Annotated in this window: 151 protein-coding genes; 28 read left to right on the top strand and 123 right to left on the bottom strand. The window is 41.6% G+C overall.

Annotation, left to right across the window (positions count from 1 at the left end; all coding sequences use genetic code 11):
* Positions 1 to 106: 106 nt before the first annotated feature.
* The 38 genes from OCK74_RS11850 to OCK74_RS11665 all read right to left on the bottom strand — a co-directional run bounded on the left by OCK74_RS11850 (position 107) and on the right by OCK74_RS11665 (position 66,834).
* Positions 107 to 1,930 (bottom strand): cellulase family glycosylhydrolase, encoded by a 1,824-nt coding sequence (locus OCK74_RS11850; protein ID WP_279297254.1) that lies wholly within the window; start codon positions 1,928 to 1,930, stop codon positions 107 to 109.
* A 28-nt stretch (positions 1,931 to 1,958) separates the two neighbouring features.
* Positions 1,959 to 5,021: a glycosyl hydrolase family 28-related protein gene (locus OCK74_RS11845; RefSeq protein ID WP_279297253.1), complete on the bottom strand. Its 3,063-nt coding sequence runs from the start codon at positions 5,019 to 5,021 to the stop codon at positions 1,959 to 1,961.
* Positions 5,022 to 5,031: 10 nt separating this feature from the next.
* The gene (locus OCK74_RS11840; protein ID WP_279297252.1) at positions 5,032 to 6,504 is read right to left on the bottom strand and encodes a glycoside hydrolase family 30 protein; all 1,473 of its coding nucleotides are present in this window, start codon (positions 6,502 to 6,504) and stop codon (positions 5,032 to 5,034) included.
* Positions 6,505 to 6,523: 19 nt separating this feature from the next.
* Positions 6,524 to 7,975 carry a glycoside hydrolase family 30 protein gene (locus OCK74_RS11835; protein WP_279297251.1) on the bottom strand — a complete coding sequence of 484 codons (1,452 nt, stop codon included), beginning with the start codon at positions 7,973 to 7,975 and terminating at the stop codon, positions 6,524 to 6,526.
* 40 nt (positions 7,976 to 8,015) lie between these two features.
* Positions 8,016 to 10,256, bottom strand: coding sequence for a glycoside hydrolase family 3 N-terminal domain-containing protein (locus OCK74_RS11830; RefSeq protein ID WP_279297250.1), 2,241 nt, complete (start codon positions 10,254 to 10,256; stop codon positions 8,016 to 8,018).
* Between the two features lie 305 nt (positions 10,257 to 10,561).
* Positions 10,562 to 11,425, bottom strand: coding sequence for a hypothetical protein (locus OCK74_RS11825; RefSeq protein WP_279297249.1), 864 nt, complete (start codon positions 11,423 to 11,425; stop codon positions 10,562 to 10,564).
* Positions 11,426 to 11,472: 47 nt separating this feature from the next.
* Positions 11,473 to 13,164, bottom strand: a complete 1,692-nt coding sequence (locus tag OCK74_RS11820; protein WP_279297248.1) for a RagB/SusD family nutrient uptake outer membrane protein — start codon at positions 13,162 to 13,164, stop codon at positions 11,473 to 11,475.
* A gap of 25 nt (positions 13,165 to 13,189) precedes the next feature.
* Entirely contained in the window at positions 13,190 to 16,051 is a 2,862-nt protein-coding gene (locus tag OCK74_RS11815) for a SusC/RagA family TonB-linked outer membrane protein (protein WP_279297247.1), read from the bottom strand.
* Positions 16,052 to 16,084: 33 nt separating this feature from the next.
* The gene (locus OCK74_RS11810) at positions 16,085 to 18,022 is read right to left on the bottom strand and encodes a RagB/SusD family nutrient uptake outer membrane protein (protein ID WP_279297246.1); all 1,938 of its coding nucleotides are present in this window, start codon (positions 18,020 to 18,022) and stop codon (positions 16,085 to 16,087) included.
* A gap of 22 nt (positions 18,023 to 18,044) precedes the next feature.
* Positions 18,045 to 21,332 carry a SusC/RagA family TonB-linked outer membrane protein gene (locus tag OCK74_RS11805; RefSeq protein WP_279297245.1) on the bottom strand — a complete coding sequence of 1,096 codons (3,288 nt, stop codon included), beginning with the start codon at positions 21,330 to 21,332 and terminating at the stop codon, positions 18,045 to 18,047.
* 506 nt (positions 21,333 to 21,838) lie between these two features.
* Entirely contained in the window at positions 21,839 to 22,846 is a 1,008-nt protein-coding gene (locus OCK74_RS11800; RefSeq protein ID WP_279297244.1) for a GntR family transcriptional regulator, read from the bottom strand.
* Positions 22,847 to 23,066: 220 nt separating this feature from the next.
* Positions 23,067 to 23,315: a hypothetical protein gene (locus OCK74_RS11795; protein ID WP_279297243.1), complete on the bottom strand. Its 249-nt coding sequence runs from the start codon at positions 23,313 to 23,315 to the stop codon at positions 23,067 to 23,069.
* A gap of 320 nt (positions 23,316 to 23,635) precedes the next feature.
* Positions 23,636 to 24,466 (bottom strand): universal stress protein, encoded by an 831-nt coding sequence (locus tag OCK74_RS11790; protein ID WP_279297242.1) that lies wholly within the window; start codon positions 24,464 to 24,466, stop codon positions 23,636 to 23,638.
* A gap of 157 nt (positions 24,467 to 24,623) precedes the next feature.
* Entirely contained in the window at positions 24,624 to 26,015 is a 1,392-nt protein-coding gene (locus OCK74_RS11785) for an efflux transporter outer membrane subunit (protein ID WP_279297241.1), read from the bottom strand.
* A gap of 82 nt (positions 26,016 to 26,097) precedes the next feature.
* Positions 26,098 to 29,277 carry an efflux RND transporter permease subunit gene (locus OCK74_RS11780; protein WP_279297240.1) on the bottom strand — a complete coding sequence of 1,060 codons (3,180 nt, stop codon included), beginning with the start codon at positions 29,275 to 29,277 and terminating at the stop codon, positions 26,098 to 26,100.
* 80 nt (positions 29,278 to 29,357) lie between these two features.
* Entirely contained in the window at positions 29,358 to 30,554 is a 1,197-nt protein-coding gene (locus tag OCK74_RS11775; RefSeq protein WP_279297239.1) for an efflux RND transporter periplasmic adaptor subunit, read from the bottom strand.
* A gap of 118 nt (positions 30,555 to 30,672) precedes the next feature.
* The gene (locus OCK74_RS11770) at positions 30,673 to 31,275 is read right to left on the bottom strand and encodes a TetR/AcrR family transcriptional regulator (protein WP_279297238.1); all 603 of its coding nucleotides are present in this window, start codon (positions 31,273 to 31,275) and stop codon (positions 30,673 to 30,675) included.
* Between the two features lie 208 nt (positions 31,276 to 31,483).
* Positions 31,484 to 33,727 (bottom strand): glycosyl hydrolase family 95 catalytic domain-containing protein, encoded by a 2,244-nt coding sequence (locus OCK74_RS11765; protein ID WP_279297237.1) that lies wholly within the window; start codon positions 33,725 to 33,727, stop codon positions 31,484 to 31,486.
* A gap of 292 nt (positions 33,728 to 34,019) precedes the next feature.
* Positions 34,020 to 35,639: an arabinan endo-1,5-alpha-L-arabinosidase gene (locus OCK74_RS11760; RefSeq protein WP_279297236.1), complete on the bottom strand. Its 1,620-nt coding sequence runs from the start codon at positions 35,637 to 35,639 to the stop codon at positions 34,020 to 34,022.
* 165 nt (positions 35,640 to 35,804) lie between these two features.
* Positions 35,805 to 36,968, bottom strand: a complete 1,164-nt coding sequence (locus tag OCK74_RS11755) for a glycoside hydrolase family 88/105 protein (RefSeq protein WP_279297235.1) — start codon at positions 36,966 to 36,968, stop codon at positions 35,805 to 35,807.
* 82 nt (positions 36,969 to 37,050) lie between these two features.
* A complete protein-coding gene (locus tag OCK74_RS11750) occupies positions 37,051 to 38,760 on the bottom strand; it encodes a hypothetical protein (protein ID WP_279297234.1) in 1,710 nt (569 codons plus the stop codon).
* Positions 38,761 to 39,173: 413 nt separating this feature from the next.
* Entirely contained in the window at positions 39,174 to 39,902 is a 729-nt protein-coding gene (locus tag OCK74_RS11745) for a DUF4998 domain-containing protein (protein WP_279297233.1), read from the bottom strand.
* 1 nt (position 39,903) lies between these two features.
* Positions 39,904 to 41,124 carry a DUF5000 domain-containing lipoprotein gene (locus OCK74_RS11740; RefSeq protein ID WP_279297232.1) on the bottom strand — a complete coding sequence of 407 codons (1,221 nt, stop codon included), beginning with the start codon at positions 41,122 to 41,124 and terminating at the stop codon, positions 39,904 to 39,906.
* Between the two features lie 10 nt (positions 41,125 to 41,134).
* Entirely contained in the window at positions 41,135 to 43,042 is a 1,908-nt protein-coding gene (locus OCK74_RS11735) for a RagB/SusD family nutrient uptake outer membrane protein (RefSeq protein WP_279297231.1), read from the bottom strand.
* Positions 43,043 to 43,055: 13 nt separating this feature from the next.
* Complete coding sequence (locus tag OCK74_RS11730) at positions 43,056 to 46,472, bottom strand: SusC/RagA family TonB-linked outer membrane protein (protein WP_279297230.1); 3,417 nt, start codon at positions 46,470 to 46,472, stop codon at positions 43,056 to 43,058.
* A gap of 202 nt (positions 46,473 to 46,674) precedes the next feature.
* Positions 46,675 to 47,730, bottom strand: coding sequence for a FecR family protein (locus OCK74_RS11725; protein WP_279297229.1), 1,056 nt, complete (start codon positions 47,728 to 47,730; stop codon positions 46,675 to 46,677).
* Positions 47,731 to 47,801: 71 nt separating this feature from the next.
* Entirely contained in the window at positions 47,802 to 48,410 is a 609-nt protein-coding gene (locus tag OCK74_RS11720) for an RNA polymerase sigma-70 factor (protein ID WP_279297228.1), read from the bottom strand.
* 414 nt (positions 48,411 to 48,824) lie between these two features.
* Entirely contained in the window at positions 48,825 to 51,005 is a 2,181-nt protein-coding gene (locus tag OCK74_RS11715) for a right-handed parallel beta-helix repeat-containing protein (RefSeq protein WP_279297227.1), read from the bottom strand.
* 60 nt (positions 51,006 to 51,065) lie between these two features.
* Entirely contained in the window at positions 51,066 to 53,135 is a 2,070-nt protein-coding gene (locus OCK74_RS11710) for a hypothetical protein (RefSeq protein WP_279297226.1), read from the bottom strand.
* Positions 53,136 to 53,381: 246 nt separating this feature from the next.
* A complete protein-coding gene (locus OCK74_RS11705) occupies positions 53,382 to 55,217 on the bottom strand; it encodes a RagB/SusD family nutrient uptake outer membrane protein (protein ID WP_279297225.1) in 1,836 nt (611 codons plus the stop codon).
* Between the two features lie 19 nt (positions 55,218 to 55,236).
* On the bottom strand, positions 55,237 to 58,494 hold the full coding sequence (locus OCK74_RS11700) for a SusC/RagA family TonB-linked outer membrane protein (protein WP_279297224.1): 3,258 nt from the start codon (positions 58,492 to 58,494) through the stop codon (positions 55,237 to 55,239).
* A 697-nt stretch (positions 58,495 to 59,191) separates the two neighbouring features.
* Entirely contained in the window at positions 59,192 to 60,523 is a 1,332-nt protein-coding gene (gene pcaB, locus OCK74_RS11695; protein ID WP_279297223.1) for a 3-carboxy-cis,cis-muconate cycloisomerase, read from the bottom strand.
* Between the two features lie 81 nt (positions 60,524 to 60,604).
* Positions 60,605 to 61,813: a 3-oxoadipyl-CoA thiolase gene (pcaF, locus tag OCK74_RS11690; RefSeq protein ID WP_279297222.1), complete on the bottom strand. Its 1,209-nt coding sequence runs from the start codon at positions 61,811 to 61,813 to the stop codon at positions 60,605 to 60,607.
* Positions 61,791 to 63,173: a 3-oxoacid CoA-transferase gene (locus tag OCK74_RS11685; RefSeq protein WP_279297221.1), complete on the bottom strand. Its 1,383-nt coding sequence runs from the start codon at positions 63,171 to 63,173 to the stop codon at positions 61,791 to 61,793. Before OCK74_RS11685 ends, pcaF begins: the two co-directional genes overlap by 23 nt.
* Positions 63,170 to 63,781 (bottom strand): protocatechuate 3,4-dioxygenase subunit alpha, encoded by a 612-nt coding sequence (gene pcaG, locus OCK74_RS11680; protein WP_279297220.1) that lies wholly within the window; start codon positions 63,779 to 63,781, stop codon positions 63,170 to 63,172. Before pcaG ends, OCK74_RS11685 begins: the two co-directional genes overlap by 4 nt.
* The gene (gene pcaH / locus OCK74_RS11675) at positions 63,781 to 64,491 is read right to left on the bottom strand and encodes a protocatechuate 3,4-dioxygenase subunit beta (protein WP_279297219.1); all 711 of its coding nucleotides are present in this window, start codon (positions 64,489 to 64,491) and stop codon (positions 63,781 to 63,783) included. Before pcaH ends, pcaG begins: the two co-directional genes overlap by 1 nt.
* Complete coding sequence (gene pcaDC, locus OCK74_RS11670; RefSeq protein WP_279297218.1) at positions 64,481 to 65,650, bottom strand: bifunctional 3-oxoadipate enol-lactonase/4-carboxymuconolactone decarboxylase PcaDC; 1,170 nt, start codon at positions 65,648 to 65,650, stop codon at positions 64,481 to 64,483. The genes pcaH and pcaDC overlap by 11 nt, the downstream gene beginning before the upstream one ends.
* A gap of 2 nt (positions 65,651 to 65,652) precedes the next feature.
* Positions 65,653 to 66,834, bottom strand: coding sequence for a 4-hydroxybenzoate 3-monooxygenase (locus OCK74_RS11665; protein ID WP_279297217.1), 1,182 nt, complete (start codon positions 66,832 to 66,834; stop codon positions 65,653 to 65,655).
* 187 nt (positions 66,835 to 67,021) lie between these two features.
* Here OCK74_RS11665 and OCK74_RS11660 point away from each other — a divergent pair, with 187 nt between their 5' ends.
* Positions 67,022 to 67,897: a helix-turn-helix domain-containing protein gene (locus OCK74_RS11660; RefSeq protein WP_279297216.1), complete on the top strand. Its 876-nt coding sequence runs from the start codon at positions 67,022 to 67,024 to the stop codon at positions 67,895 to 67,897.
* A 10-nt stretch (positions 67,898 to 67,907) separates the two neighbouring features.
* Here OCK74_RS11660 and OCK74_RS11655 read toward each other — a convergent pair whose 3' ends face one another.
* The 31 genes from OCK74_RS11655 to OCK74_RS11505 all read right to left on the bottom strand — a co-directional run bounded on the left by OCK74_RS11655 (position 67,908) and on the right by OCK74_RS11505 (position 110,023).
* Entirely contained in the window at positions 67,908 to 69,776 is a 1,869-nt protein-coding gene (locus tag OCK74_RS11655; protein ID WP_279297215.1) for a phosphoenolpyruvate carboxykinase (GTP), read from the bottom strand.
* Between the two features lie 447 nt (positions 69,777 to 70,223).
* Complete coding sequence (locus tag OCK74_RS11650) at positions 70,224 to 71,933, bottom strand: GH35 family beta-galactosidase (RefSeq protein WP_279297214.1); 1,710 nt, start codon at positions 71,931 to 71,933, stop codon at positions 70,224 to 70,226.
* Positions 71,934 to 71,990: 57 nt separating this feature from the next.
* Positions 71,991 to 73,598, bottom strand: a complete 1,608-nt coding sequence (locus tag OCK74_RS11645; protein WP_279297213.1) for a GDSL-type esterase/lipase family protein — start codon at positions 73,596 to 73,598, stop codon at positions 71,991 to 71,993.
* Positions 73,599 to 73,627: 29 nt separating this feature from the next.
* The gene (locus OCK74_RS11640; RefSeq protein WP_279297212.1) at positions 73,628 to 74,068 is read right to left on the bottom strand and encodes a fibronectin type III-like domain-contianing protein; all 441 of its coding nucleotides are present in this window, start codon (positions 74,066 to 74,068) and stop codon (positions 73,628 to 73,630) included.
* A gap of 115 nt (positions 74,069 to 74,183) precedes the next feature.
* Entirely contained in the window at positions 74,184 to 75,188 is a 1,005-nt protein-coding gene (locus OCK74_RS11635) for a sugar phosphate isomerase/epimerase family protein (RefSeq protein WP_279297211.1), read from the bottom strand.
* A 14-nt stretch (positions 75,189 to 75,202) separates the two neighbouring features.
* Positions 75,203 to 75,634: a C-glycoside deglycosidase beta subunit domain-containing protein gene (locus OCK74_RS11630; RefSeq protein WP_279297210.1), complete on the bottom strand. Its 432-nt coding sequence runs from the start codon at positions 75,632 to 75,634 to the stop codon at positions 75,203 to 75,205.
* Between the two features lie 30 nt (positions 75,635 to 75,664).
* The gene (locus OCK74_RS11625; RefSeq protein ID WP_279297209.1) at positions 75,665 to 76,870 is read right to left on the bottom strand and encodes an FAD-dependent oxidoreductase; all 1,206 of its coding nucleotides are present in this window, start codon (positions 76,868 to 76,870) and stop codon (positions 75,665 to 75,667) included.
* Between the two features lie 77 nt (positions 76,871 to 76,947).
* Positions 76,948 to 79,791, bottom strand: coding sequence for a TonB-dependent receptor (locus OCK74_RS11620; protein WP_279297208.1), 2,844 nt, complete (start codon positions 79,789 to 79,791; stop codon positions 76,948 to 76,950).
* Between the two features lie 299 nt (positions 79,792 to 80,090).
* The gene (locus tag OCK74_RS11615) at positions 80,091 to 81,032 is read right to left on the bottom strand and encodes a helix-turn-helix domain-containing protein (protein ID WP_279297207.1); all 942 of its coding nucleotides are present in this window, start codon (positions 81,030 to 81,032) and stop codon (positions 80,091 to 80,093) included.
* On the bottom strand, positions 81,029 to 82,711 hold the full coding sequence (locus OCK74_RS11610) for an FAD-dependent oxidoreductase (RefSeq protein WP_279297206.1): 1,683 nt from the start codon (positions 82,709 to 82,711) through the stop codon (positions 81,029 to 81,031). The genes OCK74_RS11615 and OCK74_RS11610 overlap by 4 nt, the downstream gene beginning before the upstream one ends.
* 89 nt (positions 82,712 to 82,800) lie before the next feature.
* The gene (locus OCK74_RS11605) at positions 82,801 to 83,442 is read right to left on the bottom strand and encodes a gluconate 2-dehydrogenase subunit 3 family protein (RefSeq protein ID WP_279297205.1); all 642 of its coding nucleotides are present in this window, start codon (positions 83,440 to 83,442) and stop codon (positions 82,801 to 82,803) included.
* A 37-nt stretch (positions 83,443 to 83,479) separates the two neighbouring features.
* Entirely contained in the window at positions 83,480 to 84,682 is a 1,203-nt protein-coding gene (locus tag OCK74_RS11600) for an MFS transporter (RefSeq protein ID WP_279297204.1), read from the bottom strand.
* A 173-nt stretch (positions 84,683 to 84,855) separates the two neighbouring features.
* Positions 84,856 to 85,512, bottom strand: a complete 657-nt coding sequence (locus tag OCK74_RS11595; RefSeq protein WP_279297203.1) for a CoA transferase subunit B — start codon at positions 85,510 to 85,512, stop codon at positions 84,856 to 84,858.
* Positions 85,513 to 85,515: 3 nt separating this feature from the next.
* Entirely contained in the window at positions 85,516 to 86,214 is a 699-nt protein-coding gene (locus tag OCK74_RS11590) for a CoA transferase subunit A (RefSeq protein ID WP_279297202.1), read from the bottom strand.
* Between the two features lie 17 nt (positions 86,215 to 86,231).
* On the bottom strand, positions 86,232 to 87,413 hold the full coding sequence (locus OCK74_RS11585) for a thiolase family protein (RefSeq protein ID WP_279297201.1): 1,182 nt from the start codon (positions 87,411 to 87,413) through the stop codon (positions 86,232 to 86,234).
* 10 nt (positions 87,414 to 87,423) lie between these two features.
* Positions 87,424 to 89,013, bottom strand: a complete 1,590-nt coding sequence (locus tag OCK74_RS11580; RefSeq protein ID WP_279297200.1) for a glycoside hydrolase family 43 protein — start codon at positions 89,011 to 89,013, stop codon at positions 87,424 to 87,426.
* A 78-nt stretch (positions 89,014 to 89,091) separates the two neighbouring features.
* Entirely contained in the window at positions 89,092 to 92,499 is a 3,408-nt protein-coding gene (locus OCK74_RS11575) for a glycosyl hydrolase (RefSeq protein WP_279297199.1), read from the bottom strand.
* A gap of 33 nt (positions 92,500 to 92,532) precedes the next feature.
* Positions 92,533 to 93,669, bottom strand: a complete 1,137-nt coding sequence (locus OCK74_RS11570) for an FAD-dependent monooxygenase (protein ID WP_279297198.1) — start codon at positions 93,667 to 93,669, stop codon at positions 92,533 to 92,535.
* A gap of 143 nt (positions 93,670 to 93,812) precedes the next feature.
* Positions 93,813 to 94,727, bottom strand: coding sequence for a fumarylacetoacetate hydrolase family protein (locus OCK74_RS11565; protein WP_279297197.1), 915 nt, complete (start codon positions 94,725 to 94,727; stop codon positions 93,813 to 93,815).
* Between the two features lie 22 nt (positions 94,728 to 94,749).
* Positions 94,750 to 95,853, bottom strand: coding sequence for an alpha/beta hydrolase family protein (locus OCK74_RS11560; protein ID WP_279297196.1), 1,104 nt, complete (start codon positions 95,851 to 95,853; stop codon positions 94,750 to 94,752).
* A gap of 38 nt (positions 95,854 to 95,891) precedes the next feature.
* Positions 95,892 to 96,884: a VOC family protein gene (locus tag OCK74_RS11555; RefSeq protein ID WP_279297195.1), complete on the bottom strand. Its 993-nt coding sequence runs from the start codon at positions 96,882 to 96,884 to the stop codon at positions 95,892 to 95,894.
* 536 nt (positions 96,885 to 97,420) lie between these two features.
* Positions 97,421 to 98,284 (bottom strand): helix-turn-helix domain-containing protein, encoded by an 864-nt coding sequence (locus OCK74_RS11550; RefSeq protein ID WP_279297194.1) that lies wholly within the window; start codon positions 98,282 to 98,284, stop codon positions 97,421 to 97,423.
* Between the two features lie 594 nt (positions 98,285 to 98,878).
* Positions 98,879 to 100,483, bottom strand: coding sequence for a GMC oxidoreductase (locus tag OCK74_RS11545; RefSeq protein WP_279297193.1), 1,605 nt, complete (start codon positions 100,481 to 100,483; stop codon positions 98,879 to 98,881).
* The gene (locus OCK74_RS11540; protein ID WP_279297192.1) at positions 100,483 to 101,403 is read right to left on the bottom strand and encodes a hydroxypyruvate isomerase family protein; all 921 of its coding nucleotides are present in this window, start codon (positions 101,401 to 101,403) and stop codon (positions 100,483 to 100,485) included. The genes OCK74_RS11545 and OCK74_RS11540 overlap by 1 nt, the downstream gene beginning before the upstream one ends.
* A 121-nt stretch (positions 101,404 to 101,524) precedes the next feature.
* The gene (locus tag OCK74_RS11535) at positions 101,525 to 102,547 is read right to left on the bottom strand and encodes a sugar phosphate isomerase/epimerase family protein (protein WP_279297191.1); all 1,023 of its coding nucleotides are present in this window, start codon (positions 102,545 to 102,547) and stop codon (positions 101,525 to 101,527) included.
* The gene (locus OCK74_RS11530) at positions 102,548 to 102,949 is read right to left on the bottom strand and encodes a C-glycoside deglycosidase beta subunit domain-containing protein (protein ID WP_279297190.1); all 402 of its coding nucleotides are present in this window, start codon (positions 102,947 to 102,949) and stop codon (positions 102,548 to 102,550) included.
* 70 nt (positions 102,950 to 103,019) lie between these two features.
* Entirely contained in the window at positions 103,020 to 103,418 is a 399-nt protein-coding gene (locus OCK74_RS11525) for a C-glycoside deglycosidase beta subunit domain-containing protein (RefSeq protein ID WP_279297189.1), read from the bottom strand.
* Between the two features lie 67 nt (positions 103,419 to 103,485).
* Positions 103,486 to 104,508, bottom strand: coding sequence for a sugar phosphate isomerase/epimerase family protein (locus tag OCK74_RS11520; protein WP_279297188.1), 1,023 nt, complete (start codon positions 104,506 to 104,508; stop codon positions 103,486 to 103,488).
* 48 nt (positions 104,509 to 104,556) lie between these two features.
* The gene (locus OCK74_RS11515) at positions 104,557 to 105,798 is read right to left on the bottom strand and encodes an MFS transporter (RefSeq protein ID WP_279297187.1); all 1,242 of its coding nucleotides are present in this window, start codon (positions 105,796 to 105,798) and stop codon (positions 104,557 to 104,559) included.
* A gap of 32 nt (positions 105,799 to 105,830) precedes the next feature.
* The gene (locus OCK74_RS11510; RefSeq protein ID WP_279297186.1) at positions 105,831 to 108,698 is read right to left on the bottom strand and encodes a TonB-dependent receptor; all 2,868 of its coding nucleotides are present in this window, start codon (positions 108,696 to 108,698) and stop codon (positions 105,831 to 105,833) included.
* Positions 108,699 to 109,087: 389 nt separating this feature from the next.
* Positions 109,088 to 110,023 carry a helix-turn-helix domain-containing protein gene (locus tag OCK74_RS11505; RefSeq protein ID WP_279297185.1) on the bottom strand — a complete coding sequence of 312 codons (936 nt, stop codon included), beginning with the start codon at positions 110,021 to 110,023 and terminating at the stop codon, positions 109,088 to 109,090.
* 250 nt (positions 110,024 to 110,273) lie between these two features.
* Between OCK74_RS11505 and OCK74_RS11500 the strand changes: the two genes are divergently transcribed.
* Positions 110,274 to 110,765 (top strand): hypothetical protein, encoded by a 492-nt coding sequence (locus tag OCK74_RS11500; RefSeq protein ID WP_279297184.1) that lies wholly within the window; start codon positions 110,274 to 110,276, stop codon positions 110,763 to 110,765.
* A 102-nt stretch (positions 110,766 to 110,867) separates the two neighbouring features.
* Here OCK74_RS11500 and OCK74_RS11495 read toward each other — a convergent pair whose 3' ends face one another.
* From OCK74_RS11495 to OCK74_RS11345, 31 genes are all read right to left on the bottom strand, one after another.
* On the bottom strand, positions 110,868 to 111,635 hold the full coding sequence (locus OCK74_RS11495; RefSeq protein WP_279297183.1) for an SDR family NAD(P)-dependent oxidoreductase: 768 nt from the start codon (positions 111,633 to 111,635) through the stop codon (positions 110,868 to 110,870).
* A 67-nt stretch (positions 111,636 to 111,702) separates the two neighbouring features.
* Complete coding sequence (locus OCK74_RS11490) at positions 111,703 to 111,915, bottom strand: PQQ-binding-like beta-propeller repeat protein (RefSeq protein WP_279297257.1); 213 nt, start codon at positions 111,913 to 111,915, stop codon at positions 111,703 to 111,705.
* Positions 111,916 to 111,924: 9 nt separating this feature from the next.
* Positions 111,925 to 112,131: a hypothetical protein gene (locus OCK74_RS11485; RefSeq protein WP_279297182.1), complete on the bottom strand. Its 207-nt coding sequence runs from the start codon at positions 112,129 to 112,131 to the stop codon at positions 111,925 to 111,927.
* 75 nt (positions 112,132 to 112,206) lie between these two features.
* Positions 112,207 to 113,343 (bottom strand): FAD-dependent monooxygenase, encoded by a 1,137-nt coding sequence (locus OCK74_RS11480; protein ID WP_279297181.1) that lies wholly within the window; start codon positions 113,341 to 113,343, stop codon positions 112,207 to 112,209.
* 30 nt (positions 113,344 to 113,373) lie between these two features.
* Positions 113,374 to 114,564, bottom strand: coding sequence for an NAD(P)-dependent malic enzyme (locus OCK74_RS11475; RefSeq protein ID WP_279297180.1), 1,191 nt, complete (start codon positions 114,562 to 114,564; stop codon positions 113,374 to 113,376).
* Between the two features lie 30 nt (positions 114,565 to 114,594).
* Positions 114,595 to 115,353, bottom strand: coding sequence for a cyclase family protein (locus OCK74_RS11470; protein WP_279297179.1), 759 nt, complete (start codon positions 115,351 to 115,353; stop codon positions 114,595 to 114,597).
* A 36-nt stretch (positions 115,354 to 115,389) separates the two neighbouring features.
* Positions 115,390 to 115,686, bottom strand: a complete 297-nt coding sequence (locus tag OCK74_RS11465) for an antibiotic biosynthesis monooxygenase family protein (RefSeq protein ID WP_279297178.1) — start codon at positions 115,684 to 115,686, stop codon at positions 115,390 to 115,392.
* 65 nt (positions 115,687 to 115,751) lie between these two features.
* Positions 115,752 to 116,798 (bottom strand): SMP-30/gluconolactonase/LRE family protein, encoded by a 1,047-nt coding sequence (locus OCK74_RS11460; RefSeq protein WP_279297177.1) that lies wholly within the window; start codon positions 116,796 to 116,798, stop codon positions 115,752 to 115,754.
* A 1-nt stretch (position 116,799) separates the two neighbouring features.
* A complete protein-coding gene (locus tag OCK74_RS11455) occupies positions 116,800 to 117,714 on the bottom strand; it encodes a fumarylacetoacetate hydrolase family protein (RefSeq protein WP_279297176.1) in 915 nt (304 codons plus the stop codon).
* A 73-nt stretch (positions 117,715 to 117,787) separates the two neighbouring features.
* Positions 117,788 to 118,540, bottom strand: a complete 753-nt coding sequence (locus OCK74_RS11450) for an SDR family NAD(P)-dependent oxidoreductase (RefSeq protein WP_279297175.1) — start codon at positions 118,538 to 118,540, stop codon at positions 117,788 to 117,790.
* A gap of 2 nt (positions 118,541 to 118,542) precedes the next feature.
* Positions 118,543 to 119,841 (bottom strand): histidinol dehydrogenase, encoded by a 1,299-nt coding sequence (hisD, locus tag OCK74_RS11445; RefSeq protein ID WP_279297174.1) that lies wholly within the window; start codon positions 119,839 to 119,841, stop codon positions 118,543 to 118,545.
* 17 nt (positions 119,842 to 119,858) lie between these two features.
* Positions 119,859 to 121,028, bottom strand: coding sequence for an alpha/beta hydrolase family protein (locus OCK74_RS11440; protein WP_279297173.1), 1,170 nt, complete (start codon positions 121,026 to 121,028; stop codon positions 119,859 to 119,861).
* Between the two features lie 35 nt (positions 121,029 to 121,063).
* Positions 121,064 to 122,056 carry a VOC family protein gene (locus OCK74_RS11435; protein WP_279297172.1) on the bottom strand — a complete coding sequence of 331 codons (993 nt, stop codon included), beginning with the start codon at positions 122,054 to 122,056 and terminating at the stop codon, positions 121,064 to 121,066.
* Positions 122,057 to 122,110: 54 nt separating this feature from the next.
* Complete coding sequence (locus OCK74_RS11430) at positions 122,111 to 124,975, bottom strand: TonB-dependent receptor (RefSeq protein WP_279297171.1); 2,865 nt, start codon at positions 124,973 to 124,975, stop codon at positions 122,111 to 122,113.
* Positions 124,976 to 125,739: 764 nt separating this feature from the next.
* Positions 125,740 to 126,705: a helix-turn-helix domain-containing protein gene (locus tag OCK74_RS11425; RefSeq protein ID WP_279297170.1), complete on the bottom strand. Its 966-nt coding sequence runs from the start codon at positions 126,703 to 126,705 to the stop codon at positions 125,740 to 125,742.
* A 189-nt stretch (positions 126,706 to 126,894) separates the two neighbouring features.
* Positions 126,895 to 127,830, bottom strand: a complete 936-nt coding sequence (locus tag OCK74_RS11420; protein ID WP_279297169.1) for an alpha/beta hydrolase — start codon at positions 127,828 to 127,830, stop codon at positions 126,895 to 126,897.
* Between the two features lie 96 nt (positions 127,831 to 127,926).
* Positions 127,927 to 131,304, bottom strand: coding sequence for a glycosyl hydrolase (locus tag OCK74_RS11415; RefSeq protein ID WP_279297168.1), 3,378 nt, complete (start codon positions 131,302 to 131,304; stop codon positions 127,927 to 127,929).
* Positions 131,305 to 131,370: 66 nt separating this feature from the next.
* The gene (locus OCK74_RS11410) at positions 131,371 to 134,259 is read right to left on the bottom strand and encodes a TonB-dependent receptor (protein WP_279297167.1); all 2,889 of its coding nucleotides are present in this window, start codon (positions 134,257 to 134,259) and stop codon (positions 131,371 to 131,373) included.
* Between the two features lie 306 nt (positions 134,260 to 134,565).
* Positions 134,566 to 137,529, bottom strand: coding sequence for a glycoside hydrolase family 2 TIM barrel-domain containing protein (locus OCK74_RS11405; RefSeq protein WP_279297166.1), 2,964 nt, complete (start codon positions 137,527 to 137,529; stop codon positions 134,566 to 134,568).
* Positions 137,530 to 137,571: 42 nt separating this feature from the next.
* Positions 137,572 to 139,200: a glycoside hydrolase family 43 protein gene (locus tag OCK74_RS11400; protein ID WP_279297165.1), complete on the bottom strand. Its 1,629-nt coding sequence runs from the start codon at positions 139,198 to 139,200 to the stop codon at positions 137,572 to 137,574.
* A gap of 41 nt (positions 139,201 to 139,241) precedes the next feature.
* A complete protein-coding gene (locus tag OCK74_RS11395) occupies positions 139,242 to 141,719 on the bottom strand; it encodes a glycoside hydrolase family 3 N-terminal domain-containing protein (protein ID WP_279297164.1) in 2,478 nt (825 codons plus the stop codon).
* Positions 141,720 to 141,841: 122 nt separating this feature from the next.
* Positions 141,842 to 143,728: a right-handed parallel beta-helix repeat-containing protein gene (locus OCK74_RS11390; RefSeq protein ID WP_279297163.1), complete on the bottom strand. Its 1,887-nt coding sequence runs from the start codon at positions 143,726 to 143,728 to the stop codon at positions 141,842 to 141,844.
* 50 nt (positions 143,729 to 143,778) lie between these two features.
* On the bottom strand, positions 143,779 to 146,109 hold the full coding sequence (locus OCK74_RS11385; RefSeq protein WP_279297162.1) for a beta-galactosidase: 2,331 nt from the start codon (positions 146,107 to 146,109) through the stop codon (positions 143,779 to 143,781).
* A 314-nt stretch (positions 146,110 to 146,423) separates the two neighbouring features.
* Complete coding sequence (locus tag OCK74_RS11380) at positions 146,424 to 148,019, bottom strand: RagB/SusD family nutrient uptake outer membrane protein (RefSeq protein ID WP_279297161.1); 1,596 nt, start codon at positions 148,017 to 148,019, stop codon at positions 146,424 to 146,426.
* Between the two features lie 38 nt (positions 148,020 to 148,057).
* Positions 148,058 to 151,351, bottom strand: coding sequence for a TonB-dependent receptor (locus tag OCK74_RS11375; RefSeq protein ID WP_279297160.1), 3,294 nt, complete (start codon positions 151,349 to 151,351; stop codon positions 148,058 to 148,060).
* Positions 151,352 to 151,561: 210 nt separating this feature from the next.
* Positions 151,562 to 152,728, bottom strand: coding sequence for a FecR family protein (locus OCK74_RS11370; protein ID WP_279297159.1), 1,167 nt, complete (start codon positions 152,726 to 152,728; stop codon positions 151,562 to 151,564).
* A gap of 82 nt (positions 152,729 to 152,810) precedes the next feature.
* On the bottom strand, positions 152,811 to 153,422 hold the full coding sequence (locus OCK74_RS11365) for an RNA polymerase sigma factor (RefSeq protein ID WP_279297158.1): 612 nt from the start codon (positions 153,420 to 153,422) through the stop codon (positions 152,811 to 152,813).
* A 274-nt stretch (positions 153,423 to 153,696) separates the two neighbouring features.
* Positions 153,697 to 155,163: a glycoside hydrolase family 1 protein gene (locus OCK74_RS11360; RefSeq protein ID WP_279297157.1), complete on the bottom strand. Its 1,467-nt coding sequence runs from the start codon at positions 155,161 to 155,163 to the stop codon at positions 153,697 to 153,699.
* Positions 155,164 to 155,351: 188 nt separating this feature from the next.
* Positions 155,352 to 155,741 carry a hypothetical protein gene (locus tag OCK74_RS11355; protein WP_279297156.1) on the bottom strand — a complete coding sequence of 130 codons (390 nt, stop codon included), beginning with the start codon at positions 155,739 to 155,741 and terminating at the stop codon, positions 155,352 to 155,354.
* Between the two features lie 255 nt (positions 155,742 to 155,996).
* Complete coding sequence (locus tag OCK74_RS11350) at positions 155,997 to 156,242, bottom strand: hypothetical protein (RefSeq protein ID WP_279297155.1); 246 nt, start codon at positions 156,240 to 156,242, stop codon at positions 155,997 to 155,999.
* A gap of 62 nt (positions 156,243 to 156,304) precedes the next feature.
* Positions 156,305 to 156,751: a GNAT family N-acetyltransferase gene (locus tag OCK74_RS11345; RefSeq protein WP_279297154.1), complete on the bottom strand. Its 447-nt coding sequence runs from the start codon at positions 156,749 to 156,751 to the stop codon at positions 156,305 to 156,307.
* 131 nt (positions 156,752 to 156,882) lie between these two features.
* Here OCK74_RS11345 and OCK74_RS11340 point away from each other — a divergent pair, with 131 nt between their 5' ends.
* Both OCK74_RS11340 and OCK74_RS11335 read left to right on the top strand, forming a co-directional pair.
* The gene (locus OCK74_RS11340; RefSeq protein WP_279297153.1) at positions 156,883 to 157,779 is read left to right on the top strand and encodes a J domain-containing protein; all 897 of its coding nucleotides are present in this window, start codon (positions 156,883 to 156,885) and stop codon (positions 157,777 to 157,779) included.
* 5 nt (positions 157,780 to 157,784) lie between these two features.
* Positions 157,785 to 158,090 (top strand): chaperone modulator CbpM, encoded by a 306-nt coding sequence (locus OCK74_RS11335; RefSeq protein ID WP_279297152.1) that lies wholly within the window; start codon positions 157,785 to 157,787, stop codon positions 158,088 to 158,090.
* Positions 158,091 to 158,099: 9 nt separating this feature from the next.
* Here the strand turns inward: OCK74_RS11335 and OCK74_RS11330 are convergent, their stop codons facing one another.
* The 3 genes from OCK74_RS11330 to OCK74_RS11320 form a co-directional block, all read right to left on the bottom strand.
* Positions 158,100 to 158,891, bottom strand: a complete 792-nt coding sequence (locus tag OCK74_RS11330; protein WP_279297151.1) for a DUF4249 family protein — start codon at positions 158,889 to 158,891, stop codon at positions 158,100 to 158,102.
* 8 nt (positions 158,892 to 158,899) lie between these two features.
* Positions 158,900 to 161,197: a TonB-dependent receptor gene (locus tag OCK74_RS11325; RefSeq protein WP_279297150.1), complete on the bottom strand. Its 2,298-nt coding sequence runs from the start codon at positions 161,195 to 161,197 to the stop codon at positions 158,900 to 158,902.
* Positions 161,198 to 161,412: 215 nt separating this feature from the next.
* Positions 161,413 to 164,316 carry a ligand-binding sensor domain-containing protein gene (locus tag OCK74_RS11320; protein WP_279297149.1) on the bottom strand — a complete coding sequence of 968 codons (2,904 nt, stop codon included), beginning with the start codon at positions 164,314 to 164,316 and terminating at the stop codon, positions 161,413 to 161,415.
* Between the two features lie 185 nt (positions 164,317 to 164,501).
* Between OCK74_RS11320 and OCK74_RS11315 the strand changes: the two genes are divergently transcribed.
* The 8 genes from OCK74_RS11315 to OCK74_RS11280 all read left to right on the top strand — a co-directional run bounded on the left by OCK74_RS11315 (position 164,502) and on the right by OCK74_RS11280 (position 176,803).
* The gene (locus OCK74_RS11315) at positions 164,502 to 167,624 is read left to right on the top strand and encodes a SusC/RagA family TonB-linked outer membrane protein (RefSeq protein WP_279297148.1); all 3,123 of its coding nucleotides are present in this window, start codon (positions 164,502 to 164,504) and stop codon (positions 167,622 to 167,624) included.
* Between the two features lie 19 nt (positions 167,625 to 167,643).
* The gene (locus OCK74_RS11310; protein WP_279297147.1) at positions 167,644 to 169,155 is read left to right on the top strand and encodes a RagB/SusD family nutrient uptake outer membrane protein; all 1,512 of its coding nucleotides are present in this window, start codon (positions 167,644 to 167,646) and stop codon (positions 169,153 to 169,155) included.
* A gap of 11 nt (positions 169,156 to 169,166) precedes the next feature.
* The gene (locus OCK74_RS11305) at positions 169,167 to 170,267 is read left to right on the top strand and encodes a PKD domain-containing protein (RefSeq protein ID WP_279297146.1); all 1,101 of its coding nucleotides are present in this window, start codon (positions 169,167 to 169,169) and stop codon (positions 170,265 to 170,267) included.
* A gap of 10 nt (positions 170,268 to 170,277) precedes the next feature.
* Complete coding sequence (locus OCK74_RS11300; protein WP_279297145.1) at positions 170,278 to 171,210, top strand: hypothetical protein; 933 nt, start codon at positions 170,278 to 170,280, stop codon at positions 171,208 to 171,210.
* A 104-nt stretch (positions 171,211 to 171,314) separates the two neighbouring features.
* A complete protein-coding gene (locus OCK74_RS11295) occupies positions 171,315 to 172,520 on the top strand; it encodes a family 16 glycosylhydrolase (RefSeq protein ID WP_279297144.1) in 1,206 nt (401 codons plus the stop codon).
* A 13-nt stretch (positions 172,521 to 172,533) separates the two neighbouring features.
* Complete coding sequence (locus tag OCK74_RS11290; protein WP_279297143.1) at positions 172,534 to 173,817, top strand: glycoside hydrolase family 5 protein; 1,284 nt, start codon at positions 172,534 to 172,536, stop codon at positions 173,815 to 173,817.
* A 5-nt stretch (positions 173,818 to 173,822) separates the two neighbouring features.
* Positions 173,823 to 175,316 carry a glycoside hydrolase family 30 protein gene (locus OCK74_RS11285; protein ID WP_279297142.1) on the top strand — a complete coding sequence of 498 codons (1,494 nt, stop codon included), beginning with the start codon at positions 173,823 to 173,825 and terminating at the stop codon, positions 175,314 to 175,316.
* A gap of 29 nt (positions 175,317 to 175,345) precedes the next feature.
* Positions 175,346 to 176,803, top strand: a complete 1,458-nt coding sequence (locus OCK74_RS11280; protein ID WP_279297141.1) for a glycoside hydrolase family 30 protein — start codon at positions 175,346 to 175,348, stop codon at positions 176,801 to 176,803.
* A 25-nt stretch (positions 176,804 to 176,828) separates the two neighbouring features.
* Here the strand turns inward: OCK74_RS11280 and OCK74_RS11275 are convergent, their stop codons facing one another.
* Complete coding sequence (locus tag OCK74_RS11275; RefSeq protein WP_279297140.1) at positions 176,829 to 177,551, bottom strand: SDR family NAD(P)-dependent oxidoreductase; 723 nt, start codon at positions 177,549 to 177,551, stop codon at positions 176,829 to 176,831.
* Between the two features lie 103 nt (positions 177,552 to 177,654).
* Between OCK74_RS11275 and OCK74_RS11270 the strand changes: the two genes are divergently transcribed.
* From OCK74_RS11270 to OCK74_RS11230, 9 genes are all read left to right on the top strand, one after another.
* Positions 177,655 to 178,338 (top strand): GNAT family N-acetyltransferase, encoded by a 684-nt coding sequence (locus OCK74_RS11270; protein ID WP_279297139.1) that lies wholly within the window; start codon positions 177,655 to 177,657, stop codon positions 178,336 to 178,338.
* Positions 178,339 to 178,694: 356 nt separating this feature from the next.
* Complete coding sequence (locus OCK74_RS11265) at positions 178,695 to 180,086, top strand: TolC family protein (RefSeq protein WP_279297138.1); 1,392 nt, start codon at positions 178,695 to 178,697, stop codon at positions 180,084 to 180,086.
* 73 nt (positions 180,087 to 180,159) lie between these two features.
* The gene (locus tag OCK74_RS11260) at positions 180,160 to 183,447 is read left to right on the top strand and encodes an efflux RND transporter permease subunit (RefSeq protein ID WP_279297137.1); all 3,288 of its coding nucleotides are present in this window, start codon (positions 180,160 to 180,162) and stop codon (positions 183,445 to 183,447) included.
* 53 nt (positions 183,448 to 183,500) lie between these two features.
* Positions 183,501 to 184,649, top strand: a complete 1,149-nt coding sequence (locus OCK74_RS11255) for an efflux RND transporter periplasmic adaptor subunit (protein WP_279297136.1) — start codon at positions 183,501 to 183,503, stop codon at positions 184,647 to 184,649.
* A gap of 94 nt (positions 184,650 to 184,743) precedes the next feature.
* Positions 184,744 to 185,643 (top strand): helix-turn-helix domain-containing protein, encoded by a 900-nt coding sequence (locus OCK74_RS11250; protein ID WP_279297135.1) that lies wholly within the window; start codon positions 184,744 to 184,746, stop codon positions 185,641 to 185,643.
* A 97-nt stretch (positions 185,644 to 185,740) separates the two neighbouring features.
* A complete protein-coding gene (locus tag OCK74_RS11245) occupies positions 185,741 to 186,724 on the top strand; it encodes an aldo/keto reductase (protein WP_279297134.1) in 984 nt (327 codons plus the stop codon).
* Between the two features lie 108 nt (positions 186,725 to 186,832).
* Positions 186,833 to 187,660, top strand: coding sequence for an SDR family oxidoreductase (locus OCK74_RS11240; protein WP_279297133.1), 828 nt, complete (start codon positions 186,833 to 186,835; stop codon positions 187,658 to 187,660).
* Between the two features lie 3 nt (positions 187,661 to 187,663).
* The gene (locus tag OCK74_RS11235) at positions 187,664 to 188,191 is read left to right on the top strand and encodes an NAD(P)H-binding protein (RefSeq protein WP_279297132.1); all 528 of its coding nucleotides are present in this window, start codon (positions 187,664 to 187,666) and stop codon (positions 188,189 to 188,191) included.
* Positions 188,074 to 189,252 carry a glycerate kinase gene (locus OCK74_RS11230; protein ID WP_279297256.1) on the top strand — a complete coding sequence of 393 codons (1,179 nt, stop codon included), beginning with the start codon at positions 188,074 to 188,076 and terminating at the stop codon, positions 189,250 to 189,252. The genes OCK74_RS11235 and OCK74_RS11230 overlap by 118 nt, the downstream gene beginning before the upstream one ends.
* A gap of 37 nt (positions 189,253 to 189,289) precedes the next feature.
* Here OCK74_RS11230 and OCK74_RS11225 read toward each other — a convergent pair whose 3' ends face one another.
* Positions 189,290 to 190,909 (bottom strand): Na+/H+ antiporter, encoded by a 1,620-nt coding sequence (locus OCK74_RS11225; protein WP_279297131.1) that lies wholly within the window; start codon positions 190,907 to 190,909, stop codon positions 189,290 to 189,292.
* 234 nt (positions 190,910 to 191,143) lie between these two features.
* On the opposite strand from OCK74_RS11225, the gene OCK74_RS11220 reads away from it, so the two are divergent.
* Positions 191,144 to 191,794: a hypothetical protein gene (locus OCK74_RS11220; protein WP_279297130.1), complete on the top strand. Its 651-nt coding sequence runs from the start codon at positions 191,144 to 191,146 to the stop codon at positions 191,792 to 191,794.
* Positions 191,791 to 192,453, top strand: coding sequence for an NAD-dependent epimerase/dehydratase family protein (locus OCK74_RS11215; protein WP_279297129.1), 663 nt, complete (start codon positions 191,791 to 191,793; stop codon positions 192,451 to 192,453). The genes OCK74_RS11220 and OCK74_RS11215 overlap by 4 nt, the downstream gene beginning before the upstream one ends.
* Before the next feature lie 33 nt (positions 192,454 to 192,486).
* Here OCK74_RS11215 and OCK74_RS11210 read toward each other — a convergent pair whose 3' ends face one another.
* Positions 192,487 to 192,975 (bottom strand): hypothetical protein, encoded by a 489-nt coding sequence (locus OCK74_RS11210; protein ID WP_279297128.1) that lies wholly within the window; start codon positions 192,973 to 192,975, stop codon positions 192,487 to 192,489.
* A 252-nt stretch (positions 192,976 to 193,227) separates the two neighbouring features.
* On the opposite strand from OCK74_RS11210, the gene OCK74_RS11205 reads away from it, so the two are divergent.
* The gene (locus tag OCK74_RS11205; protein ID WP_279297127.1) at positions 193,228 to 195,855 is read left to right on the top strand and encodes an MGH1-like glycoside hydrolase domain-containing protein; all 2,628 of its coding nucleotides are present in this window, start codon (positions 193,228 to 193,230) and stop codon (positions 195,853 to 195,855) included.
* A gap of 29 nt (positions 195,856 to 195,884) precedes the next feature.
* Here OCK74_RS11205 and OCK74_RS11200 read toward each other — a convergent pair whose 3' ends face one another.
* From OCK74_RS11200 to OCK74_RS11190, 3 genes are all read right to left on the bottom strand, one after another.
* On the bottom strand, positions 195,885 to 196,337 hold the full coding sequence (locus OCK74_RS11200) for a YybH family protein (protein ID WP_279297126.1): 453 nt from the start codon (positions 196,335 to 196,337) through the stop codon (positions 195,885 to 195,887).
* A gap of 42 nt (positions 196,338 to 196,379) precedes the next feature.
* A complete protein-coding gene (locus OCK74_RS11195) occupies positions 196,380 to 199,175 on the bottom strand; it encodes a glycosyl hydrolase (RefSeq protein WP_279297125.1) in 2,796 nt (931 codons plus the stop codon).
* A gap of 300 nt (positions 199,176 to 199,475) precedes the next feature.
* Positions 199,476 to 199,874, bottom strand: a complete 399-nt coding sequence (locus OCK74_RS11190; RefSeq protein WP_279297124.1) for an Hsp20/alpha crystallin family protein — start codon at positions 199,872 to 199,874, stop codon at positions 199,476 to 199,478.
* A 211-nt stretch (positions 199,875 to 200,085) separates the two neighbouring features.
* Between OCK74_RS11190 and OCK74_RS11185 the strand changes: the two genes are divergently transcribed.
* Positions 200,086 to 200,328 carry a hypothetical protein gene (locus tag OCK74_RS11185; protein ID WP_279297123.1) on the top strand — a complete coding sequence of 81 codons (243 nt, stop codon included), beginning with the start codon at positions 200,086 to 200,088 and terminating at the stop codon, positions 200,326 to 200,328.
* A gap of 171 nt (positions 200,329 to 200,499) precedes the next feature.
* Positions 200,500 to 201,651 carry a glycoside hydrolase family 43 protein gene (locus tag OCK74_RS11180; protein WP_279297122.1) on the top strand — a complete coding sequence of 384 codons (1,152 nt, stop codon included), beginning with the start codon at positions 200,500 to 200,502 and terminating at the stop codon, positions 201,649 to 201,651.
* A gap of 62 nt (positions 201,652 to 201,713) precedes the next feature.
* Here OCK74_RS11180 and OCK74_RS11175 read toward each other — a convergent pair whose 3' ends face one another.
* Complete coding sequence (locus OCK74_RS11175; protein ID WP_279297121.1) at positions 201,714 to 202,367, bottom strand: NAD(P)H-binding protein; 654 nt, start codon at positions 202,365 to 202,367, stop codon at positions 201,714 to 201,716.
* A 265-nt stretch (positions 202,368 to 202,632) separates the two neighbouring features.
* Here OCK74_RS11175 and OCK74_RS11170 point away from each other — a divergent pair, with 265 nt between their 5' ends.
* On the top strand, positions 202,633 to 204,063 hold the full coding sequence (locus tag OCK74_RS11170) for an anion permease (protein ID WP_279297120.1): 1,431 nt from the start codon (positions 202,633 to 202,635) through the stop codon (positions 204,061 to 204,063).
* 177 nt (positions 204,064 to 204,240) lie between these two features.
* Positions 204,241 to 205,461, top strand: a complete 1,221-nt coding sequence (locus tag OCK74_RS11165; protein WP_279297119.1) for a M20 metallopeptidase family protein — start codon at positions 204,241 to 204,243, stop codon at positions 205,459 to 205,461.
* A 5-nt stretch (positions 205,462 to 205,466) separates the two neighbouring features.
* Here OCK74_RS11165 and OCK74_RS11160 read toward each other — a convergent pair whose 3' ends face one another.
* The 13 genes from OCK74_RS11160 to OCK74_RS11100 all read right to left on the bottom strand — a co-directional run bounded on the left by OCK74_RS11160 (position 205,467) and on the right by OCK74_RS11100 (position 224,815).
* Positions 205,467 to 206,321 carry a pirin family protein gene (locus tag OCK74_RS11160; RefSeq protein WP_279297118.1) on the bottom strand — a complete coding sequence of 285 codons (855 nt, stop codon included), beginning with the start codon at positions 206,319 to 206,321 and terminating at the stop codon, positions 205,467 to 205,469.
* A gap of 45 nt (positions 206,322 to 206,366) precedes the next feature.
* Complete coding sequence (locus OCK74_RS11155; RefSeq protein ID WP_279297117.1) at positions 206,367 to 206,891, bottom strand: GNAT family N-acetyltransferase; 525 nt, start codon at positions 206,889 to 206,891, stop codon at positions 206,367 to 206,369.
* A 157-nt stretch (positions 206,892 to 207,048) separates the two neighbouring features.
* Positions 207,049 to 208,101, bottom strand: coding sequence for an FUSC family protein (locus OCK74_RS11150; protein ID WP_279297116.1), 1,053 nt, complete (start codon positions 208,099 to 208,101; stop codon positions 207,049 to 207,051).
* Between the two features lie 70 nt (positions 208,102 to 208,171).
* Positions 208,172 to 208,972 (bottom strand): SseB family protein, encoded by an 801-nt coding sequence (locus OCK74_RS11145; RefSeq protein ID WP_279297115.1) that lies wholly within the window; start codon positions 208,970 to 208,972, stop codon positions 208,172 to 208,174.
* Positions 208,973 to 209,426: 454 nt separating this feature from the next.
* Positions 209,427 to 213,650 carry a malto-oligosyltrehalose synthase gene (gene treY, locus OCK74_RS11140; RefSeq protein WP_279297114.1) on the bottom strand — a complete coding sequence of 1,408 codons (4,224 nt, stop codon included), beginning with the start codon at positions 213,648 to 213,650 and terminating at the stop codon, positions 209,427 to 209,429.
* Positions 213,643 to 215,466, bottom strand: coding sequence for a malto-oligosyltrehalose trehalohydrolase (treZ, locus tag OCK74_RS11135; protein ID WP_279297113.1), 1,824 nt, complete (start codon positions 215,464 to 215,466; stop codon positions 213,643 to 213,645). Before treZ ends, treY begins: the two co-directional genes overlap by 8 nt.
* Positions 215,467 to 215,514: 48 nt before the next feature.
* The gene (gene glgX / locus OCK74_RS11130; RefSeq protein ID WP_279297112.1) at positions 215,515 to 217,692 is read right to left on the bottom strand and encodes a glycogen debranching protein GlgX; all 2,178 of its coding nucleotides are present in this window, start codon (positions 217,690 to 217,692) and stop codon (positions 215,515 to 215,517) included.
* Between the two features lie 538 nt (positions 217,693 to 218,230).
* Positions 218,231 to 219,304, bottom strand: coding sequence for a Gfo/Idh/MocA family protein (locus OCK74_RS11125; RefSeq protein WP_279297111.1), 1,074 nt, complete (start codon positions 219,302 to 219,304; stop codon positions 218,231 to 218,233).
* 444 nt (positions 219,305 to 219,748) lie between these two features.
* Positions 219,749 to 220,609 (bottom strand): amidohydrolase family protein, encoded by an 861-nt coding sequence (locus OCK74_RS11120; RefSeq protein ID WP_279297110.1) that lies wholly within the window; start codon positions 220,607 to 220,609, stop codon positions 219,749 to 219,751.
* A gap of 151 nt (positions 220,610 to 220,760) precedes the next feature.
* The gene (locus tag OCK74_RS11115) at positions 220,761 to 221,909 is read right to left on the bottom strand and encodes a CaiB/BaiF CoA transferase family protein (RefSeq protein WP_279297255.1); all 1,149 of its coding nucleotides are present in this window, start codon (positions 221,907 to 221,909) and stop codon (positions 220,761 to 220,763) included.
* 89 nt (positions 221,910 to 221,998) lie between these two features.
* Positions 221,999 to 223,165 carry a CaiB/BaiF CoA transferase family protein gene (locus OCK74_RS11110; RefSeq protein ID WP_279297109.1) on the bottom strand — a complete coding sequence of 389 codons (1,167 nt, stop codon included), beginning with the start codon at positions 223,163 to 223,165 and terminating at the stop codon, positions 221,999 to 222,001.
* A complete protein-coding gene (locus OCK74_RS11105; protein WP_279297108.1) occupies positions 223,162 to 224,325 on the bottom strand; it encodes an ABC transporter substrate-binding protein in 1,164 nt (387 codons plus the stop codon). Before OCK74_RS11105 ends, OCK74_RS11110 begins: the two co-directional genes overlap by 4 nt.
* Positions 224,318 to 224,815: a MaoC family dehydratase gene (locus tag OCK74_RS11100; protein WP_279297107.1), complete on the bottom strand. Its 498-nt coding sequence runs from the start codon at positions 224,813 to 224,815 to the stop codon at positions 224,318 to 224,320. Before OCK74_RS11100 ends, OCK74_RS11105 begins: the two co-directional genes overlap by 8 nt.
* Positions 224,816 to 225,394 lie beyond the last annotated feature (579 nt).

Below are 225,394 nucleotides of genomic sequence, written 5' to 3'. Positions count from 1 at the left end.
AGCCCCAGAAGAAGAACACCGAAATCAGCACCCCAAATTGGGACCAGCGCGTTTGTTGTGACATATGGAAGTTATTTATCTAGCTAAACTAAAAAAATTGTGTTTATTAATTTTTTACAAGGCTGCCAGTCCTTTTAGACTGGTCATTCATAAATTGTATGCTTTTGAGATTACATCCGCCCTTACGTACCATGAGCCTTAATACTTGTTTGCCGGCAGGGAGTTCAATTCTGTTTATATCAATGGCTTTCCAATTGTTGTTTCCATTGGTATTCGGCACAGATATATTCCTGGCAACTTTAGAGTTATGAAAAGAAAATGAGAGTTGAGCAGAATCATTTACAGAAGATACATTAAAGCGAAGTGTATATTTTCCTTTACGGGCAACATTAAGCGTATATTGTAACCATTCACCATCTTCCATATCGCTAATGTAATATCCATCGTTGCTTGAAGAATCTTTACGGATATCCACACCATCATTTCTATACTTTCCTCCTTTGTTTCCTACGCCACTTTTCCCGGATGTACGATAATTTGCAGTATCCTTGTCAAAATATGCATATCCATTCCTTCCCAGATCATAATCCACTGCATGCAATGTGCTATTCATGGCAATTACATTTGCATTGAAAGGCTTTGTTGCAACAGAGTGCGGTTGACGGATCAAAGCGTCTACAACATCTTTATGATAGATGGTATTTTCTAATCTGGCATTATTGGCCAATTCAAGCAGACCTTTATAGGCCTCAGTTTCACCAGGCTTTTGTCCATGGTCACTCCAATAATTCAATACCAGTTGATAATTAGCATTTGAGCTAATTTCCAATGGATTATTCCCCCCTATTTTCTTAAGCGGCCACCACGCCCAACCAATGTTATTTTGCTCCAGCAAGCGCACAGCATCTGTGAACCATACATTGGAGTTTTCTCCTGTTTCTCCAAGCCATACTGGGACATTGTATTGCTCCCTATATTTAAGGATATGTTTGATAGAAGATGGATCATTGTAATTCCAATACTTGTGAAAACTTAATGCCATATTGGAATCCCATACAGGTAATATACCATTGTAATTATTGCCCCAGCCGTTCCCTTCAATAATGATCAAATGCTTTTGATCCACTTCACGGATGGCTTTGGTGATATCGACCATAAGGCTTCTCAATGGCTCATTTTTCTGTTCCTTCAGTCCATTTTTATCATTAGCCAGATCCTGGAAACCCCAATTGGGTTCATTAATAATATCATAGCCTCCGATCCATGGTTCATTGGCATAACGCTCTGCCAGCTTTTTCCATAACATGATCATCTTCTGCTGATTTTCCCTGTTTTCCCAAAGAGAAGGTTTATCCGGATCCCTGTCAGATATATTTAAATCATTACCCTGTCCGCCAGGTGCGGCATGCATATCAAGAATCAAATACATTTGATTGGCTTTGCACCAGGCCAAAAGACTGTCAGTTAATGCAAAACCTTTTTGCAGCCAGGTGTTTTCTCCTTTAACCGGCTCCTGATCTACAGGCAAAGTGTATAAGTTATAGTGCATAGGTAGGCGCACAGAGTTGAAACCCCAAGCCTTCATGGAGTCAATATCAATCTTGCGTGTATGGTTTGAAAGCCAGGCATCATAGAATTCCTCTGTTTTCTTTGCCCCTATCAAGGCCTCTATCCTTGCTTTTATTTTATGCTGCTGGCCTTGACCATTTACCCGCAACATGTAACCCTCCTGCAACATCCATCCACCTAATCCAATGCCTCTCAGCAATACATTTTCACCCTTCCCATTCACGATTCGCTGTCCATCTGCCTTCAAAAATCCCTGTCCCTTCACAGGTAGTAAAAATGCAGTCCATGCTAAAATGAAGAAAGCTGTTTTAAGCGACCAAAAAAAGTTGTATGATCTTATTCGTCTTAACTTAATTTTCATAATCATCAGTTTGGTAAAAAATTCCTTTTTAATAAATAGTTGAGCAGTATAATGAAGAACGGGTAGTAATAAATAAAGATCTGCCATCCTTACCTGCAAGGCAAATAGTTACAGGCCTTTCGGGTACTTCTATCATGCCTTTTTGCTTTCCGGAAGCATCATAAATATAAATTTGCCCATCGGCTATGTAGAGGTTTCCTGCACTATCTGTAACATTATTGTATTCACCTCGCTCAGCAAAGTATTGAAGACTGTCCAAATAACCTTCCCGGCTTACCTGCAGGCGTACAGTTCTCTTATCATATTCATCAGTTGCATAAACCGTTTTACCAGGAAAAGCTTCAATCAATGCATTGGACCGGGCAAGATCATAGACTTCAGGAATAATCGTCACTCCATCCATTGCCAAAAATGCTTCTTTGGGTTTATTAACTGTTACTTTATTAAAATCGTGATAATCGCGCCAACGATTGGATGGATACAAAGATTTATATAAATTATGGACTGAAGCCATCGGAACTTTGGGCAGCAATTGAATTGAAGCTTCAGGATTTTCCGGATCAATTGAATATACCCAAACCCCAAAACCGGAGTTTCCCCAACCACTAAACGAAGTTCCTTTCGTATCTGGTAATGTTGGAATGACTTCAGGTTTACCATCTTGTAAATAACCAGGCCTTGGAACATATTTAAACACAACCAATAAACGATCATTACGATCACAACCTAACGATAATGGCTCCCATGGGAAATCAGCAATCATGCTTAAGGATTGAGATTCAATACTCCACTTATAAATCCTTTTTTGCCGGGATTCACTGAAATAAATATTTCCCTTACTATCCCTGCAAATACCATCTGCATATTCAAAACCTTTAGCGAGTTGTTGTATCTTATACTTTTCTGTGTTGGCTACTTTTTTCCTGGTATCATTTCCACTTATGAACAATCTTGCAAACTCCCAGGGCCGAACTTCCTGGTCTGCATTTATATCATATAAAGGCAAAGTTGAGGTATATTTTGTTTGGCTATAGTTATGCACATTCAGCAATTCTATGTTTTTATTATTCCAACTCCTGATCGAATAAGGATAAGGTGTATTGACCCGGATCACCCTGAACATGTATAAGTTGGCAAATACAAGATGTTCACAACCTTCTATTTCCAATGGCTGTGCGAATGAACTTTCCCTGCTTTCTTCTTCAAGCTGAAGCGCATAAATCTTCCAATTAGATACATTTTTAAAACGCACTTCATTCCGGACATGGTGCTCAACAGACATGGCATAAACTTTCGAAGGCGTAGACGTATTGGAAACATAAAGACCTGAAGAAGAAAACGTATTAGCCGTCCAAATATCTTTAAAAGTTCCTCCCCCACCATCCGTGATCCATAAACTCCAATACTGCGTGTCCCAGGCAGCATCTATCCCTGGCAGAATACGCGAAGAAGCAGTATTGCCACCCCCTGATCGATTGCGTCCCTGGCTACCAGAAGGTTGAGATGCAGGTCGAGCCATTGATCCATGCCCACCCACAAACTTTACATCATTCATATATGAATGTTCGCCAGCCATCCATTTACAGGCAACTGCCCTGTTATTGTACGCACCAGTATTGAGTCCAATTCCTGTTAATATATTGGTCCCTCCTTTTGGCGCCACCACTAAAGGCTGTGGTCCACCAAACCCACCAAAAGCTTCTGAATGATCATCAATAAGAAATTGAGTAGCCATTGGATGAAGGCCAATCAGTGCAGTATTGGGCTTCAAATAAAGGGTGCCTGTTATTTTATACCAACCCTGCGGAACATATATAGTAGCATAACGATCAATTGCATCCTGTAGCACTTTTGTATCATCAGTTATTCCATCTCCTTTTGCACCCAATGTCTTTACATTTACCCATGCCTGCATAGGAGGAAGTTGTGGTAAACTGCAGGCAAATGATGTATTAAAATTTTGCTCAACACTCATCTCCTTATCTGTTCTACAAACTGGCTCCTGTCCTAATTCATCTATTTGCCAACCATATGAATAGTTCTTTACTCTATAAATGTTACCCGGTGCAGCAATCATTTGTTTGCTTTGCCGTAGTTGAGAAAACACGGGTACACGACGACACAATACATTACGTATGTTTACTTGTGTAAATGCATTGGCTTCATTGCTGATGATCATTGCAGGACCGCTTACCTCGTCAAATACACCTTCTTCAATAAATATTTTCTCATGGTAATTAGAGTCCACATCAATAACTGTTGGGACTTTCTTTACCTGCATCCGGACAATGGTTAAACCAGCTTCCTGGGTTTTGATGGCAGCCTTCCGCTGGCCTTCAAAATAAGTATCCACCATCATAAACTGCCATCCTGGTGATGGTTTTGTAGTGTATATCCCATAAGAACCTCCGAAGAAACGTGCATCCTCTATCTCATTGCCTACATCAAATATGCCTGCTTTACCATCACCAATGTGAATATCTACATGAGCAATAAAACTATGTTGCGCAAAATGTGTTCTCAAGGCAACGGCATTGGAATTACCCTTATCAATTTTTATATCGATATTGGAAAAAGCACTGTAAAATGTTCCTGCATTGGCATCCCAAACTGGTTGACCATCCTGAAACATCCCACCTGTAAACCAGAACATGTATTTTGCTTTTCCCTTATCAGCAGAATCAGGAAATTGAAAGCCCGGTGCATTTTTTTGCAGGATGATCTCCGGCCTGTTCGTTCCATAGCCAATCAGTCTTACCGCAGGTGGAATAAATATGGTCTTACTGATCAAATACTTTCCTTCAGGTATAAAAAGAATACCAAAATTATATTTAGTCTTTACCAGATTGATCGCTTGTTGCAAAGCATCGGAAACATCAGTTTTTCCATCCGCCCTTTCTGGAAAATCCGAAGGCGTAAAGTATACAGCATCCGGATCTTCCGGCCTTTGCGTATAAAAAGATTTGCATTTGGTTGGCTCAATCCTTGTTCTGACTGCCTGGTGCGAGCTTGCCAGATGCCAATCCTGAGCTAAGCCCCATGTAACCGGAACAGAAAAGAATAAAAAGAGAAATACTTTCTTATAATACACCTGCAAACTTTTATTGTATGAGTATAGTAGATATAGAATGTGGAAGGCTTATAGCTTCTGCCCCTTTACCTTCCAGGCATAACTTGTAGGAAATTTTATTTCCGGTCGGATTCATCACCACAATGGCAACTTTGCCATCCTGGTTGATAAATGCTGTAGTCAGCAATTGATCCCTATTAGATAAACTCACGATTCTCTTTGCACCCGGACGAACAAATTTGGAGAAATGACCCAAATAATAATATTCACTGGTGTACATCAGCTTCCCGGTCCTGGTATCAGCATGTATGGGAGCAAAGCAGTAATTGCCTACATGATTGGGTCCGCCTTTTTCATCCAGCAGGATGTTCCAGTCACACCAGGCCACTGTTCCGTTATTGAAATCATTGACAAGTGAACGGCCATATTTCTCACCCAATGCCCAGTCATTGATCCTCTCCAGGCTAAACTTCTCGATACAACCTTCAGTAAAAATCAGGTTTTTATCGGGGAAGGTTTCGTGTACCCTCTTCACATTTTCGAATTGCATGGGACCTCCAGTCCAGGTTTCATACCAGTGAAATCCTATTCCCCATACAAATTTGGCCGCATCAGGATCATCCAATACTACACGCGCTCTTTGATACATCAGGTCGCGGTTGTGATCCCAGGCTATTAGTTTCTTACCACCCATTCCCTGTTTTTGCAAAGTAGGTCCCAGGTATTGTTTGATAAAATCCCTTTCATCTTCAGCAGTAAAGATGCACGACTCCCATCTTTGCTTTGCCATAGGTTCATTTTGCACACTCAATCCCCATACAGGCACCCCTTCCTTTTCATATGCTTTGATAAATTGTACATAGTAATTGGCCCAGGTCTGCCGGTATTGAGGGAGTAACTTGCCGCCCTGCAGCATGTTGTTATTATCCTTCATCCAGGCGGGTGGGCTCCAGGGGCTCGCAAACAAATTCAATCTGCCCCCGGCAGCAGCCATCGCTTGTTTGATCATAGGAATGCGGTACTGCTGATCATGGGCAATACTGAATGTTTTTAATTCTTTGTCACCATCAGCAACGTAAGTATAGGACCCGCTGGAAAAATCACAACTGTTGATATTGGTCCTGCCTAACGTATATCCAATACCATCTTTCAAATCGTAATAAGCCTTCAGGAATTCCTGTTGGCTTTCTTTAGGAAGCTTGGCAAATGTTTCAGCTGCAGCATCTGTTATGGCACCTCCAATGCCAACAACAGTCTGAAAAGTTTTAGTAGGATCAACAAATACACAAACATCGGTTTCCAACGGCTGGGCAAAATCTTTGAATTCCAGTGATTCTGACTGACTAATGCGCTGTTCGGTACATTGCGCAGTGGTATAAACAGTCACCTTTTTATTTTCCAATGATTTGAATTTCATGCTTTGCAACTTGCCGCTGCTTTTCTGCTGCGCCTGCAGGGCACACATGAAAAAAGTGGAAGAAAATATAAGAATAAGCTTTTTCATATAGATTGAATTTTTATAATTACCAAACATATGTTCCAACAGCCCCACTATTCAAACTACTCGTAACTATCTTGCCATTAAATTGAATGTTGAACTTTTCCTGGCTGCTTCCGTTATTGAGTACGATGAGCACTTTATTCCCTTCTGGATTTTTAAAAGCTACCGTCAACAAAGTTGATGTCTGCGAAGAACCTATCCTGGTGGATCCTGGCCTTACAAATTTGGAAGCATGAGCAATAATATAGTAGGAAACATTTCGGGAAACATAAGTACTGGAACCAATAGTTAATGCGCCCATACATGTAGAACAACCACCACTGGTATGAGGCAGGTAACTGGGGTCCGCTGCCAGGTTCCATTCCAATACATTACGGCTCCAGTTGCGGGTAGCTCCAATGATCAGGTTTTGTATGTGCCATTTCAAATCCCCTCCAAAATTACCAGGGCCTCCTGTCCATTGTTCTGTAAAGTAAATGTTCTTATTCGGGTAGGCGTTATGAACCTGTGTCAGGGCTGAAACATTACCTCCATACAAGTGAAAGGCAGATCCATCAACATACTGCCTTGCTGCCGCATCATTCAATACGTTGATGGGATAGTCTGGCTTGTCAGCATTGTGATCCCAAATGATGATCTTGGTCGTAATATCCGCAGCCAGGAAGGCTGGTCCCAGGTGGTTTTTCACAAAATCAGCCTGTTCAGTGTCCAGCATCTTCATACTTGGATTATTTCCATCGTGCATTGGTTCATTTTGAACGGTCATGGCATCAATGGTGATCCCTTCTGCCTTCATGGCCTGTATATACTTCACGAAATACTGGGCATAAACCGGGTAATACTCAGGTTTCAGACTACCACCCTTAAATACACCCGTTGTCTTCATCCAGGTGGGCGCTGACCAGGGCGAGCCCAAAATCTTTATATTGGGATTAATAGCCAGGATCTTCTTTAAGATGGGTATCAGGTCCACTTTCTCCTTATCAATGCTAAACTGCTGTAAAGAAACATCCGTTTGCCCGGCAGGAACATCATCATAGGTAAAAGAGCTTGCACTTAAGTCGGATGCGCCAATACTGATGCGTAAATAACTAACACCAATATATGTACTATCCGTAGCAAACAATTCTCTTAGGATTTCATCCTTGACGTTTGGAGTTAAAGAATTAAGTAAAGTCGCACTGCCTCCCGTTAAGGTATATCCAAATCCATCCATAGATTGGTAGGTCTGCGTTGTGTCCACTTCTATTGTTGAATAAGAATTATAAGAACTGGTAAACGCCATATTGATCGGCTGTTTTGTAAACAGCACCATCCTATCTGACTGTGTTAACCAGAAATCAACATCATTTTTAGGCACTTGCACTGGTGGTGTAACCGGGCCTGGTACAGTATCCTGCTTTCCATCCTTTTTATCACAAGCCGAAGTCATACTGGTCAATAGAAGTAGCAGTCCAAGAAGTTTGTTTTTCATAATATCATTATTAGGATGTCAAATCACTTTTTATCTATTCTTATTGAGTTAATTCAAATTTGCTTTCAAGCTTGATATTATCAGAAGCACCTCCAATCATAAATTTGAAGCTTCCCGGCTCTGCCGTCCATTTCATTTGCTGGTTATAAAAACAAAGCATCTCCCGGTCAATAGTGAAATGAACGACCTTACTTTCACCAGGCTGCAGGAATACTTTTTCAAAACCCTTCAACTCCTTTACAGGGCGTGTCACACTGGCCACCTGGTCATGAAGGTATAGTTGTGCGACTTCAGCCCCTGCATATTTTCCAGTATTGCTCAGTGTAAAGCTTACGTCAATGATCTCGTTGCCTTTGATGGTGCTTTTGCTTAGTTTCAAATCGTTATATGAGAAAGTGGTATAGCTCAATCCATAACCAAAAGCATAACGGGGAGAGTTCGGCATATCCAGGTAGGCAGAACGGTAGTTGCCAGCACGCTCATTGACCAATGGCCGGCCGGTATTTTTATAATTATAGAAAACGGGAATCTGGCCTTCCGAACGTGGAAAAGTCATAGGCAATTTTCCAGAAGGATTGTAATCACCAAATAAAACATCTGCCATCGCATGGCCAGCTTCACTGCCCAACCACCAGGTGTATAGAATAGATGGAACATGGTCTGCCGTCCAGTTAAAAATTAACGGCCTTCCTGCCATCACTAAGACCACTATGGGCTTTCCAGTATTGTACAAAGCTTTGATAAGTTCTTCCTGCACACCCGGAAGGCCGATATTAGCACGGCTTTTTGCCTCACCGCTCATATTAAAGGCCTCTCCCACTGCTACAATCACCACATCTGCCTTTTGTGCTGTTGCAACCGCTTCAGCAAATCCTGTTTGAACGCTATCCTTTATTTCACATCCTTTTGCATACAACAGTTGAACCTGGTCGCCTAACTTAGACTGAACACCTTCGTACAAAGAAACCAAATGATCATGCTGCCACTCAACAGACCAAAAACCCTTCATATCCACTTCCGACTTTGCCAGGGGCCCAATGAGCGCTACAGATTTTACCTGTTTTGATAAGGGCAACAGGTTATTCTCATTTTTTAAGAGAACGATACTCTTTGCGGAAACGTCACGGGCTGCTTTGTGGTGTTCAACCGAATTCAACACAGCATTCTCCCTTTCTTCATTGCAAAAGCGGAAGGGATCATCAAATAATCCCATTTCAAACTTCTTGCGCAGAATTCTTCTCACCGCATCATCAATCAGAGATTCGGGCACCTTTTTGTCTTTAACCAGTTTTACCAGGTTATTGATATAACTCCGGCTTTCCATATCCATATCACTTCCCGCTGTTATGGCATACTGTGCTGCTTCATAATTATCTTTTGCGAAGCCATGAGGGATCATTTCCCCTATTGAATTCCAATCACTCACTACAAAACCATTGTACTTCCATTTACCTTTCAGGATATGTCTTTGTAAAAAACTATTCCCGGTAGCAGGTATACCATTCAGTTCATTGAATGAGTTCATAAAAGTGGCTGCTCCTGCATCCACAGCTGCTTTAAAGGGTGGCAGATACACTTCCCACAGCATTCGGTCACTCATGTCAACTGAATTATAATCGCGTCCTGCCAGGGCAGCGCCATAGGCTGCAAAATGCTTGGCGCATGCCATCACAGCGCTGGTATCTCCTAAACCTTTTCCCTGGAATCCATGAACTCTTGCTTTGGCAATTAAAGAACCTAGATAAGTGTCTTCTCCTGCACCTTCCATTACCCTTCCCCATCGCGGATCCCTGCCGATATCGACCATAGGAGCAAATGTCCAGTGGATACCTGCCGCTGCAGCTTCTTTCGCAGCGATCCTTGCTGACAGTTCAATAGCATCCAGGTCCCAACTGGCAGCTTCTGCCAGCGGTATAGGAAAGGTTACGCGGTAACCGTGGATCACATCCAGTCCAAAAAGCATAGGAATTTTCAGCCTGGATTGTAAAGCTGCTTCCTGAAGCATACGCGTATCTTTTGCACCACGTACGTTGAGCATGGAGCCCACCTTACCTTGTTTAATTTCGTTCAGTTTATTACTATTGGGGGCAATAGGACCGGTTGCCAACCGGTCGCTGGTATATTGATTTAACTGGCCAACCTTTTCTTCCAGCGTCATTTGGGCAAGCAGGCGGTTTACTTTTTGTTCTAAAGAAACATTAGCCTTCAGACTTGTTTGAGCAAACATGGAACTTGCACCAAAAAAAAGCAGACAAGCAGCTAGCAGATTTTTTTTCATCATGATAGATTGTAAGAGTACGTGAAAGTTAGAATGACCTTTATACGGATGACCTGCTGTTGCAGTAATGCCTTGCATTCTCTTTCTTCATATCCAATAACAGCAAATCGTATTTCCGTATTAAGAAATATTTTTGAATCGTTGTTCAAGGGTGTATCATCAACATACAAAGACTAAAGAAATAGCCGGAGATCCCCTCTTACACAAATAACTGCATTGGCAATTTCAATAGGTATGGTTTGGAAATGGTAAAACAGTTGCCGTGTAGACACACGGCAACGTGTTATGACTGCTTTGCGAGCTACTGCTTAGTAATCGCTGTAAAGACTTACATTCGAAATAGCAACTGAACTAAAAGAACTTCCGGTACCTACTTTTATTGTAAAATAATAGGTTCCTGAAGTAGCCGGAGTAAACGTGCTTGTTTTAGTGCCCGAGGTAAAAGATGTAGTGCTGCTTGCCCAACTTACAAAAGTAGGTGTCGAACTGCTGCCATTACCACTGGAAGGTTTATCCGCCCCATAATCAGAACCATTAGCAGGCTGAAACTTACCAATCCAAATCTCACCCCAGGTGCTATTATATGTATTAGCCTCATAAGTTATAGAAACATTGTATTTCTTACCTCCGACCAACTGTACTGCCTGGTAAATACCGGTATTGTTTGGATTGTTGGTGACAGTAAATTTACCATCTGCCAACGCCCAAATACCATTCTTTGGACCCTGGTTAAATATACTCCAGTATGCGTCATCGCCCGGCCTCATTTGTCCACCTTTCAACATATATCGTGGATCATTAACTGTAGTTGTTACGGCTATTGGACCAGCATTGTATAAATGTCCTCTCTTATCTAATGCCTGCATTCTGATATTATAGGTCCCTGCCAATGGGAAAAAAACAGTATCTGTCGCTTTTCCTCCTGCATATCCACCTCCTTGATCCAGGTTCCAATAGGTTCCTGCGCAGTTGCCGGCAGTTGTATTGGTAACAACAAATTTTGTATTGCTACCCTGAACCGGAGTCACTGTAAAAGTTGCTTTTAAGCTGTCAACAGTACCATATGCTTCAAAGCTGTTATTTGATTCCTTCTGGCACCCCAGCAAGCCTATCGCACCCAGAGCCAAAGGGAATATTATTCTTACTATTTTAGATTTTATTGACGACTTCATAACCATAATTTTAGTAGCGTTTATGATAATCTTTGTATTACGTTTTATCACCAGCCAGTATTTTGCGCCCAGCCTGTTTTTACAATTTCATTCTGAGGGATGGGATACCAGTTCATTTTTTCTTCGTACACCCTATCTTCCAGTTTCTTCACAGCATAAGTAAACTTGCTTCCATCAAAAGTGATCTCCATCCTGTTCAAAGGAGCTTTGAAATAAGTGGCGGCTTTTTTCCACCTGCGGACATCCCACAAGCGATGACCTTCAAATCCAAGTTCTACCCTACGCTCATGCATAATAGCCTCCTGTGATAAGTTTGTAAGAGCTGGCATAGCTACACCTGCACGAGTTCTTACTTTATTGAGTGCTTGCAACGCCGTCATACCATAACCTTTCGGATCGCTATTAGCGCCATAAGCATTAAACATCGCTTCTGCGTAATCCAACAGTAATCCTCCATACCTGAAATAAAGCCATTGATGTTTTGTTTTGGTATTATTGGTCAGACTAACACTTGGATTTACGTATTTTGACAAATAATAGCCTGTTTTAGTAGCATTTAATTTAGGCTGGCCGCTATTGCCTCCGACATATGTTTGAATAGTATTGGAACTAAATGAGGCTCCGTTGTACACTACAGTAGCTGCCAGGCGGGGATCTCTGTTGCTGTATGGATTAGCTGCATGGGTTGGATTGCTCCAATCAAAAGGCACGGCCGTACTGCCGCTTTTCACTTCAAACTCATCTACGAAATTCTGACTGGGCGTGATACTGTTTCCATTACTTTTTTCAAACATAATAGGGAAATTGTTGAACTCAAACCCGTTCTGATCTCCGAACCTTCTGAAGAAAATTGCTTCAGTAGTCGCTGCATTCGTAGCACCAAATATATCGGTGTAAGATGTATTAGCCGTAGGAAGACTATAAACATTCATTTTTATCACATCGTTAGCAGCAGCAGCAGCGTCTTCCCAGGTAAACGCGGAGCCGGCCTCTTTGAACAAAGGACTGGCGGCATATAACAATGCCCTAGCTTTCAGCGCTTTGATCGCTCCATAAGTGGCTCTGCCCGATTCATACCAAGTTAAGCTGGTACGCACGCTATCCGGAATAATAACTGCGGCCTTGTCGCATAAAGAAACGATATACTTGAAACAATCATTCACTGAATTTCTTGGCAAGCTTTTCCATGTATCAGGATTATTGTAATCTACTGCCTGGTCGATGATAGGAACGCCACCGTAACGTTTCACCAACTCAAAATAAAAGAAGGCTTTCAGAAAATAGCATTCCCCTTCCATGAACTTCACATTCAATACTGCTTTTTTGTAATTAGTAGAGTCGTTATTGACAATGCCATTGGAGAGATAGGACAGATCAATTTCTCCTCTGTGTTTCAGGTGGAGATTGGCCTGGTAAATACCGTCGAAGCAATTAGACCAGGCTCCTCCATCAGGATTATTGAATTGGTTCCACACGCCATAATTGAAAGTATGGGAACGGTTGTTTACATTGGTATGGTACGCGTCGTCTGTGGCTGCTTCCATATCCATCGAGGCAAATCCATCTGGTAAAAAACTATACGCTCTCCAAACAACATCCTGCGCGTAGTCGTATGTTTTGTACATCATGTCTATAGGCATGTCAGCCGGTATGTTTTTTACATCCAGGAAGTCCTTTTTACAAGAGACGAAAGAGAATGTAGCCAACACTATAATGATGATATAATAATATTTTTTCATTTTGTGTTATCTTAAAATGTTCGTTCTAAAATTTTGCTTTAACTCCTAATGTACCTGTTTTCATCAATGGGTAGCCCATTGAAAGCCTTTCTGGTTCTAATCCTTCGATGTCGTTTCCAAACAGGTTATTACCACTCAGGAAAAACCTTACATTCTCCATTTTCTTCAGGAATCCTGTGTGAGGCAGGGTGTATCCTACTTCAATACTGCGAACTTTGAAGAAGTTACCATTGCGAAGCCAAAAGTCTGCAGCCTGGTTGTTGTTGTTATTGACCAGGGTGGACAATCTTGGTGAAGCAGCTGTTGCTGCCGTTTCCGGTGTCCAGGGATTGCTTGAAAAAACAGTAATATTATTGTTATTCGCTAACGGGTGTGTATAATCGAAAGCGTCATCCAATAAACTTACGGTCCTGTTCATGACCCCTTGTAAAAAGGCATCAAAATCAAAGCCTGCATATTTGAAACCTAAATTGAACCCTAATGTGATCTCAGGAAGCTTGGTATATTCCATTGGCACTTTGTCGTAACTGCTAATTAATCCGTCATTGTTTACATCCACATATTTCAGGTCGCCAGGACGTACTGGTCCATAGGTTGATTTTACCACTCCTGGGTTCAGGTTACCATTCGCATCAAAATCGGATACCTGGTAAAATCCAACGCATTGCAGGCCGGTCATCTGGTTGATCCGGTAGCCCTGATCATACAGGTAACTATAAGGTTGGGCGTCTTCTGCTTTTTTGGTTATTTTATTGCGGGCATAGGCCATGGAAGCTCCGGCATAATACTCCAACTTGCTCTGCGTTTTGTCTCTGAATTGAAGTGACACTTCAAATCCTTTGTTTTCGGCCTCACCGGTATTTGTATTTCTAAAATTGAAACCAGTATAGTCGGGAACCCCAACAGGTGCTTCCAAAATAGCTGTACGTTTTTCGCTAAACACATCTACAGTTGCATTCAACTTCTTGAAAAGTGTCAGGTCAATGCCTACATTAGCACTTCGTTTAGATTCCCATGTAAAATCAGCGTTCGGAATGGCTCCTTCCGTTCTGCCGTTTTTACCTCCATCGGTTGTTCCCAGGGTATAAACACCCTCCGTATAACTGCCCCATTGTTCATACAAGAAGCGAGAACTTTCGTTGGTATTGGCCGTCACACCATAAGACGCCCTTGCCTTTAAGAAGTTAACAACGCTATTGTTTTTCAAGAAGTCTTCATTGCTTACAATCCATCCCAAACCGAGCGCGGGAAACATTCCGTAACGATGGCCTGATTCAAAATCACCTGAGCCAAGATAAGAGAAGGACAGGTCTGCAATATATTTCTTGCTATAATCGTAAGTCACGAACCCGCGCAATCCTTGTTCCACTACTGCATAAGTCTGACCGTCATGGATATAACTGGAACGGGAAGCTTTTAACATGCCTGTAAAACTATGTTTGCCGAAACTTTTATCATAATCAAAACCAAACAGGGAAGAGGTCCTGTTCCAGTGATCATTACCGCCATCATTGATACTTTCGCCTACAGCTCCCAATACATTATAAACAACGGCACCCTTAGCATCTATAACGGGGTTGTCGTAAGCATCTTTGGCAAGTACATAAGAAGGTACAGCAAACTTTTTCTCATAAACACCTACATATACGTTGCTGAATGAAATACCACCGCTAAAAGCCAGTCCGCTCACCAAGGCATCAAATTTTTGTTTGAAATTTACGTTCGTTTGCAAGTACCGGGTATGAGAACTATAAATACCATTTGTCCTGAGCAATTGTACCGGGTTAAAATTATAAACAGAACTATTTCCCCATGTCCCATCCAGGTTTTTCACCGGAAATGCTGCAGCCGGGATCTTCAGCAAATTAGAAAACACAGAGGCGGCGGTAAAGCCGGCAGGCGTATTACGGTCTTCAGTAATTCCGGAAACAGTAGCTTTCACAGACAGATTTTTGTTCAACTGCAAGTCTATATTTGCTCTCAAATTGAGCCTTTTATATTTTGCATTGGTGCCGAAATCTTTGTCAATCATATCCGCATCCCTGTATAGACCTATAAAATCGGTATAGCCGCCCAGTACAAAATATCTTGCTTTTTCGTTGCCGCCACGGAATGAAATATTGTAATTCTGTGTTGCAGAATTATTGGTCAATAGTTTATCATACCAGTTTACATTGGGATGAAAAGGATCATCACTGGCTTTATAAAAATCAGGGTTATAATACTTAACGGGCAACCCGTCATTTTTCAAAGCCAGGTTGTAAGCAGTTACATACCCGTAAGCATCCATTACCTCAGGCATTGCAATGGGGCGCATGCCTCCGTACCTGGCATTTACCTCAATCTTGGTTTTGCCTGTCTTTGTACCTTCTTTAGTACGAACGCTCAATACACCTGCACCACCATTAAGGCCGTAAACAGCAAGGGCAGCCGCATCTTTCAGCAGGGTGATGGATTCTATTTCATTGGGAGACAAAGCAGAAAGCGCATTCATATCCACCTGGAAGCCATCAAGATAAATACCCACCTTATTGCCCGCTATATTCCAACTGCTTTGACCGCGTACGTAAAGAGTCGGGTTATCATAACCGGGTTCGCCAGCACCTGTCACTACGGTCAGACCCGGGATCCTTCCCTGCAAGGTGTTCAGTAAATTACCTGCGTTTGTCCGTGCCAGTTCTTCTCCTGAAATGGTAAAAACGGCACCTGTATTTCTCCAATCCTGTTCGGTTCTGATACCTCCGTCAATAAGATTGGCTGGAGCGCTTTTTTCAGTCAGAAATATGGTGGAATCTAACTGGTTAGGCTTCTTTGTTTGCGCCTGGGCTACCGATAGCCCGGACAACAAGGTCAGCCCAATAAAAAGTTTTATATTTCTATTTTTCATATAATTTAAGATTATCTATTTACAAACCTTTAATTACCATCCCGGGTTTTGACCATCCCAATCTTTTCCGCCCAAATAGTTCATGCTTATTTGATTGTATGGGAACGGTACATAGTAATACTTCACAGGAAATGATCTTGTTCCATAAGATATAAGTTCCCAGTTGAGGAAGGGATTGGTAGGCTTCGGATTCACGCCATTCTTGGATGCCGTAACCGCGAAACCATGAAAAGTTTGACTCAATACGGTATGAGCTTTCAGCCAGCGGTGCAAATCGTTATAACGGTGCATCTCAAAGGCCAGTTCTACGGTACGTTCATTTTGAATATCCTCTCTGAAAGCATCGGTTGAAGCAGGCGATTTGGCTGGCATACCGGCCCTTGCCCTGATCAGGTTTAAGTAAGTAGTAGGCTCACCGGCAGGTCCTGAATATTCATTCAACGCTTCTGCATAACTGAGGTAAAACTCGGCCAGGCGGAAAACAGGCCATACAAAATGGTTATCATTCATATTGTCAACGCGAGCAACAAATTTTACACTCTCTACGGCGCTTCCGGTAGCATCACCAGCGTTCGTATCATCGACTATGGCACCTTTAGAATAAGACCCGTCAGTTGCCGCCTTGTAATAAGCAGCAAACGTTCTGCTGTTGTTAAACCATTGCCCGGCAAAAGCAAGAGACTGGTAGGCGCGAGGATCTAGATCCAGCTTCAGGAAATAATCTTTAAAATCCAGTCCGCTTGGAGTAGCGGTCCATTTTGTACCATTCTTTTTTTCATACAATTGCAAAAATTCAACGGGTACATTGTTTTTAGCGCCCCAACCGTTCATGCGAATCTTAGAAGTATTGTAAAAACCCCATTGATTCCATTGACTTCTGTCCGGATCTTTTTGATTGAACGTATTTACCAATATCATTTCGGGGTTACCATAGAGTCCGAAAGTCTTTCCATCCTCACTGGTATATACATTGTTACATACCGCTTCATAATCGCCCAGGCCGGCATAAGTGTCGGTATTGGCATTGGTGGCAGGCTTTGGTGTAGAAGACACCCACAACTTAACTCCGGAAGCCGGAGCAGCGTCAATAACTGCTTTGGCAGCATCTGCCGCTCTTTTCCAACGTTGTTTGTCATAAGTAGGATAGCACAGAACGGAATCCCTGGCATCGCCAAACCGGGCGCCAGCAACCATGGACTTCATATCACTTGGCGTATTATAAAGCGGGCTGGCGGCATATAATAAGATCCTTGCTTTTAAAGCCAAAGCCGCCAGGCTGGTTACTTTTCCATAATCTACGCCCGCACGAGTTGTCGGAAGTAAAGCAGCAGCCTGGTCGCACCAGCTTACAATACTATCTACAACAGACTGAACAGAAGCGCGCGGAATTGAAATCTGTCCGTCACCTGACAACACGCTGGTTACAATAGGAACTCCACCATAAAGACGAAATGCGCTGTAATGAGCCATTGCCCGGCAAAATATAGCCTGTCCTTTCACATCAGTGATCCAACCCGGGGTTGCATCAGATACGTTATCAATATTCTTTAAAACAAGATTGGCTTTCCTGATGGCTTTGTACCAGCCTGTAAAAGGAGGTGCATCAGCACGTGAAGCACTGGTAGGCCCCCTATCAATAGCTGCTGAAGGGGTCATGTTACCAAAAATGTAGTATTGATAATTGTAATTGGCAGCAACCCAGGCAGCACCCGGGAGTGTTAAGTGTACATTGTCCGTAAGGGCATCCTCACGGCAATCGGCCGATTCGGTTAACACAAAGCCCGATGGAACGCACCATTTGTACATATCTGCTACAGCATATTGCGCCTGCATTTGCGTATGAAATATGGTGTCTACCGTTACTGCTCCGCCTTTAGGCTTTTCCAGGAAATCTTTTGAGCAACCAGTCATCATGCCTGCCCAAACCATGCCGGCAAAAAGCAGAAGAGGTATATATATTCTTTTCATCATTTTGTCTTTTTCGGATTAATAATTAAAAACTAACCTTAAACCCTCCATTATAGGTACGAGTCAATGGATAACCCAGGTAGCCCAGGTTTTCGGGATCTCCCCAAATAGGATACTGGCTCCATGTGTACAGGTTGAATCCATTTGCATATACCCGAACCGAACCAAGTCCCAATTTTGCCAAAACTCCGCGCTGGAACGTATAGCCCACTTCAAGGTTTTTCAACCGCACGTAAGAAGTATTGATCAGGAAATAGGTATTCTTGTAGGCCTGGCGGTTATAAGCAGCTATCGGGAAATTAATAGCCTCCCCTGCTGCATAGCGGTCAAGGGTAAAGCGGTTCCAGTCCACTTCAAAAAGGGCTTCCGTTGTACCATTGAAGTGCAGGTTTGTTGCCGGCATAGGATTAGCCGCTACACCTGCTGCTCCTTGAAATAATACAGAAAAATCAAATCCTTTGAAATTAAACCCAAGTGACATCCCAAAAGTGAAACGAGGAATGGAGGTATTGCCGGATCTTACATAATCCTTATTATCAATAACACCATCAAAATTCACGTCTTTCATTTTAATGTCGCCAGGCTGTAAAGCCACACCAGAGAAGGAGAGATCTCTTTGATAAACCGTCATTCCGGTTGCATTTTTATATTCCTGGCCTTCAGCATTCAAAGCTTTCACAGGGTTGGACAATATGGGATTACCATCTTTGTCCACTTCATAAAGGTCTGCCCATGAATTAAATAAGCCATCCGCCTGCAGGTATGATCCCTGGCCGATAGGCTTACCTGTTTCTGCCTGGTATTCAAGACCTGGAACTATCGGTTCATCACGGAAAACGATTTCATTCTGGTTATTGGAAACATTCCCCTTTACCCAATAGTTAAAATCACGGCCCGTTTTATCATTGTAAGTGATTTCCAGTTCATTACCCCAGTTTTTCGTTTCTCCAAGATTATAAGGAGGCAAACTGGCAGCCACTATGCCCGGAACAGTTCCTCTATACCAAAGGATATCTTTCCTGTGTTCGTTGAAGTGGTCATAGGTTACGCTTACTTTATCTTTAAAGAATTTGGCTTCAAAGCCGATATTCATTTTTTGCGCCGTTTCCCAGGTTACATTTGGGTTGCCGAGTGTACTCTCCCAGGCCGATCTTACTTTATTACGGTTAGAACCATACATACCAAAGTAATAACCATTCATATCACCGCTGCCGTAGGACCATACGTCGGGCAAATACAGGTAGCGTGAGCCACCAATCACATCATTACCCACGAAACCGAGCGAACCCCTGACCTTCATGAAAGTAACATAGTCGTTCACAGGCCAAAATGATTCTTTACTGGCTACCCATCCCAATGAATAAGCCGGAAGGAAACCAAACCTTTTCCCCTCAGGGAAGTTTTCCGATCCATTGTAGCCCATGTTATACTCTGCCAGGTATTTGCTTTTATAACCATAGGTTACCCTGCCGACAACACCTTCATAAGCATGGGGAAGGTGATAAGCCAGGTTAGGATCGAATTTCTTTTCCAAATTAAACATAGCCAGGCCTGTAACGGTATGGTCGCCGAAAGTACGGTTGTAGTTCATTGCGAACTCTGCGTACCATTTACGCCATTTACCTGAATACCAGTTGTCCCACCTTTGTGAAGGCGATTCGTTGTTCAGTCGTACCCAAATCGGGTCCAGATTGTCCCCATTAGGATTGGGGCGCACAGCCCACTTTACAGGAAAGGCTTGCCCGCCGGAAGTGCTGGAAAAATAGCTATCATAAGCGCCTCTTGCACTTGCAGAAAGACCACGTGTAATAAAATCCAGTTTGTGTGTTAAGCGAATAGCAGAATTGAGCGTACTGTTGTTATTGATATTATACTGATTCCGCATGGCCAGACTGTACAATGGGTTAAATTGTTCAGCTTCACGTTCCTTAATAAATACAAATTTGCCATCGATATAACCGGGAGAACCCATAGGATTCGTCCACATAAGATTCTTTTCATAATTATACCCGTCATTGTTCATACCTGAAATTTGAACAAACTGGGTTCCCAGGTCCAGCGCAATTTTGAAATTGTCGGTCACATCAAAATCAAAATTGCCTCTCAGATTGTATCGATCCTTCCTGTAGTCCAATTCTCTAGAGAAAGGCATATAATCGGTTTTGAATAGCCCGCCTTGTGATAGGTAGCCTGTGGAAAGAAAATATTTCAAACCTTTGGTCCCCCCTGTTATGTTAATATTGGCTTGCGACTGAGATGCAAAGTCTTTGAAGATCTGGCTTTGCCAATCCTGGTCGGGGTGGAAATACGGATCATAATAAGGATTTTTGGATCCGTCAGCCAAAGTTGGCGTATGAGCATTTTGATAATACTTCACATCTTCTGCGGTGTATTGCGGTACATAACCAGTTTGTCTTTTCTGTACAAACTTGGCCCAGCCATCAGCCTGGTTCAGCACATCCGCATCATTGGCATGTTGTTGCCAGTAAGTTTCCAAAATCTGCTCATTCCGAAGTGTGGCATACTGGTAGGAATTAACATACTTGGGCAAGTTTAAAAATTGCGTAGCTGCCGACTGAACCGTAGCGTTGATCTTGGGAGCGCCTTCCTTTCCGCGTTTGGTGGTAATGAGGATAACGCCATTGGCGCCACGCACACCGAATACGGCCGTAGCAGAAGCGTCTTTAAGAATACTGATGGTTTCTACTTCATTCGGATCAATATCGTTATAAGTATCTCTAACCACCCCGTCCACCAGTATCAAAGGAGCCGTATTCCCGGTAAAAGTACCTACCCCTCTTACATACAATTTCGCGGCATCATCACCAGGTTTACCCGAAGATTGAACGGATACCAGGCCTGGTAACCGCCCGGCAAGCCCATTACTAATGTTGGCAACAGGCGACTGTACGATTTCTTTGGCAGATACTGTACTAATGGACCCAGTTACGGATGCTTTCTTTTGTTGTCCGTAACCTACTACTACTACATCCGACAGGGAAACCATATCGGTTTTGAGCGTAATACTAAAATTAGTGCGGCCGCCCATGGAAACTTCCTGGGCCACATGACCCACAGAAGAAATCACCAGTACGGTTGACGAAGGTGAAACTGAAAGGGAAAAATTACCCTTATCATCAGTGGCTGTTGAAATGGTAGATTTTTTTACAGTAACAGTAGCCCCTTGAATTGGGTTGTTACTTTCATCCTTTACGATCCCGCTGATCGTTTTTGTTTGAGCAGAGGCCTGCTGTGTGGCTAGTGCTGATAAAAAGAATACCAGCAGCAACCACATGAGTTGTCTTTTTCTCATATAAGCTGTTAATGTTTGTAAGAAATTTTAGATTACATTTTACTCCAAAGTATCTTTCTAAATACCTGGCTGTCTAAATACCTGGCTGTGGAAAAGGGGAATAACGACTGGATGGAGGACGATTGTACTGCCAATAAAAATGGCGGACATAGGCAAGTTTCTCTTTCATAAGATTCTGTAGTTCATGATTTTGATTCATATAGCAGCAAATTTTCAAGGCAAAATTGTCCTCAATATGCCTCTGCTCCCAAAAAAAGCACTACGTCAAAACCTCTACAATAAAAAATAATAATATTGAATATCAAGCATTTATAAAAATACCACCTACTTCAACATACGCAACTGCAAACTTTTTTGACTTCTTATACCTGCTTTAATGCATGATAAGGGAACAATCACTTACGGATCGCTCAGGTAAAACCCAGGATGATTTGAATGATGGGATGGGAAGAAATATGATAATAATTAGCTAGGCTTGCCTGTGAGAATTTCAGAAGATTTTAAGTCTAAAGTGATTTTCTAAGAATCAGATGAAAAGGGTTCTTTGCTTTTTTGACCTGTCCATTAAGGATCTGGCAGGCAGCTGAACGGCCCATTTCTTCAAAATCTGTAGAAATAACAGTAATGTCCAGAAGCTCCTTGAAAACAGTCTCATTAAAAGAAATAATGCCGATCTCCTGGCCAAGCTGGTAGGTAGAATTGCGAACTTTTTTGATCAAAAGCGCTAAATCCGATTCGGTTATTACAATATAAGCGGTTTGTGGCAGCAAAGCCTCCTCTCCTACAGATGAAACCACAGAAAATCCTTTTTGGTGCTCCAGGCAGAATTGCAAAACACCTTCAGTAATTTCTGTGGGGTGATGGCTATATTTTGGGAAAACCAACACCAGCCGGTCATATTTTTTCATCAGGTCTGCAGCTTCTTTTAAGGCGTAGTAAATATCCCATTTGAAATCCTGGTATATCGATATGTGATTTCCTTCTAATTCAGGTACATGCTTATCCAGCAGAATCAATTCGTTTTCAGGGATCATTTTTAAAACTGACAGACACACCTCTTTTTCAGCGCCATGAAAAAAATGGGGCATAATGACATAGTAATGGTAAGCCCCTTGGCTGGTCTCCAGTATTTCCTTAAGGAGATGGGGATCATAATGATGGATCTGTAAATCTACTTTCGCTTTTTCCCCCAAAGTTTGCAACATACTGTCATAAACCATTTTTTTATAAGAACTCAGTTTATTGAAGACGAGTAGCACTTTTATCCTTTGATCTTTTTTTCCCTGTACGAAATATCCCTTTGCGGCAACAGAAATAATGTACCCTTGTTCTTTTAAATCTTTATAGGCTTTTTCCACTGTATCCCTGGCAACTGAATACTGTTCACTGAATTCGTTGATGGAGGGCAAACGTTCATCTTTAAGGAGCTTTCCCTTTTCTATTTGCGCTACAATAGCTAGAACAATCTGTTTTACTTTAGGGAGCTTATTATTATTGATTTTAATACGCTGCATAGTTTTGGTATCACCAGTTTAAAAATTGAAGCAATATTACAAATGCTGCTTAATACTACCCCATTTAAAAAATGATTTATACCTCTATTATGTCAGAATCTGGCGGAAGTTGGATATGGAGCTCATACCTGGCAGATTACCATCGTAGCAGGGTCGCTGCTCCATAGTTTTGTTGCCCAATAAACGTTTCTCCCCGGATAAAACCAACTAATGGAATGAATCAGTGCAATAAATCGTCAATGGATATAGCCTCCAGGTAAGGCTTCAATAATTTTGTATTATCAAAAACACAGTATTCCTCTATAGCCTTGTTTTTGAGATTACAATAGGTTTCTACGTAGTAGTTGTCCAACTGAAACAGAAAAACCATGTAATCAAATTTATTTCTTTTGCCAATCAGTATCCCTTCATGAAGAACTACCAATTTCTTTTTTTCCTCGCTTAGTAAGATAAAATCAGAAAGTTTCATAGTTGTCTTTTTAAGAGTTGACTTGAATAAATGCTTACCAATAACCTTAAAATAAAAAGATGCAGAATGACAGTATACCGAAAATCTTTAAAAATGATACATCTGACTAACAACTGAACTTAACTTGAAACTTTTTCTACAATAGGCATATCATGTGAGGCTGAAGAGGGTTTACATGCCTTTGCAGATCATAGAGGCACTAACAAAGTTATAGTATTATGAACAAATAGCAAGCCCATCAAACTATCTTTCTAATTTCCACAACCCGGAGATTTATTTTATTTTTCAGCGTTCTAAAAATAATTACTTCATACCTTTTACTATCCTCTACAAGTATTTGGCACAACCAATAGTGGTATTTGCGACTTTAATACGACAGTTCTTGTAGTACTTAAACGAACAACGTTTTTCCAAAAACTGAGCTTATGAGGGACCATCACTAACAGGTTTGCCCCTAATTCCTTAATTCCTTTTTCAATACCCTCAACTACACCTGTTTCTTCAATTTCCCTATAGGTATGAGCAACGTCATTCAAAGCAGCTTTGGTATTAGCATCTACAGGTTCTTTCAAAGTATATTCTTTTGCTCTATGAGCAGTTTCCACATGAAAAACCTGCACTTCTGCCTTAAAACTTCGCGCTATATCTTTCACTACTTGAAGCTGGGTTCCCTTTTGCAGGCAATTGGAGTCAAAAGCATATAAAATCCTTTCAATTCCTGTAAATGATGCATTATTAGGTACTACTAAAACAGGATACTTAGCGTCCCTGATAACCGAAGTAGTGGTATTACCAAATAACCGGTCACTCCAGTCACTGGTATGCATACCCATCACAACCAAATCGGCTTGTGCACCCATTACAATTTCTTCCAATGCATTGCTGACATCAGACATTTTTGTTTGAACATCCACAGTAACCCCAAATTTGTCAGATACTTGCAATGCAATATTTTCTAATCGTTCTTGATTATCCTTTAGTAATTCAACGAAACTCTCTGCCGGAAGCAATGTATTGGATGCATGCACAGGAAGTTGAAAGGCATTGAATAAAATAATCCTGGCATTCATAAAGGAAGCCAAAGCGCCTGCATATTGAAGTGCATGATCAGCATTGGAAGAAAAGTCTGTTGCAACCACAATAGTTTTCATAAGCCAAATTTTATAGTGTTCTAAAGATATCATTTCAGCTTACCAGAATTTATAATCATTGACTGTCTTTAACCTGATAAATCTCAGTTCTTTATAAGAAAAAAGGTCATAGGCATTTGCCGCCTATGACCTTTCATAAATTTCTTGAATGAGTTATCTATTTCCAGCCTCCGCCTAAAGAACGATACAGATCAACCGTAGCTTGTAATTGCAGCAGTTTATCATTGACCCGTCCTAATTCAGCGGCCAGTAAACTTTGACGTGCAGTGATTACCTCGTTATAATTGGCAAAACCATTGCGCAGAAGTTCCTGGGTATATTCAACCGAACGTTGCAAGGCGATTAACTGCAGCGAACGCACATTCATTTTTTGTAATGCTGTCGCATGAAGGGAAAGCGCATCTGAAACTTCACGACCTGCTACCAGCAACGTGTTTCTGAAATCAAACAATGTGGCTTGTTGCTGCTGTTGTGCGATAATCAAATTAGTCCTGTTCAATCGCTTGTTGAATATGGGCTGTGTCAATCCGGCACCGATTGCTGAAGCCAGTGAAGATGGATTGAGAAAACTACCCAACGACAAACTGGTCAAACTTGCGGAACCATTAATGGTTAGTGCCGGATAAAAGGCAGAACGGGCAACATTTGTAAGTTCAAAGGCATTCCTGTAAGCCAACTCGGCCTGTTGAACATCCGGCCTGTTGGCCAGCAATTGAGCAGGCACGCCTGTTTGAAGTAGATCTACTGTTGACTGATCATCCAGCCTGCTGCGGTTGATGGCAGCGGGAGGATTGCCTAATAGTATGCTCAAAGCGTTCTCTGTTTCTTTGATGCGCTGTTGAAGATCCGGAATAGTAACTTCGGCGGCATAACGTTGCGCTTCACTTTGCACCACGGCAGCTTCAGTTACTATTGCGGCTTGTTTTAATGCCCTCATCGTATGCACTGTCGTATCCCAGTTTCTTACCGTCTGTTCTGTTATTGCCAATTGCTTATCCAGGGCAAGAAGCGTATTATAATAGTTGGCAATTCCGCTTACGATACTGGTTTGAATTGCCCTTGTTGCAGCTTCTGTTTGCATCAAATTGGCTAAACTAGCCCTTTTGCTGCTGCTCAATTTACCCCATACATCAATTTCCCAACTTGATGATACTCCAATTTGAAATTGAGTAGCATTGGAGCGTATTCCAAATCCCTGGGCATTTGATAATTTTGAATCTGTTACGCCCGCATTTGCATACAATGCAGGAAGTAATGCAGCTCTGCTTTGTTCATAATAGGCTTGCGACTGCCTGATCCGGGTATATGCAACCTGCAAATCCAGGTTTTGCGCGATTCCCTCTGTAATCAATCTCTGTAAAACAGTATCGCTGAATACTTCATTCCAGGGCAGACTTGCCATGCTATTGGTATCATTGGAACTGGCATCACGAAATAAACCCTGTGTACGAATCTCCGGTGATTGGTAGGGTTGTGATACTTTACAAGATGCCAGCACCAAAACCACCAATGAGACAACTAATATATTTTTTAACAACGTTGTGTTCATAATCTCTCAATTATACTTCAATCATCTTCTTTTTACTTCAATGATGAATCATCATTAACTGCTTATCATTTTTACATATTGCTTATTGTACTTTATCTAATACCCATTCTTTTTCAACAACAGCATCATCAAGCAACAATTCATTTTTATGCTTTCCTCTTATTCGTTCCTGCAATGATTGGAAAATGACAAACAATACAGGAATAACAAACACCCCAAACAAGGTTCCTATCAACATGCCGCCTACTGCACCTGTTCCGATCGATCGGTTTCCGGTAGCTCCCGCACCAGATGCCAGCATCAGCGGCACAAGACCAAAAATGAATGCGAATGATGTCATCAAAATAGGGCGTAAACGGGCCTGTGCCCCATCAAGGGCTGCTTGCACAATACTCATCCCCTGCCTCCTTCTTTCCGCGGCAAACTCTACGATCAAAATGGCATTTTTAGCCAGTAGACCAACCAGCATGATCAGTGTGATCTGCACATAAATGTTGTTGGTAATGCCGAAGATCTTCGCGAATAAAAAGGCACCCGACAAACCAATAGGCAGGGATAATAATACAGCAAGTGGAAGGATATAACTTTCATACTGGGCACAGAGCAGGAAGTATACGAATATCAGTACCAGTGTGAAAATAAATACAGTTTGACCGCCGGCAGATAATTCCTCCCTGGTCATGCCGGAAAACTCATAACCATATCCAGCCGGTAATACCTGCGCCGCAGTTTCCTGAACAGCCTTGATGGCATCACCGGAACTATAACCAGGCTTAGGCGAACCATTGACGTTAATAGACGTAAATAAGTTGAACCTGGATATTGACTGTGGACCATACACCCGCTCCAACGTAATAAACTCGGTAATGGGCGCCATAGTACCATTCGCATTTCTTACAAATATATTGTTCAAACTTTCCGGATTGGCCCTGAATAAAGGCTCTGCCTGGTACATAACCCTGTATTGCTTACCAAACTGGTTAAAGTTCGAGGCATATACCCCTCCATAGTACCCCTGCATCGTACTCAACACATCACTTACTGTCAACCCTGCGTCTTTAACTTTTGCTACGTTTACATTGATCTGGTATTGAGGAAAATTCGGGTTAAAAGATGTAGATGCATATTGTATTTCAGGACGCTGGTTTAATGTTGCCAGGAAATCAGAGCTGATCTTGGAAAATTTAGCGATATCGCCACCACTTTTGTCTTGCAATTGAAACTCAAAACCACCCGTTGTACCAAACCCCTGAATAGTGGGCGGCGCAAAAAAGATTACCCGTGCATCACGGATCCCAGCGGTCTTTCCAAACATTTGCCCGATAATGGATTGTACATCCTGGCCTTTCCCTTTTCTTTCGGCCCAAGGCTTCAAACGCATGATCACCATGCCATAGTTACTTCCGGTACCGCTGATCATTCCTCGCCCGGTAATACGGAGAATATTCTCTACCTCAGGTATCGTCCGTGCAATTTTTTCAATCTGTTTCGTTATTTCATCAGTCCGTTCCTGCGATGCACCTGGTGGCAATGCGATGTCACTCATCACGACTCCCATATCTTCATTAGGTACAAAAGCTTTTGGTGTTGTTGCCATCAACACATAGAATAAACCTGCAAAAACAGCGATGCCCCCAATGGCTACCCATTTCCTCTTTATTAGAAATGATACAGAACGTCTGTACTTATGAGTGGTGGCCTCAAAGGCCGTATTAAATCCGATATAAAACCTTTGAAGAAAACTCCTTTTCTGATGTCCATTTTCAAGGTGTGGCTTTAAAAATATAGCACATAAGGCCGGGCTAAGCGTAAGGGCATTAACGGCAGACAGGATGATGGAAATGGCAAGTGTAAGTCCAAATTGTTTATAAAATACCCCTGCAGAGCCTTTGATGAAACTAACAGGTATAAACACGGCCGCCATAACCAATGTAATGGAAATAATAGCACCCGAAATCTCACTCATGGCATCAATGGTAGCTTTCCTTGCCGATTTGTAACCATGATCAAGCTTTGCATGCACAGCTTCCACTACCACAATGGCATCATCCACTACAATCCCGATGGCTAATACCAATGCAAACAATGTAAGCAGGTTGATGGTAAAGCCAAATAGACTTAAAAAGAAAAACGTACCTATTATCGCTACAGGAACTGAAATCGCCGGGATTAAAGTGGACCGGAAATCCTGCAAAAAGAGGAAAACCACGATGAACACTAGTATAAAAGCCTCAAGCAGTGTATGAATCACTTTGCTGATGGAAGCATCTAAAAAATCATTGGCATTTACAAGGTTTACATAATGGACACCTTTTGGAAAACTCTTCGAAGCTTCTTCCAATACACCCAAACTTCCTTCAATAACTTCCTTGGCATTAGAACCAGCAGTCTGGCTGATGGCCACCCCAATGGAAGGCTTACCATTGGTCTTAGTTGTACTGGAATAATTCAGCGCTCCCATTTCCAGGCGGGCAATATCTTTCAAGCGCAATATTTGCCCGTTAGCTGCAGAACGTATAACAATGTCTTCAAACTCTTTTGGACTTTTTAACCGCCCCCTGTACTTGATTACATATTGGAAAGATTGCCCTCCCTGCTCTCCAAACTGCCCCGGAGCTGCCTCCACATTTTGCTCCGCCAATGCAGTACTGATATCACTTGGAACAAGACCATAGGTAGCCATCACATCTGGCTTCAGCCAGATACGCATGGAATATTCCATCTGTCCGAATACAGTAGCATCACCAACACCATTGATACGTTTGATCTGAGGAATCAGGTTGATACTTGCATAGTTTTGAAGAAAGGTTTGGTCATAAGCAGGGTCGTCACTATACAAGGCAAAAATCACCAGGTTACTGCTTTGACGCTTAGCCGTGGTGACACCTGCACGGGTTACCTCTTGGGGTAATAGGCTGGTGGCCCTGGCAACACGGTTTTGTACGTTTACAGCAGCAAGATCAGGATTGGTGCCCAACGCAAAATTCACAGTAATATTGGCCGTTCCATCATTACCTGATGTTGAAGTCATATAGGTCATGCCTTCAACACCATTAATTTGCTCTTCTAACGGTATCACCACACTGTTTAATACCACATCAGCATTGGCACCCTGGTAGGATGCAGAAACCTGTACCGTAGGCGGTGCAATATCCGGGTATTGTGATATGGGTAAGGATATTAAACCCAGCACACCTAATATCACGATCAGCACCGATATCACAGTAGATAATACCGGTCTCTCAATAAATTTTCTAAACATAACTTCTTCTCTTAACGAAACCTCATTTAATAATTAACTCATGATAAATCACTCTACCATCTATAATCTATTATCTATCATCATCTCTCTACATTCGTCATTACCCTATATACACTATCAGAATTCACTTCTCTCGGCTTAATTGCCGCCCCTTCTCTTAAAGAAGCAACTCCTTCCAATACGATTTTTTCACCTGGATTTAACCCCTGCTGAACAACATAGTATTGCCCATTGTTACTATCCATCACCTTGACCTCGACACTCCTGACTGTTCCCGTACTTTCAACAACATAAACAAACTTCTTTCCCTGGATCTCGTAAGTAGCCTTTTGTGGAATCAAAAGAGCTGAATCAACTGTTCTGGGTATTCGAACCACACCACTGCTACCACTCCTGATGATATTACCAGGGTTAGGAAATGTTGCTCTTACACTGATTGAACCGGTTTCTGTATTGATCAACCCGCTGGCAGTTTCAATACGGCCTTTCTGTGAAAATTCTGTACCATTTGGAAGGATCAAGGTAACAGGAGGAATGGTAGCAAGACGTTGCTGAACAGTAGCTCCGGGCGTATTCTTCGAAAACTCCAATGCCATCTTTTCATTAATAGAAAAATAAGCATAGATATTTCCAATGTTGGATACGGTAGTTAAAGGTTCTGCAGTGTTACTACTTACCAGGCTACCAATTTTATGAGGTATGACACCAACGACTCCATCAACAGGACTCGTAATACTTGTATAACCAAGGTTGGTTCTGGCGTTGGCAAAAGAGGCTCTTGCTTGCGCAAGCGCTGCTTGTTTTGCTTGCAAGGTGAATTGCGCCGATTGAAGCTCATATTGGCTGATTATATTTTTCTCTACCAGGGGGCGAACCTTTTCCACCTGCATCTGAGCAGCATTGACGTCGGCCTGCGCAATTTTAATGTTAGCCTGGGCAGTTCTTACACCCTGCTCATATTGTGGTGCACTGATCTGAAAAAGTGGTTGACCTTTTCTGACAGTTGCGCCCTCATCCACATAAATCTTTTCAATGTAACCATCAATTTTTGGACGGATTTCAATGTTCTGTTGACCTTGGATGGTTGAAGGGTAATCTGAAAATAAGGTTGTACTCCGTGAGGTAATGGTAAGAACCGAATAAACTTTTATCTCGTTGGCGCCAGCGCCGCCAGGACCACCAGCTGCACCTGCATTCTTGCCTTTTCCACCACACGACAAGAGAATAAATACAAATAAGAATAAAGGAAGCCCTGAAAGTCGTACACTTTTCTTCATAATTGTTGCTAATTATAATGTTGCTTTTGGAAAATCTAATTTCAAAGGCGGGCAATCGAAAACAATAAAAATTCTTGAAATAGAGAAGCGGTCATCAATGATGATTCACCTCTTCACCTTAATTAAAGAGAAGAGACAAAATCATTTCCTTACGATCCAGCAATAGCTTATTATAAGCTGTATCACTTAAATCAAACATATTTTTAAAAACAGGTTTGGCTACATAAGGATAAGCTATCAATGCGAAAATGTTCATCATATAGTTAATTGGCTTCATTACAGGAATGGTGCCTTTTTCCATTTCATGATGAATTTCCTTTAAAAAATTCCTGATCCGTTCTTTGCCTCCAGGCAAATGGACAAACATTTCTTCGTATTTATGAGGCTCCTGGTTCAACTGAAGTGTAATAAAAGTTTCCAGGTAAGGCAATTCAGTCAGGTCTTCAAAAAATACATCCAGAAGTTTTTCAACTTTTTGTCTAAACCCTAACTGTGAACCAATCACTTCATGAAGTCTTTCCCTCAACTTTGTCAGAGCCTCCGTAAATACAACATTGAACAGCATATCCCTTGACCGGAAATAATAATGCAGCAATGTACGGTTAACCCCCGCTGCATCAGCAATTTCCTGGGTCGTTGCCAGCATCTTCCCTTCTTTTAAAAAAATACGCCGGGCAGTTTCCTTAATATGTTGCTCAGTTTTGCAGTCCTTAACAGGCATTTACGATTTTGTTTGACAATTTTGTTAAACAAAAATAAAGGGAAAGGGTGCAATGAAACTAAAAAAAATCTTAAAAAAAATCCGCTGTGGATACAGCGGACGATGGACAGTTAGTCAAAATTGCATATTTCGATACAGAAAGTATAAACTTTCCAAAGCGCTTACCTGCACTACTACGGAAAAGAAGTTTTTAAAATGAACCCGGGCTTCAATTTTTAGCAGTTAGCTTACTTAATGTTTTTCCCCAATAATTAATTCGTCCATCTTGCTTCACAGCATCAGCCTTCAATGATAAGTCATTCTCGTTTTTATATAAAATAGCTTCTTCGCCTTTCTTAAGTTGAAAAGAATAAGTGCCATTCCCTAAATCCTTCAATTGTACCTGGCCTTTAATCTGTAGCTTTCCCTCCATATTTGGACGAATAATACAAGGCTCACCAGCCAAGCTTTTTATCTTTACCCATTTTGTTTCACCGTCTTTTCGAACCGCACTGATTAAAAATGCGCCTTCCGTTCTTAAGTTTTCAAATGACAGATCCTTCCATGAAGATGGAACTGCAGGAAATACCCTGATCTTTTCGCCCCAGCTTTGTAATAATAACTCCTGAATCGAGGTGGCGGCAGCCAGCGGCGTTTCAATTACAGGCCCTTCTTCTAAATACATCGTATTAGGTTTCGTATAGCCGAATAATTGATTCAGATAGTCAAGGGCTTTATCACCTTGGCCCATTACGGCATGTATTGATGCACTGCCCGTAAATGAAAATCCGGCAAATTCCGATTTAAGACTAAGCCAGTGTTGCAATGATTTTTCTATCAGCGGCCTGCTTTCTGGCTGCTCCCAATTCATGATGCACAAAGGATGAATCATCAGCATATGTGAATAATGACGGTGGGATTTATTAAATGCCACATCCCGGCCAATCCGCAAGCCATTTGCGTCCGTGGGATAATCGGTAAGATTAATCAATACATCTTTCCATCGTGGAGCAAGGCTATCGCCCGGATTTATCTTTAATAAAGTAGCACAGCCCCAACGAAACAATGACAAATCATAATTACAATCTCTTGTAATACCACCGGGGTATTCAGGCGAATGGGTATGCGGCAAATGCCATTTGCCATCCTCTTCTTTCGTCATCACATCCAGGTAATAGTTGATGCTTCCCTTTAACAATGGAAAAAGTTTTGCTTTTACACTTTCGTCCATTGTATAGCGATACTGCAACCAGTAATTATATAAACACCAGGTAAGATTTCCCAGCTCGAGGTCCGATTCTGAAGCAGTTGTATCTCGTAATGGATTCACTTTTACCGGGCTGTACAAATCGCTCGTAGCAGCGCGGCCCAGCGCCAGCGCATTGTGTCGGTAGGCTACAGGTACATTCCTGCTCAGGTTCTCTTTGCCCTCATCAATCATTTTTACAAGCCCGTTAGCTAAATCCAACTGATTGGCTGCGTAAAGCGGCGAATAGGTCAACTGAATATTCAGGTTAAACCAATAAGCCGGCCATGGGGTATACCGAAACCAGGGGCCCATCAAATCTAACGCTGGTTTTCCTTCCCTGGTAGCCGAGGCCAGTTTATATTGCTGTATCCAATAAAAACTTTCCAGTCTTGCATCAGGCAGCGATATAAAACTCTGGGGATAATATTGATGCCACCATTGTCTGTGTACATTCAGCAATTGCTGCAAGTTATCTTTTGCACCATTGCTCACAGTTTGTATTGCCTCATCAACTGAAGATTGTTTTCTATTGATGGCAACTGATATGTAGTATATCTTGCTATTCGCTTTATTTTTAGCGGCCCATGCCGTCGTGTAATCGCCACCGGCAAGCATCGGCTGTTTACAGTATTCAACCGCTCCAGTCATTGCAAGAATAGAGGGTGGATTAGCCACATATCCATTAGGAGTCTTCCTGGATTTTGTGCGGGGGCTAATGGAAACTTCCGGATGAAACTGCCACTGAAATTTTCTTTCACCAGCACTCACTTTCGTTTCAAAAACAATAACGTTCGTCTGTGAAAGTGTAGCTGTACGCCATTGAATCGTTCCTTTATCAGTTACAATCGTTCCATTGGCCTCAGCATTCCATAGATCAAGGCGGGCGGTATTCTTTAAAATTTTCCCTTCCGGTCTGAGCTCAAAATGCCCGATGGGCAAACGAGCTTTTTCAAATGCCGGCGAACCTTCTCTACCATCTATTACATCCGTACGACCCACCTCCAGGCGCAGGGCATTGCTATTCTTCATGTATAGCATAGCGCCAAGCAAACCATTGCCAGTAAAAACGCCTTCTTCCCACTTGGTAGTAAGCGTATCAAACACCAAATCGTTGCGGGAAAGAAATTTTTGCCAATTGATAGCAGTAGTATTTGTTTGAGCAAAACCTGTTTGCGCCAGGAACACTGTAATTATGAGGAAATAGAAAATCTTTTTTTTGTTCATATGTTGTTTAATAGTCATCTCTCGTTTTTTAATGAGCCAAAGGTCTTAGCACCACATCCATTCCGCTCCATTTGGTCTGCATAACATTTTTGCCCTATTAATAAAATTTCACCCAGTCGCCGGTGATAATCGGGTAATGCGGGATTATCCTTAGGAATAAAATTAACTGCATTCAAATTAATAAACGCAAATCTCTTGTAGTACACGTGTAATCTCATCATAACCTTTCGTGGCTGCAATATTTCTATTTCTTTTAATTGAAACTTTTCAACACCACACAACAATCATATCGCTATTGCACTTTTTTTGCCCAAATCGGACGCCCTGTTAAAGTCAGGCCGGAATAGGTAACAGTTACTTTTCGTGGAACAGATTCCCAATTCCATGCATTTGATAAATTATATTTTATATTATTTATGGTAAGTATTCCTTTTGTCGTATCCAGCGACCATGTTCCTGTTACGCCTCCGCTTACCTTTTTATCAATTGTTAACAACATAGTAATTGGTTGTTGAATTACTTTATATTGGTATTGCATGGTGATTTGCTCCCATGTACCAGGAATATATTCTTCCTTAATAGTGGTTTTGGGAACTCCTGCATAACGCTCAGGAGCAATCACAGGCCAACCATCTTCAGTCCAGTGAATTTGTCTAACATGTCCCATCATTACGGCGTTGGACACATTTATGCCCGGTACATTCTCTGGCAATCGACCCTGCGAAGCATAGAACCATTCTTTTGTATCAGGATTTTGAAATATGGAACAATGTGAAATGCCCACCCATCCTGTATGCCCACTAAATGCATAGGGGTGAGTTAACATCGGCCAGCATTCTGCACCAGTGGTTACACTCGCTCCATCGATTCCAACATATGGTCCGGTAATATTCCTAGAACGCGCTACCCGTGTATTATAAGCAATCGAAAGTTCATCATAAGCAAGGAAGAGGTAATAGTACCCTGTAACCTGGTTATAAATGATTTCAGGGCCTTCCAAAGCCTGCCAGCGATTTGTATTTACGTTGCCTCGTCCTGCTATACGTACGCCATAATCATCAATGGTTTCCAGTTTGTCAGGTTTACCTGTTGCCGGATTCAATTTCAGGGCAGCAATGCCACTATGCCACGAACCATAGATCAACCAATGTTCGCCTTCAGGAGTAACAATAAATGTGGGATCAATAGCATTGAACTTAAAATAACCACTCCAGTCATTGGCTCCGTTCCTGGTATAACTCCTTACCCCATCAGGCTCAGAACACACTACCATCCCTTTGTCTACCCACTGATTGGTTGCCAGGTCATCTGATTCAGCAAGTCCAATAAAAGCACGTTCTGTCCACGATGTATTAGGGTCAGTTCCTACAATTGGATTGGTAACCACTACGCTATAATATAACCTGTATTTATTGCCAACCTTCTTTATGTGCGGTGCCCAAAAACCATAACTAGGATTTTCAATTGGAGGCAAGGCTGGCGACATACGAGCCCGCTTATTGTTCAAAGAATCTTTTACCCAGGCAGGTACAGTACTGAAAGCCATACCCATGAATTCCCAATTGACCAGGTCCTTGGAACGACGATAAGGATAATGTCCTTGTCCCTCATGCACATTACCATAAGAAGCGTCAGTCTGGTACATGTAATAATATTCACTGCATTTTTCCACTGTGGGGTCATGTACATTAGCCAAATTCCATTGCGAACGACTAGCCCAGGCAGATATAGAGGTATAATTATCAGCGTAAGTCGGTCCGGCAAAGGTACTTACTGGTGGTATAATAGGAGGATCGACAGTAGGAGTACTGGTCGTTTCCTCATCTTTCTTACTACAGCCTGCGAAAATAACCAGCATTAATCCTGCTAATATGATTGGTAAACTTTTTATTGAAAGCAATCGAATTCTCATTTTTTGGAATGGGAAATTTTGGAAAGTAAAGATTGGAAGAATGATAGGAATAACTTCAACAATAAGTTTCATTCTTTCAACAAAAAGTATCAAAGAACTAAAGTGAGTGAGTTGCCCTGTTTTTATGGACAGTAAAAAACAGGGCAACTCAGTCTAAAATGTTTCTTACAATTTTGGAGCTGTTAGGGCATAAGCACACCACAGTACCGGAGCCTGACCATGCAGATCGCCTGTGAGCCCTTGACGATTGCGGTAATGCTCGCTGCTGTTACCAATATTGGTACCCTCACACACTTTAGTAACATCACCAATCTCATCAATATAACCTGTTGTAAGGGCTATCCAGGCTTTTCTAGCCACACCTCCATATTCTTTTTTAGGTAGCCAGCCTTTGCGCACCCCTACAATCATAGCATAGGTGAACATGGCAGTGCAGGAAGTTTCCTCCCACATGGTTGCGTCATCTACTACTTGCCTCCACATACCATTTTGAGATTGGTTTTCTTTAAGAGTAGCCATCATTTTCAGATAAGCACTCATAATCTTGGGACGGTCAGCATTATTTTGGGGCAGTGCCCTTAGCAATTCCGCCATTCCGACAGCCATCCATCCATTACCTCTGCCCCAGCTAAAGTGTGCTGATGGCGCATGATAAAACAAGCCATTGGGTAATTGAATTGAGTCCAGGTAAACCAGCATTTCCTTGGCTGCCCGATTTAAAAATTTATAATCACCGGTAGCGCGGAATGCCTGTGCTTGTATCGCTGTGATCATAAACATATCATCTAACCAAATACGGGTTTGCCAGGAGTATCCCCCATCAGCCCACTTCTTCTCAGCAGCACTTGCATTTTGAGGGACTTCCCACTGGGTATTGGCATAGCGCATTCCCATATCTAAATACTTCTGCTCTTTTGTTTGTATATATAGTTCCAATGGGAGTGTACCAAAAACGTTATTATCAACATGATTGGGTTTGGGTTGCAACTTAGCTTCAGTAGTAAACAGTGGCTGGAAGCGAGCTTCCAGTTTATTGAATAGCTCTTTATTATTGGTTGCTTTTGCAAACCAAAATCCCCCAAGCCAGGTACACACATCAGGATAAGTGATCTGTGGTGCAGGAAGGTTCATCTTCAATGGGTTGCCATAAGTCGAATGTGGTCGTGAAAGAAAGCGTTCGGTGATTTTAATACCTACAGTCTCCGGATTGGCTTTATCAGGAAAGTTTTTAAAATACTTTATTTGGGCGTTTCCCTGTAATATAAATAAGAAGATAAGTGCTTTAACCCCTATAATTTTGGAAAGGATTCCTGTTCTTGTCAGCCTCATTATTTCAAATTATGTTTTATAAAATATGGTGATAACAGTTGTAACAACAACAGTTACCGCTTAGTGATATTCAATTACTGATTTACAAGTTTCTAGGTTCTGTAGTTGGTTTAGTTGCAAATTGCAACTGCAATTTACCCCACTGAACATCCAGCATATCGCCTTCGCCTTTAGATACGGCTACGTTCTTATCGGTATTCTTAAGCATATCGTCAATAGCCATCGCAAATCCGAGAACTGCGCTGTTCATTTCAGACAGGTTAAAGTCCCTTGAGTCTCCGGAATAAATTACAAAGTCGATCCAGGTCTTTGTACTATCCTTGCCTGTTTCCCATTTACCTTTCAAATCTCCAAACTCCATTTTATAGGGATGAATGTAAAAGGGCAAGCCACCAGCCACAAAAGTAAAGGGTTCAAGAATCGATTTTGGCAGTTGAAGTTTGGTAATTGGAGTAGCAGCATTAAACTCAAAACGGAGTCTTAAATCGCTTGCCTTAAATTGACCGTTTTTAATGCGATCAATGCTAAGGTGTTTATCGCCACCATTTGTAATAAAGTTGATACCGGCAAGCACCTTGTTTTTATCCTGTACACTATAAAAACTTGCCGAGCTAAAGTCAAAAGAATCATGTAGAAGCCTCACCTGGCAGTATTGAGGCTTTTTATCAGTGCCCCAATATAGTAACAGTGGATGACGCTGATTCCACATACTGGCTCTATTAGCTGTTGCTATAGCATATTTTGATGTCATGTATGCAGTCCCTGTAACTTTAGGATTGCTGACAACGAATACATCAGATTCTGTACGTGGATATTGGGGATTTAAAAAATAATGAAGTAAATAAGGAGGTATTTTATGTGTCATTTTAACATCCCCAATAAACGACGGAGCACCTACCTTTCCACCGGATGCCTCATAAAGAATTCCTGAAAAGAGAGCATCCACAACAGGACTATAAGCCCTGCTATGTGGCCCCACCCATTGTCCTGTAGGTTTGTGATAATGACGTGCAATCATTTTCCAGGACAACGCATACAAAGAATCGACCATTGCTACCGCAGCAGGCTCTTTGATATGACGCTGCATTCTGTTTAATTCGTCTATAGCCACTATGGTATAGGTTGGACTATTGTACTCTTCAAAGCCACCTCTTATTACAGTATAATCATAAAAGGTTTTTAAGCGGTTTTGTGCGTATTGAAACATTTCCTTTTGATCAAAAAGCTGGGCTGTTACATAAGTAACATAGGTCCCCATGATAGCTATATTGGTATAGGAAGGACCAACATTTCGCCTTTGAATGGCCTGCGCAGCCAAGAGGATCGCCTTTTGCATCTTTGGTTTCAAACTATCGGGAAGTTCATCCTTATGTTCCATCCATATATCGATTAGGGTTACCGCATTGAAATCTGCCCAGTTGTAGTCAACCGGTGATTTCTTGGTAGCCAGCGGTTCTTCCTTGAAGTATGGCCATACGCCACGAGTACCTGAGCGGCTAACAGTATCCTGAAGGGCTATGGTACTTTCAATAATATCAATTGCCTTATTGACATTATTCTTTCCACCATAGTCCATCAGCTTTTTGGCATAGAAAAGCGAAGCCCTGGTATCATGAAAAGTACCGCTTATAGCATCGGTATGGTAATTCCACCCTTTGAGCTTTTGGGTCAGCATTTTTTCTTTGGGATCATATTTCCCGTCAAGCTCATTTATTGAACTTAACAACCAATTCCTTTCCTGTTTTGAAAGCTTGGTTTGCTGTGCCCAACTGGGGCCAACCATTAAGAGCATCCAAAATAATAGTTTAAACCGAAACATCATATCTGTAGTAAATTGTAAAAAATTTATTGTAATAATAAAACCATGAGGAATCACATCATCGTTTGGGTAGTCGTTTAATGGGTAGTAGGTTAATAGACAAAATAAGGCAAGCGCATTCACATTAAAAAAGGAGAATGCCTATCATTACACTAAACTTTATTATTAATAGACAAACAAGTACCTCTATTACACGAACAAGTAGCCTTTTTACATGAACAAGTAGCCTTTTTACACGAATTGCCAGGTTGCAGGCAATTAGCTTCTATATAGAAATAAAAAACACAGTGCTTTATGCAATCCATAAACGGTCAACATAAAGCACTGTGTTATTTTAGTTCAACTTAGAATGCTTTAACACGCTCCGTCCAGCACTCTGATAGCATTTAAAAAAGACTTTGCGACACCAGGAACGAATCCCGCCCACTTTTAGGCGTATACGACTCATCAGTAAACCTATTTGGTTTATAATATGACTCGAAATAAACCATGGTGTTAATTTTAAAATCCGGAAGTCTAATTTTTGTTGAAGTAGCATTAATTTCTGATTCTTTTTGCTGCCCTTGTTTATCTACCCAATAGATTTTTGTAGCAACATTAAAACTGTCTGGATCCGCTCTGAAATTCAGATAAACTGAATCCATCGGACTTTTTTTAGGATTAAAAGTCGCAGAGGTAGCGTTAGTCAAGAACCTGTTTTTCAAATTATTAAGATATACAGGCCCAATGCTACGCACACCATTTAAAACCTTTGGAACTGAGACCCCCAAAGCATTAATTGAGTATAAGGATATATTTACCACTTCAGATTCCGGCAGGTTGGGAATTACCAAATTTTCCGTTTCTGCCGGATTCAAGGTCGAAGGTGTAAAACTCATTGAATCAGTTCCGTTTCTCCAATAAACCTTATACTTTGTAATACTCTGGTCGGAGCTGGGATTAAACCGTAATGTAACCTGGTTGACCTGGGGAAGTGCCCTTAAATTGCTGACAACTCCAGGATATTGAATTTCTTTACCAGCCAGGTAGGAACGATATTCTGTTGGTTTATTACAGGCAATAACCGCAAGAAATGCCCCAATGATAACTGTTCTATTTATTTTAAATACTTTCATATTATTTAATTACTTGTCCATGAAAAGTGAGTTCTCTAACGATAACGTTGCCTCCTCCTTGCATTATTGTTTCCGCAGCTAAACGCATATACCTGACAGGAGGGATATCTTTGTCAAATTCGAATTCAAAACCTGCAGCATATAATGCATTATCCTCTGCACTATTTTGCCCTACAGGAAGACCGGATGGCTTAGGAGGATGCTGAAATCGACCCAAACAAATCCAATCGCCCACCACAAGACCTTTGGTTGCCCCTACCGGAAGAAGCGCATCCTTCGGTATAGGTTGATTAGATCCCCACATAGCAAATTCCTTTACATTTTCATTTGTAAAGGCAAACGCGCCCCCTCTTCCCCATAGTCTGAATCGGCTCAGCCTGGCAGACACGCCCATATCAAACGTACAAACAACGGGAGACAATGATCCTCCAAGGGCCCTCCATGAACCAGGATTATCTCCAGTTAAATTCCCATCCCACAGATATCTCATCGGCCAGTTTTCCGCAGGATCGGTTGGTAACGGAAAAGTTTTAAACAAGCTTTTATCCATCTGGGTCTCCAGGATTGGCGTAATCCACTTAAATAAAGTATCCGTGTGGTTACCGAATTGATCACTGACAACGAAGCCCCAATAGTAGTTAACCGGATTATATCCCCTTACCGTTAGCGTCATGACAGAATCTTTACTAAACTTTTGCATCACCGGCTTCATGACGTTATATAAGGAATCGTATTTTAAAATGGTCAATCCAACATTTGAACCGGTTCCGTTTGTCATTGTGGCATACACACCTCCAAAGTCTTGGTTGGCCAACAATTTCTGATAGGCCAGTTTATAAGGAGGGGTTCCCGGGTTTACTTTTATGGTAACGGGCTGGGAACTAACAGAAGCCCTGCTAACAACCGTAAGGGTAACTTCATATTCTTTCGCGTCGGCGAACCCATCCAATAGCATTTTATTTCCATAATAACTGGCAGTTGTTTGCCTTTTTACGCCGTCACGTATAAAATAATCAGCCTTTACGTAAAGAATGTTATCCGATTTAGGTAAATCATAAGTTAATTGAGCAGCGCCAGCCAGGTTCTCAACCCGGACATTAGAAACTGCTGGGGGCACAGTTTTATCTTTTGATACCACCTCATTATAATTACTACCCTTTGTACAGGCTGTAAACAACGCTGCAAATAGCAGGGAATATGAAATAACTAATAATTTTTTCATGTTTTATATTTTACCAATATAAGTTTTGAACAATATTTGAATTATTGAGGATTACTGATTCATGGAATGGCCAGAAGTAATTCTTCAACCCTAAAACCGGTGTAAATAAATTCATACGTTTGTAATAGTCTGAACGCAAAGCCATCCCAGAAGCATTCCATCCTTGTAAGGGCTCTGACAATACCTGGAGGTATTCCTTCCAGCGCTTCAGATCCCAGCCCACTTCTCCTTCAAAACATAATTCTATGCGACGCTCCTGATGTATGATAGATCGCAATCCCTCTTTAGTAAGCGGTTTATCGGGTTTTGAAGAATATTTTGCCCAGGACTCAACCACTCCTTTCAAACCTGCGCGTGCCCTAACTGAATCAATATATCGATAAGCCTCTGTACCGGGACCCGATGCTTCGTTTTGAGCTTCCGCGTACAAGAGATATAAATCTGCCAACCGCATTCCAGGAATATAGAAATTAACCTGATCAGCAGTACTGGAAGGAGCCAGCTTTGATTGGTAGTTAACGAGTTTTTTTGCCCAGTAGCCCGTCCAGTTCGACAACGAAGTTCCTATGGTAGAGAGATAAAGTAGATTGTTAATTGTAGTGGTTCCCATTCCATACCATACACCTCCGTCAAAAGCAAGGTCTGCATAAAACCTGGGCTCACGGAACTGATGCAAATTAGCCATCGGATATCCTGACTGAACATAGAACTTTTGCTCCGGTGTGCCATTGGAATAGGCATACCTGCCGGCATAATTATAATTAATATCCTCATTAATAGGGACGCCGTTATTAGTATAATATAACTCCGCCTGTGCAATAGGAACTGCCAGTGCCCCCATGGGAGAGACGGTTCGTGCATTAAGGGCTGCAGTTGATACAAGTGGCGCCAAATAACGTTGCTGCAGGGCCGGTGCATTGCTTGGCCATATAATCTCCGGAATCATAAATGCCGAGGATCGTTCAAAATTAATCGGTCCTTGAATAGATAATAATAATTTCAACGAGTCGGGCAGGTAACCCAGGTTTGCAGGATGCGAATAACGATACAGTGAAATATTATAGCTGTTACACAGATCGATCGCTTCTTTACATGCAGCGGCTGCAGCTGTCCATTTTTTGGGATCAAATTGAGCAGGTAAAAGCGGAGTTCCGTCTCTATTAGCCAGTTTTTTAAAATCGGGGTCACCATTAAAAAGAGGACTTGCCTGCAATACTGCAGCCTTTGCTTTTAATGCCGACACCATTATTTTATTAAACCTGCCCAATTCCTTGGATAGATCGTAAGTCTGATCAGGTAAATCGGGAGCCGCTTCATTTATTAATGTATTGATATATGAAAATATGCTATCACTGGGCGCCCGGGGCAGTTTAACTTCCTCGGTTTCCGCACTAACGGGCAGATTTTCTTTTACCAAAGGAACAGGGCCGTATTTGCGTACCAGGTAGAAGTAATAAAACGCTTTCAGCGCCTTTGCCTCCGCAGTCCACTGCACACGCTCGCCCAAACTCAGATCTTTCGGCATATTTAAATTCTCCAAAAGGGTATTACAGCGCCTGATAGCCACATAAACCTGGCTAAAATCGTTGTAAATATTTGTAGAAGCAGCGGTTCCATAAGGAGATAAAAATCCTCTGATCACAAAGAAACCCGCAGAACTATACGATCCAGCGAGACCTTGCCCTGGAAAATTATCTACCGTTGTTAATTCGCCCGATGCTGTCCAACCTGGATTATTCTCTAATCTTTGAATGGATTGCATTTGATTATAACAGGAAAAAAGATAATTCTCTGTTTCATTGCGATTGCGAAATGCATATTCCAATGTAGCCACATTATCCGGAATAATATCAAGGTACTTTTTACAAGAACCCAAAAAAGAAGCAATGCAAATCAATGCTATAATATATTTTTTCATTTTTTTCCTTTAATTATTTAATACTGATTTGAATGCCTCCATTAAATACTTTTTGAATCGGATAGGCAAAAGCATTACCACCCTGTTCAACATCCCATGACTTAAATTTGCTGAACAACAAAAGATTTAACCCGCTTAAGTAAAAGCGACAATTGTTAATCCGTAATCTGCTTAAAGTACCTTGTTTTAACGAATACCCCAGCTCCACACTTTTCAGGCGCATAAAAGAGCCCTCACGCATCCACCAGGTGCTTGATACCGTATTATTCAAAATAGCAGTTGGAGTAATACCCATCCTCGGGTACAGTGCATAAATATTTCTATTATCTTCTGACCAATGGTTATCTGCAAACTCTTTAAGTAATTGTGTGGGCTGATTAGCAGTTGCAGCAATAAACGGACTTACGGCATTCGGATCTATAAACAAACTGGTTTTAGCATTACCCTGGAAAAAACAGGCAATATCAAATTGTTTAATCCTGGAACTAAGGCCAAACCCATACGTAATTTGAGGAGTGGTGGGATTACCAATAGGTACCATGTCAATGGTATTAATAACTCCATCATTATTAATGTCACGATACTTAATATCGCCTCCCATTGTGTTTGGAAACTGGTAAGGAGAATTTTTCACCTCCTCATCATCCACAAAAAGACGCTCTGCGATATAGCCCATCCTTTGGTTAATGTAACTTCCCGTTATTTTTCTCCAGGGCTGTCCAGGATATTCAGGTTCTTCATAAAAACCATATTTGCTTTGGGTAACCGTAAGGTTTCCACGACCCGCAATCATGATTTCAGGAGTTATGTTCTTACTATAATCCATTTGCAGATCAAGTCCTTTAGAAAAAGCCTCTCCAATATTTGCTCCTACACCAGCTTCCAGCCCCATGTTGGCTATATTCAACCGGTTCTGATAAATTTTCTCACGCTTTTGTGTATATAATTCGGCAACTACTTTCAAATCATTCAATAAAGTAAATTCTGTAGCAAGATTGGTTTGCGTAGAGGTCTCCCATGTAACTTCCGGGTTAGGATAATTTGCAATGGTTACCCCCGGACGTGCATAACCGTTATTGACGCCAAAGCTTGATCCTGAGTTACCATTAAGGTTCACTGAAGCCAGGTAGAAGAAACGTGTAGCGGCTATATTATCATTACCTACTAAACCATAAGAGCCACGGAATTTAAGGCGGTTTATGACCTTAGAAAAGCCGCTGGATTCCCAGAACTTTTCATTTGATACAGTCCAGGCTCCACCCACTGTTGGGAAAAATCCAAATCGATTATTTTCAGAAAAACGCTCGGAGCCATTGTAACCGAAACTAAACTCCATGGTATAACGTCTATCATATGTATAGCTCGCCCTGCCTGAATAATTTAGATTACGATAAGCAAGTGAATTAGTCAATGCATCTCCCGCAGCAGCCTGGTCACTTTTCAATTGCTGCTGACGAGCCGCGACCAAAGAAGAACCCAGTGTATGTAACCCAAAAGTCCTGTCCCAGTTTAAAATACCCTGGAAATATACTTGCGATGAAACCACTGTATTTCCCCTTGTAAAATTCAGATATTCTGTAGCCTTACCCACTTCCGAATTAATCCACGTTAAATTATAGCCGCCTGTTTTCGGATCATAATTAGTGGGAAGTATATTATAATAGAACGGCAGGTATTGACGCGATAAACTGTAATAGGAATAGCGTTGGGTTGAAAACAGGCCGGAAAATTTCAGCCCCTTAGTGATAAAGTCCAGTTTTTGTGAACCATTCAGCTGAACATTTACTGTAGACCTCGTAAATTCGGAATAGCCTTTTAAAAGCTCCGCATAAGGGTTTTTAGGCAAGTCGATTATGTTACCAAAAAGTACATGCTTGGTGTACATATTTGCAGAATCCGGCGCATAATAAGCAGGAAACAGTACCGGATCTGTATGCATGGCCAGGTTGTACATATCGGTAGCACCACTGGGATCTGTTGTAATAGGTCCATTATATTCATCAAAGATGCCCCCTAACAACAGCGACAAAGATGTTGTTTTTGTAAGGCTGATATCAATATTGGAACGAAGCTGGTAATTCTGCAGCTTAACGTTATTGTTGAAATTATTAACAGGGCTTACTTTAAGCAATCCATTATCAACATTGTATGATCCCGAAACATAATAGCGTGCTACGCCCCCGCCACCACTGATATTCAGGTTGGCCCGTTGATTGTTTGTATGTTTTTTGAACAACTGGTTTAACCAATCATTGGCAGGGTACATATAAGGATTGGCGCCGGGTTCATTATTTACAGTTTGTTGCGTGAAAACCAACTTATTCTGGTCGTATTTGGGATTAGCGAAAGGATCCCTGGTTACAATGGCCTCATTATAAAGTTTCATGTAAGTAATGGGATCCGCCAGTTCAATCCGGCTGGTAGGAGAAGATACCGAGTTCTCTATACGAAAAGTAAGATTAGGTCTGCCTTCTTTACCTTTTTTCGTAGTAACCAGGAGTACTCCATTTGCACCCCTTGATCCATATAATGAAGTAGCGCCAGCGTCTTTCAGCAGCGAAAACGACTCAATATCATCTACCTGCAAACGTGCCAAATCTGTTGTAGAAGATTCAATATTATCAATTAGAATCAGGGGGCTATTATTATAACCAAAAGTGGTTACACCACGAATGAAAAATTGGGCATTGTCATAACCCGGCTGACCTCCTGGCTGATAACCAATAATACCAGCCAGCTGTCCGGCAAGTGCGTTGGTTAAATTGCTGGAAGGGATTTTTAATTCTCCAGGTTTAATTGTAGTAACAGAGCCTGTTACAGCCTCTTTTATTTGTTTTTGCCCAAAGGCGGTAACCACCACCTCGTTCATTTTTTGTTTTTCCAGGTCTTCCTCAAGTGTAATGATGATGTTACGGCTGGATCCGGCAAGCAGTGTTTTTGATTTGAACCCCACCGCAGTCACCAGAATTGAGTCCCTTTCGGAATCCACTTCTATCATAAATTCACCGTCATTCCCTGTAGAGGCCCCTCTTTTTGTACCCATAACTAAAATAGAGGCTCCAACAACGGGTTGGTTTGTTTTGGTGAGTACTTTACCATTTAACACCCATGAGAATGCTACCCGATTCGTTTCCAACTGGAAGATCGATATCAAATGGTCTCCTGTACGTTGATAGCCCAGACCGGTGCTCTTTAACAGGACATCTATAGTCTGTTCTAAACTTTGTTCTTTTACCTGGGCATTTACTTTTACACCAGCAACCAGCTCACTTTTGTAAAAGAAATTATACCCCGATTGTTCGCGTACATTTTTAAGCGCCTGGTCAAGCGGCACATTTCGGAGGTTTAAACTGATTTTTTCCTGCCCGTTACTATTTGCGGCAATGCACTGAAATCCTGTTAACAGGATTAAGAATACGGAAAGCTTCATTAGTAGGAATAACTTAACATACGTTCGATGTTTTAGCTTCTCTAAAACACGAAAAAATAATTTCATATCTTCGAATTGATTAAATGAATAAATAACGCTTGGCAAAGCTTTTTTTTTCGTTGATCACAGGGAAATGCTCGCAACATTTCCCTTTTTTTTCGGGGGAATTATTTCATAAATCGTTAGTTGTTTGGATTAAAAATTAGGGGGTTATTGTAACTGTTTTATTATTGATTTTATAATTTAAGGCTCCAGTTAATTTCAGCGATTCTAAAACTTGCTCCAGGCTGGCATTGCCCACTGCCCCGCTATATTCCATGCTTTTTAAGTGTTCATCTGTTATCAGTATCTCCACATCAAACCAGCGGGATATTTCCATAGCAATCGCATCGAGCCGTTCTTTTTCGAAAACCAGCCGATTCTTTACCCACTCTGTTTCCATCGATCCGGAACTGTCTGCAACTGGTTTTATTTTGTTTACCGTATACAGGGCAGTGCTTTCACTTCCGGCCTCCTCCTTATCCCGCACTTCTTCTGAATTGCTTACGGAAAACTTTTCAAAGGGTTTTAGCAGAAACTTACGATCGGGATCTTTCCGCATGCTGACCTCAACCGATCCACGGATCAGAGTCGTTTCTGTACTCCTGTCATTTTTATATGCCCTCACATTAAAGACAGTGCCCAGTACTTTAACATCAATCGTTTCCGTGTGAATGATAAACGGCCGGCTTTTGTCCTTCACCACATTGAAATAAGCTTCGCCGGTGAGTGTAATCTCCCGGTTTACTTTTCCAAAATCATCTTTATATGCCACCCGGCTATCTGCATTCAGCCATACCTGTGTACCATCCGGAAGAAGGATATATGATTTCGATCCCTTCTTGGTAGCCACAACATTTTGTTTCAGAGACTGGCTTCCGGTAGCATACAACATATACAACCCCAACCCGGCCAAGAGCAGCAAGCAGGCTGCTATGGCAGCCATCTTATTCAGGCGGAACACCCTTGACCGCTTTTCCCCGGCTCCCTCCTGCTGCTCCAGCTTTTTGTGCAGGCGCTGCAGGGATTCTTCAATCTTCGAGGCAGAATACATATTTTCATATTCAAGCCGCTGCCGGAATACATCATCCACCAGTGATGCCAGGAATTCATCCTCCGGGTTCCGTGCCAACAGATCCTTCAGTTCCTTCAGCTCGGGTAATGACAGTGCTCCTGACTTCTTCTTTGTTAATAATTCTATTAATCTGCTCCCTGCCATTTTATATTGATGTTATTCTGATTATTTATAAAGACAGTTTTTTGCTCCTCTTCCCCCCAAACCTGTAGTAATTATTTTTGTATTTTTTTTTGCGCATAGTACATATTATACTCGGGCAATGATTCTTCCAGCACCTCCACCATCCGTTTCATTGCAATGGTCATCTGGTTTTCGACTGTCTTTACCGAAAGATCCAATAAGGCAGCAACATCGTGATACTTCAGCCCCTCTTCTTTGATCAAGCGGAATATCAGGCGGCAGCGGGGAGGGAGTTCATTGATCGCCTGGGCTATCTTTTCAAGGTTTTCCTTTGCGATCATACTTCTTTCCGGTGTTTTAAACGACAAAGAAGCCGCTTCACCCAGGTCCTCAAAGGCAGCATCGTCCAGGTCCACAAAAGCAGATCCCTTCCGGCTTTTAATATGATTCAATGCCTGATGTCGTGTAGCAATATAGATATAATGTGAAAAGTTCCTTATTGCAGTCAGGGTCTTCCTGTTATCCCATATCTTAACAAAAACGTCGCTCACTACTTCTTCAGACTGATGCCGGTCGCTAATTACAGAATCGGCAAACGATACCAGGCCCGGCAGATAATACCGAAATAGCTGGTCGAAAGCAGCATGGTCGTTTCGTTCTGCGATTGAGTCTGTGAGGGCTTTAATTTTCTCTGCAGTCATCACTTGTTTTTTGTTTCATATGAATCAATTCTAATATTATATCTGTTTCAATAAAAAAGTTGAAACAACTTATTTTATCGTTTTTTTGGCAATGCGGTCAACAATTATTGACATTTATATGCTTTGATGTGGTGATATTAATAGCCTCAAAGACTTTGAATGGAATATTAATCAAGTGATCCTTTAGGGAAGAACTCTCCTGGGCATGAAGCTTAAGTAAGCTAATACAGCTTATCAAGGCAAGCAAGATAAATAAGTAGCGGCAAAGCATTTTCGTTAGGGTAATCGATTTTAGGCAAAATAACGCAAGCGCATCCACATTAAAAAAAAAATTACATCAGCACAAAAAATCAATGGTAGCCAAGCTACGCTGCTTACAATAAACATCATCACTTGCAGCAGCAATCAACTCCCCTAATCTCTACCCGTTCGGTTTTCAGGGAAGTGCTCAATTGAAAATTGCTTCATTCTACCTGGTTGTAAAGCTGCTTTCTGCTTCCATTCAGCTGAGCCATACACGCCGGCCTGTCCATAGTCGAATGGTTTGAATCCTATTGTCCTGCACAGTGCTGAATTCTTGATACCGAAATTGTAGGATTCAGGTGCAACAAACATCGGATCGGTTATTACGGAATGTTGATCCCTTCCAAGGTTTTGCCATTTGTCAAAGCTGATTGTATCGAATTTTATATGCGGAGTCCGGGTATCCCAATAGCAATTACTGTCAGATAATATATTCACCTTATGCCAGTTACCTGCAGTCAGCTCTCCTTTCGTGAAATAGATAATATTATTGGTAAAGCTAAATGACAAATGCTTTTCAATTCGGGTAGCAGCCAGTTGCGATTTCCCGTTAAAAGCAAAAATATTATTGCGAATGATGTTGTTCCTTCCATAATGTTGGTGAAACCCCTGGCTTTTGCAGTTGTATACAAGGTTGTTCTCCATCAATATACCACTTGATCCCTCATCTGTATACAAGCCCCAGCCACCATAACTGTATGCATAAATATCATGGACGGTATTGTTGCTGACTACAGTGCCTTCCGATGGACCCAATGTATAAATTCCACCCATATCACTTAATACCCCCCAACCAAGATGATGAATGTGATTGAACGAAATGGTATTGCGCTTAGCCGCGCTATAGGAGTAACCCCAGACCCAACCGACAGAAATACCTGAATAAAACAGGTCGGAAATCTCGTTATGACTTACCGTGTTATCTGATCCATTTAAAATACCAACGCCTACAGCACAGGGAAATATTTTCCCGCCCCCGCGAATAATATTATTATCAATTTTTATTTTTCGGGTTAAATACTTTTGAAAAGCAATTGAATCAATTGGGTCGGTTTTTAAGGTATCACTATAAACAGGAACACCCTTCTGCGGACTAATAACATTTCCAATCTTAATACCACCGGCACCCAGATCCTGCATAAGGCAATGCTGAACAGTACAGTTGCTGCAGGATTTTCTGAACCAGAATGCATAAGTACCAATTTGTCCAACTTCACAATTCATAAAAGAAATATTGCTGGCAAAATCAGCCAGTATAACTGCATCTACCTGTGCACCGGCTTGCATTGGTTCAATTCCACCTGCTCCGGTTTGATAACGGGAAACTTTAAACCTGAGATTTTCAAAACGGATATATTCAACCTGTTTGCCGGTCTGCTCATTCCCCTGCATCACAATAAACCGATCCAGCACGGGCGCCATAAACCGGGTATGCTCAATGGTTTCCCCGGGCAGCGGAATGTAGAACAGTTCTCCGCTACGCGATAAAAACCATTCACCCGGATGATCCAAAGCCTGTCGATAGTTTTCAATTGCAACCAGCGTATGCGAATCAAGCCTGTTCCATGGCTTCATGCTTTTACCTTCAACATAGAAGCTGCTATTTTCAGGATTATAAAATTGCAATCGCTTTCTTGTATAATCCCATTTATGATAAAAATGAAATATTACGTCATTCCATTCCTTCGTCTCAACCAGGCTCAGTTCCTTTGCTGCATCAACGCTGTCAAGCCAAACCTGTTGAACGGCAAAGCCGGCATTCGCTCCCCGCTTATCCAGAATGGTTTCATCTGCACTTTTAAGATAGTAAAATCCTGTATCTGGACTTACTGCTCTTTGAGCTCTTTTATCGTTCACAAAAAGCTGTTCAAAATACCAGCCGAAATTGGCTGTTTGTGGAACAAAAGCTTTCCATAACTGGTCGTTAACTTTTGTAAAGCCCCTTATTTCTATTCCGCCATAAAAAACAGGCGAAGCGCCATCGGCCGCTTTATATACTACAGGCGCTGCTGCGCTGCCGCCATCTTCACTACTTAGTTCAAGCGGTCGCGACATATAGTAAACACCATTTTCAATGATAACATAGATGGTCTCTTTGATGGGGCCGCTTTTGCGGAGCTCCCTTATTCTGTCTCTTGCACCATTCAGAGTAAGTAAAGGACTTTGTTTACTCCCCTTGTTGCTATCTTTTCCACTAGGTGATATATAAATATTGATACCAAAAGCATTTACCGAAAGACCAAAAAAAATCACCAGGAAATAAAATATAACGCTCCAGCTTCTTCTTGTCATTTGATTAATAGTTGTAATAAAAACCACTTACCTGCTAAAACGAACAAACGTTGCATGGGACTAATTACCATCTTTAAATATTGGCGCAGCAGGTGCATCAAAATGCTCTGTTGGCTTTATTGGTTCGTCTAACGGAACACCGGTTTTCTTTTGTCGTGATATCTTAATAGCCTTTACCGGGGATAGATATAAGTTGATCAATGTTCCTTCACAGCCTCTGTCGGGCATCATCTCTGCATATACCTTTAAACATTCATTAAATATGTTCAATACTTCGTTACAGATGGTATTGTATTTTTCATTGCTGATGTTCGGGGCATTCAACTCATTGGCTTTTATAAATGCCTGAAGATAGATGTTAGTAGCCCTTAACCGATTATCCAGGAAAGAAATGGTTGTTTGAGCATACTTGTTTTTATTACCTGCCGCACAATTACTTAATACCTGCCTTGCAGCTTCGTATTGTTGCAGCATTTCTTTCAGCTCTTTATCGGAATGAAACATGAATCCATTTCTCCAGTATCCCTTCCAGGCAAAGCCCAGGTTTGAAGTATGGGAACTAAAGGCCTTTTGCAGCAAACCCAGGGCCCTGCTAAATGTTTCCGGATCCGATATACCCAGCCGTTGCGCATAGTTTCTATAAAAAGCATCCGGGTCTTCAGCGCCATAAATGGTTGCAAGAGCAGCATACCGGGCAGTGATATTATTCTCAGCCGTACGCCAGTGGTTAAATGCTATGGTATTCATGCCGCCAGACGATATACCCGGCTGCTCACTAAGTAATTCATAAATACCTTTAATTCCATTTTGCTGCAGGTACATCATACCGTCAAACTCCAGCCAGGAATATATGACAGTATTTTTCCGGTCGTTTTTATCAGACAGAACTTTTGGAACGTTGCGGGCTACATACTCGCTCCCATGTGCAGGCATGATACAAATTTTACCTGCCGGTAAATATTTTCTTGCAAGATGATAGGCGGGTACATTGTATTTGTTGGTGCAATAAATGCCCAGCTTTAGCGGTGGCAATGAAATATGGTGTTGATTGGCGGCATCAATTACTTTAAGCACATGTCCTATTTGTCCATAGACATAACAAAGATCTGACTGCACCGGCTCAATCGGCGAAGTAAGTATACTGTCTTTTAAAATTTCTGTTCCGAAGAATGAGCTGAGAATTGATTTGGTTTCTTCAGCAGTATTTCGAGCGCCCCAGCCGCCACTTTCTTCGGTAATCATTTCGATGGCATCTATCTGCGGGTATTGCCTGTATATTTGTTGCAATGCTTCAAGCGTTGGCTGTATATCAGTCGATTTGTTTCTTGGCTCAAATGAAAACTGTACGGTCATGCCTGCCCGTTTGGCTTCTTTCATAACCTCTTGCAGCCAATACACCGTCATTTGGCTTCGTTTGGGCAGGTTGTCAAAATAAGGTTCTATCTCTGGTATACAGTATGTTTTGTTGTTATGGACATACTGTTTAATCAGTGGATTATCCGGAATATCATGTCGGTCGCCGTAGAAAAAATTGCCGGCATATGCCGTTGTATCTTTCTTTTTTAACTCGTACCACTGACCCGGATAACTGTGAAACGCAATAAAGTTGAAACGCATCCTTGCCAGGTTGCGTATATACTCCTTTGCATCAGGTAGTGAATAAGAAGAAATGTCCATGGGGAAATTAATGTGCTGCCGGATACCACGGTATTTCACTGCAGGCACAATGATTTCGGAGTAGTTTTTAAGAGCTGCTTTATCGATCTTTCTATCAAGAAAATAACCATTGAACTCAAAAGTATAGCCAAGCTTCTCCAACAGCGTGTAAACAGCACAAGGAATATCTTTATCAGCAGCACCACTCAGTTCAATGTATTGTTTCCTGTTTCTGACAAAGCAGTTTACAGCAAAAGCACTTTCCTGTAAGGACGCATTCTTTTTTAATGTTATGATCCAATCAGCTGATTTGCCATTACTTGTAAAGTGCAAATCATCCTTTTTGTCCAGAAAATTCTTAAGTTCAGAAATACTGAAAGCAACGGCCGGGTGGCTGCTTTGAGTGACGATCGTGAAATCCGTGGCTGCCGCCATAAGTGGCGTAAAACACAATAAAAAAAGTAACCTTTTCATTTGGAGTAATTGTATGGGCATTGGGATCAGTTACAAAAATTCGAAATTGGGTTATGAAAAAAGCTGCGCTTTATAAAAAACATTGGTCTGATTTAAACAGGTAATGCACAAATGCTGAGGAAAAGGGCTGATTGTATAAATATCTCTGTGAAGGGTTTTGACCTGGTTCCGAACCTAAAAAAGGATATGCTGCTTTAATAAAAAAGCAGCATATCCTCTATTCAACAGGTTTTAGATAAAAATCGATTACTTGGGAGAATCCCAGCCTGGGTTTTGCGTCAATTTTTTGTTCTTTATAAGTTGATCCATTGGAAGTGGAGACAAGTAGTCTCTTTGATCATTGAACTTGTACACACCTCCATTAGCAGTAAACGGAATAGGACCACTCGGGTTGTATGGATCCATATAACCTCCGGCATCGCGTTTTAGGAGTGTTGAACGAAGGGCATCTGTTGAACTATACCTAAAGCCCTTTGGACGACTGCCGTTAAATAACGCATGTGCACGCCATCTTTTCCAGTCATTCGTTCTAAAACCTTCTCCGGCTAATTCAACTCGTCTTTCTTGTCGCACAATCGCCAGAATATTTGATACAGGATAACCATAGTTAGGCCAGAAGCCTTTAGTTACGTCCGGTAGATTACCTGTCAATGCAGGCATACCCACGCGGTCGCGGAGTAAGTCTATATTATCAGAAAGATCCGGTAAGGCACCTTTCAATTCAACATAAGCTTCCACATAGTTGAGCATCAGTTCCGGTATTCTGAAATTAACACTTGCCACCGCAGGATCAGAATAGTTCTTCATTATCGAACTTGGGTTATGTCCTTTCTTGGGAGCCATACCGGTTATTGAACTTCTGGCTTGTCGAGTAGCATCCAAATTCATTCGTGGTTCTTTATATACCCAATCCTTATAAGGAGGAGTATTATCATACATATAGTCACCCGGTACAAAGATACTTTGGCGGAACCTAGGATCAAGCAGATCTGCCATTTGAGTTAACCAAGCTGCACCCGTTTGTGTTGCTACATTGATAGTGTCCATGATGTCTACTGATGTTCCATCTTTTTTCAGATAACTCCTTGCCATATCTAAAGACCAGGTGCAGCCACCATAGCCATATTCCCATAGTACATAACCTGTTTGGCATGAATTTGGAAATAACGCATTAGAAAAGGTCCTGCTCAGGGTAACTTCCGGAACATTTGCATAGTCAAATTTGCCAAACAAGTTGTGATAGCTCTCTTTTGTACCATCGGCTTTATATAATTTGCCTATAAATCCACCACAATCTGTTTTAAACTGCGTGTATGCATCTATTGCTTTTTGGAACATCTTATTGGCATCTACACTTGAAGCCGAAGGTGTTCCGGCGTGGTATTTAGCCCAGGTTCCTTCAAACAAGGCTACGCGTGATTTAAAAATCAATGCTGTTTCTTTATTGATCCTGTTAACAGTAACAGCAGCTCTTGGCTTAAGGTACTTGATGGAAGAATCCATGAGTGCCAAGATGGAATCTACCACCAACGCTCTGGAATCTCTCGGTCTAAACAATTCTACTGAATCCGTTTGTGATAGCACGTGAGAATACCAAGGTACATCACCAAACGCCTTCACCATGTTATGATATGCTAATGCTTTCAAAAAGCAAGCTTCCCCATAAGTCTGCTGATAAGCCGCGAAAGGTGCCGTACATTTTTTATAGTTATCAAAAAACGTGTTGATTTGTCGGATAGCAGTCCAGTTCCATGAACCACCGGAAGCGGGGGTGGTGGAATTTTCACCATTCATATATCTGTTATAACCCGATGCCTGCACCATATTGTCCGATACCTGGTCATCTGAATAGGAGCCCATACTCCCTGCATCTGTACCTATCTGTCCGGGAAGCCAAGTATATAAATTTATTATATAGGCATCCAATTCCTGTGGTGTTACCCAAAAGGCCGGTGTAGATACCTGGTCCAGAGGTTCCCTATCCAGGAATTTCTGGCAGGAAAAAAGAGAACAGATGATACTGAAAGAAGCGCCACCGACAACGACTCCTCTCATTATTTTCTTAATTAATTTATTATTCATAATTATTTTATTTTATCAATTAAAATCCAAGATTCACACCGAATGAGTACGTTGCCTGTTGTGGATACGAAAGACCCACACCATTTTCCGGATCTATGTAGTTAGGCATGTTTTCTGCCGACAACACAGCGATGTTTTCTGCCGAGAAATAAAAGCGACAGGTCTTTATTTTTGCTACGTTCAACCATTCGTTTGGTAAAGTATAGGTTGCCATCACGTTTTTCAAACGCATATAGGCAGCACTCACCATATACCTGGTACTGGTCGCGAAGTTTTTAACCCCTTCAGCTCCAGTATAAGGTCTTGGGAAATAAGAATTTACATTTTCGCCCAGTACTGAAAGAACTCTTGGGGCACTATTGGCATCTCTATAAAAGTCCAATGACTTGTCCCCTTTATATATACCTTGTGCGATCGAAGTAATGCCACTTAAAGGCCCGCCCCAAAAAGAATAAGTACTTCCCATAAATAGGTCACGTTTGCCAACACCTTCCAGGAATACAGCAAGATCTACACGACCTGCTTTTGGAAAACTATAACCGCTAGCCAGATTGAAACTAAAGCGATAGCGAGGCGTACTGTTTCCTATTTTGCTAAGATCGCCGTGATCTGCAACAGTTGAAGCACCCGGAGATATTAGACCGTCTTTATTAAGGTCTTCATACTTCACATCACCGGCATACCATTTTGAACCGTTAGATATCCTACTTTGATTTATGGTTGGTTGTTGTCCGGTGATAGCAGTAGTAGGAAAATCACTTTGAACCAGCAAGCGATTAGAAGTATATCCCCAAATTTCTCCAAATTCTCTCCCTACATACCAGTCAGTGTACAAAGGAGTAGGATTGTTGTATTTGGTTACATGTGACATCGCATCTGACATACCTAATCCTACACTATAGTTCCATCTTTTGTTGATGTTGTCAGCCCATTTTACTTGCCCTTCCCAACCTTTGGTCACCATTTCAGCATTGTTTACAGCCGGAGCAGATGCACCTAACACCGTTGGTACAGGAGTAGCCGGTCCGATCATATCCCATGTTGTTCTATTAAAATAATCAAACTCTGTAGTCAGGCGGTTGTTCAGGAAGCCCAATTCCAGGCCAAGGTCAGCCGTGGTTAATTTTTCCCAGGTAAGATCCATGTTCAATATGCCCGGCATATTCACATAAGGAAGAGCTGCTCCATTGAACAGCCATGAAGACTTATTGCCTGTTGTCATGGTAGGTATATGTACATAACCTGCTGCGTTACCCTGATTACCCACGGTACCATAAGAAGCTCTTAGTTTCGCACGATTAACGATCGGTGCTATGCTTTCCCAGAATTTTTCATTACTCATATTCCAACCGGCAGATGCTGAAGGGAAAAAGCCCCAACGTTTATCGGCTGAGTAGCGACCGGAACCATCGTAACGTCCATTCACTTCCAATAAGTATCTGTTGTCATAATTGTAATTAAACCTTCCAAAGAATCCGGCAGTAGCCCAGGTGCTTACCCCATCACTAAGTGAAGGTGATGCTCCTGATGCAACAGCGAATGCAGGTAAATCTGGTACATAAAGGTTAATATTATTACCAGTCATTCTTTTATAATTATCCTCTTCCGCCGAAGCACCGGCTTGAATTCTGAATGTATGTTTCTTAAGCGCATACTCATACGCCATATATCCCTGAAGCGTCCAGTATCTATCCAATGCAACCTGTTTCGTTAATGCGGATACATTAGCGCCACTATTCGCTGCATACGATCCGTTAGGCTGCTTCGTAACTGTCGGTTTCTGAAGCGCTTGGTAGTCATCCACTGCCAAACGCCAGGTACCGTCAATATGCGCTGTCCAGCCCTTCATGATATCAATATCAGCTCCTAATATATTATCCAGACGATGAGATTTACTCACAGCGCTACCATTATTCATTGATTGAAGCATAAAGGGATTCAGCTCTCCCACCGCGGTAATCAGAGGAGTAGTAGGCGCTGCACCGAAAATAAATGTATACATCCGGTCTCTACCCCCACCCAAGTCTCCCATCGGGGCTGTTGCCTGAGCAAGCGAATAACGGGTACGGTATGTCAATTTAAGCCAGTCATTTACCTGTGACACCAATCCTGCGTTGAGATTATATCGTTTATAATTGTCTATATCTTCTATATAATTCAAAACACCCGGTTGATTCACAAACGCTGCGGAAAGGAAGTAAGTAGTTTTATCACTTCCACCTCTTACCGAGAAATCATGCTGCTGGCGCAAAGAAGACCGCAACCATATATCCATCATATCGTTGTTGTTCATAGCAACACCATAGCCGGTAGGAACACCGTTGGTATAGGTGAAAGGATTCAGTTGAGCGTAGGTATATTTTCCGGGATTATTTATGTTGTCCTGAATTGTATCCAAAATACCCGGTGTATAACTTACCGCATTTGCATTCCCTCCAGCAACATTCATTTGCCCCTGATTCATGCAAAGCGCGTAAGTGTATGCATCAACAGTGTGAGGCACTCTTACAGGAGTAACATTTGCAAAGTTGGCATTATACGTAAATTGGGGCTTTTCGTTTTTCTTAGCCATTTTTGTAGAAACCACAAGAACACCGTAAGGTGCGCGGGCTCCATATACAGCAGATGCTGCGGCATCTTTCAATACCGATACGCTTTCGATATCATTGGGGTTCAATGCGTTGAAGTCCGTCATAGATCCAGGAATACCATCAATTACAACCAATGGTTCAGTAGCACCACTTAACATTGCTTGTCCCCTGATTTGAATAGTAGGTCTTGAGCCAGGCGTGTTACCACCACCCGGTGTACTGAAAACCAAACTTGGAGACGTACCTTGCAATAGGGCACTGGCACTGGTCACAGGACGATTTTCCAATGCTTTGCTGCTAATCGTTTCGATAGCGCCTGTCATATTGATTTTCTTTTGTTTACCGTAACCCACTACCACTACATCTTGCAAAGTTTTATCTTCCTGGGTCAATGTTACATTTATTGTAGTCTTGCCCGATCCAACCTGAACTTCGCTGGTAGCAAATCCAGAGAAGGAGAAAACCAAAACGGTATTGGCATTTTCAACCCCGATGGAAAATTGACCGGCATCGTCGGTAACCGTTCCTTGTTTGGAACCTTTGACCATTACACTTACCCCCTTTAAGAAGGCACTGTTTTGGTCTATCACTTTTCCTTTAATTGTGCGCTTTTGCGCCATTGCCACGAAGGCAAGAAAGAACATGAAGAAGAATGCTAGCGAGCATCGTTTTAGAAGTACTACCATAGGGTATTATATTTTTTTTGCAGAAAACGGAACTAAAGGTAGATACACTGCCACTTACAGCCCAGTCTGTTTGCGAAATATAACTGTCAATTTGCGAAGCAATGCCTCACTTTAAGAAAACTTTAAGTACTCAATGATAATCAGGCCAGGCATGCAATTGCCCGAATTATCGACACTGCATTTAAAATATTTTTATATGTGTCGTATTGACAATTAATGTCAAAATACGGCAGAGTAGCACATCGGCGCAGCATCAGGCATGAAGATTTTTTTGATGATGCATTAGTTCTGATATATCATTTTCTTTGCACAGGAACCTCAAAACTGAAGCAAATAATTGACATGAATCATACACTTAACACTAAACCATTAACATTTTTTTTACTACAAAGAGGGTTTCTAACCTGCCCTAAATGTAACCGGATGCTTACTAGTAGCGGCTTCCAAAGGCAACTGCTATCGCTATATAACTACCATTGCGTATCTTTTTGTGGGTGAGAGATTAATCTTTATTGGTCATATGACCAAAAGGCGGGGGCTGGTCCCAAACCAGGTGCGCGGTAACTTTACCAACCATCAGTAATTTTTATGTTGCTGGTGATCGGGTGAACTACCCGGTGAACTGAAAATTATTGATCATTGAAAATCCTTGCTGGATAAGCATTTCCTCGCTCAAGTTTGAATCCTGACGGGATTCCTATATGTTTAAAACCCGTTTAATCCACTCCTCACATAATCCAATTGACCTAACCGGATCAAAAAGCCCCTCAATCTCACTACTGGTTAAATATTGCCTCATAACTGTATTTTCCAAAACGATATTTTTCAAATGCATGCCACTCCTTTGCACCTCCTGACAGCATTTTTCTATCAATTCATGCGCTTCCTGTTTCCCGATTTTTTCTGCTAAAGCAAGTGATATATTTTCAGCAAAGATCAACCCTTTGGTAATTTCAATATTGCGCAGCATCTGTTCTTTATCCACTTCCAAACCATTCGTTACTTCTGTAGCCTTGCGCAATGAACCTGCCGTCAGTTGCACGATGGCACTGATGGTTTCCCATTCAGCATGCCAGGTCCCTGTACCTCTTTCATGATCCTGCACCATCGTACCAAGCATTGTGGCTACTAATGATGGCACCCGTTGAACATTGGCAAGGATAGCAATACAACCTACCGGATTTCTCTTATGCGGCATAGTAGAGGAACCGCCCTTACCCTTACCCGAGGGCTCGAAAACTTCTGCTATCTCCGTTTGCATCAACAGCGAAATGTCTTTGGCTATTTTACCAAGGCTACCATTTAGGATACCTAACGTTGTAGCAATTGCTGCCAAACAGTCTCTTTGTGTATGCCAGGGGATGGAAAGCATCTTGAGTCCGAGTAGTCCAGACATCTTTTCTGCCACCATTAAACCCCTTCCCATCATACCATGAAAAGTACCAACTGCTCCTCCCAATTGAAGAACAAAGTTTTCTTTTAATAAATCATCCACTTTTTCCTTTGATCGCAAAATTCCGTCCAACCAATGAGCCACTTTGAAACCAAATGTGATTGGACGTGCTTGTTGCATAAAAGAACGGCCTATCATTACTGTATTCCTGTGAGTTTCTACCAGTAATGTCAATTGTTCAATCAAAACGTCCAGGCCTTTGGCAATCAGATCAATAGCATCTTTTAACTGCAGCATCACCGCCGAATCAATGACATCCTGGCTGGTGGCGCCATAATGAACATATTTTGCAGCTGCTGCATCTTTCTGATTGACTACAGAGGTCAATTGTTTAACCAGGGGTATATTAACGTTGCCACCCAGGGCTGCATCAGCTATTAATTGTTCTTTGTTGATGTTTGCAACTTGGCAACATTCACTTATAACCTGAGCTGCCTCACCGGGTATAACACCACATATAGCTTGAGCCTGGGCCAATGCACTTTCAAACTGAAGCATGTATTGAATGATGGCTTCATCACGAAAAAGCAAGTTCACTTTTGGATCATAAAAGATGGCCTCATACAGGTGCTGCATGAATAAACAATTGTATGTTAGAATTTATAAACATTAAGATAATGGGATATTAGGATATTGGACAATATTTATAGTATTATTTTAAACTCTTTCAATGATCGTAGCATAACCCTGCCCAACTCCTATACACAAGGTAGCCAATGCATATCTTTTGTTTTGTTTATGCAATTCATGTGCTGCAGTCTGGATAATCCTGGCACCCGACATACCAAGAGGATGTCCCAATGCAATGGCTCCCCCATTCGGATTGATGCGCGGATCATCTTCAGTCAAACCAAGTTCCCGTATACAAGCTAATGTTTGTGCCGCAAAGGCTTCATTGAATTCGATCAGGTCCATATCTTCAATTGTAAGACCTGCTTTCTTCAAAGCTTTCTGGGTAGCACCTACAGGACCAATACCCATGATCCTGGGTTCAACTCCTACAACGGCTGAAGATACAATCCTTGCCTTGGGTGTAAGATTGTACTTTTTCAACGCATCTTCAGATACAATATACATAGCAACAGCTCCATCATTGATCCCCGATGAATTTCCTGCGGTTACCGATCCACCTTCCTTACGGAATACTGGTTTCAATTGTGCGAGTTTCTCTAGGGTTGTATGATCCTTGATGAATTCATCATCTTTAAATAAAGAGGTTTCACCCTTCTTCACCTGTATTTCAACAGGCACGATCTCTTCTGCAAACCTGCCTGAATCCCTGGCCTTGGCTGCACGCTCGTGGGAATGATAAGCAAAATGATCCTGGTCCTCCCGGCTGATCTTATAGATGTCCACCAGGTTTTCTGCCGTGGCACCCATAGCATCGGTACCATGCATCTGGTGCATTTTGGGATTAACAAAACGCCAGCCAAAACTGGAGTCAAACATTTGAGCATCGGTACCGAAAGGCTTAGATGATTTGGAAATCACCCATGGCCCCCTGGTCATATTTTCTACCCCCCCCGCTATAAACACATCCCCTTCTCCTGCTTTGATAGCATGTGCAGCATGCATGACTGCCGACATACCTGATGCACAAAGACGGTTCACTGTCTCACCGGGTACAGAGGTGGGCAAACCGGCCAGCAACAATGCCATACGGGCCACATTGCGGTTATCCTCTCCTGCCTGGTTGTGACATCCTAAAATCACATCATCAATTACTTCTGTGGGGATATTGGGAATACGGCCTACCAATTCTTTGATGACCAAAGTGGCCAAATCGTCTGTACGTACTGAAGAAAGACTTCCTCCCAGATTTCCAATAGGCGTACGGATACTATCAACGATATATGCTTGTTTCATTTTTTTCAACTTTATCCTTTTCCAATTGTTCAATAAATTTTGCTGCAGTTTTAGCCCTTACTTCTTCCAGGGTAGCTCCAGGCATGAGCTCTATTAAAGTCAATTGCCCATCCGGGTATGCAAAAACTGCCAGGTCGGTGATCACCAGATCAACGACTCCATGTGCCGTTAGTGGCAGAGTACATTGGGGTACAATCTTGGAAGTTCCATCAGGATCGGCATGAGTAAGGGTAACAATCAGCTTCTTGGCTCCTGATGCCAGGTCCATGGCACCCCCCACGCCCAATAGAGGTTTACCAGGCACCGCCCAGTTGGCTAAATTCCCTTGTTCATCTACTTCCAATCCGCCCATTATGGCTACATCCACATGCCCGCCGCGGATCATGGCAAAGCTGTCTGTACTATCAAAATAAGAGCTGCCGGGAAGGGCTGTAACAGGTATTTTCCCGGCATTAACGGGATAGTCCATTGCACCCCCATCTATTGGAGAAGGCCCTACACCCAGCATGCCGTTTTCAGTGTGCAAAATGATGCCATGTTCGGGTTTGATGAGATCTGCAACCAATGTAGGAATACCAATACCGAGATTGACGACATCACCTTTATTCAGTTCTGCAAAGGCACGCCTGGCCATATTCATCCTGGATTCACTTACTTTCTTAGAAGAACCAACAGAAGCAGAACTTCCCAGGTTTTCCAGGGAAACATGGGCCTGCACCAGGTAGTCCACGTAACAACCTGGCGTATGAATGTGGTTTGGATCCAGTTCACCAACAGGCACAATTTCCTCTACTTCAGCAACTACTAGGTCTGCCGCTGTGGCCATGGCCCGGTTAAAGTTTTGCTCTGTCATCCGGTAGGTCAGGTTGCCTGCCGTATCGGCGCGCCAGGCCCTGATGAAGGCTACATTAGCTCTGATGCCTTTGATAAAAACCTGCTCTACTCCATCTATAATTTTGGTTTCCCTCCCTTGCGCAATCAGTGTTCCTGCTGATGTGGGCGTATAAAATCCACCTATACCGGCGCCACCTGCCCTTATCGCTTCGGCTAATGTTCCCTGTGGTAATAGCTCATATGCTACTTCTCCAGCTTGTGCCGCTTTTACAGCATCAGGATTAGACGTAAAAAAGGAACCAATCATTTTCTTGATCTGTCCGTTTTTCAGTAGCCTTCCTCCACCCAAACCAGGCTCTCCTACATTATTTCCAATAAAGGTTAAATTCTTTGTACCCGTTTCCGCAAGGGCATGAAGCAAATGAACAGGGTTGCCGGTCATACCAAAACCACCACCTAATACCGTATCACCAACCTTTACCAGTGCTGCAGCTTCTGCAGCCGTAATTTGTGGAACTCGTTTCATGAAATGACATCATTTGTTATATACATCAAAAAAACTGTTTCTTTTTCCCCCTGCATATAGATATCGAAATGATATTCTATTCTTCCGGCATTTTGTTTACGCTGTGCTATTAGGGTATTTCTTCTTTCTTCTGGAATGGTATTGAACAATTCATCCTGGCTATTAGTTGCTGATTCATCCGAAAAATAAAGCCTGGTGTACAATCGATGCAGGGAGCCTCTCATAAACAATATGATATTGATATGAGGAGCCTGACCATCTCCGATGGAACCAGGCTTGATCGTGGTAAACAAAAAACGATCCTGTACATCAGTTCCTGTGCCCAGGCGGCCAAGGCCGGTAAAACCATCATTCTTTTGGTGAATAGGCAAAGAGCGATACTGTCCGTTTGCATCAGCTTGCCACAATTCGATCAAAGCGTCAGGGATCGTTTGGCCCTTACCATCATAAATACGACCAGTAATATAAATGCGTTCTCCTTCTGTATCATGGTTGATCAATAAACCATTGATAAGGCTGTTGTAATCATAACCGTATTGTTCTGCAGTTAAACTGTAGGCAAAGAAAGGTCCGACTGTTTGCGAAGGTGTTTGTCTTAGTTTTTCCATTATTCAAAAGGAGTTTGACATTTACCGTTTAAAACAATATTGAATTCATAAGCCAGCGCAAATTCAGGCTCAGTCCAGTCCATCCTGAATTTGGCTATTAATAATTCCCTTGCATGCTTGGGAACTGATTGGAAAATGGGATCAAATTCAAATAATGGATCTCCCGGGAAATACATTTGTGTGACCAACCGGTGCCCGATTTGATGCCCGATCACAGAGAAATGAATATGATTAGGTCGCCAGGCATTAAAATGATTACCCCACGGATAAGCACCTGGCTTAATTGTATAGAAGCTATATCTTCCTTCTCTATCCGTAAGCATACGCCCGGCACCCAAAAAGTTGGGATCCAGAGGAGCATCGTGAATTTCAGCTTTGTGGATATATCGACCAGCTGCATTGGCTTGCCAGATTTCAACCAGTACATTACGAAGCGGTCGGCCGTATTCATCCATCACCTTTCCTGATACTTTGATGCGTTCACCAATGGGCTCGCCATTTTTACGGGCATTTTTAGTTAAATCGTGATCCCATTTTCCTATAGCAGAGTCGCCAAAAGCAGGCAGACTCAAATCTTTCAACTGCTCTTTAACAGGTATCAGGGGTTTTGTGGGACTGCGCAAAATGGTTGATTTGTACTCGGAATACAAGTGAGGAGGTTGCACATTGAAATTAATTGGTTCCACTTCAATGAGTTGACTATTTTCCATGAGAAGCATTTTTTTGATTAAAAATTTCTTTGGCGATTTTAATGGCACCATTTGTAGCCGGCACACCAGCATAAACCGCTGTATGCAGCAATACCTCTTTCACATCCTCTTCTGATGCGCCAGTATTTTGTGTAGCCCTGATGTGCATTGCCAGTTCATCTTCATAACGCATGGCAGTCAGTAAAGCAATCGTGAGTAAACTCCTCTCCCTTTTGGTGAGTCCCGGCCTGGCCCAAACTGCCCCCCAGGCATTGTTAGTGATATATTCCTGGAAATCCTGGTCAAAGCTGGTTTTATGGGCCTCAGCCCTGTCCACATGAGCATTGCCCAGCACTGCTCGACGGGTTTTCATTCCTCTTTCATTTAGAGAACCGTTGGAAGAAGCCAAAAAATCCAAAAGTATTTGTACAAACTCTTGCGGTGTTTCCACACAGGGCAGATGCCCTACCCCATTTATGACCACCATTTTGGCGTTTGGGATCTTTGCTGCAGTAGCTTCAACTCTTTCCTGCGGTGTTGCGTTGTCCTCACTTCCCGCAATACAAAGCGTAGGTATAGCTATAGCATGAATCTCATTGCTCAGGTCTTCATCCCTTATTGCTTCGCATGCATGGATATATCCCAATGTAGAACAGCTTTCTAACATACGTTTGAGGCCTGCTGTTTCTATTTTCTGATTGTTCCTGAAATCTTCAGACAACCAACGTTCCAGGATTTTATCAGATAGGGAGGCCATACCTCCCTGCCTGATGGCATTGATCCTTGTTTTCCAGTATTCCGCAGCATCTGCTTTAGGAGCACTGTTACTCAGGATCAAATGTTCAATTCTTTCAGAATGTTTTAATGCCATATGTTGTCCGATCAAACCGCCTATAGATAAGCCAACATAAACGCACTTTTCTATCTGTAGCATGTCTAATAGGGAAATGATCAACTGTACATAATCGCTGATGCGAATAGGCCCATCCACTTCTTCAGAAAGCCCATGTCCTGGTTTATCAAAACAAAGAACAGAGCCTTCACTCCTGATCAATTCAACAACCCTATCCCATATACGAAAATCAGTACCAAGCGAATTGACAAACAGAAAAGTCCGTTCACCATTTCCTTTTAGATATTTATAGTGAATGGCCTTGCCATTAATGTTGATAAACTGCATGTCTATATTTCTTTAAGCCCAACATAATTTTCCGCAATGGTTGTGGCCTGCGCATTAGACTGACCAATGTAATCAAAGCGGGATTTCTGTAAATGATATTCAAATGAGCCTTGCGCTGCCTGTTTATGAAAGAGGTAGGTCATGAAATTGGAAAAGTCTTGAGCTCTCCAAATTCTTCTGAGACAATTGGAAGAATAAGATTGAAGCAATTGCTCCTTACCAGTACGATACCAGTCTTCCAATGCTGCCGCCATCCACTTCACATCGGCTACAGCCAGGTTTAATCCTTTGCCTCCTGTAGGTGGTACAATATGTGCAGCATCACCTGCAAGGAATAACCTGCCAAACTGCATATTGTCAATCATAAAGCTGCGCATGGGGGTAATCGCTTTTTCGAAGATTTCGCCTCGGTTTAACTGGAAACCATTTCCATTGGATAACCGCACTTGCAATTCATCCCAGATCTGGTCGTCTGTCCAGTTCTCTACTTTATCAGCATTATCAACTTGTAAATACAAGCGACTCACTTTCGGAGAGCGCAAACTATGTAGCGCAAATCCACGCTCATGATAAGCATAGATCAATTCATCGGTTGATGGTGCTGCATGAGCCAGAATGCCCAGCCAGCTGAAGGGATATTCTTTTACAAATTCATTGTAAGAATTTGTAGGAAGGCTTTTTCGCCCAATGCCATGATAACCGTCACAGCCTGCTACAAAATCACATTCCAGTATATGCTGTTCACCATCTTGCTGGTAATGGACTTTAGGATGCTTTGTATCACTACCTTCAATGCAGGTTGCAGCTGCTTCAAATTGTATAGGAGTACCTCGCTCAATATTTGCCTTTATAAGATCCTTCACCACTTCCTGTTGTCCGTAAATGGTGATGGTACGTCCACCGGTAAGCTCATTGAATGGAATTCGTTTTCGCTGTCCGTTAAAACTTAAATAAACACCATGGTGCAGCAAACCTTCTTTGTTTAAGCGGTCTGCAACACCTAATTCATTGTATAGATCAACAGTGTTTTGTTCGAGCAATCCTGCGCGTACTCTGGCTTCTACATATGCCCTGCTGCGGTTTTCCAGCACAATACAATCAATGCCGGATCTGTTTAAAAGAAGAGAAAGTGTCAGTCCGGCCGGCCCTGCACCAATGATAGCAACCTGGGTTTTCGTGGTCATAAAATGGCAAATTATCGTTAGGTTTTTACTTGCTCATTCCAATGCATGATTAGAATGAGCTGTTTCAATATTCATTGTAAAAATAGCATTGCCATCTTCCTTTACCTTTGTACATATGGGCCAATTACTTGGACAAAACAAACATTTCATAGAAATATCCCGACTTTAACAACCAATACAATGACCAATGCCATATTCAAAAAACAAACCGCTCAGTTATGGCCTTTATGGCGAAAAGGATTTTCTTTTGCCTGATTTTTTGCACTGCGAGACCATGCAATACCGGAGCGAAAAACACAATTGGACCATCCAACCGCACTTGCACACCCATTTGTTCCAAATGTTTCTCATTGAATCAGGTAAGGTTTCCTATACTTTTGAAGAAGGCAGATATCATGTTAGTTCAGGTTCCATCATCACCATTCCTGAAAACATATTACATGGACTGGAAGTTAGTAAAGATGTAATAGGCATGGTCCTCACACTCTCTTCTTCTTTTCTTGAAACGCTATTTAAAAGCTCGCATAATGTTTTAATCGAACTGGGAACAACTAAAGTGCTGACCGACTTGAAAGACCATAAACTGTTTCATTTGGTTCGCCAATTGATCTATGGTCTGTACGAAGAATTAAAGGACGATATGCCCGAGAAAGGTCTTGTACTGCAAGGTTATTTGAGCCTGATGCTGAGTAACATTTACCGGCTTTCTATTGAAAATTCAGAAAGAACAATTACAACTGATAATCGTAACGCGCAGTATTTCAGGAGTTTCCAGCGCAGTATGAAGCAATCTTACACACCCCGGAAAACAATCATACAATACGCACGTGAATTGCACATCACCCCAGTGCACCTCAACAGGATATGCCAGGCTACTGTTGGAAAGTCGACATTGCAGGTAGTGCACGACTTTCTGTTTTTAGAAGCCAAAAAATACCTGCTGTATACAGATTACAGTATTTCAGAGATCGCTTACCGCCTCAACTTTGAGGACCCTGCATATTTTTCACGCTTTTTCAGCAAACTGGCCGGGTGTGCACCCAAAGAATTCCGGAAACAATAACCTATCTGTTTTACACCCGCTCTGGTTGTAAGCCCCAATGCTCCGGTGAACGCCATAAGGAGGATAGCAACAACTCCCTCATGAAAATATACTCCTTGGGCAATAGATCATACATGCGGGCAAAAAGTTCTTCATGACTCATTAACTCTGCCTTCCAGGCTTCCCTGTCAACCGCCATGATTTCCCTGAATTGTGCCTTGGTATAATCAGAACCCCTCCAATCTAAATCGCGGTAGCGCGGCATCCAACCAATGGGACTTTCCAAAGCCGAAGCGGTTCCATGCACTCTTTCAACAATCCACCTTAACACGCGCATATTCTCTTTAAAGCCTGGCCAGAGAAAATTCCCATCTTTATCTTTTCTGAACCAGTTGACACCAAAAATGCGGGGTGGATTGGGCAGACCGCGGCCCATCTGCAGCCAGTGATTGAAATAATCTGCCATATGGTAACCACAAAACGGCAGCATGGCAAATGGATCTCTTCTTACTTTTCCCTGCTCCCCAAAGGCTGCTGCTGTAGTTTCAGATCCCATGGTAGATGCCAGGTAAACACCGAAATTCCAGCTAAAGGCCTGGTACACTAAGGGGATGGTACTGCCTCTTCTTCCACCGAAGATAAAGGCACCAATACGTACTCCTTCTGGGTTTTCCCATTCAGGGTCAATAGAGGGACATTGGGATGCCGGAGCCGTAAACCTTGAATTAGGATGGGCCACAGGTTGACCACTGTTATAATCATGTTTATTCCCTTGCCAGTTGAGAATATCTGTCGGTGGCGCATCATTGAGCCCTTCCCACCAAATATCACCATCAGGCGTAACCCCCACATTGGTGAAGATGCTATTGCCTCGCATGGCCGCCATGGCATTGGGATTCGTTTTTTCATTAGTACCTGGAGCAACCCCAAAATACCCATATTCGGGATTAATAGCATATAGATGCCCATCTTTACCTGGTTTGATCCAGGCAATATCATCACCTACTGTCGTCACTTTCCAGCCTTCCATCTCCTTGGGTGGAATCAGCATAGCAAAGTTTGTTTTACCACAGGCCGAAGGAAAGGCAGCAGCCACATAGGTTTTCTCACCTTCAGGATTCTCGGCGCCCAGGATCAGCATATGTTCTGCCAGCCAATGCTGTTCTTTGGCCATAACCGAAGCAATACGAAGGGCAAAGCATTTCTTGCCCAACAATGCATTGCCGCCATAACCACTGCCATAGGAAACAATACTCCTTTCTTCAGGGTAATGAACAATATATTTAGTGGTTGGATTACAGGGCCAGCTGGTATTCTTCTGGCCATCTTCTAACGGCGCACCAGAAGAGTGTAGACATTTAATGAATTCCCCATGAGAACCCAACTGTTGCAACACTTTATCTCCTACCCTTGTCATGATGTGCATATTGACCACAACGTATTCACTGTCTGTGATCTCCACACCAATTTTAGATAAAGGTGATCCCAAAGGACCCATACAAAATGGAATCACATACATAGTTCTCCCCTTCATACTTCCTTTGAGCAAACCACTGAGTATTTGCTTCATTTCTAAAGGTTCCATCCAGTTATTTGTTGGACCAGCATCTTCCTTTCTTCGACTGCAAATAAAGGTTCTGTCTTCAACCCGGGCCACATCGCTGGGATCGGAAAAACAGGCAAAACTGTTGGGCCATTTTTCTTTATTCAGGGGAATAAAAGTTCCTTTTTCTACCAATTGTGCACAGAGCTCTTCGTATTCCTGCTTACTCCCATTACACCAATGAACAGCATCGGGTAAACACCATGCAGCTACTTCATTGATCCATTGTAAAAGCTCTTTGTGAGCGGTAGGAGTTGGTGACAAAAGGGATGATGTCAATGATTTTTCCTTGATCATATGGATGCTTTTAATGGTTAATGGAAAATCTGAATTGTTTAAGTGCTTACATTACAATGTACCCGTGTACACCTAATGCACTTCATACAGAATACGGGAGTAAAATATGTTTCAGAAATGAATACCTTGTACACACTACTGTAAAAATAACTTGAAACAAAAGTGTTTTGTTAGACAAAATCAGGACAATACTATGCAAAATCAGGACGTTTGTTTGAAAGAAAACTCCACCAGCATATGAAAGCCCCTTGTAGAAACAGCGGGCGTAACAATTGTTAGCCAAGATTCTTTAGAACTGCATTTCCCGTATTTCGCTTTCAACGCTCAGTCTTTTCCAATGATTATAAACTAATTGGATGTTGTTATTTCCAGGAAAGATTTTCAATTATTGATCAATCATTTATTGATACGTAAAATCCAAATCCATTGTCTTCCTTGTTATGAAATCTATTTGTACTTTAAAATTTTAAACCGCAAAACACTGAATTCTTCAGAAGGCGGGAAAACAACTGTTGCTATGGTTGGATCATTTTTAAAACCAAAACCTGCGTCACCACCCATACTGCTAAAGGATTCGTCGCCATTCAGCCTCCGTGTTGCCTTCCATTCGCCATTGATGAAAGAACCTTCTTCGATCAATTCTACATCCAGCAATGGCAATGCAGGGTTTGTCACGGATTGTTTAAGAGAAATATGAAATTCTTTACCAACAAGAATAAATTCATCTGGCCCAATATTGATGATCATTCCTCCTGCTAAATCAGGTTTTGGCTCTTTAGAGGCTACTCCTGCAAAAATCAAAGAAAAATCTACTACTGATCTGCCGACATCGGCTTTTATTTTATAACCTCCCAGGTCAAACTGCCAGGACGGACTAAGGCTATCTAATAATAATCCAATCATTTTTCCAGTACCGCGGTATTTCAATATCGCATCTTTCACTTTTGATAAAGCAACATAAGCAGGCCTTATGGGAGCTTCGTCCGGTGTCATATCTTCAATACCAAAAGGAGAAATCCCTAAAATATCCTGATGGCCAAAAGCATACATGGCTTCAAAAGCTGTACGTCGATCGTGTCGGATTTCGGGAACAAAAACAGGATTACCGGGTCGCCTATAAGTTTCAATAACCGGTATTGCATCAGGAATATAAATATCCGGCGCGATCATATCAATGGAAGGCGCTGCAACCCGCCATACATCCAACGTGTGCGGAATGGGGCCGCCACTCGGATACTTTCCGGGATAACTTAAACGTGGTTGTTTTATCCATGCATTCACATACATCGGTATCGGATATGCTGATTTTCCTGCTGCTGTAACCGTTTCTATATACCGGGCATAATGATATACCGTAAACAATTCGTCGGTGAGATAGGCCAGGGTCATCCAGTCTGCAATACTGGTATCACTTTTCCCAAACACCTCTTCCCAACTGCCGCTTGTTTTACTGCCATTGGCTTTCCAGACCTTTTCAATTTCTGGTTGAATTTTATTTTTCTTCAGATAGCTGATCAAATCGGATGGAACCTGCGATCTATACAACTTGTCACCGGTATAATCACGGGCTGTGTAAAACAATCCAACTTCATTTTCAATTTGCGCCATGATAACCGTTTGTTCTTTTTCATCATACTCCCTGATATGTTTCATCAATGCTTTAAAAGCACGGGCATCAGCTTTCATGGTTTCTTCACCAAAGGCAGACAAATGTTGTAATGTTTTGCCGTTTTTATCTTTAGCTAGCGGGTATTTATCAACATTATGTTTTACCCAGCCTGGCACATAGGTTGAATAACCGTTTTTCCAGGTGCCAAACCATAATATGACCAGTTTCATATGCTGCCGCCGTACACCGGTGATCATACTGTCCACCAAACTGAAATCAAAATCTCCTTCCACAGGCTCTATCAGCTCCCAGTAAACAGGAGCAAGAACTGTATTCAGATTTTTCTTTTTTAATTGCTCCCAGATAGGGCGCATATAATCTGCACTTGAAGTAGAAGAGTTATGTACCTCTCCTCCTAATATCAAAAAAGGTTTGTCATTTACGATAAGCTGAGTTGTATTTCCGTTTTTTTGCAGGTACGGAATAGAATTATTCTGTCCAAATAAAATATTGCATATAAAAAGTAAGGGGATAATAAACTTATTCATTTGAGTAAATTGTTTACAAGTAACTGTTTACTTCGAATTTTCTGCTACAAAAGTTATTTAAAATATTATCTTATTGAAGTTTTGATGTATTGCTTTTTCGATTGCTTTTTGAACAAATGGCTCCATGATTTTATATCCTGCCAGGTTGGGATGCACGCCATCAGTTGTCAATTCCTTTTTCATTCCCTTTCGCTTATCTACCAACAAAGAATACAAATCAATGTAAGTAATATTGTCTTTCACTGCATAGGCTTTTATCAGCTTATTCAAGGCTATGATTTTTTCAGCAGGTTCGAGGCCTGGGCGCCAGGGATAATCATAAACCGGAAGCTCGGAACATAGTACCACTTTAATACCGTTTGCTTTTGCCAGTTCTGCCATGGATGCAATATTGCCAGCAATCTTATCCAGTGTTGTCGGACCTGTGTTTTGTGCAATATCATTGGAACCACCAAGGAATACTACGGCAGATGGCTTTAGATCAATTACATCCTGCCGGAAACGAAGCAGCATTTGGGAAGAGGTCTGTCCGCTGACACCACGATTGATATAGTGATTGGCAATGAAAAAGGCGCTGTCATACTTGCGCCAGTTCTCCACCCTTGAACTGCCAATAAATACCACTCGATTTTCACCGGGCTTAGAAGGTGACAACATTTTGTTTTCTTCTTCATAGCGCTTCAGGTAAGCCCAATCAGTGCGCAATCGCTCTTCCTCATCTTTTCGCATTTGCTTTACTTGCTTTTGGGAAAGCTGCGCCATAAATCCTGTTGGATTTTCCGGCCATAACCATCCATGTAAATCCAGCCAGTCGCCAAAGCGTTCAATCCATGTATCGGTGGGAATATCCAATTTACGTATGCCAAAACCATGACCACCTTTCTCATACATGTGCAATTCTGCCACTTTATTTGCACTGATCCATTCATTATACAAATTGCTGCTGTGAGATGCAAGGCCCACCTGATCGTCTGATGCAGCACAAATAAATAGCGGTGGCGCATCAGTTGGGATAGTATGGTTCTTTAGGTAACTCATGTTGGGATAAATCGGTGCAGCAAAATCAGGCCGGGTAGCGGCAACAGTAGCAGTAAAGACAGTGCCTATGGTGAGGGTGCCACCGGCAGAAAAACCCATAATACCGACACGCTTTGGATTGATGTTGTATTCAGCAGCATGGGTGCGTACATATTCAATTGCTTTTAACCCATCGGCAATGGACATTTTCACCATACTGTCTTTCGATTCATCAAATTTCTTTCGGTCCTTCATCTTTTCCATTACAGTGCCAATAGGATCATCGGTATCCATGTGCACCAAGCGGTATTTAAGCACAAAAGCAGCTACGCCTTTTGTGTTCAGCCACTTTGCTACATCAATGCCTTCGGGTTCGATGGACAGTGTATGCCAACCACCGCCCGGGGCAACGATAACAGCCGTTCCATTGGCCATTGCAGCAGGCGGTAGATAAGCAGTGAGTGTGGGTTGTGTCACATTGTAAATCACTCTTGCGTTGAATGGGTTCTTAGTGTTTTCCTGCTCCTGCCAGGTCCAGGTTTCCGAACCGGGAGCGTTGTCATTGTATAAGTGAATAACTTTTTGTTGTGCGTTTGTAGCACTGATGGCAAAAGCAAAATAGACACAATAGAAAAATAGTTTAGGCATATCTATTCATTATTTTTTAGCAAACGTTTCTAAGCAGCTATTGAAAAGGAAAATTTGGCTTCCTTCACATTTTCAGAATCTGTACCGATAAAAACCTTAAAATCTCCGTGCTCGGCAATCCATTGTAAATTGCTATTAAAGAATTTTAATTCTTCTTCCGTGATCGTAAAATGAATGGAACGGCTTTCTTTCACTGCCATCTCCTGAAAATGCCTGATTCTCTCAACGCCAGTCACTGCAAACAATGCTCCTACTTTGCCTTCTTTGATTTTTGCTTCTACATTACTACTTCCTGCTTCACCTGTTTGAATCTCTCCACCCGGTGCTATCAAATTCAACTGGCCAACTTTTTCATCCAGAGTCATTTTACTCATTAAGCCATTTATAAAATGATTCATCCTGTCTTCTTTTTGTGCAAAGCCCTGAATAGATATAAAAAGTAATATGCCTATTAAAATTCTACGAAACATATTTATTTGCTTATAAACTAAACATTCTATTATTAAAAAGTGGCTAGGTCACAATGCTATAGACCAAGAAAAGAAAATATTTCTTTATCCATCTGTAGCTTTATTTCACATTTGTTTAAACCGTTGAAATTCTTTTCACCTCTAGTTGACTTAAAATATTTCTTTCCATTTGTAAATGCCGTTTAATTTGCTCTGGTGCGTCGTTTAAATAAAAGCAATGCCCTTCATATTCCGTCATAATCACACCCTTAAAACCAGACTCCACAATCAGTTTGAGTAACTGCTGATATGGAATCGTTGTCTCTACACCATTTTCATCTATGTGATAAAACTTTCCATGGAAGTATAAGCACCATGGTAACAATGACTTAAACCCTTCCAGGTCAGCTGGAGCAAAACTCAAATAACCAAATAGCTCGCTGATAGCTAATTTTTCAGTTTGACCACCACCCATTTCCTGTACTTTTTGCCATATACTTTCTTCAGTATATCCATTGTGTCTGTTTTCCACAATGAAATTCAGGATTGCTTCATTTGCTCCCAACCCGATGTATCGTTGCAGCACGAAAGGATTTGGTCGTTCAACAAAACATCCGAAATCAGGAACCAATCCAATAAACGAAGACCCAGATTCTTTTATTTGTTGAATCAATTCCTGAACTTTTGGGTCACTGGGACGAGAGGGTGCATGCACCTCAATAGCTATTTTTATGTTGTAGAATTCAGCAAAACGGGCAACCTCCTTCACCAAATGCGTTGGAATACCAAAGCCACGTATATATTTGCAGCCCAATTTGTAGGCGGTCATGAGCTCAAATGTTACTTCCGCGATGATTTCCTGATCCGTCATGTCGTGGTCTGAATATTTTCCTGCGTCTATACCTCCTCCATAACTAAATGGTTCTACATCATACTTTTTGCATAGTGCAAGTAAATGGTTGATCTCTTCTTCAGTTGGATTGGGATAATTGTTGAACATTTGACTGCCTACAATTTCAAATTTTTTGATGCCCAATCTGTTCAATTCTTTGAACATATCATCGAAACCATAGTCCTTATTTTCGCACCATTGTTGTGTGAATCCATATAGTGATACACCGAAATCTATATCGTGTTGCATAATTATCTTTCAGGTTAATTTAGAATAGTCATTTTTTTATGTGCAGAACTGTCCACGGCTCCATACGTTCTAGGAGCAAACTTCATGTATGGAATCCGTAGCTCTAAGGTTAATGCGATATCATGTTTGCCTTCCGGTAAGCCGTAATTGTAAATTTCGAGATGGGCGGTATTCTTTATACTCCAGAATTCAGCAAAGAGATCTTTTAACTGAGAGACTGAAAACTTTTTACCGTTGATACAGAATAAGATCAGGTACTCTGGGATGGTTTCCCCATTCACTTTTACTTCAAGCCTTTCTATGCAAGAAACATGCAATCCTCTGTAATAATTTAAATTTACTCCTAGGTTAAAACCAACCCGGTTTCCATTGAGATAAATATTACGAAAACTTCTTTCACACAGAACTCTGTCGTCAAATCCGAGTTTTAAAAATTTTGTTGGCATAATGTGATTTCTTTTTTATTCTATTTTGGTTTACTCTTGCACAATCCTTTGCAACAAATTCTGCGCTTCACTTAAATAACTCTTCGCAATCTGTTGCTCCATAAACTTGGTATTGTTCAAAGCAAAATCCCTGATCATTCTGAAGGGCTTTGGTGCATTGTGGAACACTCTACCGATCTTTCGGGCAAAAGAAGTCGTGTCATTGCAATATTTTACCCGCTCTTTATCATATTGGTTCAGGCCTTCCTGTATAGAACCGATATCGGAGAGATTCTTGCCTTTTAGATATTTGCCTAAAAAGAAGCCATCTTCTATAGCCATGCCGGCCCCATAGGCAGCATAAGGCGAGGTAGGATGTGCAGCATCACCCAGTAAGGTTGCCCGTCCTTTTGACCACTTTTCCAATGGTTCCCGGTATTTAATGACCCAGCGGAACGTATGACTTTCCTCACTTGCATTCAGGATGGTCTGTACCGGTTCTTCAAAATCTTTCAGCTTTTCTTTGAGATAGACATGAGGATTCGGCGGCTCCGGTTGATGTTCTGTACAAGCTTCTACAAACCACCATTCAAAACATTCTTTACCCTTGTAGATGAGTGGAGCATAACCAAACTGATACAGTTCACTGTGCCGCAGAACGATTTCATCACGAGCTATACCTCCAACCTCAGCCCAGCCCAACCAAACGGCTATGCCCAGGTGCTTTAATTCAGAAGAATCCCACAACTGTTGGCGAACATTGGAGTTGACCCCATCGGCCCCGATAATCAGATCAAAATCGTATTGCTTACCATTGTCAAAAAAAGCAGTGATTTTATCTTCTGTTTCTTCGTAACGCAGCAATTTGTGTGCGGTAACGATCATGCCTTCCGGAATAACTGCCAACATTTTTTCGTATAATTCAGAACGCATCATCCCTGACTGCCATCCATTTACATGGGCTTGCTCCAGGTATTGCTCTTCCATTCTGAAAAACACACGTTGTTTTCCTTTATGGCTGCGAAAAATAACCTTATTGACACCAGAAAAAGTATCGTCAATGGTTATACCGTAACTCCGCAAAATATTGATGCCGATAGCATTCATAATGATAGCACCTCCCAATGGCCTGATCTCAGGATGTCTTTCAAAGATGGTGACATCAAATCCAGCTTGATGCAAGGCCAGTCCTGCTGACAAGCCTCCGGGACCCGCTCCTATAATGGCTACTCGTTTTCTTTTTTGATTTGCAAGCATTGTGGTTGTGTTTTTAAGCATTATTTTAAGAACTACTTCCCGCAACAATAGAGTTACGAAAAGCAGTTCTTAGGAAATCAAAACTTATAAGTAGCTGTCAGGAAATAAGCCCTTGGTTGCGTGCCACCGATTGGAAATAAAGCATCTTTATTTGCTTCTACTTTTTCCTTGGTAAACTCAGATAAATTGTAAACAGCCGGGAAACCACCAGGTGCTCCCCAGGTCATCACACCAAATGAATTAAAGAGGTTATTGATATTCGCATTTAAAGACAACCTTTTGGTAACATTATAGCCAATGCCTAAATCAAATAGAGAAAAAGACGGCAGTTGGAATGCGTTTGGCACGTTTGCCCAGCGCTTCCCTGTATATTGATAGGAAAGAAATGCATAGAACTTTTCTGTACTGTAAGTTGGTGTTATATTCAAAATGACATCTGGGGAGAGATCAGCCTGATTGCCTGAATAATCAAGGGTTGAGTCATCTGATTTTGAAGAGGTAGCGCCAGATGTTGAAATTTTATACTGTGGGAAAGTAGCGTTTTGGAAAGTCGCTGCAACCCTTGTATTAAAATGATTAGATAAATAAATGGTAGCTTCTGCTTCCACACCAATAGATCTCAGTTTGTTATAGTAAGGAGTTAGGCTGTATAATTTCCCGGCAGAATCCAATGATGTGAATCCTGTAAAGATGTTGCTCAACAAACTATAGTAAGGAGTAATTGCCAGGTCAATTTTAGAAGACTTGTATTTATAGCCAAGCTCTACCTGGGTTACATTTTGAACAGCAGGATTTGTTAATGCTACTTTTTCCGGTGCATCAATTGACTGGAAGAGGTTGGCCTCCGGTGCTTTTCTTCCCTCGGAATAACGCACATAAATAGATTGGTTATCGGCCAGCAAATAATTAAACGCACCTGAATAAGACCAGGTATTGGTGGTGAACTTATAAGGAATAGCCAATGGATTCTTATAATAGTTATTATCGTAAGTGGTCAGCGGATTACCATCCAGGCCGCCATCGCTACCATTATTGGGAACACGGATGTAATTTGTGCCTTCTGAAATGGTATGCTCATATCGAACACCCAGGTCGAAATTGAGTTTAGGCGTAATTTGCCAATTGAAGGCCAGGAAAGGAGCTAAGTTCGTTTTCTTGTATTCGAAATCATTGTAACCAAATACACCGCCCGTTTTAAAATAACCTTCCGGACTGGTAATCTGCTGTGTAGCCCCTCCCAGGAAAGCATTCTGATAGGTAATATCCATCATCCGGGGACGGTTTTCTAAGGTTGTAAATGCAGTTCCTACAATACCACCAGAGTATCTTGGCAAATTGGACAGACCTATAAACGCCCCGAGGTTATAAGAAATATTTTTTGCCTTTTTAGTAAGCACTAACTGGTCTAAAAACTCGTTTATCTTTGGCTCTCCATGAACAGCAGCCTGGTACAACATACCATTTTTAAGTATATCCTGACTGGGCATGTTATTGGATACAACTGTCCATGACGGAGGCCCTGTCTGCGATACGGATGCTTGAACAACCGCCAGGGGCTGCTTGGTAATATTGTCTTTATAGGTAATGGTTCCCATACCAATTGTGCCGGCAACTGCATTCGGTATCAGATCAGTCAAAAGTGTAGGACTGGTAGCCTGGGTGATGTTTAAGGTCAGGCGCTTGGCAGAGAACTTCGCATTATTTTGAAGTGTAAAACCATGGCCGAATGTATGTTTCCAATCCGCACCAATAGCAAACTCCCTTGAATGGTTTAAATCCTTTGGATCAAAGCTAATCGGAACACCATCACCTAATTTTGATGATACGCTGGCTTCAGCAGGAAGAATAAATGCATCTGTTTTCTTTATTCCTGGTGCCAATTCAGGATGATCAAAGTTTCTCCCAATTAAATTTAGAAACGTACCATTGTGGTCGTTCAGATATTTTGCATAGAAAGTAACAGAACCACCTGCATATTTCTTTTGAATATTGGCTTTCACCTGGCCGCCATAATTCAAAGGGTAACCCACATCACGAGCACCTTTGGCATGGCGGTAAAAACCACCAATATTGTAGTACCAGCCATTTTTACTGATGGGGCCACCCACATTAAGGTCTGTGCGGTGATAAAAGTTCCGGCCATCGCCTTCCAGTCCAAGCTTTTCTTTGACCACTCCTGAAAATTTACTTCCACCGGTTTTTGAAAGATAGTTGAAGATACCTCCCGGGGCATTGGCCCCTGCAATGGAAGCAGTACCACCTCGAACAGCTTCGAGCCTGTTTAGGGTTGCATCTGCCCGCAAAAATAAATCATGAGTGTATGAGTTTATGTAAACATTTGAAAGCGGCAATCCATCTTCCTGCAACGATACATAGTACAAGCCGGACACATCATCATTATAGCTCGGTCTATTGGCCAAACCCCGGGTATACACGTCGGTTCTTACTTCACCTTTTGCTGAATTCACAAATACGCCGGGAACTTTTCTCAACAGATCAGCACCACTGTTGGGTGCCTGCCTTTCTATTTGTTGGGCGTTCAAAGTAGAAATAGAAACCGATGCTTCCAGTTTTCTCCTTGAATCAAAGACACCTGTTACAACTACATCTTGTAAGGAAGCAGCAGTTTCGATCAACGCAATATTCAATACAGTATTCGTACCCACTTTACGTTCCAGTGTTCCATAGCCGGTATAGGAAAACACCAATACGGCCTCCATGGAAGAAACTTCAATGGCATAATCTCCATCTGTATTTGTGGATGTACCTCGTGTCGTCCCCTTGATAGTTACTGTAGTTCCACTCAAAGGTTTCCCAGTTGCAGCTTCGGTTACTTTACCACTTATTTTCATTTGGGCAAGTGTTGACATTGAAAAGAAGAAAGTCATTACAATGACCAGGAGTAATTTGCACTTTTTCATATTGCAAGTTTTCGTTTCGAAAAATGATTTTTTTGAATCGTTGTCTATCAAAGTTGCCTTATAAAAACAGGATAAGCACTATCGAAATGCAACTGTTTTCTATCATTTTCAATCAATTTTAGACAATAGCGATAGATCTATGAATTAATTATAAGGAGAGTTGATTTCTATTATTAGAAACTATTTTCAGAAGAAGAATGAGTTTTTATATTGCGTATTGAATGGCGCTTATTATAGATAATTTTCCTCCTTGAATTAGTTATCCCACTGGCTTTAACACTTTGAATCAGTTGAAGAATTCACAATTCTGGATTGACCATTTTACGATATTCTCCTGGTTTCATTCCAGTTTTTGATTTAAAGAATCGTACAAAATTGCTGAGTTCATTGCCACCCATCCGGTAAGCAATTTCAGAGACACTAAGGCTGGTTTGCGTTAACAATACCTTCGTTTCCAACAAAAGCATTTCGTTCAATAGATCATGTGCCGATTTTCCAGTTACGCTTTTTACACATTTGTTTAGATGATTAGGAGTCACTCCAAGCATTTCGGCATAACCAGAAATATTTTGTTTCTCATAAATATACTGCGCAAGAGCCTTTTTATATTTTTCGGTAATTTGGTAAGCGGAGTTATTCGATAAGGAAGAAACAGATTGAACAAACGGTTTCAATTCAGTAAACAAAGTAATCAGGTAAGTTCTTAAGATGTCAAACCTGCATTTTTCTCCTGCCTTGTATTCCATTTCAAGCCGTTGAAGCAGCGGCATGATCAGATCTTTTACCTCATCGGTTATGGTTATAAGAGGAAAACAGTTAAAGTTTAAAAAGGGAAAGTCCGCCAACAGGTCTTTGATTCTGTAGTCAGACGTCAAAAGGTCTATATTAAAATGACAGTAATATCCTTCTGCATCCTGACTACCAGACAAATGAGTGGTGATTTCATAGGCCGGTACAAAGAAAAAAGTGTTTTCCCCAAATTCATAAGTGTTCAAACCTTTAGTGCGTAAGCTGTGGCCTTTTGTTTGAAAAATAAAATTGAAAAGAGTAAGTCGGAAGGGATGTACATCTGTCTCTGTAGGGACCTTGATAAAACGGACATAATCTTCTATACGATTGATATGGAATACATCAGAAGCAGGCGTAAAGAAAGACTGAAAACGATCTCCCCCCGTACTCAATAACTTTATTTTCAACTTTAAAGGGTCAAATGTTGGTATGGCGTTTTTTTGAAATGTCATAAATTCTGTTTTTTTAATTCACCAACTGCAAAATCAGCAGCCCTGGCTGTTAGCGCCATATAGGTCAACGATGGATTGACACAAGATGAAGAAGCCATAGCTGCACCATCAGTAACAAATACATTTTTACAGGCATGGATTTGATTGTATTGATTCAAAACAGAAGTCTTTGGGTCCTTACCCATTCGTGCAGTACCCATTTCATGGATACCAAATCCGGGATTCATCGGAATGCTCATCGCTCTAACGTCTTTAAAACCTGCAGCCGTAAGCATTTCCACCATGTCATCCCCCATCGGTTGGCGCATCATTTTTTCATTTTCTCCAAATTCTACATCAAAAACCACCAAGGGCAATCCCCATTTATCTTTCTTGTCACTGTCAAGATACATTCGGTTATTTGGATTGGGTAGCATTTCACCAATACCAACAAAAAATATGCTCCATGGACCTGGCTTGGTTAATTCATCTTTGAATTCGGCTCCAAACCCTTTTTCATGCAAGCCTCTGGTCCACGTAGTGCGGCTTGCTGCCCCCTGATAACCAAATCCACGCAAATAGGGTTGCTTATCACTGCCCCAATTTCTATAGCGGGGAACATACAATGTTGTGGGACGACGGCCATAATAGTAGTCGTCTTCAAAACCATCAATTTTTGCTGTTACTAAAGGACCGCCATTATGGTCCATCAGATTTCTGCCTACCTGGTCACTGTCATTTCCCAGGCCATTGGGGAAACGACTGGACTTTGAACGTAACAATACCGAAGCTGTAGGAATGGTACCCGCATTCACAAAGATGATTTTAGCATAATACTCGGTCACCTTGTTGGTTTCTGCATCAATCACCCGAACACCAGTCGCCCTGTTTTTCTTTTCATCGAAAATAATTTCTGACACAATTGCATTGTTCACCAAAGTCAACCTTTTTGTTTTCATAGCAGCAGGCAATGTTGCTGATTGGGTGCTGAAATAACCTCCAAAAGGACACCCCCGTAAACACAGGTTACGATTTTGGCAGGATGCACGTCCTGTTTCAGAATGCCAGGGTTGTGGATCGGTTAAATTGGCTGATCTGCCAATAGTAACTGTTCTCTTGAATTTTGACTTTACTTGTGCCCTGAGATATAACTCTGGAGCAAACATGGGAAAAGGTTTTAAGAATTCTCCATCAGGTAACACATCCAATCCCTCCTTCATGCCACTGATACCAACAAACCTTTCCACATAAGAATACCAGGGCGCAAGGTCTTCGTATCGGATAGGCCAATCCACACCAATACCTTCCCTCCCATTGGCTTCAAAATCATCTTTATTCCAGCGATAGCTATGCCTCCCCCACATTAAAGACTTTCCTCCCGTATGATATCCTTTCAACCAATCAAAAGGTTTCTTTTCAATATAGGGATGGTCTTTGTCACTTTCAAAAAGGTGTCGGTTGGATTCCTGTCCATAACCCATACGCACAAGAGTCGCATAGTCTTGTTGGACATCAAGCGTCATTTTAGCCCGGTGCTTGAACTGCCAGGGAGGCGTGTTTGCCGTTTCATAACCGGATACATGTTTGATATCCCTGCCCCTTTCGAGCATTACTACATTCAAACCTTTCTCAGTCAGCTCCTTCGCTGCCCAACCACCTGTAATCCCGGAACCGATAACAATAGCATCAAAAGAATTCATGCTTAAAAAATTTATTATTGAATAGCTTGTGACGTTAAAACAATAGATGTATAATGCGAATGAAGATTTTTTTATACTTATCCGCTGTTTTACCAGAGTCTGTCTGTATATTCAGAATATGCCTTTTGGTCACTTTTGATTTTTATCGCTTCTATGCGTCCTGGTACTGGCACATACACCATCGCCTTCGTCATACCTATCTCCGATGTGAAATAACCCAATAAGGTCAACTCTTTCATGAGTTGCCAGAAGGAAGGTACCGGAGGTCGTGGTTTGTTGGTAAGCGTTTTTGTTTCATCGTTTGTAGGCGGTTTCACCTGGCTGGGAGGGTTGCTCGACTGGGCTAAGGCCTCACTCTCAATTTGTGTGAGAACAGTTCTTTTCTGTTCCGGAGTCAATGAAATGAAATCATTACCCAAGGCGTTTGCTTTTGCCTCAACGTCTTCCAATCCTTTTTGAAAACTTTCCTGTTCTGGTTTTCTATAGCAATCCTGAAGCATCATTTCAATAAAAGCAGGAACACCTGCTTCTATTGCACCGGGAGTAGATGTGGTAGGTATGATCATGCCAGAGATTTCAGAAACGATCTTTTGCTCACTTTCTGAAAAGTAATTTTTGTCACTCTTATTAGTACATCTGGCTAGAAAATTAAACCGCTCCATGGCTAATGCGGTAGCTGCCGTTACGCCTATTAGAGTAGCAATGTTTTTGAGGGCTTCTCTTCTTTCCATTTTTTATTCTTTATAAAAATTTCGAAAGGATACTAATTCAAAGTTTCCTTTTGGTTGAAAAAAACAAGTTGAGAATAGCCATGACCAAACATAATATTCCAAGAACCATAAAGGCATTTAAAAGGCTACCTGAAAGACTCCGGACTCCGGACACAACTAATGGTGAAATAAACTGGCCGAGAAAAAAGGCAGTGGTCCAGAATCCCATGCCTCTGCCCCTGAATTCAGCAGGAAGCAGTTGCAAGCTCCAGGGAACCAAAACCGGGATGGTCAGCCCGATTCCAAGTTGTGTTATGAATGCAGCTATGACAACGAAAATTTCATTTTGAGCAAAGCCTATTCCTGTTAAGCCGACAGCATAGAAAAATCCCATTAGAGCCAGGTGATAATGGATAGATCTTTTGGCAACCAATTTATACATCAAAGCACCCACTGGTGCGCCAATACTTGCAATGGCACTGTAGTTCCCGATTTTCACCTGATTCTTGATACCTATTGCGTCGAGAACCAAAGAGAAATGAAGTGTATAAGCAAAGTAAATAATACTTGTTATAAGTGTGGTAATGCACAAAGTCAAGATGATGCTAACTGGCCACCGTGTAGGTGACAATACTTCGAACTTTACATCTTTGTTTTTAATGTGGGGTTCAAAAATAAATAGGTAAGTCGCTATTAAAGTAATGAAAGAAATGCTATAGATCAGAAATGGGTATTGCCAGCCAAAAGATGCCAAATAGCCACTAAACGACAAAAGCAAAGTAGCTAAAAAAGTACCTGTTACACTTTGAATGACGATCCATTTTGCCCGTTCTTTTGGTTCAAAATAATCGCCCCACAAAGTATTGCCAATCGTCAGAATAAAAGCTTCACCAATACCCAGCAAAAGCCGGCTGGCAAACAGCAGGGAAAAACTATGGATAAAAAAGGGCATTACTCCGCCAATACCATAAAGAAAAGTAATAAATAAAAGTAAGTTTCTCCTGCCCAGCTTATCAGCCAAATATCCTGCAAAAGGCGAGAGCAGGGCCACACACAACCCTGGCGCTGCCAAAACCAATGGGGCAAGCGTATTAATGTTTGGGACATCCTTGAAATACTCCATTATAGCAGGCACTACGGGAACTAGAGCAATGATTGCCATCATCGGCAGCATGTTGATGAGTATAACAACTAAGGCCTGAGGAAGACCAGCCCTTCGGGCAGTTGAAATTGGATGGGCAATCGTTTGGCTTTCGATCATGGCAAGCGTTTCAGTAAAATGTAAAATTTAATTGCTGATTTCAAACTAAAGTTCAGCCTAATTTCGACTGAATTAGCTATCAGAAAAAAGCTTTTTACTATCAGTTTCAATCAATTTTAATAAAAAAGCCCCCTGTAGAAACAGCGGGCGTAACGATTGTTTGCCAAGACTCTTTAAAATTGCATTTCCGGCACCTCACCTTCAAAAATGAGTTTTCCCTCTGTAGACCTCCTGATCTCTTCTACTGTAACACCCGGAGCTTTTTCCAATAGTTTAAAACCGCCTTCCGGAATTATCTCAAGCACCGCCATTTCGGTTACTATTTTTTTTACGCAACGAACACCCGTCACAGGCAACGTACACCGTTTAAGCAATTTGGATTTGCCTTCCTTGTTCACATGTTGCATCGCAACAATGATATTTTCAGCCGATGCCACCAGGTCCATGGCACCTCCCATGCCCTTAACCATCTTGTCTGGGATCTTCCAATTCGCGATATCCCCTTCCTCCGAAACTTCCATGGCGCCCAGTATAGTCAAGTCAATATGACCGCCCCGGATCATCGCAAAACTATCAGCAGAACTAAACAGCGAAGCTCCCGGCAGCATGGTTACGGTTTGTTTGCCTGCATTGATCAGATCGGCATCCACTGCTCCTTCAGTGGGAAAAGGACCAATACCCAGCAACCCATTCTCAGACTGAAGCACCACTTCAATACCCTCTGGTATATAGTTGGCCACAAGGGTGGGTATGCCAATACCCAAGTTGACATACATGCCATCCTTCAATTCCCGTGCAATTCTCTTTGCTATTTGGTGTTTGTCTAACATGAATTAATTTTTACTGATCGTTCTTTGTTCAATTCTTTTTTCATAGCCACTACCCTGAAAGATCCTTTTGACGTAAATGCCGGGCGTATGGATCTCATTGGGATCCAATGTGCCCGCAGGCACCAGTTCTTCTACTTCTGCTATAGTAATCTTTGCAGCCGTAGCCATCATAGGACTGAAGTTGCGGGCTGTACCCCTGAAGATCAGGTTACCAGCTGTATCACCCTTCCATGCCTTTACGATGGCATAATCTGCTTTCAACCAACTTTCCATCAGGTACTCCTTTCCATGAAATGCTCTTACTTCCTTTCCTTCCGCCACTTCTGTACCCACCCCTGCTGGAGTAAAGAAAGCTGGAATGCCAGCCCCTCCTGCCCTGATTCGTTCAGCTAGTGTACCCTGTGGAAGGAGCTCAACCTCCAGTTCTCCGGACAAGAGTTGCCGTTCAAACTCCTTGTTCTCGCCAACATAGGAAGCAATCATTTTCTTCACCTGCCCCTTTTGAAGCATTAGGCCAATACCGTAATCATCCACTCCTGCATTGTTGGAAATACAAGTGAGATTCTTTACGCCTTTGCGTAATAATGCCGCAATGCAGTTTTCTGGTATGCCACACAAGCCAAAGCCGCCTAGCATAAGCACAGCGCCATCTTCAATACCGGCTATGGCTGCATCGGCACTTGCTACTACTTTATTGATCATACTTATTTTGAGTTCTTTTAAATACTTTCTATTACCATCGCACTGGCTCCGCCTCCGCCATTGCAAATGCCGGCTGCCCCTATTTTCCCGCCTCTCTTTTGTAAAACATTGATGAGCGTAACTAGGATCCTTGCACCACTGCAGCCTAATGGATGTCCCAGGGAAACAGCCCCTCCATGAACATTAACTTTAGATGGATCAAGGTTCATTTGCTGTGTGTTGACAATACCCACTACACTAAAGGCCTCATTGAGTTCAACATAATCTATATCCTTTAGCTCCAGGCCTGCCTTTTTCACGGCTTTGGGTACTGCAATACTGGGCGTGGTAGTAAACCAGGTGGGCTCCTGTTCGGCATCTGCATAACTGAGGATTTTGGCGATTGGTTTCAGGCCGAGTTCCTCTGCTTTTTCTTTACTGCACAAAACAACAGCAGCGGCCCCATCATTCATGGTGCTTGCATTGGCAGCCGTTACCATACCTTCTTTTCCAAAGGCGGGCCTAAGTGAAGCGATTTTGTCAAATTGCACATTCCAGGGCTCTTCGTCTTTATCCACCACCACATCTCCCTTTTTTGAAGGAATCACTACTGGCACTACTTCGTCTTTGAATTTACCTTCATTCCACGCGGCCTGGCTACGCTTGTAGCTTTCTATGGCAAAAGCATCCTGCTCCTCTCGATTGATCTTGTTTTCTGCAGCACAGATATCAGCGGCACAGCCCATAGCAAAATGGCTGTAGCAATCTGTCAAACCATCTTTTTGCAGTCCATCGATCAGGGCAGTTTCTCCATACTTGTGGCCCCAGCGCATGTTGGGCACATAAAAGGGAGCCGCACTCATGTTTTCCATGCCTCCGGCAATGACGATATCAGCATCTCCAAGCAATATGCTTTGAGCTCCTTGAGCAATGGCTTTCATACCACTGGCGCAGACTTTATTCACGGTAGTGCAAACCACCTTATCTGACAGTCCTGCATATTTGGCTGCTTGTCTTGCAGGTGCCTGTCCTAGGTTAGCCTGCAGCACACAACCCATCAGCACTTCATCTACCTGGTCAGCTTGCAGACCGGCTCTTTCTAAAGTGCTCTTGATCGCAATAGCTCCCAGCCTGGGTGCCGGCACATCTTTTAATGCACCACCAAAGCTCCCAATTGGTGTGCGTACTGCTGATAATATATATACTTCCCTTGTTGTCATCAGAATATTTTTAAAGTTGTTTAGGTCCATATGTAAACCAATCAAAGTCTGCCGGTGATTGGGATTTCTGTCCATTGCCTGTAGCATAAAGCCCAATGTAAACTCCGGTAAATCCACCGGCGGTTTCAGAACTCAAAAAACGTGTGTCCACTCCGCCAATCTTTTGAAATGAGTGATCCCCCTGCGCATATTCAAAAGCGTAATATTCCTCCGTACCTGTTATTTTAAGTTGGATAGGGCCATCCTGCAGCAGAACTTCTTTTTCTGTATGGTGAATTCTTCCAAGATTATAGGTAAGCACAAGCACACGTTTGCCATCAATATTTTTCACCGACAAATCATAGTGATAGGAAATGTCTTTGAATAACGTTATTCCAGCTTCTTCATTTGGCTTTTTTGGATTGAAGTCAAGCTGCGTAGTAGCCCCGAAATCAAAATGTTGCTGTCTTCTTCCAACAAAGGTGACGTCTGGCAATTGATGGAGTGAAGAGTCACTCCCCATTAATCGTAAATAGCCTTTTCGGGCAGTAAGAGAGTAGTTTGCTTCATTAGGATTGTTAAGATAGTTCCATTCGAAGCCTAATTTTTTTTCATTAAAGTCTTCTTTCTGAGAAGATGTTTTTTGTAAGACTGGTCCAGGCAGTGAAGATGCTTCCATCTTGAAGGAAACCGTTCCGTCACCATTCACAACCGGCCAGGCATTTCTGTCCCACCGAACAGGTGCCAAAAACGTCTCTCGCCCAAGAATCTGATGTGAATTCAAATGGCGAAAAGCGTGTGCAATCATAAACCATGAACTGTCCTGTGTTTGCACTAAGTCGCCGTGACCCACTCCTTGAATTGGACTTGTTTCTGCATTGGCATTGATGTGCGTTAAAATCGGGTTGGCCGGATTACTCAAATAAGGACCATCAATGTATTTGCTTCTTGCAATAGCAACCTTGTGTCCGTATTCAGTTCCGCCTTCGGCAATCATCAAATAATACCAGCCATCTTTTTTGTAAAGGTGTGGCCCTTCTGCAAAACGGGCACCGGTGCCGGTCCAGATATTTTTGGGAGTTGTGAGCAATTTGCCCGTCTTATTATCAATTTCTGACAAGTGAATGCCTTTGTTTGGGTTTGGTCCCCAATTGACAGTAGATGTGACATATACTTTTCCATCCTCGTCAAAAAACAAACTGGGATCAATGCCTTGAACTTCTGTCCAAATGGGATTGGACCATTCACCTGCAGGATCTTTAGCGGTAACATAAAATGTTCCTTTAGAAGTTATGTTGGTGGTAATCATATAAAACAACCCATCATGGTACCTGATAGTTGGTGCGAATATTCCCATTGTTACGCCTGCTTTCTCAAGAGGCAGCTGTTCTTTTCTTGTCAGGGCATATCCTATTTGCTGCCAGTCAACCAGGTTTTTGCTGTGAAAAATGGGAACACCTGGAAAATAGCCGAAACTGCTATGCACCATATAATAATCATCACCTACCCTGCACACACTAGGATCAGAATAAAATCCGGGAATGACAGGATTTTGATACGTAACCTGTGAATACACTACAACATGCAAGAAGATTGTGACAATAAGAAATACTCTTTTCATAATGAATAGTACTTAGTCTATTGATAGCAAAAATGTCTGGTCTCACACTTATCAATAAGAGGCATTGTTACAGAATCACTATTGAATGATCTGCAATTTCACAGGCCCCAACAAACCCGAAGGCTGTAACGGCGAATCAGCTTTGTAAAAAGGCATAGTAGTATAGGTTATCTTATTTGCTACCCCCGGTTGCTGGTCACCAATTAAGCGGTTAACCCACAGGTTAGTGACCTTTATCTCCAGCTTATTGGTACCTGCTTTCAAGGCATTCGTTGCGTCTACCCGGAATGGTTTTTTCCATACAATACCCAACGGTTTATTGTTTACTGTGACTTCGGCAAGGTTCTTTACATCTCCCAAATCAATCCATAGTTGCGAACCGCTCTTGATAGCACTTGCAGGTACATCGATGTTCTTTGTATACATTGCTGTGCCAGAGAAATATTTGATGCCAGCATCGCTGCTCTCGGTGTATGAAGCCAGCTTGTCAAACGTTGCATTGGCTGGTGCTCCACGGCCGGGTTGAAAAGAAACCATCCAAGGACCTTCGATGTTCATAACTTCTTTTGCTGTTTTTGCTGGCAAACGAAGAGATGTTTTTGTTGCTAGCGTTTGGAACACCACAAATACGGCATCATTGGGCGTTAAGTTAAGATTGACTTTTGTCACTCCATTTGCAATGGTAAAAGACGCAGGCTCTGTTCTTCCGGTTTCAGGATGCCATATCTGTGGTACTTTACCTGTGATCCGAAAAGTTGCTTCAACATCTTCATTTCTGTCGTTACGGTTGTTGACCCAATAAATATCACCATTTATAAGCCTGCGGTGTACATAAAGAAGCTTTGTGTTCGGTTGTTGTTTGACGTAAGTAAAGTCAGGTGGAATATTCAGGTCATTGAGAACTTCCTGGATGGTTTTGCCTGTATAAACTTTTCCGCTTACTGATGCTTTCGAGCTGGGTTGTGTACCCCAGACCTCGTTCACCAAACGCTGAAACTCCTGCTGATCGTCTTTCAGGCTGGGTGTGTTTTCCGGCTTTATACCACTGATCGTAGCACCAGCTTTCGCCAATTGAGCGATCTTGCGTAGTACGGGCAAAGACATCTTTTTAGCATTGCTGTCCAACACCAACACACGATAACTCATGCCTGATGGAGTTACCAGCCGCCCATCTCTTACAGACAACAAATGAATGAGTGCATCGGCATTGATAAAGTCAAAATTGTATCCTTCCGGAACATCCGGCAATTTCTTTCCAAATAAGCCGGTGATGTTGTTGTCTTCGCCATAATAGTACACCACATCCGCCACAAACTTTCCCTGCTGCAGTAGGTAACAGCTGCGCGATAAATAAGCTGTCCAGGCCCTGGCCTGCTCTGCCCATGTTTCATGACGGGTAAACCATTGTCCAACCGAGCCCAAACCTAGGCCGGGAAATTGATCATCCAATGGCTGGTGAACAGAGGTATGAATCACAAACCGGTTCAAACCACTCGCCAGTTCTAAATCAGCTGTTGGTTTTAAATTTTCAGGCGCATAGGACCACGCTTTACCGCCAGTACCAGCAGCCGTCAGGGATTCAGCTGCTGCAAGGTTTTGTCCATAGATATGAGCAACCGATGCTGATTCCCGTATGTCAGCCTGATAAACCATTTGGTCATCACCTTCAAACTTTGGCATCCACATAGCCGACATAGGCACGGCAGCGGTGCGTTTGACATCCATGCCATCAGCAATCAGGGCTCGTCGGTCTTCATGCGACTCTGAGTACCGCTTCATCCCGTATTGTTGGAGTATGTTGGTAAGACCATCATAGTGATATTCGGCAAGCATTTCACTCAACGTCTTCCGAAAATCCCAAAGGAAGCCATCACTTGCCTCCATGCTTTTTACCACATGCCCCGTTAACACCGGCATCCAGGGCAGCATACTATAACCACGGCGCTTTTGAAACTCCTGCATCATATTCGGAGTCCAATTCTGCGCACCGGCTTCCCAGCTATCCGTAATGACGTATTGTAAACCACCATTGCGACCCATCAAGCCACCGGTTACACTTTTATACTGGTCCAAATACTGGGTGAAATATTTTTTTATAGAAGCTGGGTCTAGTTTATCCACTTCTAATCCGGTAGCTTCAGGAGAGGCAGGATGATTGGTAATACCCAGCAATGAGTACCCAAAACGTACGATGTTCCAGTTGCCGGGTGGAACTGTCCAGTTGAGCGTTCCATCTTCGTTCAACTTGTCTGTTACATCTACCACTTCATCAATATTGATAGCATCTGTTGTTGCTGGCGTCGCTTTTTCATAAAGTCCCGTGGAGGGTGCAAAAGCAGCCTTCTCCTCAAACATGTGTACACGTGTTACAGGAGATAAGACAAGTTCCGCAATCTCGGTTCCCAACGGAGCCTTTGGTGGCGGCATTCCCGGTATTCCAATCATTGCAGCGAAATCAGGCGGTGTTGGTGGGTTTTGAAACGTAATCCGGAAATATTGAGCTGTTGTAACAGGTATAACAATCGTCTGCTCAAGCACATCGCCCGCCGGTAAATAACAAATCCATTTAAAGACTTGTCCATCATCGCTCACTTCCAAACTGCGGGTATCCTTTAGTTCACCATACAAGCCAAAAGGACCTTTGTCACCACCCCCAACCAGGGTAATGGCTTTGATGGTTTGTGGTTGAGCAAAGGCAAACTGTATCCAGGCAAAACCTTTGGTTGAATCAGAAGGTAAGAGACTTGTCTTGGCAAGGTCACCATCAGTTAATTGTTGAAGGTTAAAGCTGCCACCGCTCGATGAAATTGATGGTTTTAATTCGCTTAATAAAACATCTGCTTTCGGCACTTTGTAGGCAATAATTTTAATGTCTTTGTAAAACGTAGGATGACTTTCTTCCGCTGCTGTAGCACCAAATTCCGGCTGCTTTGGAATGTTCTGAAACGGGCCGGTTGTCGAAGGTGGTTGCGGCAAGCGAATAGTTGTACTACCACCATGCACTTGTGTTTCCGACCAAACCAGTTTTTTCATCCCTTCTTCAGGTTTCACCCAGGGACCACCACTTTCGCTCCAACCGGGAGAGCCGGCTATGGCCATTTCTAATTTTAAGGAGTCAGCTAGTTTAGTGGTGAACCGGAACGCATCTTTCCATTCCGGTGTCATGTACACAAGGCGCTTCTCCACGATCTGTGGTGTATGAAGAGCTGCGTCAAAGTTTTGAAAACCTCCAATGCCGGAGCGATGCATCCATTCCAGATCTTTTCTAATACCTTCTTTGGTTACATTACCATTCATCCAATGCCACCACACGCGAGGCTTGGCTGCTTGCGGCGGATTTTGAAAATGGGACAATAAGGAATCAGCTGCTTTTTGAGCATGAATTCCAATATGACAAAGAAGAAATAGCAACACTATAAGTTTGCAACGAATGCGCTCTTTCCTTATTTCTGGCTGCAGAATTTCAGTAATACAAAAAGTCTTCAAGGTTTCTATGTTGGTTTTAAAACAGGTGTATGATTAAATGGGTTGCATCATGGCCGCCGAGGCTTTTCCTATGATGGCACCAAGATTAGTTCCTTCAGGTAACCGTCCCTTCCAGTCCAACTGTTCCAATTCACCGAGTTGTACAGAAGTATCCACCACCATTTTACAACGTGCCAGGCGTCGGTCCATAAATTTATGAAGCGCTTCTTCCACTTCGCTTTCTTTTTGAAGCAATTCAGCCAATACAATAGAATCCTCCAAAGCAAGGCCTGCACCTTGCCCCAACTGCGGAATGGTGGCATGCACCGCATCACCAATCAACACTACTCTATTTTCATACCAGGGTGCCGGCACAAACAAGACCTCCAATGGCCGGTACACCACTTTTTTAGGATCGGTAATTTCATCCACTACTTTTTTGATCATGGGTGCAGAATATTCTCCAAGCCAGGCCCTCATACGAGGTACTAATTCATGTTCCGGAATAAAAGGATTGTCTTCCCCTTCCGAAGTCACAAGGAACATATACATTGTATCAGCGGTCATGGGAATCAAACCTGCTTTAGAGTGCCTGCCCATGAACATATAACCGGTCTCTAATTCAGGTAAACGCTTGAAGGGATAACGCCATACCGACTCATTGGTATAACGGGGCTTATAGTTTCCGAATACAAGGCTCCGTACCTTGGAATTGATGCCATCGGCTCCAATGAGCAGATCGTAAGTGCCGGTGCTGTCATCAGTAAATTGCACGCTTACTTCTTCTCCTTTGTTTTCAATGGCTGCAACACTGGTACCCATACGGAAAACCACACCCTGCTTTACAGCCTCCTCATAAAGGATCTCATGAAGAATTCTTCTGGAAATGCCGTTGTGACTGGGAAGACGGCCTATTGATGGTACACCTACTTCTGTAAAGACATGCCCTGCAGCAGTGCACATTTTCACCATGCCATAAGGAGAGCCCCGTCGCAAGGCTTCTTCAGCCAGTCCCAGCGCATCTAAAGCTCTCAGGGCATTAGCAGGCTGGATAATGCCCACTCCATAGACATTGAACTCCTTGTGGAGTTCAGCAATAGTAACAGAACAGCCATTTTTGGCCAGGGCAATACCGGAAGACAACCCTCCAATGCCGCCACCTACAATCAATACTTTATTCACTGTTGGCATAACAATCATTTTATCGTTAGTAAAGTTTCAAATCAGTTTAGTTTACCCCTTTTCATTTCAGATTTCGGCGGGTCGCTTCAATTAAAAACACTCTTTACTGTCAAGGGTTCCGAAATCCGAAATCCCACATCCGAAATGGTTATTCACACAACATAGTTCCTCAAAACTCCGATCCCTTCGATCTCAAACTCCACAACATCACCCCGTTCTAAAAAGCGGTGTGCTTCTCCCCCTGTCTCAATCAAACTCCCCCATCCTACCGTACCTGAACCAAGGATATCGCCCGGGTAAAGGGTGACACCATTCTCTGAGGCTCTTTCGATCATCTGTCCAAAGGTGTAATGAATGGTATTGAAATTTCCTTCACAAATGACTTGTCCATTGATCTTTGCGATCATGCGCACATTGAATCTTCCATTATCCTGCAGATATTGGTTCATTTCATCCCTTGTCACAATGCAGGGACCAATGGCATTAGCAAAATCCTTTCCCTTGGCTGGACCTAAATGCACTTTCATTTCAACTCCCTGGATACTCCTGGCTGTCCAGTCATTAAATACAGTATAGCCAAAGATGTAATCTTCAGCTTCTTCTGCCTTAATGTTCTTGCCTTTCTTACCGATAATGCAAGCCATTTCTAATTCATAATCCAGCTTTGTTTCTTTTGAGGGACGAGCGATCTCTTCTTCAGGTCCATAAATAGCCTGGTGATTGGTGAAATAAAAGATGGGCATTTCATACCACTCCTTGGCTATACTGTGTCCAAAGCGTGCCGCCGCATTCTGCAAATGTTGTTCAAATGAAACATAGTCTCTAAAGCTGCGTGGATTGGGCAGCGGTGCTAATAATTTTATTGCATCTAATGAATAAGTGGATTCAATATCTTCTAACCCTTGTTCTTTGATAATGGCAAAATATTGCTCATGGTGATCAATAAATTGGAGCATGTTGGCTGGCAGTGCACCCTTGCTAATCAAGTGCATGTCTACGACCCCATCCCCCTTTAACCAGCCTGCTCTTTCGGCTCCGTCTTTATTTTTGAAAGTAACAAGTTTCATTTTTTTCCAATTAGCATAAGACCTACAAAACAGTTTGCAGCCAATCAAACATGGGATTTACTTTATTAAAATTGTCCACATGGCAGTGTGATGAACCAGTGCCTTCTTTAGGCACAATGTTGATATGCTTTTCACATGTCAATGCATCGTACAACTTATAAGCATTCTCTACAAAGTTTTGCTTGTCATCTTCACCATGCGAGATAAACGTTGGCATGCTGATTTTTTCTGCCACTCCTTCTAAAGTAAAATTCTTCAGTTTTTCACGGGCTTCTGTCATATTGGTGGAACCGGTGATATGCATCATGATGCTTGCCAAGGAATGATTATCAGGACGGTTCTTCCAGATATCATAATAACTCCATACTGCTCCCCACACACAACACACTTTAAAACGTTTTTCAAAAGCTGCTGCTCTTGCAGCCATATAACCACCCATAGAAACAGCCATAATACCAATGCGTTTGGGATCTACAGGCAAATTGGCAACAGCCCAATCAAAGGCAGCAGTAGCTGGCACTTCATAATCATAACGGGTAAGCATATGCCGTAGGCGCAGTGATGCCCCCTGACCTGGACCATCCAGCATCAATAGGGAAATACCACGTTCTTCTAACTTCTGCCAGGGACCGAAATACAACTCTTCAGCCGTGGAGTCAAGGCCTCCAAACATGATCATCAAAGGACCATTTTCTTTCGCACCAGCTGGCTTTAAAAAGTAACCGGTCATTTCTGATCCCTCAAAAGGAACACGAACGAACTTGGGTGGATTAGGCAGCATGAAAGCTCCTTTCTGAAAGGCTTCTGTAGCTTTCAAATAACCTGGCACTTTACGAGGATCATCAGGTTTTAAGAAAAACTCAGAAGTACGCAAATAATTCGATGCTCTTAAGTAAGCTTGTCTTGCAGTAATGGAATATCCCTTTGCCATGGCCTCTTCTGCTACCGCCAAAGCTTCGTTTCCGGTTTGCGCCCAACTATCATGAAAACTCTTAAAATCTCCTGGTGTAATGCTTGAAGCTGCTTCCATACATTCAAAGACCTCTCCACCACCATAATGACTCTGCGTCAGTATTCGGTTTAGCTGGTAGGAGAACATATAATGATCCGGATAAAAATGCCACATGAGTTCTTACTCGTTTAAATAATTTCAAAAGCTGTCAATTAAATATCCTGCGGTTTCAACACACCTTCCGTAAGTCCCAGTTTCTTCCCTTTACCCATTTCTGCAAATGGGTTAGCAAGCCCCCAGGCGTCATTGGGATTATCTTTCAGGTAATGAACATCGGGTCCGTGATCGGGAGCAAAAATCAACCTGGCTCCTGCATAGAACTCGAATAAAACACCTGTCCCCGGATCAATTATATAAATGAAGAAACCCTCATCTGCCTTATGTCTGGTCGGGGCCCCCATTACACTCTTGTATCCTTTTTCTGTGAAATAATCTAGAGCCAGCAACACTTCTTCCCTGCTATCGAAATTGTAGCAGATATGATTCAGCACTCCTGCTCCTGCTTCTATATTAGGATCAGTAAATACAGCTACGTCATGAGAAAGATTACCAATGGTCCACAGCCCACCTACTGGTGGCAGCTCATCAGAGATTCTTACTTCATCCGGGTTCTTCAGTCCCATAGCTTTCCAGAAAGCTTTCTCCTCTGCATATTTGTATTTAGCCACCATATAGGTCACATGGTCAAACCGGCGAGGATTGACACCTAAGCGGCGGTTGGAGGCATAACGGTCGGCATAGATGCTGCCCTTCTCTCCTGTTTCTCTGAGCCACACCACATCCCAGAATACCTCATGGGTATGCCCATCCGGTGATTGAAAGCGGTAGGCTTTGCCATGACCAAGATCACCTTCAACCCAACCCAGGCCGGCACCTATACTTTCAAGATAGGCCACACAGTCTTCCAACGCTTCAAGACTATCTGCACGCCAGCCCAGGTGTCCCAGGCCTGGTTGATCACTCTTTGTAATTTTCAGCGTATGATGAAAATAATCACCCCATGCTCTAAAATAAACAGACTGCTCATCACGACCGGTTTCATCCAGTCCTACAACCTGGGTAAAAAAGTCTACCGACTCCTCCAGCTTAGAGCTATAAATTTCTATATGTGCTAATTGAGATAAGTAATGAGGATTTCTTGCCATTGTAATTAATTTTTTTCTGGAACTGATTAGTTGATGATATGAAATAAGTTGATGTTTTTTTAAAATACCAATGTAAATCAGCGTGTTTTGCGAAACTTCGATTGGTATTGTTGACGCTGTTTACAGGATTGCAAAGTGCATAAAGTGCCAGAGTAGAAGAGGAACCTGTGATAGCGGTACCCAAGCTTAAAATCAGGTTGTACTTTTTCATATTGCAAGCCAGTGTGTTTAAATTGATTAAATCACTTCTTTAGTTAATTTCGATCAATCACCTCCTAACAAAGTTGTGAAATAATAAAGGGTATAACACTATCATCTTGCGGCTATTCATTAACAATTTCAATCAATTTTTGAGAAACCTTATTTCAAATCTGCAAAAAAGAAAGAAGCCTGGCATTTAAAGGTCAACGATTTGGATAAAGTACTTTATAGCGAAATGGGAGCCCGGGCACCCTCTCTTATTTGCTGACGGAAATCGATTTCTTGAAGGTTTCCCGGTTCATAGTTGTACACTCAACCTGGGTATGTAAGGAAGATCAATTGAGCTGTCTATATTCAGTCGGTGTCAAACTGGTTTTGGTCTTAAAAAATCGAACAAAGTCGCTTAGGTATTCCTTTCCCACCTTATCAGCAATTTCACTGATGGATAATGAGGTTTGTTTCAATAGAGCTTTTGCTTCCAATAAGATCATTTCATCCAACAGGTCATGAGCAGATTTACCGGTTACAGCCTTTACACATTTGTTTAAATGATTAGGAGTCACGGCCAAAAGATCAGCATAAAGGGAGACTTTTTGCTTCTGATAAACGAACTGCATCAGCGCCTCTTTATATTGTTGTGTTACGCGGAAAGAAGCATTCTCCAAAAGTTTGGTGGCAGGTCCCATAAAACGCTTTACTTCAACAAAAAGTGCTAACAGGTAAATACCAATAACATCAAATTGTTGGGCATGTAGATCATACTCGCCTTTCAGTCGGCTTAAAAGATTGGTAATAGGATGTATAACTTGCTGCTCAACGTTTATAATTGGATTGCCTATAAATTGAAGGAAGGGAAATTCTTTCACAAGGTCATTAGGCTTATAATATTTAGTAAGGATTTCAGCATCAAAATGGCAATAGAATCCTTTAGCATCCCGGCTCATGATCTCATGTGTAGTAATTTGATAAGGTGGTAAGTAAAAGAAGGAAGGCGCCTCAATTTCATACTTGTCCAGCCCTTTAGTACGAACGCTGTGACCTTGTGTCAGGAAAATAAAATCATAAACGGTTTTACGATGTGGAGGAAGAGGAAATTTTATGTGCTCAATATAATCTTCAATCCGGTTAATATGGAAAAACTGTGATATACCCGTTTGAAGCGGCTGCCAATCTGCGTCACCAAAATGATGTTTATTCATTTCGGTGAGTTTAAGAACAGGTATTTGTACAGTTTTCAATGGCAAGTTTTTTATTGAACATCAATTTTACGGAAAATGTTATTGACTTTAGCCATTTACGCGCTGAATACCGAACTATTTACCTTATGATGGCTCTACTCCTCCAAGCTAACAGTTGCATCTTTATGACCACAATCCAAATAATACCAGAAATTTTCTACTTACCCCATGCTGACTCGATACCTACTCCATACTTAAGCCGTACCATAGGCGTACTTTAGCTATACTTTAAGCGTACCAAAGTCTATGCAACCTCGATCATCCTTCGATCATCCTTCGACCATCCTTCGACTATGCTTTGATCTGAATGCAGCAAATGCTCATAAATAAGGGGAAAACAACCTACAGGCAGAACGCCCTAAAAAGCCCTGAACGGAGGCAATGGAGCTGGGCCTAAAGGTACAAAACCAACCCCCACTTTCCAAGTTTTGCCCCCTTCAATTTACCTTTCTCCCATCCGTCATTCGAATCATTCATCATTCCCCTCCCCCTTCTTAAAAAAATAAGGAATGCCTTGCGGACATTCCTTTTACGCTAAAAGATATAGGTTAAATCTTAAGCAATTTCCGGTTTCCCTCTGAAAGTGTTTCGCTGTTCATATGATGAATTATGTTTCAGCAGTGAAATCACTTTCTCAGAGCTCCTGACGGCCAATGCAACGCTTGTCAAGGTTGGGTTGCAAGTTGTAGGCACTGGTAAAACGCCATTGCCTCCAACAAATAAATTGTCATAACCCCAAACATTTGAAAAGGTGTCGCAAACAGAGGTCCCATCATCTGCTACACCCATACGCACCGTGGCTTGCGCATGCAAGGACGTTCCTGCTGGCATTAATGTTTGTTCGCCTTCCTGGATCACTTTGCCAAAAGCCGCAGCAGCTTTTACCTGCTCCACTTTTGCACTTGCAATTTGGGCTCTGTCTTTTTCTGTCAATTGAAATTGAAAACTCATCTTCGGCATACCAGAATAATCCTGTTCTGTTTCCGAAAATTCAATGCAGTCTTCATATCGCATTTCCTTCAAACAGCCAATGCCCAGGCCAACAACATGTTTTGGATTGCCATGCGTTTCAATTTTCAACGGCGACACATCCATGTGCATAATTTGGGCATGAAACGGATGGCCCGGATCATCAAAAGGTACCAAGAAGACACCTATGGTTGGCTCTGTTCGGCTAGACTGATCGTACCGTTTGCCAAGCGTGGTATCAACCAGGTCATCTTTTAATTCAACAAAGCAGAAGATGAAAGGATGCTCATTCAGGTAATGTCCCAAAGCTTTTGGTCGAATACCCGATGCCCACAGCAATTGCGGCGTACGTAAGGCATCGCAGGCCACAATTACCAGCTTTGCTTTCACTTCTTCTCTTGTTCCGGAAGGAAGATGTTCGATCAGTGCGCCAGTAACATGACCGTCTTCCTTATAAAGTTGTCGACAGATAGTTTGATCTCGCAATTCAAAATTACCGGCATATCCGGGCTCTGCTAGGTCGCCCAGAATAACGTCAGGACCAACCCAATACCGCTCTCCTTTTTCATTTGTGATACAAGCCAGTGGCATTGGTTGCACCTTCCTGCCACTGGTAAGCTGCTCATTAAAAATATCGCCCAAAACTTTTTGAATAGCCAAACCTTCTGCACTTTCCGGAAAAGCTGATTGGGTAACACATAGCAGCTTTTCTGCCTTTGTAAGTGCCTGGTCCATTTCAACATCAGGTATAAACGGAATCCGCTCTGCATTCCCTGGCCTTGGACAGGCACATGTCCAGTGCGCTGCCATGCCACCTACATTGGTTGAGCAGGAAGCTGCAGGCATTTCATTGGCCTTCAGGTCTTCTGCATTTTCTGATACAAGGTGAGTACCCGGCCTTCCTAATAGGTCAATGCTCAATTCACCCATATTGACTGCGTTAGCTCGCTCTGTAACCGTAATCAATGGATACGGCTTTTGATGCGGTCCCTGCGAAAGTATTTGTGCCCTTTCCCGTTCCTGATCGTCTTCGATATTCTTCACATGCATTCCCGCTTTACCAGTAAGCCTAGGCCCCTTCTCAATCATTAGGATTTTTGTATCCGGAAGAGCATCTTTGATCAAGCGTGCATACGTTGCGCCAATAGGGCCACTGCCAACTATTAAAACATCTGTTTGAATTTGTTTCATCAGCTTAATAATTTTTCGCTGGTTATAGCAATTTCTTTTTCATTAAAATCATCACACCATCTATAGGTATTGATAACTGTCATTTCACCTTCTTCTCCGGACAGAGAATTATGATGTTCCATCCCTAATATGAATTCCTTGTTCGTAGCTTTTGACTTTTCAGCAATATGCTTAAAGATGTTCTTATAATTGATTTCACCAGTCATGGGCTCATTACGTCCCGGCTCATCTCCTACTTGAAAATAACCTATTTCATCCCAACATTGATCCATGTGATAGATCAGGCGCCCTTCATTTTTCTGCAAATGATACATGTCGAAAAGTATTTTACAACACTTTCTGTTCACCGCTTTACATAACAGGTATGCTTGGGTGGAAGTGCGTAGAAATAAACTCGGGTGATCACTTAATGGTTCCAGCACCATTGTAATTCCATGAGGTTCAAAAATATCGCATGCATAACGCAGTCCTTCAATAACATTAGCTGTTTGAATATCTAAAGGAAGCGAATAATCAAAAGTGTCTGCAACCACAGTAACATAACGTCCATTAAGCCGTTTGGCTGTTTCTACTACTTTATGGCATTGCTCCAGGAAAAGGGCACGCCATTCAACATTGCCTGATGCCAGTGTTGCTTTGGGTGGCCAAAATGTGGGCGGCAGAAGGAATGTTCCCATTTCCATACCCAAATTAGCTAATGTCTCTCCAATTTTATCCAGCAGTTCCGGCGGCTGCCCGACCATGCCAATTCCAAATGCCCGGGGAAAGTTTTCACCAACTCTGCCACTATCCTCAAAAGACCGGAATCCAGTATCGGCCATAAACCTTAATTGGTCGAATAGATCTTTTCCGGCCAGGTTTTCAAACATGCCGAAATGAGGCGCATAATTAAGATTGAATGAATATTTAGTTGTAGCCATTGATCAAATTGGGTTTTTATACTTCCAAATAGGTTTGCAAACAATCCACACATCTGTTTCAGTAGTACGAAATGCATGGCCTTTATGCAATCATAGAAGTAGTTTGATTGATAAAACTTGTTTACACAGTGCGTGCATATTCTTTTTCTTGAATATTTTCTAAAATCTTTTTACAAAGTGCGTGGTGTTTTTGCACCATTTCAAACCCTGTAAATTCATCGGTAAACGCTGTGCCTTCATATTCGCTTGAAACATATCCTCTGTATCCTCCTTCATAAAACACTTTCAAAATAGCCGCATAGTCAATCGAAGGCTCATCACCATGCTCGTCAAAACCATAAAACTTGCCATGTAGGTGAACTGTCTGCGGAATGATTTCCTTCCAGGCATTGACATCCTGCCGGCCATTCATACTGAATGCCATGTTCAGTCTTCCAATTTGAGGTGGAGTGGCTCCCAATGCTGATGCTCGCTCCTGCAATTCACCAAATTTGGCTGGTGTGGGTATATCTTTTTGCCAGATTTCTTTGGTGATGGCAATGAGTTCATCAGTGACACCTACCTCGCGAAAACTGTGTAGCAGCGCATCCGGAATTTGGCGCATGGAGGTACCAAAATCGGGAATGAATCCAAGGAATGGCGAATCCATTTCTTCATATAACTCACGCAGAGCAACAACGGCAGGGTGGTCAATCAGATAAGGCGTATGTAATTCCATACCTAGTTTGACATTTGCCTTTTCTGCAACCGGTACGAGCTTTTTGATGACTTCAGGCTTGGCTGTCATTTGAACACGAAGCACAGGAAAACCTAGCTTGTTTGCAGCCCATATTTGTGGAATAATGTATTCAACTGTTTCTTCAATAGTAAGAAGCCTGTCCCTTCTTATGGCCACATCAACATTTGCATCCAGGCAAGCTGGCTCAAAGCCAAATTGCTCAATCAATCTTCTGACATCTACAATTGTATTGTCGGAGAGATATGGAAAACCTTTCAGACTTTGAAAACCAATGATCTCAATTCCAGGTCCTAAGTTCAGTTCCCGCACTTTTGACATTAGTTGTTCCAATGAATACTTACCTGAATTCCACTCGAGTGCAAAAGAAAATAGGGAAGTACAGAGTTTTATATTGGGGTGTTTCATCTAATTACAGGTTAATTGTTTTGTTACAGTACTTGATGCTAACAAGGGGTTGCCTTCTCTGCCAACCAGTATATAGGGAATGAATAGATCCAGCTTAAACTCGATGTTATATTGTTTTCCCTTCTGTAAAGGTTCAACACCGTTTACGTGCAACCTGGCACCATCGGTAATGAAAAGCCACTCTTTGTATAAATTAGGCATTTCACTGAAAGGATATTTATTTCCATTGGCTTCAATAAAAACTTCACTTTCATCAATAGCTTGTCCATTAATGATGGCTTTGCAGCTCATACACGAAAGCGGCAATGATCGATACCAATGTGAATGGAATTGAAGCGTAAATCCGGTAGGAGTTGCTTGCAAAGCATCATCCGCAAGAATGAAATTATCTAATGGTCCCATTGTTTGAATTTGGATTGATGGTTCTGGACTTCATATTCTTGACACGAAATCCAATTCAGAATTGATTAGCCTAAGCAATAGAGATCGTTTTCTCACTATTCCTAATAGATGGAAATGGAAGATAAGCGATGCGCATGTTGAGCATTAAACGAACCTGGTGGTCGCCTTTTAATAATCCACCTTCCTTATCAATAATAATGTAAGCCACTTCACCCATATTCCAGCGGTCATCTACTGCTGATTCCATTTGTTCAAGCGTATAGGTGTTGCCATGTACATTAAACTTTATGTCTTCTTTTGGAACTTCTGCTCCGTCAATGTTTACGCCAATGTCTTCCAACAACGAAAGGGCAATACCACGATAATAAGGGAGCCTCGCTCCGAATTTGAAGCCAGTAATTTTTCCATTTTCAACGATGTTCTCCACATCTTTTTCAACAATCATATATTTTTCAAACATCTGTATCATCTTACTTTTTTTGAAAATTGTAATAGAATTTGTAATTAAACTTCAGACGGCTATTTCTTTAGTTGGTTCAAGCTTGAACAACAATTGATTTTTTATTAGGTGCAACTTCTTCTCCCAACAAACGTTTAAACATTTCTTGTTGACGCCGCACCTGTTCAACACTATCCACTTCATAAACATCCTGAATATGACGGTTACCTTCATACTCGCTGGATAAATAACCATTGTAACCGCCTTTGATTAATATCTGGATAATGTCCTCATATGGAATGCTGTATTCTGTACCATCATCTAACATTTCATAAAACTTAGCATGAATATGGAAGATGCGCGGTATGTGCTGAAGTAATGCAATGGGATTGTAATAGGTATTGTGCCTGGTGAGTTCTGCCACGGCTATATCGATCCGCCGTTTAGACATTTGTGATACCTGGGCAATGATATATTCAGCCATTATACCTTTCTCGTGCTGCTCGCATACGAATTCCACAATTTTTGGATCAGCACCTTCCCTGATCATTCTATCTGTTTGCACTCTGGCCAGGCGTTTGGTAAAGGCACCCATATCCGGAACAAAGCCCAGGTATTTGGACCCGGTTTTTTCCATCACCTCCCAATGCCTTGCCATCCAGGCACTGTTGATGTGCCAGGGCGAATGCACTTCAATTCCGATTTTGATATCGTATTCTTCGGCATAAGGAGCCGCTTTCTCCATGAGTTCAGGAGTGATGTTCACAATGGCTCTCATGATTTTGAACCCAAGACGCTTGGCAAATTTTAAATCCCTGATGATAGATTGCAGAGCCTCATCATCTGAATAATATTTTCCTTTGGTCATGGTATAATCAAGCATAAAGTCGTGGCAGACCGGTGTTACGCCGTATTTATCCATCCATCCGAACCACTGGTCTACAAACGCATCTGTTAATTTGGGAAACCCCCAGATACTCTGTTCGCCTAAGATCTCTATACCAGTTGCACCAGTTTTAGCTACAGCCGCAATGCAATCTTCCAATGACATTTTTTGAAGAAAAAATTCTTCCTGATAACTGTATAGACTTACACCTCGTTTAATTTGATGATTAGACATGTTCATAATTTAATATTGTAGATAAGAATTGATTTTTTGTAATAAATTTTACAATGATTTTGCTCCCTTATTTTGCCAATAGAACTTTGGAAGCCACACTAAAACCGCAAGCAACAGGCAAATAATACCTACAACCATAACTGTTGTGAGTATGCCGCCAGTCAGGTAATTGATATAGCCAACAACCAATGGGTTTACAAATTGGCCAATAAAGAAACTCGCTGCCCAAAATCCCATGCCCAGGCCTCTGTGTTCAGATGGCAGGCTTTTGAGCGCCCATGCTACCAATGTAGGTACAGTTAAACCAACAGCTACTTGTTGTATCCATGCTGTAGCAACAATCCATTTTTCATGATGAACTATACTCATACCGATGTATCCAATACCCATCAAAGCATAAATAAGCAGCAGAAGAAAAAATATAGAACGCCCGGAAATTTGTTTAAACAGATACGCACCTAAAGGAACCGCAATACTGGCAATAGCGGTGATCATTCCAATTTTACTTTCATTGGTAATACCATTGGCAGTTAATACAAGAGAGAAGTGAATGATGTAAACATAATAGATAACAGAAGAAACAAGCGTTACCAAACATATCCAGGATATTGTCCGCCATGGAAAGGCCTCCATATTGACAGGTGCTTGTTCTTTTTCTTTATTCTGTTCAGGTTCCCACAAATAAAACCACCCGGCAATAAAGATGGGAAAAGCAAGTGCGTATACGATGAATGGCCACTGCCATCCCTTTCCAGCTAAAAAGCCACTCCCGTAAATAATAACAGTTGCCAACACAGGACCAACAACACCTTGAACTGAAAGCCATTTAGGCCTTTCATGCTCTGCAAAATAATCAGCAAGCAATGCATTACCAATTGTCAACACAAAGGCTTCTGCTATTCCAAGTAGTACTCTGCCAACCATAACCGCCCAAAAGTTTTCCAGGAAAAAAGGAATAACACCACCAATCCCATAAATGAACATTGCAATAAGTATCAAGCGACGACGGCCAAACAAATCACTCAGTCTTCCTGCAAACGGAGAGAGTATCGCAATACACAATCCTGGAGCAGTCAATAACATTGGCACCAACACTTGGTGATTAGGGATGTAATTAAAATGCACCATCAAAGTGGGTAATGCAGGAGCCAAACCAATAATGGCCATAATGGGCAAAAACATCGCGAAGATCAATGTCCAGGCCTGTCCTGCACCAGCTTTACGCTGAACCGATACAGGCCGATTGATGTATGCTGTTTGATTCATGTTGATGACTGCTGTTCCTTTCATGGTTAGGTATGTTTAATCGTAGCTTAAAAATTTCAAAATTTATAAGTTACCGATACGAAGTAAGCTCTTGGTTGAATGGGAAGCACTGAATAAACAGAATTAGGATTGGCTTTCCTTTTTTCAGGAGTAAAACTATTATGGCTAAAACCATCAATAATATTATCCTCAGTGGTAGCCGACCAGTTCATGACACCAAAAGTGTTGAATAGATTGTTGATGTTGGCAGCAACACCTATCCTTTTAGTCAGGTTATAGCCTGCCCCCAGGTTGAATTCATGAAAACCGGGTAAGTCAAATGCATTGGACATATTGGCAGCTCTTTTGCCCATATATTTCCAACCGGCAAATACATAGCCGCTTTTGAAAGAATAAGTAGGCACCACAGTGTACATCAGATTTGGAATATTCTCCGCTGTGTTCCCATTGTTGTCAGTCAGTTTATCATCTTGTTTGCCGTTTGCTCCCATCACCCAACTTTGCCATGTGGTAGCTTTTGCCGACTGAACCGTTAAACCAACCCGAACATCAAAGTGTTTGGTAAGAAATACATTCGCTTCTCCCTCTACCCCAAAAGTGCGGATGGCATTGAAGACTACTGGTGTGAAATAACTTAGACCGGTTGTATCCTGACCTATAGAAGACACTGGAATGTCGCTCAACTCACTATAGAAGGGTATAATAGAACCTGTAATCTTTTTGCTTTTGAACTTATAGCCTATTTCTATTTGATTCACTTTTTGTGCACGGGCTTCAGGGCTGACGCCTGGTGTGTTGTAATTATCAAAATAGAATTGCATATCAGGCGACTTCCGACCACTGGAATACCGGCCATAAATCGAATTGGATTGATTAATCTGATAGTTAATACCTGCTGAATAGGAAACTGTATTTAAATTCGTTTTATAAGGAATGTCCTCGCCTTTTACAAAATAGAAGTTGTCATATAATGTTAAAGGATCTTTGTCTATTCCACCCTCCTCAGACTTTGGATTTTCAACGCCAATATTATTGCTTCCATCAACTATAATGTGATCAAAACGAACGCCCAAGTCCAGGTTTAAATTTGGAGATAACTGAATACCGTCGGCAAGGAATCCGGATAATTGTGTTTGTGTCACTTCATATTTATTAAACGAAAACCTGCCACCCGATAATTGAGCATAGCCTTCAGGACTGGTTACCTGGTAAGTTTTGCCATTCAGTTGTGTCCAGGTAATATCCAATGGTTGAGGTTTATTTTCTATTGGCCTTATCACCGTATTGGCAGTTCCGTTCGGATCTGTTTCTACATGAGAAGAGGCAATAAATGAACCAAAAGAAATAGAATGCTTGCCTGCCTTTTTATTAAACGTAAGTTGATCCATCACTTCATTCAACTTGCTATTGCTGTAATTGGTAAAATTGAACAACACACCGTCTTGCATCACACTATTTGCTGGTAAATTATTCTTCAGGATAGTATAACGGAACGGCGGACCTTGTACGGTAGGGTCAAAGGCAGCGGAAACTGATGCCAGTTCAGTCTTAGTGTTTCTATCCTTAAAGGAAAAAGTACCAGGGCCAACCATCCCCATTAAGGCATAAGTAAAGAATCCATTCAATGGGGTTGGATTGGCCATGATGGTTAAACTTTGCTCTACATTCTTATGATCCACCTTGAAGTTATTGGTTAATGACCAGCCATTGCCAAGTCTCAGATTCAATTCAGAACCCAGCGAATAATCTTTTGAATGCGAAAGGTTTGAAGGATCAAAAGTGTAGGTCTTGTCAGTCCCCCATAAAGGAGATTTTACCGAAATATCTGGCAACATATAAGTATCTGCTTCACCAAAACCTTCTACCAACTGGGGCTTATCATAATTCCTGGCAGGCAGATTTTGTGGCAGACCGTTTTTATCATTCAAATATTTGGCAAATATTTTCACAGAACCATTGGAAAAGGTCTTTACCAAATTGGCTTTGAATTGTCCTCCTTTATTTTGAGCATAGCCTGGAGAACGGGCTCCTTGAGAGATTCTGTAGAAACCACCTACATTATAGAACCAACCTTTAGTGCCTAACTTACCTCCGAAATTTCCATCCAGGCGATTGTAAGCGTTTCTACCATCACCTTCTAACCCAAACTTATAAGTAAGTTCATTGGAAGCGTTCTGGCCTGTCTTGGAAACATAGTTAAAGATACCGCCCGGAGCATTGGCGCCTGTAATAGAAGCAGAACCACCCCTAACGGATTCCAGGCGTGATAAAGTAGCATCAGCCCTGTAAAAATAATCGGCCACAATATTGCCGGAGGAAAGATTAGATACAGGTAATCCATCTTCCATAAGCGATACGTAATAATAGCCATTACCACCCGCCACAGAAAACTGATTGGCATTCACCCCTCTGGAAAACACGGTATTGTTGATCTCCCCAACAGAAGAGTTCACATAAACACCCGGTGTGTAACTCAGCAGATCTGCAGCACTATTGGGAGCCAGCTTGGAAATGGCATCGCTTTTCAATGTGCTGATGGCTATTGATGATTGTAAAGCGGTCCGCTTATCAAATACGCCGGTTACCACCACTTCATCAACCATTTTAGTTGATTCCTTAAGGGATATTATTATTGCCTTGTCGGAAGAAAAGGGAGTTTCCATTGTTGTATAAGCAATATGAGAAATGATCAGCGTACCACTACCGGGAACATTGCTAAATGAAAAAGTTCCGCCTTCCTTTGTTACAGTTGCTTTATTGGCACCTTTGATTTTAACTGTGGCGCCTACAATGGGTTTACCTTCGGCGTCTGTTACTGTCCCGCTTACGCTGCCGGCTTGAGCAAAGCTTTGTACACTAAATAAGATGAGAAAAATAATCAGCCCAATTGAATGCAAGGCCTTCTTTAAGGAAGTCGAAGTCATGGCTAAGCAATTTTGTGAGTTAATACTTTAAATTCCAAGAACTACTTTTGATGCAATTCTGTGATAGTGAAATTAGATTAAAACAAAGGGCTGATGTTTGACATTAAGCGGCAACTATTTGACAAAATCAATCAATTTGATAAAAATTAGTACAACTACTGATTAATATCATTAAAAATTCCAGATTCAAGCTCCACATCCTCATAAGAAAAAGTTCATAACCAATAAACTGATAATCTATCTTGGTTGGCAGTCTCTTTATGGAGAACTATTTTCAAGCAAAATCAATGATTGAACAGTTTTGGTAAGACATCACGTTCTGCTCATAATGCTGAGTTAACAGGTAAGCAACATGCACTATGCATCCCTTTCAATAGCGGGTATATTAATTATATTTCAGGATTTACCATTTTTCTGTACTCTCCGGGTTTCATTCCTGTCTTTGATTTAAAAAAGCGGGCAAAATCACTGACCTCACTCCGCCCAATTTGGTAAGCAATTTCAGAAACACTAAGGCTGGTTTGTTTCAACAACACCTTAGCTTCCAACAATACCATATCACTCAATAGCTCATGTGCAGATTTACCGGTAACCGTTTTGACACATTTGTTTAAATGATTAGGAGTTACAGCAAGCATTTCAGCATAATCCGTGATCTTTTGTTTTTGGTAAATGTGTTGCGATAAAGCCTTTTTAAATTGTTCAGTGATCTGGTATGCAGAATTATGTGAAAGCGACGAAGAAATGGTCGCAAAGGGCTTGATTTCAGTAAATAAGGCGATCAGATAAGCTCTTAATATTTCATACCGGCATTGCTCCCCTGCTTTATATTCCTTTTCAAGTCTATTCAAAAGTGGCAAGATGCATTCTTTCGATTCATCGTTGATGGTCACTAATGGATAACAATTGAAATTTAAAAAAGGAAAATCGTTGAGCAGGTCTTTTAGTTTATAGTCTGATACCAACAAGTCTAAACTAAAATGGCAATAATATCCTTCTGCATCCTCACTGATAAATTCATGTGTCATGATCTCATATGCCGGTAAAAAGAAAAAAGTGTTTGCTCCAAACTGGTATTTATCTAAACCTTTACTTCGAATACTTGATCCTTTTGTGAGAAAAAAGAAGTTATACAATGTTATTCGGCGTGGGTGTAAATCTGAAGGTAGAGGAAAATTGACGGCATGGATATAATCTTCAATCCGGTTGATATGAAAAACATGATGGGCAGGGGTAATAAAAGAAGGCAATTGAAACCCTCCACGGCTTAACTCTGAAGCTAATTCAGAGGGATTGAAGGTCGATATAAAATCTTCTTTAGTCACAGATTTTGTTTGCTGAATACCTCTAAAGCAAAATTAAAGGTTCTGAATATCTCATTTGAATCTAACCCTGTATTGTTTCAGATATTCATTTTCAATCAAAGATCCAAACAATTTATCCTTGATATATATAGAAACCATGACTAAAGTCAAAGAAATTTGTTGATACATATCAAAGCGATCCTCTGACGCTTATCATAGAATGCAATAGCAGCTTAGCTCTTACTTTGTACTTACTATTAAACACTAAATCATGAAACTTCAATCATTGTCCAGACTTTGTATCGGACTGACTTTTATAATCTTAGCCAACCATTCTTTTGCCCAACAAAATGCATCTCAGGAATTATCCCCCATTACAGTAGTCTCTTCCAATATAAATGCGAAGGTGGTTAAAGCCTTTGAAAGCACGTTTCAAGATGCTGTCAACCCCATTTGGTATAAAGTAGATGGCAAATACCTAGTGAAATTTACCCAGGAAGATCGTCCTCACAATGTCCTGTATAGCAAAAATGGCAGCCTGGTCTACAATATTACCTTTGGCTGTGAAAAATGCCTGCCTGCACAAGTGAAGAAAGTAGTGGCCAAAAATTATTATGATTACAACATTGTAGGTGCTACCAATATTCAGGACAACAACCGTAATGTGTGGGAAATCAAACTGGAAGACAACAGCAAGCTGGTATCCATCTTTGTTGAGAATGAACAGATAGAAGAAGTATCCAGCTACCAAAAAGCCAGCTAATCCTGCGCAGGAATTAAAATAAAGAAGTTACAAGTAGAGCGTTGATGTCAGTGTTCATAACAAAGCCATTGAACTCCTGACCTAGATACTCTGCTTGTAACTTTAAGCAAACGCCCCACCATCAACAGGCATGGCATGTCCTGTAATAAATGAAGATTGTTCAGAACATAACCACAAAATCACATCAGCGACTTCTTCCGGTTGACCCATACGTTTCATAGCCTGAAAATTTTTCGCAGCTTCCAAGGCTTCTGAGTCGTAAGCCAGCTTTCTTCTTCCATCCATGATCATGGGCGTTTCAATAGCCGTGGGACAAATAGCATTGATACGAATGTTATGAGTGGCATATTCCTTTGCCGCTGTCCTGGTTAAACCTACTACACCAAATTTGGAAGTTGCATAGGGTGAATTACCAGGTTGTGCTACCAAGCCAGCTGCTGATGCCACGTTCACAATAGAACCCCCACCATTGTTCAGCATTTGTGTAATTTCTGCCTTCAGGCAGAAATACGTTCCAAAAAGATTCACTTGCATCATATGCATCCAATCTTCTTCAGGATACTCGTGCAAAAGCGCTGAATGTTTCCCTGCGATCCCCGCACAGTTGACAGCACAATCAAGGCTTCCAAATGTTTGAATAGCAGTATTGATTAAATTTTCTACATCCTCTTTTCGAGCTATATTACAGGTAACAAAAATCACTTCATTACCCATTTCCAATATTTGTTGTTCAATGCCCTTACCGGCAGCTTCATTCACATCTGCCAATATTAATTTTGCACCTTCAGCAGCAAAAGCAACTGCTGTAGCATTTCCTATACCACTAGCAGCACCAGTAACCAAACAAACTTTATGATGAAATCTATTCATGATTACTCAATACAATTTTAATTCATTATTTAATTGCTCTTTACCAGTTGTCTATATTTATAAGGCGTCACTTCCTGGCCGGAAGGGCAAAAGCAATGTACTGATCACCGGATTTGCTACCGATCTTACCACCACCACAGGCAATCACCACATATTGCCTTCCATCAATAGAATATGTAGACGGAGTGGCATAACCCGGTACAGGCAACTGTGCCTCCCACAATACTTTACCGCTCTTTTTATCAAAAGCCCTGATCTTGGCATCCTTTGTAGCGGCAATCTTATCCTTTTAACTATAGACCCAGGCTACTTGAAGCTGGGACACATTTTGAACGGTAATCTGTTCATTAGAAGAATAGCGGATCCCTTCCTTGGAACCAGCATAAGTACTCCAGCCACTGTATTTCTTCTTCAGGGACTTTAAAGAAATAGAATCTTTACAGGAAATAAAACATGTAAACAAAATGAATAAAACAGGCAAAGCAATCTTGAGCATAACAAATGCTTGTTAAGATGCAATGTATAAAAGAACGAAATGATTTGGGTGTAAGTATCTAATTTATAACTCTGTTTAAATAGGTTGCATCATTTCACCCAGTGCTTTCCCCATGATCGCACCAATGTTGATGCCTTCGGGCAGTTGACCCTTCCAGTCCAACTGTTCCAGCTCGCCTACCTGTACTGATACATCCACTACCATTTTGCAGCGAGCAATCCGTCTGTCGGTAAACTGCTGCAAGGCAACTGTTACATCATTTTCCTTTTGCAGCAATTCTGCCAACACAATGGAGTCTTCCAATGCCAGACCTGCCCCCTGCCCCAACTGCGGAATAGTAGCGTGTACCGAATCTCCAATCAACACAACTCTGTTCTTGTACCAGGGTGCAGGAACAAAGAGTACTTCCAATGGCCGATACACCACTTTTTTAGGATCTGTGATTTCGTTGATTACTTTTTGCACCATTGGAGCCGAATATTCCTCTAACCAGGCTTTCATTCTAGGCACAAGTTCCTCTTCCGGAATAAAGGGATTGTCCTCTCCTTCTGAGGTAACAAGGAACATATACATAGTATCAGCAGTCATGGGAATCAACCCCACTTTAGAACGCTTGCCCATAAACATATAACCAGTCTCCAATTCTGGTAAACGCTTGAAAGGATAACGCCAAACCGATTCATTGGTGTATCGAGGCTTGTATTGACCAAACATCAGGCTGCGGACTTTGGAGTACACACCATCGGCGCCAATCAAGAGATCAAAAGTACCAGTTGTGCCATCTGTAAATTGTACACCTACTTCATCTGCTTTATTTTCAATTACAGCAACAGACATTCCCATTTTAAAGACAACACCTTGCTTTACCGCTTCTTCGTAGAGAATCTCATGCAGGATTCTTCTGGAAATACCATTGTGACTGGGAAGACGGCCTATAGGCGGCACACCAACTTGAGTAAAGACATGCCCTGCAGCAGTGCACATTTTCACCAGGCCATAAGGAGAACCCCTTCGCATGGCTTCATCGGCCAGTCCCAGCGCATCTAAAGCTCTCAGGGCATTAGCAGGCTGGATAATGCCCACTCCATAGACATTGAACTCCTGGTGGAGTTCAGCAATAGTAACAGAACAGCCATTTCTGGCTAGAGCGATACCTGAAGATAACCCTCCAATACCACCTCCTACAATCAACACATTCCTTACTGTTGACATAGCAATCGTTTTTATCGTTAGTAAAACAGTCTACACTTCGTTCAATACTTTTTTAACTGCTGCATTTTTTACAGCCTGAGCTACTTTTTTAGACACGGAAAGATCAAGAACCGATGGAATAACGGCTTCAGGTGTTGGATGAGCAACACTATCTGCAATGGCATATGCAGCAGCCAGCTTCATCGCCATAGTAATGCGGGGAGCTCCTGCATCTAAAGCCCCTCTGAAAATACCAGGGAAACAAAGTACATTATTGATTTGGTTGGGCAAATCACTGCGTCCTGTTCCTACTACAGCCGCTCCTCCCTTATAGGCTTCTTCGGGCATGATTTCCGGAACGGGGTTGGCAAGAGCAAAAATGATCGGCTCTCCAGCCATCGTACTGATATCTGTGGCAGTGAGCAGGTTTGCTTTGCTGACACCAATGAAAACATCTGCTCCCACCAATGCATCTTTCAATGAACCTTTGAGGTCATCCTTATTGGTATATTGTAACAACTCTATTTTCTCTCCATTCAGATGCTGTCTTTCGCTATGAATGATCTCTTTACTGTCACATACAATCACATCTTTTACTGCAGTGTAATAGTCACCTTCTTCCGCTCCAATACCTTTCAGTAATCGTGCAATGGCAATACCTGCAGCGCCGGCCCCGTTGATCACAACCTTGAGCTCGGAAATGCTTTTCCCCTTCAGTTTAGCAGCATTGATCAAACCTGCCAGAACAACTATTGCAGTTCCATGTTGGTCATCATGAAAAACAGGAATGCCCAGGTCCTGCAAACGTTGCTCTATTTCAAAACAACGGGGTGCGGCTATATCTTCCAGATTAATGCCTCCAAATACCGGAGCAATATTTTTGATGGTCTTAATAATTTCTTCCGTATCCTGGGTATCCAGACAAATAGGAAAAGCATCGATACCTGCAAACTTTTTAAACAGCAGAGCCTTGCCTTCCATCACCGGAATGGCAGCATTTGGTCCAATGTTACCTAAACCCAAAACAGCAGAACCGTCGCTCACCACGGCAACGGTATTGCCTTTAAGCGTATAGGTATAAACATCTTCCGGATTATCTGCAATTGCAAGGCAGGGCTGAGCCACACCAGGAGAGTAAGCCAACGATAGATCATCACTTGTTTGAAGATCCATTTTATTTTGAATGCCAATTTTGCCTTTGAGTTCTTTATGCAGTTCCAGAGATCGTTCAAAAAAATTCATTGTACAGTTTTTAAATGAGTAATTGGTTGATTATTCCAAAATGGCCACAGCCCTCGTCCAACCGGCGCTTCCTCCTTTTATTTTAGCGGGAAAACAAGCAACTTTAAATCCGTAAGGAGGTAATTGGCTAAGATTTGCCATCTTTTCAATCTGGCAATATTCTTTTTCACGGCCAACGTAATGAGCCTCCCAGATAACACCAGGGCGGGGATTCTTCAGGTAATCCTGAACCTGCAAATGTAGTGGAATATCCCATCCCCACCCATCGGTACCCATGACTTTTATTCCCTGGTCGATCAACCAATGTGTAGCCTCTGCAGAAACTCCCACATGAATTTTTACAAAATCATCATCGTAAATTCTTTTATCGGCATCGCAACGGATCAGTACAATATCAAAAGGCTTTAAGGTGTAATTGATGGCAGCTAACTTTTCTTTTAGATCATCCACCGTTATACTGTAACCTTCAGGTTTGTCAGTAAAATCCAGTACCACGCCATCGTTAAAGAACCACTCCAAAGGCAATTGCTCAATGGTCCGTGCAGGTTTGCCATCGCAAGTCGGAAAATAATGCCAGGGGGCATCTACATGTGTGCCCGCATGACTGGTCACGCTTAAAAATTCACCCGCAGGACCATTACCATCAATAAATGCATCACCAGGAATACCATTAAACAACTTGGCTCCCATTTTTTTTGCACCTTCCTTGTGATCTTCATACACAATCGAAGTAGGCAAGGGTTCTTTTATTTCAGGAGAAATGGTTACAGAAAGATCTATGATTTTCATCGTTGATTTTTTAAATAATGTAGAAATCGTCACCACTTATTTTTCGAACTTCAGTTCATAGTGCTGAACAAAAGGTGGATTTTCAAAATAAGGCCCGATCAATGCTCGCCATTGTTGAAACAAGTCAGATTCACGAAAGCCTTTGGTATGATCTTCTAATGTTTGCCAGCGTATCAGAAATACATAACGGTTTTCTTGCTCAATGCACTTGTGGAATTGATGTCCTACATAACCCATGGATTGACTGATCACTGATTGTGCCTTTTCTAATGCTTCCTCGAAGGCTGCATTTGTGCCTTGCTTGATGTCTAATGTTACTAATTCTAAAATCATATCAACTATTATTTATTTTAGTTATTCCTACAAATAAAACCTTTTTATTGAAATTATAACTATCATCATTTCCAATGAATCATTTTTTGTCCAGATACCGGACATTTGAAATAAGGTACATTAGTCCCTCTCAAGCTACCCAGATAAACGGTCTTCAAATCTGGACCACCAAAGGAGAGACTAGCCATCCAAGGCGCAATAGTTCCTTTAGTGACTCCTAAAATTTCTGGCGTAACACTACCATTGTGATAGGCCTCGAATAATTGCTTCTTAGTATCAGGATTGCTGTCATCCAGAATGTTAAGTACTTCACCATCAGGAGTAATGGCAATCAGTACATCAGTAAAAATCAGGGTGATCCATAAATTACCAAAAGCATCAAAGGCAAATCCATCGGGAAAACCATCTAACTGTGAAGGCCCATATACTTCACGGTTCGTTAACCTTCCATCTTCTTGTACACGCAGCCTGGAGATTTTCCAACCAGTGCTTTCCACTACATACAACCATTCTTCCATTTCATCAAAACGAATTTCATTGGTCCCGCAAAAACCATCAGCCACAATGCGCGCTCCTTTTTCATCCATCAGGGCAATGTATCCATCAGTAGCTCTGGTATTGATTTGATCAGACCAGGGTTCTGTTTGTGTGGTCACTGAAAACCAGATCCTGCCTTTTGAATCTCTTAACGGAAAGTTGGTCTTTCCTAAAGGGCGTCCATCAATTTCAGAAACAAGGGTGGTTAACTTCCCTTCACGGGTCATTCGTTCAATGTGATTGGTACCCCAATTGGCAATAATAAAATCTCCATTAACATCGAAACAGACACCATTAGGCAAAGAGCCTGATGCCGTTATATATCTTGCATGATCGGCCTTTTGATCAAATGTATCTAAATTTGATCCGGTGTCTTTAAACGGATTAATGATCACCTGCTCTCCCTGATGGTTCATTTTTACCAATCCACCCCTTGCGTCTGCACTCCAAACAGTTCCATCCTCTTCTGTAAGAATGCATTCAGGCCGCTGTAAGTCTTTTCCCAAATAGTTGATAACAGCAGGATCAACTTGCCAGCCTTTTAGTGGATTTATGGTCTTTTTTTGAATCAGCATCTTAAACAACTTTATTTCTCAACACGCCAATACCTTCAATTTCCAATTCCACCACATCACCCGGCTCCAATGGTCGATGCACCTCGAAATTGTTCTCAATCAGGCTTCCCCAACCTACTGTACCAGAGCCAAGGATATCTCCCGGATAGAGGGTTACATTATTCTCTGAAGCCCTTTCGATCATTTTGGCAAATGTGTGATAAACAGTATTGTAGTTTCCGTCACATATAGTAGACTGGTTGATCTTTGCTGTCATGCGAAGGTTGAACTTTCCATCTTCCCTGAGATACTGATTCATCTCATCTCTGGTAACAATGCAGGGACCAATTGCATTGGCAAAGTCTTTTCCTTTGTGAGGACCCAAAGGCACTTCCATTTCCTTTTTCTGTATGGCGCGGGCTGTCCAGTCATTGAAAACAGTAAAGCCAAAAATGTATTCATCGGCTTCTTCAGCTTTGATGTCTTTGCCTTTTTTGCCAATGATCACTGCAATTTCCAGTTCAATATCCAGTTTGGTTTCTTTGGAAGGACGTTTGATCTCATCATCTGGTCCATAAATAGCATGGTGATTGGTAAAATAAAAGATAGGCATTTCATACCAGGCATCTCCGATCTTGTGTCCGAACTTGGCAGAAGCATTGAGCATGTGTTGCTCAAAACCAATGTAGTCCCTGAAGCTGCGCGGATTAGGCAGGGGCGCTAATAGTTTTACTTCAGATAATGAATAGGTGGGTTTTGCCTCATGTAAGCTTTGATCCTGAATAATGGAAAAATACCTTTCATGATCATCAATAAAAGAGAGCATGTCATCAGGCAGTGCGCCTTTGCTGATCATTTGCATATCCACAACGCCATCCTCAGTGAGCCATCCTGCTCTTGATTGACCTTCAGGGTTCTTAAATGTTACCAGTTTCATTATGTAGAGAATAAGTGATTGAGTTGATAAATAAAAATTTCTTTACTCCTGAATGCCTGAAATTGAATAGTCGTCACATCTTCATTAATGGTCGTCCTCCATCTACAGGAATGATACACCCGGTACTGAAAGTGAGTACTGTTGCAACAGCATATACAGCGTCTGCTACATCCTCTGGTGTGGCCAAGCGGTTTAGTGGCGTGGCATCCAACTGCTTCTGCAAATAAGCAGGATCAATACTGCTGGTATATTCACCCAATACCCAACCAGGCGAAACAGACACGACACGGATCTGTGGTGCCAAAGCACGGGCCAGGGAACGTGTCATACTGTCTATGGCTGCTTTGGAAGCACAATAGGCAACACTACTGCCTATTCCAGTTACCCCGGCAACAGAGGAGATATTCACAACCAACCCATTTCCACTCTTCATCAACAGATCCTTACAGGCACGGATCATGGCAAAAGATCCTCGAAAGTTAGTAGTGAAAATTCTATCGATCCATTCATCTGTGAGTCCCTCCAAATCATCATGGGCCACAGGTGTAGTAATACCTGCATTGTTGATCAGGATATCTAAAGAGCCATATTGCTCAGCAACAGCAGTTGATAGTTTTTTGAGCGCATCACTATCATGAACAGGTGCATGAAAGGCATTGTGGTTATCTCCAGGCAGCTCATTAAGCAACTGTTTCGCTTTTTCTGGCTTGCTGTTGTAAGTGACAACTACAGACGCTCCTTCACATGCCAGCTTTTTGCAAATGGCTGAACCAATGCCACCGGCACCACCAGTTACTAATGCTATTTTTCCTTTCAGGCTATTCATGTTCAAGACACTAATTCTTCTTTCTTCTTACCATACCGTTTCACGCGTAAGTCAGCCTGTGCCTTATGTGCTGAGAAATTCTCAATTGCACATAAACGAGAGCAGTATTCACCTATTAAAGCACTGGCTTCAGCAGTACGGACTTCCTGGTAAGTGCAGGTCTTTAAAAACTTCCCTACCCACAAACCACCAGTATAGCGGGCCGCTTCTTTAGTAGGCAGAGTATGATTGGTGCCAATGACCTTATCACCATAAGCCACATTGGTCTTATCACCTAAAAAGAGCGCACCATAATTGGTCATCTTTTCCAGGAAATAGCGTGGATTTTCTGTAAGCACTTCCACATGTTCACTGGCAATACGATCAGCTTCTGAGACCAATTCATCAACAGTATCCACTACAATCACCTGACCATAGTCTCTCCAGGAAACTGAAGCCACATCTGCTGTTGGCAGGGTTTGAAGTTGTCTATCAATTTCCTTTAAAGTCGCATGCGCTAACTCTTCGCTAGTTGTCAGTAGAATAGCGGGCGTGGTAGGTCCATGTTCTGCCTGACCTAATAAGTCAGTAGCACACACTTCTGCATCAGCTGTGTGATCAGCCACCACTAGAACCTCTGTAGGGCCTGCAAATAAATCAATACCTACCTTTCCGTAAAGCTGACGTTTGGCTTCTGCAACATAGGCGTTGCCAGGACCTACCAGCATATCAACAGGTTGAACTGTCTGAGTACCTAATGCCATCATGGCAATAGCCTGTACACCACCCAGTATGTAGATCTCATCCGCACCTGCCATATGCATAGCCGCTACTGTAGCTGCAGGTATTTCACCACCAATGGGTGGTGTACAGGCAATCACTCTATGTACACCGGCAACTTTAGCAGTAAGCACACTCATGTGCGCAGAAGCCACCATTGGATAACGTCCACCAGGTATATAGCACCCTACACTGTTTACCGGTATATTCTTATGCCCGAGGATCACTCCGGGTAGTGTTTCCACTTCGATATCTTTAATCGCTTCACGTTGCTTCTGGGCAAAGTTGCGGATCTGTGTTTGTGCAAATTTGATGTCTTCAATTACTTGTTGGGGTAACCCCGCAATAATGTTTTTAATTTGTCCCGGTGATAATTGGAACTTTTCAGGTGACCATTTATCTAGTTTTGCGGAAAGCTCACGAACAGCATCATCTCCCCTTTCACCAACATCGTAAAGCATGGCCTCCACAGTTGCCCTTACTTTCAAATCAGCTTCTTTAGATTCGGCATATGTGATGCCTTTTTTTATGATTCTTATCATTAGAATATTTTAAAGATTTAAGCGTTAAAAGTTTCTGCTTTCAGTTCTTTTTGTTCAGAAGAAGCAGCATTACCAACTCCATACATTTTCTTCTGTATCCAATCATACATGTTGAATGTCTTGGTAAAATCATCTATCTGGCAATGCGCAGAACCACTACTTTCTTTGGGTACGATCTCCACTACCTTTTCACAGGTAAGCGCATCTCTTAACTTATATGCATTCTCCACAAAGTTTTGACGGTCATCTTCGCCGTGCAATACATAAGTGGGCATGGAAATCTTTTCTGCCACACCATCAAGGGTAAACATTTTCAATCGTTCTCTTGCATCCGCCATATTTTGAGCTCCAACTATGTGCATAACAATCTCTGCAAGAGGATGATTATCAAGCCTGTTCTTCCAGATATCATAATAGCTCCAGACAGCACCCCATACCACACAAATCTTAAAACGGGGTTCAAAGGCTGCACACCTTGCGGCCATATAACCACCCATAGAAACAGCCATGATGCCAATGCTTAATGTATCCACTTCATCCTGCAGATTAGCCAATGCCCAGTCCAGCACCGCACTACCCGCTACATTAAAGTCATATCGTGTGTAAATGTGGTTAAAGCGAAGCGAAGCACCTTGCCCCGGGCCATCCATTGCGAGCAACGCTATTCCACGTTCGTTCAAATGCTGACAGGGTCCGAAATAAAGTTCTTCTGCCAGGCTATCCAATCCGCCAAACATGATCATGAGTGGGGGATTTTTTACACCTTCAGGCAGAAAAAGGTAACCGGGTAAGAATGAACCTTCAAATGGAACCCGTACTTGTTTTGGTTTGTTGTCGAACAAGGAAATAGCTTTTTGGAAAGCATCTTTTGCTTTCATATAAGAAGGCTGTTTCCTGTTATCTGATGGTTTCAAAAAGAATTCAGAAGTACGCAGGTAGTTGAAGGCCCTGAGATAGGTTCTGCGAGCAGAAACATTCTTATGATCAGACAAATAATTTTCAGCCAGATCAAAAACTTTGTTACCCATCTTTGCCCATGCCTGGTGGAAACTTTCATTGTCTCCCGGTGTGATTTCGGAAGCCACTTCCAATATTTCAGCAAATTCGCCGCCTCCATAATGCGCTTGAGTCAATGCACGGTTTACCTGGTAGGAAGGCATATACTGTCCTGGAAAAAAATGCCACATAATAATTTAGGATTTTAGATTTAGGATTTACGATCTTACTTAACGGATGCTGCTTCCAAGTTTGGCTTATGAGAAGCATGCTCCTCCTTAAATGAGCCGTCTTCGCCCTTCCAGGGATTGGTATTGCCCCAGGCATCATTTGGATTGTCTTTTAAGTAATGAATATCAGGTCCATGGTCCGGAGCAAAAATCAAACGAGCACCAGCATAGAATTCAAAACGATTCCCACCTGGTTCATCTATGTAAATGAAGAATCCTTCGTCTGCTTTGTGACGGGTTGGAGCCCCCATAGCCAGCTTATAACCGTTTTCAATTGCCCAGTCGCATGCAAGCAACACTTCTTCACGACTATCAAAATTATAAGCAACATGATTTAAGGCGCCTTCACCAGGTTTTAATTGAGGATCTGTAAAAATGGCTATATCATGTGATAAATTTCCGGTTGTCCACAAGCCACCAACAGGTGGAATATGATCAGCTATTCTTACTTCGTCAGGATTTCTTAATCCCAAGCCTTTCCAGAACTCTTTTTCTGCAGCGTAGTTGGACGTATTGTAGGTAACGTGATCAAACCTCCTGGGATTAATGCCAATTCTCCGGTTGCTAGCATAACGGTCTGCAAATACACTGCCTCGTTTACCCTCTTCCCTGAGCCATACCACATCCCAGAATACTTCATGTATATGGCCATCTGGAGACTGGAAGCGATAGGCTTTACCATGCCCCTGGTCGCCATCTACCCAACCAATTCCTGCACCTATACTTTCCAGGTAGTTAACGACATCATCCAAGGCTTCAGGACTATCTGCACGCCAACCCAAATGCCCCATACCAGGTTTTTCATTGAAGGTGATCTTCAGTGAGTGATGAAAATAATCACCCCAGGCTCTTAAATAAACAGAGTTCTCTTCACGTCCCGTTTCATCCATTCCCACGATATCAGTGAAGAATTTTACGGTTTCCTCCAGCTTTGGGCTGTACACTTCAATATGTGCCAATTGTGAGAAATAATGCGGATTTCTAGCCATTGTCTTTATTTGAAAAAGTTGAAAATTTAGTTAGCAGAAAATGAAAGGTTTGGTTTAAAACTTATAAGAAACAGTCAGGAAATAAGCACGAGGCATAGATCCTTGTGTTGCATATACAGCATCCGGGTTGGCCTTTATATATTCAGGAGTGAAACCCTGGCGATCCAATGCCATTGGAAAACCACCGGGACCAGACCATCCATATACGCCATAAGTATTGAACAAGTTGTTGACATTCGCCTGGAGTCCTACTCTTTTGGATACATCATATCCAATACTTAAATCAAACTGGCTAAAAGCAGGCATTCTGAATGCATTTAAAACGTTTGCCTGGCGAGCTCCCAGATAATTCCAATTTAAAGAAGCATAGAAATTATTGGCACTATAGGTAGGCGTCAATCCTAAGATCACACGTGCATTGTTATCAGTTTCATTACCTGAATAATCAGCCAGCACATCATCCTGTTTGCCAGGAGCGTTGGCAATCCACGTAGTGAACTCTGTTGCTTCAGAATGTTGAAGTGTCGCTATACCCCTTACGCTAAAATGATCGGTGAAGGCATAGTTGGCTTCTACCTCCAGACCATAAGTTTTATATTTTGCATATTGAACCGCTGGTTGATAGTTAGCACCATTTGTATCAGTAAACGTTTGCAAATTCGGAACGTTACTTAACTTACTATAAAAAGGCGTTACAAATAAGTTGAGTTTTCCTGTTTTAGCTTTAAATCCAAATTCTAGCTGTTCTGTTTTCTGAGCATCTGTATTGAGCGTCTGAATAGCAAAAGGTGTCAGCGCTGAGAAATAGTTTTTTATTTCAGGTGCTTTATTCCCATTGGAGTAACGGCCGTATATGGCAAACTGATCGTTTATCTTATAATTCAAACCAGCTGAATACGAAAAGGTGCTTACTGATTTGTCATAGTCTAAAGGAGTTCCGGCAGTTCCTCCACCATTATCATATAAAGTAAGTGGGTTTCCATCTCTTCCACCATAGGTTGGGTCGTTTACTTTTGAATTAGGCACATTGGGTGTATTGTTTCCTTTTACACCGGTATTTTCAAAACGCACACCCCAGTCAAGATTTAAGCGATCTGTCAACTGCCAGTTATGCCCGAAAAATAAAGCCATTTGTGTTTGAGTAGCATCACTTAAAGAAGACCCATTTCTGCCTACATCAACAATGCCATTTGGATCAGTTACCTGGTAAGTTTGGCCATCAAAACCTTGAAGTGTGATATCGGTCAGGTGTGGTTTATCTTGTATAGTACCAAAGCCTAAACCAAGATCTTCTTGTCCTCCTATACGGTCTACATTAGAATGAGCATAAAACCCGCCGAAAGTGAAATTCATGTTCTTTAGTTTCTTAGAGAAAGTAAACTGATCCATGAATTCATTGATCTTGAAATCTGAATAGAAAAGGGGCAGGAAGAATAGAGAATTCGGCTGCACATTGTTTCCAGGGAAGTTGTTGTTAGCACCAGGAATAAAATTAAATCCTGCAAACTGGCCATTCACAATATTTGGAGCCTGAGTTACGGTGCCCAATACCTGTCCTGTCACATGGTCTTTAAATGTATATGTACCAAACCTGCCCAATAAGTGTGGAATCGCATAAAAAACAATACTGGTTGTGCTGAAAGGGGTTACCACAGCTGGTGTATTATTGGTTGTACGTTTGGCTGAATAGCGAGCATCATTTTTAAAAGTCCATCCAGTTCCAAAGTTTTGTGTCCAGTTGAATCCAATAGCTTTATCAGTAGAATGTGTTTTATCCCTTGTGTCAAATATCCTGGTACCGGTATTGTTAATGGGTATCTGCATAAACATGTCCGGCAGGTAGTAAGAATCTGTTGTAGATAAACCAGGAACAACTTTAGGATTGTCCCATCCAATAGTTGGGATGAATTCCATAGTTGCATTGCGGTCGTTCAACATCTTTGCATAGAACTTGAAAGAGCCTGATTGGTAAGTTTTCACAACATTGGCTTTCACCTGGCCACCATTATTCATAGGATAACCCGGGTACCTAGGACCGTTGGAACGACGGTAAAATCCTCCTAAATTATAGGTCCATGTTTTATCCTTACTTAATGGCCCACCAAGATTTACATCTGCTCTATAGAATGGGTTCTTGCCATCCCCTTCCAAACCAAAACGCCCCCTAACTTCACCGCCGAATTTTGTTCCACCTGTTTTTGATATATAATTGAACAACCCACCGGGTGCATTCGCACCTAGAATAGAAGCAGTACCGCCTCTAACAGCCTCCACGGTCTTAATTGTGGCATCAGCTCTCAAGAAATAGTCGGTTGAAATGTTGACATTTGTAACAGGTAATCCATCTTCCTGCAGGGATGTATAAAAATATCCGTTAGCATTATCAATGGAACCAGCAGAGATGCCTCTTGAATAAACCGTATTGGCAACTTCGCCACGGGCATTGTTCACATAAACGCCTGGAACCTGGCGCAGCAGATCGGCAGCACTGCTGGGTGCGAGCCGGTCAATCTGTTTGCTGCTAATGGTAGAAATTGCCACGGAGGAAGACATTCTGGTACGTTTATCAAATACACCGGTGACCACCACTTCATCAACCTGTGCCACAGATTCTTTCAGAGCCACAATTACTTCTTTACCGGAAGTATATGGTGCCTCCATTGTTGTATAAGCAATATGAGAAATAATAAGTGTACCGCTACCTGGGACATTACTGAATGAAAAAGTTCCCTGTTCTTTTGTTGTCGTTGCTTTATTCGCGCCTTTAATTTTAACTGTAGCACCAGCAATGGGTTTGCCTTCCCCGTCGGTTACAGTTCCGTTGATACTCTCTGTTTGAGCGAAGCTTTGAATACTGAAAAAAAGAAGTACAATAAAGCCAATAGAATGCAGGGCAGACTTAAAGGAAGTTATAGTCATGGCAAAGCAAATTTTATCGTTATGGATTTCGTTTTGTTGGTTGATTTCAGAATTAAATGTCTTTAATCAACTCCTGTAAAATTAGATGGGAAGGAAGGGGTTTTGTTAGACAGAATCAGGACAATACTATGCAAAATCAGGAAACTTGCCGTTTTTGAGCAGGAATTTGCCGTCTTTACTCTTTTGATACAGGTATCTAGAGCAACCCCGTTATGTATACTTTTTACCATTTTCACGCTTTATCCTGGGCTTTGGGTGGGCTTTGGTAGGGAGTATCTAGGGAGTATCCTGGGAGTGGGTGGGCATGACGAATGATTCGAATCCGCCAGAGGCAGACAAGTTTGAATGAGGAATGACGAATGGAGTGAATGAGATGAGGATATCAGGGTATTGGTTGAGTGAAAAATGGTTTCTAGGCTCAGGTACGGCTAAAGTACGGCTCAGGTAGGGAGTAGGGAGGGATAAGTAGGGCTTCAATACGGGGTAGATATGGCTTAGGTACGGAGTAGATACGAAGTATATATGAAGTATCTAGGGAGCATATACGGAGTATGTTTACTATAACTTTACTATAAGTTTACTGTAAGTTTCCTATAAGATTACTATAAGTGCCATTGACGAATGGGAAGGAAGGGATACTGCCGGCATACACTTGCCTAGCTTTAGGTATACTGAATGTATACTGAAGCAACGAGGATGAATTTTCTAAACCTGGATTTGAGGAGTTTGGAAGGATCCGGAGGAAATAGAGGCTTTGGGCAAAATTACTCCGTTTGCCGGTATTGAGAGGGTGTGAGACTTGTTTTGCTTTTGAAAAACCTAGTAAAATCGCTGGGATCCTCTTTGCCGATCTTAAAAGCAATTTCACTGATGCTTAAGGTAGTTTGCTTCAACAAGGCCTTGGCTTCCAGGAGTACCATATCGCTTAGGAGGTCATGAGCGGACTTCCCGGTGGTTGCTTTTACACATTTATTCAGGTAATCAGGAGTAACTGACAGCAATTGGGCATATTCGGTCAGTAATTGCTTATCGTAAATATGTTGCACCAATGCATTTTTATATTGCTGGGTGATACGGGCCGCAGCATTTTCCTTTACTTTTTCCAAAGGTCTGGTAAAAGGCAGCAACTCCAAAAACAAAGTCAACAGGTAAGCACTTACCATTGTATAGTTGGGTTGGGTCGAAGCATGTTCCCGCTCGAGACGTAGCAGCACAGGAGTAATCGTGTCCACTAATTGTTGATCCACATTAACAAGTGGATTACCAATGAATTGCAAAAAAGAAAACTGGTTTAGGAAGCCAGGTTGCACAAAATTCCTGGTCAGTATTTCAGTATCGAAATGACAGTAATATCCTTTTGCATCCTGGCTATAACCTTCGTGCGTGGTAATTTGATAAGCTGGCAGGAAAAAGAATGTGTTGGCTGAAAACTCATACCGGTCCAGGCCTTTACTACGAATGCTGGTCCCCTGGGTCAAAAAAACAAAATCTGAAACGGTTTTACGGTGGGGAGCCAAGGGAAACTTTATATGATCCTTGGTGTCTTCAATTCTATTGATGTGAAATAGATTGACATGCCTCGTTTGAAACAATTGGACAATAGATGCTTCGAAATGGAACCAGTCCATTTCTGGGCCGCTTAGTATGGGTATTTGTTCGCTCTTTGAAGGCAAGCTCTGGGTTCTTAATGATTGAAGATACGAATCAATAAAGTCAAATGGCTGTCGCATGCAATTAACGGAAATATTTTAAGCTGAACAATAATTTTAAAGCCATATAACTGGCTCCAATGTTTGAACCCGATAATATATACCGCCTAACATCAGGAGACCAGCGTCTTGTATAAATTTTCTTCGATTATACATTTAAGTTATTTTGTAGTTGATGATGCGATCAGTTTACTTTCAAATGGATCCCGATTAGTGGTTACTAACAACTTTTTTCTCTTTAGAATCTGCAGGCATTAATAATCCTCTCATTCCCAGCCAATCACCAAAGCGCTCGATCCACTTGTCAACAGGAAGGTTTTGTTTGCGCATGCCAAAGCCATGACCCCCTTTTTCATACATGTGCAACTCTGCCACCTTCTTTGCAGCGATCCATGCATTGTATAAATTGGTGCTGTGCGATGCAAGTCCCAACTGATCATCCGAAGCAGCGCAAATAAAAAGTGGAGGAGCATCAGCTGGGACCGTTTGGTTTTTCAGTGCATTCATGTAGGGGTAAATTGGTGCTGCAAAATCAGGATGGCTTGCGGCATTACAATTGAACACAGTGCCCATGGTTACGGTACCACCTGCAGAAAACCCCATAAAGCCAATGCGTTTTGGGTTGATGTTATATTCTGCAGCGTGCGTTCGCACATACTCAATGGCTTTCAAGCCATCTGCAATGGCCATGTTAACGACACTGTCGTTTTCTTCGTCGAGCTTTTTAAAGTTGCCCGATTGCTCCAATTCGCCCATTTTTTTCATTATGGTACCAACAGGGTCATCGGTATCCATATGTACCAAACGATATTTTAAAACAAAAGCCGCCACGCCTTTCGAATTCAGCCATTTAGCAACATCAATGCCTTCGCTGTTGATGGATAATGTATGAAAAGCTCCACCAGGAGCAATGATTACAGCCGTACCATTTGCAGATGTTCGTGGTGGTAAGAAGGCTGTGAGTGTGGGCTGCACAACATTGTACACCACGGGAGATTTGAACATATTGTTGTTATTCTCTCTTTCCTGCCAATTCCAGTTTTCTGAGCCAGGTGCTTTGCCCGGATAGAGCTGAATAACTTTTTGTGCATTAACTATAGAAGCACAAAAAACAAATAAAAGCATTAAGCTATTTTTCCTATTCATAAACCTGGGATTATTTTACATAAAAAGAGGAAAACAGGTAATCAGTCTTAATTTTTTGTTTGGCCAATTACCTATTTTATTTACTTGTATTAAATTTTACTGTTGACTGAAAGAGATGATCTTCACCGGCCCTAATAAGCCTGAAGGCAGTAGTTTGTCTTCTGCTTTATAGAAAGGCATGGTTGTGTAAGTGATCTTGTTGGTAACACCAGGCTGTGCATCGCCAATCAAGCGGTTCACCCACAGGTTGGTGACCTTAATCTCGATTGTATTCTCTCCTGCTTTTACTGCATTAGTAATGTCCACATGGAAGGGCTTTTTCCATACCACACCCATTGTTTTTCCATTCACTGTTACTTCTGCCAGGTTCTTCACATCACCCAAGTCTAACCATAGCTGTGCACCCTTGCTGATGACATTAGCTTGTACATTAATGTTCTTTGTATAAGCTGCTGTTCCGGAAAAATACCTGATACCCGTATCACTGCTTTCTGTCCATGAAGTCAACTTGTCAAACGTTGCACGGGCAGGAGCCCCACGGTTGGGTTGAAAAGCTAATTTCCACGAACCATCAATAGTGGCCACCTCTTTTTCTATTACCTTGGGAAGGGTAACAACAGTTTTAGTTGCAGTGGCCTGGAATACTACAAATACAGCATCATTGGGCGTCAAGTTCAAGGAAACTGTTGTACGACCATTAGCAATGCTATAGGAGACAGCATCTGTCCTGCCTGTTTCCGGATGCCAGATCTGCGGAACTTTCACGCTTACCCTGAATGTAGCTTCTACAAGTTCGCTGCGGTCATTGCGGTTGTTGACCCAGTAAATATCTCCATCTTTGAGCTTGCGGTGAACATACAACAGCTTTGTATCGTTTTGTGATTTGGTGTAGGTAAAGTCAGGCTGGATGTTCAAGTCAGTCAATACTTCCTGGATAGACATCCCAGTATACACCTTCCCTATTACAGAAGCTTTAGATGAGTGTTGGGCTTTGCCCCATACCTCATTTACCAGGCGTTGAAACTCCTGCGGATCATCTTGTAAACTGGGTGTACTTTCCGGTTTTACACCACTAATCGTTGCTCCATCTTTTACCAGTTGAGCGATCTTTCGGAGTACAGGCAGAGACATTTTCCTGGCATTGCTATCTAGTACCAGCAGGCGGTAACTCATTCCACTGGGTGTAACCAATTTGCCATCTTTTACAGACAGTAGATGAATCAAGGCATCAGCATTGATGAAATCAAAGTTGTAGCCTTCAGACACAGCAGGTAATTTCTTACCAAACAAGGCAGTAATGTTGTTATCCTCTCCATAGTAGTACACCACATCGGCTACAAACTTGCCCTGTTGGAGCATGTAAGAGCTACGGGCCAAATAAGAAGTCCATGCTTTTGCTTGACCAGCCCAAGTCTCATGGCGATTGAACCATTGACCAAAAGGCCCCAGGCCCAAACCAGGCACCTTTTCATCTGAGGGCTGATGGACTGAGGTATGAATCACAAAACGATTCAGTCCACTAGCGAGCTCTAAATCAGCTGTAGGTTTCAACTTTTGCGGATCGTAGGACCAGGCATTGCCCATCAAACCAAAAGCTGTCAATGATTCTGCAGCCACCAGGTTCTGACCATAGATGTGTGCTACAGAAGCTGATTCACGTATATCTGCCTGGTGCATATTTTCTCCTCCACCAATACCATCAGGCGTCCACATTGCAGACATAGGCACCGCAGCGGTACGCTTTACCTCCATCCCATCTGCAATGAGTGCACGACCATTTTCATGCGATTCAGAATAGCGCTTCATGCCATACTGATTTAATATATTGGTCAGTCCATCATAATGATATTCTGCGACCATATCACTTAGTGTCTTTCGAAAATCAAACAAGAACTGCTCACTGGCCTGAGTGCTCTTAAGCACCTGACCTGTCAGTACCGGCATCCAGGGCAGCATACTATAGCCACGCCTTTTTTGAAACTCCTGTGGCAAGTTTGCAGTCCAGTTCTGTGCACCAGCTTCCCAGCTATCGGTGATCACATATTGCAAGCCACCTTTACTGCCCATTAGTCCACCTGTTGCCTCTTTGTATTGTTCCAGGTAATTGGTGAAATACTTTTTAATGGCTACAGGGTCCAGCTTATCTACTTCCAAACCCGTGGCTTCGGGTGAGGCCGGATGGTTTTCCTTTCCGATAAGCGAATAACCAAAGCGTACTACCTTCCAGTTGCCGGCAGGGGCCGTCCAGTTCAAAGTACCGTCAGCATTCAGCTTGTCGGTTATATCCATAATATCCTCCATTACAATGACATCCTGAGCGGCAGGCGTTGCCTTGGCGTCCAGATCCATGGCCGGAGCAAATGCGGCCTTTTCTTCTGCCCAATTGATGCGGGAGGAAGTATACAACACCAGTTCTGTGATCTGAGTACCTGCCGGCGCTTTAGGTGCTTCACCGCCCACTCCCATCATGGCGCCCAGATTGGGTGTCGGTGGCGGATTTTTAACTGTGACCCTGAAGTATTTGGCAGTCGTAGGCGGTATAGCGATGGTTTGCTGCAGTACATTACCAGCAGGGATATAACACACCCTTTTAAAATTCACCCCATCATCGCTCACTTCCAGGCTGCGGTTATCTTTGAACTCACCCAGCAGGCCAAAAGGTCCTTTATCGCCGCCTCCCATCATGGTGATGGCTTTAATGGTCTGTGGCTGAGGAAAGGCAAACTGTATCCAGGCAAAACCTTTTGCTGTATCTGACGGCAATAAATTGGAAACACCGATATCACCATCAGTGAGTTGGGATAAGTTAAACTGGCCGCCACTTGAGGTAACCACCACATTCAATTCGCTTAATGACTTGTCCGTCCCTGGCAGTTTATAAGCAAGAACAGCTATATCCTTATAAAAAGTTGGTGGTGTTTTGGGTTCTGCCTGTGACATGCCAAATTCCGGCTGTTTGAGTAAATTTTGAAAAGGTCCTGTTGTACCTGCAGGTTTGGCTAATTTGATGTTGGAGGATCCTCCCTTTATACGGGTTTCTGTCCACACCAGTTTCTTCATGCCATCTTCGGGAGTGACCCATGGACCACCACTTTCACTCCAACCCGGAGAACCGGCAATGGCCATTTCCAGTTTCAGCGAATCGGCAAGCTTTGTGGTATACCTGAATACTTCCTTCCACTCAGGCGTCATATAGGTTAAACGTTTCTCCACAATCTGTGGAGTCATCAATGCCGCATCAAAATTCTGGAAGCCGCCGATACCACTGCGATACATCCACTCCAGGTCTTTGCGGATGCCATCCTTGCTGATATTGCCATTCATCCAATGCCACCATACCCTCGGTTTGGCCACATTGGATGGATTCATAAAACCCTTCAGCAATGTATCTGTTTTAGTCTGCTGAGCATTGACAGAGGAAGTTGCTATTGATAATGAAATGATGAACAATAGAAATCTATGGAAAGTATACATAGTCTTTTGTACTTAAAGTAGGTTTGTAAAAATGTCCCGCAAATATGAATTTGCAGGACATGATGATCAGAACTTAAATGTAGCTGTCAAAAAATAAGCTCTTGCGGGAATTGCAACCGTTGAATAAGGCGCGTTTGGATTGGCCTTGAGCATTTCCTCCGTAAACCCTTGACGGTCTAAGTTACCAGGGAAAGTACCTGGACGGGACCAGCTCATCACACCATATTTATTTGTCAGATTATTGATGTTCAGGCTCAATTGTAAACGTTTGGTAACATCATAACCGGCAGCGAAATTAAACTGGCTGAAAGCAGGCAATTCAAATGCGTTGGCAACATTGGCCTGGCGGGCACCCAGATAAGACCAGTTCAGCTGTGCATAAAACTTTTCACGGTTATAGGAAGGCGTTACATTCAGAATCAGATTCGCATTATTATCGGTCTCATTGCCAGAAAAGTCTTTGATTTCATCATCGGCAGCTCCATTTCCATTTAAGATCCAAACCTGGTAGTCTTTAGCTTCAGAAGTCTGCACTGTCGCTACAGCACGAACATTAAAGTATTTCGCAAAACTATAATCGCCTTCCAGTTCTATACCTTTAGTAACGATCTTATTGAACAATGCAGGCGTCACATATACAGTACCATCATTATTATTTCCAAGTACCTGTTCCGGTACATTACTCAAGATGCTGTAGAAAGGAGTAGCAAATAAATTCAGGTTACTTCTTTTCATCTTCACACCCAGTTCCATTTGCTGAACCCTTTGATTCCTGGGTTCTAAATTGTCCAACTCCTCTTTTGTATCCAATCCATTAAAAAATCCCAGGTCCGGAGATTTTTTCCCATCCGAATAACGTCCATACAAGGAGAAATTGTTATTGAATTTATAGTTCAAACCAGCTGAATAGGACAATGTATTCATGGATTGATCATATGTGAAGAAATCAATTCCAGGTTGGTTACCAAGTGTTCCATTCGCATTATCATAGATCGTCAAAGGATTATTGTCCAACCCGCCATAAGTGGGATCACTTCTAAGTGGGTTGGCTACAGCCAAGGCATTGGATCCCTTTACCTTTACACGCTCATAGCGTATGCCCCAGTCCAAATTCAATTTATCATTCATTTGCCAGTTGTGTCCAAAGAAAAAAGCCAATTGGTCTTGTACAGGTTTTTGAGCAGATTGAGGAGCACCTATATTCATCATGCCATTTCCGTTGGTTACATCATACACTTTACCGTCCAATCCCGTCAGGGTTATATTTACGGATTGCGGATTGTTTTGAATCGTTCCTAAACTCTGAGCCGCGCCAAAGCCACCTAAGATATCGATATCCGAGTGCCCATAAAAACCACCGGCAGTAAAACTCATATTCTTCAACTTCTTCGTGAGGGAAAACTGGTCCAGCACTTCTTTTACCTGATTCCTGGAAAAAGCTAATGGCTGAAAGAAAAAGGAATTAGGTGAAATTTCTTTACCCGGGAAATTGCTATTCAATACATTGAAATTAAAACCTGCAAATTGCCCGTTGATGATGTTCGGTTTTTGCATTACGGAACCATATTCCTGCCCTGTAGTTGCATTACGGAAAGAATATGTACCAAAACGTCCCAATAATCCAAGAACAGCATAAGTAACCGGGTTATCCATAGACATTGGGTACACAACAGCAGTGGTGTTCCAATTGGATTCTTTATTTGAATAACGGAAATTGTTTTGGAATGTCCAGCCAGTACCGAAGCGTTGCTCCCAGTTTAATCCTATAGCACGGTCTATAGAATGGATCAAGTTATCCGAATGATAAGTCTCTATATCATTCGGATTGGAATTCACCAGAAAGCTCTGTGTAAGAGATGGCAGCAAAACAGAAGAATAGGGGCTAAAGCCTGAAGCCGGTTTAGGATCGGTAAAGCTAACGGTTGGTGTAAATTCGAACCAGCCATTGTGGTCATTCAGGTATTTGGCATAAAGCTTCAAGGAACCTGTCTTGTATCTTTTCAAGATGTTTGCTTTCAGCTGCCCACCCCTGTTTAGCGCATATCCCGGATCACGGGCACCTGTACCATAGCGATAGAATCCGCCAAGATTATAGAACAGATTGAGCTTTCTGCTCAATGGTCCTCCAATATTTACATCACCCCTGTAATAAGGATTACGGCCATTTCCTTCCAGGCCATATTTAGCTCGAACCTCACCTTCAAATTTTTCACCCCCTGTTTTGGAAACATAGTTGAAAATACCCCCCGGTGCATTGGAAGAAGTGATAGAAGCCGTTCCTCCACGGACTGCTTCCAATCGACCTAAGGTTGCATCAGGGCGGTTGAAATAATCCGGCCCGTAGTTCACATAAGTAGCATTGGTGACAGGTAAACCGTCTTCCTGCATAGATACATAATAGTATCCCGAAGCACCATCATTAGATCCTACAGAAACTCCACGGGAATACACCGTATTGCGAATTTCGCCCAGTGAAGAATTGACAAAAACCCCTGGTACATTTTTCAGTAAATCTGCAGCACTTGTTGGCGTGAGCCTGTTGATCTGTTTGGCCGAAAGAGTAGAAATAGCTACAGAAGCCTCCATCCTGGTACGCTTATCAAACACCCCAGTCACAATGACTTCATCGACAGCCGCTACGGACTCCTTTAAAGAAACGCTCACCACCTTGTCTGAAGCAAATGATGTTTCCATTGTAGTGTACCCAATATGGGAAACAATAAGTGTTCCATTAACAGATACATTATTAAACGAGAAAACACCGCCCTCTTTTGTAATGGCAGCTTTATTGGTGCCTTTAATTCTTACTGTTGCACCTACCATTGGTTTACCGTCCTGATCCAAAATAGTACCACTGACGTTACCAGTTTGAGCAAAACTTTGGGGACTGAAAAAGAGCAAAAGAACAATGAAGCCAATTGAATAGAAGGCCGCCTTAATGGAAGTTGAAGTCATGGCAAAGCAATTTTTTTCGTTTTTGTTTTCGTTTCGTTGGTTGATTACAGATATTCTTTAGCCATAATCAACTCCAGTAAAATTAGATGGGAAGGAAAGGGTTTTGTTAGACAGAATCAGGACAATACTATGCAAAATCAGGACATTTGATGGATTTACACAGGCACAATACAGTTCTTACTGTTACAGATAAAGAAAAGCCCACTGTGAAAACAGTGGGCTGAACGATTGCTCGAATTGCCATATGAAAAAACTTACTTCGACCTATTTACGAGAAACGGACTATGGTAAAGAATAAAAAACGAGTCATTGCATTGTCCCATAAAACTCCAAATCTTTTATGGCGGCTTTGCTTCTTTCAGGTTGTACATCAGAAATAGTGATCCTGACATATCTTACATTTTCATGGTTAAAAAACACGGGCTCATACTCTTGTCCGGAAACTTTTTTCTCACCTATTACATTTTTCCAATTCATTCCATCAGAAGAAACATCTGTTGAATAGGTATACCAATCACTGTCTTTTCCCCAAATAATCCGGCTGCCCATCAATGAATAACTTTTTCCAAAATCAATCGTTATCAAAGCCGGCAAATTATTCCGTTCAGAAGTCCATACGGTAGAAGAGTTATTGTCTATTAAACGCTCTAAGCCTTCATCGCTATTTACATTACTCCGCACTTTTATCATGTCCGGCGCAAGTTTGATAACAGGAAGCAACTTTTCAGATTGATTGTCTTTTGATGCAACAAAGACTTTCTCTTTATCATTCTTCCATTTTACATGCACACCATCCAGTAAATATTTCCCTTTATATGGAAGTGTTTTGATCATTGCTTTAGCAGCTTTCAGGCCCGGGCTGGTGGCAGTGATCACAATATTTCCAGGTTGGTTAGCAGTACGAATAAGCCCATAGCCAATGCCTCCTTCGGTTTGTTGGCTTGCCACACGAATACCTGGTGCATTGCCCCCTATCAGGGTTCCATTACCAGACACATTTAAATCGATTTTAAATGATTGCAACGGCTTTGTATTGGTAATAACTGCTCCGTTTTGATCACACACTTTAATATATACCGGCACCATGTCGCTACCATCTGCTACAGGCTTTATACCCCAATCAGCAATCTCTATTTCAAGGTGGTCAGCTTTCCCCGGTGTTTTTACAACATGCCTTTTTACCACTTTACCATCCATGATTCCCTCGGCTTTCAACTCTCCAGCAAGGTACCTGCCGGTTTTAAAACTATAATACGGACTTCCACCTTTGGCAGCAATAAAAGCAGCTGTACCGGCATTTTCTTCTCTTGTCATTTCACCTAAAAGTCTATTGTTCCGGTATAGTCTCACTTTATCGCAATTGGAAAAAACCACAATGTTTGAATCCAGGTCAGGACGGCTATTATAACCGGCTATAAATACCATTGGCCCATAAACAGGATTTCTTGCGTCCTGCATAGCCTGTAATTGATAATAGCCGAATTTCTCATAACGGTCTATATCCACTACACCGCTAAAAGCTGTAATCGAATCAGAGCCTCTTGTATAGTCATTAAAGCTCCACAAAAAATATCCGCCTATTCTTTCGTTGGCATCCAGCTTTGCATGATCCCAATAGCCACCCTCAGCTTCCAGCATAGTTCCGTTCAATGCATTTTGCCGCAGCAGGCATTGGGCTAAAAGCCCTTTCGCTGTGTAGATCCGTGATGCGCGCAGACTGTTTTCCCGCTTAGGATCAGCAATCCATGTATCTCCCCACTCCCGTGTCAGCGATGGCATTCCAGGCATAGGATCAGAGCCATCTTCATTAATCACTTTATAACTAACATCATAATACTTTCTCCCTTTGGCAAAAAAATCATCCGAAGTAAACATCTGGTCATTGGGCATTTCTTCATGAGCAACCCTTACAACTTCTTTAGCCCAATAATCAGGAGTGGGTGATTCGTTCAACGATGTCTCCCATAAAAACACAGAAGGCCGGTTGCGGTCTCTTCGTATCATTTCCCGGACTTGCTGATAGGTTCTTTTTATAAATACTGAATCCTTATTGAAAAATTGCCAACCCGGCTGGCATTCTATCACCAGCAAACCAATTTCATCACAGGCGTCCAGAAAAGCCGGAGATTGCGGGTAATGTGCCGCCCTCACTGCATTAAAGCCGCCTTTCTTAATCTGCAAGGCATCCCGCAACTGCATAGAGTTCGCAGCTGCATCTCCAATATTCTGAAAACTCTGATGGCGGTTGGCACCTCTCAGGTAAAGCCTCTCTCCATTAATATAAAAACCATCAGCCTTTCCAGTTGGTGATTTGAAAGAAATCGTTCGGATGCCGATACGTGTCACCTTACTGTCTGATGATTCCGCACCCTTATACACCTTGGATAAAACATGATATAAATAAGGATGGTCAGGATGCCACAATTGAGGTTTTAAGACTTCAAGTTGCTGAACAAATTCTTTTTCATCTGACAATAGGTCTTTAATTGCAGACCTTGCTACTTCATTCCCTTCTTTATCCCTGATGCTTGTAATCAATGTTACCGGAGTTGTATCCCTGGTTTGATTTACAATATGAGTTTTAATAATTATTTCCGCTTTCTCTTTGCTAACTTTTGGATAGGTAACAAATACCCCTCCACCGGCAACTTTATTGGCATCAAGCGGGTCTGATATATACAGTTTATTAGTAGCCATGAGTGAAACATCCCTATAGATACCACCGTAATAATTAAAGTCCAACCTTGACTGTGCTTTACCAGGCGGGGTCATCGGGTCATCCATGTTAGATACACGAACAGCCAAAACATTATTACCATCAAATCTCACTTTACCCGTTATATCAACAACAAACCCAAGATATCCTCCGTAATGAGCAGTCAATTTTTCTCCATTGAGGAAAACATCACAGTTCATCTGCACACCGTCAAATTTCAGGGTTAACCTTTTGTTCCGGTATGAATTGTCCATTCTGAAATACCTGCGATACCATCCTATGCCCTGGTAAATATGATTACCTCCATTATGCTTTTTTTCAAGCTGCAATGTGTGAGGGATACTCACCGCCCCCCAATCCTTATCATTAAAGTCTATTGCTTCAGCGCCTTTAACATCTCCTCTGAAAAAAGCCCAGTTGGTATTCAGGTTGAATATGCCATGAAAAGATTCATTGGAGCTATTGCTGGGGAAATCGCGTTGGTTCTGACCAAAGCTGCATTGAATTGTTTGAACAAAAAAGACAAGGAATATTATTACACGGAAGATGTTCATTTTAGAATACAGGTTGCTTGAAACAATTATTATAAATAAGTCTTAGTTATTGGACAAAACATTTTCACCTTTAAACCTGAACCAATTGAAATCAGCGTAACCGTCTACACCTTCTTTTTTGATGCTGTAATTAAATAGGGCAAACCGGTTAGCAGTCCAAGCATAACCCAGATCCATTTTTAGCTGGTTGCCAAATGGAATGAATTTCTTTCCATCAACACTGTATGAAAAAGTTGCTGTAAAGCCTATATGCGTTGCGTTTGCTTTGATCCAGAATTTGTTTGGCGTAAATTGATTGATGCTGTCAATCACCTGGCCATTGTTTACCATCAACAAACAATTATTATTTCCCACTTTTCTTACGGCCATATAAGCATAAGGCTTTTCGAAAATTCCAAATCCTGCAATGTTACCATCCTTCAATCCAGATACATCTATTTCAACAGTTCCTTCCGATGCAGGCCCCTGCACTCTTTGTGTAAGGGTATTGCGAGCCATAGTCAGATCATTTGCAAACGAAGAGTGTAAACGCAGATATCCTTTTCTTTCCGTCAATGACCACTTTTCGTTATCAGGATTATGATTCCATTGCCATTGCAAGCCAAGCGTAGATGCATTAAATTCATCGGATGTTGCTGGAACTGTAATGGGATGAGTCTTACCCACTTTGGGTTTCTCATTGATCACAACACCTTTTCCATTTCCTTCTTTGCCCAACATAGGCCAGCCGTCTTTCCATTCCACTGGCACTAGATGCGGTACTCGTCCAATCGCCCCCCTGTCCTGCATAATTACAAACCACCAACTACCATCTTTCAGTTGAAGCATGCCACCCTGGTGCAAACCATTATTTGGATATGAAGATTCATCCTGCACAATTATTTTGCTTTCATAAGGCCCATAAATGTTTTTGCTGCGTAAACATACCTGCCATCCCTCTGTACCTCCTGCCGGACAGGTAATATAGTAGTAACCGTTGATCTTATAAACGTGTGAGCCTTCCATGCCATATTTGGTATATGGAGCAGAAGAACCTTGTGGTTTATCAATTGCTTTATCCCAGATCAATTTGTTTTCTCCCTTCACAGAACGGGCATCCGCAGCCAGTTCGGTCACATACAATTTCCCTTGCCCGTGCACCACATAACATTTACCATCCTCATCGAAAAACAGACCAGGATCATACAAGTATTCGGGAAAGATAGTACGGGTCCAGGGTCCTTTTATGTCTTTGGCTGTGCAGATGGAGTACTGGCCTTTTTCCTTCCCCCAATTAGGGGTACAAAAGCCTACATAAAATAGACCGTTATGGTGCCGGATCGTTGCTGCCCATGAACCTCTCAGGTACATCTCCCCTCCCTGCAGGTTATAACGTGGATCTTCATCATATTGGTCTATTGCATAGCCAGCCATTTCCCAGTTCACCAGGTCTTTTGATTTTAGAATCGGGCAACCAGGCACATAGTGCATACTGGTTGAAACAAAATAAAACTCATCTCCTACCCGGATCACATCCGGATCGGGCCAATCACCCCAGAGTAATGGATTTTTAAATGTGCCATTTCCATTGTCGGCAGTCCATACTTTCGATATTGTATGCATTTGCGCGCTTATATCCCCCTGCTTCATCCAGTTCACTGTTACCAAAAACAAGACAAACAACTTTCGCATAATGTCTATTTTATTGAATTCGTACATCATATCAATATTAGTTATTTTCCCGCATCACTATCCCTCATCATTTTAGATGGGATTACTGATGCTTTTACTGTCTTCATTTGATTTTTGGCTTGCTGACCGACAACGTAAAAACTTTTTTTCAGTCTGATGTCATCATAAGAAGCTCCGATCATGATGCTGAACTCGCCGGGTTCCACAACAATTTTATTGTCTGTGTTGATCAGTTCCAGGTCTTCAGGAACAATTTGAAACTGCACCCATTTGGATTCGCCCGGTTGTAAATGGATCCGTTCAAAACCTCGCAGTTGCTTTTCGTAAGTTGTAGTGGAACTGATCACATCGTTAATGTATAACTGCACTACTTCATCACCAGCTACATCGCCAGAATTCGTTATTTTACATCTGACAGTGATATTACCCGTTTTACTTTCTATACTATCTACTGCAATACTATCATATGCAAATTGAGTATAGGACAATCCAAATCCAAAGCAATACAAAAGACCTTTATTGGCAACTGAATAGTTCTTCATGGGTTCCCAGTTGGCATTTGGTTTTGCCGGTATATTGAAGGGAAGCTGGCCGACCGATTTTACCCAGGTGCCGTTTAATTTACCTCCTGGATTATAGTCTCCTTTCAATGCTTCTGCAATAGCTTGTCCGCCCTGTGCACCCGGGTAAGGTGCGCCCAAAATTGCTTTACAATATTTCTGAGCAAAATTGATAGTGGCAGGTCTTCCCCACACCAAGACTAAAACAACCGGTTTTTTGGTTTTCACTAGGGCTTCCAACAATTGCTCCTGGTGCCCAGGCAAATCCAAACTGCTGCGGGTGCGGCTTTCGCCTGATGTGCTGGTGCCATCACCCAGCACCACTACAACTACATCGCTTTGCAGGGCCAGGTCCACAGCTTCCTGGATTGATTTGTTTTCATTGACAGATAAAGTGTCCGGTATCAATTCATTTTCAGGCCATCCCTTTGAAATCAGGTCAATTCCTTTTGCATACTTAATTTCTACATCTACATTTTTATAAACATTCTTTAATCCATCATACACACTGGTAAATGTATAATCCATCGGTCCATAATGTGTGGGCACATAATTATTGGTGTGTGCATTGGGGCCAATAACAGCAATCTTTTTGAAATTATTTTTTAGGGGAAGAATGTTGTTTTCATTTTTCAGCAATACCAAACACTCACGGGAAGCCCGAAGTGCCATGGCCTGATGCTCTTTTGATGAAACAATTTGTTGCGCTAATTCAGGATTGCCCGTATAGGGATTGTCAAATAAGCCCAACCAGAACTTTACATACAATACATTCCTTACTAATTCATTGATTCGCTTAATTGGAATTTTTCCTTCTTTTACCAATGCCCTGATATTATTGATGTATTCATCAGGTGTATTAAAATCGGTTCTAACATTCAAACCGGCTTGCAGAGCCAGCAGGCAGGATTCTTTATGATCGCTGCATACATTGTGAATGTCAGAGAGTCGCTCAATAGAATAACTGTCTGAAACAACATATCCTTTAAACCCCATTTCATTGCGAAGTTTTGTTGTAAGATAAAAATGGTTGCTTGCTATGGGCACTCCATTATAATCGTTGTAAGAACTCATGACACCCAAAGCACCAGCTTCCCTGAATACTTTGCGAAACGGGTACTCATGAATGTAATACATTTCGGATGGCGTGATATGTGGATCAGTACGGGCATCCCATTGGCGAGCACCTTTACAGTCACCATAGCCAACATAATGTTTCGGAGTGGAAACAACTTTTTCAGACTGGATTCCCCTTGCCATAGCCACCCCCATACGGGCCACCAGGAACGGATCCTCACCAAAAGTGCCTTCCCATCTCCCCCAGCGCTGGTCTCTTACTACATCCAATATAGGAGCGTAAACATTGGTGTAGCCCAGTACACGGGCTTCTTTCCCCTCCACTTTTCCTTGCTGAAAGGCAAGCTCTTTATTCCATGTGCAACCCACCGCATTCATGGAAGGAAAACTGGTAGCATGTCTGGCACACAATCCCCTGATGCCTTCATTAGAAAAATCCACAGGGATACCGAGGCGGGTATATTCAACAAAAAAACGTTGCGTTTCATTGATGGCTGTGGCATTGTTAAAAGGGGTTTCGTTTTCCTTTATACGTGGGGTGTTGTTGATGTGTTCATCAATATTGGCGATGCCATCTTTCAAGATCAACTGATTCCATTCAATTGTCGGAAGACTGTCTTTCAGCACTTTTCCATGACCATAGTAAGTTGCCAGCTGGCAGGATTTTTCTTCCAGTGTCATTTGTGCAAGCAAATTGTCAATCCGCTTTTCAACCGGTTGCAGGGGATCTTCGTAAATATCCTTTTTATTATTCTTATTGAAATCAATCCAGCCTTGCTTATAGATGTGATTTTTAAGCGGAAAAGGATTGGATTGTTGTGAAAACAAATTGCCACAATGGACGATAAGCAGGGCAAATGCTGGTAACAACTTTGAAAACATAATACAGAATTCCTTAAATGATCAAATACAGTTTATATCCATTCAGATTTTCATACTCCATATCATAGGATGTACAGCAAGCAGCGCAGCGCCAAAATTGGATGTATTAGAAATTTGCGCCATTACCAAACTTGAATTCTCTGTTGTCCTCCTTTTTTTATTTCAAACGGACCGGCTGAAGGATTAACATGATTACGTGTTATACTCACAAAATCAGTATTGAATATGATGGCATTACCTGTTCGATCTTCAAATGGTTGTTGGGGAATTACCGCACTCCCAAGCAGTTTACTTGTAATTAGTTTTGGTTTCCTTTCTTCCGACCACTGTTTTTCCATGTTGATTACAAGGTACCATCTACCATTCTTTTCCTCCAGTTTAATTCCCGAATTATAATTGGGAAGCACTACTGGTTGATGTTCATGTTTTGATGGCTTTGCATTCATCAAATACACATTTCCATTCATCTGCACCGGTAATGCAGAGTGGTTGTAAGGGGACAAATCTGTCTGACCCAAAAACACATTATTGTAGAAACGGGTATCACCAGATGGATTTTTGTAAAATCCGGCGATCTCAGTTGAATGCGGTTTTAGAAAAGGTGTTTTGCGTGCATCAACACTGTCTGTTGGCCAAAGATCCCATGCAATAAGATTATGAACAAATGCAACACCTTGCGAAAGTCTTACCTGAGCAAGATGTGGCGAAAGAAAAAGATTATGGTCAACCAAAATAGGTCCATGATTTACTTCCAAAGAGAAATCCTGCACAGTATTATCATGCAGTAAATTTTTTGTCACGCGGGTTCCCTGCGCCATCCAGTCGAGCCAAATTCCTCCTTCGGTACGGTAAATATGATTCCTGCTGATTTCAACATCAACGGCCGCATGCAATTTTATTCCTGCTAGTTCATAACCCCAAAATAATTGCTGGTGGCCAATATCGTTAATCGTGTTCCCGGTAATTGTGCTGAACACTGCTCCCAAACTTCCAGCAATGCCTGCCTGACCGCAATGGCTGATATGATTTTTCCTAACCAGATGACTCCCCACATGATCTTTATTCCAGGAATTGGAAAGGGCCCGTTCAGTAGTTTTAATAAATCCATCCACTGATTCAGATTTGTTATCCCACTCATCACCATACTTTCCAAGTGTAATGCCTACACATTTCGAATAACTGATTGTATTTTCTTCAATTATCCATCCCTTACTCCAATGGGTTCCAATTAATCCAATTTGTTCTGCGGTAGGCGGCGCCCAGGGCGTAGCTGCGTGACACATACGAAACCCTTTTACTCCAATATAGTTGATGCCCGGTTGGGAGGGATAAAATACGGCTTGCCGAACATTGATTTCAACCAGTTGTTTGTTCGGATTCACTGCGTTAAAATTTGCCCAGATAAAAGTATTGTTTTCATCTACCTTACAATACCACAATGGTTGATTGGTGTTGGCCGAATTCAAATCTTTCAGGCCCTTTGCTTCAGTTAACGGCCTGCCGTTCAAGTAAACTTCGCCTGTATGGCACCAGTTTCCTTTTGTAAGCCAATCGCCGTATAATGTGTCCTTGTATGGATTGAATTTCCCAAAAAAACTATTAGGTATTTGAACCATCCAGATTGAACTGTCTAGTTTTTGCCAGGCTTTGATGATTTCAGAGCCTTTTAATTCAACTGATTCACCCTTCGCAGCCCGATACCAAATCCGTTCTTTTTCAGAATTTCCACCACGTGGTGGTGAGACTTGCTCACGATACACACCGGCATGTACAGTAATCAGATCTCCTGGCATGGCAACCTTTGCTGCGGCTGAAATTGTCTTAAATGGTTTTGATAAACTGCCGTCATTATTATCATTGCCCTTAACAGATACATGAAATTCTTTGTAAACAACTTTTCTTTTTTGAGCAATCCCTGTCTGTATGTAGCTGATAAAGGCTATGGCAGTTATTAACAACAACCGGATCTCCTTTCTGATCAATTTGTTAGTAAAATATCTTCTAATCATACAAATCTGGTTTGACTTTCAATAGCAATGCCGGTCAACATAAAAATCACTTACAATCCTTTAAACATTGTTTGGCTCAGGTATACTCTGAAATCTTTAATTCTTCCATTAGGAGATTCCTGCCGGGGTAAATACTTAAAGCCACTTATGTGCTGTAAAGCACCAAGATCAATCACTACCTGGTGTGGATGCTTAGGAGAATCGCCTTGCCATTTTGTATGCCATACAGTTGTATTTTGCAAGTCAAATATGTTATCTGCTTTTCCATCCTCTCCCTGGATTTCTTCACTGTCTGCATACACCACTTTCCATTTATTCCGGGGCAATTCTTTTCCGTTTTCGTCCAGGAGATACAATTCGGCCATCGTTGTGAAGGGATCATTTTCTCTATGAGCATTTAATGCTTCCAGACAGAAATAACGGCCTTGTGCAGTATTGAATTTTGCTGTTTGCCATGCAATGCCTGTATCAAATGAACCTTGATATGCAGGTTTAACACCGGCTAAAACCAAAGCCTGGCCATCCTTTCTGTGTTTTTTTACTGTTGCTTTTTCGGTCAAACTATCCAAAATCGGTAATTCCAGTCCGGCCAATACATTCTTTTTCGGACCGGTATAATCCAGCACAATCACTTCATTGCTTCCTTTTTTCAGCCATGGCCCAGGCACATACATGGTTTGCGTGGGCCCGATATTCCAGAATCTGCCCAGGCAATGACCGTTTACCCAAACCAATCCTTTACCCCATGTGCTTACATCCAGGAATGTATCGCCGGTTTTATTCAATACAAATTTTCCTTTATGAAATGCAGGCATGGATGTTTTACCCTGACGAAACTTTACATAAGCAGGAATTCCATCATTGCTCAATTTTATTGGGTATATTTTCCAATCCAGCAATTCTTTGCTTTCACCATTTGATCCAGTAATGAACACTTTGTCTGTTATCCCTTTTCTGTCATGTATATATCCTCCATAGTTTACCCGCCCCATCGCTTCTACCAGTATATCCAGCACATCTCCTTTTTGGGTAGCAGGCAGTTTACAACTGTTCTCATTTCTTCTGCGGTCAAGCGTAGCAATTTTTCTCCCATTGACAAATACCTGTGCAAAATCATGAACTTCCTGAATATTCAAAACGGAAGCAGGCCCTCCAGGCAATTGTGTACGATACAATATGCTGCCGTAGCCCTGGTCATACGCTTCCATATTTTGCACCTGCTTAGCACTAATAAATGCGGGCAGATTGGAAAACATTGGTGCTACTTCAGTGGTTGTAAATGCGGGAATTTTTATGACCGGATTTCTGGTAGGCACAGCCGGTAATGTTTCACCATCCTGTAAATAGCCAGAAAACAGTTTGCGTAAAGCATAATATTTTTCCGTATCCCATCCAGCTTCACTGATGGGAGCATCGTAATCATAACTGGATGTTTGCGGTAAGAAAGGAGGACAATTAGCGCCTGACCATAATCCAAAGGTCGTTCCGCCATGAACCATATAGATACTAAATGATGCTTTATGATCAAGCATGTAACCAATTTCCTTAACCACATTACCCACTGAACCAGTATGGTGTTTGGTACCCCAGGAGTCGAACCAGCCCGGATAATATTCGCCGCACATCAGTGGGCCTTTACTTCTTATTTCACGAAGGGCTTTAAAATTGGCCTGTGGGTTACCGCCAAAATTTACTACACTGAATATATCGTCTCTAACATCATTTTTTAACTGAGAAGGTCCATCGCAAGTAAATAGTGGAATAGAAAATCCCGCCTCTTTCAGGTAATCACGGACCTTACCTATATACTCTTTATCGTTTCCATAAGAACCATATTCATTTTCTACCTGCGTCATTATTATCGGCCCGCCATCAGAAACCTGGAGAGGTGCCAGCACACGACCCACTTCTTTTAGATAAATACGGCTACGTTCCAGGTAATAGGGATCCTGCGTTCGCAGTTTGATGTCCTTTTGCTTTAGCAACCACCAGGGGAATCCACCAAATTCCCATTCAGCGCAGGCATAAGGTCCTGGCCGGAGAATCACATATAAACCTTCCTGCTGTGCCATCCGGCAGAACTCTGCAACATCGGCATTTCCATCCCAGTTAAACTTTCCAAGTTCGGTTTCATGAAAGTTCCAGAATAAATAAGCACAAACTGCATTCAGCCCCATGGCTTTAGCCATCTGCAGCCGATGCCGCCAATATTCCTTTGGTATACGGGCAAAATGCATTTCCCCACATCGGATAACATAAGGCTTGCCGTTTAATAAAAAACTAGAATCGCCTATAGCAAATGTCGGTGTAGGCTGTTGCGCAAATAAACCTATGGCCAGGAATAAATTGCAGATGATGAAAAAGGAGATTTTTTTCTTCACTTTGATAGTTTGAAAATATTAAAGTCTATTATTTTATTGACCAGAATTTACTCATCTTCATAAAAATAATCACCAACGCCCTTCTTTATTATTTCAATCGTTTGCGCAATTTCAATCCATAACAATTTCAATTGACTAATACCAGTTCCAGTCGAGATTTGCCCACTTAATATTTTCATTACTAGCTGATAATAAATACGTGGTACAATTTGAAAAAGAGTAAGAAAGAGGGAGTAAGAAAACTTACTCCCTGTACGAACTGTTATCACATTATTCTATGCTTATATGAGTAAACAGCCTCCGTCTAAATGAAACTAATAACCATCGTTTTGCTTAAGATTTTTATTTAAATCCATTTCCTTTTGTGGTATAGGAAACAAATAATTTTTGGAACTGAATGTACGTTCCGCTACAGGGCTTATTCGGTTGGATGTTAGCGTTAGTGCTCCATTAGAAGAGTTAACACTGCCCAGCAAGGCTCCCTGCACTATTCCCGGCATTACCTGTTCTCCAATTTTCCAACGCTGAATATCGAACCAGCGAAGCCCTTCCAATGCCAATTCCACTGTCCTTTCCCTTCTGATCAAAGTACGAAGTTTCGCCAAGGAATTATAAACAGTCTCATCCACATCCGGCATACCTGCTCTTTTTCTTACCTTATTGATGGCATCGTATACTGATGCGTCTATCTGGCCAGCTTCGATTTTTGCTTCTGCATACGATAATAAAATTTCAGCATACCTCATTACAATGAAGTTTAGGCCAGTGTTATCAATATCAGTTCCAAACTCGGTATTCCGGAAGTCATCGAGTTGCGAAACAAATTTCCTCACATTATATCCGGTGGGTGAACAGTTGTTGTTTTTGTAATAATCGGTTCCATCGTAGGGGTCAAAATAGGAGCCTTCATACATTGTACCCGGCCTGATAATAGAGGCATCGAGACGCGGATCTCGATTTTTATATGGCTGCATTGGGTCATAAGATTGATCTTCCTGGATGGTTTTACCATTAATAGTTTCGTAAGCATCCACAAGCTTTTGCGTTGGAACAATAGAGCTCCATCCTCCTTGCGAGTTTGGCGCAACCGCCTGCAAAACCCAGGCAGAATTGTCGTCCTTTAAATATTGTACATCCAAAATTACTTCCTCATTATTGGCATTACCTGGACGGAATAGCTCAGCATAATTAGGGAATAATTTATAGGTGAAAGGAGGCGCCATTAGCTGCTGGCAGGTAGCAATACAATCTGCCCATTTTTCATTATAAAGCTCCACTCTTGCTTTTAGTCCAAGGGCAGCGCCCCTTGTAATCCGGCCAACGTCTGTGCCGGAATAGCTGATGGGGAGGTCTGCTGCAATGGCTGTTAATTCATCCAAAATAAATTTTATGACCGATGCTTTAGAAGCCTTTGACACGGTATTGGCCTCAGATGGTTTCAGTTCATGCAAAATCAATGGAACATCTCCATAATTCTGGCTCATGATAAAATACTGATAGGCTCTCAAAAAACGGGCTTCACCTTTCATTCTTGCTTTCAGTGGATCGGCCACGGCAGTTGAAGGTGTCTTATCAACATTATCTAAAAACCAGTTGCACCGTTGTACCGTTTTAAAGTCCCATCTTCCGATTCCCACATCATTGGGTGTAGCATATCCGGAGGCTAAAGTTTCATATCCTTCCCAAGGAAACTGGTCATAAGCAATATCGGTCATACAATCGTTGTATACAACATTATCGCCGTATTCCCAACCGCTGTAGCATGCATTCAACGCTGCGGTAACGTCATTTTTTGAAGTCCATAGTGAACTGTTACTATAAGCATCCCTTGGGCTTCTTTCAAGAAAATCTTTTTTGCAACCGCTTAAAAAAATAGCTACAAAACAAGTAATGATATATAGATATTTCATGATTGTCTTTTTAGTTAAATCCTGATTTAAAATGCTGATTAGAAATTGATATTAAGACCTACCGTATTTACGATCACCTGGGGATAATTGTAAACGCTGCCGGTAGAGCCTATTTCAGGATCTATCCATTTGTAAAACTTGGTGAGGGTTACAAGATTCTGGCCACTATAGTACACTTTTACATTCTTAAGACCTGCTTTTTTAATTATGGCAACAGGCAAATTGTAGGCTACCATTAAATTCTTCAGACGCAAATAGGAAGCATCCTTTACCCAGAAAGAAGAAGGTGTACCGGTAGGGTTGTTCTGTTTATAACTGTACCACAACCGGGGGAAGGTGGCAGAAGGATGCTCAGGTGTCCATCGGTCCCAAAAAACCGATGTAGGTTTATCAACATCTGGCCCCACGCCTCCTATCAAATTGCCTCCTGCTGCTTTTACGCCAGCAGCACCTTGAAGAAATAAGGAGAGCTCAACTCCTTTCCATTGGGCACCAAAGGTTAACCCGAAAGTGGTTTTAGGAAAATAAGTTCCCAAAAAGGTTCTGTCCATGCCGTCAATAATTCCATCCGGCTTACCATCGGGTCCGCTTAAATCCCGGTATTTCAAGTCTCCAGGTCCAATCTTGCCTCCGCTTTGCTTCGCATGTGCATCAACTTCAGCCTGAGTTTGAAAAATACCGTCACAGATATAACCGTACAGAGAATTAATAGGGAATCCTACATCCTGGAAAGTGCCGCCGGAAATATAAGGGCCGCTCCCCTTCAGATCTGTAATTTTATTTGTAATGAATGAAACGTTGGCAGCCACATCGTAGGAAACGGCTTTCACCTGATTCCTATATTTTGCAGAAAACTCCCAGCCTTTATTGGACACTGACCCGGCATTTTGATAAGGAGCTGACAAACCATACACAGCGCCTATGGGTAACAATAATAAAATATCAGAAGTATTCCTGGAAAAATAATCAGCCGTAAAATCTAATTTATTACTCAAAAAAGTGGCATCTAATCCTACTCCTGCAGTTGTGGTGGACTCCCAGGTAATGTCGGCATTGGCCCCTGCAGTTGGCGCAATCCCGGAAGCCAGGGTTTGATTAAACGAATAATTCTGTCCAGGGCTTATCGTTGCAATGGCGGGATAGTTGCCTACAACGCTTTGATTTCCCAATCTCCCCCATGAGCCGCGCAGTTTCAGGGAGTTGACACGACTTAGATAACGCTCAAAAAACTTTTCTTTTGAAATATTCCAGCCGGCGGATAGAGAGGGGAAAAGTCCCCATTGATTATCCTTAGCAAATCTGGAAGATCCGTCTCTTCTTAAATTAGCTTCCAGCAAATAACGCCCTTTGAAATCATAATTGAACCGGCCAAAATATGATTGCAGGGCCCAATCGTTGGAATAGCCCTCATTTTGCTGGCCATCTTTTGGTGCCACATTGATCTCGGTAAGAACATTGTTTAAAAATCCCTGGCGATAGGCATAGAGATAGTTATAAAGCTGATATTCTTGGGAAGCACCCAGCAACAATTTGAAATGGTGATCCATTGCCAGAGTTTTTTGATACTCCGCAACAGCCTGCAAATTGGTATAGGTTGATTTGTCCGAGGACTGAGTCAGGTTGTTGGGGCCTTGATACTTGGTTGGTGCACCATTGGTCCCGCTGTAGTATTGGATGTCTTTTACAAATTGCTGGCGCTGATTTGTGCTTAAACGGTATCCAAACGCCGGTCTGAGATGGAGATCTTCTAGTATTTCCCAATCAAGACCAAAATTGGAGGTAAGTATATCACCCTTATTTTTATTGAAAGACCCCGATTCTAACCATGCCATTGGACTACCATCTGCTACATAGCCATAAGCACCATTTGGATATTTGTAAGGTACTGTATTAGATAGCCTGTTAAATTGCCTGATCAATTGAGAAAAACTGGTGGCATAAGTGCTAACTGGCTCACTAAAGGGAGTATGCTGATATGCCAGGTTCGCGCTTACACTAAATTTCTTGTTGATTTGGGAATTAACATTAATACGAGTTGAATATTTTTTATAATTGGTTCCTTTTACATTCCCATCCTGGTTGAAATAGCCCAAAGAAGCCATATACTGGGTATTGGCATCGCCGCCGCTCACACCAACGTAATGGTTTTGCTGCAAGCCGGGTTCGGTATAGAGCAGATCCAGCCAATCGGTATTGGGACGTGTGGGATCAGTACCATTTTTAAATTTTTCAATATCAGCATCGGTCCATTTCAGCGTCTTGCCTTCATTCTTTAAGGCTTCATTATACAACAAGGCTTGTTGCCAGGAAGGCAGAAAATCGGGCAGGCGGTTCACACTCTGTTTTCCTAAATAAGTTTCGTAATGCACCTGCGCCTGCCCTTTTTTACCTTTTTTGGTAGTGATCAACACCACTCCGTTAGCAGCCCGGGAACCATAGATGGCTGCTGAGGCAGCGTCCTTCAATACAGACAAACTCCCAATATCATTTGGATTGACTTCACTCATGGAAGCTATAATTCCATCTACAACCACCATTGGACTACTATTGCTTAAGGTGCCAATACCGCGTATACGAATAGTACCTGCATCTCTTCCAGGTTGACCGTTGGTAGTGGTTACCGTAACACCAGCCATAGTTCCCTGTAAGGCATTCGTTACACTGGTTACTGGCCGATCCTCGAATGTTTTGGAACTAACAGTAGACACTGCTCCGGTAAGACTTGCTTTTTTTTGTGCGCCGTAGGCCACTACAACCAAAGCTTCTTCTACTTTTTCTGACAGCTTCAGGGCAATTTTTAATGAACCGGATTTTAAAACGGGAATTTCATAGTCCTCATACCCTATATAGGAAATTACCAACCTGCCGCCTTCATCCGGAATTTGAAGCGTAAAATTTCCATTTTCATCAGTTGATGTTCCTTTGCCGGTGCCCTTTAGTTTTACAGAAGCACCTGCCAGGAGCTTACCGTTATTATCTGTAATAACACCTTTTACTTCAATTGGAGGAGGAGTAGCAGGCAACTCTGTTGCTTTCAATTCTATTGGTGTTACAACAATTGTATTTTTTGTGATCGTATATCCAAAAGGAAGATTCTTAAAACAGATTTTCAATACTTCTTCAAACGAAGTATTTGAAACATGTACATCTACTTTACCTGCCTGGTCCATTAACTCATCTCTGAAAAAAAACCTATACCCGGTTTGCCGGTTTATTTCTTTAAATATCTCTTTTAAAGAGGCATTCTTTTCAGAAAGCGTTACGTTCTGGCCAAAACCATTGGCACTAACCTGCAAGCAGGCACCTAATAAAAAGATGGTAGTCAATTTCAAAATCAACAGCGTTTTGGGAATGACTCTCCTTTTCCGATGGAGAAAATAATACACTTTTAAATGCATAACTTTGTTTTGTTTGGGTTAAACAATAAGCGGTCCGATACAGATTTGTTTATTTTCCGAAATATTCGGAAAGGGTTAGCCCAAGCTACTTGCCGTCCCGTCTGGTACACGGGGCGGTTTTCTTTTGTGTTAACCGTTTTTTTATTATTGCATTACTACAATCCTTTTTGCTTCAATCTTAAATTTTATACCTGCCAGTTGCATCATCTTTAGCACTTCTGAGATATTGTCGTTCCTGCTTACAATACCAGAAAAATGCTCTGTACTTATTTTGCCTTCGTAAACAACTTCTACATCATACCATCTTGAAATTTGATGCATGATGCTTTGTATAGGCAGGCTGCTGAAATTGAACAAACCATTTTTCCAGGCCATTACCTGCTCTACATCTGCATCTTTATCCAGTTGTATTTGTCCCTTTTTATTTAATTGCGCCTGCTGTCCCGGCATAAGCAGTTGTGTGCTGTTTTTATTTTTTACTTTCACAGATCCCTGTAACAAGGTTACTTTAATATGTGACTCATCCTCAAAGGCATTTACATTAAAATGTGTACCCAGTACCTGTACCTGCATATCACCTTTCTTTACAAGAAAAGGTTTTGACGCATCATGAGCCACTTCAAAATAAGCTTCACCGCTTACTTCAACCATACGTTCACCACCTGCAAAGGCTATAGGATAATGCAAAGAACTTTCATTGTTTAGCCAAACCTTAGTTCCATCCGATAAAGTAAGACTTACTACCTTGCTTCCCCTGGGATTAACCAGGGTATTATACACCATTTCATGACTTGTACCATTATAGGCTATCTGCCCATCGGCTAATTTTACTACGTTTACACTTTCCTGCATGGCCATAGTACCGTTACCTGCACTGTCTAAAATAATTTTTTGTCCATTGGAAAGTATAATAACGGCATCAACCGAATGAGGCGGCGCTACATCATTTTGCTTTTTTGGTTTTTCAATAGCAATAGGTGTATTGCTTTGTGTCTGCCGAAATTTCATATAAAACACACCTGCACCCATTAATAACACTATAGCTGCTGCGGCAACCCACCTGCTCCATTTGCCTTGCATCGGTATTACCTTTGTTTCGCCCGTTTCTTGTTCCAGCCTGGCCCAGACTGTTTTTTTACTCAAAACATCCTGCAATCCTTCTTTCAACTTATTATCATCCAAAAACTCTTCTGCAATCTGCCTGTTATGCTCCGATTGGTTCATCCAGCCCTCAAGCTCATTTTCTTCAGCCTCTGTAAGTTGCCCTTCAAGATGTTTGATAATCAACCCTGTAATTCTTTCATTCGTCATTTCTATGCTTGTAATATGTTAATAACACCGCAGGTGGTATTTTGTCCCGATTTATTTTACTTTTTTTTGCCTGACAATTCTGTCATATTTTCAAATGGTCATGATTGCTGAAATAATATAAGACCAAGACCCAAACAGCTATGTTCTTTTTAAAAAATGCAACCCGTAATTGCTTAATGGCCTCCACCTTTAAATTCCGCACTGTTTTTTCGGCAATGTTCATGTGGACAGATATTTCGTCGTTCTTCATTCCCACCAGTTGAAGTTTCAGAATGGTTTTCATTTTTAGAGGCAACCTGTCAATTTCTTCATACAGGAATTGATATACACACTCGGTAATTTCGTGTTGCAAGAAGTTGGTTTCGGTTTGGTCAGCTAAAGCATTTTCAAGCTCTAATTGGTTTTGTCCCTGCCGCTTTTCGCTTCGTAAGTGGTTGAGACATGCATTTTTAGCCGTAATAAAAAGAAAGGACTTAAGCTTTTGGGGATCTGCAAAATCGCTACGTTTTTTCCAAAGCTTTAAAAAGGTTTCGGTAGTAATGTCTTCTGCTGCGGCCCTGTCAATGACCAGCCGTTTCGCAAACCGGAACACAGATAAGTAATATTGATGATATATAGTTTCAAACGCTTTTCTGTCGCCATCGGCAAATCGAAGCATCACATCATTTTCAGTAAGTGGTGGAAAAGATAACATGGCCTTTTTAGCAATCGTTACGGGTTAAAGCTAATGAAAACAGAACAATCTGATCATAGATCCTTAACCAGTGCAAATGTAGGGCAGCACTTAAATATGTTCGTTTATGAATTTAAGTTCATCTAAACAGTTATTACCAAAACAAAAAAAGCCCACTGTAAAAACAGTGGGCTGAACGACTGCTCGTATGACCATATGAAAACAAAACCAAATTTTCAATTGATTAGATATGTCATTGAAATCGACTTAAAAGGCAATAGCCATCCTAAAGCTTTCAATTTACTTGCGCCTGTTGGATAATCCTTTGGTAAGTATAAAAGCTTTGTTTTGGTGTGCGTTGCTGGGTTGTAAAATCAACATAAATAATTCCAAAACGCTTGGAATAGCCAAACACCCACTCAAAGTTGTCCCAACCACTCCAAACCATATATCCTTTTAGTTGGGCTCCTTCCCTTTTTGCCTTTAAAGCTGCATCAATATGCCGTTTAATGTAATCGGCACGCAAGGAATCTTTTACTGTATTACCATCCTTGATATCTTCACCTGCAAAGCCAGCTCCATTTTCTGTGATCATGGTAACCGGATTGCCATATTCACTTTTTAACTGCATCAAAAGCTGGTACAAATACTCAGGACGTACAGGACCACTATGTGCCTTTACAGAATCAGGGTTATTATCCATCCAACTCGTGGACATAGGTGCTTGTTCATTATATTTTACAAATGCCGGCGCATAGAAATTAATACCTAAGAAATCAGGCTTATTCGCTGCAATCAAATTCATTTCTTCTTCCGAAGGTTGAAATTGAGGATCATACTTGCGGATAGAATCCATAGCCTGTTTAGGATAAGTTCCTTTGAACAAGGGATCTAAAAATAATCTATTCAGCAGGGCATCCTGCAGAACAGTAGCCTTTACATCAGCAGGATTATTTCCATCCATAGGCACACAAGGAGAAAGATTAAGGGTTATGCCTATGGAGCCACCTAAGTTCAGGTTGTGATACATCTTTGTAACTGCAGCATTGGCCAGCAATTGGCGATGTGCTTTCTGCATGCCTATTGCATAACGAACATTTGCAGGTTCCTTGCTTTGGTCCAAATTCAGCATGTACTCCACTAAATAGAATTCTATGTAAGGTTCATTAAACGTGATGAACTTCTTTACTTTTTTTCCATAACGCTTCAAAACAACAGAGGCATAATTTGTATACCATTTGATCATATCAGGATTACCCCAACCACCTTTGTGCAATAAGGCGACAGGATAATCAAAATGATACAAGGTCACTACAGGTTCAAGTCCTGCAGCAATCACATCATCGATCAACCGATCATAATGGGCTAATGCTTTTTCATTTACTGCTCCTGTACCATCTGGAATGATGCGGCTCCAATCCAGTGAAAAACGATAGGCATTCACACCCAGTTGCTTTAGCAGTTGAATGTCTTTGAGGTATTGGGTTCTGTCATACATATTAGCTGCTACATTACCGGTTTGCTTCTCTCCTATGACAAATTGTGTAACGCCCACTTTATTGGTTAAAAAATCCCATTTAGATTCCCCTTTACCATCTGCCTGGTACGCACCTTCTACCTGGTAAGCGGCAGTGGCGACCCCCCAAAGAAAATTATTGGAAGTATGAGTACCCGTGGCTTTTTGAGTGAAACCTCGAATACCGGTCAATATAAATAAAAGACATAATGAAAAAAGAATGCCCCTAAAAGGAGTTATAGTCATGGCAATGCAATTTCGTTGTTATCATTTCGATTGTAAGCTGTTGATATCAGACGAATGTTCCTATCATCAACAATTGTAAAAATAGTATGGTTCAATAATGATTTTTTGGCAGAATCAGGACAATAGTATGCAAAATCAGGACATTTGCAGGTCTTCAACCCATGCATTCACAACAGCAACTAAATGGATCAAAACTTTTTAAAAGTATATGTATATGTTTTTCTTGCCCCTTTCACAACAACTATTTTACTGTAAGGCGGCTTTATGAAACTGTCTCCTTTTTCTGTATATGCATGAAAAAAGGCACCTTCTTGCGTAATATCAGGAGCAAATAAGTATTCCTGCTTGCTGTTATCCAGTTTCACGGCTTCCACATTGAATTGAAATCGAATACTGTCCACTTTTCCTTTGATATCCGAACTGTCAAAAAATAAATAGGCCTGGTGCAGGATATCAGGCTGGCCAGTTTTTATTTTACCTAAGATGTAAATAAGTAAAGACATGGCAACAATTGTCAATAACATATCTTTCAGTGGGTTGAACCCTATATTAAACCTGGATTTGATTGTTGCATGCATGACCAGCAATCATGAATTTATTGATTCGAGAACGTAGTATAGGTGGAAAGTCTATCATCATTCGGCTTATTCATCCTAAAAGAATTTTGGCCCACTTTTAAGGGGTAACGTTGCCCTTTCCAAATTCAATGACATCATTGCACAGTAAACTCTGCTATTTGATCGTATATTAAAATAAAAGTGGGGAAACTGCTCAGTCCCTGATAGCAAGGCGTATAATTAGATTGGACCTGCTGATTAAAAATAACAACGTATTTAGCGCTCGGGCTCATCATTAACAGAAGCCCGTTCTCCCCCCATTACCCTGTCCTCTTTGTTTTCATGATCATATTGAGCTGCCTCCTCTTTAATTGCCCTGTCTAAATCAGTACTGATTGTTGTTCCTGTGTTGTTATCATCTTTCTTTCTGGGAGGCTCCCCTCCTGCTCTTTTTCTTTCATTCTGGTCCCAGGTCTCTCCTATATTATGATATTCAGACCCTTTTTGAACATCTTGAGCCATAATTTTTGATTTAAATGAATCAATACAATTTATACCCGAAAAAACTATGCCTCTTCTATTATCTACTTCCAATCCTTCATTCCGACAACCTCTTTCTCCATTAAAAAATGCTTCAGCCCTACCTCGTAAAATTCATCGCCCACAACCTGGTACCCGCACTTGCTGTAAAAACCTTTTGCAGTATCTCTCGCATGCAGCACTAATTTAGTAAAACCGTTTTTTTTTGCCAATTCCTCTGCAAACGCTACAATTGCAGCACCAACACCCCTTCCCTGGAAATCAATGTTTACCGCCATCTGACGCAACTGCAAAGTACTATCACCTATCCTGGAGAGCAGACAACAGCCAATCAATGCATCTTCAAAAGCACCAACAAGGAAATGCTGTCTTTCCTGCTCCGGATTGATATAGGAGTGGGAAATACCAAAAGGATCCAACAACATTTTCTTCCGCAGGTGAACCATTTCCTCATAGTCCTTTGTGCCTGTCTTAATTAATTTTATCTCCATACTATTTTTGCTGCAAATGTATTTGCTTCATTTCTCACTCCCAATTTCTATTGCTGCTACATGCCAATTACCCCATTCCCATTCGTCATAATGCCTAACTTTATTAAGCAATTCCCAAACCCATTCCAACTATGGAATTCATCGACTACTACAAAATATTAGGATTGGACAAGAACGCCAGCTCAGACGACATCAAGAAGGCATACCGCAAATTAGCGCGTCAATACCATCCCGACCTTAATCCCAACGACAAGGAAGCCCATAAAAGATTTCAACAGATCAATGAGGCCAATGAAGTACTCAGCGATCCTGAAAAGAGAAAGAAATACGATCAATATGGCAAGGACTGGAAGCATGCTGAAGAATTTGAAAAAGCGCGGCAGCAACAAAGACAATATGCAGGCAGCGGGGCTGGAGGCCAAACATTCAGCGGAGATTTTGAAGGTGGCGACTTCTCTGATTTTTTTGAATCGCTCTTTGGAGGGAGAAGCTCGAGAGGACGTCAAAGAGAAACGAGGTTTAAAGGACAGGATTACCAAGCCGAACTGCACCTGGGCTTAAGAGATGCCTATACCACCCACCAACGTACACTAACGATCGATGGCAAGAACATCCGGATCACCATTCCGGCAGGAATAGAGGACGGACAAAAGATCCGGCTGAAAGGATACGGAGCCCCTGGCATAAAGGGCGGTCCGGCTGGTGACCTTTATATTACTTTCCATATAGAAGACGATCCGCACTTCAAAAGATCTGCTAACGATCTATATACGACGGCAACAATCGACCTATACACCGCTGTTTTAGGTGGAGAAACAACCATCCATACTTTTAGCGGAAAACTAAAATTAAAAGTACCACCCGGAACCCAGAATGACGCAAAAGTCAGGGTGAAAGGAAAAGGTTTTCCTGTATACAAACAAGAAGACCAATTTGGAGATCTATACGTAACCTATAAAGTCAAGATTCCTACACACCTTTCTGAAAAGGAAAAAGAATTATTTACTGAACTTTCCAAACTGAGATAAATTATATGCAAGACGAAAGCTTGATACCCGCAAGTGAATTATGTGTGCACCACAAAATTGAAATGAGCTTTATCTATTCTTTACAGGAATTTGGACTGCTTGAAATGGTAAACAGGGAAGAAACCATTTTCATCCCAACAGAACAACTCAACGAACTGGAAAAACTGATCCGCATGCATTACGAACTCAACATCAACATGGAAGGCATCGACGTCATTTGCCACCTCCTCAAGCGCATCGAAGCCACGCAACAAGAACTCAATCAATTACGCAACCAATTAAAGTTTTTTCAGTCATTTGAAAATAGCTGATATTCAGAACTATAAAGCAAAACCACGTTTATCAAAGGTATAATAGGTAAATATGCCAATGCCACCATTGATATTTGATTTTATAGCTTCAGGAGTCAGGAAGGGGTCCTTATAGGCACTACTGGCGTTACGTACAGAAAGCAGGTATTCATAGTAATCCTTTTGAATATGGTATAGTGTTACTACCACGGAATCTGCGTCCGCTTTATATTCTTTCCATGGCAAGGAACAAGAATCTGTTACCGGGTCATTTTGATCATACAATCCGAATTTCGTCTCCTTATGCTTACCACTTTTATAGATAGAAGCAAGAAGTTTGAAGTACTGCTCTCCGGCATTACTGGTTTTGTAGTGGACTGTAATGGCATTGCGTTCAAGATTGATATTTTGCATTTCAACTTGCGACACGATATTGGTTGAAGCATACAATCGAATTCCTTGACTGTTTGTAATATCCAAAGTAAAAAAAGAATGGTTGTTGTGAATCGTATCCTTGCTACTGTAATTGACATAAACCCGCCTGGCAGAATCCCAGGAGAAAATGCCATTCAACTGAATAGCTCCAGAATCTGTAATAATATAAGCCTTTGCGTTATCCAAACCCCATAAATCCAACTCATCATCCAAGTTAATACTTTCAGTAAGCGTTAGCGCTGCTGGATAACCGGGAGTAAGAAAACATTCAACTATGATCTCTTTTTGCTGAGGTGGTATCTCAATGTCTATGTTGCTTTTCGAGATACAGCTGTGTATTACTGCTAAAGAAAAGAGAACGGCCACAATCCATAATAACTTTTTCATACTGTAATTTAAAATTCTGTACGAATGCTGAAAAAGGGTACTAAGGGAAGTATAGACTTTTTCCTGGCTTGTAAATAAGTTTGATTTTGCTCATTTTTTACAACTAAGAAGTATATGAAATAGGGATTTTGATAGGCATAGGTATTATAAATTCCGGTTGTCCACGAACACCTCAGCTTTTTAATCATCAATTGATGTCTTATAGATATATCCATGCGGTGTGATAAAGGCATTCTAAAGTTATTACGGTCATTATAAATCGGAACTTCGTGCACTTCAAACTGGTTGCCATCTGCATCCTGGTGTATATACAAACCCGTAGGAATTGTCATCAAAAAACCACTTTGAACAAATTGAGAAAAAGAAAACAGCCAGTTTCGATGCCACCGCCAAGAAAAGGAAAGATCTAATTTGTGCCTGATATCATAAGGCAATGAATATGCTATCCCGTTATTGATACCAGGAAACTGGCAAGTTGACTTGCCCAATGTATAATGACTTTCCATCTGGAATCTTTTATTATTATAATACAAATTAAACTCTATGCCTTTAGAAGTGCCTTGCCCTATCGAAGTATTAAAATCCAGTGAAGAAAAATAATTTTTATCAAGAAATTCGATTTGATTCTTCAGGAGCATATAATAAGCTGATAAACTCCATTTTAGCTTTTTATTGAACATTTTGGTATAAGTAGCTGAAAAGTTCCAGGCATTTTCAGGTGGCGCCTGACTGGTTGATGGATACCAGATATTCATAGGTAACTGCACACCCAATGGCACATACATATGGGAGAATTGTACGCGGCGACTGATATTCAATAAAATACTTTGTTTGCCGCCTTTATAAAGCAGATTCACAGTTGGTGAGAAAGTTAAAAAAGATTGATCTGATTGATAATAATCAAGTTGTGAACCGAGCTTTAAGGTCATGGATTTCTCAGGTAATATAGTGCTGAAAATATAGCCTCCATAATTTTGAGCATTCTTTTTGTGCATTGTGATTTGATCATTAGAAGTTTCTATTGCAAATTGTGATTCGGAATTCATACTAAGTGTACTGTACTTGGTATATAATCCATAATCAAAAGAAAGTTTATCAGACACCAGCCAATACAAATTAGCTTGAACAGAACTTTCTGAAATCTTATTGTTCATCTGTTTCATTAGTTCAGAATAAGCCATATTAGCAGTATACCCTGCATGTCCTACGTTTATGGTTAATTTCTTGTTTCTATTAAAAGTATATTGCCAATTAGCACCTATTGCCAGATTTTTCCAATCAGCATCAATATTTAACGCCTCACTATTCTTCATGTGTAACTTATCGCTGGAATAAAAAGTGTTCAATCTCAATAACGCTCTTTTGTTTGGTTTGATCAATAAGGTATTATTCCAGTCATAAAAACCATAGGAAGGCAAAGGGGAATAATTTACCTTGTTGTTATAAATACTATTGTAAGAATTGGATATAACATCAAAATAGGAACGCCTGAAATGGCTGATGAAACCAACTTTATTTTTCAGCACGGGAATGTTGACACCAAGTTTTGTAGTCAAAATGCCAAGTTCCGCATAACCCTTAATACTATCGCTTATTTTATTTTCGGTTTCCAATAACAGGTAAGAGGATAAATAGCCGGTGTATTTGGGATGGATATCTTCTTTTAGTAACTTGACATTTGTAAAAGCATCTGCATTGATCACCGGGTATATGCCGAGTAAGTGATTGCCACTAAAGGTATTGATCCCATTGATAAAGACACCTGTGTTTCCCGAACCTAACCCCCTGACATATAATCCCGAATTAAACTCATGGGTATGAATAATTCCCGCCTGCCTTTGTAATGCCTCATAAACATTCGCTTCACCTAAAACGCTCCCCTTTTGTAAAATCTCATCCCTGGAAAACAAAACATTGGCTGAAAGTGTTTTGTTACGAGCCGTCACCAACACTTCATCGAGTGAATCATTGGCTGGTTGCAAATAGAGATACAAAACAGTATCACCCTGTATAACCAATTTTTGTTCGATTTCTTTATATGAAATATGCGAAACCTTTAAATCGAAAACGCCAATAGAGCCGGGACGAAGAATAAATGCACCGGAACTATCAGAAATGGTGCGATATGTTTTTTTCCCATCTAATTCTATAGTTGCATTTTCAATAGCTGACACTGTTGTTGTATTGAAAACAAAGCCACGTATATTAACCTGGGCATACAAAAATTGATGAGTTAGCAATAATAGAAGGTTCAACAAGAGCAAACGCACGAATAAGACCACACAACTACCATACAACCTCTTCATAATAGGGAAATTATTCTTGTGTCTTCCAGCGTACGGCAACAATGTTTATATATACCTCATATAATACGTCAGGAAAACACATGAGGTATTGTACAAAAAATTAATATAATTTAAGCATTTTCTCTTGAAAAAGAAAATATCAATCCAGGCCAACCTGGCAAGACCGTTATATGTGCTTACAGAACCGTCACATATACTTATTTATTTACAGCAGATTACAGATTAATTGTTTGCTGATGCGTTGCTAGCGAAACTTGTTCCTTCAATAAAAATTCAAACAGGTTGGTTTCTGTGGACAGGCCTAACTTTTTACGCAACCTGTATCTGCCAATTTCAACACCGCGCACCGAGATATTGATTAGTTGAGCGATTTCCTTATTGGATAGGTTCATACGCAGGTATGCACAAAGCCTTAGTTCACTGGCCGTCAAATAAGGATACCGGTTTTTCAATACAACCAGGAAATCAGTATGCACTTTATCGAAATGATGGGCAAAGTTTTCCCATTTATCATCTGTTTTATTGTCTTCAACCAATATTCTGATCAGCTTTTTAAATTCATGTGACACCTGTTCATTATCTATTTTTTTCAATAATCCATTTAATTCATCACGTATCTTTTCAAGCATTTCTCTCTTTTGTACCAAATGCATTGCTGAAGAAGCCAATTCAGAATTCTTATGTTCAATTTCCACTTCGAGTTTTTCATTTTTTAGCTTGACAATTTCTTTTTCATTTTTTTCTAACTCCAATTGATGCAGGTATTGTATTTGTTTTTGCCGTTCTTCGTATTCTGCTTTTTGCTTTAAAAACTTTTTTTTCTGTTTACTATGGATAATATATACCAATCCTAATAAAAAAAGCACATACATGCAATAGGCTAATGTAGTTTGATACCATGGAGGAAGAATAGTGAATGCATAGGTACTGTTTATAGATTCATTTCCCAGGTTGGTCCTGGACTTTACCTGGAAAACATAATTGCCTGAAGGAAGGTTTGTATATTCTTTTTCTGGCTTTCCTGACCAGTTTGACCAGCTTTTATCGAACCCTTTTAAAAAATAACTGTATTCAATATTGGATTGTTGCCCATAAAGAATAGCAGCATATTCAAAATGCAAGGAGTTCATGCTATAGGGCATTTCCGTTTTTGATGGAGATAAATACCCTCCAAATAATACACTATCTCTTTTCCCAAAAGACCTGGCTACTCTTATCCGCGTTTCTATCAGCGACCGGTTTTGTTTGTAATTATCAAAATCTACATGATAAAACCCTTTTTCCCCGCCTATGAAAATGTTATGTTCATCTATTGGATAAATATTTTCAAAGCCACTCACTAATTTGTTATTTAATTCGGGGAAGTGGATGATTTTAGGCTTACCAGATGTAAAGTCAACAACACCTAACTCCTTTTGAGAGACAAACCAAATATTTCCTGACGGGTCTTCTTTAAGATACCTGATATTTCCTTCATTCAAAACATTCTTGAAATAAGTGGAAACCTCAAAAATATCCTTTTGGTCATTATATTCATATAAACCCTTTTCAGTAGCAGCAACAATCCGGTTTTTAACTTTGAATAAGTAATTGTTATTAGTAGAAAAAAGCCCATTACGCTGGTTATATAGTTTTATACTTGTTGATTGATCAGGTTTGATCATAATCTTGTATATACCTTTATAAGGGTGTGCCACCCAAACCGTTTGTTCATTTTCTACCACGATAAATCTTGCCGACTCAAATTGTGCATTGATCCCAGATTTAAGGAAGTTTCCATTTTTAAAGTCATAAAAATTGAGCCCAAGATAATTTCCTGCTACCATAAGAGAAGACGGGAGCACATTGAACATGGGTAAAAACGTCCAGAATCCACTGGAATTATCCAGGGGAACAGCCGTATTATTATTGATAATAAATGCTCCATTATGGTGACCCATTAAAAGCAGGCCATTCACCGTGGAAAGATTCCAAACCTCGCCTTCTGTGTTTTCCACATTCTCAAGCTTACTTTTAATAAAGCTTAAGTTTTGAGAACCATCTAATTTCACCTTGTATAGCCCGTTAGAAGTTCCAAAGTATAATTGGTTTTTAAAAAGAATTGTAGAATATCCGGAACCTATGTTTTGGGCCTCGGGATAGATATGCTTAATTGAATTATTAAAGGCAATAAAATCGACTCCGTTATCGAGTCCTAACCAAAGATTATTGTTCCTGTCTGAATATATACTACGGATGTTATTATTCTGCAGGCCCTCTTGATGCGTCAGGCTTTGGATGATATTCCCCTTTTCATCAATAATATGACAGCCATCAAAACTGGTCGCCAACGCTATCCGGTTTTTATCTACTACAATTGCTTTATAAATGCTTTTTTTAGACAATTGATCCAGGTCTGGCGATGAAATTCGGACCAGGCTTTTACCATCATTAATAAATAGGCCGTCCCTGAGTGTTGCAATCAATGAACGGTTGTGATCTAATGAAATGAAAGAGGTGATCAGGGCTAATGGGGGCAGGACTGTATTTCTAAAAAATGGAACCCAGGTTCCATTTTGAAATAAAAAAGTCCCGCTTTCAAGATCTTCTGCAATTAATTGATTATTACAAATGCCTAAAAACCTCCATTCGGAATGAGTTGGGTAAACCGTTATCTTATGATTACTTAACTGGAAAATTCTTTTATTGGTCCTGAAAAAAATATCATTGCCATAAATACAAATGTTCCAAACATCATCAAATGAACGCTCCTGCAAGGGGATCAAGCCAACAAGTGAGTGATAAACAAGGAACCCTTTTTCATCTGGCGCGAAAAATCCTAATTCGTTTTGCCCGCCAATATATATTCTTTGATCCCTGGTGATCTCAATAGACCTTACAATAGTATGATTAGGCAGGGGGTATAATTTCCAAAATGTACCATCAAAGCTTAATAACCCCTCATTATTTCCGAAATAAACAAGTCCGTTCTGACCTTGTTTGATGTCCCAGTTTTGGGTACCCGCACTATAAGACTGCTTGGAATAATTAATGATCTCAGGAAGACCAATGGTGTTCTGACAGAAAACAGATAAAGATAAAATCAGGAAAAAAACAATAGCAATCGTTCTCATTTTCATACGTTGGCCATTATGAAAGTAATAATTTTTGTTTGATGAAACAATGATGTAGTAAAAACGGCAAAAAATCAGCTTTTCAACAGATTGTTGTAGTAGTGTTGTAGTAGTAAATTCTTTTCCCGGGGGGGCGTTAGATACCTTTATGTTACCTGAAAAGGAATTATTAACAACCTAAAGGCTTGCGTATGAAATTTAAAATTGCTTTACTACAAAGCTTTATTGCCATTCTATTTTTCGTCCATTCACATGCTCAGGATGTTACTGTAACCGGAAAAGTAACAAACAAGACCAATGGCGAAAATCTCCCAGGTGCCACCGTTAGATTAAAAGGTAATGAAACATCAACCCAAACTGATGTGAGTGGCTCTTTTAAAATTACTGTTCCTTTAACCGGATCTATACTAATTGTTACCTATATTGGTATGCAGGACCAGGAAGTTCCAGTCAAACACGGACAAACCGCATATGATATACAATTAGATTCAAAAGCCGGTTCATTAAACGAAGTAGTTGTTGTGGGTTATGGCACACAAAAGAGAGCGACCCTTACCGGCGCTATTTCCAGTGTTAAAGCAAAAGACCTGGAAAATGTTCCTAACGGACGTATTGAACAAGCATTACAGGGACGTGTTTCTGGTGTGACCATCCTTCAAAACTCGGGTCAGCCTGGTTCAAGTTCTACCATCCGGGTACGAGGCATAACTACATTTAATAATAATAACCCGTTATGGGTCGTTGATGGTGTAGTTATTGATGCCGGGGGTATCGGCTACCTCAATCAGTCGGATATTGAATCTATTGAAGTACTAAAAGATGCCGCTTCCGCTGCTATTTATGGTACGCGCGCAGCTACCGGGGTCATATTGGTGACCACAAAAAAAGGCAGGTCAGGAAAGCCAATTGTAAATTATAATGGTTTTTATGGCGTTTCGGGGCCTGCAAAAATGCTTGACCTACTGAATGCGACCCAATATGCTGTTCTGAGGAATGAAAGTGAAGTTGCTGCAGGAAAAACCATTGTCTTTCCAAATGTTACATCTGTAGGTAAGGGTACTGACTGGCAAAAAGAAATATTCAACAATTCAGCCAATCGTTATTTGCACGAAATAAGCCTCAGTGGAGGAAATGACAAGTCCACTTTTTACCTTTCTGCCGGCATTCAGGATCAAGAGGGGATCGTAGCCACAGAAATTTCAAATTATAATAAAACAAATATCCGCCTGAATTCCACCCACAAAATCTCCAACATCTTTTCATTCGGTCAAACACTGGGTTATACTCATCAAAAGACTAAAGGAATTGGAAATACCAACAGTGAATATGGTGGTCCACTGAGTTCAGCGATTAATTTGGATCCTATTACTCCATTGGTGGTTACCGAGGTAGCCTCCCAGCCTAATGCAAGTATATATAGTAATACAGGTATCATTAAGGATGCAAACGGAAACCCCTATGGGATTTCCAATTGGGTGGGACAAGAAATGACCAACCCAATTGCTTATATGCAAACAAGGTTGGGCCAATATAGCTGGTCTGATGATATTGTAGGCAATGCATACCTTGAGGTAGCTCCCATCAAAGGATTAAAGATTCGTTCAACTATAGGTGCCAAAAAAGCATATTGGGGGAACATTGGTTATACGCCTTTATTCTACCTAAGTTCAACAGTCTCATCCAATAAAAACAGCTATAATAAAGGAGAAAACAAATCATTCAACTGGAACATTGAGAATACAGTAAACTATAATAGAAAATTTGGTGATCATGATTTTACTCTTTTGTTAGGTCAGGGTGCTTATGTAGAAAATATTGGGGGAAACGTTGGAATGACCTTTTATAATCTTCCGATTTCCGACTACAGGGACGCATCTTTCAGGTTCGATGTAGGCCTGGCTAACCGTGACGGCTATGCAGGTGATCTTATAGAGCATAAAATCACCTCCTTGTTTAGCCGTTTAAACTACACTTATCTTGATAAATACTTTTTTACCGGTATTGTTCGCCGGGATGGTTCCACCCGCTTTGGGGCCAACAATAAATATGGGGTATTCCCGTCATTTTCTGCTGGCTATAATATTAACCGCGAAAACTTCTGGCCCGTTAATAAGATAGTCAATTCGTTGAAATTGAGAGGAGGATATGGGATTGTAGGTAATGACGCCCTGGATGATTTCAGGTATCTGTCTACAGTTGTCGGCGGTTATAATTATTCTTTGGGCAATACCGGAACAGTAACAACTGGTTATGCCCCTGAAACATTAGACAACCCTGATCTTCACTGGGAAGAAACAGCATCAGCGGATATTGGCATTGAATCTCAATTGTTTACAGCTTTTAACCTCACTGTAAACTGGTTCAATAAAAAAACAACCGGCATTCTCCGTCCGGTAGTAATCCCGGGTTATGTTGGCGTTTCTTCAAACCCCTGGGCTAATGTTGCAGACATGAAAAATACTGGTATTGAGGTAGAATTGGGTTATCACAAAAGCTTTGGAGATTTTAATTTCTCTGTTAATGCAAACGGTTCGTATCTCAAAAACACAGTTACTTATGTAGCAGCCGATACCAACTTTATTAGTGGTGGTGCAGGCTTCCAGTCGATGGGAACCATAACACGTATACAAGTGGATCATCCGTACAACAGTTTCTGGGGATACAAAAAACTGGGCATATTTCAGAATGAGCAAGATATCCAGAATTATAAAAATAAAAATGGAGCGCTGATACAACCCAATGCACGTCCCGGCGACTTTATCTGGGCAGACCTGGATGGTGATGGAAAAATCACAAGTGGCGACCTGGACAAGTCGTTCCTGGGTAGCAGTATTCCAAAATATTCTTTTGGTTTTACTATTAATATGGATTATAAAGGATTTGACTTTATGGCCTTTGCACAAGGTGTAGCAGGTAGTAAGATATTCCAGGGTTTGCGTCGACTGGATATACTTGCTGCCAATTATCCTGCTAAAGCAATGAGCCGTTGGACGAGCGAAGGCTCTTCAAATGATTATCCAAGGTTGATCAGCTCAGATCCTAACGGTAATTTCAGTAACATGTCGGAATTCTACCTGGAAAAAGGTGATTATCTCCGTCTTAAATTAGTACAACTGGGTTATACGCTACCCAACAAGTTTTTCCAAAAAATAGGTGTTTCCAGGTTCAGGATATATGTAACAGGAGAAAACCTGGTCACGCTAACCAACTACACAGGATATGATCCTGAAGTGGGAGGTGGAATATTTGGCATTGACAGAGGCCAGTATCCACAGGCACGTACCATTCTAGGCGGTGTTCAACTTACATTTTAACTCATTAATCTCTTTATATATGAAACATATTCGAATCAATACAGCACTCCTGGCGGCCACCCTCATGGTATTGCTCGGATCATGCAAAAAGGATTTTATAGAGATTGAACCCAAAGGACAATTTCTTACCCAAAACTATTATTCCAACAGGGCCGAAGCCTATTCTGGTTTAGTTGCAGCATATGATGTGTTGCGCAAAAATTCAGGAGGTTTTGAAAATATGATCACTATGATGAATGCTGGTTCTGATGATAATTACGCCGGAGGAGGCAGTTCATCCGATGGGGCAGGCATCCAGGGGTTTTCCAATTATACCATCAATCCAAACATTATACCCCGGAGCTTCTGGAGTGATCATTACCAGGGTATATTCAGGGCTAACATTTTATTGGCTAAACTACAGGGTGTGCCAATGGATGCTGGTGAAAAGGATCGCTTTACTGCTGAAGCAAAAGCTTTGCGCGCTACTTATTATTTCAACCTCGTGAGAATGTTCAAAAACATTCCTTTATTTCTTGAGCCACTCAGTACCGCAGATATCTATAATGTTACGCAAGCAGAACCTTCTGCTGTATACGCACAGATAGAAAAAGACTTGAACGAAGCAATACCTCATCTACCAAGTTCTGTGGTCTTGGCCACAGAAGCCGGACGTTTTACGAAGTGCGCTGCGCAGGCCATGCTTGGTAAAGTATACCTTTTTGAAAATAAAAAAACAGAAGCCGCCGCTATGTTGGCCCAGGTGAATGGCACTCCCGGCCAGCCCAATCAGTATGGCAACAGGCTATTGCCCAATTTTGCTGATCTCTGGGTATTTACCAATAAATTCAATGCTGAATCAATCCTGGAAGTAGTTCATACCGACCAATCCAATGCTGACTGGGGTTTCTGGGGCAGCAGCAGGGATGAAGGAAATACAGCATCGCAAATGGTAGGGCCACGGAGTTACAACAGAGTTGGTACAACAGCCCCGGATATTTACACTTCCGGCTGGAGCTTTAATGTCTGGACACAGGATTTCTATGACCTCATTAAAAATGACCCAAGATTTTCAGCTACTGTTCTGGATGTAAAGGCTTTGGCAGCTGCAGGTCAGGTTACCTATATTGAAGGATTCCAGAACACTGGATACTTTCTCAATAAGTTTATTCCAAGGAAATCAGATATACGTACCGGAGGTGGTTCTGTAGAATTGAACTTCCAGCAAAGTAGTTATATCATCCGTTTGGCAGATACCTACCTGTTGGAGGCGGAAGCTTTAGGTGGTACCGGAGCAAGAGCCCAAGCCTTGTTGGATGCAGTACGAGCAAGAGTTGGATTGTCTTCTGTTCCGGTTTCCATAGACGCCATTAAAACAGAGCGCAGGCTGGAATTGGCTGGAGAAGGCCATCGTTTTTTCGACCTGGTTCGCTGGGGTGATGCTGCTACTAAATTAGCCAACCGTGGCTTCAAAGCTGGTAAAAACGAAATATTCCCGATTCCTTCCCAGGAATTACAGGGTACGAAACTGATTCAAAATCCTAACTACTAAAACTAACGGTCATGAAAAAAATATCAATAATCTCTGGCCTGTTGGCTTTAATTGTGGGCACTACCGGATGTCAAAAAGATGGCATTGATGATGATACTTCCTTTTTGAGCACAGCTGCCGTAGCTAACACAGGTAAAGTTTTCGAAATAAGCAATGATAATTCCGGTAATGTAAAAATTACGCCGACGGGTGAAGGAGCATCTTCTTTCATAGTAAAGTTTGGTCATGGAACCGGAACGGCTTCAGAAGCAGAAGTGAAGCCGGGCTTTTATGCAACACATGCTTACCCGGAAGGAAGTTACACTGTTACTATCATATCGAAAAGTTTATCCGGAACTGAATCTACAGCTACCTACCCACTGCAGGTAACATATAGAGCACCCGAAAACATCAATGTAACGGCATCAACTGATGTACATATATTGAAGGTGAAAGCTACTGCACTGTATGCAGCGTCTTACCTGGTGTATTTTGGTGATGTATCCAATGAAACAGGTACACCCCTTGCATCTGGCGCTGAAATATCTCATACATACACAACAGCGGGGAATTATGATGTAAAAGTAGTAGCGCTAAGCGGCGGTGCTGCCAAATCAGAAAAAGTTACGCCAGTTAGGATTTATGATGCATTTGGCTTCCCGATCACTTTTGATCTGTCCACGATCAATTACTTCTTTGGAACCTTTGGTGATAATCAGCAATTCTCCCTTGTCGACAATCCTAACCCATCAGGACTGAATGCAAGTGCAAAAGTTGGCAAATTTACCCGAGGAAATCAAGGTTGGAGCGGCACCTATAGTCCGCTGAATACCACTATTGATATGGCACAAGGCAAGAAAATAAAAGTCCTGGCTTATAACTCGGACCCGGCTTTGATTGGTAAAAGCCTCAATGTAGAATTGGAAGCAGGTTCCAGCATAAAAAATGGTGTTGCTGTACTGAAAACAGCATTTACGACTTCAGGAGCATGGGAAGAACTTGTATTTGATTTCGGCACTATTGCAGCAATCCCTGCTGATGAAAAGTTCAAGCAACTTGTCTTGCGCTTTAATGATGCAACAGATGGAGCCGGAGCTGTTATATATGTTGACAATTTCAGACAAACCAATTAAAAAAATGATTATGATACAATATGCAAAATATTGCCTGGCATTTGCACTGATCCTGGTGATCAGCAGTTGTAAAAAGAAGGACTACAGCATGGGAAATCTCACCGCACCTTCCGAAGTGACCATCAATACAAAAATTGTTGGACAGGATGCCACTCATCCGAATGGTGATGGTTCAGGTGATGTTGAAATCACACTCACAGGGAAAAATACGCTCTCTTATAAGATAGATTATGATGCAGGAGATGGAATCGATCTTGTATTTCTTTCCAATGGGAAAATCACCAAGAAATACACTAAAATCGGGTTGAATACCTACAGGATAACGGTGGTTGCTTATGGCGCAGGCGCAACCGCTACAACGGTTACGAAAGAAATACAAGTTAGAAGCGACTTTACACCAGATCCAACACTTGTATCCAATCTTACAGGCACAGGCTCAAAAACCTGGAAAGTAGATAAAGACATACCAGCACATTTCGGAGTAGGCCCATGGAGCGCAACTTCCGTAACTCCAGCATGGTGGTCCGCTTCTATAAATGAAAAAGTTTCCTGTTGCAATTGTTTTTATACAGCAACATTCACTTTCACTAAGGTTTCTGCAGGCAATTATACACTTACTGTGGCATCTCCCGATGGTGCGTTCACCAAAACTGGGGCCTTGGCGGGAGGACTTCCCGGCATTCCTTCATCAGGAGATGAAGGTTGCTACAGCTATGGTGGCGGTGCAGCCTCGTTCTCATTTGTACCGTCTGGTTCGGGGATTGAAGCATCAACGCCATCAACTAAAACAGCCATTCTCTTAGCCGGTAATAATACCTTTATTGGGTATGGTGCTTTACAGAAAGAATACGAGATCTTATCGATTACACCCACTGCTTTGTACCTGAGAGTTCAGGGCACGGAAACAGGCAATGCCTGGTATTTAAAACTGAAAGCAAATTAAGCGACTTTAGTTCTCTCATATGCAAGCAGTGATTAAGCAGCACAGGACAGCGATGTCCTGTGCTTTCCCTCCATACCCGCTGCTACAATTTCAATTCAAATAAAATGATGTTACAAAAATTAGCCGACCTGTTAGTGATGGCCGTATTCAGTTTTTTATCTCTTTCCTGCGATAAAAAAGATGACAACAATCCTCCAACTGTTGTGCCGGTAGTTAGGATCGAAAATGCATCAGTGGTAAGAACCACGACAACGGCTGTTATGCATTTTAATATCACATTAAATAAAACAGCAAATGCTCCTGCCTCTGTAGACTATACTTTGGTTGATGGCACAGCCATAGCCGCCAAGGATTATTCCAATGCTTCCGGAACCATACACCTTCCTGCCAACCAGTCCACCACAGAGGTGGCAGTTCAAATAAAAGGAGATCCTACAAATACACGCCAGGACAATCTTGAGTTTACTGTTCAACTCAGTAATCCAAAAGGGTGTACATTGGGAGTTGCTTCTGCAAAAGGTACGATTATAACGGAAGACGGGACCAACTTTACAACAGATAATAATGGTGTCACAACACCCCTCACCTATCCTGGTTATACGCTTGTATGGAATGATGAATTTTCAGGAACTACTTTGGATGCTAATATATGGAACTTCGAAACAGGCAATGGCTCTAACGGATGGGGCAACAATGAATTGGAATATTATACCAACAGTACAAAAAACGCATTCGTTTCCAATGGCAACCTTATTATTGAAGCACGTAAGGAATCAATTGGTGGCTTTAATTACTCCTCAGCAAGACTCACAACACAAAACAAAAAATCTTTTACTTATGGAAGAATTGATATTAGAGCAAAACTCCCGAAAGGGAAAGGAGTATGGCCAGCTTTGTGGATGCTGGGAAATAACATCACCAGTGCAGGTTGGCCTGCCTGCGGCGAAATTGATATTATGGAGTTGCTGGGACATGAAATAACAAAATCATATGGCACGTTACATTATGGATCTTCTTCAGCAACACATGGTTCAAAAGGCACATCATTTACACTCAGCAGCAGCTCCTTCTACGATCAATTCCATGTTTTTTCTATGGACTGGAAGCAAGACCAGATTAAATTGTATGTTGATAATAATCTTTTCCTCACGGTAAACAAATCTGATGTAGGTACTGCACCCTATCCTTTTAATGCGCCATTCTTCTTCATTTTTAATGTAGCAGTTGGAGGAAACTGGCCCGGCAGCCCCGATGCAACAACAACCTTTCCGCAAAGAATGATCGTCGATTATATAAGAGTCTTTCAATAAAATAGTTTAAAGAATGAAACCAATAAGATTAATACTTCTACTCTTTTTAGTATTGGTATCCATGTTTGCTGTACATGCCCAGAAAAGCTTTATTTATACGAAAGGAAAAAACCTGATGCTTCCTGATGGTAAACCTTTCCTTATGAAGGGAACCAATTTGGGAAATTGGTTGGTACCGGAGGGCTATATGTTTAAATTCAGGGATGTAAACTCGCCGCGGATGATCGACCAAGCACTCAACGAGTTAATTGGTCCCGCAGCAGTTGATAGTTTTTGGAAGACCTACCTGAACAACTATATCACCGGCGCTGATATCCAATTCATGAAAGCAATCGGTATGAATTCAATCAGGGTACCATTCAACTACCGGCTGTTTACTAATGAAAAATATCTTGGTATTAGTAATCCAAATCATGGTTTTGAACTATTAGATCGACTCATCAGTTGGTGCAGGAAAGAACAGCTTTATATACTCCTTGATATGCATTGTGCACCAGGCGGACAAACTGGTGATAATATTGACGACGGCCATGCCTATCCTTTTCTGTTTGATAGTGAACAGGATCAACAATTAACAGTAGCCATCTGGAAACGAATAGCATACCGCTACCGTAATGAACCGATCATTATAGGTTATGATCTGTTAAATGAGCCGATCGCTACTTATTTCAATGCAGATCAATTTAATTATAAGCTTGAAGGTTTGTACAAACGGATTACTGCAGCTATCAGAGAGGTAGATAAGAATCATATCATCTTCTTAGGTGGCGCACAATGGAATACCAACTTTGCTCCATTCGGTCAGCCTTTTGATCATAAACTGGTGTATACTTTTCACAAATACTGGATGCCGCCAATAAAAGAATCCATTCAATCTTATATTGATTTCAGTAACAAATACAATGTTCCTGTTTATTGTGGTGAAACAGGTGAAAATACCGATCAATGGGTCGACAGTTTCAGAATAACACTTGAAAAAGCAAATATAGGCTGGCACTTCTGGCCATACAAGAAAATGGACGATACGCAAGGCATCGTAAAGTTTGCAAAACCAGCTTCTTACGATACTATTATAAACTATGCCGCAACAGCCAAAAAGAACTTTGCTGATGTCAGAAAATACCGTCCTGGAAATTTAGCAGAGATCAAACAAGCCTTAAATGAATTTTTAAAATTCTGCCTGTTTGAAAACTGCAAACCTAACAGCGGATATATCCAGGCACTCGGATTTTCTGAAAACAACCAGGCCAACTATGGTAAAAAAAAACATCCAGTTAACGGTCTTACCTCAAAATGATCAAAATGAAAACAGAACTTCCTTTTAATTTAAGAAAAAATACTTTCTTAAAAATGGCACTAGGAACAGCGTTCATCATTTCAATTTTCATAGCCAATAGCCAATCAGCGAAACCTTCCTTTCAAAAACAGAAGCCAGAGATTGTCAAAGTTTATACAACAGCTTTCAATACTTCCCATCGCTTAAGCCCTGTTGAGGATATCCAATTTACAGATCCAGGGGCATTGGTTGAGCGCAAAGTGTTTGTTTTTGTGGACGACAGCCGTAGCTTTCAAACCATGTTGGGTATAGGAGGTGCGATAACTGATGCATCTGCAGAAACCTATGCCAAACTTCCAACTGACCAGCAAAACGAACTGCTAAAGGCCTATTATGACCCCCAAAATGGAATTGGCTATACTTTGGCACGCACCAATATGCAAAGTTGCGATTTTTCAAGTGGTAGCTACAGTTATGTTGCCGAGAATGATAAAGAACTAAAAACTTTCAATGTAAAACATGATGAGCAATACCGCATCCCTTTAATTAAAAAAGCAATAGCTACTGCTGGGAAATTGACTTTATATGTAAGTCCATGGTCTCCTCCTGCATGGATGAAAGACAATAACGACATGTTGCATGGCGGCAAACTGCTTCCCCAATACAGGCAGGCCTGGGCTAATTTCTTTGTGAAATACATCAAAGAGTATGAAAAGTTGGGGATTCCGGTATGGGGACTTACCGTACAGAATGAACCTCTTGCCGTTCAGAAGTGGGAGTCCTGCATTTTTACTGCGGAGGAAGAACGGGATTTCATAAAAAATTATCTCGGCCCCACATTGAAAGACAGCGGCTTAAGTTCAAAAAAATTAATTGCATGGGATCATAATCGTGACTTCATTTACCAACGAGCAAATACGATCTTAGGCGATGCCGCTGCTGCAAAATATGTTTGGGGGTTAGGTTACCATTGGTATGAGACCTGGACAGGCGGCGACATGCAATTTAATAACGTGAAAATGGTCAACGATAATTACCCGGAAAAAAATTTATTGTTCACAGAAGGTTGTGCAGACAGCTATGATGAAAAACGCATCAATGATTGGAGCCTTGGCGAAAAATACGGCCGTTCTATGATCTATGATTTTAACGCAGGAACTGTAGGCTGGACCGACTGGAATATTTTACTGGATGAAAAGGGTGGGCCTAACCATGTAGGTAATTACTGTTTTGCACCGATCGTTGCTGACCCGGTAAAAGGATTGCAATACACTAATGCTTATTATTACATTGGCCATTTCTCGAAATTCATCAAGCCTGGAGCAAAACGAATCAATGCTTCAAGCAACCGAAGTGGATTATTGACCACCGCTTTCAAAAATACAGATGGCAGCATTGCCGTTGTCGTCATGAATAACAGTGATCAGAATATAGAGTACCAGTTGTATAGGAATGGAAAAGCGGCACAGACATCCAGCCTGCCACATTCCATTTCAACGTTTGTGTTTCAAAGTTTCTAAATTTTATGAAAACCAGTCAATGTCCGAAGATGAAAACATTATACCGGAATAAGCTTCTTGGTTTTTGCTATTCAATTTTTCTTCTTGGATTCATAAGTTGCCAAAAAAACAGTCATCAGGATAATGGTGGAGGGACAGGGCTAAATAATCCTGTCCCCGTTCAAACTGACGTTGATTTTTATTTAACCAAGGGCAATCAGTCTGTCCTATTACAAAAGCAAAATGCAATTCTTGCATTTAAAACCACATCCAACGGTTATCCTGATATTCTTGTAGATACAACTCTTTCTTATCAAACTGTTGATGGCTTTGGATTCACGCTAACTGATGGCAGTGCTTCATTGATCTACAATCTTCCAACTTCCATGCAAAACGATCTATTGAATGAATTGTTCGGTTCAGACAGCACCTCCATAAGCATTAGTTATTTGCGGGTAAGCATTGGGGCTTCCGACCTCAGTGCTTCGGTATATACTTATAATGATATGCCTGCAGGACAAACAGATATGAATTTGGAAAATTTTAGCCTGCGTAAAGATCAAAGCAATGTAATACACATATTGAAAAAGATATTAGCTATTAACCCCAATATTAAAATTCTGGGCTCACCCTGGACAGCGCCAACCTGGATGAAGAGTAACAACAATTCAATAGGCGGAAGTCTTTTGCCACAATACTACAGTGTCTATGCCAATTATTTTGTGAAATACATACAAGCAATGAAAGCTGAAGGCGTTACCATCGATGCCATTACTCCTCAAAATGAACCTTTGTACGGGGGAAATAATCCAAGCATGTTAATGACAGCAATGGAACAGGCCAACTTTATCAAAAATCATTTGGGGCCGGCATTTCAGGCAGCATCCATCAACACAAAAATTATTACTTATGATCATAATGCAGATCGCCCGGACTATCCATTAACTGTCCTGGATGATGCTGGTGCGCGTCAATATGTGGATGGTTCGGCTTTTCATTTGTATGGCGGCGATATCAGCGCTTTATCGATAGTGCATGAGGCCTACCCGGCAAAACATCTTTACTTCACAGAACAATACACTTCTTCCAACGGTGATTTTGCAGGTGATCTGAAATGGCATCTGAAAAATATAATTATTGGCTCCATGCGCAATTGGAGCAGGAATGCTTTAGAATGGAATTTGGCAAGTGATCCTTACTATTCTATCCACACAACAGGCGGCTGTACAACTTGCAAAGGAGCCATTACGATTATCTCAGGAGTGACCAGGAACGTTGGCTATTATATTATTGCACATGCTTCCAAATTTGTTCCGCCCGGATCCCAAAGAGTTGCAAGCAATATCGAAGGCAGCTTATACAATGTGGCATTCAACCGCCCGGATGGGAAGAAAGTACTGATCGTGGAAAATGATGGCGCCAATGCTCAAACCTTCAACATAAACTTCAATGGACGCCGCGTAACCTCTTCACTGGACGCCGGTGCCGTTGGAACTTATATATGGTAACAATCGACTCCGGCCAGAATATAATTTACGCCAACCTTTTATAAACCCAAAAAGGTAAGATTTTCAAGATCTGGGCAATCAGCCACCATCGTTTTGTAATATATACTACCCTCTTTTTCTTTTCAATAGCCCTGATGATCTGCCTGGCTGCTTTCCTGGGAGGCGCCACCCAGAAATGACCTGGCACTTTAACCGTTTTCGTTCCAAGGAAACCAGGTTTAATATCTGTAATTACAATTTGCTTTTTCAGCCTCTCAGCCTTAATATTCAGTCCTTCAGCATAATTACTCATATAGGCTTTACTGGCGCTGTAGGCCGGGGCCAGGCTATTACCTCTTAATGCTCCAATTGATGATGTGAGTGCAATCTGTCCATAGCCCTGTTGAACAAAATATTGAAAACAGTGATAAACAATTGCCACAAAACCATTGACATTAGTCCTGGTAGTGATTTCTTCTGTTTCCCAGTTTAATTCTGCAGATGGATTACCATACCCGGCATTATAAATGATCAGATCTAGCCCCCCAAGCTGATGTATAAGACCATCAATATGTTTTCGGTTATCCTGATCCATGACATCAAAACAGGCTATTTGAATATTTTGAGGAAATTGACTTTGTATTTCTTTCAGCAATTCTTTACGCCTTCCCGTTATGCCTATCAAATGGTTTTGACGGGCATAAAGAATGGATATCTCTTTACCTATACCTGAAGTGGCGCCAACGACGATGATTTTCTTCTGCTGCATACACAAACCAAATATGTTTAATTTACCATTTTAAATTGATACCCCGCTCCCATCATACCTATTAGTATCTTAGTCAACAAAACAAAAGACCTGATTTCAACCTGTGACCGATATACTCGATAACCCGATATGGAATGCCCTGATGACTGGCAACAAGAAATTTGCTCATGGTAATGAATACGCTAAATACTTTGAAAGAGAGGTCGCTATTTTCGCCGGCCTGAAAAGTAATAGTGAAACTGATTTGCATGCATTACATTCGCTGGTCCCCGAAAAAAGTCTTGTCGTGCTCTTCACCCCAGGAGAGATTTCTATTCCTGCAGGCTGGAGGATAGAATTGAACAAAGAAATTTTACAAATGGTATATCAGCAACAAGGACTGCCTTTAATGAAAGACAATGAATTGGTACCCTTAATAGAAAAAGACATTCCTGCCATGCTGGAACTGACCACACTTACCAACCCGGGCCCTTTTCTGCCCCGCACCATTGAATTTGGAAACTATGAAGGCATTTTCAATGGGGATAAACTGGTAGCCATGGCAGGGCAACGCATGCAACCTGACCCTTTCACAGAAGTAAGCGCTGTATGCACACACCCAGACCATACAGGAAAAGGTTTTGCGGCAAGACTTGTCCGCAGCCAAATTGGCAAAATTTCAACAGCTTCACGCATTCCTTTTTTGCATGTTTATTCGGATAATACAGCCGCCTGGAAGCTTTATGAGAAACTGGGCTTTCATACAAGAAAGCAAATGTTGGTGTATGTTTTAGAAAAAGAAGATTAATCAAACAACCAGGAAAACTACCCACTAATTCATTGCTGGATAATGCTTAATGGCGTTTATGCCCAAGATTTAAAGTTGCAAATTGTTTGAAAATCGTAACTTTTGCTTTGAATTCTATATTCCAGGGCTTAATAATTCAAATAATTTTGCAACTTGAAATGCAACAGCAAACAAGCTGATGGAAAATAAATATTTGGCTATTACGGAGTTACCAAAGTGTAATCTATCAAGCTGATTGCTTCAGCAATGTATTTGACAATTATGTTTTGAGGAGAACTATTTCAACTCAAAAAATTCATCTTATACATGCGGTCAAAAATCAATCTTGTGAACCATCATGAAACCTTTAAATAATCATGCACAAAAAAAATTGGTTTTATTTCTTTCTATTTTTATTGGTGGGTATCCGGTCTAATAGCCAGACGCTATCTTTAAAAGATGCTGTGCAAATGGCACTTAAAAATTATGGTACGGTAAAAGCAAAAGCGAATTACCTAAACGCATCACGAGCTTCAGTAAAAGCGACATCCTTAGAATATTTACCGAATTTAAATGTGGCAGCACAACAAGCCTATGGTACCGCCAATGGGCAATTCGGGCCATTATTTGCCAGTGGGGGGTTAAATGCATCTTCTTCAGGACCGGCCTTTCCTAAACAGAACTGGAACGCTGCTTTTGGCGCCTTATATCTTGCAAACATAAACTGGGATTTTTTCACTTTTGGCAGGGTACAGCAGAAAATTAAAGTGGCAGAGGCGCAGGTACTGCGGGAAACAAATGACCTGGAACAGGAAAAGTTTCAGCACCAGGTTCGGGTGGCCAGTGCTTACTTAAATTTACTGGCCGCACAAAGACTAAAGTTATCGCAACAAAAAAACCTGGATCGTGCAAATGCACTCAAAACAGTAGTGGTGGTTCGTACAAAAAATGGATTGAATCCCGGTGTCGATTCTTCTCAGGCCAATGCGGAAGTATCCAATGCTAAAATCGCACTGACCAATGCCATTGATTATGAGATGGAACAGACCAGCCAACTGGTCCAATTAATGGGGATACCTTATCAGGAATTTCTTCTTGATACACTTTTTATTAACAGGATCCCGGCTTCTCTATATGATTCAACGCCTCTTAATGAAGAAGAACATCCTGTCTTAAAATTTTATCAAAGCCGTATTCAAGTAAGCAGGCAACAGGAAAAGTATTATGACCGGTATAAATATCCTGTCTTGTCTTTAATTGGTGTCGCACAGAGCAGGGGGTCTGGTTTTCACAATAATTATAGTGAGCCTTATCCTAATGCTTTTACCCATAATTATTGGAGCGGTATTCAGCCAGATCGTAGTAATTACCTGATCGGAATGGGTGTTACCTGGAATCTAACCAACATCAAAAGGACACGTCAGCAAGTAACAGTGCAGGAATGGACATCCAAGGGTTTGCAAGATGAATATGAAGTGATCAATCAGCAAATCAAAGTACAACTTGCGCTGGCGGACCAAAAAATGAAAAATGCGATTGCAAATTATCATGAAGCACCTGTACAACTGAAAGCCGCATCTGATGCCTATTTACAAAAAACGGTTTTATATAGAAATGGCCTTTCTAACATTGTGGATGTAACCCAAGCGCTTTACACGCTCAACCGTGCAGAAACAGACAGGGATATTTCCAATAATAATGTATGGCAGGCATTGCTGTTAAAAGCTGCAGCCAGCGGCGATTTCAGCTTATTTATGAATGAATTTTAATGATTCATTTTTATAAGTGAGGGGCAATAATAAACGCCAACTCACTATACTCCAACGATAAAAATTTTTCCTTATGGGATTAATTAGAAGTGCTCTTAGAAAACCCATTTCTATTTTGGTAATTGTAATGGGTTTATTCTTTTTTGGAATCAACGCTGTACGTAACATAAAGGTTGATATATTCCCGGATTTAAATTTACCGGTCATTTATATTTCCCATCCATATGGTGGCTATACGCCAACACAAATGGAAGCTTTTTTTGGCAAGCAATATGTCAACCTTTTGTTGTATGTATCTGGTGTAAAAAGTATCGAAACCAGAAACATACAAGGACTCACTTTAATCAAGCTCACTTTTTACCAGCGTACCAATATGGCGCAGGCAGCTGCAGAAGTAACTGCATTTACAAACCGTGCCCAGGCCATATTTCCACAGGGCTCACAACCGCCTTTTATTTTACGTTTTGACGCCTCTACTTTACCCATCGGTCAATTGGTATTGAGTAGTCCCAAGCGATCAAATAATGAACTAATGGACATGGCGAATGTATATGTGCGCTCATCCTTTACTTCTATTCCCGGCCTAGTATCTCCGGCACCTTTTGGTGGCAATATTCGCACTGTGGTGATTAAAGTAGATCCGCAATTATTAAGGGTACACAATCTTACACCTGACCAGGTGGTAGAGGCATTGCGTATCAACAACCAGGCAACACCTGCCGGAAACGTAAGAATAGGCGATTACAATTATTATACACCAGCCAACACCATCATTAAGAATATCAAAGATTTTGGGGATATCCCGCTATTCAGGGGTGGTGTTCAAAATTTGTATTTGCGAGATATCGCTACCGTGGAAGATGCCGCGGATATTACTACTGGCTATGCATTGGTAAATGGAAAACGATCTATTTACCTGCCCATTACCAAATCGGCAGATGCTTCTACCTGGGAAGTAGTGCAAAATTTAAAAAAAGCCCTGCCACGTTTTCAAAGCCAGTTGCCTGAAGATGTAAAACTATCTTACGAATTTGACCAATCGGTATATGTAATCAATGCTGTAAGAAGTTTAATTACAGAGGGAGCTATTGGTGCAATTCTGACAGGCCTGATGGTGTTGTTATTTCTAGGCGACAGGCGCGGTGCCTTGATTGTTATTTTAACGATACCTGCCTCTATTATTTCGGGTGTATTGTTTCTTTACTTGTTTGGTCAGACTATTAATATTATGACGCTTAGTGGTCTGGCACTAGCCATTGGAATATTAGTAGATGAATCGACGGTAACTATAGAAAATATTCACCAGCATTTAGCTATGGGTAAGCCAAAAGCTTTGGCTATATGGGATGCGTGTAAAGAAATTGCTTTTCCAAAACTGCTGATCCTACTATGTATACTGGCAGTGTTTGCACCGGCCTTCACCATGACAGGCATACCAGGTGCCTTATTCCTCCCGTTAGCTATGGCCATTGCGTTCTCCATGATCACATCCTATTTCCTGGCACAAACGTTTGTCCCTATCATGGCGAATTGGCTAATGAAAGAACACCACCATAAATCATCGAAGGACGGGCATATATTAACAGATGAAGAAGAATTTGCAGCATTGGGATTATCCGCGGAAGAAGAACAAGATACCTGGGATCAGAAAAAGAAATTGTTAGAAAAGCAACTGAATAAAGGAAATGGCCAATTGAGCCGATTTGAAAAATTTCGAAATCGCTTTCTGCGCTTTTTAGATCGCATATTCCCCTATAAGAAACCTATTGTTATACTTTACGTGCTTTTGACTTGCGGAATCGTTGCTTTGCTTTTCATGAATATTGGCCGCGATGTTTTGCCAAAAGTAAATGGTGGTCAGTTTCAGGTTCGGTTACGCGCAGCAGATGGTACCCGGTTTGAAAGAACAGAAGACAAGACGATCAAGACATTGCATATATTGGAAGACATGGTTGGAAAAGAAAACATAGCGGTGAGTTCTGCTTTGGTAGGACAGCATCCTGGGCAATTTTCAACCAGTCCCATTTACTTATTTATGAGTGGCCCTCAGGAAGCAGTGCTGCAAGTGGCCTTAAAAGAAGATTATAAAGTGAATTTAGACGCGTTAAAAGAAAGGTTCCGTCAAAAGATGAAGGCCGCTATGCCCGACGTACGGCTTTCATTTGAACCGATTGAGTTGACCGACAAAATTCTCAGCCAAGGTTCTCCAACGCCTATTGAAGTGAGAATAGCTGGTAAGGACAAAAAGCTTAATGAAACTTATGCAAATAAAGTAATTGAAAAACTAAAGAAGATTTCCTACCTGCGGGACGTTCAAATAGGACAGCCTACTAAATATCCTTCTATAAATATTGATATTGACAGGACCAGGGCAGCACAAATGGGAGTAACGATATCCGATATATCCCGCTCTTTAATCGCTTCCACTTCATCGTCACGGTATACGGAGAAAAACGTGTGGATCGATCCCAAAAGCAACCTAAGTTATAATGTGCAGGTGCAGGTCCCCGAAAATCAAATGACAAGCATTAATGACATAAAGGAAATTCCGGTTCTGCATAATGAACCCCGGCCTATAATAGGTGATGTAGCGGAAATTAAGCAGGATACCACATATGGGGAAAACGACAATATGGGAGCCATACCATTCTTGTCTGTAACCGCTAATTTAAACAAGAAAGACCTCGGTACTGCATCAGAGGATGTAAAGGCTGCTATCCAGTCCTTAGGAGAACTACCCCGCGGATTGGCCATTGAAACAAAGGGTTTAAGTGAAGTATTGACAGATACCCTAGGCAGTCTGCAAACGGGATTGCTTACCGCTGTGATTGTGATCTTCTTAATGCTGGCTGCTAATTTTCAATCCTTCAAAGTATCATTGGTCGTATTGTCAACCATGCCAGCTGTACTTTTAGGATCCTTGGTTCTTCTGATACTCACAGGTTCTACACTCAATTTGCAGTCATATATGGGTATGATTATGTCGGTAGGTGTATCTATTGCCAACTCGGTGTTATTAATTACCAATGCAGAACATTTGCGTCGCCATAACGGAAACGCCTTACTCAGTGCAAAGGAATCTGCAGCGCTGCGTGTACGGCCCATTTTAATGACCAGTATGGCTATGGTGGTAGGTATGATACCGATGGCTTCCGGGTTGGGAGAAGGGGGTGATCAAGCAGCGCCTTTGGGTCGTGCCGTAATTGGCGGATTGATCGCCTCAACTTTTGCCGCTCTGATCATATTGCCTTTGGTATTTTCCTGGGTACAGGGTAAAGCATCAACTACTTCTGTATCACTCGATCCGGAAGATGAAGAAAGTAAACATTATATTCCTTCATTACATCATTCAGCTCATTAAGTTAAGTTGATCACTATAATAGAAAATGTTTTTTTATCGTTCAAAAAGTAACAATGAATTGGCGCTCAAATAAATTATCACGGTTTAAGATCATGTTTATTGGTAGTTTTTTAGTAACAGGCTTGTTGTACAGTTGTCATTCTGAAGAGAACGCTCCGGAGGAAAAAACAGAAGCAAAACAAGCTGTAGCAGAATTACCCGTAACAGAAGTGTTTCCTGTGAACAAGGGACGTCTGTCTTCGTCTTTGCAAATTCCGGGCGAGTTAATAGCTTACCAACAGGTGGACCTGTATGCCAAAGAGGCCAGCTTTGTAAAAAAGTTGTATGTCGATGTGGGTTCGGAAGTAACAACAGGTCAGTTGCTTGTTTCGATGGAAGCTCCGGAACTGGGTTCCCAATTAGCAGGTGCGTTATCTAATATCAAGTCTCAAGAGGCTATCTATTTGGCTAGCAAAGCCAATTATGACCGATTATATGAAACAAGCCAGACTCCAGGTACTATTTCACCAAACGATCTGGAACAGGCTGCTGCACGTAAAAACTCAGACTTCGCACAATTGCAGGCAGCTAAAGCTGCTTACAGGCAAATTGCAGAAACCCAGAACTATTTACAAATACGGGCTCCCTTCAGTGGAGTGATCTCTGCCCGGAATGTAAACCTTGGTGCTTATGTAGGTCCTTCCGGAAAAGGTTCAGAAGTTCCTTTGTTTACCTTACAGGAACAAAAAAGATTGCGTTTGGTTATATCGGTTCCAGAAGCGTATACCAGTTATCTGAATCAGAAAAATGAAGTAAGTTTTACTGTCAAGGCCCTGCCTGACCAGCATTTTAAAGCCCACATTAAACGTTTGGCCGGAGCAATAGATAATAGATTGCATGCTCAGCGAATAGAAATGGATGTTGTAAACAATGATATAAAATTATTGCCAGGAATGGTGGCTGAAGTAAATCTACCTCTACCGTCAAATGACAGCACTTTTATAGTACCTAAATCGGCTGTTGTCAATTCAACAGAAAGTGTTTTTGTGATTCGTGTTGTGAATAACAAAGCAGAGAGGGTAAATGTGAAAACCGGTAGAGAAGCAAATGGTACCATAGAAATCTATGGCAATTTAAATCCTGGTGACCTGTTAATAAAAACAGCAACCGATGAAATAAGGAACAGCAGTGATCTGCAAAATGTAAAAGCGGTAACACTTTAAGTATGGAAAGGAATTGCTAAGAAACGGCGCTACCGTGCAATGTATAAAGCATTTCGATTTTTTTGCACTATTTAAGAACTGTAAATTAATGGTAATGAAAAAGGTTGAAACCATAGAGGAGTTCTATAAAGCGAAAAACTATTGGTTGCCTGATGATCTCCGCAACGGAATCGGGCATTTCAATGTATTCAGGTTAGAGCCTTTTACTGGAGCTAATGCCAAACCTGTGCCTTATAGACGCAGAGACTATTATAAAATCATGCTGGTAATTGGAAATGCCAAAGTGAACTATGCCGATAAAGTGATCGAGGTGCAAAAGCAGGCACTTGCATTTTCTAATCCACAGATACCCTATAATTGGACACAAAAAGAACGTATTCAAGGAGGCTTCTTTTGCATTTTTAATCATCACTTTTTCCATCAATACGGCGATTTAAATCAATATGCAGTTTTCCAACCTGGCGGAACACCGGTATTTGAGTTGTCAGATGAACAGTTAGACAAGGTAAAAACTGTGTATGAACGTATGTTTGAAGAGATCAATTCTGATTATATACATAAATATGATGTCTTGAGACTGCTTGTTTTTGAACTGCTGCATTTCGCCATGAAAATGCAACCGTCTACAAACTTTGACAAGCAACCGATCAATGCCTACCAAAGAATTTCATCAATGTTTCTAGAGCTCCTGGAACGTCAATTTCCTATTGATGACTCTCATCAAAGAGTCAACCTGCGTTCAGCTTCTGACTTTGCAGGTCAGCTAAATATACATGTTAACCATTTAAACAGAGCAGTCAAGGAGATAACTGAGAAAACAACCTCTCAGCTTATAGCCGAGCGTGTTTTACAGGAATCAAAAATCCTGTTGAAACACAGCGCCTGGAATGTATCAGATATTGCTTATGCTTTAGGTTTTACTGAGGTCACCCATTTCAATAACTTCTTCAAAAAACATGTTCAGCTGAGTCCGTTAAAATTTAGAAATGTTTGAAATTCGTAAGGCCTTGTTTCTTTTTCATTATTTCAGGTTTACAAACTGATCGAACTTTACTACCATATTTCAAAACAAAGAAATATTGGAGGCAAAAATGAAAAAAAGAAAATTGGGTAATGGCGGTCTTGAAGTCTCTGCTCTGGGACTTGGCTGCATGGGATTGAGTTTTGGTTATGGACCTGCAACAGAAAGGCAGGATGCCATAAAGCTAATCAGGACAGCATTTGAACGTGGCGTCACCTTCTTTGATACAGCAGAAGCATACGGTCCATTCGATAATGAAGAATTGCTGGGAAAAGCGCTGCAGCCGTTTCGTGACCAGGTAGTTATTGCGACTAAATTCGGTTTTAAAGAAGGCAAGACTGCACTCGGATTGGACAGCCGTCCGGTTAATATCAAAGCAGTGGCTGAAGCTGCGCTCAAACGTTTGAAAACTGATGTAATTGATCTATTTTATCAGCATCGGGTTGATCCCAATGTTCCCATAGAAGAAGTTGCAGGAACCATCAAAGACTTGATCAGGGAAGGTAAAGTGAAACATTGGGGTCTCTCTGAGGCAGGGGTGGAAACGGTTCGTCGTGCCCATGCCGTGCAGCCGGTAGCAGCACTTCAGAGTGAATACTCTTTATGGTGGAGGGAACCAGAGCAAGAAATCATACCAATATTAGAAGAACTGGGCATTGGCTTTGTGCCTTTCAGTCCTCTTGGGAAAGGTTTCCTCACAGGAAAGATCAACGAAAATACTCAGTTTGATAGCACCGACTTCCGCAATATAGTTCCCCGCTTTAGTGAAGAAAACAGGAAGGCAAATCAAGCCATGGTTCATTTATTGAACCAGATTGCTGCACAAAAGGGCGCAACAGCTGCGCAAATAGCATTGGCCTGGCTGCTGGCACAAAAGCCTTGGATTGTTCCGATTCCTGGTACTACTAAGCTTCATCGATTGGAAGAGAATCTTGGAGCTGCAGATATTGAATTAACACCTGATGATCTCAAGCAAATAGAAGAGGCCGCATCAAAGATCACTGTGCAGGGAGCGCGATATCCCGAACACTTGCAAAAAAGAGTGGGACGATAATAACACAACTCAAATAGATAAAAATCAATTAAACTACAGATATGGCTTCCCTGAAAAAGGAAATGTAACAATGAAGAAGACACATATCAAAACACTATAAAAAATACCATGACAAATGTGATTGTTGTAATTGGAGCCGGATCAATTGGTCAAGCGATTGCACGGCGAGTGAGCGCTGGTAAGCACGTCTTACTGGCTGATCTGCGCCAGGAAAATGCCGATGCCGCTGCGAAAACACTAAGGGATGCCGGTTTCAATGTAGCCACGGCGACCGTCGATGTGTCTTCACGTGCTTCTGTTCACGCTCTTGTTGAAACAGCAACGTCCCTCGGCGAAGTCTTAGGTGTCATCCATGCTGCTGGTGTTTCTCCTTCTCAAGCTTCACCGGAAACGATTCTTAAGGTCGACCTCTATGGAACTGCGCTAGTGCTGGAAGAATTTGGCAATGTCATCACGCGTGGGGGCGCTGGTGTAGTTATCGCTTCGCAGTCTGGCCACCGTCTGCCACCACTTTCATCCGAGCAAAACACGGCTCTTGCCACAACTCCGGTCGAAGAGCTACTTAACTTGCCAATGCTTCAACCCGACCAAGTAAAGGACTCGCTTCATGCTTATCAGCTTTCAAAACGTGGAAACTCGTTGCGTGTGATGGCCGAGGCTGTTCGTTGGGGCAAACGTGGTGCACGGGTCAATACAATCAGTCCAGGGATCATTATTACGCCGCTAGCTAATGATGAATTGAAAGGGCCACGCGGCGAGGGCTACCGGCGCATGATAGAAGTGTCTGCGGCAGGAAGAGCCGGTACTCCAGATGAAGTAGGAACTGTTGGCGCACTTCTTATGGGGCCCGACGGCGCATTTATTACCGGCAGCGATTTTCTTATGGATGGTGGCGTAACCGCCGCCTATTGGTTCGGCGAACTAGCTTCAAAGTAAAGGATGGCACTTCAATTCAAAGAAGCTATCAAAGGGCAAGATATAGTTTATGCAAATCTTGCTGGAGATCTTGAAGCAATGGCAAAAAATATTGTCAAGGCGATGCAGGAGGAGGGTGTTCAAAAATTGATTTTTATCAGCTCAATTGAGATTTATAAAGAGCCTGTGAGGCCTGTATTGAAACCTTACAGGAAAGCTGCAGACGTAGTGGAAGCCTCAGGCCTTGAATACACGATCTTAAGACCAACCTGGTTTACCAGTGTTGATGAAGTGGATTATGAAATAACCAGAAAAGGCGAACCGGTAACAATTTACAATACCTCGGTACGTTTTAAACCAGTAAAGCCTGTAAAAGCAATCAGTTTATTACGACGTTCTGGAAAACCTGTAAATTTTAAAATACAAACATGTACATACTCATCGCTCCTAATGCCTTCAAAAATAGTCTTACTGCTGAAGAAACAGCAACAGCCATTCAGGAAGGATTTTTACAAAGTAAGCTGGATTGTGAGTGTGAATGTTTTCCTATAGGTGATGGTGGGGATGGCACTGGCGAGCTGATCATTAAAAAATGTAATGGACAGCTTGTAGATGTAGCGGCTCATGATGCTTTAGGAAGGGAGATAAAGGCTCCTTTCGGTTTGATCGATAAAGGCAAAACTGCCGTGATTGAAATGGCGGATGCGTCTGGGATAAGGTTACTAAAACGGGAAGAATTAAGTCCACTGCTTGCTACTTCCTTTGGAACGGGTGAACAAATCAAAGCTGCGCTGGACAGAGGCGTGCAAAAAATTATAGTAGGAATGGGTGGGTCGGCAACCGTTGATGGGGGGTGTGGTATTTTGAAAGCATTGGGTATCCGGTTTCTAAATGCTGACAAGGAGGAATTAACCAATTTGCCGGAAAGTTTAACAGAGTTGGATACTGTTGATATTTCAGGTGTTGACAAAAGGATTTCAACTTGTGAAATCATTGTATTGTGCGATGTCGATAATTTGTTATTGGGCGATGAAGGGGCAGCAGCCATGTTTGGTCCTCAAAAAGGAGCATCCGCTGATGATGTAAAAAAACTAGATGCAGCTCTGAGCAGGCTTGCACAAGTAGTCTTACAACAAACTGGTAAAGACATGGCCCATGTAAAGTATGGGGGTACTGCCGGTGGAGCAGCAGCGGGACTATACGCATTTCTAAATGCCCATCTTGTAAATGGAATAAATTATTTCCTTGAATTGACGGGCTTTGATACTGCATTAAAAAAAGCAGATCTTGTCATTACAGGCGAAGGCAGTTTCGATGAACAGACCTTGCAGGGAAAGGGACCATTTGGTGTTGCATACAGGGCTAAGCTACAAGGATTGCCTGTAATAGGGTTAGCCGGGAATGTACCAATAGAACCGAATAAAAACTTGCAAAAGTACTTTGATGTTTTATTACCTATTGGTAATCAACCTTGCAATCTTGCCACTGCATTAGCTTCTACGTCAAACAATTTAAAGCGAACAGCAGTTGAATTGGGAAATTTATTAACAATTGCCAAAGCACCGCATAAAAATGTGAATTTGAACCGCAAGCTTTCAAATAATGCATTTTGATGTAGTTTCTATTTAAAGTTATTTGTAAGGCTTTTTTTTAATTTGGATCCACTTCGTGTGCTAATTTTTCACGGAGCTTGAATTCTTCAAGATCAATTAGCGAAAGGTATTTTCGAATCAATTCCTCATCAAATTCAGCGCGGTGATTCATTTCTTTGAGCAATCTCCTTTGCTGATCTAACAGTTCTAAATAAACGCGCTGATAACTTGTCAGAGGATTTTCTGTTGTGTAGTTGAGCGCTTCAATATTTTGTTGGAAAAAATTCAAGTCAATTTGCATCCTTGCGAACAAATTATTCAGGTGTTCGTTGTGCATGCGCTCCTGGCTATATTTCTCTTCCAGTAATTGAAGCGAGGTCAACGCAATTTTTTTCTGGATGATCAATTCCTGCTTTTGTCCTGGAATAGGCGTATGATTATCCTTCAGCTTTACTTTTCGAATCAACCAGGGAAGTGTAAGACCTTGAAAAACCAAAGTTATCAGGATCACTATAAATGTAATGAAGAGAATCAGGTTTCGATAAGGAAAAGGCTGTCCTCCCTGGATGACCAGGGGAATAGAAAGAGCAGCTGCCAGGGATACCACACCACGCATACCTGCCCAACCGGCAATCAGTGGCCCCCTCCATCCAGGATTAGGATCTGCAACAGTAATAACATGACTCATCAACCTTGTGAAAATGGATGCTCCAAGAGCACACAGCAGCCGGGTAAGGATAAGAGCAAATGAGATAACCAATCCATACCAGATTGCTCTTTCCAGGCTGATATCACCAAGTTGCTGTATAATGGACGGCAACTGAAGACCAATAAGCATAAAAACCAACCCATTGAGCACAAAGACCATATTTGACCATACATTGACACCCTCAATCCGGCTCTGATAAGTAAGCATGCTCTGACGCCTGCTTGATAAAAGTAGACCGCCACTGACTACAGCTAACACACCCGAAAAATGAAAGTGTTCTGCAGCGAAATACATGCAGTAAGGAGTAACCAGGGTTAAAACGATGTCTATACTGGGCGTTGTTGGCAACCAGCGATGAATGCAGTAAAAAATGGCTCCCACCAATAGACCGATCATTGTTCCCAAAACAATGACCAGAATAAAGCTGGTGGCTGCCTGTTGAAAATAAAACTGCCCGGTGACCACCGCTGCTAATGCAAAACGAAACACGATCAGGGAGGAAGCATCATTAAGCAGGCTTTCTCCTTCAATAATGCTAACCAGTGATTTGGGCACTTTTACTTGCCGCATGATCGTTGTTGCAGAAACTGCATCGGGCGGTGATATAATGCCTCCCAATAGAAAACCAAGGGCCAAAGTGAAGCCTGGAATGAGCGCGTTGGATATCAGTGCAATGACACAAGATGTAATGATAACAATGGGAAAAGCAAAACTGGTGATCACCCTTCTCCATTTCCAAAATTCTTTCCATGATACTTGCCAGGCAGCTTCGTATAGAAGGGGTGGTAGAAAAATAAAGAAGACCAATTCCGGATCAATGGTGATCGCAGAAAACTGGGCCATAAAACTAAGCATCAACCCGCCCAATACAAGCACAATCGGGTAAGCAATCCGAAGTCTGTTGGCAATCATGACCAGCGCCAGGATAATTAAGATGAGATAAACATATTGAGTTAAAAAACTTTGCATAAAAAACTCGCTTCATTACATACAAATGCATATAAATTATGCTACCAAAAACATCCATCTGAAGCTTAAAATTATGTTAGTTGTATGAATAATAATTGAATTGAAAAATTCTGAAACGTTATAGGAGGCAATTATTTTTTCAAACCAGTTATTTCAGATAGCAAACAAACGAGCACAGCGGCAATATGTATTGAGAAAATCAAAAACTGGAGTACCTTTAATTAACGACATGGCATGAAAAAGGTATTGATCTTCCTTTGCTCAATTCTAATTGCACTAAACTTGCAGGCCCAAACCACCACCTCTCCTATTGGAGCATATTATTTGCGAGGCGAGATGGAAATGGCAGGTGGGTTTAAGTTGGACAGCAATGGCCGCTTTCAGTTCTTTTTCTCCTATGGAGCCTTGGACCGGCAGGCAAGTGGCATTTGGCAACAGATGGGAGATCACTTGGTATTGGACAGCGAGCCAAAAGGAGTTAAGGACTTTTTGCTCACCCAATCAAAAATGGACCCAGGAAAACAGCTAACCCTGCTTATCACCAATGCATCACCGCAGATTTTGCCTTATGTCATAGCCATAGTTCATTCCAAAGGAAAACAGTTCCACTCAACCGCAAATGAAAAGGGGCAGATGGTTCTTCCAATCGAACAAGCAGATAGTATAGTGTTGCAGTTTCAGTGGTGTCCGGAAAAAGCATCTCGATTTGATGTTGCCAATCTAGGGCACAACCATTTTTCCTTTCGCATGCTGCCTTCTGTTACAGACGTCATTTTTGACCGCTTTCCATTAACCATAACACCGCAGGAAATTTACGGCCCTTTGCCTTTTTCCGGAACTCATATCTGTCATTTTCAACGTACCACAAACAATATTGATCAATGAGCTATAAAGTAATTATCACCGGGACAACAGGAATGGTAGGAGAAGGAGTTTTGATGGAATGTCTTGATCACCCCCAGATTTCAGAAGTGTTAAGTGTCAGCAGAAGACCAAACGGAAGGTCTCATCCAAAGTTAAAAGAATACATAGTACCCAATTTTCTCAACCTTCAAGAAAATGATGAAAACCTGCAAGGCTACGATGCCTGCTTTTATTGTGCAGGAGTTAGTAGTATAGGAATGAATGAAACTGATTACAGCCGTATCACTTACGATACAACCATTCATTTTGCAAAAGTACTGGCACATCAAAATCAGGGAATGACATTTATTTACGTAAGTGGAGGTGGCACAGATAGCAGTGAAAAAGGCCGGTTGATGTGGGCCCGTGTAAAGGGAAAAACCGAAAATGCATTGACAAAATTACCTTTTAAAAAAGTGCATAATTTTCGTCCTGGTTTTATGAAAGCTAGTCCGGGTCAAAAGTATACTTTGAAATTATACAATTATTTAGGCTGGTTGTACCCGTTCTTAAAAGTAGTTTTCCCCAACGGTACCAGCACATTGAGACAAGTAGGTCAGGCCATGATCAAATGCCTGACCATAGGTAGTAACAAGCAAATACTTGAAGTAAGAGATATTAACGAACTGAGCTACAAATAAGCAAATGCAGCTTCCCTGTATTTATTGAAAAAACTATTGCTTAAGAACAACCAGGTAGACGTTAAAGGGTTGCTCCGGTTCATAATTGCTATAATCGATCGATACAGTTAGCTGTTCCCCTATTAGAAAATAACCTTCCTGCAATGTTTTATTATTATTGTTTCTATAGGGCACTTCTTCATAACCTTTGCCCAATATGGATAATAACTTTTTTTTCCAATTCTCAACCAGGCTTTTAGCCTGTTTTTCATCAATACCCGAAGCAATTGTAGCCATATAGGAGATACCATCACTGTAGCTGTTGATTTTATTCTCTGTTGTTCCCTGCAGGTTTACTTTGGAAGCATAAACCACATCAGAGCCAACCTGCTCTACCTTTTCTTTTCGGAAACTTTTAAAGCCAGAAGAAGCTTCTGTCAGAATCTTCTTTAATTGACCAGCAAACGGCCCGACAGCAGTGCCTTGGGTGATGGCAAAGAAAGGAAGAATAAGCAATAAAATTGCTGTAGAAAAAGGTTTCATATGGGTAAGGTTTACACTAAAATAATACTGATTTTTTTATAAAGCAATACCTTATATCATACTTCACCGAGAATAATGAAACCAGCAATAAAATAACCAACTTAATCAGGACAATAATTTATAATTTGAATAATAATTATTCCTTAACTTAATAACGATTAGACGCACCATTAAAAAGAATAAAATAACAAACCATATCGACACACTTTACCAAATTAATATAAAATAGTTTATATTATAAAAAAACAAATAATGAGCGAAATAGAAAAAGAGAGGCTATCAAATTCACATAACAATAAAAATTGGAAAAAGTGGGGGCCATATCTATCTGACAGGCAATGGGGTACTGTCAGGGAAGATTATAGCCCTGAAGGAAACGCCTGGAATTATATTAATCATGATCTTGCAAGAAGTTATGCTTATCGTTGGGGTGAAGATGGAATAGCCGGATTTTGCGATACTGATCAGGTATTATGCCTTGCCCCTGCTTTTTGGAACGGGAAAGATACTATCTTAAAAGAAAGGCTCTTTGGTTTAACCAACGGAGAAGGCAATCATGGAGAAGACGTTAAAGAACTTTATTTTCACCTGGATTCCTCCCCTACACATTCTTATTGCAAATTCCTTTATAAATATCCTCAGGCAGCATTTCCCTATCTGGAATTGCTGCATAAAAACAAGCAAAGCCGTTTTAACTCCGAGTATGAAATACTGGATACAAATGCATTTAAGGATAACCGTTATTTCGATTGCTACATTGAATATGCAAAAGGAGACATCAACGACATCCTGTTGAAAATCGTGGTGTTTAATCGCGGCCCTGAACCAGCTACCATACATGTACTTCCTCATCTTTGGTTCCGTAATTTCTGGAAACACAATTCCCGGTTTTCCAAACCAGAGATAATATCCTTGTCAGCCCATAGCCTACAAACCAGTTCCAGTCGCAATGGCAACTTTTATTTCTATCATGAGCATGGGGAGCAATTGTTCTGCGATAATGAAACGAATAGTCAAAGGATTTATAATAGACCCAACGATAGTCTTTTTGTAAAAGATGGGATCAACAACTACATCGTCAACAAAGCAAAAACCGTTAACCCCAATAAAGTTGGAACAAAAGCCGCTGTCTGGCTCAAAGAGAATATAGCTCCGGGCGCATCGAAAACATTCAGGGTTAGACTAAGCAAAACAGAACAGGATGCTCCCTGGGCAGAATTTGATGAAATATTTGCAAAACGCAAAACAGAAACAGATCAATATTATACAAACCTGACACCAGGTAAAATAGCCCTTAACCATCGCTTATTATTGCGCAGTTCTGTGAGTGGGCTGCTGTGGACGAAACAATTCTATTACCTGGATGTATTTAAATGGCTCTTTGGTGAACCCCATGAGACGCCTCCCTTTCGAATTCAAAAAAGGAATTACGACTGGCAACACCTTACTGCCCGGAATATCATTTCAATGCCAGATAAATGGGAGTATCCCTGGTTTGCAGCCTGGGATCTGGCCTTTCATGCCGCAGCTTTTATTCATGTTGATGCTCACTTTGCAAAGCAACAACTGTTGCTGGTACTACGTGAATACTATATGCACCCAAACGGACAAATACCTGCCTATGAATGGAACTTCAGCGATGTGAACCCGCCGGTGCATGCATGGAGTGTATGGTATGTTTATGAAGTAGATAAGAAAAGAACTGGGATTTCTGACTGGGACTTCCTGGAGCGGGCCTTCCAGAAGTTGTTGATGAATTTCACATGGTGGGTCAATCAAAAGGATGCAAATGGTACAGATATCTTTGAGGGCGGCTTTCTTGGGTTAGATAATATTGGCGTATTTGATAGAAATCAAATGCCTCCAGGCATCAAGAAATTGCAACAAGCCGATGCAACAAGCTGGATGGCTATGTATGCCATTAATATGTTGCGCATATCTCTGGAACTTGCGCAACATAACAAGGCTTTCGAAGAATCAGCAGCCAAGTTCTTCAGGCATTTTTTAAACATAGGATGGGCCATGCATCATATGGGAAAAAAGGACATTTCTTTGTGGGATGAACAAGATGCATTTTACTATGATGCCATTCAGTTCGAAAGTGGACACGTCCAGCGTTTAAAAGTCCGCTCTCTGGTAGGTATCATTCCCTTATTGGCTGTTGAAATAATGCATAGCAGCGTATTTGAAAACCTTCGGGAATTTAATACCAGGTTACAAGTCATCAGGCTTACCAGGCCCGACTTAACCCGCATAATATCAGATATTGAAACCAGGAACAAGGATGGGAATTATTTATTTGCTATCATGATTGGTGATCGGCTGGAACTACTATTAGACAGACTTTTAGACGAAGCGGAGTTTCTATCAGAATACGGAATCCGATCCCTTTCAAAATGCCACCAGGATAAACCTTATATGTTTGAGTACCAGGGCAGTTATTACGGCATTCAGTATGAACCAGGAGAAAGTTCTACCGCCATGTTTGGGGGTAATTCCAACTGGCGCGGACCAATCTGGTTACCTTTGAATTATCTGATTATTCATGCCCTTCGCAAATATTATGAATATTACGGCGATAGTTACACGCATGAATTTCCTGCCGGGTCGGGAAAGAAGCTAACGCTCAAACAAATTGCTAATCAGCTTACTAAAAGACTTTTGAAGATTTTTGAAAGGAATGATTCAGGAAAATTCCAGTACCATCCAAGCCATGAACCTTGTTGGTCTAAGGATCACTTTAAAGAACATCATTTATTCTACGAATTTTTTCACGGCGATACCGGCCAGGGTTTGGGGGCATCTCACCAAACCGGTTGGACGGCATTAATAGCCAATTTGTTATTAGAAATGGATATTGACGATCTCTCCATTTTGTGAGCCATAATAGCGCGTGGTCCTTACAATAGTTAATCCCAAACATATTTCCAATTACCATCACTCATTTTTTTCCAGACCGTATGAAATACGCCTTCATAAACACCAGTCTTTCCATTTTCATCTATGATACGCCACTTATACTTTCCATAAGTATAAGCCATACTACCATCATCCGACACATCAACATAATCCGGACTCCATTCCGCAATCGCATCTTTATATACAGGATTGGAATAAAATTTTTTAATCGCAAGGTTCCCCATAATAAGTGAGTCATTCCCCCTTTTTATGACCGCATTTTCGGCAGCATAATGATAGAAAGCATATTCTGCTCCATAAGCTTTCAAATCATCCTGGAACTTTTTTTCAACATCCCTTATTTCATTAATGACTTTTTCCTTTTCGACCTTGGTTATTGATTGCGAAAATGAATCGAAATGTAAAACAGTTAATAGTGTAAAGAAAACAATAGCCTTTTTCATAATTGTTTTAAATTACATGTTAAGAACTTAACGATCGTACATCTAATTTACTGGTATTATTCTTACCGGGCCTAACAGGCCGGATGGCATAGGCTCCCAGTTTGAAGCATCAAAAGGCTTGTAATGATTGTTCACGAAATTGATCTCGTGATACTTGCGCCATTGTATTCCTTTACGGTCCATGTCACGTACCCGGTTGGCCATTAGGTTAGCCACTTCAATCTTCAAAGTATTTTTACCTGGCTTCAGGTATATACCAACCCTGGATTGGAAGGGTACACTCCAGAAAATACCGGCGTCCATTCCGTTTATCCAGACGTGTGCGCTTTCACAAACCTGGCCTAAATCGAGCAGGTATTCCTTCGCATTCTTTGCAGGCAGATTGAAAGTAATTGTGTACTCACCGCTGCCTGAAAAAGCAGTAATGCTGGTATCGGTAAGGCTAGTCCAGGAAACCAGGCTTTTCATTTCCTGGTCCGAAGGAAGTTTAGGCCCTCCTTGCGTAAAATGAAGCTTCCATGTTCCGTTAATGATAAGCGGATTACCTGGCTGATCAAGGTATTTCCAGGCACTCACCTGCGGTGCAGCCTTTGTAAAACTGCGCAAGAAGAGGGCTTCCCCCGGCTGTAATTGAACCCGCACTTTTGTTGTGCCGTTGGCATCGGACGCCTCGGCTTTTCCATATACACCTGTCAAAGGATCCATGATCACTACAGAGGAAGCAACCGTATTCAAAGGAATGCTGGTATTAATGACTTTGGCTGTATGATTAACCAGGTAGTAGTATTTTCCATCAGGCAAATTGCGGCGGATGAACTGCAGCCCCGTTTCTGTCAACTTTTCTCGTTGAATACCTGCCATTTCCAGCGCCTGTTGCACATCATCAGCCAGGTAGACCTGCCCTTTACCCAACTTCACCTTTTTCACACTGTTTCCGGCATCACCGAAAGCCATGCGTGACAAGATGTTCTTCAATTGAGTTTTACGGGCATCCGCATCTTTAAATCCTGGTACATCTTCGGGCAATTGCTCAAAAACAACAGTTGCGCCGTTTTCGGCTAACTGCAGTATCTTTTGCAGGGTAGCAACAGGCATCATCTTACAGGCAGGGACCACCAATGCTTTATATACATTTCCTGAAGGCCCCATTTGCAATGTGCCATTCCGGCTTCCGATCCTGGATAACATTTGATCAGAAGCAAAGTCTTGTAAATAACCTGCATCCTGCATGCGAGTAGCCAGACTATAAAAGGTGGTAGGTGTCAGCCAGCTTCTGGTATTGTGAAAACTGAGTTGCATCTCCAGCCCTTTAGCCTTATTCCAATTATCATAAACAGGCCAATACAGCAACAATTCATTATCTGGTGTACCAGACTGCAACACCGATTGGCAACGGGTAATATACCCATTCAGTCCGCTCAAGTGTGGCCAGAAGCTATTAGAAGGCACGAAATTGACCGCAGCATAAAACAACCAACCAGGGAAGGGTACCTCTTTTGGCGAATAGGTAGTACCATGATAAAAGGTATGGTTCACGCCGGAAAGAAACAACCTTTCAACTTCGGGCTTGCATTGAGAAAGGGATGTTTTGAAATGATCGGTCAGCCAGACAAAGGTTTCCGAAGATACCAGCGGCTTTCCATATACATGCGCAGCGGAAGAAGCGAACTTGAAGATCATGGAATTATGCTCCGGGTCAACCACATCATTGCTGTCTTTTCTCAGGCCGGGAATAGAAAAATCTGTGGGCCCGAAATGTGTTTCGCATTCGGGTATATCAACAGCACCATAAAGATCCAGCAGATTACCCGGCGAGCCATGCGCCTGATTCTTGGTCAATTTCTGATAACCATGCGCCCAGGACGTCCAATTACGGGTAAAGTTTTCCAGCAGCATTTCCCCCATGGTTTCCCTGTAATCAGATTTGATCCTGGCCACTTCATCAGATGAAGAATCGGAACTGGCCAATTGCCGTAAATAAAGACGCAAATCGTAGCCTCGGTTGTGTTGAAATAAATCAAAGAAATCGGGTGACCAACTGGCATCGTAAACTTCATAGCTGTCGTTAAAAAAAGCACGGAAGCCGGCCACTTTCGGAGTAAAAGCCTGATCAAACCTATTCAGGTAAACATTTACTGACTTTTTGGACAAGTGATCCACGACCAGTCCTTCACCGCCAGGAGCAGCCCTTTTTACACGCTGCAATGTCTTTCCGCAAAAAGCAGCATACACCTCCCAATTTCCAGAAGATGGCATCCATTGAAGTCGTCCATCCTTGTCCACTTGATCAAACAGTGACACCACTTCTCCTTTGTCGCCATAAGCAGTAACGGCTTGCAGCATAGCGCCCGCCAGGCGCTGTTTCTCATCCTTCATAATCAGAGACTCGGTAAGCCTGCTTCCGGCAGACATGCGATAGGTCTGAATGACTAATTTGGAAGCAGCATCATCGGATTTTATCTGTGGACCTCCAAATGGCCAACCAGTACCGGTATTTAGATCCACACCCATACCCAATGAAGTTGCTTTCTGAACAGTAAAATTCAGCATGTTCATCCACTTGGGTGAAAGGAAATCGATATAACGGTTTTCATAACCAATAGCCCCATAAATAGGTGTTACTTCCACTCCGCCAAACCCTGCCTTCTTGTAGGTAGTCAGTAAGTAGCCAAGATTTTCCTCGTCCACAGCACTACCCATCCACCACCAGCGGGTCCAGGGTTGCATTTCTTTTTTAACCTGAGGCCAGGCTACTGCGGAACGTTGTTGCTGTGCAATTGAAAGAGAACTATTAATGGAGAGAAGAGTGGCCAATATAAACTGAACGGTAATTTTCATCGATACTGAATTTGATTGCATGAAACTATTATTTTACTTGAGGACGCTAATTTGGGTACCAGGTTTTCTATGATCCTACCGGGCACGATCATGAGGTTAAATTTCTTTGCAGGAAATGCAAATACGCATGCACAAACAAGAATAAAGAAGAGGAGAGCAGTAAACTTCTTCATATAGCGACTCATTAGTGATTTTTGTAAAAGTACCCTCCTGCTAATGACGAACTGTCCTGCACCATCCCAGTCCTAAAAAAGCAGGGGCAACTACTGTCGCCCCTGCTAGATTGATCAGCTCATCAACTTAACTGATCGCTACTTCCTTTCGAGTCAGCTCCTTGCCTTCAATAAGTGGTAAGCTAACATGCAGAACACCATCCTCATACTTGGCCGTAATCCCATTGGCATCAATCGTTTCATTTAAATTAAACACCCGTACAAAGCCACCTCGGCTGTATTCCCTCAATACCCAATCTGGCCTGGGAAAACCTTCCGGTGGTGTGTAAGAAATCTTCAATTCCCTGCCTTCAACATCAATTTTAAAGTGTTCTTTAATGCGTCCTGGGGCAAATACCAGCATTTCATAGCTGGTGTCGGTTTTGTAAACATTAACCGCTGCCCTTTGCATGGATCGGTTAAGCAGTAGGCGCTTGCTGCTTCCGTAATGTTCGCCTTTTGCGGCGCATGACTGATTGTAGTTCATGTTTTCCATTTTAAATGAAAGGATATAATATAAGACGAACAATCAAGCCAAAAACTTTATAGTTACTCCAAGTTGGGCCCTTTTTTATATCTGAAATCTAAACAATGACCTGACTTTTCTTATCAAACGATCTATCCAAAATCATTTTTTATTTCTGTCCAAATGATGCAAATCATTCATTGAGGCACCTCCTTTTTTTAATTTTAGAATAATGCTACTTTCTAAAGGAAAAATATTGCTTCAGGTACATTTTACAGACACAGGGGCGCACATTACCCCTGTGTTTGGTGAGTTTGACAATAAAGAGCTGTTAGCTGCTTTCGCCCGCAATGAAGAGTTATTGACGCAATTGTTTTTCATTTTCAATACAAAAAGTGATGCACTGGAACATTTAGCAGAATATTTTAAGCAAAGAGGATGGCAAGTGACTGATCCCCCACAACACGATTGCTGATTTGACTAGGCTGGAATATCGAGAGTGATATTCTTATTGATCTGGATGTTATGAGCACCTTCTCATGCCTGAGATTTGATTTTTTACTGAATTCCCCTTTACATTTGAAAACAATACCGTTTTCAAGGCACAAAAAATTGATATTGATTCATAAGCATAACTCATTTCCCAATGATCAGATTCTTCTTTCTTTTGCTCCTTTTGAACATCTATACACTTTCAACTTTATCAGCACAAACTGCCCAAAAGAATGCTGCTGCTAATAGAACATACACGAATCCGTTACCAGTTAAGTTGGGCGATCCTTATGTATTGTTTACGAAGGGTAAGTATTATATGTATGGAACGGGAGGCCATGCAAAAAAGGGCTTTGCAGCCTATTCTTCCAGCGATCTTGTTAATTGGAAGGATGAAGGACAAGTTTACTTTCACGACAATAAAAATGGCTGGAGTGATCCGGAGGCAGCCTGGGAAGGAGCTTATTGGGCGCCGGAAGTTTATGAAGTGAAAGGAAAATTTTACCTGTTTTACAGTGCGCAATGGAAAGAAAATCCTACCAAGGAAGCTGAAAACTTTCGTATAGGCGTTGCCGTTGCAGATAAACCCACCGGACCATTTATTGATCTGACGAATCAACCCATTTTTGATCCAGGATATCCCATTATAGATGCTAACGTCCTGTTTGACAAAGACGGAAACGTGTACTTGTATTATTCTCGCTGCTGTTATAAACATTCCGTCGAAAGTGAAGTGGCCACTTGGGCAAAAAATAAGGGATGGTTTCAAGAAATTGAAGAGAGCTGGGTGTACGGAGTAGAACTAAAACCCGACTTTAGTGGTGTTATTGGTGATCCCGTACTCTTATTACGTCCGCCGGTTAATATGAAGGATGAACAGGCAGAATGGGAAAGCCGTTCTGTTACCACCAAAGAAGTCAACCGCCGTTGGACTGAAGGCAGTGTTGCTTTTCGCAAAGGTGATACCTATTACATGATGTATTCCGCCAATTACTTCGGTGGGCAACATTATGCAGTAGGCTATGCCACTGCTTCTAAGCCTCTGGGCCCCTATACAAAAGCGTCAAACAACCCGGTATTGCAAAAAAACACAGCCCGGGGAGGCAACGTGACCGGTACAGGTCATAACAGTATTACGTATTCACCCGATGGAAAAGAGATGTTTTGTGTATACCATGGCAGAACAAAAGTAACCGGAGATGAACGTGTAGTGTTTATCGACCGCATGCAGGTAAAAAATGGCAAGATTACCGTCTTTGGCCCTACAACCACGCCGCAAAAACTTCCAGTCAAAAATAAAAACTGACTTCAAGCAGTAAGAAAGCGGCTTGAGATAAAAACAATATTACATTCCGAGAACTTTAGGTTTTAAAGATGCTTCATTTCTTCATAGAGGTAAATATTGAATCCGGGCCTCTCCTGTTTGCAAGTTGCTATCATTGCCTTTGCCACAGCCTCTGCTTGAATAGGTTTATATTTAGACGGGATTAAAAAGGAAAGAAGCTTCATCAGGATCTGCCCTACTCTTTCGCCAAGCCGGAATTCTTGTCGCTTGCCTAATAACATGGAGGGACGGAAAATGGAAATAGACGGAATATTAATTTGACGCACAGCATCTTCAACTTCCCCTTTCAATTTCAGGTAAAAATTCTTGCTCCCGCTATTGGCGCCAACAGAAGAAACCAATAAAAACTGATCAACACCGGTTTCAGCACAAAGCCTGGCTGCCGTTACAGGAATATCAAAGTCTACCTTACGGTAAGCGTCCTGATCGCCTCCTACCTTCTTTTGGGTGGTGCCTACAGCACAAAACACAACATCACTGCCAGCTATGGCTTGCTTGAATGCTTCATGATTGGCAAAGTCGATCACAGAAACTTGCACCTTCGGGTTATTGATGGTGAATGGTCTCCGTACAATCACCTTTACCAAACTAAAGTCTCGATCCCTTAAAAGTTGCTCCAGTATTAGGGATCCGATCAATCCTGTCGCTCCTATAATGGCTGCAGTTTTATTTTCCATAACAAATGCCTTGATAAAAATTTTATTACATGTTGGTTTACTTACTAACAACCACCTGTCTGCTATAATACCGAATCATATCTCATCTCCAAAATTATGAAACGATATTAAATGACTTCACTTTCCTGTTACCACGCCGCTATCCTGGTGAAGAAATAAAGATACTGTCTGATTATTTGTATATTTAATATAAGAGCAATTCTTCTCTTAAGTCAAGTGGACATATTGTACAGACTTCAGGTAATGGAAAATAAACCCAAATGCCATGACAGAAATCAATTATAAAACTTTAATACCGACTTTCATATTTGGACTTATTTTATGGTTTATAACTCCTCCAGAAGGCGTTAGTTTAGAAGCATGGCACCTGTTCTCCATTTTTATCTCTACCATAGTAGGCATCGTTCTGAAAGCGGCCTCCATGGGTACTCTGTCTATCGTGGCTATAGCCTTGGTGGCACTTTCCGGCGTACTAGCGCCAGACAACACAGAACAAGCCATTACAAAAGCTTTAAGTGGATTTGGCAACAGCATCATCTGGCTGATCACCATTTCTTTCTTTATTGCAAGGGGGTTTATCAAAACAGGCCTGGGAGCCCGCATTGCATACTGGTTGATCAAAATATTTGGCAAAACGTCCTTGGGCCTTGCCTATTGCTTAAGCGCCTCAGAATTAATACTGGCGCCTGCCATTCCTAGTAATACGGCAAGATCCGGTGGCATCATTTACCCCATTATGAAATCTATTGCCTTGAGTTTTGACTCTAAACCTGATGATGAGGAATCCAGGAAGAAAATAGGCAGATTTCTTACACTGAGTGCTTACAATGCGAACATAATTGCATCAACTATGTTTCTTACTGCTACAGCAAGCAACCCCATCTGTCAGAAGTTTGCTGCCAATATGGGTATAAATATGTCATGGGGATCATGGGCCCTTGCCGCCCTTGTGCCAGGCTTAGTGGGCTTGTTGGTAACCCCTTTGGTAATCAAGCGCGTCATACCGCCTACAATAACAGACACGAAACAGGCTAGTATTGAAGCCTCCGCAAAACTGAAGGAAATGGGAGGGATTACCCGTAACGAATGGTTCATGATCATCACCTTTTTCATCCTCTTGTTTTTATGGATATTTGGCAGTGTAATCAATGTGAATGCAACGACTACGGCCTTTATTGGAGTAAGCATACTGCTGATTTCACAGGTATTGAATTGGGAAGATGTAAAATCGGAAAAAAGTGCCTGGGACACCATGGTGTGGTTTTCAGCCCTGGTAATGATGGCCAGCGGCTTGAATGCACTAGGTTTTATTGATTGGTTCAGTGGCATGGTGAAAGCCCAGATTTCAACCTTGTCCTGGCGAATAGCTTTCCCCATCATCATACTGGTATACTTCTATAGCCATTACATTTTTGCCAGTGCCACTGCGCATGTGGCAGCTATGTACGCGGCCTTACTCGGAGTTGGCATTTCCCTGGGCATACCTGGCGGCTTGTTAGCTTATATGCTGGCTTTCATTGGATCTGTTTTTGGCACACTTACCCATTATGGACATGGTCCCGCTCCGGTATTGTTTGGCAGTGGTTATGTCACTGTTAAAGAGTGGTGGAAAACGGGCGCTATTTTGAGCGTGGTATTTATATTGATTTGGATGGTTATAGGTGGCGCATGGCTGAAGATAATTGGCGTTTTCTAGTAAATGAATTTTCACTTCATACCTTATATTGTCGTTGCCATTTCTAAATTTATTAAACGATCTTAAAATACCCGCCAACCTGGTGAATCGACGATGATACTGTTTGATTATCTGTATATTGAATACCCAAGCATTATTGGACTAAAGTAAAGATGAACATAATTCAGACTACAGATTATGGAAGATAAACTCTATCAAAGATTAATTGAAATTCGAAGAAAGATCCATCAGCAGCCTGAATTAGGTTACCAGGAATATAATACGGCAGCTATAGTCTGCAGGGAATTGGATCAATTACAAATACCATATAAATCAGGCGTAGCCAAAACGGGTGTTGTGGCTACCCTTACTAAAGGTAGCGGGCCGTGCATTGCACTGAGAGCTGACATGGATGCCCTGCCCATTCAGGAAGAAACCGGGCTGGACTTTACATCCCAGGTTGATGGAAAGATGCACGCTTGCGGTCATGATGTCCACACAACCATGCTCATCGGGGCAGCACACTTATTAAAACAAGAGAACTTTAGTGGGACCGTAAAATTCATATTCCAACCCTCAGAAGAAGGAAATTATGATGATCCAGAAAAAAAATCTGGTGGTCATCGGTTAGCAGAATCCCTTGAATTTGAAGATGTACAACTCGCGCTGGGTTTACATGTACATCCATTACTGCCAGTGGGACAAATTGCTTATAAATTGGGGCAATCCCTGGCTTGCGCCAACTTCTTCAGAATTAAGGTACAGGGAAAAGCTGGGCATGCTGGCGCTGCCCCTCACCTGGCTATTGATGCAATCTTCATCACCAGTAGCTTGATCCAGGCAGTTCAATCTATAGTTTCCAGGTATACAAACCCAGTCCAGCCTGTAGTAATTTCCTTTACTAAAATACAGGGTGGAGTGGCCCCAAATATCATTGCAGAACATGTCACTCTGGAGGGAACCATTAGAGCCTTCGACCTTGATACGTACCAGGAGGTAAAAGACCGGTTAAAAGCAATGGCAAATGGTGTAGCAAATACATTTGGGGCAACAATTGAAGTAGAATACCTGCTCGACTATCCAAGTTTATTGAATGACAAAAAAGTTCATGAAAGACTAGAACCCGCTCTGCAAAATACATTTGGATCACAAAACGTCGTGGAGATAGACCCCTCATTAGCTGGTGAAGACTTTGCTTTCTATTCAAGAAAAGTACCATCAATGTTTTACTGGTTAGGTGCAAGAAATGATGCTGATGAATGTTTTTTCCTTCACCACTCGAAGATGATCGTCAATGAACAATGTATCAGTTTGGGTTCGCAATTCCTTGCCGAAGCAGCCCTTACACTAATGAAGGGGCCAATCTCGAAATTTGCCTTATTCTCTTCTGATTTAATAGACCAGACTCATTCAACTTAAAGAGACTACCATAGAAACCTCTGGCCCTCCCCAACATCAGCAATATGCCCCATCTTCCCTTGCCGGTAGTCCTGGTACAATCGCTTGATGTCTTCGGATGAATCCCCGATAAACGGACCATAGGAAACGATAGGATCACCCTGCGGTTGGCCGGCATACAATACAAAACGAACACCTTCTTCTCCTGCTCTTAACCTCAATTCACTAGGAACCGCATTCCCCGGCAGATCCAACCATCCAACCTGGTCCTGCTTCAAAAGTCTCCCTTCGTCTCCCACTTCTACACTCCCATTCAATACATACAAAAATGTATTGTAGTTGGCCGGTATTTTCTGTACGGTCGCGACACCAGGCTCAAAACTGATATCCGCAACAATCATTGGAACATAGTTTTTTATAGGAGAGGTCATCCCTGCAAGCGAACCACTATACAACTTAATATGAACTCCATTTTGAGATAATTTCGGCACATGCTCAAAAGGCAGATCCTGCACTCTTGGCATGGCCCACCTGTCCTTCTTAGGAAGATTCAACCAAAGCTGCAAAAGGCGCATCCTGGCTTTTTTATCAATGGTCTCAGTATGAACAATTCCGCTGCCTGCGGTCATGATTTGGAAGTCACCTCCTTTCATTTCACCCATTTCTCCTTCTAGCAATAAGGACACTGTTTCAAATCCTGCATGGGGATGTGGCCCGCCCACAGGCTCTTCATCCTTCTTGTCCAGTATATCATCCATCAGCATGATAAAAGGATCGCTTTCAGAAAAGGGAATTTGTATAACTGGTCTTGCCGTATGACCAGGCCCTAGAAACCCTGGTTCACCAGGAGGTGTATGTATCTTGGTTAGTTTTCGTATCATGATAAATAAAGCTTTTATTTTTTAGCATACAAACCGCCCCATTTCTCAAACCATCTCAAACGCTTTTGGGTATACCACTGTTCCGCTGACACCTTTAAGTCCATCTTCCACAAGTTCAATCGCCATAAATACATCGGATGGAACTTCAAATGGCGATTGAATGTTCCATCTCTTTGCCGGAACAAACCCGAACTTGGGATAATAATGCTCATGCCCCAATACAATCACAGATGCAAACCCAAGTGCTCTTGCCTTGGCAAGCCCGCTCACAATCAATTGTCCGCCTATCCCTTGTTTTTGCAGGTCTGGCACAACAGCCATCGGCGCAAGTGCCAGGCTTTCATATTCACTCCCATCCTCATTTATGATTTTGATCTTAGTAAACAAAATATGCCCAACTATTTTCTGCTCAAATGTTGCAACCAGTGAAAGTTCCGGAATAAAACTATCACCACTACGCAACAACTCAACCAAATTAGCTTCAGACGCTTGTCCAAAGGCTAATCTGTTGACTTCATAAATGGCAGTAAAGTCACTTTCTGTTTCTGGTCTTATGTCAACGTTGATCATGGAAGAATGTCATTCATATTGATTAAAAAATCAAACTTGCACTACTAATTTACCAACAATCCTTTTAAAAATTGAAAAGCTCCACATTAGTAGCTTTTTAGAAATTCACATCTGTAGTATCCAATTATCAACAATGGAAAAACCTTCAACCAAACATTCATTTCCTCCTCGAAATTGCAATTTGTGTTTTCCTGATTTGCCTCGTCGCGATATAATGAACTCTTTCATTATACAAGATCCACCCTCCTATAGCCCCAATGATACTTCCGGTTAGGATATCCAAAAACCGGGCAGTAATCAAAGCCGTTGGATTTATTGTCAATGCATTACCAGACTCGGCCAGGAAAATAGTGAGGATAGTGATAAAAATTACAGCAATCCCATAATTCCGGACAACAAGAAATTCTACTATAACTTGTAAAGCGATAATGCTGATGCAAATGATCAGGGGTGTAGGATGCAGCATCAGGATAAACCAGGTAATGCCTAACCCAACGAAGGTGCCCAAAATACGCTGAATACTCCTTTGCCAGATATGATGGGTGCTCGCTCCTTGCATCACTGCTGCACAGGAAGTGGGCACCCAATAAGGATTTTCCAGTTTCAACAAATGAGCAATCAGTAAAGCAACCCCCACCATAAAACCAAAAGTTGCAGACTCAACAAGGTTGACATATTGATTCTTACTTACATTGATCACCTGGTTAGTAGAGCCCAACTTCTTCATGGTGAGGAAGCTATACAACAAACCCAAAATGCAGGAGATCATAGTGCCTATACCTACAAAGCCTATGTTTTGAGGGATCCTTTCCAACTGAAAAGGCATACAAATGGCCACTGAGGCGATCATGATAAAGAAAAAATTACCAGGGGGCTTGGTCAGTTTTAAATAATACAAAGCAGAATGGACCGCAAATGCATATAAGCCGAGCGCCAGGGATGCTACAAAAGGGTTAAAACCCAAAATGGCACCTATGGAAAAAGAAACCATCAAACCAAAAGAACAAATCATCAATGTGGCCATTCGATGGGCAATACCTATTGAATGTATGTATAAGATCACCAACCCTGCCATTGAAGCTAGTTTCCACCCTGGAAAGTTGCCGTAAAAAAATCCTACCATGATAGGAATCCCAACACTCAGCCCAGCCAATACCGGGATATGCCACTTCCTGTCTGTTTTCTTAAATTCAATAAGCTGCTTCAACATGTCCCATAGTTTTTCTTTCAAATGGGAAAGTAAAACTTTATCCGGTTACATAGCTGTTGAGCATCGTAACTTACCTCCTGTAAAATAGTGAGTCTTGGATATTGCGGATTGTCTGCAATCTCTCTTCAGTTTGAATGATCATAATATCAAGTGCGATTTCTAACTGCTCATTCGCCAATGCTTTATTCAAAGCGTTATGCAATGCGGCCCTAGAATTTTCAGTTACAGTGGACATTCGGATACCAATTACAATGCTGGTTTCATCATTCAGGCTTTGTGCATATTGGTAGGCTTCCAGTATGGTATCTACTTTTTGAAAGTTATTGATAAGATTCTTTAAGATGTGTCCATTTAATGGCTTAGCAGGTTTGCCAAAAAGCAATGTTGTATCCTGCTTTATAGTTCTTGTTTCAATGTTGCTGCGATTACGTTCTAATACAAACATGTTTTTCTGATCACTATTAATCACAATCCTGTCAATGTCATGTTGCTGGCAAAACGCAAGTAGGTCTTGGGATTTCATCGCTGTATAAGCAGTCTCTTTTTTTGCCCATTTATAAAGTGACTTTTCATCGCTAAATGCTCCAAGTACTTGTAAACCATCTAAATTGAATACTGAAGTCAGGGTTAATGTTGAACCTTTTTTTAGCGTTTTCCACTTACTTGTGCCATGAGTTTCATTTACAGAAGGAAGAAGCAAGTAAGAATTACCTCTTGATATTTCTTGCAGAATGGCTTTGTAATTTTCATCGGAACGCTGCCTGCCATTCATGTCAAGTAAATAGTTTAGTCTGGAATTATCTGGTTTTGTTTCCAGCTCGACCGGTTGGTCTTGCTCATAGGCACCAAATAGTTTTTTCAAAAAGTTCATAGAATAACGGGTATAAAAGACAGCTTGTAAACGGCTATTCGCTCTAATATAAATTATCTTCATCTCTTTTCCAAATCAGCTCACCCTTATTTCGATCTATCACACCCACATTTTTTCCACCCCAACTACGTGCATCCTTGGTTGCTGCGCCCTACCTAAGCCGTACCAACTCCGTACTTAAGCCGTACCATAGCCGTACTTAAGGCTAGACTACTTCGACCATCCTTCGATCATCCTTCGACTATCCTTCGACCATCTTTCGACTATGCTTCGATCTGAATTGAGCAAATGCTCATAAATAAGGGGAAAACAACCTACAGGCAGAACGCCCTAAAAAGCCCTGAACGGAGGCAATGGAACTGGGCCTAAAGGTACAAAACCAACCCCCACCTTCCAAGTTTTGAATCCCCCCAACTCCCAACTCCAAACGTCAAACTCCCATTCGTCATTCGCATCACATTCTGTTATACAAAGCCGTCCATTCTCTTAAAAGATGCTCAGCATTCCCATTCAACTGCCCTGGCACCAACCGCCACCTCCAGTTTTCCTCTCCTGACGAGGGTATATTCATCCTTGCACTTTCATCAAGTGAAAGTACGTCCTGCAATGGCAATATAACCGTCCTGCCAACAGACCCATACGCCAATCTGCCCAATACTCTACTCACCTCATTTTCAGGAACATTATATCCCAGATATTGATTCAAACGGTACCTGTCATTCTGGCCCTCCTGCCTGTACCATCCTAATGTTGTATTATTATCATGCGTACCGGTATACACAACGAAGTTCTCTCCATAGTTATGGGGTATATGGGGCGAGTGCGCAATATCCTCGCTAAATGCAAATTGCAGCACCTTCATGCCTGGCAGGTTAAATTCATCTCTCAACCTATAAACTGTTTCATCAACTTCTCCCAGGTCCTCGGCTACAAATGGAAGTCCGCCTAATTCCTGCTGCACAACCGAAAAGAAATCCGATCCGGGACCTTCTTTCCATTCGCCATTCCTGGCCGTTTCTGAACCAGCGGGAACTTCCCAATAGGAAACAAAAGCCCTGAAATGATCCAGGCGAACCAGGTCAAATAACTCTTTATTCTTTTTCAATCGCTGAATCCACCAATCATATCCACGCTCTTTCAAGACATCCCATCGAAAGACAGGCATGCCCCATAGTTGTCCGTCAGCACTAAAAGCATCAGGTGGAACCCCGGCCATGCCTATGCGCTCTCCTTTACTGTCAACACTAAAGATATCCCTGTGTGACCATACATCTACCGAATCATAACTCACATAAATTGGAAGATCACCCAACAGCATGATCCCAAGTTGGTTGCAATAGGCTTTTAACTCTTTCCATTGTTTCATAAACAAGAATTGCAGCCACTTGGTTTTGTTCATTGCATCCGCTTGTTGCTGTTCCAGCTTCTTGATTGCGGCGGGCTGCCGTTGCTTCAAAGACACCGGCCATTCATACCATGGCTTACCTTTTTGAATCTTCTTGGCTACTGAATAAATAGCAAAGTCATCAAGCCATTCTTTTTCCTGTTCACAGAATTGCTCAAACAGGTGTTTAGCCGCTTCATAGTCATTGTTCTGAAAGTTCGACCAGGCCTTATCAAACAAATCAGTTTTAAGGCGCTCTACTTCTTCGTAATTCACCCTCGATTCAGCAGGCAGGTAATACCCCTGTAAATCAGATTGATGCAGAAATCCATCTTTCACCAGCAATTCCGGGCTGATTAATAACGTATTCCCAGCCTTGCTCGAAATCGAACTATAGGGCGAATGACCTTGCCCTCCTTCAGTTGGGTTAAGAGGTAAGAACTGCCAGAAACGCTGGTGACAGCGATATAAGAAGGATGCAAACGCCTTTGCCTCCGGACCTAGATCTCCAATACCAAATGGTGAAGGAAGGGAAGAAACATGAACCAATATGCCTGCACTCCTTTGGCCTACTGTTTGGAACAATCTCAATATAGCCAATGGCAATCCTGCAAATACTTCCTGTATCCTGATCTCCTTGGCAGGGTTGCTCCTGGCATGTGATAGCAGATGTTCCCAACCGCTGGTTAATTCCTGGGGTAAAACAATGGCTGTATTTTTCCAGTCTATCTCATTGACAGAAGTATTCTGTTCCTGGCAAAGAACAGTAGGATGTAAGGGTACAGCTATGATAATCCACGTTTGCAGGTACCTCCGGGCAAATGCAAATACATGGTTTTTATAAGCCCCACTTACTCTAAGAGGAATATAATCACCTCTTACAAAAAGTTCAGGATGCTCCGATCGCATTTGTAATACCGATTTCAACAGCCATAATTTCACGCGTCCATCGTAGCGTGTTTCCCATAACTCCTGGAGCAGCCTTTCACTTGGAGATTCATTTTCTACAATTGATTCCAGTAACAGGCCTCGCTTGTCATAATCCACTGACCTGCGATTATCAGGATCAACAAGACTGAGATCCCACAAATCTGTTCCCTGGTAGATATCAGGTACACCAGGGCAAGTAAGTTTCAGCAATAATTGGGAAAGAGAATTAACAATACCAAAGTCAACAACCCTTTGATGAAAGGATTCAAAACTATTCCAGAATGGTTTCTTTTTATCTAATAAGGCTTTTGCAAAGGCTTTTACCGAGCTTTCATACTCCTCATTAGGAGAAGTCCAATTAGAATACCGTTTAGCCTCCCTGATAGCTTTTTGCACATATTCCAGTAATCGATCTTTATAATCACCATCATCTGCTCCGGGCATTGGATAGGATCCTATCAAAGTCTGGTAGATCAAATATTCATCGTTCGCATCAGGCGCATCATCCTCCTTCAACTCCATTGTTAATTCTTGCCATTCGTCCACGGTTTCAAACCATTCTTCGGGTATATCAGTCAATACATTCAACCTCGCACGCACATCCTCTCCCCTTTTGGTATCATGTGTAGATGTTGCGTTCAGCGATAATGGCCACTGTTCCTGCCGTGCCTTCATTTTTTCATGAAACTCATCTGGCGCCAACCCAAAAGATGCTGGAGCATCCCCAACTTCATTATGTCCTATAAATCGGTTATAGGTATACATAAGCGTATCTTCAACACCCTTTGCCGTAAGAGGCCCCGTAAATTGCATGCATCGCTGGTAAAATTGCAACACACGACTGTTATAATCTTCATTACCCTCATGTGGCCGATGCAGTAAAACTGACTCCAGCAAACCTGTTGCACTAATTAATTCAGTATCCGTCTTGCGTATGCGGTTAAGAATCAGCTGAACGCCTTCTGCCTCCGCCCCCTCCAGAGGCAACTTATTACCATAGAATCGGTAAACCGGACATTGTATCAAAAACTCAGCTATAACGTCCTTTAAATCTTCTCTCCTGATACTTGAGAACGATCTTTTTTCAACCAGGTTCAGCTCAATAAATAACCTGTAAAGGTTGTCCAGTTCACCACCCATATGATCCAGAAGTATTTGTCTCTTCTTTAAATAGATATGATGGGAAATTGAAGTGAAATCATCAGTAAGTTCCTGGTAATAATCTGTAAACGCATCTTCACTCTCATTCTGCGTAAACAGGTTATTCACCATAGCAAGAAAATCATAGCCCGTATTGCCTTGAATAGGCCATTTCTTTGAAAGTACTTCTCTTCGCTCTAATATCTTTTCAACAACGATGTAGGTTTCCTCTCCTGTCAGTTGCCGTAGGCGCCCGAGGTAAGCCGTTGGATCATATAGCCCATCAATATGATCGACGCGCACACCTTGAATAATACCCTTGTTTACCAAGGTTTTAATATATTCATGATGTGCCAGGAAGGCCTCCTCATTCTGGATGTTCAAACAGATCAATCCGTTTACAGTAAAGAATCGCCGGTAGTTGATCTTTGCATCTGCTTCTTGCCAATGACATAGCCGGTATGCCTGTTCACCGGCTATTTGTAATAATTTTTCCTTATCCTTGTTGATCTGCTGCAAACGGGCATCAATAGCTGATCTGACGGCTTTATTTTTCATTACACCAGCCAACTGCAAACGAAACTCATCCCATTGTTCACTGTAAGCCTTAGCATCTTCAATCTGTTTCATTCCAGGCATCTGTACAATCAGTTGCTCCAAAGCATCTAGATTCAATTTTTCTCCCCCATCCAATATGGTAGCGTAAGATTTAGGATACAATGGATAACTCATATTGTAATATTGAAATACAAACCGGTTATCCGTATAAGCTATTTTCAACTCGCCTCTATTGACCACATCCTCCAGGGTTGATCCCAGGAATGGAACCATAAGTCTTCCTTGATGCATATCTCCCGACCAGGTAATATCAAAGTAAGGAGCGTAAACAGATTGCGGGCCTTTCTCCAAAACATCCATGATCCAGGGATTGGTGGAATCGAAAGCCATATGATTCGGTACGATATCCTGGAGCCAGCCTATACCTTCCGTTTTTAATTTGTTGTTGATCTCTTTCAATTGCTCCTCTGTACCGATTTCAGGATCAATCTTACTTGAATTCAAAGTATCATACCCATGCGTGCTTCCTTTTAAAGATTCAAATATGGGCGAAGCATAAATTGTTTTGATTCCTAAGCTTTTCAGGTAAGGAATTATCTTTTCAAGATCGGTAAAGCTGAAATTTTTATGAAACTGTATCCGGTATGTTGCTACAGGATTATACATGGTTGTTAGAATATAGGATGAATGATTCCGGTTGCAAATCGATATTCTCATTATGGGATACAGATGTTGGGACTGCACTATGTCCATTCCATTCAGGCGCAGCAGAATTGATCAAAAGATGCCATTTGTCAGATTGATTAGGAATTTTGACAGTTTGTTGCGCACCTGAAAAATTGAAGTAGCAAAAGACTTGCCGCTCATGGTGCCATCTCCGCAGGAATAATACGTTTTGTTCGTCCATTACTTCAACATCAAGTTGACTTCTGTTGAGATGAGATAAAGCAGGTTGCTGCTTACGAACAGCAATAAGTGTTTGATAGAATCGAAACATTGTTCTGTGAGGTTCTTCCTCAAGCAGGTCCCATTGCAGCTTTGATTGCAAGAAGGCGTCTTGATCCATAGGATCCGGAGCTTCTCCTTCAGCATGAAATGCAGTAAATTCTGCTTTACGCCCCTTGCGTACGGCCTCTGCCAACTGCGGATCTGTATGGCTAACGAAATATAGAAATGGATGCGGCTCGCTCCACTCTTCTCCCATAAACAACATGGGTATATAAGGACTAAACAAAACAGAACCTGCTAAAACCTTTTGCATTTCAAAAGATTTCAGAACACTTGTGCGCTCGCCTAACATCCGGTTTCCTACCTGGTCATGATTCTGTGAAAACACAATAAACCTGCCACCGTTTTCTCCCTCGACTTTTACACCAAATCTCTTTTTACGGTGTTGCGAAAACTGGCCATCATATACAAAAACATCCTGGTAAGCCTTTGCTAAATGATGGATGCCTTCAAAATCTGAAAAATACCCATATCGGCTACCACCTGCGGTTACACGAAGTGAATGGTGAAACTCATCCACCCACTGGGCATCCATACCATAACCTCCCTTTTCCAATTGATCGATATAGCGGGTATCATTCAGATCTAGTTCCACCATAAGATAATGCGTCCTGCCGGTCTCCTTCATCAGGTCATTAACGCGCAACTTGATCTCTTTTAGAATATGTACAGGACTAAAGTCTTTGATTGCATGAACAGCATCAAGACGAAGTGCATCAATATGAAATTCCCTGAACCACATCAAGGCATTTTCTATAAAATAATCCCGCACGCCATCACTCCAGGCATCATCAAAATTGATAGCCCCTCCCCAGGGAATTCTATATTTATCATTGAAGTAAGGGCCGAATAGGTAATGATAAGCCCCTTCCGGACCTAAATGATTGTACACAACATCCAGCACAACTGCTATGCCTTTATGATGACATGCATTGACTAAATGCTGTAATCCCCTCGGACCACCATAACTATTCTGTACGGCATATGGAGCTACGCCATCATAACCCCAGTTGCGGCTACCAGGAAATTGTGCTACAGGCATGATCTCTATTGCATTCACACCCAGATCTTTAAGATAATCCAGCTTTTGCTCAATAGATAAAAAAGTACCTTCCTGTGTAAATGTTCCGGTGTGCAATTCATACAAGATATATTCTTCGAGTGGCGGATTCTTCCACTGCTCATCAGACCATTGATAATTTTTGAGATCAATTGCTTGCGAAGATCCGTGTACACCTTCAGGTTGGAAACGTGAAGCCGGGTCGGGCAACGGATCACTACCATTCAAACAAAACTGGTAGCGGCTACCTTCTTTGATTTGATCAGTAGTTAGTTTCCAGTAACCCTCTTCGCTCTTTTCCAATTCCAGGCGTTCAGCTCCGTCTATTATTGTCTCAACTTTTACTGCGTAAGGAGCCCACAAAACAATTTCATTTGTTCCGTTTTTATGGAAATCAACTCCAGGTTTTCTCATAGATTATTTTTAGCAATTAGTAATTCACATGTTCAGAACCACATTACATCAAGCCTTCACTTTTCTTACTGAACCTTTGGGAACCTTCTTTGAAACTCCTACTTGCTCTTTAACTTTTGCCCTTAACAGCAATATCGACCTACCTTCTACTTTAATAGATTCTCTCGCAGCATATGTTGCCGGTTCAAATTCAATTTCATTCGTATCCAGTTCTTTAATCCACTTAAGTCCATATTGTCTTCCGGGCAACTTAAATGACAGTGATTCATGAAAAGCATTAAAAATGACATAAAAACTATCATCTATAACCTGTTCTCCATTGTAGCCAATGGAATGTATCCCATGACCATTGAGGAAAATAGCCATTGATTTAGCAAAGTCAACATTCCAATGCTCTTCTGTCATTTCTGAACCATCAGGCAGGAACCAGGCAATATCTTCCAATCCAATCCCTTTAATGGGCAGTCCCTGGAACCAGCGCCTCCTGCGAAATACAGGATGTTTTTTACGTAACTGTATGATCTTTTGCGTAAACTGAATTAAATCCTGATCAGCCGCCTTCCAGTTGATCCATGAAATTTCATTATCCTGGCAGTATGCGTTGTTGTTTCCTTGTTGCGTACGCCCCAACTCATCACCGGCAAGCAACATCGGCACCCCTTGTGAAAGGAAAAGGGTAGCCAGAAAGTTTCTCATTTGACGTTGCCTTAATTCAAGAACAACAGGATCATCAGTTGGTCCTTCTACACCACAATTCCACGAATGGTTATGGGATTCTCCATCATTGTTATTCTCCCCATTCGCTTCGTTATGTTTTTCATTGTATGATACAAGGTCATTAAGCGTGAAGCCGTCATGAGCAGTTACAAAATTGATACTGGCTGTAGGGCGCCGGGAGTCGTTTTTGTAAAGATCTGAACTGCCTGTAAAACGTTCAGCAAACTCAGCCAACATACTTTCTGCACCTCGCCAATAGTCACGAATACAGTCCCTGTACTTGCCATTCCATTCAGCCCAACCGGGGGGAAATTTACCCACTTGATAGCCACCTTCACCAATATCCCATGGCTCAGCAATAAGTTTTACCTGGGAAATGGTTGGGTCCTGGTGTATAATATCAAAAAAGGAACCTAGGCGGTCTACTTCATGCAATTCCCTGGCAAGTGCTGATGCGAGGTCAAACCGAAAACCATCAACTTGCATATCCACAATCCAATAGCGAAGGCTGTCCATGATCAGTCTCAGAACATGAGGGAATTGTGCATTCAATGTATTCCCTGTGCCGGTATAATCCATATAATACCGTCTATCTTCTGTAAGACGATAGTACAGGGCATTATCAATTCCCCGGAATGAAAGCGTAGGGCCCATATGATTGCCTTCTCCGGTATGATTGTATACAACATCCAGGATCACCTCAATGCCAGCCTTGTGCAACTCCTTCACCATATTTTTAAATTCTATCACTTGCTCCCCTAAGCCTCCAGTAGCTGAATAACGTACATCCGGGGCAAAGAAACCTATTGTATTGTACCCCCAGTAATTTGAGAGCCCTCTTTCCTTAAGATGCCTGTCAGTAACAAAATGATGTACTGGCATGAGCTCTAGTGTAGTGATACCCAACTCTTTTAAGTAATTGATAGTAATGGGATGGGCAATGCCTGCATAAGTTCCCCTGATTTCCTCCGGCAAATCAGGATGCATCATGGTTAACCCTTTCACATGCGCCTCATATATGATAGTCTTATAATAAGGGACCTTTGGCTTTTGAACCCCCTCCCAGTCAAAACGATGGTCAATCACTACTGATTTTGGTATGTATGGAGCACTGTCTACATCGCTAAAGCTTAAATCTTCCTCAACATTTCCTATTTCATAACCAAAGAGAGCATCATGCCATTGAATTGTCCCTGCAACAGCTTTAGCATAAGGATCTATAAGCAACTTATTAGGGTTAAAACGATGGCCATTGTGAGGTTCGTAAGGACCATAAATACGGTAGCCATATAACTGACCAGGCTTTAATCCCGGAACATAAACATGCCATATGTAATGAGTTACTTCATTGATTCTGATCTTTACAGATTCTGCTTCATCCTCAGTAGAATTAAAAAGGCAGAGATCAACACCTTGTGCATTTTCAGAATAAATAGCAAAATTAACACCTTCACCGTCCCATGTTGCCCCTAATGGAAATGGACTGCCTGGAAATACTTTTGTATTCATCTAGTGAATCTTTGATTGGGAAATATTATTCATGCTAAAAACAGCACAATACAGCCTTCAACTATCCTGCCATCTATAGATGAGGTAATGATTTTATAAAATACAGGTATCAACCAGGAATGTGGAACAATTAATTCTTTGATCAAAATATCCTGATGAGGCAAGAAACTCAGAAGAAATAATTCAGATATTATTTAATAGCAATAAGGAACACAACTCATTGTAAATCAATTCACTTAGGTTTGAGCTTTGACAAAACTGATTCCTGAACTGTGTGATCAAAATAGCAGCCTGGTTCCTCTTAAAATGAAGTTTTTCTTTTGTACCACCCATTCAACATAAAATAAAAAAGTCAATTATATTAAATTGACTTATAGAGATTATTTGCACTTATTTGTAAACACGCCTTACCTGTCTTATTGGGGAAAGAATGAAGCAAAATTATTATCACATTTACAAATCAACTAGCAGACTATTAGCGAATTCCATGATGTTATTACTCTGAGTGTGGATAAATTACACGGACCAGATTTTATAATTATTTAGTATTGAATTTGGACAGGCTAACACCGCCCAGTTCACTGGATTCATAAGCTGCTTCAACACACGCCATTGTATGAATACAATCATCCACGGAATTATCAGCCTTATCTACAAGTCCATCTGCAGCAAGCATTACTTGTGCCATGCTGCCAATGAACGCATGAGGGAACCATCCCCCTTTAATATCCAATTCCTTCCATTCAGCCTTTTTTCCTTCTTCTAAAAAAACATACTCAAACTTGTCAGGCATCCCTATAGGGTAATCCATCAAGACACCCAATGTTATTTTGATAGCACCCTTTGTTCCTTCAAACTTTATATACGATTGCTGCTTATCAAGGCCGAACACATGGCAATGATTGGTTAAAATATTTGCGCGGATCATGTCTCCATAATCCATAATAATATTACTCCTCACAGAAGCCAGTTTGTTCATCACCGGGTGTTTGACAGTCTTGGCATATATACTCTTCGGGTTTCCAAGAAATGACCGGATCAAATCAATGTGATGAATGCTATGATACAGTATCTCAACACGTGGCAGGCCATACATAAACTCCCATATATGCCAGGGAGTAAAAACATTGATGTTTACTTCAATATCACATAATTCTCCTAAAAGTCCTTGATTGATTAAATCACGGGCCATTTTAATATTGGGAGCATAGCGCAATTGAAAATTGATGCCGGCGGTGAGTTCTTTATCTTTAGATAACTGAAGTATTTGCTTTGCCTGGGACAAATCTTCCCCCATAGGTTTCTGTAAAAGGACCGCTGTCCCATTTGGCAACTGTTCCATGACGCCTATCATGGCAGAACCAGGTAATGCCACATCAAAGACAACTTCTTTTGGAGCATGTTGTATCATTTCTTCCAGACTACCAAATACACGTGGAATTGCAAACTTTTGTGCTGTAGCCTCAGCTTTGTCCCTGTTGATATCAAAAATTCCTGCAACAGGAAAAGAAGCTAATTGATATGCAGGTAAATGAGCATCGTTAACTATTCCACCAGCACCAATGATAAAAATAGGCCGTGGTCGCTGAGGCAATGGACTATAAAATGACATAAGCAAATAAGGGAAGAGTAACTTCAGTTCCAGTTCCGGGCGGGGAAAGTAAATAAAATTATTGAAGCAGATTTAAATTTAAGGAACACTTCACTTTGAGAGGAATAAAGGGAGCCGGCCCCAACGGAGCCGGAAACCTTCATCTTAGAGCATCCTGTTTGGTTTTAGCTCCAACAGAGTTAAAACCAACAGGTATTAATAAAAATTGGGTACTATTTGTTCATATAGCACTTAACAGATTACTAATCTTCAAAAACGAAGGTTTCTTTCTAAGGAGATTGGAAGGAAAAGCTGGCCAAGGTTTTACATCAAATTGTTTTCAAAGATATAATTACATTTTCAAAATCATGCCAATTTACCTGTACATGATAAATGCATCCATTTTGAAAGAAATCTCCCAAACTGATCAGCTTTAAATATTCCAGAACAAATTACCGATACATGTTATTGATTATCCTGAAGATTGTAGAAATCCACAGCATTTTGAAAAAGAACTTTTTGCTGCGCCTCCTTATCCAACAGGTCATTCAAAATCGTTGTATAGGCCTGCCACGTTTTATTATAATTCCCGGCAAGAAGGGAAACCGGCCAGTCACTACCGCAAAAACAACGTTCTGCCCCAAACGCCTGCAGCGCGAACTCTACATATGGTTTTAGATCATCGGTTGTCCATGAGGTGAAGTTGCCGGAAGTTGTACCCAGTCCAGATATCTTGGCATACAGGTTTTGATGTTGAGCAGCATCTTTCATTAATCCGCCCCAACGGCCAAACTTTTCCTTTGTAGCAATGGGAGGCTGATTCAGGTGATCAAATACCATACACAGACCGGGAAGCTTTTCTGCAACCTTTAGGACCGTTTCAATGTGCGCCGGAATAATACCTACCACATCATATGGAATATTGTGAGCTTCCAATATTTGGAGACTCTCCATTACCTCTTCCTGTAAAAGCCATTTAGGATCAGCCTCATTATGAATCAGATGACGAACGCCCTTGAATAAGCGATTCTTCAGATACTTTTCTGTCAAAGCAATTTCCGTGGCAGCAGGATCATTTAAAGGTAACCATCCAACCACACCTTTCAACCAATCATTGTTTGCAGCGACCTCCAGCATCCAGTCAGTATCTTCAAAATTATTAGCCGCTTGAACAAGTATCCCTCCTGATACACCTGCAGCCAGGCGATCCTCCTCTAATTCTTCAATATGATAAGTACGATTGAGAATGGAAGTATCCCCTTCCAGCCATTTGTATTGGGCTTTATCAAAGTTCCAAATGTGAATGTGTGTATCTATTAAATTCATTGGCAAACTAATTGAGCATTCCTAAGTAATTAATAAAGTGGTAAAACTACTACTTGACCGGAAACAAAAAAAGCGGTTATTATTCCGCTTTTTTAATTATTAAAATAATATAGAAAAATACTCGAGTTATTATTGAATCCCTGTCAGCGTTTTAACAGACTATATCAAATTGCTTTTCAATTTGGTCATTATGTTCACCTAAGAGGGGGGCACCAATTTCAGAAGTAAGTATTTGACCATCAACACGTATTGGGCAACGCGTTGTTTTAATGGTCAAACCATTAGTCGTTTTAACATCCATTTCCATATTCAACAACTGATATGCATGCTCTTTCGCCAGTGTGTCATAATCCAATACTTTAGCACACCATATATCTGCTGGTTGCAGAATGGAAAGCCAATAGTCTGCTGTTTGGGTCAGGAGGTGTTCAGCGAGGATAGTTTTGATTTCATCCCGATTGTTAAACCAGGATGCTTTATCGGTGTAGTTTATAAGTGTATTGCATGAAAGCAATTGACCCAATACTACAATGTTGGTCATTGCCAGAGCGATATATCCTTCTGCTGTTTTATAAATACCGTAAGGAGCTGCCACATAGGGATTTCCATTGTTGATGCTGCTCCGAACAGGCAATTGATGCCCATCGTTGTAAAAGCAGGTCAGCACTTCGAACTGGAAGTATAGAATGCTCTCGAGCATACTTACCTGAACTAAAGAACCTTCATCGGAAATTGCTTTTTGGTAAAGTGCAGCCAGGATACCTTGTGCCACATGCGTGCCGGCAAGAATATCAACAATGGCCACTCCCATTGGTGTTGGTTCCCGTTCATCATTGTTACTCAACCAGGTTAAACCGGATGCAGACTGAACCAAGAGGTCCTGTCCGGGTAAGTCCTTCCAGGGCCCTTCCGAGCCATAACCACTGATCTCTGCATAGACCAGGCCGGGATTAATGGCTTTCACTGTTTCATAGTCCAATCCAAGTCTTTGCATCACGCCCGGACGGAAGTTATGCAACAATACATCGGCTTTTGCGATCAACTGCAAAACCCTTTCCTTATCCACAGCACATTTTAAATCAGCAGCATAGCTTTGTTTATTGCGATTTATGGCATGAAAGATAGAAGATTCGCCGTCCATGACTACATCAGACACATATAGCTGGCGGCAAATATCTCCAGTTCCTTTTTTCTCAATTTTAATTACCTGAGCGCCCATATCCGCCAATCGTAAACTAGCAGAAGGACCAGAAAGAAACTGGCTAAAGTCAATAACAATTATATCTTCTAAAAGCTTCATCAAAAAATAGAATATTTTAAGGTCCGGGTTAGTATTACAGTTCAGGGCGTTTAAAAGTTTCTACCAGATTCCTTCCAGTGATTAAAAACTTATTGTTGAATATCCGGTATGCTGACCAGTCCCATTTCTCTACAAATGCTTTCGTTATGCTCACCTAAAGTTGGAGCGGGTTTATCCGAAAACAGTCTTTGTCCATTCATTCGTATTGGACATCTTGTTGTTGTGATTTGATTTCCATTGGAAGCTTTAATTGTTTGCTCCATTTGCAAACATTTGTAAGCCTCTTCCTTTGTTAATTGCTGCCAATTAAGTACCTCCATAGACCAGATATCCTCAGCCTTCAGCTTTTGAAGCCAATGTTCAGAGGGCTGTTGCAGCAGGTGTGCAGCCAGTACTTCTTTTATTTCGTCCCTATAAATAAAAGTATCTTCCTGTTTGAATTGCGCCAGTGCACTACACTCAATAATAGTAGCCAGCCGCAGAATATTTACCATCGCAATAGCAATATGGCCATCTGCAGTAGGGTATATTCCATAGGGAGCGCCCAGCAAAGGATTCCCATTACTGATACGGCTACGTTCAGGTAATTTGCCACTGGCATAGTAAGTAGTTAGGAGTTCAAATTGAAAATCAAGCAGAGATTCCATCAAGCTCAATTCTATTAATGCCCCTTTACCGGTTTTCTGTCTTCTTATTAAGGCTGCGAGTATACCCTGGACCATCTGCTCTCCGCAAATAGTATCACCTATTGAAAGCCCAAAAGGTGTTGGATTATCATCCTTATTAGCGGTAGTGAAAGTTAAGCCTGTCAGGGATTGTAACAATAAATCCTGACCCGGATGATGATTCCAAGGGCCATTCTTACCAAAACCGGTAATTTCTGCATAAATGATCCGCGGATTGATTTCTTGTACAGATGCATAATCCAAACCCACTTTTTCCATAACACCTGGACGAAAATTGTGTGTTACCACATCTGCCTCCTCGATCAACCGCTTAATCAATAGCAAATCGTCCGGATCCTTTAAATCAGCAGCAAAGCTTTCTTTATTACGGTTAATTGTATGAAAAAGCAAAGAGCTGTCATCAGCCCATAAATTTTTAATAGACAGGCTTCTGCAGGCATCGCCTCCTTTAGGTCGCTCTATTTTTATTACCCTGGCACCCAAATCTGCCAGGCGTAATCCAGCTGATGGGCCGGATAAATACTGACTGAATTCAAGTACAATTAATCCTTTTAATGGCAGTTTGTTCATGGTTGTAATTTAAGTTCATACACAAGGCTCTCCTGGTAAAGCCTATTCATTTCCTGTAACACTGTTTCCGGGTTACCTCCTTTCCATAAATACTGGTGTAATGGTTCGCATGCGGTGTCCTGGAAATGCAAATAACCATTATACCGTGGCCTCATATAACCGCTCTGCATGGCAGGGAGCACCGAACTGAAAAAGTCATTGGTAAGCCTGTTGGCTGTTTCTGATTCCCAAGCTTTCCTGTACCCTGGTTGGCCACCATGTTCAACATAAAAGGTAGACTGGAATGATCCGGATGTCACCATTTCTGCAAACTGCAGTGCAATTTCTTTATGCTTACTAAAAGCAGAAACAGACAAGCCCGTACCTCCAATTGTTGTACGCAGCTTTTGACCATTGAAGTTGACCACATCCGCATAGGTCAATCTGTTTTCAGCATATCCGGTCCTGCTGTAATTTGAATAACAATAAGCAAATGGACAGTACCAAAATTTATTGGTTTTGGACATCATTTCTGCAACAGCTATAGGATTGCTGGTGAACATGACTTTATCAACCAGCGAATACAATTGCGGCATTGCCTCCAATGCTTTTATACCAGTTTCTACGTCAACAATTTCTTCTTTGGATTGAAAGGGTACTGTTCCATGGGCAATGCAGAAAGTGTAAAAGTTCATCAGCAGGTCAATGGGAATAGCAGGCACAGCAAGTTTACCATCTTTTGCCAGCAGCAAAACGTCTTCCCATGTTTGAGGCAGAGATACGTTATTCTTTTGAAGTAGGTCACTTCTATAAGAAGCCGCAGGTGTAGCTGCATCAATTGCCAAAGCCCACTGGTGTCCTTTATAATTGTAACTCTGATGGGAAAGACCGGTTGAATTCACGGCCTGATCATTCAAAAAACTTTCGGGCAAGTATTGATCTAAAGGCAATACACAATTGGTGGCAGCAGCGCAACCTACCCAGGGATGATCTATGATGAGTAAATCATATTGCTCAGTAAGCTTTTCAATCGGGAAGTCTGCGAATTCCTGGAGGGTGCGCTTGTGCCATTGAATTTCCACGTCGGGGAATAATTCGTTAAACCGTTGCGCCGCAGCCAGTAAGGGTGTTATTCCCCTACTATGCCCCCAAGTAATTCCCTTTAAAATAGTTTTAGCCATTAGCATCTGTTTTCTTCTGCACCAGTAAAATATGTTCACAAATCATCACCAGATCATCATTCTGGTTCAGAGCTTCTACCTTTTCAGTCACCAAGCCAAACCCAGGTTTTTTATGTTCCTTTATATCCGATATGGAGATCCTCACACGGATTGTATCGCCAATGAAAACAGGCTTCAAAAAGCGTAATCTTTCATAGCCATAGGTCATAGCCACTTCATTTATCAAACCTGCTGTCATACCGACAGCAACGCTGAAAATGAGTGTGCCATGTGCGATTCTTTTTTGGAAGGGCTGGGTCTTACACCATTCCTCGTTCATATGGTGCGGATAAAAATCACCGGTTTGACCGGCATGAAGAACAATATCTGTTTCTGTAATGGTACGGCCAATCGTCTCTCTGACCTCACTTAAACAGAATTCTTCGAAGTACTTTTTAATAAACACGGCAGCAAGATTATATGAGGGATAAAAGTCGTGTAACAATGACACAAGCACAATAGAATATTTATGAAATGTGATGGACAATTTTGCTAAAAAGGCAATATGTAGGGAATGGCGAATGATTCGAATCTGCCAGAGGCGGACAAGTTTGAATGACGAATGATTTAAATGATGAATGAGAAATGGGGTGAAGGGAATGAGATGAGGATATTAGGGTATTGGTTGTGTGAAAAATGGTTTTCTAGGCTCAAGTACGGCTAAGGTACGGCTCAGGTACGGCTCAAGGGTTAGGGGAGCAGGGAGGGGGCAAAATCTGTTTCGTGCACTAAGTATACTTGAAGTATGCTTGATGTGTGCTTGATCTATACACCATCCCTACTTCAGGTAGGCTGAAGGTATGGGGAAAGGTGGGAGGAGTAGATACGGCTTTAGTACGGAGTAGATGGGGAGTACATGAGGAGTAACTATGGAGTAAGGTCTCCTATGTTTGGTTTTTGAAGCAGTATTTTTTGAGAGGAGTCGGGAAGGTCTGGGTAGTTTTGAGTCCATCAGTGAAAAAGGGTGAGCGTACAATTTAGGTCTAAGTAACCCCTGAGGGTATACTGTTATAGAGATTTTACCTCCCCT

Origin of the sequence: Paraflavisolibacter caeni (genome assembly GCF_025628885.1) — a bacterium.
GTDB classification, from domain to species: domain Bacteria; phylum Bacteroidota; class Bacteroidia; order Chitinophagales; family Chitinophagaceae; genus Flavisolibacter; species Flavisolibacter caeni.
This window is presented reverse-complemented; position numbering and strand designations above follow the sequence as displayed.

What these genes read in the sequence shown, in the direction of transcription:
- OCK74_RS11640 (WP_279297212.1), bottom strand. Translation starts at nt 74,068, where the DNA reads ATGTTTCGTAGAATTTTAATAGGCATATTACTTTTTATATCTATTCAG.
- OCK74_RS11725 (WP_279297229.1), bottom strand. Translation starts at nt 47,730, where the DNA reads ATGGCAGGGAGCAGATTAATAGAATTATTAACAAAGAAGAAGTCAGGA.
- OCK74_RS11630 (WP_279297210.1), bottom strand. Translation starts at nt 75,634, where the DNA reads ATGCCAACAAAATTTTTAAAACTCGGATTTGACGACAGAGTTCTGTGT.
- OCK74_RS11145 (WP_279297115.1), bottom strand. Translation starts at nt 208,972, where the DNA reads ATGAACTTTTTGAAAAAACTATTTGGTGCCTATGAGCAAGACCAACCG.
- OCK74_RS11155 (WP_279297117.1), bottom strand. Translation starts at nt 206,891, where the DNA reads ATGATCAACGTTGACATAAGACCAGAAACAGAAAGTGACTTTACTGCC.
- OCK74_RS11475 (WP_279297180.1), bottom strand. Translation starts at nt 114,564, where the DNA reads ATGAATTTTTTTGAACGATCTCTGGAACTGCATAAAGAACTCAAAGGC.
- OCK74_RS11200 (WP_279297126.1), bottom strand. Translation starts at nt 196,337, where the DNA reads ATGAAAAAGGCTATTGTTTTCTTTACACTATTAACTGTTTTACATTTC.
- OCK74_RS11175 (WP_279297121.1), bottom strand. Translation starts at nt 202,367, where the DNA reads ATGGAAAATAAAACTGCAGCCATTATAGGAGCGACAGGATTGATCGGA.
- OCK74_RS11125 (WP_279297111.1), bottom strand. Translation starts at nt 219,304, where the DNA reads ATGTCATTTTATAGTCCATTGCCTCAGCGACCACGGCCTATTTTTATC.
- OCK74_RS11735 (WP_279297231.1), bottom strand. Translation starts at nt 43,042, where the DNA reads ATGAAAAAATATATTATAGCATTGATTTGCATTGCTTCTTTTTTGGGT.
- OCK74_RS11615 (WP_279297207.1), bottom strand. Translation starts at nt 81,032, where the DNA reads ATGACATTTCAAAAAAACGCCATACCAACATTTGACCCTTTAAAGTTG.
- OCK74_RS11795 (WP_279297243.1), bottom strand. Translation starts at nt 23,315, where the DNA reads ATGAAACTTTCTGATTTTATCTTACTAAGCGAGGAAAAAAAGAAATTG.
- OCK74_RS11425 (WP_279297170.1), bottom strand. Translation starts at nt 126,705, where the DNA reads ATGCGACAGCCATTTGACTTTATTGATTCGTATCTTCAATCATTAAGA.
- OCK74_RS11515 (WP_279297187.1), bottom strand. Translation starts at nt 105,798, where the DNA reads ATGAAAGGAACAGCAGTCATCAACATGAATCAAACAGCATACATCAAT.
- OCK74_RS11345 (WP_279297154.1), bottom strand. Translation starts at nt 156,751, where the DNA reads ATGGAGATAAAATTAATTAAGACAGGCACAAAGGACTATGAGGAAATG.
- OCK74_RS11325 (WP_279297150.1), bottom strand. Translation starts at nt 161,197, where the DNA reads ATGAAGAGGTTGTATGGTAGTTGTGTGGTCTTATTCGTGCGTTTGCTC.
- OCK74_RS11220 (WP_279297130.1), top strand. Translation starts at nt 191,144, where the DNA reads ATGAAAAAGGTATTGATCTTCCTTTGCTCAATTCTAATTGCACTAAAC.
- OCK74_RS11295 (WP_279297144.1), top strand. Translation starts at nt 171,315, where the DNA reads ATGATGTTACAAAAATTAGCCGACCTGTTAGTGATGGCCGTATTCAGT.
- OCK74_RS11620 (WP_279297208.1), bottom strand. Translation starts at nt 79,791, where the DNA reads ATGAAAAAGTGCAAATTACTCCTGGTCATTGTAATGACTTTCTTCTTT.
- OCK74_RS11635 (WP_279297211.1), bottom strand. Translation starts at nt 75,188, where the DNA reads ATGCAACACGATATAGATTTCGGTGTATCACTATATGGATTCACACAA.
- OCK74_RS11275 (WP_279297140.1), bottom strand. Translation starts at nt 177,551, where the DNA reads ATGCAGCAGAAGAAAATCATCGTCGTTGGCGCCACTTCAGGTATAGGT.
- OCK74_RS11370 (WP_279297159.1), bottom strand. Translation starts at nt 152,728, where the DNA reads ATGACGAATGAAAGAATTACAGGGTTGATTATCAAACATCTTGAAGGG.
- OCK74_RS11460 (WP_279297177.1), bottom strand. Translation starts at nt 116,798, where the DNA reads ATGCTGATTCAAAAAAAGACCATAAATCCACTAAAAGGCTGGCAAGTT.
- OCK74_RS11540 (WP_279297192.1), bottom strand. Translation starts at nt 101,403, where the DNA reads ATGGCTACAACTAAATATTCATTCAATCTTAATTATGCGCCTCATTTC.
- OCK74_RS11235 (WP_279297132.1), top strand. Translation starts at nt 187,664, where the DNA reads ATGGCACTTCAATTCAAAGAAGCTATCAAAGGGCAAGATATAGTTTAT.
- OCK74_RS11780 (WP_279297240.1), bottom strand. Translation starts at nt 29,277, where the DNA reads ATGTTTAGAAAATTTATTGAGAGACCGGTATTATCTACTGTGATATCG.
- OCK74_RS11390 (WP_279297163.1), bottom strand. Translation starts at nt 143,728, where the DNA reads ATGATTAGAAGATATTTTACTAACAAATTGATCAGAAAGGAGATCCGG.
- OCK74_RS11410 (WP_279297167.1), bottom strand. Translation starts at nt 134,259, where the DNA reads ATGACTTCAACTTCCATTAAGGCGGCCTTCTATTCAATTGGCTTCATT.
- OCK74_RS11185 (WP_279297123.1), top strand. Translation starts at nt 200,086, where the DNA reads ATGCTACTTTCTAAAGGAAAAATATTGCTTCAGGTACATTTTACAGAC.
- OCK74_RS11570 (WP_279297198.1), bottom strand. Translation starts at nt 93,669, where the DNA reads ATGCCAACAGTGAATAAAGTATTGATTGTAGGTGGCGGCATTGGAGGG.
- pcaB (WP_279297223.1), bottom strand. Translation starts at nt 60,523, where the DNA reads ATGCAGCACCTGTATGAGGCCATCTTTTATGATCCAAAAGTGAACTTG.
- OCK74_RS11565 (WP_279297197.1), bottom strand. Translation starts at nt 94,727, where the DNA reads ATGAAACTTGTTACTTTCAAAAATAAAGACGGAGCCGAAAGAGCAGGC.
- OCK74_RS11105 (WP_279297108.1), bottom strand. Translation starts at nt 224,325, where the DNA reads ATGGCTAAAACTATTTTAAAGGGAATTACTTGGGGGCATAGTAGGGGA.
- OCK74_RS11435 (WP_279297172.1), bottom strand. Translation starts at nt 122,056, where the DNA reads ATGGCTAGAAATCCGCATTATTTCTCACAATTGGCACATATTGAAGTG.
- OCK74_RS11595 (WP_279297203.1), bottom strand. Translation starts at nt 85,512, where the DNA reads ATGTTAGACAAACACCAAATAGCAAAGAGAATTGCACGGGAATTGAAG.
- OCK74_RS11150 (WP_279297116.1), bottom strand. Translation starts at nt 208,101, where the DNA reads ATGTTGAAGCAGCTTATTGAATTTAAGAAAACAGACAGGAAGTGGCAT.
- OCK74_RS11605 (WP_279297205.1), bottom strand. Translation starts at nt 83,442, where the DNA reads ATGGAAAGAAGAGAAGCCCTCAAAAACATTGCTACTCTAATAGGCGTA.
- OCK74_RS11745 (WP_279297233.1), bottom strand. Translation starts at nt 39,902, where the DNA reads ATGAAAGTATTTAAAATAAATAGAACAGTTATCATTGGGGCATTTCTT.
- OCK74_RS11730 (WP_279297230.1), bottom strand. Translation starts at nt 46,472, where the DNA reads ATGAAGCTTTCCGTATTCTTAATCCTGTTAACAGGATTTCAGTGCATT.
- OCK74_RS11550 (WP_279297194.1), bottom strand. Translation starts at nt 98,284, where the DNA reads ATGAATAAACATCATTTTGGTGACGCAGATTGGCAGCCGCTTCAAACG.
- treZ (WP_279297113.1), bottom strand. Translation starts at nt 215,466, where the DNA reads ATGAGAAAACCTGGAGTTGATTTCCATAAAAACGGAACAAATGAAATT.
- OCK74_RS11355 (WP_279297156.1), bottom strand. Translation starts at nt 155,741, where the DNA reads ATGCATGCAACAATCAAATCCAGGTTTAATATAGGGTTCAACCCACTG.
- OCK74_RS11480 (WP_279297181.1), bottom strand. Translation starts at nt 113,343, where the DNA reads ATGTCAACAGTAAGGAATGTGTTGATTGTAGGAGGTGGTATTGGAGGG.
- OCK74_RS11365 (WP_279297158.1), bottom strand. Translation starts at nt 153,422, where the DNA reads ATGTTATCTTTTCCACCACTTACTGAAAATGATGTGATGCTTCGATTT.
- OCK74_RS11285 (WP_279297142.1), top strand. Translation starts at nt 173,823, where the DNA reads ATGAAAACAGAACTTCCTTTTAATTTAAGAAAAAATACTTTCTTAAAA.
- OCK74_RS11510 (WP_279297186.1), bottom strand. Translation starts at nt 108,698, where the DNA reads ATGACTTCGACTTCCTTAAAGAAGGCCTTGCATTCAATTGGGCTGATT.
- OCK74_RS11720 (WP_279297228.1), bottom strand. Translation starts at nt 48,410, where the DNA reads ATGACTGCAGAGAAAATTAAAGCCCTCACAGACTCAATCGCAGAACGA.
- OCK74_RS11525 (WP_279297189.1), bottom strand. Translation starts at nt 103,418, where the DNA reads ATGATACAGATGTTTGAAAAATATATGATTGTTGAAAAAGATGTGGAG.
- OCK74_RS11170 (WP_279297120.1), top strand. Translation starts at nt 202,633, where the DNA reads ATGACAGAAATCAATTATAAAACTTTAATACCGACTTTCATATTTGGA.
- OCK74_RS11495 (WP_279297183.1), bottom strand. Translation starts at nt 111,635, where the DNA reads ATGAATAGATTTCATCATAAAGTTTGTTTGGTTACTGGTGCTGCTAGT.
- OCK74_RS11535 (WP_279297191.1), bottom strand. Translation starts at nt 102,547, where the DNA reads ATGAAACACCCCAATATAAAACTCTGTACTTCCCTATTTTCTTTTGCA.
- OCK74_RS11660 (WP_279297216.1), top strand. Translation starts at nt 67,022, where the DNA reads ATGCCATATTCAAAAAACAAACCGCTCAGTTATGGCCTTTATGGCGAA.
- OCK74_RS11400 (WP_279297165.1), bottom strand. Translation starts at nt 139,200, where the DNA reads ATGCGAAAGTTGTTTGTCTTGTTTTTGGTAACAGTGAACTGGATGAAG.
- OCK74_RS11320 (WP_279297149.1), bottom strand. Translation starts at nt 164,316, where the DNA reads ATGAAAATGAGAACGATTGCTATTGTTTTTTTCCTGATTTTATCTTTA.
- OCK74_RS11755 (WP_279297235.1), bottom strand. Translation starts at nt 36,968, where the DNA reads ATGAGGCTGACAAGAACAGGAATCCTTTCCAAAATTATAGGGGTTAAA.
- OCK74_RS11655 (WP_279297215.1), bottom strand. Translation starts at nt 69,776, where the DNA reads ATGATCAAGGAAAAATCATTGACATCATCCCTTTTGTCACCAACTCCT.
- OCK74_RS11650 (WP_279297214.1), bottom strand. Translation starts at nt 71,933, where the DNA reads ATGAATAAGTTTATTATCCCCTTACTTTTTATATGCAATATTTTATTT.
- OCK74_RS11465 (WP_279297178.1), bottom strand. Translation starts at nt 115,686, where the DNA reads ATGATTTTAGAATTAGTAACATTAGACATCAAGCAAGGCACAAATGCA.
- OCK74_RS11520 (WP_279297188.1), bottom strand. Translation starts at nt 104,508, where the DNA reads ATGTCTAATCATCAAATTAAACGAGGTGTAAGTCTATACAGTTATCAG.
- OCK74_RS11760 (WP_279297236.1), bottom strand. Translation starts at nt 35,639, where the DNA reads ATGAGAATTCGATTGCTTTCAATAAAAAGTTTACCAATCATATTAGCA.
- OCK74_RS11195 (WP_279297125.1), bottom strand. Translation starts at nt 199,175, where the DNA reads ATGAAAATTACCGTTCAGTTTATATTGGCCACTCTTCTCTCCATTAAT.
- OCK74_RS11450 (WP_279297175.1), bottom strand. Translation starts at nt 118,540, where the DNA reads ATGAATAGCCTGAAAGGAAAAATAGCATTAGTAACTGGTGGTGCCGGT.
- glgX (WP_279297112.1), bottom strand. Translation starts at nt 217,692, where the DNA reads ATGAATACAAAAGTATTTCCAGGCAGTCCATTTCCATTAGGGGCAACA.
- OCK74_RS11245 (WP_279297134.1), top strand. Translation starts at nt 185,741, where the DNA reads ATGAAAAAAAGAAAATTGGGTAATGGCGGTCTTGAAGTCTCTGCTCTG.
- OCK74_RS11555 (WP_279297195.1), bottom strand. Translation starts at nt 96,884, where the DNA reads ATGGCAAGAAATCCTCATTACTTATCTCAATTAGCACATATAGAAATT.
- OCK74_RS11225 (WP_279297131.1), bottom strand. Translation starts at nt 190,909, where the DNA reads ATGCAAAGTTTTTTAACTCAATATGTTTATCTCATCTTAATTATCCTG.
- OCK74_RS11305 (WP_279297146.1), top strand. Translation starts at nt 169,167, where the DNA reads ATGAAAAAAATATCAATAATCTCTGGCCTGTTGGCTTTAATTGTGGGC.
- OCK74_RS11440 (WP_279297173.1), bottom strand. Translation starts at nt 121,028, where the DNA reads ATGTGGCATTTTTTTCCAGGACAGTATATGCCTTCCTACCAGGTAAAC.
- OCK74_RS11805 (WP_279297245.1), bottom strand. Translation starts at nt 21,332, where the DNA reads ATGAGAAAAAGACAACTCATGTGGTTGCTGCTGGTATTCTTTTTATCA.
- OCK74_RS11820 (WP_279297248.1), bottom strand. Translation starts at nt 13,164, where the DNA reads ATGAAAAAATATTATTATATCATCATTATAGTGTTGGCTACATTCTCT.
- OCK74_RS11315 (WP_279297148.1), top strand. Translation starts at nt 164,502, where the DNA reads ATGAAATTTAAAATTGCTTTACTACAAAGCTTTATTGCCATTCTATTT.
- OCK74_RS11110 (WP_279297109.1), bottom strand. Translation starts at nt 223,165, where the DNA reads ATGAACAAACTGCCATTAAAAGGATTAATTGTACTTGAATTCAGTCAG.
- pcaDC (WP_279297218.1), bottom strand. Translation starts at nt 65,650, where the DNA reads ATGCAGTTTATCAACATTAATGGCAAGGCCATTCACTATAAATATCTA.
- pcaH (WP_279297219.1), bottom strand. Translation starts at nt 64,491, where the DNA reads ATGGAAAATAGTCAACTCATTGAAGTGGAACCAATTAATTTCAATGTG.
- OCK74_RS11610 (WP_279297206.1), bottom strand. Translation starts at nt 82,711, where the DNA reads ATGAATTCTTTTGATGCTATTGTTATCGGTTCCGGGATTACAGGTGGT.
- OCK74_RS11335 (WP_279297152.1), top strand. Translation starts at nt 157,785, where the DNA reads ATGCAAGACGAAAGCTTGATACCCGCAAGTGAATTATGTGTGCACCAC.
- OCK74_RS11205 (WP_279297127.1), top strand. Translation starts at nt 193,228, where the DNA reads ATGAGCGAAATAGAAAAAGAGAGGCTATCAAATTCACATAACAATAAA.
- hisD (WP_279297174.1), bottom strand. Translation starts at nt 119,841, where the DNA reads ATGATAAGAATCATAAAAAAAGGCATCACATATGCCGAATCTAAAGAA.
- OCK74_RS11280 (WP_279297141.1), top strand. Translation starts at nt 175,346, where the DNA reads ATGAAAACATTATACCGGAATAAGCTTCTTGGTTTTTGCTATTCAATT.
- OCK74_RS11585 (WP_279297201.1), bottom strand. Translation starts at nt 87,413, where the DNA reads ATGACAACAAGGGAAGTATATATATTATCAGCAGTACGCACACCAATT.
- OCK74_RS11210 (WP_279297128.1), bottom strand. Translation starts at nt 192,975, where the DNA reads ATGAAACCTTTTTCTACAGCAATTTTATTGCTTATTCTTCCTTTCTTT.
- OCK74_RS11300 (WP_279297145.1), top strand. Translation starts at nt 170,278, where the DNA reads ATGATACAATATGCAAAATATTGCCTGGCATTTGCACTGATCCTGGTG.
- OCK74_RS11215 (WP_279297129.1), top strand. Translation starts at nt 191,791, where the DNA reads ATGAGCTATAAAGTAATTATCACCGGGACAACAGGAATGGTAGGAGAA.
- OCK74_RS11180 (WP_279297122.1), top strand. Translation starts at nt 200,500, where the DNA reads ATGATCAGATTCTTCTTTCTTTTGCTCCTTTTGAACATCTATACACTT.
- OCK74_RS11590 (WP_279297202.1), bottom strand. Translation starts at nt 86,214, where the DNA reads ATGATCAATAAAGTAGTAGCAAGTGCCGATGCAGCCATAGCCGGTATT.
- OCK74_RS11420 (WP_279297169.1), bottom strand. Translation starts at nt 127,830, where the DNA reads ATGAATAGGAAAAATAGCTTAATGCTTTTATTTGTTTTTTGTGCTTCT.
- OCK74_RS11415 (WP_279297168.1), bottom strand. Translation starts at nt 131,304, where the DNA reads ATGTATACTTTCCATAGATTTCTATTGTTCATCATTTCATTATCAATA.
- OCK74_RS11360 (WP_279297157.1), bottom strand. Translation starts at nt 155,163, where the DNA reads ATGACTATAACTCCTTTTAGGGGCATTCTTTTTTCATTATGTCTTTTA.
- OCK74_RS11190 (WP_279297124.1), bottom strand. Translation starts at nt 199,874, where the DNA reads ATGAACTACAATCAGTCATGCGCCGCAAAAGGCGAACATTACGGAAGC.
- OCK74_RS11290 (WP_279297143.1), top strand. Translation starts at nt 172,534, where the DNA reads ATGAAACCAATAAGATTAATACTTCTACTCTTTTTAGTATTGGTATCC.
- OCK74_RS11560 (WP_279297196.1), bottom strand. Translation starts at nt 95,853, where the DNA reads ATGTGGCATTTTTATCCGGATCATTATATGTTCTCCTACCAGCTAAAC.
- OCK74_RS11310 (WP_279297147.1), top strand. Translation starts at nt 167,644, where the DNA reads ATGAAACATATTCGAATCAATACAGCACTCCTGGCGGCCACCCTCATG.
- OCK74_RS11810 (WP_279297246.1), bottom strand. Translation starts at nt 18,022, where the DNA reads ATGATGAAAAGAATATATATACCTCTTCTGCTTTTTGCCGGCATGGTT.
- OCK74_RS11840 (WP_279297252.1), bottom strand. Translation starts at nt 6,504, where the DNA reads ATGAAAAAGCTTATTCTTATATTTTCTTCCACTTTTTTCATGTGTGCC.
- OCK74_RS11545 (WP_279297193.1), bottom strand. Translation starts at nt 100,483, where the DNA reads ATGAAACAAATTCAAACAGATGTTTTAATAGTTGGCAGTGGCCCTATT.
- OCK74_RS11830 (WP_279297250.1), bottom strand. Translation starts at nt 10,256, where the DNA reads ATGATGAAAAAAAATCTGCTAGCTGCTTGTCTGCTTTTTTTTGGTGCA.
- OCK74_RS11580 (WP_279297200.1), bottom strand. Translation starts at nt 89,013, where the DNA reads ATGAAAAGAGTATTTCTTATTGTCACAATCTTCTTGCATGTTGTAGTG.
- OCK74_RS11240 (WP_279297133.1), top strand. Translation starts at nt 186,833, where the DNA reads ATGACAAATGTGATTGTTGTAATTGGAGCCGGATCAATTGGTCAAGCG.
- OCK74_RS11835 (WP_279297251.1), bottom strand. Translation starts at nt 7,975, where the DNA reads ATGAAAAACAAACTTCTTGGACTGCTACTTCTATTGACCAGTATGACT.
- OCK74_RS11685 (WP_279297221.1), bottom strand. Translation starts at nt 63,173, where the DNA reads ATGAAACGAGTTCCACAAATTACGGCTGCAGAAGCTGCAGCACTGGTA.
- OCK74_RS11120 (WP_279297110.1), bottom strand. Translation starts at nt 220,609, where the DNA reads ATGAATTTAATAGATACACACATTCACATTTGGAACTTTGATAAAGCC.
- OCK74_RS11765 (WP_279297237.1), bottom strand. Translation starts at nt 33,727, where the DNA reads ATGAACAAAAAAAAGATTTTCTATTTCCTCATAATTACAGTGTTCCTG.
- OCK74_RS11160 (WP_279297118.1), bottom strand. Translation starts at nt 206,321, where the DNA reads ATGATACGAAAACTAACCAAGATACATACACCTCCTGGTGAACCAGGG.
- OCK74_RS11625 (WP_279297209.1), bottom strand. Translation starts at nt 76,870, where the DNA reads ATGCTTGCAAATCAAAAAAGAAAACGAGTAGCCATTATAGGAGCGGGT.
- OCK74_RS11665 (WP_279297217.1), bottom strand. Translation starts at nt 66,834, where the DNA reads ATGACCACGAAAACCCAGGTTGCTATCATTGGTGCAGGGCCGGCCGGA.
- OCK74_RS11485 (WP_279297182.1), bottom strand. Translation starts at nt 112,131, where the DNA reads ATGCTCAAGATTGCTTTGCCTGTTTTATTCATTTTGTTTACATGTTTT.
- pcaF (WP_279297222.1), bottom strand. Translation starts at nt 61,813, where the DNA reads ATGAAACAAGCATATATCGTTGATAGTATCCGTACGCCTATTGGAAAT.
- OCK74_RS11850 (WP_279297254.1), bottom strand. Translation starts at nt 1,930, where the DNA reads ATGAAAATTAAGTTAAGACGAATAAGATCATACAACTTTTTTTGGTCG.
- treY (WP_279297114.1), bottom strand. Translation starts at nt 213,650, where the DNA reads ATGTATAATCCTGTAGCAACATACCGGATACAGTTTCATAAAAATTTC.
- OCK74_RS11265 (WP_279297138.1), top strand. Translation starts at nt 178,695, where the DNA reads ATGCACAAAAAAAATTGGTTTTATTTCTTTCTATTTTTATTGGTGGGT.
- OCK74_RS11710 (WP_279297226.1), bottom strand. Translation starts at nt 53,135, where the DNA reads ATGAAAAGGTTACTTTTTTTATTGTGTTTTACGCCACTTATGGCGGCA.
- OCK74_RS11380 (WP_279297161.1), bottom strand. Translation starts at nt 148,019, where the DNA reads ATGAAATATCTATATATCATTACTTGTTTTGTAGCTATTTTTTTAAGC.
- OCK74_RS11115 (WP_279297255.1), bottom strand. Translation starts at nt 221,909, where the DNA reads ATGAAGCTTTTAGAAGATATAATTGTTATTGACTTTAGCCAGTTTCTT.
- OCK74_RS11815 (WP_279297247.1), bottom strand. Translation starts at nt 16,051, where the DNA reads ATGAAAAATAGAAATATAAAACTTTTTATTGGGCTGACCTTGTTGTCC.
- OCK74_RS11255 (WP_279297136.1), top strand. Translation starts at nt 183,501, where the DNA reads ATGAATTGGCGCTCAAATAAATTATCACGGTTTAAGATCATGTTTATT.
- OCK74_RS11455 (WP_279297176.1), bottom strand. Translation starts at nt 117,714, where the DNA reads ATGAAACTGGTAACATTTAAGAACCCTGAAGGTCAATCAAGAGCAGGA.
- pcaG (WP_279297220.1), bottom strand. Translation starts at nt 63,781, where the DNA reads ATGGAAAAACTAAGACAAACACCTTCGCAAACAGTCGGACCTTTCTTT.
- OCK74_RS11775 (WP_279297239.1), bottom strand. Translation starts at nt 30,554, where the DNA reads ATGAAGAAAAGTGTACGACTTTCAGGGCTTCCTTTATTCTTATTTGTA.
- OCK74_RS11750 (WP_279297234.1), bottom strand. Translation starts at nt 38,760, where the DNA reads ATGCTCTTAATGGTTGGCCCCAGTTGGGCACAGCAAACCAAGCTTTCA.
- OCK74_RS11330 (WP_279297151.1), bottom strand. Translation starts at nt 158,891, where the DNA reads ATGAAAAAGTTATTATGGATTGTGGCCGTTCTCTTTTCTTTAGCAGTA.
- OCK74_RS11430 (WP_279297171.1), bottom strand. Translation starts at nt 124,975, where the DNA reads ATGACTATAACTTCCTTTAAGTCTGCCCTGCATTCTATTGGCTTTATT.
- OCK74_RS11530 (WP_279297190.1), bottom strand. Translation starts at nt 102,949, where the DNA reads ATGGGACCATTAGATAATTTCATTCTTGCGGATGATGCTTTGCAAGCA.
- OCK74_RS11165 (WP_279297119.1), top strand. Translation starts at nt 204,241, where the DNA reads ATGGAAGATAAACTCTATCAAAGATTAATTGAAATTCGAAGAAAGATC.
- OCK74_RS11405 (WP_279297166.1), bottom strand. Translation starts at nt 137,529, where the DNA reads ATGAACATCTTCCGTGTAATAATATTCCTTGTCTTTTTTGTTCAAACA.
- OCK74_RS11790 (WP_279297242.1), bottom strand. Translation starts at nt 24,466, where the DNA reads ATGAAAACTATTGTGGTTGCAACAGACTTTTCTTCCAATGCTGATCAT.
- OCK74_RS11705 (WP_279297225.1), bottom strand. Translation starts at nt 55,217, where the DNA reads ATGAATAATAAATTAATTAAGAAAATAATGAGAGGAGTCGTTGTCGGT.
- OCK74_RS11395 (WP_279297164.1), bottom strand. Translation starts at nt 141,719, where the DNA reads ATGTTTTCAAAGTTGTTACCAGCATTTGCCCTGCTTATCGTCCATTGT.
- OCK74_RS11785 (WP_279297241.1), bottom strand. Translation starts at nt 26,015, where the DNA reads ATGAACACAACGTTGTTAAAAAATATATTAGTTGTCTCATTGGTGGTT.
- OCK74_RS11260 (WP_279297137.1), top strand. Translation starts at nt 180,160, where the DNA reads ATGGGATTAATTAGAAGTGCTCTTAGAAAACCCATTTCTATTTTGGTA.
- OCK74_RS11500 (WP_279297184.1), top strand. Translation starts at nt 110,274, where the DNA reads ATGAAACTTCAATCATTGTCCAGACTTTGTATCGGACTGACTTTTATA.
- OCK74_RS11740 (WP_279297232.1), bottom strand. Translation starts at nt 41,124, where the DNA reads ATGAAAAAATTATTAGTTATTTCATATTCCCTGCTATTTGCAGCGTTG.
- OCK74_RS11825 (WP_279297249.1), bottom strand. Translation starts at nt 11,425, where the DNA reads ATGAAGTCGTCAATAAAATCTAAAATAGTAAGAATAATATTCCCTTTG.
- OCK74_RS11645 (WP_279297213.1), bottom strand. Translation starts at nt 73,598, where the DNA reads ATGCCTAAACTATTTTTCTATTGTGTCTATTTTGCTTTTGCCATCAGT.
- OCK74_RS11340 (WP_279297153.1), top strand. Translation starts at nt 156,883, where the DNA reads ATGGAATTCATCGACTACTACAAAATATTAGGATTGGACAAGAACGCC.
- OCK74_RS11800 (WP_279297244.1), bottom strand. Translation starts at nt 22,846, where the DNA reads ATGCAGCGTATTAAAATCAATAATAATAAGCTCCCTAAAGTAAAACAG.
- OCK74_RS11715 (WP_279297227.1), bottom strand. Translation starts at nt 51,005, where the DNA reads ATGACAAGAAGAAGCTGGAGCGTTATATTTTATTTCCTGGTGATTTTT.
- OCK74_RS11700 (WP_279297224.1), bottom strand. Translation starts at nt 58,494, where the DNA reads ATGGTAGTACTTCTAAAACGATGCTCGCTAGCATTCTTCTTCATGTTC.
- OCK74_RS11600 (WP_279297204.1), bottom strand. Translation starts at nt 84,682, where the DNA reads ATGATCGAAAGCCAAACGATTGCCCATCCAATTTCAACTGCCCGAAGG.
- OCK74_RS11770 (WP_279297238.1), bottom strand. Translation starts at nt 31,275, where the DNA reads ATGCCTGTTAAGGACTGCAAAACTGAGCAACATATTAAGGAAACTGCC.
- OCK74_RS11350 (WP_279297155.1), bottom strand. Translation starts at nt 156,242, where the DNA reads ATGGCTCAAGATGTTCAAAAAGGGTCTGAATATCATAATATAGGAGAG.
- OCK74_RS11470 (WP_279297179.1), bottom strand. Translation starts at nt 115,353, where the DNA reads ATGAAAATCATAGATCTTTCTGTAACCATTTCTCCTGAAATAAAAGAA.
- OCK74_RS11250 (WP_279297135.1), top strand. Translation starts at nt 184,744, where the DNA reads ATGAAAAAGGTTGAAACCATAGAGGAGTTCTATAAAGCGAAAAACTAT.